Source organism: Bradyrhizobium sp. USDA 3311, assembly GCF_054062495.1.
In genome coordinates this window covers 8,752,401-8,980,301 of sequence record NZ_JBSSFI010000001.1, presented here as the reverse complement: position 1 = coordinate 8,980,301, position 227,901 = coordinate 8,752,401, and the positions used below count along the sequence as shown (strand labels likewise).

Sequence of the window (227,901 nt, the reverse complement as noted above, 5' to 3'; positions counted from 1 at the left end):
CGATCTGGCAGTTCGTGATCTTCCCTGCCGAACCAGTGTATTGCCGCGCCACTCCGCATGACGCTTTGCCCTGTTTGAGAAAACCGGTCTCGTCGATCACCAGCACCGCATCGTCATCCGGCAAATGCTCGATGACATAGTCGTGCACGATATCGCGCAGGGCATCAGCGTCCCAGTCTCCACGACCCAGAATCGCCTGCTGCCGCCATGGGCCGGGATCGCCAGCCGCCTCCGCGCGCATCCAACCGGTCTTGCGCTGCTCATCTCCGAGCAGACCTTCCAGGAACAGGCCTGCATTCGTCGCAACACGCTCTTGCGTAAACACCTAGTGAAGGCCATCAACGATTGAAGACTGCGGCTCGCCGAATGCTATCTCTTCCCGGCAGGCATGATGTCGTCGTGCTCCATCGCAATCTCGACGTTCTTACGGAAGGTGCGGTGCAGGTCGAACTCAAGTGGCTGGTCCAAACACGTACCGGCCGATCGGACGAGCGCGGATAGCGAACCTTTAATGTCGGCAAACAGTCCAAATTTCAGACAAAAATACGCGCCAGGGCTCCAATTCGAAGGCACCACCTGACCCAACATGTCAACGCGTGCGCCTCCGGCTGATCCCGAACGGTCAATCATGCTGCCCCGAGATGGGCAACGGACGCTCGCGTGAAGCGATCTTACGCGAAAAAAAACGTTCGAGATAACTCACGGGCCATGGACAATTGATTGATTTTACGTTTCAATTGATGGTTGAAACGGTCGGTGATTGCTCCGTTCCACATCGCATTTTCAAGCGGGCTTTTTGCCGGCGCCTGCAGCCGGTAACCAATAATTGTCGAGGAGAAAATGGCAGCGGAAGGCACCAGCGTCTCTATTTCAGAGACGGTTCTCAGGGAGATTGCGCGGCAGGCACATGGCACGGTCGATGGCCTTCCGATGCATATCATCAGGTTCGTCCTGGAATTTCCGAGCGCGCCGGACCTGGCAGAGGCCGGAGTACAGCTCAGATCCATTCTTGGATCGGATAAGTTCGATCTTCGCCCGTTGGATGACCAGCTACCAAAGTTTTTCGTGCTTCAATTCCCGGGTGTGCCACGCACCATTGCGCCGCCCCGGCTTTTTGCTGCGGCCGATTTCCTTTGCGATAAGCTCAGCCTTGTGTCTTGTGTGCCTGACATTGGATCAACTCTCTATGCCGAGCCCGATGCACGCCTTCTGCGCGATGGTGCGCCTGAGTCGGCAATCACGAATGCATTCTGCTGGTCAGATGCCGCTGCACCGGAGGACATGCACTGGGCTCCCAACGCGATCAAGGCAAACCTGGCTTGGACTCTAGAGAACGGCAAGGGTGATGGCATTCTCGTTGCTCAGCCCGATACGGGCATTGCTACACATCCCGAGTTGGAGCTGGGGATGTTCGACCTCGAGCGAGCCGCGAACGTGCTCGAGGGAGGCTCAGATCCTAAAGATCCGCTGCGCGCCGGAACTGCCAATCCGGGCCATGGTACAGCAACCTCCAGCGTTGTGGCCAGCAGAGTACAGGGGAAGATCGTCGGCGCGGCCCCTCTCGCCAAAGTCATTCCCATCAGGTGCATCGAGGATGTCAAGATTTTCGATGGTGCTCCGGTAGCTCGTGCAATCCTGCACGCAGTATCGGTCAATGCCGACATCATCTCGATGAGTCTCGGCGGAATTTATAGCCCTTCGATTGCTGCGGCACTCGAAAAGGCGGTCGCCGCCGGCTGCATCGTGGTGGTTGCATCCGGAAATTGCGTTGGCTTCGTGGTTTACCCCGCGTCCGACCGCAACTCCATAGCACTTGCTGGCGTGAATGCCGGCGACGTGCCATGGAAGGGCACGAGCCGCGGTTCGGCCGTTGACGTCTCCGCTCCAGCTGAGAACGTCTTCGTCGCCCGTCGTACCCCTGAAGACAACGAAACTGGTGTCGTTGCCGGTGGCCAAGGCACGTCCTTCGCTACGGCGCTGACGGCCGGCGCGGCCGCAATTTGGCTTTCCCACTTTGGCCGGGATCGCGTTCGTGCCGAAGCGAAGCGCCGCAATGACCACGTTCAGGAACTGTTTCGCGCGGCGTTACGGCGGACTGCTCGCAAACCTGCGGGCTGGAATGGGAATCTCTACGGTGCGGGGATCGTCGATGCGCAGTCGCTCCTGCAGCTACCGCTTGCCGAAATTCCGTCACCCTCTGCGACGGCCGAAGCCGCAGCACCAACTGGCTTGTCAGAGGAAGACCGAGATACGGCGACGGTGTTCGAACTTGCAGCGTCGCGTGCAAAAATCGAGGGGTTCGATTGGGCAAGATACGGCGCCGAAGCGAGCTTCCTGGCCGCGGATGAGCGACGCCGGTCGGATCCGACAAAAGCGGGCCTTGTCGAGTCGCGCATTCGGCCGAAGCCGACGTCGGGGCTCAGCGCTAGTGCACCCCCCGTACTCCAACGGGTGCTGACGCGGCTGGAGTACGCTCCAGAGCTGATAGCCCCACTCGATCGGCAACCAGAGGCCAAAAGCACGTTTCGAACGCTCTTGTCGCGATCTCGTATCGTGCGTCCCGGAGTCAGCGCAGAGTCTCCTCTTCGAGGAAGGAGTGCACAAGAGATACAGGATCGGCTCAACAGCGCCATCAAAAAAATGGATGATCGTCCCGACGCCACGCCCGAAAGCAAGTCGCGACGGCGTGACCTGTTCGATCGAAGTGAAAAACTGCTCAAAAAGGCCGAGGGATCGGGCGGCGCGCACAATCTGATCTGGACCGAGCGCGCAGACATAGAGGCACTTGTCCGACTAACCGGACGACCCGCCCTGAAGATTACAGACGGGAAGGTCGATCCGGCGGCGTTGGCGGCGACCGAATGGGAGGACACCTTCAAGGTCGACCCGAAGGGTCTGCAGACGCTTTTCGAAAGAGTCGGTCGCGTCGATCTGGATGGCGAGCATGTCGGAACGGGCTTCGTCGTCGGTGAAGGTCTGATTATGACGAACCGTCACGTGGCGGAAGCCATCGCAGACGAGATCCGCGGAAGAGGGCCGTCTACCTGGATTGTACAAGACAATGCCTCCATCAATTTCGACGATCGCGGTCTGGGCTCTGCGAAAAAGTTCCGAATAAAGTCGTTAGTGTTCGCCGGCAGCGATACAATAGGGCGCGAGGTGAATTTCGCTCATCTGGACATGGCCTTGTTTGAGGTCGAGACCAGCAACGGAAGTTCGAGTTTTCCTACAAAGATGTCTCAAGTCGGCGACAGGGATGTTGGCGAGAGCAAAGTTGAGCTCATCGTCGTCGGCTATCCTGCGAGGCCAGACGTATCTGCGCTCGAAGATCCCGAAACCCATCAAGTTCGCGACGATATTGCCAAACGGCTCGGCGAAATCTTTGGCCTCGATTACGGGCGTAAATACTTGGCGCCAGGACGCATTGAAGATGTCGCTGGCAGCCTAGGCGACGATCAATCCCATCGCTGGGTGTTCTCGCACGACTCGACGACGCTCGCTGGATGCTCCGGCTCATGCGTGTCGCAACTTATCGACTTTTTCCCGATCCTTGGTCTGCATTTTGCTGGGCGAAATCTGACGGCGAACTACGCCCATTCTCTTGCGGCTGTGCGCGCATCCGGTCAGGTGCCAGCCGCGATCCTTGAGCGATTGGGATGGACAGCCTGAAATGCCGAACGGAGCCAACACCGCTCTTAGTCCATCCAAGCTCGCCCAACAGGTCACTGCGTCGCGAGATATCTTCAAGAAGTGCTACGACGAATTTGCGGCGAATTATGAGGGCGCCAGACGCTTTATGACGATCACGGCGCTTCGTCAAAGGGGCGCACCGGTGCCGTTGGGACCCGGCCTAAATCGTGCGGACTTCGAGGCTGCTTTGGAGGAAGCAGAACGAAAGGGATTCCTGGCTTCGTTCGTTAAGACGTACTCGGAGCGGCTGTTCACGTCGTCGGCAACAGAAGTTGAAGCCTCCGACCTGCTGGATGACGAAGAGGGAGAAGAAACGTACCGGGCGACGCTCCAGAAGATTCTCGATGATTTCACGCCCATGACCGATGCGGGCAAAATCAAAGAGGGAATGCCGAGGCTGGCAAGGAACACCTGCAAGCTCACCGTCAAGCTCTCGGACGGATCACTAGAGACCGGGACCGGTCTTCTGATCGGGCCGAGACTGGTGCTCACATGCTGGCATGTCATTAGTTCGCTCGTAACCTTCGAGGCTGGCTTAGAAGGGCCCCAAGGGGAGCCCGATTGGCCCGGCGTTCCGGATAGACGGCTGTCTTCTCGTCTTTCGGTCGAGTTCGACTACGAAGTCAGAGCGGGTCAAATCGGAAACAAGTGGACGTATGGTGTCACGGAAGACTGGCTCGTGGTGGGTAGCCGACTTAGCGCAGATCCAGAGGAGAGGCTGGGCAATTGGAAGCCCCAGCAGCTTGATACTTATCTAGATTTCGTAGTGATCGAGCTGAACAAGCCGGCGGGCTTTGATCGACCATACTACAACCTCGTGAATGAGACTCCTCGCGAGGCTACAGGAAAGATGATCGTATCGCATCATCCCGGAAATTTCACGATGCGCTTCTCACCCGGCGAGTTCGAATCCAGTAGCCCCGTGCCGAAGTTCAATGGCATCGCAGCCAGCGGTGAGCGGGTTCTGCATACGGCGAATACGATACGCGGATCGTCGGGTGGACCTTGTCTCACCTACGACATGAAGCCGGCGGCTCTGCATCAGTTTGTCTACCAGGTAGAAAGAAAGACCAAGGGCAAGGTCGAACAGCACGCGACGAACGTAGCAATCCCACTGTCCAAAATCATGCAGAGGGCCCAGGAGACGATCAAGTCGCGCATGGGTAGCCTGAGCGCTCCGCGGTGCACGCTCCAGAGAAGCGGAAAGGCACTTATCGGTCGTTACAGTTTGCAGGAAGCAATTGCCGCCGCCCAGACGCCAGGTGGCCCCAAGATTCTGGTCGTTCAGATTCACTATGGCTTGGACCGGAAGCCTCTCAGTCAGATCGGCAAATCGTTCTCGTACGAAATTCTTGATGATGCCCTTGCGCCGGGCTGGCATCGACTCATTACCATCAACGCATCAGATATTAAGGACAATGCGTATTCGACGGCGCAACTGCTTCTGGATAGGATCAGCGTCGGCAACAATCTTTCAAGAAAATTGACTTCACCGAGTCAGCTGGCGGGTGCCGGAGAATCGACCGAGATCAACGATACGATCGCGACACTTGCTCGCGATGTAGCAAACGTAATGGAAGAGGACGCAACGCGGGACACGATCTGGATTGCGATCGACGAAATGGACCGGCACCAGATTAGCGACACGTCGACGAGGGTGTTTCTCGAAAAGCTCTATCCGGAGATCGCTACGCGACAGAAGTTGCGTCTCGTTCTGATTGGCATGTCCGATCCGGACATGCCGGCCCTTAAAAACGTCAACTCCAAATCGGTTGATCCACTAAAGGATCACCTGAATATCGAAGACGTCATTGCCTGGATCCGCAACAGGCTCAGTGCAGATCCCGACCGCATGCTGCTCAGCCTTGGTCGCATCGCGACCATGCTCGCTGAGCGAGAGATGCTTACCGAAGAAGAAAAACAAGCCGAGCGCGAGCGCGAGCGCGAAACGCGTAAGCGGGAACGCCAAGAGGGAGCTCTGAGCAGGAGTGCTGCCATCGCCAAAATCGTAAATGACATCTTTATGCCGTCGACCACGACATGACAGCCCACACCGACCAGCGGCTCCGAGAAAAGACCGACGAGGTGCTGGCCCGCGCCGCGCTTGTCGGCGTCTTCGATCCGCTGGAGTTGCTGGAGTTGGCTCAGAGCGGCGGCATGGGCGAGCGCATCCTGGACAAGATCGTTGATCATGTTCAGGAAGTTGTGTTCGAAGATAGAATGTATTGGAAATTGACGGCCAGAGCGCGGCACGACGCGTTGGAACGTGCGATTGCGCGCACCGACTTTGAAACTCTCCTTCAAGAAGCGAAACCCCATCCTAGCGAACGCTTCGCACACTATCTCATCGCACTCCTCAGAGAGAACGAAGACTACGAGGAATTCCTGGAGAACCAGCAGCTATCGAGGTCCGAGCTGCAGGACCTTGCTTCGGCTCAGGACTTCGTACATCGGGCTCGTAAGAAGCCTTCACCCACCGGCAAGTCGGATCCCCGTTGGAAGCTCGCCAGGATGGATGATGAGCAAAGGTTACGTCACGTCGCGCCGAAGTTGGTTGGACGAACTCACGAGCTAGGACTACTTACGGCTTACGCTGCCAACGGAAACGTCGAGAGCTCGATCGAACTTGACAGCATTATCGCCGACCCAAAGAAGTTGGATTGGTTGCGGCCGCTTCTTCTCACCGGGATTGGGGGGAGTGGAAAGTCGGCGCTGGTGGCCGAACTGGTAAGAACGGTGCGGAAGGACGATTGGAGCGGCCCAATTACGGTACTGCTCGACTATGATCGGCCAAATCTGGCGCTGGGCGCGGAGAAAGATTGGACGGCGGAACTGACTCGCCAAATTGGACGCGCGCGGACCGAACTGGACGGCGAGATGGACGAACTCAGACGCGACGCGCTTCGCGTCGCTGCTGAAACCAGTAGTGACCTCAAGTCCGCGGACATCCTGCTTGAGCGACTCGGTGACACCCTCGGTCGTCAGGCGGTTCGGCATGACCTCCTTCTCGTCGTCGATACATTTGAGGAGCTGATTGTTTCCTCTGAAATGGGGCTGGCCGACGAGGAACTTGAGCGCGAGCCGTTCGGGCTGGTCCTATCCTGGATAGACCGGCTCATGGACCTTCAAACTGAAGATGGGTCGCCGGCGTTCAAGACCGTCAGGGCTATCGTTGCGGGACGTATCCAACCATTCGTAAGCGAACCCCGTAGGCTGCCAGCTTGGTTCTGTGGGCACCTCGAACTCGGGCCGTTCTCCCCACAGGAGACCGGAGACTTTTTGCGAGTAAGGGATACGGAGAACAAATTCAATAAGCAGTGGATTGAGCTCATTTCGGAGTCCAAGATCAGGTGGTATCCGCTTTTTCTCATCGTGTTAATTAAATTTGCGGCACAAAAGAGCAGCCAAGAGCTCGACGAGATCGCTCGCGATGTGGGGGGCGCGACGTTATACGGAACCGTCGAGGCAATGAGAGTCCTGTACTCGAGGTTCCTGGATAGAATTAAGGACCACATAGTATCGAGAGGGCCGAACGACAGAAGAACGATACCGAAAGAGCAGATTTGCCAGCTCGCCCATCCCGGTCTTGCGCTTAAGACGGTTACTGCTGAACTCATTCGCGATGTGCTCGCCGGACCTTGCGGGCTAGGCAATATCGACATTGACCGAGCCAAGGATCTTCTACGCGCGTTGTCCAAGGAAGCGTGGTTGGTCGACTCTTACGGGCCAAATGAGGTCCGGCACGTAACGAATCTACGTCGGCTTATGCTGCCGATGCTTTGCGGTACGACGCGAACCCCAGACGGTGAGCCATCGGATCTGCATATTCGGGTACGCTTTGTGCAGCAAAGGGCCGCGGAATGGTACGAGGAACCATCTCGGGTGCAAGAGCCGGAGTCGCCCGCCATGGCTGCCTACTATCGAGCATTCTACGGAGACGTTTCTGCGATCGCTGTAGATGAGGCGCTCGCGCGAAGGGTACTCCATATTGGACGGGACGACATTCACGCGATGCCTCCGGCCGCACGCGCGATTCTGCTGAAAGATGAACAGTCTTTGACTTCCGAGGAAAGGGCCGCGCTACCTGAACCCCAGAAGCGAGACGTGGAAGTCCGCAACTTAAAAAGGCGATCGAAAGCGGGTGTCATCCGCGCCTCCCAGCCACCTAGCGCCTCCGCGCCGCAGCGCACCGATACTTACGGCGTCCCGGCCGAAGTGCCGGGCCCTCCAAGTTCCCCTTCAATCCGTCGACAAGCGACGCTCGAGGAAATCTTCGACGATGCTGATTTGGCCGCTCGTGTCGACGTCGCATTCAAATCAGCGGACTTTCTGGAGGCGACGAGGCTAGCGGCGCCTTCGATGGAGAGCTTATCGCGGCAGATGATTGGTAGACTGCCGTCATCGATGTTTCAGCGCCTGACTAATCATTGGACGTGGAAGTGGGCTTGCGCGCACCTCGCCTTGGGCAGTGGGAGAACAGTGGTCGAGCAGTGGCAACTGCGCGATCTCGACATACGCCCGGGTTGGGTTGACTACGTTCCTTTGATCGCCATTGCTCGCATAGCAGCGTGCGACGTTTCGCTGTTCCAATCACGTAGAAACCGACCGTGGATGACTTCGGGCGATATGCTTGATCTTGACGGCATGAGAATGATCGCGCTGGACCTGGTCGCGTTCGATATCGATCCTGTACTTCCAATGTCGCTCAGCCAGGCGTTCTCGGACGAAGGGTGGTCATCGGCGGAAAGAGGATTCGGTCCGTTCGAGTTTTCTGAAGAAGCAAGGGTTCAAATGCTCCTTCTTCAGAAAAGCGACGTCCATCGTTATCTCGCGCTCAGTGAGATGTACAATTCAAATCAACCGGTTCGCCCGCACCCCGAGATTTTGGAAAACAGCCAGCTGCGTGCTTTCGTTCGAGGTCGAACGCCCGAGCTCTATGATCCCATCCGAGCCGCGCTAATCGATGTCGTGCGATATGCCCCGGGGCAGTTAGGCGACGTGCTTGAACGGTTCTCACGCGAGCGCCGAATTTGGCCTGCTGATATGCGCCCGGAGCGACTGCTCTCCGAACTGCAAAAAGCCCGCCAAGCTGATTTCTTGTTGCTCCGACTTATCGAGTTTGTCGATGTTTGCGGCCTCCTGAAAAGCTTTGTCACCTGCTTTCACGGTGTGGCCCTAGAGAGAGTACGAGTGATGTCGCAACTCATGGAAAAGTACGACTCGCTCTTGCTTACCGGAAAACAGCCAAAGCCCAGCAAGAATGCTCGCGTGAGGGGAAGACGATGAAGTTCAATCTGGAGGCGCGTCCCTTTCTTTCCGACTTGGAGTTCGTGGCGCCTCGCGCCGGTGATGCCGGCCTCGAGGCAGCTGACTTGGAGGGTGCCCGCAGGGTTAGGCGCTCTCCTCCCGAGCGGTTCGAAGGTCGTACGGGATACAACGCCAACTTCCTTGGTTTCGCGATCCCGCTCCCGGATCCTGCTAGACTAAGAGGGGATGTGCTGGAAATCGAAGGTAACGCGGAAAATCGCCTGGATTACGAACACTTCTCGGTGGTGATGTCGAAGTCGCGACGGATGCCGATGTTCGTAGGCGTCAATATCGACGGCGAGGCGGCCGTCAAGGTGGTCCGCAGTCCGCCCGATAAATGGCTCTACGACGGGCGCATCCCGGACGAAGCCCAAATCGGCGAAGACCTGTACGTCGACAATATCCTCGATCGTGGCCATCTGGTCCGCAGGGAAGATCCCAATTGGGGAGAGACGGCTGAGAGTGCAAACTACGATACATTCCATTTTACGAATTGTACGCCGCAGGCTTCACATTTCAATCAACAGACATGGCTGAGCCTGGAAGACTACATCCTTAAGAATACGAAGGCTCAGGAAGCCAAAGTGAACGTATTTAGCGGCCCGATCTTCCGAGACAATGACCGTCTGTATCGCGGGGCAAAGATACCTGTGGCGTACTGGAAGGTGATCTCGTTCGTGTCCAATGCAGGAAGGCCGTCCTCGACCGCTTACACGATTGATCAGGTTCAGGAACTGAAGGAGCTCGAAGCGGTCTTTGGAGCCTTCAAGACCTATCAACGGAGCGTGCGCTCCATTGAGAAAATGACGGGCCTTTCCTTCGGGCAACTGCGCGATTTCGACGGCTTCTCTAACGAGGAGCAACGAACCAGAACGTCCATCGTCGCGGAAGTGCGCGATGCGTCCGATATGCGTGTCTGAACATGTCCTTGGCTGCCGATCAATTTTGCTGTGGATCGCGGGAAAACGAGCCGCGGGTCGTGCTGCCCGTGCGAGACTCGCAACCACGAATCGCAGCTTTGCCGGGAGATTGTCAGGTGCAGTTGGGCTTGCCGTTCGCTGAGCGAGTGCCTGAACCGGTGTCGTACGTCTGGCTCCTTGCATGCGAATCTCGTTTTGAAGAGGCTGTCGCCGCGCGCTTTCGGCAGCGAGCCCATGCAATCGTGGATGGACGCGACGGCAGGCCGGTGGTCCTTCCTCAAGACGTCATTCTTCTGCATCGCTCGGACGGCTCGTTCTTGGCGTTCGGGCCTGTCGGAGTTGACGGAGGCTCCGTGCTGGAATCGATCCGACGCTTTATTTTTATCAGCCGAAACGTCGTCGCTCGGGAACCTACCTGTGACGTGATTGGCCTGTTTTTGGGCGATGGCGGAATAAGCAATTGGACGCCGCCAACATTGAGTACCCCGCTCGAGCGGGCATTAGCGACGCTACGTCACCACTCTACGCGTGATCTTCCTGAAGTTCGTGAGCAGAGATGCCGAGCGATATTGGAGCTCCTGCCGCGAGATGCGGATCCGCTGCTCGTCGCGCTGGTCGAGCTTGAGCGGATCGACGCGCGTTGGATGGCACAATCCGGAGTGAGCAGGCGAGAGTATCTGGAATGGACAGACCGCTTCTCGCAGCTTGGGGCAACGCGAATGGCGCGGCGGCCGCATCGGGTGTTCCGTCAAACCGGCGAGCTTCCTGATCTTTTCGGTGATTCCGCTAAGGAGCAGCCTTCGTGGTATCGCGCCGGATATCGTGCGGTACCGATGCTCGCTCAACGATTGACCGTAAACGAGTCGATGAGGGGTACCGCGCGCGGCGGAGGTTATCGTGACGAATTACCGCTGCCAGCGATACCGGAAGCGCAACTGTGTGCATGGATTAGAGGTGTGCCATCGGCAAAACTTCAGCCGATGGTTAGCGCACGACCGCTAGGCGCCTCGTTAATCGATTTCGAAGTTCGCGCCGTCCTTGACTCGGAGCTGGCAGTTCGTCTCGGCATTCCCGGCAAAGCAGGGATTAAGGACGGGATTTGTGAGTTGCGGGCATACAGTGCTTCCTGCGAAGTGGTTCCCACCCGCATCGAGCGTTCGATTGGTGAGCCTGGATATTTCCATGTCGCGGCCCGACGTCCCGGCAATGGCGCCGTTGACGTCGAGTTTCACTTTTCTAGCGGTTCGCCGCTGGTGGTCAGGACCTCTCTCTCAAAATCCCATGTAGCAGCATAATGAAAATAAATCGCGTACATTACAGTGGCCGGCGCCCGGTCTACATTCGTAACTCGATCGCCAACGGCGATCTGATCACTTCTCTCGTTTTCGACGATAAGGACGACATAGACTTTTATGCTCCGGCCAAACATGACGAGATCAGAAGGCACTCTAACGACATATTGGACTTTGTTGGAGGCAGCGACTTTGAGCAATTAAGGTTTGATAGTCTGTCCGACGAAAAAAAGGCAGAGCTTCTCGATCAGGTCGCAAAGAGAGGAGCTGAGCTTTTCGATGCGCTGATCGCGGACGAGGACAAGGAAGAATTCATCAAGAGTCTTCACGAGCATGCGGGAGAGGACGGTGCAGTTAGTGTGCGTTCGACGGCCGTGCGCGTTCCCTGGGAATTCGTCTACATCAAACCCGCCACAGAGCGCTACAATCCGCTCGGCTTTCTAGGGCAGCTGTATCTTCTGCCGAGAATCGCTCCACCGCTGCATTCACCATCGCGGAGTGACGGTAGCTACCGTCCCTACCAAGGCGAGGGCGGCAAGCAAACGGGTACAGGGAAGTTAGACGTCGGCGTGATCTACGATGATTGGAGGGATAACAAATCATCGCGGCATATTTCTTCGGCTTGGTTTTCTTCTCGTCCCCACATAAGCGTCCAAGCACTCCCCCAACTGACGGCCGCCGCTTCAGTTCGCCCGCAGATGCTCGATCGTCTTCGAACTTTTCTCCTTCAGCCCGTCGATAGCTTCCTATTCACCTGCGGGCTTTGGCGAACTCCGCGGCCAAGCTATTCGGTAGACATGAGGATCTGGGACCGTTTCGAGTGGCGGTTTGCGGATACTACAAACTTGAAGCTACGCGGTCACGACCACTTGCTCGTATTCCTTGATGTCGATTACGCGGCTTATAACGCCCTGTCTCCCGCGCCGAGCCTGGCCGAAAAAATGCACCACAACGGTGCAGCCGTCGTGGTCGCGCCAATCGGAAAGGTTGATCATCTGCTTTCAGAGCAGCTATCGGATCAGTTTTTTCAGAACGTCATGGGCGGGCAGGGGATCGGCCTTTCGTTGCTTTTCGCGCGCAGGCATATCCTGCAGGTGAAATCGAATCCGACCGCTCTGTTTTGGACTGCGTTCGGTGACGTCTGGACCGACCTTACTGGGGAAGGAGCGGCAGCGTGAGGACGGGAGTATTAGCTGTGAAAGAGGGGATGTCGCGGGTCTTCGACGCCAGCGGCAATGTGGTCCCGGTTACCATTTTGCGACTGCCGAACTGCCAAGTTCTTGGGCACCGCACGGAGGAGAAGCACGGCTATGTCGCCATGCAATTGGGGGCGGGAACTCGCAAGACGGTTAACATGCCGAAGGCCTTGCGCGGGCAGTTCGCCGTCGCGAAGGTCGAACCGAAGGGACGTTTGGAAGAATTCCGTGTATCGGAGGACGCCCTTATCCCGGTGGGGGCGGAAATCACGGCCGATCACTTCGTGGTGGGTCAATTTGTCGACGTCACCGGCACTACAATTGGCAAAGGCTTCCAAGGAGGCATGAAAAAGCACGGGTTCGGGGGTTTGCGTGCCACCCACGGAGTATCTATTTCCCATCGATCGATCGGCTCGACAGGTGGTCGCCAAGACCCCGGAAAAACCTGGAAAAACAAGAAGATGCCGGGGCAAATGGGCGGCGAGCGGGTAACCGCCCTAAGCCTGCGCGTCGTGGAAGTAGACACATTCCACGGCGTCATAAAAGTGTGCGGAGCTGTTCCTGGCCCAAAGCATGCTTGGATACGGGTTCGGGATGCAGTCAAAAAGCCGCTCCCTAAAGAGGTACCTAAACCGGGCCGGTATATCGAACCAAATTTAAACGACTACGTGCTGTCGTCTGATACAGTCGTAGGGTCGGAGAACGAACTGTTGAGTGCGTTTGTTGATCTCGAGGAGGGGGACGTACCTGGCCGCCTCGCCGCGGTCCGGTCGATGCTGGCGCACGTCGGCGTCGTTCGTGCGCAGTCATCCGAAAAGCCGGACCGGGCTAAGCGGGTTCGTGCCATCGAGAAGGCATTTGTTGATGCACTTTTCGACGAGGCCCCTGACGTCCGGTGGGCGGCGGCATACGCGATTGCCACCCTTAAGGACAAGGACCACAAGCTGGACCAGTCGCGCATTCCCGACTACGGCAAGAGCAAAGGCGACGAGCCTCGCGTGCAGCGGATGTTGGAGGCATACCTCCAGGATGCGGATGTCGATTTGCTTACCGGCCTCTCGATCGACGTCACACAAAAGAGCAAGCGCACCATAAAGCTGAAGCTGGAAGCACAAATATCGCGTGAGTTACCTATCGTGCTCAATGGCAAGCACGTGTTAACCGGATCGGTGGATTCGCTCAAAGTCGGAAGCATGGTAACGGTGACAATTAGCGATGCGCTAGGCGGCCTGCATGCGACGATCAAGAAAAAGGTCGAAAAGTCAAACGGAGTGTCGGCAACCGCGGAAGTCGAAGTCCCGGCCTCTAAGGACAACGAGATCTATGTCGACTTCAAGATAGGTGGCCGCTCTCTCGACACGCTAAGCGCGCCTCTCCAGAACGTATTGGAGCAACACGGAATCCCTCTGCATCCGACCCGGTGACGATCAGATTTCCAGCGCTTCCGGGAGTTACCTTGTCAGATTAGGGAGGTCTCATTTCTTAGGCAAACGGCACTGTCCTTCGTTGCCTGTCGCGGTGAACGCGTCGAACAGGCCGGGGGCGACGCTCGTGCCATTAAACATGACGGCGATCTGCTTTGCGATGCCAAAAGCATCCTCGCCCTCCCTCTTCGCCGTCCGCTTGGCGTTGATCGTCCGAGCGATGTTCCATTCGTCGTGAGACCCGAAGCTGAAAGCCACGGACGCGCGCAGCCCGTAATAGTTTCGGAAGTCCGCCTTCTTGATTTCAGCTAGCTTGCTGTCGGTTTTGGCGAGCCCTTCGTAAAAGCGTTCCAATTTCTCTAGATCGGCCCGGCCGTCGAAGGAGAAATAATTCGCGAAGTAGGGTCTCGGGGTTTTGTACGCCAAGTGGCGCGGGTGGAGCAACGGACGATCGGCGGAGCTGGTCGGGGTTGCGCAGCCGGTCGTCCGTTGCGGTGAGGTGGGCGGCATAGGCCGCGGGGGTCAGGTATTTCAGCGACGAGTGAGGCCGCTGGAGATTGTAGTCGGCAACCCAGTTGGCGATCTTGGCGCGAGCATCGTCGAGTTCGAAGAACAAGGTCTCGTTGAGCAGTTCGTCGCGCATCCGGCCGTTGAAGCTCTCGACAAAGCCGTTCTGCATCGGCTTTCCTGGTGCGATGAAGTGCCAGTCGATGGCTGCGTCCTTGCACCAGGCGAGCATGGCGTTGCAGGTGAACTCGGTGCCATGGTCGGACACGATCATTCCTGGCTTGCCGCGCCGCTCGACGATCGCCGTCAGTTCGCGGGCCACGCGCCGCCCCGAGATCGATGTGTCCGGAATGGCGCCCAGGCATTCCTTGGTGACGTCGTCGACGATGTTGAGGATGCGGAAGCGCCGACCGTTGGCGAACTGGTCGTGGACGAAATCCAGCGACCAGCGCGCATTGGGCCTCGCCTCGACCAGGATCGGGGCACGGGTCCCCACGGCCTTGCGGCGAGCCCGCCGCTTGCGGACGGTGAGCCCTTCTTCCCGATAAAGCCGGTAGATCCGGTTGATCCCCGAGGGCTCTCCCTCTCGCCGCAGCAGGACGAACAGCCGGCGGTAGCCAAAACGTCGCCGCTCGTTGGCGAGGTCACGCAGCCGGCCGCGTAGAGCAGCGTCCGGCGGACGGCTGGAGCGGTAACGGACCATCTTCCGATCCGCGCCCACGATCGAGCAGGCCCGCCGTTCCGACAGGCTCATGACGGCCTGCAGATGCGCGACAGCAGCGCGCTTGGCGGCGGGCCCTACCATTTTTTTGAAAGGAGCTCGCGAAGGGCGGCTGCATCGAGCATCTGCTCGGCAAGAAGCTTCTTCAGCTTCCCGTCCTCCTCCTCCAGGGCCCTCAGCCGCTTGGCCTCGGAGACATCCATGCCGCCGAATTTGGCCTTCCAATTGTAGATCGTCGCTTCAGAGATCCCGTGCCTGCGAGCCAGATCGGCCGTCTTCGCCCCGGCCTCATGCTCCTTCAACACTGCGATAATCTGCTCTTCCGTAAACCTTGCTCGCTTCATCTGTCCGTCCTTCTTCAGGCCGGACTCTAACTCCTTCTGGAGGAAATACTCAGTGGCAGGTCACACCCGGCGCAAAACTCTCCGCGACAATCGCCGCTTTCGCATCGGTCGACCAGCGCCGTCGTCGGCCGGTCCCCGTGATGATCTCGACGCGCCGCAGCGTGTCGGAGCCGTCCTCAAGGATAGGCGTATGCCTATCCTTATCGCCATCCTTACAACTCGCTCTTGACATGGTGACCTCGTGACAAACCTCTCCACGAGATCTTCCTAGCCGACTAGATCAACCCTCAGTGCGTGGTCGCCAGATGACGCTCACGTTTAAACGTATCCTTCAAAAATTTCGCGAGCCGCATGCCGGCGACCGCAAGCTGACGGTCCACAACTGGCAGCGCCGCAGTGTAGTAATTCATCTCCAGCGCGCCGCCGTCCGGAATTACGTAAGCGGTCTCGCGAGCCAATTGGTGCGCCTCAAGCGCCCAGTCGGTCGGCGACCCGCCGTCGAGGCTAGTCACGTCGCGCCCGGGAAACCATGTCGTCTCAAGCCGAGTCACGTAGGCGCCCCAGGCAAAAACGGTGTGCATGATAATTTCGGTATCCCAGCCAGCATGAAGTTTCACGCTCTTGCCGAAGAACGTCACGACGACATCGTTTCCGCCGTGGTCGTTGCAATCGGTGTCGTGCAGCGGCTGATGGATATCGCCGATGAGATGAACGAGGAATTTTAGCGCTTGCGCCCGCTCGGCCGGCGTTCTAGTGCAGTCGGCTAAGAGAACTCGGTTCCGCTCAATCGCGTTTATGATGCAATCGCCGAATTTAGGGTCCGCCTTGCAGTCAACCCGCGGATCATAGGTCCCGCGCTCGAACGGAATGTTAACGAAATGCCAGTTGCGAGTCTCGTCATGCTGCGCACGGTAATCGTCCGCCCAGCTGGCAATTGATCCGAGCGATACGCGAGGATCATGGGTTGCCGACGGAATCTCGATTTTAAGCAACACGCGGATTTTTTCTAGGGTCGGTTGGTCAAGCCGATGCTCCGCAAGTTCGGCAACGATGGAATGGCCCTCCTGGCCCCACGCGAATACCTGTTCGCAGGGAAGCGCGAGTGCCAGAATTGCTAACCAGATCGTTTTCATGGCTCCTCCAAGACGTGATATTCGATAATTTTTGCTGTGAAGCTTTGCGGCGGCGCTACGGGGCTCCGATCTCAATCGGGGTTGGCGCGCCTTTCTTTTCACTGTCAAAGAGGATCAGGGACGCGCAGTCCCGACGGGGTTCGGTCCAGCGGCAGGAGACCCTCGGGCTTCCGCTTGGGATCAAAGGAGGACAGTTCGGCGAGTCGCCTGACCTCCTCACTTTCTCCGTCCCAGGCGTAGATCGCGTACACGCCGGGTCCGTTCCCGGCAGGCCCCGCGAGAATGAGAATGCCATTCTCAAAGACCGCAAGGTCGCGCACGCCGCGGCCATTTCCCAAGGGTAGCCGGAAAAGCCGATGGTCTGTCCCCGATCCGCCGAACAAAGTATCAATCCGGGCCGACAGAACGATGGCGCGGTTGCCGTCGAGAACCGGGCCGCGGAATCCCGCCAAGAGCAAGACATTATCCTTGATTGCAACGCCTTCGATCATCAGGCCGTTGTTTTCAAGCCGCTTGTCCATGAAAGGGGCAAGTAACGGCTCCGCCGCGATGATCTCTCTTAGTCTCGGCGTGCGCTCGATCTCCGAAGCAGTGCCGTCTTCGCCCTTGGTGCGGAAACGAATAATCTGGCTACTTGCGGAAATCCGCGCCTTGATTTCCCTGCCGGTTAGCTTGCCTTTCTTGTCCCGCGGATGCCCGTGCGACCCCATGACATAGTAGCGACCGCCGGCAAAGGCGACGCCTTCGCCGTCAAGCTCAAGCGCTTCGCCGTCGAGCTTGTCGCCGATCAGGCTGGCCGTGCTGCCCGCAACGAGTTTTCCGTCGGTCACTGTGACGAATTGCGCCTCCTGCACATTGTCGTAGATGACAAGGCATGAGCGGGGGAATCCCTGCGCTTTCGCGCAAGCGATGCCGCTGACATCTTTGGCTTTGCCACCGTCCTTTCCAAGCAGCTTGTGTTTGACCGGCCAGGCGTCGCCCGGTGCGCCAAAAAGAGGCTGGGTGTAATCCGCGGCGGCAAGGCCGAGAAGCAAAGCGCCGATCCCACACCTCCTCGCGAAAGTCATCATTGCGTTGCCCTCGACTGCCGGTGGCTCACGCAGGGATGCAGACGATCGTCGCCATTAACGCCGAGAAGAGACGGCTTTTCGTCTGTGAATTTAGTCGATCCAGCGAGAGCGTGTGAGACGTTCAGATTCGTAAAAAAAACTTCGGGGGAATTGGTCGTCGAAAATGAGTGCTTGCGGTCCTGCGGTGCTGGCCAACGCTTCCGCCTCGTCGGGAATGATGACGCCTGGAAACTTGACCGCGCTTCCCGGTCGTTGTGGAGATAAAGCCCATAATTTTCCACGGACCTCTCCTTTGCCTTTAGCCGTCACCCTCGCTTCTTGCCCGCCGCCTTCTTCCTTTTTGCGGCTTTCTTCTTCTTAACGGCCTTCTTCTTTTTCGCAGCCTTTTTCGATGTTTTCTTTACGGCTCTTTTCTTCACCGCTTTAGCGGCGGCCTTTTTCTTCGACTTTTTCGGAGCAGTCGTTCCTTCCTCCTCCTTCTTGGCATCCCTGGCCGCCTTTGCCTTCGCGCGTTTGTCCTTGGCCCGCTGCGCTTCATTGACGAATACGTCGGGATCGCGGGCCGCCTGCGGTGCCCACGTCAGACCGCGGTCCGCGAAAAACATGATCCTGCGAATGCATTTGAAATTTCCATCCTGAAAGAAAGGCGCAAGCCAAATCGCGCCAGTGTCCAGTATGGCCGCCTTTCTCTTCGCCTCTTCCTCATCCTCATGGTTCATCGCTGCGCGGTTGGCGGTCATTCGGAAAAAAAGTGACGGAAGATGCGATCGAACTCCGTCATATAGATATCGGCGACGCGGGTGTCGCCCCGGATGAAAAGCATATTCTCGTCGTTCGCCGTGAGCGACGCGCCTGAAAAGTTAGCCGAGCCTGTGCAGACAAGAGGGGCGTCCGACAGCGGATCGATCAGGAGGAATTTTGTATGAACGAAGAACACGAACCCTTTGCCGTCCTTCCGCGCCAGTTCTTCGTCGACAAACCATTTTTCGAGCGGGAAATTCGGAATGGGAACGAGTTTCGTTCCTCCTGCGCCCTTCTCTGTTTTAAATGAAGTCTTCGTGACCTTCCCAAGTACCGACCCGTTCGACATGATAAGACGGTCGAGGCTGTCACGCTCGGCCTTGCGCGCTTCCGCTGTGGCAGGCTTTTCGAGTAGTACGAAACGCATGGAATCCTGCTGCTTCCCAAGAGACCGGCTTTTCAGATAGTCTGCGTCAATCGTTACGCTCCCGTCCGGCTTGTCGCAGGACTGTCCGTGCTTCTCGCAATACTTCGTTGCGATGGCTTCCGCGAGGGCAAAGGATATCGAAGAACAGGTCCGGCTGAAGCGGAATGCGCAGGCGATTTACCAGGACCTGGTTGATCAATTTGGCTTTCCGTCCAGCTACCAGAGTGTCAAGCGGTTTGTGCGCCGGTTGCGGCACGCTGATCCTGAGCAGTTTGATCGTCTTGAGTTCCTCCCCGGCGAGGAAGCCCAGGTCGACTATGGCGAGGGCGCTCTGACGATTGATCCCAGGAGCGGGCGGTACCGTCGTCCCCGCCTGTTCGTGATGACGCTACGCTACTCGCGGCGCAGCTTCCGGCGGGTAGTCTGGAAGTCCAGCCAACAAGTCTGGGCGCAGCTCCACGAAGAGGCGTTCCGGTATTTTGGCGGGGTCCGCCAGCGATGTCGTGCTCGACAACCTGAAGGAAGGCGTCCTCAAGCCGGATTTGTACGAGCCCCAGCTCAACCCGATTTACAGCGCGATGCTGGCTCATTACGCCGTGGTCGCCGATCCCGCGCGGGTGGCCGATCCAAATCGGAAAGGCTGCGTCGAGAGTGCGATACAACATACCCAGGGCACCGCGCTGGCCGGACGGCGCTTCGAGACACTGGAAGCCCAGAACGAGTTCCTGAGGCACTGGGAGGAGAATTGGGCCTCCAAGCGCATCCACGGCAGCACGCGCCGTCAGGTCGAGGCGATGTTCCAGGAAGAGAAGCCGCACCTGCGGCCGCTGCCTGTGGCTGCCTTCCGCATCTTCACCGAAGTCGTCCGGACTGTCTGCGACGACACCACCGTACGCGTCGACAACAGCTATTACGCCGCGCGGCCCGCGCCGATCGGCAGCCAGGTCGTCGTGCGCATCTACACCACCACGATCGAGATCCGTGATCGCCACACCCATGCGCTGCTGCGTGTTCATTCCCGGATGGCGCACCCCGGTTCTGTCGTCCTGCCGACCAGCGAACGGCCGTTCAACCCGTCGCGGCAAACCGCCGTGCTGCTGGCGAGCGCCGAGCGCATCGGACCGCAGACCAGGGCCTTGTGCCAGCAGGTGTTCGACACCGAAGGGCGCCCCGGACAGCGCGCGATGTGGGGCATTGTCGGGCTGGGCCGGAAGTATCCGGCGCGGCTGGTCGAGCAGGCCTGCGCGCACGCCATCGACAACCGCATCTACCGCTACAAGCACGTGCGTGCGACCGTCGAGCGGTTGTTCGAACAGGCGATCGAGCAGGTTGGAGTGACGCCACAGCCGGCATCGCCGCTCACCCAGGATCATCCGCTGATCCGTACCCCCGCGGAATACGGCGACCTCTTCAGCCGCGCTGTGCGGCGCGACGCCGACGATAATGGTCGGCAGGCCGAGGCTCACGACGACCGTGCCCCTGCAACCCGCGCTCGTGGCGCCTGCGCAACCCCGGCCAGCTCCAGCGCCACGAGCGCTCCCGCGGCTTCTCACCTCACACTGGAGACCAAACCACATGATGACCATGCCGGAAATTGAACGTTGCCTGCGACAGCTGCGCCTGTCGGGTGTCCGCGACACGCTGCAGACGCGCGTGCTCCAGGCGCAGGGCGCCAACCAGCCCTTCCTCGAGACCTTCTCCCTTATCCTGCAGGATGAACTGGACCGTCGTCAGTCCCGCCTTATCGAGCGACGATACCAGCAATCCGGGCTCGACGAAAAGCTCACGCTCGCCGAGTTCGACTGGTCCTTCAATCCCAAATTGCCACGTCAGACCTGCTTCCAGCTCCACACCCTGGCGTTCATTGCCGCTGGCGAGAACGCTCTGCTTGTCGGCAAACCTGGCACCGGGAAGTCGCACATCGCCAAGGCGATTGCCTATCAGGCGATCCTGCAAAGCCACAAGGTCCAGTATCTTGAGACCGACGACTTCTTCCACCGCTACGCCCTGAACTCTCCGGCACAACGCGAGGTCCGGCTGCGAACCATCATCGACTGCGATCTCCTCGTGCTGGACGATCTATTCCTCGCACGCGCCATCCCCGACGACGCCGGCACTTTGCTGCAGACCCTGATCCATCAGCGCTACAAACTGCGCCGCAGCGTCATCGTCACCTCCAATCGCGTCGTGCAGGATTGGGGGGCATACCTTGGGGACAACACTATGAGCACGACGATCCTCGATCGCCTTATGCATCATTGCCATCTGCTTGAGTTCGACGGACGCAGCTATCGGCTCAAAGAAGCCGCTGAAGCTCTTGCCCGGGAAACAAACTCAAACTAACAGTCCCTTGTCCTGCCTCGCGGGTGGAGGAATTTGACTGACCACACCCGGAGGAATTTGAAGTGACCCGCGGGGAACAGGGAAACGCAACATGTAATCCTCCCCCCTTTACAATGGCTGAAGTCTATCACCCAGAAATTGCAATGTGAAGGCGACGCAAGAGCCCGGTCGGCGCAGCCGACGCGATGTAGCCATGGCAACTGATCGGGCGGTTTGACCCTCCGCAGGGGAAATCGGGTAGATTTCGCTATTCTTCCTGCAAGAGCGCTCAGTACGGAAAGTCAGCTTGAAGCTCGCCCCCGAACGGGTCAGTGCCGTCCGGCCTTGTGAACGGGCGGGTCGGCCAGGGACGAGAACCACTCTGCCCGGTTGACCGTGCTTCGCGCGACGAACGTCGATGCCGAGGGCGGTTTTGGCCAGCCTATGCCCGTGCCCTCCTTGATTTAGGGATGGACCCTGGCAGCCCCGTGGGTGAAGCCAGGATGAGAGGGGCTGGCTCCCGCTATCACAGCGTCAGCGCGTCCCGCCCTTTGGGCTGGCAGGGCCGCGACGTATTCTGCCCAGCGTTCAAGCGCCAAGGTCGCGGCAGCAGCGCTCACGGTCACGGGAGGTTACGGTTACCACCGCGGCCCGATCGAGCGCGCCTTCCGTGACGCGCGGGCAGCCATCGCCATGGGACCATCAAACGTGATTGCTCGGGACTGGATCGGTAAGGCGCTGGTCGGCCTGCCGCTCGAGCTGTTCTACGAAGGCGGCGAGTAGATCCAGTTCGCGAATTTTTTCGCTACGGTCGTCTGGCAATGAAGCTGGAGCTTGTCGCCTTTTTAGGCTCTGAGATTTGGAATGCGCTGTATATCCGTTTTTGGGAGATGGTCTCCTCAAATCCAAGCCTTGACCGACTATCCAAAGAGCGCCTGCACCGCGTCTGTTCGCTGCGACTTGAGTGGGTCTCGACTCGCCTCACCGCGGCCCAAGATGGTTCTTACCGATTCAGAAGAACTCTCGCACGGCGAAAGGAGGCTGACCTTTCCAGCGCTCGTCTCAGCTCGTCTCAGATTTCAGCGCAGCGTGCAGCCGAGCCTTTTCCAACCGAGACCTGAGTCCACTAAGGCAGCTCGCCAATTTGGCGAATTCCTGAATACTGAGATAATTAAAGACAAACTGCTCGAGTTCTTCGTGCTGTGCCGCGATGCTCGCAAGACGTTTGCGAGCGTTGTCTGTTAGCGACAGGAGTACAAACCGAGCATCATTTGTGTCGGATTTCCGGCGCACGAACCGCTTGTCCTCAAGCTCCTTCGCATTTTTCGTGATGAAGCCCGATTCAACTTTCATCAGCTTTGCAACCACGTTGACTGGAACACCGTCATCTCCTTCCAGGTCGGTCAGCGCCATCAAGATCAGCATTTGCGGACCTGTAATGCCGAGGGCACTCGCCTGGTAATATCGGAGATCTTCCAGACACACATTAATCGATCTGATCTCCCACGTGAATCGCCTGAGTACATCCTGCCCCCCGCGAGGGTCCTTTCCGAGCTGTGTTTTTATTCCAGGCAACTTCGGCGCCATCTGATCTCAGGAGCTCCATCCTCGAAACTATTCCTTGCTGGCTGAGCTCAACAAAAGGAGTGAGATGCGTTGATCGTTTCGACCTGCCAAGCGCCGGAGCCTGGATTAACGAGCCGCATTCAGGCCAGCTCGCTCCCGGGCCAACGTTATGGAGGAAATTCGCTAGTCTACCCCCCAATTATACCACGCAACTTCACACAATCACTGTCGTGAAATCCGTCAAAAACTTCCAACTCTCCGCAGGATTTCTGTAGATAGGCGGTTTCTGTGCGTTTAATCCGCAACTGTAGCGCGCAGAATAGGGCGAATCGCGGAAAGCGACTTTGAGCTGTCGAGAGCGGCGTGGAATGGGCTGATCCACCGTGGACGCCAAAGTCAGTGTCGTGCCGCTCTTTTGGAAAGCGAGTCCTGCCCATCTGGATTGTGCGCTCTCGTCACACAGTTACATTGCTCGGCTTGCACAACGACGGCGTGTAACTGATGGAGCAAATCATCCAATACGCAGATTTTCTGCGGACACCTTGCCGGCGCTGCCCGTCTTGACCTCGAAGCTGATCCGCGCCCCCTCCGCAAGAGCGGTGTAGCCGGCCTTCTCGACTGCTCTGATGTGCACGAATACGTCGGCTCCGCCATCATCCGGCTTGATAAAGCCGTAGCCCTTCGTCGCGTTGAACCACTTTACTATACCGGTTGCCACTACAATATCTCCATGCAAACGACCGCGATCTATCTACGATTTGCAGAATGATCAAGACCCTCCTCATAGGTCGCCTGCGATGTTGTCCGCCGCGCAATATTGAGCAACATCGTCGTCGCAATGAGAAGGGTCAGGCCGACCGATCGTCCCGCGTCCTCGGCTGCTTCCGGCGGCGATGCCTGCGACTGGCGCTGCGGCGTTGCAGCGCCGGAGGAAGCACGGGAAGCTTACTTACGAGAGACTTCTCACTCGCTCCTTCGAGCGCTCGCTCTTGTGTGGTCGGTACGGCCATCTGTTCCAGCGAACCAAGAAAGGCCCTGCCTTTTTCCGTTATAATCCATTGTCCGGATTCTCGCGCAACCAGCTTCTGTCCGAAAATATCGAGATCCGGGGCCCGCTCTGCCAATCGCTTCATACGAGCCGTCCACTCCGGACCGCTGGTGTAGAATACCGCCAGTTAATCCTTCAGGGCAGCGAGACTCGCACGGCCCTCCGGTTGGCCGGCGAGAATCTTAAGTATCGAGAGCTGAAAACTCACATTCGTTAACCAAACGCAGCAGCACGATCGCCGCATACATTAGCGGCACCTAGCGGACCCCGCGCTCGGCTTCAAAACAAGAACCTGAAAACAAATGCTAATGTACGGATCGTCCGACAAGTTTGGACGCAAGCTTAGACCGTCCTTTCGGATCTGGGGAGGCCTTTCGATGCAATTCCTCGGCCGTTCCGGCAGGGCTCGCAGGCAGTCAAGCATCGAACCTGACTGATCGTGGACAGCCCAGAGCTGTGCGAAACAGCGTCACCTTCGTTCCGTCGTCGATTGCGGCCGCTTTCACTCGCTTCACCGAACATGGCTAAGAAATACCGATTGGCATCTTCCAGAGGTCTACGACTTCCTGCCAGATCTGGGAATCACAAGCATCGCGGCGACACACACACAGTTGATACGTTGCCGATTTAAATCGAGATCCGGTAGGGCTGCTATTTGGTCCTTTCCAGGACGCTGTGATTTCCGAGTCTATGTTCGACATGACATCGATTTATCAGGAGCGGCCGGACCCAAGGACTCTTTCGCAAAGATTGGCCGAGTACCACTTACCTTATCACCAGGCGCTATCTCACATCATCGGCCGTCTCCGAAAACCGTGCGGGCGCGTCCTGCTTCTCGATCTGCACGCGTTTTACGGGCCCATCGAAGACGATGTATGCATCGGCGACTTGCGGGGCGCGTCATGTCAACCGGCCACAACAGCGATCCCCGCGACCGCGTTCGAGCGACAGGGCTTCCGGGCAGTTTCCAATTAACCGTTTGCCGGCGGCTATGTCATCAGGAAACACTACAGCGCTTCGACCGAGGCGTTGCAGATCGAACTGCGCTACACAACCTATATGGATTGCGGTCGTATCGATGACCCTGTCCGGCCAGAAATCGATAACGCGCGGCTCCAGTTTTTGAAACCCCGCTTCGCGGTGCGCTCACGGAGATGGTTGATCGATGGTGCCGAATCTAGAAGAACGCTTCACCTGCAACTGCGTGACGAAAGGTGCTGACCTCCAATCCCGACATCGCAACGCGATTGCTGACACGGCGATAGCGAAATTGCCGGGGAAATTGCGGTCAGCACCCGCGCCTCACCGCAGCTCTTGACCGTTGCGAGTTATCACGTCAACGAGAAAGGCCGATGAATGGGAATGGCAAGCTGAGATGGATGTGATTGATCAAGCGAACGCCTCGGAGTTGCCGCCCGTCTTGCACAAATCCCCAAGGCGCTTTTCTTGGATTCTCGCGCTCGTGATCATCTCCTTTGGTCTGTGCGCCGGGGCAGCCTATTATTGGACGAACATCGAGACAGTTTTCGCGACGTCATCGGCGCGTGAGCCTGTTCCGATCGCAGGCTTGTCACCTGAGGATAGGGAAGCTCTCTTCCAGATACGATCAGGACAACAGAAGGCGAGCGATGAGATCGCAGAGCTCAGTCGCAACATCGGTGCGCAGCAAGCCGATTTGAAACGGATGGCGGGCCAGATCGAGGCGCTCACGGCGAAGATCGAATCTTTGCAGAATTTGCCGGTTCCTGCCCCTGTGCCCCAGGCTCCTTCTCTGCCGGCCGTCCACTCCGCTTTGAAGCCCGCGAAGAGAGTAGTCCAACCGTCTAAACCAGAAGGGCCAATCTCGATCCGGGGCGCGCCGCTGATCCCGGAGCCAGGTGCCGACCCGCGTTGATACAGACGACGACCTTGTCGTCGACTGCTTTCGTAGTTGCGCCGCTCCCGGCCTTGCGAGCCCCTGACCATGGCTCGCTTGATGGCTCTGTGCGCCTAAAGCCCGCGCGGAAATGAAGACCTGCGCAGAATCAACATCGTTATTGATGCGCTATTCCCAGTCAATGATCGTATAAATCCGCTTTCTCACGCCTTCTCCGTAATTCGAAGCAAATGAGAGGCGCGGGTCTCAATGACGGTCCGGATCGTCTTGAGAATCGCGTGGGTGACGCCTGCCTCTTCCAGCTCCGTCAGGAGGCCGTCGGCCGCGCTTCTGATCCGGTCTGCCGATTCCTTGATATCCTTGATGAGCAAACGCTGTGCCCCGCGTGTTGCGGGAACGAGTGTCAGCCAGTGCTGCAACTGGATCGTATCCGGAACCGAACGCCCGCCAATGGCCATGGCGAGCTTCTTTGCCAAGCGCTGGTAAGCCGCTGTGCAGACGACGTCATAGAGCGGGGCGAGGTCCGGCACCTCGCCTCGGTAAAGCAGAGCATAGTTCTTCCCATGCGCGTCGGCATTGCCGACCAGATAGTGAAAGATCAGCATGCGGATGAAGCTCAACCGGTCGGCTGCCGGGCGTGCTGTGGCGCGACCGATGAGGTCTAGTGAACGCTCGGTCCCAGGTCCTCCTTCCTCCTCGTACTTGAGCTCTGGAGGAACGCTCAACGCCTGGCAGAAATCCTCCTGATGCAGGCGCGAGATGGTGCCATCGTTGTCTCTCGAACGGTCGTAGCGCTCGACTAGAAGAAATGAAATGGCCCCCTGCCGTCGCATCTGGACGTCAGGCACAGGCAGCGTCAGGAGCGCAGCTAGGCGCAGACAGAAGAGTTCATTCTCGACGCTTCCCTCCAGCGCCTGAATGAAGGGCTTCAGAATGTGCGTGGTCGGCCGCCCGCCCTTGGCGAGTCCAATTCTCTCTCCCTCAAGACAAACGGCGAGCTTGTCCTGCACTCCGGCGAGCGACAGCCGCACGCCCTCCTCTCCGCCGAGGAGGGGGCGCTCGCGGAGTTTGCCCAGAATTTCTTCGAGCCGGGCAGGAGTGAGCACTTCGACACCGTCGTCATCGGAGGAGGGAGGTGCCTGACCGGCTGGATAGAGTGACAAGGCGCCTGCGCATTCCCCACCAATCACCTCAAGGAGACCGAAGGCATTTCCTGCCGAGATCCCCAGCGCACCAGCCAGACGTTGCCGGGCGCCCTCATCGGGCAAAAGGCCTGAAAAGAAGGGACGGACAATGCGATCCGGGTGGGGGGCCTCCTGTAGCGGCATGGAAAAGGAGATTGCCCGAGCTGCCCCACCGGCAAGGTAGCCGGTGTCATAGCTGTAGCTGAGCATCCCGGCATCATCCTGGTTGAGGATGCCGGCCTTAACGCTGCCGAAATAGACATCCAGCAGATGGTTCATCGGGGCGTCTCCCGACGGCTGTTGACTGAAACGGTGAGACCCAATGCGGCCGCGACCTGAAGCGCGCGACCGAGCTGACAGCTCTCTTTTCCGGCTTCCAATTCGCGCACGAAACGCACGCCGACCCCGGTCAGGCCCGCAAGCTGTTCCTGCGTTAGGCCTTGGTCCTTGCGTTCATCTCGGATCAGATTTCCGAGGGTTTTGCTGGTAGTTATCTTCGGCATAATCATCCCTATCGGGGCGATAATAGTAGGTTCCGGGCCGAATTACATGAAAAAGAACCGATCGGGACGTTTCTGCCGAAACTGATGGCCAATAAAATAACATAGTCCCGAACGGGACGTTCTTGGAGGCTCTTTTGGTGGGGTTCTGGACCCTTCCTGTCGTCACAAAGGCATAACGGAGGAAAAAGCTCGGAAATGAAGCAACTCCGCACAAAAAATAGTTTGAGTACCAGCAATATAGCTTCCCACGTGAACTATGCGGCACCAGGAATGATAGTGAGCACGAAAGTGCTTGACGCCAGTTCTTGATATGTTCTATTCATCTCGGCCGGACATTGACGGATCTTTCATCTTCTGGTTGCAGTCCTAACCAGGGGATGAGGTCATGATTTTTGAAAATTTGAACGTCAAACGAATTTCGATTCACGAGGTTTTCGAACGTGAGGCTGACCGCAGGCGCAAGCAGCCATCCTACGCCGAGGCTCTTGAGCAGCTTCACGTCGACGCCATTGCTGAATTCCGGCAGCGAGTGACCGCAGCGCTAGCTGCAGAACAGAAGAGCCTACAGATGCGGATCATTCGGCATGGACCAGGCTCCCACCTGTACGACGTGCAGGAGTTGGTCGCCGCCGCCGACACTGATTTTCTTTCCATTTCGAGACGAGTGCCCGATCGGCTCGCCGATGTGCAGCTCTCGCAGTCCATCCCCGGCGGGGTTGTTCTTGTTTTTGACGGCACAGTAGGCGCAGGAAACCGGAGGTACGTCGGCGTCATCAAGGCTGAGAAACACTCGGGATTCCGGCGGTATAGAAGCCGCGATGCGACATTCACTGAATTCCTGGATGATTTGTTCCTCACACCCACTCAGCGACTATACAAAATCGGCATGTTCGTTGAAACCTCGGCGGGACTCGCTCCTCCAAATGGCTGGGATGCATATGTGTTCGACACCAATATCTCGAAAAGTCATCGCGAGGCGGCTGCGCTCTACTTCTACGATGCGTTCCTTGGCTGCGGCCTCATGGAAGACGGAGCCTACGAAACCACTCGATTTTTTGATCTCACTAAGGACTTCGTTCGACGATCCGGTTTTTCGCGGGACCAGAAGCAGGATCTTGTGGATGCTCTGCATACGTTCGTGAAGACAGAGACGGCAAATACTTTCAGTAGCAATGAATACGCAACGCAGTATCTGCCCGCCGATGCACGTGATGCTTACCGAGCTTTCATGGAGGCAAACAGATTCCCGTCCCGCGCCATCGTCCGCGACATCACACAGATGGGACAACGATTGCGCAGGCGGCGATTTCGTTTCGGAGCAGAAATTGAGCTTTCCGTTTCTACCGATGCTCTAAATTCGCATGATGTCGTGATCGAGACAGGAGCCGCATCAGATTTCGGGGGAGAAGGCTCAGATACCTGGACCCGTGTGACAATCCGTCACTCAATGACAGACGAGCGATAGTGACAGAAGCAGAGTTTTTGGACCGCTGGCGCAAGGAGCTTCCAGCCTATACGGCTTGGGGCAAATTCGTCGCGCAAAGGCTTTGTGGAGCAATCGAAGCTACTGTTTCGCCGCTCTCACTTGAGGCGTTCCTGAAGATCCCAGTCAAAGCGCGCACCAAGCAGGACGACTCACTACTTCAAAAGGCCTTTTACCGCGAGAAAGGCTATCAGGACCCATATAGCGAAATCGAAGACAAGGTCGGACTTCGCTTCGTCGTCCTGTTGGCAAATGACGTGGACAAAGTGCAAGAGGCCATTTTGTCTATCGACGACTGGATAGCCGAGAAGGCGCGCGACTACCTGCAAGAGCAGAAAGCGCGGCCATATGAGTTTGATTATCAGTCGGTGCACTACATACTCAGATCGCGCTTGCCATTCCGATTTGAGGAGGTCGAGATTTGGGCTGACTTGCCCTGTGAGGTCCAGGTACGGACACTGTTACAACACGCCTATAGTGAGCTCACGCACGACACCATCTACAAGCCGAATGTCCAAGCTTCCCCGGCATTGAAGCGCGCCGCCGCCAAGAGCATGGCGCTCATTGAAGCGACAAGCGACTACTTCACCGCGGTCAATGACGAGATTGAGGAGGCGCTGGCTAAGTCGAAGGAAATATCCCGGCTTCTCGATACCTGCTACTCGGAATGGCTCGGTGTTGAGTCCAGTGAGGGGGCGCTGCAGTCGTTATTGGTCGATCACTACGCCAAACTGGTCAGCGAGAGCTTTGAAAGCGAGCTTAGGAAATGGTGGTCTGAGAAGAGTTTCTTGCGCGAGATCATTCTGCAGCGGCGCAAGGAGTTGGTCACCTATCGATTGTCGGCTATTCTTCTTGTGTATTTCTGTGTTTCGAATTTTCCAGCTATGTCGAAGCGGGATGCGCCCCTTCCGGATAAAGCGCTTGCTCACATCTATTCAGACTTAGGTCACTCTCTCGCTAGTTCATAGTGATCGCGTGGATCAGCGCGCACTCAGGACTGGAGTGCCGTTGCACCTCCGACGATTTCCTGTTGCCGGCCGGCGCAGACGCGTTCACGACAACAAGAGTTCGACCGAGCCGGTCAACAGCTGCCTCACTTTTTCATCGTGCTTTCTCAGCACTGCAAAGATCGCTGTGATCTTTCAAGGGCATCACTGTCCTGGCTCAAGATCGACCTTGAGTGGAAATTGCCACCGGCGCTTTTCGCCACAACGTCTTCAGTCCTAAAACTCACTGCACCAGATCGTCTCTGCGTCGCTATCGCTACCCGCATCGCTGAACACAGACAAAGCTAAGCAGGAACGCGGAGGTTCAGAATCATGTTGTAATATTTGCTGCCTATAGAGGATACTTGTGTTGCGCTCTTGGGGCGTAGATTCTCCTTTTGCTCGGCCGCCGGGCGCAGGATGAGACCGACAACGCCCGACAGGCTGCAACGCAAACCGACTTAAGAGTGGCGAGGCTCGCGAATGGGCGGAAGCGGAAAATTCTACATTAAGAATGGCTACATCTATGGACCGACAAACGGCGGTCAGTTCCCGCAACAACTACATTTGAGCTGCTGCCGGTTTGATGGACACCGAGATTGGGTGTTTTATCAAGCCGGAGGTTGGTCATGCAGAGACGGAAGTTCAGCCGAGAGTTCAAGATCGAAGCGGTCAAGCTTGTCAGGGAGCGCGGGGTGTCCGTGGCGCAAGCCGGCCGCGACCTGGGGGTTCATGAGAACGTACTGCGCAAATGGGTGAAGGAGTTCGGCTCTGACCCGGTGCAGGCCTTTCCCGGCCATGGGCAGATGAAGCCCGAGCAGCAAGAGATCGAGCGGCTGCGCCGCGAGGTCGCCAAGCTGAAGGCCGAGCGGGATATCCTAAAAAAGGCCGCAGCCTACTTCGCGAAGGAAGCGACATGAAGTTCGCCTTCGTCGCGAAGCACCGGACGATCTGGCCGGTGGCATGGCTATGCGATGCGCTGGGAGTGTCGCGGTCGGGCTTCCATGCCTGGCTGAACCGCTCTCCCAGCGCCAGATCCCGCAGCGACGAGGAGCTCGGCGGCAAGGTCAAGGCCAGCTTCGTCGCCAGCGACCGCACTTATGGCGCACGCCGGGTGTGGCGTGACCTGCTCGCCGACGGGGCGGATTGCGGCCTGCACCGGATTGAGCGGCTGATGCGCCTGCAAGGCTTGCGGGCGCGGCCGCGACGCCGGCGCTTGCCGAAGGATGACGGCGATCGACAGCTCGAGACCGTACCGGCGAACCTCCTTGACCGGCAGTTCGCCGCCGAGCGTCCCAACCAGAAATGGATCGCCGACTTCACCTATCTCTGGACGGCCGAAGGCTGGCTCTATGTCGCAGCGGTGATCGACCTGTTCTCACGTCGCGTGGTGGGCTGGTCGATGAGTGCGGCCATGACGGCACAACTCGTGACGGACGCATTGTTGATGGCCGTCTGGCGACGCGGCAAGCCGGATGCGCTGTTGCATCACTCCGACCAGGGCAGTCAGGGCGGATTCAAGCGGTCGTCGCAACACTCCGAGGTTGGAGGTTGCGGTGAACATTCGAAAGCGGCGATCGGCACGATCAGGACGAGCGCCATTGCCATCGCCAGGGCGGCCGTCTGCTGCAGGGCGCGACGAACAGAATAAATTCTGGCGGGCGATCGCCAGCGGGCTGAGCAGCGAAGAGGCTGCGCTCGAAGCAGGAGTGTCGCAACCTGTCGGTACCAGATGGTTCCGAAAGGCGGGGGGCATGCCACCAGCGATGTTCAGATCTTCGGCCAAGCCGCTCTCTGGGCGGTACCTCTCATTGGTAGAGCGCGAGGAGATCGCACTCCTCAAGGTGCAGGGTCATTCCATACAGGAGATTGGGCGCCGCCTCGCGCGGGCTGCCTCGACAATCTCCCGTGAACTGCGGCGCAATGCGGCCACCCGCAGCGGCGGGTTGGAATACCGGGCGACGACTGCCCAGTGGCATGCAGATCGATCGGCCTGTCGTCCGAAGCTGACCAAGCTTGCGCTCAACACCACCTTGCGCACTTATGTGGAAGAGCGACTTGCCGGTGTCGTCGTGGCTCCGAGCGGCACTCCCGTTCCTGGTCCCGCCGTTCCGTGGAAGGGCCGCCGGCATGGGCCGCGCAAGGATCGGCGATGGGCCAAAGCCTGGAGCCCTGAGCAGATTGCCCGACGCTTGCCGATCGACTTCCCGGACGACAAGACGATGCGCATCAGCCACGAAGCTATCTATCAAGCCCTCTTCGTTCAGGGCCGTGGGGCGCTACGCCGCGAGCTGACGGCCTGCTTGCGAACAGGGCGTGTGTTACGGACGCCAAGAGCGCGCGTACGCAGGCGAGGCAAGGGCTTTGTCTCGCCAGAGATCATGATCAGTGAGCGCCCCGCTGAAGCGGCCGATCGAGCCGTGCCGGGACATTGGGAGGGAGATCTTATCCTCGGTCTTGGCAGCTCGGCAATCGGCACGCTGGTCGAGCGCACGACGCGCTTCACGATGCTCTTGCACCTTCCACGGTTGGCGGGGCATGGCGAAGCTCCGCGCGCGAAGAACGGGCCCGCCCTCGCGGGACATGGGGCCGAAGCCGTGCGCGACGCGATCACGCGCACCATCATCACTTTGCCCGAAGAGCTGCGCCGCTCGCTAACCTGGGATCAGGGAGCCGAAATGGCACAGCACGATCGTCTCAAGATCGATGCGGGTATCCAGGTCTACTTCTGCGACCCGCAAAGCCCTTGGCAGCGCGGCACTAACGAGAACACCAACGGATTGCTGCGGCAGTACTTCCCGAGAGGCACAGACCTGAGCATCCACAGCGCCGACGAGATATCCGCTGTGGCAGCGGCCCTCAATGCCCGACCGAGAAAGACACTAGAACCTATCTCAAAATTGAAGATCAGCGTCGATCGGCTATAAAGGAAAGATGATTCGGCTGACGGACGAGCAATGGGAGCGCATCCGGAAACACTTTCCGGAAGAGCACCTTGCCGACGGCCGGCCGGGCCGGAAGCCGATTGCGACGCGTCAAGTTCTCGAAGCCGCTCTTTGGATTTTGAACACGGGCGCGCAGTGGCACATGCTGCCGCAGTGCTATCCGAACTATAAGACCGTACATCGTCGCTTTCAGAACTGGTGTCGCAATGAAGTGTTGCGACGCGTTCTGACCGATATCGCCAACGAACTTCGCGAGAAAGGCTTGCTCGACGAAGAGGAGTGTTTCATCGACGCGACCTTTGCGATGGCCAAAGGCGGCGGTGCAGAGATCGGCCCAACGAGGCGCGGAAAGGGCTTAAAAATCATGGCGATTGTGGATCGCCACGGTTTGCCGCTTTCAGTGAGCACGCATGCCGCGAACCATCACGAAGTGCGCTTGGTACAGCTCTGCTTCGACTTCTACATGATCGAGGCCAAGCCAGAGAACCTGATCGGCGACCGCGCCTATGACAGCGATGCGCTCGACGATGAACTGCGGTCACAAGGCATCGAGATGATCGCGCCACATCGTTCAAACCGAGTGAGGTCGCTCACCCAGGACGGCCGCAGGCTCCGTCGTTATACTCGGCGTTGGCTAGTCGAACGCTTCTTCGCCTGGATACAGTGGCGGCGGCGCCTGCTGGTCCGCTGGGAGTTCTATCCGCAAAACTTCCTCGGCTTCATCCAGCTCGCTTGCCTGTGATCCTGTTTCGACAATTTTGAGATAGGTTCTAGGCTGGAAAACCCCGGCGGAGGCGCTTGACGAATTGCTGTCATGAGTGAAAACAACTGGTGTTGCGACGACCGTTTGAATCCGCCCAGTACACCAACGAGCAGTTCCAGCGCCTGATGGCCGACCACGGCATCGTTTGCAGCATGAGCCGCTCCGGCAACGTCTGGGACAACGCGGCGATGGAGAGCTTCTTCTCCTCGCTCAAGACCGAGCGTACGGCCAACAAGATTTATCGAACCAGAGACGAGGCACGCGCCGATGTGTTCGACTACATCGAACGATTTTACAACACGACCCGCAGGCACTCGACCATCGGCTATCTCAGCCCGGTTGAGTTCGAGCGCAAGGTGGGATTAGCTTAACCGGGTGTCCATCAAACCGGCAGCAGCTCAATTTACGGGCCGCGCAACAGTGGCCAGTACTACATCAACAATAGCTATATCTACGGTCCGCGATCTTCCGGGCGCTGGTATATCTCCAACGACTATTTTTATGGCCCATCGGAAGAAGATTACCCTCCATTCATGACCTGAGCGTCGGTCAGCATGCTGCCACGCACAAGATGAGCGAAGATTTGCAGCCCCCGCGATCTATTAGGAAATCGTTGCCTGTCGAAGTCGAAGGATTCCCTATTGAGCGCACAACATCTATCTTAGGTCGCGCCGTTAGACCAGTCATTCGCCGAGCCGTTCGGACGATGACGCTCTCGATCCAATAAACCAAACCCCAGCCTGGGTTTGTGAACCCGCATACCTGAAACGTCAAGTGCGCGCTGCGTTCTTTCGCTGGTGCTCATGCGAGCGGTATTGAATACTCTACGTACAGCGGTGCTGCGTCTGAATGTGCTGACTTGGGACCTGCGCTGACGCGCGCGAAGAAGGATTCCCAGTCATCGCGACTGAGCTCGCCTGGTTTGTCCTGACGGTGATCCCGGTCGGCATGCAAATCATCCAAAGACTTGTCTGCACGCAATACTCTCCCCTTCGTTCTTTCCAAAAGACGTGCCAGTAGCGAGGGAAATGGCATGTTCCAGTGCTTCGTTTTGCGAGCGAATTCCTCTCTCACCGGAATCATGGCGACAAGATCTGGATGGGTCATGAGTTCAAGTCCGTTGGCCCGCAGTGTCGCATTATGGCTGGCATGATGGCCGACCTTATAGAGCACCGTTGCGGCTAGAAGTTTTTGTATGTCAATAGCGGCTGGGTCTTCTCGCTTGGCGCCGCTCGGCCAAACGTATTGCTGCCAAGACTCCCAGTTTCCGACCTGTGCATCTCCCGGGAAGAGCAACACGCGAGGATCAGTTTTGCTTCCAAACGCGAAAGCAAGAACCAAGCTCGTGTTGTTGGTATCCGAATCGAGCTTCAGAGCCAGCTGTTCCGCGGCGCCGAGCCAATCGCGGTCGATACGCCGCCATTCTTCGCGTTCGGAAAAATAAGGCTGGTTCTGTTCCCGTTCGACTTCCGAAAGCCGGCGGAAATGCTGGTTGTCGAAGGGCATCGAAAGTTCGATGGCTCTGGCTTCGTCAGCATCAAGCGCAATGGCTTCTTTCTCCAGCTGAACCGCCGCGGCCAAATAGACGCCGAGTCCAGCGCTCTCGTCGGTCAGGTAGACCTCTCCCTTTCGCGGGTTGCTGCGGAGGAGAAACTTGGTATCCTTCGGAGGACCGAGAATGTATGCTTCGACGGGAATTCCAGCGCGCAGGGGAATCGGATCCGCGCCTGGCGTGAAATATCTGACCTTTTTGGCAAGCCCCTTGAGCATCGTCAGAATGGCTCCGGTATCCATCCTCGATGCAGCCGCACCTGGCGATTGACCCGTGAACGCAAGCAGCTCTCTCACTTCATCGCGTTGTCCTGCGCGTCTTTGCGCTGTTGCTGCCTCTTCGTCATCCTCGTCCGGAGCGGCTGCGGCCGGCCCGAAGTGCTTGTCAAGCGTCAGCAGGAGCTGAAGTGCCTTTTGCCGTCGCGCACGAATCCGTGCCGCATCCGCATCCTTGTCGTTCTCTGTCCAGGCAAGCCAGAGCTCGTCGATCTCGAACTTTCGGAAAATAGTCTCCGCCTGACAAAATCCGGACAGATGGTCCCAATGTTCATGGGTGACCACCAAGACATCGAGATGAGAACCCGTCGTTCTTGCTAAGTCAGCGGCGATCTCGTTCATAATGTCCGCCGCTGACGGCATTCCCTGGAGCGCTCCGCAATCGATCAAGATCTTCACGTCGCGTTCGGGGCCGACGGGAACCCTGATCAGAAAGCAGTCGCCGAGGATGTTGTTGTACATGCGAACGGAGATGTGGCCGGGCTTGGCTCGTGCAGGTGTTGCGTCTGACACTGCATCCGCCGCGCTATCCAGTCCCGCTTCAGGAGATGGAGCAGAGGGGGCACCTCTCTTGCGCGCCTGCTTCTTATATGCTGTCTTTTTCGCAGTCTTTCGCTTTGCTGCCGTTTTTCGTGCGCTCAACATGGCGTTATCCGTTCCGATGCAGAAAGGCGAACGGCTCTTCGCGGGAATCGAGACCGAAATATGTAGCTCCGAGCGACTCCGTCTCACGCTCAAACAGAAAACGCCTCTGCGCTTCGAGTCGCGATGCGCTTAAGATGTCCTTGCTTACGATGTACCGAACTTTCCCGGAATGAAGGTCGATAATCAGCGTGCAGCCGCCGCGGAAGGTGAAGTCCGCCCCGCGCGACCGGTGACCTGATGCGTCGGCGTTCGTTTGGTCCTTGGCGTCGCTGAAGCCTCTGCGCTCCTGGACGATCTCCACCACGAGCTGTGGAAGTTCCTCGCCGTCGGGACCGATACGACGCGTGGTTCGGACCGACTGAACATCAAAAGCCGGGGCTCCGCCATCCCTGATCGACCGCCTGATCGTCTTCGGCGCGTCGTCATCAAGCGCCAATCCCATCTTGCGGAGAGTTTCTGCCGGTAATCTGTTTCGATCCTTCAGCCGTCCATAGAAGACCCCCGCGTTATCGACGGCTTGCTTCCAAAGATCCTCGCGGCTTTCCTTGTGGCTCGTGTCGATTCCGTCGAGCCATCCGAGAGCCACGTCCTCGTCCGGCTCCCCCCACAACAGGCTGTCGACTGCCAAGGATCGGCAATCCCGCGGGTAGATACCTCTTCTTCTGAACGATTCCACAAAGGCAATGCGGTATCCACGATCATCATCAGCGACGAGATCGCTGTCGGCGGTGACAACCGCTCTCAGAAAGTCGCCGAACGTGATGTCGACGGGAGGAAGATAATCGAGCGCACGGATGCACATCCGCAGGACATGGCCTGCCGTCTTGTTCGCCTCCGCAGTCAACCGGTTTAGCAGATCGGGATGAAGATCTCGGTCGGGAAAGCGCTCGCCTTCGCCAGTAACCATTCGGATAAGGTCCGCCACGCGGGTTCTATAAATGGTTACGAATGCGTCGAAGACCGCCGCGACAAGGATGGCGCCGCGCTCGTGTGGCTCCGTCACATGCGCAATCGCACGTGCGTCCGGAAGACCGGTCACCGGGTCGATCTTGTCGATCCCATCGCGCAGAGCTCCGTAGTTGCCGATCGCCTGGCCGAACTGCAGAGCAAGATTGCTGAGTAGCGATCGCTGGGAGAGATCGCCGCGTAGCCGTCCAATTTGGTTCTTGACCGCCTCGGGCATAGTAAAGTGCTGCAAGAGCGCAACGATGTCGGCGAATGCTTCGTGGAATGCCAGCGAGTCGGGATTGCTCGGCTCAAGATACATTCTGTGCATGCCGTCCAGAATCGCATGACTCATCTCGTGCGCGATGATGTCGTGCGACAGACAAGAAAAGATCATTCCGCCCGGCAAATTATTGCCAACGTCCTCACCACTGGCCCGAAAGTAGCCAAACAAGAGAGCTCGCTTTTGCGGACTGTAGTATGCGTTGGCCTCACGCAGCGCGTGTGGATGGATGCGGAGTTTGCCAATGTAAGTCCTGCGTTTATACGCAGTCAGATCGTCCCTTCGCGCCCATCTCCACGCCCAAAGAACACGTCGCCCGAGCGCGCGCTCAAAATTGCGGATCGTCGTCATGCCGATCGCATAAACCATCTGTTGATGGAATTGCGGGTTGCCCTCCGATGGAGCGTGCCCGTCTTGCGCCAGCAGCTGCGGTGAGTTCAGGTCAACCGGTTCGTAAAACGCCCCACTCGCGGGGTCTACGTCAATCACCTCAAGGTATTCGCCCGTTGGACCAGCCTCAAGTTGTTCCCAGGGTACTTTGATCACTGCCGCGTTCATGGTCGCGGTCCGCAGATCGGTCGAGGCGGAAGGGTCGAACGCATAGACGCGCAATCGTCGGAACGCGGGAGAGCTGGGCTCGCGCACGATCAATATCCACCAGCAAAAGGAAATTGCGTCGGAGGGGTTATGGTGACGCCAAGCTTCGTCTGCAGTGCCGGATCAATATGTGCACGCAGGGCCGCATCGCAGATGGCATAGCCCCAGTTCATGAGCCGATCCTGTAAATTCCTGGGCATCGCCTCCAGTCTGGTCGGCACCTCAGCGAGGGGGATCGGATTGCGGGTCGTACATCCAAGCGGATCCTGGCCAAGCCTGTAGTCGGCGAAGGTCGTCCGAATACCCCAGTACGTTCCCGTGTGGTCTTTACGTTGGAAGGAATCGATCAGGTGTCGCTTGCGCAAACTCCTGACCTGGTTGTCCACTGTATCAAGCACGCGCAAGGAGTGGCGGGCCCAATCCCGATGCGGATCAGGCTCAGGAGCGATTTTCTGTCCTGCGTCGCTGACCAGCAACGTCGTGTACCTCTTCGAAATCGTCTCCAGGCCGAGATTGTCGTACACTCCGCCATCGCTCAAGATCGCCGTCTTTGTGTAGGGCTCGCGGTGAAGGTCAGCCCCTGGGGTGTTCACGACGTCCTGTGAGATATCGAGTTCGCACGGGGACAGGATCGGGGGAAAGGCCGAGGACGCAGCCACGGCCTTCGCAAGCGGAACATCCGGGCGCTCGACCAATCCTACCCTGTAGTCGCCCATGTAGTTGCGCGAAAAGCGCCAGAGTGCCGCCGTCTGAATATTGGTCGCGTTTATGACGAAGCGCGGATTGCCCGGTTGGCTATCGTCGGGAAGATCTGCAAGTTTCGCCCCCTTCAAGGCGACATCGTCGTAAGCTTTTGCGACGCGGTCGCTGATGGAGCCGGGCAGCAGGATGCCACCTATGATCGCACCAGCGTCGATAGTGGTATCAGCCATGGATCTTACTTGGTTGATGATGATGTCGAAGTTGGTTGCAACATCGTTCTGGAAAGTAAGCTTCTTCCAGTTAGAACCGAGTATCCCAGCGGTAATTGAGCCGCCGGACACGCTGGAGATCCGTTTGATTTTGCGCAGCAGCGACAGCTCATTCAGTCGGATCAGTGCCCCGACATGGAATACCATGGCACGGTAGCCACCCCCAGAGAGCGCGAGGCCAATTCCCTCTTCAGGCTGGGAGGGGGCTCTGTCGATGAACTCGTCCACGGACATCAGAAACGCTCCAATAGCTTCATGCTGAGAGGTTGGTCTTAGAGGAGCATCCATCAATTGGCATGCCGCTCCGCAATATGCTTACGAACATACAAAGTAGGTTTTATGAAAGGGCGGAAATAACGATACACGCTTCGGTAGAATTGGCAAGCGACCGACCCATTGGGTGATGGACCCTCCGCTCATCCTGCGAAGCGTGCCACGCTCTCTCCGATCACAAGCATGCCCTGGGTTTCCACTGACTGCCCGTTGACTCCCGGTTGCGATGGACGCAGCGTAACTATTTTGGGTTATAGGAGGGGGCTGTGCGCTTTCAATTGAAATGTCGGGTGCGATCAGCACGTCGTGCTGTTGCTTTGATGATGTTGTTGGCTTGCGCTACGGGCTGCACACGAGGCGAGCTTGAACATAAGGCTGACGCCTACAATCAAGCCATTGCCGAATCGAACAATCGTCAAATCCTGCTGAATGCGGTCCGAGCGAGTCAACGTGCGCCGATGTCCTTCGTCGGCTTCGGAGACGTCGCTGCGACTCCGACTTTTTCGGGGGCTGCTGGGGGGACGTTCAATTTCGATCCGTTGGGCCTCACGACGTACAATATCAATCCTACGCTCAACGTGAATGGCGGATTCACATCATTCACGATGAACAATCTGAACTATGCGGCTTTCGCCCAGGAGCTGCAGCGTCCGCTGCCGCCCAGCATTGTCGAGTATTTCGATCAGCTGAAGTTTCCTAAGGAATTGGTGAAGCTGATCTTTGTACAAGAGTACACGCTTCCGGTGCAAAAAAGGCAACGGATCGCAGCCGAAGCGGCGGCGAAGTGCAGAGCGAGAGCCAATCAACGTGATGCTGATATCTGCGACGCAATGGAACGGGATCGTGACCGCTTTGACAACGCCGGCTGCCGAGACTTTCCGGAAACCCATGCGACCATGACACTGCTAAATGCGGGCCGTGATCTATGTGCGATGGTCACCTTCCAGACGTTTGTAAGACAATTGCGGCTTCTCGAGATTGAACTGCCATTCAAGCCGCGTACCACCCAAGCGATTCTGTATTATCTCGGCGACCTGATCGCGGCCCAGAATTACTCGACGCATCCGTTTGTACCCGAGGTACTGGTCGAAAAGGACAACCGAAGACTGACGGTTCCCCTTTTCGAGGTCAGGCGGGCCGTTCCAGCCCCCGCCGGAGCGGCCGCTGCCGTCTCGTACAGTGGCGAGAATTTCTTCATCCCGACACCTGCCTTTGGCAGCACCGAAGAAGCACGTTCACTGCAGGTGTTGGATTTGGTGTCACAGGTGATAACCGCCGCCACCTCCAAGGATGCGCTACCAAAAACCTCGACCGTCACTTTGGTGCAAGCTCGATGAATTCGGCAAGCCAGTTCTCAGGCGGTGCTGTCTGACGGACGGCCGTGAGCGGCCTGAAGTCTATGCGTTGATCGCGCTGGAAAAATGCAATTTCGCTCCAGAAGAAGCAGAAATGATGCGTCAGACTTGGGTAATGATTTGCAGTTGACCGATAGACAACTCGCTCTCTGACGGCGCGTCACAAGCGGGTTCATTGGCAATTTCCGTCATGCCGGTCTCCAAAGCCGGAGATTATTTTCTCGTCCTCGACCAGAAAAGTTTGCCCGGTACATCGTCCATTTGAGTCCGTGGGTCGTGCTCGGCCAAAAAGCAATGGATCAGCCTCGTTACGGCTCGGGTTCAGGTTGAGTTACCAACGGGTATTGATGGGGTTCTTCGCGACCTTGGCGATGGGAGGTTTAAGTGGCTGAGACACCGTCGCCTGAAAGCCTTGGAGGGTAGTTATCCGCTGGTAATCTTGGCGGGTTTATTTTCGGGAAATCTGGGAGTACGTAGCCCCTCCGCTGCCGTCCATAAGGAGATCCACGTCAGGACGACTGGATACGAACACGCGGTAACGGAGAGGCCTCCTTCCATTCACCCAGGCGGTATGGTAGTATACATTTGATATTGCAAGCATCACGTGTTGTTACGCGGGGCGACGGGAAACGGGTAGGCGTCAAAAACCCGGGCTCTCCAAGACGTCGCTCGTGGAGCTCATAGTTCTATCAAGAAATTTGGGTGTACCAATGAATTGGAAGCCCGCCAAAAAGCGGATCACCGGTTTGCAAACCATCCGAGTTGCTCATCCTCTTACGCATGAAGGAGGCACTTTGTCGTATGCAAGTCCGCTTCTCTTCAGCTGGAAGGATTTGGTCCTATCGCTCGTTCGCACAACGACGCTCCAGTCTGCGGTCCCAAATCTATCTCAAGAGGAGAGGATATGGCTCGCTCACTCGAACGCGGCTTGTCATGCTGAGCGGATAAATCTTTTCGTCAGTCCTCGGAATGCCGAGTTTTCGGTCACGACAAAGGTCGATATCCTTCCGGATGAAGATCTGACCTCTTTAGCTGCGAAAATGGGAGTGGCTGTCGCAGATCTCGTGATGGAGCGCCTCGGCTTTCATTGGCGAGCAAATGTACTGGAGATCGAGCTTAGTCCATCCGTAGGCGATCCTGACTCGAAAAAGAGAAGGCCGGATTTTGTTTACGATCCTGCCGGCAAGTATGGCTTCCAACCAAAAAGCGTTGTGGTCGCCGAAGCTAAGGGAAGCCTCTCGAGAGTCCGGGCAAAACGCGCCGCGATACGGACGCTTTCGCGCAAGGCGTTTGCGGAACAAGTGCAGCATGTCATTGGCCAGCCAGCCCGTGATGTCATCGTGGCCGGCGGATATGGAATTGCGTTCGGCGCTATTCCGGGCGACCACGCCCCGGGCGCCGTAGGTGAACAGGTGTCGACACTGGCGGTTGCGAGCCCTGAATCGATCGCTGTGGTGGCGGCGAAGGCTAAAACGAAAGTAAACTCACTGTCAGCCGCCGCAACTTACGGGCCGCGCCAGGTTCAGAAAATTCAAGTGCAACAGGTACCGCAACGGCAACAACAGCAGGAGGAGTTGCGGCGACAGCTCGAGCAAAGGAGACACGGGCCACGGGGGCCCGGCGGTCCCGGCGGGCCCACCGATGGTGGCCCTCGTCGGGAGCGTGAACAGAGAACGGCAAGCGGCCGCATAGCTTATGCAAACTATGAATCAGCCTTTCTCCTCTGCGGCGCCGACATCGCTGCAGGCTTCCTGCGCAATATTCTTGACGGACGAGGAGTTGCGGACATAGGTCCGGATCGCTCTATTCAAGAGTTCTGGGTTGTAAACCACTCTAGCGGTCCCTTCTGGACGAGTTCGTCGCGGGGAGTCCCATGGTGGCCTTGGTGGGGGCGCGAGCCGTTGTTGTTCGGAATCCATGAAACGTCGGCCAAGGAGATTCTGCGCTCCGTTGCTAACAACCTTGAGCGCGTTCCAGACACGGTCAACCTAACGGTAGCGCCGATCGAAGTAGGTTCGGAGCCAGATGCTGATCTCGATATCGCCATTCAGGGCGACGGCTTAGCTCTGTTCTCCGATCCGCGGCTGCGGCCCGAGCGTCGATACTGGGACCTGCGAAAGGGCGAGTTGTTGTGACCTAGTTGCCCCCGGCAGCGGTGACGCGCCGGCACATTGACGGAGACATTTGCTTTAAGAGCCAGTCAGTGAATCGTGGCAAATTGCGGAGAGATCGACAGTTTAAGGACGTGCAGGCCGGAACGGCCCAGAGTTGGGACCGATCTGAAATTGGCTGCCGAAACGGGGAGGGGATTTTGCCATGCGTGCGATGCTGATTTCCGTGTGGCGAGCGCGACGCGCGATTGCCGTTCCAGTTGTCACGCTGATGATCGCCGCAGCACCTTCACTTGCCATGGACAAGCCAGGCAGTGCCGCACCTCCGCAGGACGTTCAGCAGCAGCCACTGAACGCCCAGAAGATGCCACTGAATGTAGAGCAGACGTCGCCAAGCGCTCAACAGCGCTCGGCCGTCGAAAAGTCAGCACCAGCCAAACCTGAGGTGCCCGTCCAGCTCGGGTCCCCGCTCCAGATCCTTGATCTTAGTCTCGGCAACGTCGAGCCGGATCCCGTAATCCTGGGCAGCGCAGCGGTTGGGTATTTCGAACTGTTCGTGCGGTATGTGGACGACTCGAGCGCCCGACTGGGCATGGGCGAGGCGTTGGATCGGCTGGCAATCGCGATCGATGGCGAGACTATCGTTCGGGGTGTGGCCTCGACGCGCCTTCCTGATTCACCCCAGGCGAGCGCAGGCAACTCACGCGTTGATCGGATGAAGGGATCGATTGTCTTCACACTCGATAGCCAAGTGCGCTCAACGTTCCTCGGCATCAACTGGGGCTCGTCCCATATCGTCTACCTTATCGACCGCGAAGCCGGTATCAAGTCGAACCCTCTCAACATTACAGTCCGCAGCCCCTTGCTGACACTGATCGGCTTCTCAGCGGCTGGCGTGGTACTCTTTGCCCTGTTCGGCCTCGTCGCGTTCCGTACTGTTCGGGGCAAGCCTCAGAAGCTCGATCCACCCATTGTGGTTCCGTTCAAACAGCCCGAAGCGGAGGCAGGCGCGGTGGCGCGGCCGGTACTGCCGACACCCGAACTGCCACCGACGTTACTAACGGCACTTGCGGAAGGGCGGGCGATGTTGGCGCTCGGCGGGGGCGCCTCCGCGCAGGCTGGTTTCCCGGATGGCCCGGCATTCGTGGCCCGGCTAGTGGAGCAGCTGCGTGATGGGCTGCCGAAGAGCCTGATTGACAGCGTCGAAGCCGAGGCAAAATTGGCCGTGTCAGGCGATGGCTTTAACAAAGTCATGGATGCAATCGCAGCCGCGGTCCCACACGAGCGCATCGCGCGCGAGATGCAACAGATCGTCTCCGGCACGCGGCCGAATCGTTCGGTGCACACGACTCTGGCTGATCTTGCGTGGCGCGGCGCCATTACGCTCGCGCGCGACACGCTGGCAGACGGGATCTTCGCAACCAAGTCCGGCTGGGCGAAGTTCGCGCTAGACCAAGCAAGCGAGCTGCCGAACGCGATCAAAAGCGGTACGCATCCGTTCCTGCGGCCGATGGGCGATCTCGATCGGCCCGATTCCCTGTCGCTGTCGATGACCGAATTCCGCCGCAACCTCGCGCGCTGGCCGGAGTTTCAGCGCCAGATGGCGCTCTTGCTGCAAACGCAGAATTTCATGTTCATCGGCGTCGGCGCCACCACGCTAGAGCAGTTCCTTCAGGCGGTTGGCGTCGACCTGGAGGTTACGGGCGACCGGCACTTCGCGCTCGTGCCCGATCGCCATGACATCGGCCTGTTAGGTGCGACGCTATCGCGATTCGGCGTGACGCTTTTGCCCTACACTGCGGACGCGACCCACACCGCGGTAACGGAGTTCGTAGGGAAGCTGGCCGCCCGCAGCCGCGCCGCCGCGCCGGCCCGTGCCCGGCCGCAAGGCTCGTCCCATGAGTTCGCGACCAGCCGGATCGAAGCGATCAAGCTAACCAATATTGGTCTGTTCGAGAACCTCGACCTGAAATTCCAGACGGAGATTTCCGGCGTCCCCGGGGCCGCATGGACGGTGATCTTCGGTCCTAATGGCTGCGGCAAGTCGAGCATCTTGCGGGCCATCGGTCTTGCGCTCTGCGGGAATGAAGCGGGGGCCGCTGCCACCCGCCTGCTCCAGGTGGGGAAAAGCGAAGCGACAATCGAGCTCACGTTCGGCTCGCAGGTTCTGCGCACGCGGCTCGTGCGCAATCGCGATGTATCGGTGGTGGCGAGCGCGACCACCCCGGTGCAAGGCGGTCTGGCGCTCGTGCTCGGCTTCCCGGCCCTGCGCGGCGCCCCTACCATCAATCCGAAGGGTGTGGCTCCAATCGAGGCTCGTCTTGCGGAGCCCGCGGACGTGCTGCCACTGGTGAGCGGTGAGGTCGATCGCAGACTCGGCAGCTTCAAGCAGTGGCTGATCAACGTGCTGGAGCAAGCCGGCCGCGGAGATGCACGCGCTTTGGCGAAGAAGACCCTACTCGACGACATGATCCGCGATGTAGTGCCAGGCATGTTTCGCAAACTTGCACCGCTCGACAGCAGCTATGTCATCCGTGTGAAGACCGATGACAGGGACGCTGCTTCGCCCGAGGACGTGCCGTTCGATGATTTGAGTCAGGGTATGGTATCGATCTTCAACTGGCTCGGCGTGCTGGTGCAACGGATGTACGACTTCTATCCGCATGTATCTGACCCGCAGAAGCAGCATGCAATCACCCTGATCGACGAGATTGACGCCCATCTGCATCCGGATTGGCAGCGGCGACTCGTCGAACTATCGAAGAAATTCTTCCCGAACGTCCAGGTGATCGCTACCTCGCATTCGCCGCTGCTCGCAGGTGCGCTGCGCGCCAAGGAAATGTGCGTGCTGGAGCGCGACAGGCGCACCGGACGCGTCGGCCCGCTGCCATTCGACCTCGATTTCTACGGTCGCAGCAGCCAGGAAATCCTGACAAGCGTGGTGTTCGGCCTGCAGTCCGACCGCAATCCGGAAACGGAACGCCTCATCCACCGCTACTACGACCTTTTCGAGAAGGTGAAGAGGACCGAGTCCGAGGAGAAGGAGCTGCAGGAGCTGGGCAAGCGTCTCAACAATGTGAGCTACGGCGCGATCACCGAGGCCGCCGTCGCCAAGACCACAGAGCCAGAGGAGTGGTCGGCCGAACAGATGGAGACCCTGCGCAAGCACTTCGAGGCGGCTAGCACAGAAAATTCGAAGGTGGTCTCATGATTAGGGTAGCAAAAGACCCCCAACAGGACCCGTCCTGGCAGGACGTCTTCACCGAGGCTACGCGCGAGCGTGGCGAGCTGATCAAGGAGTTCAAGAAACGGGGCGACACCACAGTCAGCGACCAGCTCTACAAAAAGTACATGAGCTTTCTGCTGAAGCTGTTCAATCAAAAATGCGCGTACTGCGAGACTGTGATCGGCAGCAATCAGCCCGGCGACGTCGAGCATTTCCGTCCCAAGGGCCGCGTTGCCGACGACAATTTCAAGCCAATCAAAGTCAAGGTCAGCAAGTGGGGCGAAATCGATCATCCCGGCTACTACTGGCTCGCTTACGACTGGGACAACTTGTTTCCCGCCTGCATTGACTGCAACCGCTATCGCAAACACGGCGCGGGCAAGGACGAGGGCGCGGGCAAAGCGGATCGCTTTCCGGTCGACGGATTCCGCGCATCCGAGCCCGATGAAGAAAAAAAGGAGATCGCACTGCTCATCAATCCGAGCAAGGATGAGCCGAATGATCACCTGCAGTTTCTGGACAGCGGCGAGGTCGTTGCGAGAACCGAGATGGGCAAGCAGACGCTTCACCTGTTGGGTCTGAACCGCCGCGAGGTCCTGGTGAAGGCGCGCAAGCTTGCTTTTGGCAGCGCACGTGCACTGCTGCAGCAATACTGCACGGCTGTCCTGACCGGCAGCGAGGAGCAGGACGAGTTGCGCGAGCGTATCAATGCGATCTGGGAGGGGCGAGAAGCCTATACGGCGATGCAGAAACTCGGATTCGAGATCATCCGTCAGCGCATCGCGGGCAAGGGAATAGCGATAGAATTGCCGCTAAGGAAAATTTGAGAACGAAAGGCGATGGAATGAATTTCGATGTTGCGCGGCGGGCTGCAACAGCTCTCGCCATTCTAGTGCTGATCCCCGTTGCTGCAGCATATGCAAAAGTCGAGGTGGCCCCGGGCGGGGTCGTCGTACTCGGACCGCCAATCAACGGACAGGTCAAGGATGCGGTGTCCGAGCGGGGAGGAGCCGTGGCCCTATCCGAGACAAAAGGTCCGAACCCGCAGACGACTCTGATCTACCTGCCGCCTGCCGGGGCGCGTGAGCTCGAGGATAAGGTGAGCTACAAGATCGGCGATGCGCCCCAGACGCCGATCGAGATCAGCGTGCGGCCGCGCGCGCCGACGCTGGACAGCCCAAACATCTATGATGCCTCGTTCAAGGCGCTCTTCGTGTTGTTCATTCTTGCGGTTCTGGTGGAAAACGGGCTTGCACTTCTGTTCCGCTGGCGGCCGTTTCTCAGCTATTTCGATTCCCGCAGCACGAATGCACTAGTCGCGTTCATTTTCTCGCTCGCCTTGGTATTGTTGTTCAATCTTGATATCGCGAACCAGCTGATCGGTATCTACACCGATACACCGACGGTTGAGCTGGGTGGCTGGAACGGGTTGCCAGGGACACTGCTCACAGCAATGATTGTGGCTGGCGGAAGCGCTGGTGTTAATAAGGTCTTCCAGGCATTCGGCTTTCGCCCGAGTAGCGTCGAGGAGCAACCTCCGCCGCCACAACTGGACGAACAGCATGCGTGGGTAGCTGTCACGCTTTTGCGCGATAAGGCCGTCGGTACCGTAGCCGTATGGATCAACGACGCCGTAGCTGGCTCGATTCCAGGTTCATCACCAAAAAACAAGTTTTGGCGGTTCTTCGTGCGCGACAAAGGACGCTACCCACAGACTGCAGGTCGTCCGGTTGCTTCGGATGCTCAATACGCAATCGAGGTCAAAGGCCTCGATAAGGGGGGCAATGAGCTCAAAAACTCCTGGGGTCCTTACAAGATCGGCAAACGCGCTATCGTCGACATCGAGTTGAAGCTCTAGCGACTTGCCGGAAGCGAGGGATTGATATTTGCAGCGTTGTGTAAGATGGCCTTCAGTAAGCATGGGGCAGAGAATTTACCTGATCTCGCCGCCCCGTTCGGCGTGATGTAGGGACGAGCATCGCCGTCAAGATCTAGCGCCATTCGGATACGAACTGAGACTGCTTACTTCTGCTGGATGTCCAGGTCTGCGCCGCAGGCGAGTGCCGAGGTCGGCGCACTTGTCGTCCAGTCGAACCCAACGTGACCGAGCCCTTTGGATGTTCTGTCTTCTGTGTTTCGCACAATGTGTGGCGGGGGAGTGGGTTTGGTGACCCCTGTCCGGTTATCGAACCAATCCGCCAGATGATGGGGGTCGTAGGTGTTGAAGAGAGGATGCTTGTACGTGTTTTTCGGACCGTATGAATAGATGAGTCTCTGATACGATCCGGAAGGGGGTTTCGGGATGTGCGGGGAATTCGAACGGCCGCCGTGGTGGGGACACAGGATGGCATCATGTTGGCCGCTTGCTGGAATCACGCGGAGATCGTCATATCCGGCGTCGGCCGGCATGAGTACTGGTAGCCCAGTGACCCCGGACGGCGGATGGACCTCAAGCGACAGCTCGGAGGTGTTTTTCGAGGAGCCGGTGCATAGACTGATTGCAAGCTGACCAATCCGTTTCGTGCTCAGTCCGGACGGCCAAACCAGAATGGAGCCGCCTGCGGCTTGGATTGCCTTGATGAGTGAAGAGTGATGAGGCGCACGTTTGGTGCTGTTCGAAGTCTGTCGCGGCACAATCCATGTCTGCGTATGGACGCGGGTATCGCGGCCCTCCGAAGACCAGTGATCGTAATCCCAATGCGATAGGATAATCGGCGGGGTGGTGCACTGGCAGAACGAGGCAAGCGCTGCGGGGAACGTGAAGGCGTTGGGAGCGGCGCCGCCCCGAAATCGAAGTAGCAGACGACCTCCTGATTCGAGATGAGTCCGTTGGCCGAACCTTGCCCTACGTCGTAAACCGCGATTTCGTCTAAGGTGGACGAAGAGCGGAGCGCGTTCTCGATCTCCTGCTCAGTTGCGTCCGGCACTCCCGTCACCGGATCAAGCGGATCGAGAGAATTCAGGAACTGTCCGGCATCGGGTGCGGCTGGTTCTATCGATACCACCCCGACATCGATCGCGGGGCCGAACAGATTGTCGAACAAGGCTGCAGGCCTTCCGCCGTAGGCCAGCGCTATTCTCACCCAAATGCCCTCGAGTGCCAGAAGCGCTGCCTCGATCGACGAACCGAAAGATGTAGGGCCGCCGATCGCGATCACGTCAACCGGGTCGTACCGGACTTCGAGCAGATACAAAGGCATTGAAGCGTAGAACTGTGTGCTTCCTGCCGGGTCGAGCGGGACAGTCACCGCCGAGGTAAGTTGCGCCTGCAACCAGTCTCCGGCGACCGTGCCAAACATGAGGACGACGCTTCCGTCGTCTGAGATTTCGGCCTGATCGAGCACTCCGTATAGGACATCCGGAAGGTCTCGCTTTCGCATTTGTGGGCCGGATGGCGTCGACGGGCCGTTCGGCTCCAGAGCTTGCATGAGTAGGAACGGGTTGCAGTACGGGATCGATTTCCCTCCACCCCCCGGCTGCCCGTCTTGGTGGCCCGAAGATCGCGGTGGAAACTGCATCACCGTCCGGACGTGCCCAGAAGACGGCCGTTGCATAGGTTGCTGCATCGTGACGGAAATCGCAGAATGAGCGCGGGTCATCGTGCCACCTTCAGGAGAGACATGAAGTACTGGACGAACAGTGGGCCCCGTGCTCGAACTGCGGACCTCTCTCAAAGCCGAGACATCGTCTCCGATTTTCCTGTCCACTTCGCTGTGAACTCTACGGCCCTGTTTGCTCGCTCCTCGTGGAAATCTGCTTGCGGTGCTACTCGCCGACGAGTGCAAAATAGCCCTGCCGCCCCGTTGCGCTTAGATCCTCGGCGACGACGGGCATCGCGCCGCTGGTCTTGGTTTTATCCGCCGCAAAATTATGCTTAAGGGTCGAGTGGCGGGCAAGCCGTTAGTCACGATGAAGTTTGTGGTACCAGGCTTCAACCTTGGCCAATTATCCTGAGAGCCTCTCCGCGGAGGTCTGCTCGCAGCGCCCCTTAATGCTCAAGTAGGCGTCAAGCCTCCCTCGATGTGTGAGCTTACCGATGTTGATCGTCGCGGCAACCGCCCAAGGCCGGCGGCAGCAGCGATCATGTGGCATGTGGGCCCAAGTGATTGGGGCGACTGCCCCGCGTTGCGGTATGAGCCTGGGCTGGAGAGCGCGCGCCGCCGCAGAACAGTGAGCAGTACCCGAATGCGCCCGTGCGTCTAGCCACTTCGTGTTCGACCCAGTACCGACTTGGACCAGGAGAGAAGACGTTGCTATTGGTGCGCGTGCGAGTTAGGCGGAAGTGCTTGCGCAGACGCATTGCGGCCGTTCGTGTTGCACGATTTTCCCCCCAACAGACATTCGAGCCCCTTCCGTCGGTCTAGGCGAGATTAGATATCTGCTGCGTTTTCTTCCGGCGTGTTTGGTGGGTCGGTGCAGCAATTGCGCGCTGTTTTGGGATTTGACGTAGAAAATATGCGACGCTGAGCTGTACTAGCCACCAGGATCAGGCTGATCAGCAGCCGAGCTAAGTTGGGCTAGGCAACAAATTCAGCAGCACAAACCTACTTCGGTAGTTGGTGTGCTGAACTAAGCTGCTCCGTTCTTTGCTTTTAAGTTCGTGGTTGTGTTGCGGATGGTCCTAATAACGGCGGGTGGCCGTATACTGCAATTTGTCAACATAAACTGACGTTTGGGCGACAGGAGCTTCCACAGGGTAGGGCATTGTGTCCTATTGGTTTTCTCCAAAACTCAAAAGCCATCCACAGGAAATGCGCCCATTTTTTCGGGTATAATCTGCGCGTATCGCGAATCGCCGCTTCATCTTTCAGGGAATCACAGATAAGTGCGGAAGACGTGCAGCGCCTCGTACAGCGCCGCTCGTCGCCTGATGGTAAGTCCTGCGTTCTCCCCCGCAACGCCGAGCGTTGTGGCTCCCCCCAGGCCTTGCGTCAACCGTAAGCGCGGGCGAAACCGCTTCGCGCAACGAAAGGGTTTGGTCTGATGTTTGCGAGTAAAAAGCCGGCGACGCTTCGTGAGGTCGGCATCACCATCACAGTTGAGGAGGTCGAGCTGCTAAAGCTGGCTGAGATGCGGTCCGTTTCCGACGGCTCGTCCGCGGGTGATGCATGCGGAGCGAACCTTCTGGGAAGAGGCAACGGCTATCCACGTCTTCTGCGTCCAGCAGCGGTTGCGCGTTGATCGCTTCGAGGCCACTTGGATGACGATTGCGCTGGGATGAGGCCGGTCTGGCGGATGCGGCTATCGCTGCTCGAGAGCTGGCGTGCGGTCGTGCGCCACAAGGGCATGTTCTTCACCGAGAAGGCGGCCGATCGCAACCCGATCGATTACGCGGTCGTCGTCAACGGCGGTCTGCAGCTTACGCCCGGCGGAGATGCCTCGAAAGCCTGGAAGAGACTATCGCCATATGGTCGAGAACGGCCTGCTCTTGGAAGATGCCGAACCCTTCGAGGTGCTAAGGGCGCGCTGCGCCGATATTGTCGCGTGGGCTAATCGGCGGGCGGAATAAGAAGGCGGGGACAGAGTGCGCATATCACGGGTAAAAATAAGCAACTTCGCGAACTTCTCGGAGATCGACGTCGAGACCGGCGAAAGTATCGTCATCGTCGGCGAGAACAAGGTCGGCAAGAGCAACTTCGTCCGCGCGCTGCAACTGATTCTGGACCCTGGTCTTTCTGAACGCGATCGGCAGCTTGGGCTTGAGCAATTCTGGGATGGTCTAGGAGAAGACAAGCTTGGCGAGACGATCGAGGTCGCGGTCGAGCTGACTGACTTCACGGGCGATCCGCGGTTGATGGCGCACCTCAACGACTGCGTGGTCGATCCGGGGCCGCCGATGGTTGCGCGTCTCACCTACCGTTTCCAACCGAAGGCCAATCTCGGGCGGGATCCGGAGAGCATTGCCGACTATGAGTACATCGTCTTTGGCGGCAACGATCCGGAGATGTCCATCGGGCCGTCGCTGCGACGGATGCTTCCGCTCGACGTGCAGGTCGCGTTGCGCGATGCCGAGAAGGATCTGTCGAGTTGGCGCAATTCGCCGCTAAGGCCTTTGATCGAGGAACTGGCGACCTCTCTCGATGAAGACGCGCGGGCCGAAATCCAGGAGCAGGTCAACGAGGCGCAGGCCGAGTTGGTCAGCCATGATGAAGTGGTCGCAACCGCCGAGCGGATCGGCCAGCGGCTGATCGCGATCGCCGGCGAGCAACATGCGGTGCCGTTGACGCTCGGCCTCGCGCCGACCCGGGTTGATGCGCTGCTGCGCAGCCTGCGTCTCCTGATCGACAATGGTGCGCGCGGCATTTCCGATGCCAGCCTTGGGACCGCCAACCTGATCTTCCTGGCGCTCAAGAGCCTGGAACTCGATCGGCTCGTGACGGATGGCGAGCGCGACCACACTTTCTTTGTCGTCGAGGAGCCGGAAGCGCACCTTCACCCGCACGTCCAACGTCTGGTTTACCGCTATTTCCTCGGCAGCGGCGGGGATGACGAGGAGCAGACGCCGCCACTCACAACCATCCTGACCACGCATTCGCCGCATATCGCGAGCGTCACCCCGATCCGGTCGGTCGTGCTGCTTCGTCAAGACGCGGCGACAAATGCGACGATCGCCGTTTCGACGGCCAAGGCGCCGCTCGACGAGCGCGACGAGGCGGACCTCCAGCGCTACATCGACGTAAGCCGTGGCGAGATCTTCTTCGCTCGCGGGGTCATCCTGGTCGAGGGCGACGCGGAGCGGTTTCTCGTGCCTGCCTTCGCCGAGGCGCTGGACATTCCGCTCGACATGCTGGGCATCACAGTATGCTCGGTCAGCGGCACGAACTTCACGCCCTACGTCAAGCTACTGGGTCCCGAGGGCCTCAACATTCCGCATGTCATTTTAACCGATCGCGACCCGAACGGAACGAAACCTCCACTGGTCCGACGTCGCTTGATCAATGTCCTGCGGTTGGTCGAAGACGGCGTGAACTATACGCCTCTGGATGCCGACGCCGTGATCGCGCGTGCGGAGGCGTTCGGGTATTTCGTGAACAGCAACACGCTCGAGCCGGAGCTGTTCGCCGGCGGCCTCGCTGAGGCGATGCAGGAGGTCATCGAACAGGAACTTTCGATGGGCCAAGCGACACGCGACCTGATCCAGGGATGGGTCGACGACACCGACAGTCTCGACGAGGAGCAACTGATCAAGGTCATTGAGCGGATTGGCAAAGGACGGTCCGCGCAGGCGCTGGCGCCGCACGTCGATGAGGATGCGTGCCCGGATTACATCCGGCAGGCGCTGGAGCATATCCGCGATGCCGTTACGTAGCGTCAGCGCTGCCTATCTTGCCGAAGCGGGCGATCTGGCCGGCAACCCGGGTCAGCAGGCGGCCTATGACTCGACGGGAAACTGTGTCGTTCTCGCGGGGCCCGGTAGCGGCAAGACCAAGACGCTGGTTCTCAAGCTCGCGCGGATCATGGCGGAGGACGTCCGCGCGCCGCGCGGTGCGGCATGCATCACCTACAGCCAGGAATGCGCGCGCGAGCTGACACGCCGGCTCGAGCGATTGGGCCTGCGCGAGTCGCCCAATCTCTTTGTTGGTACAGTCCATGGTTTCTGCCTGAGGCATCTCCTCATGCCTTATGGCCGGCTTGCCGATCTTCCGGTGCCGTTCCCGCTCGCCGTGGCCACGCAGCGGCAGAGCGAGCAGGCGATGAAGCGCATCGGTGATCGACTGTTCGGCGTTGGCCATCCCAATAAGCCCATGGACCTGGGGCGGCATCGACGGTCGGTCCTCGACAGGACGTCGATCGCTTGGACGAGCGAGGCGGAACTCGCCGCTTGGGCGGAGGGATATGAGGCCGAGCTGCGACGGCTGGGCCTTGTCGATTTCGATGACCTTGTGGTGTTCGGTCAGCGCCTGGTGTCAGAGCATGACTGGGTGCTGCCCCTGTTGCAGGCGAAATTTCCGGTCCTCGCGGTCGATGAATATCAGGACCTCGGCGTGGCGTTGCATCGCATCGTCAAGCGTGTGGCCTTCGATGGCGGCGTTCGGCTCTTTGCGGTGGGAGACCCCGACCAGTCGATCTACGGCTTCACCGGCGCCGACGGAGCACTGCTCCAAGAGCTGGCCGAGCGGGTTGATGTCGAGCGGGTTCAGCTTCAGCTCAACTATCGTTCGGCGTCGCGCATCGTCAGCGCGTCCGAAATGGCGCTCGGCGAGGCCCGCGGGTATCGGTCGAATGACCTGGACCGGCAGGCGGTCATCGAATTCGTTCAATGCGCCGATGGCCTTGAAGGACAGGCGGCACACGCGGTAGCAGAGATCATTCCGGCAGCTCTAGCGGCCAAGCCCGGACGCGCGCTCGGTGACATCGCCATTCTCTACCGGGACTATCGGGCGGGCGACGTCGTAGCGGAAGCCGTTGCTGCCGCGGGCATCGATTTCGTCCGTGTCGATACTGCGGCACCTTACCGCAAAGTCGCGCTTACGAGCTGGATCGAGGATTGCGCGGCGTGGTGCGCCGGCGGCTGGCGCGAGGCCCGGCCACAGTTGCGCGGTCTGCTCGACCGCTGGGTCGGATTTTATCGTACCCGGATATCCGAAGTCCAGGCGAGAGATGAATCCCGGAGTCTGACGCAGCTTCTGTGGTCCCTTCGCGTCGAGGAGGGACTCGCTCGGGATTTCGTGGCCGGGATGCGAGCAGGTATGCTTGATACGCTAATGGCGGCCGAGCCGGGTCTCGCTGATCAGCACGAGCAGGTAGATCGCATGTCTGCGGCTCTGGCGGTCGGGGGACCGCTCGCCGATCTCGACCTGGCGAGCCTTGGCGGCCGCGATGGCTCTCCGCGGCACCTGAACTTGTTGACACTGCACTCCGCGAAGGGGTGCGAATACGATGTTGTGATCATGGTTGGGCTCGATCTCGGGAGTTTGCCCTGGCGCAATGAATTGCCCGCCGCCCGCCGCGAGAGCCGGCGGCTCTTCTATGTCGGCCTGACACGCGCTCGGGACGAAATCCATATGCTTTATTCCGGTTACGTCGATACGGGCCGCGGCAGGATGCATTGGGGGCGCTCGCCTTTCCTGGATGAACTTGAAGCGCGAATGGAGGAGGCCGAGGGCGAGTAGTCTATGATGTCATTTCGTGAAGCCCAGGCGGTCGAAGACCTGGCGGACCTCCTCTATGATTTCCTTCCCGGGAGCGGAAACAACAGGACCGCATTTCCGCTTGCTGCCGCGCAGGCTGGCGTTGGCGATCTATGGGGCCCCGGGAGCAAGCGGCCCGCGATCGTGCAGCTTCTAACCGCGACGCTCGAACAGCGCAGGTCGTGTTTCACGAAGTTGATCGTGGCGATCGTCCGACAGGCGATGACCTACCGGCGCGGGAAGGGCAATCCACTGAGCCGCGAAGAGATTGATCGGCTGAACAGCCTTCTTCCCGGCGTGCAATTCAAAATTCCGGAGTTGCTCGATCCGAGCTTCCTCGGCAGCTTCGCATCGCCGAAGGCGGGAGAGCCTATGCCGCAGGCACCGTCGACGCTGAGTGCGGCGAAGGCGCAGGAGCTCGCGACGCTGCTTATCGAGATCACCAAACTCGCCCCCCAGGCGCGAGGCCTGCGCTTCGAGGGTTTTCTCAACGACCTGTTCGCCGGCTTCGGGCTCGCGCCGCGTGGCTCGTTCCGTCTCGTCGGCGAGCAGATCGACGGCAGTTTCAAGCTGCATGGTCAGACCTACCTGGTGGAAGCGAAATGGCACGGGCCTCAGATAGGCTTTGCTGACCTGATGACATTTTCGGGCAAAGTCGGCGGAAAGGCGTCCTGGTCGCGCGGACTGTTCGTTAGCAATTCCGGCTTCACGGCCGAGGGGCTAGAGGCGTTCTCACGAGGGTGCCAGACCAACTTGATCTGCGCCGACGGACTTGATCTCTACAAGGTACTCTCGCGCAAGGTATCGTTGATCGAGGTTTTGGAAGGGAAGGAGCGCCGTGCTGCCGAGACGAACCGCGCGTTTGTCGCCGTACGAGACTTGAATCTTCGAGGGAGTTGAACGGCCTTGGGCGGCGATGGCTGTAGCAACGAAGGACTATGCTCGTGCGACGGATGCCCATTTCAGCCGGATAAGCCTGGGGTGCGACCGATAAGTCATTGATTGTATTTGACCCGTGGCTGACTCTTAATCAGCGGGTCCCAGGTTCGAGCCCTGGTGCGCCCACCAAGTCTTTCAATGACTTACCCTCGCGAACCGTTTGAGAGGACCGAACTAAAACGGTTATTCTCCGCAATAATTTCCGCCCCCCGCTCGGGTAGCAGCCGCATAACGAGGAACTGTCATTGTGCGACGAATGCCCAGCTTCGGCCGGACCGTCGCCGGGTATCCCTCGATGCATAACCAGTACCGGACTATTCGGGTCGGGGCTTCTATTCGCTCCACTGACTCGAACCCTCGACAACTCGCAAGGCAGTAAAAGTGGCCGCGGTGCACGACGTCTTGCGAGGCGGCCGTCTCAACGGCCCCGCCTGGCATCGTTCGGGTAAGGGCGGACTTACTTGCTGTCCCCGAGGATGACAGCGGTACCGGCAGCGGCCTTGGCCGCATCGACCACCTTGTCGCCGGGTTTGCCGAGCTGCTCGTGCACCTTGTCAGCCTCCCGCGCCGCGTGCTTGCCGGGGCAAAGACCGGCGTCACTCTACTTAAGAACAGGGCTGGCCTAACCTTCGGGAGTCAGGGGTTCGAGTCGCTGACTGCCCGCAGACCAGCTTCATTGAGCTACGAATGGACCGCCGCAGCCCGGTGGGTGAAAACCGGATGAGAGAGGCCGGCCTCCCTCTTCACAACGTCAGCGCGTCCCGGTTTTTGAGCGGGTAGGGCAGCGACGTATTCCGGCCAGCGTTCAAGCGCCTCTCGGCGTCCAGGCCGCGACATTTCCGCCTCGGATTTCAGCGAGAAGTGATGGCAATTTGAGACAACTTCAGGTACACCCACCGGTGTCCGGGGCGTCATATACCCTCGGAGCCGCGGCCAGGACAAAAGCCGCACCGCTCGTTAGCCGGACAACGCGTCGTACCGGACGACTTGGGGCCGAAAGCCTCACGACTTGTGACCGATAGCCACAAACAATGCAGGCATCGCGCGGTGCCGAAAACACTGAAACCGCTTGGTCCAAGCCCTCCAACCAGAAGGAGAAAGCTTGTGAAGATAAGCCTTTCAATAGATCCGGGCGTGGCCATGGCCATCCTGTATCTCCTAGCAACCACCCTCTAAACGAGGGGAGCCCGCACATCGGCCAATGTGCGGGCTCAATCATTTGTACCGCAGATTCCTCAGACCCTCTTTTTGCGAATGATAGGCTTCTTCTTCGGCGGCCCCCGACGTTCGTCGCCCGCGCGGACGGCTTCAACAACGTCTGTGCGTAGCTTGACGATCGCGTCCGAATGCTCGTCCAGGTCGCCCTCGTACTCGAACATCTTCTGCTGCTTCATCGTGAGCGTCACGAGAGGATCACTGGCGCCTGGGCTTGACTTGCGCGGAATGCTCTGGATAGCGCGGTCTGGATGATTGACGCTGCCGGCGCGCGGTGATGGGGTGATCCCGGTTCGGAGCGGGCAACGGGGATCAGAATGACCAGCGAATCGCAGCTGCGCGAGAAGCTTCGGAAGATCGAGGCGTTGTTCGCGGGTGCCGGAACTGCCGGTGAGCGCCTTGCGGCGGAAGCTGCGCTCCAGCGGGTGCGTGCCCGGGTCGCGGAGCTCGCTCGCCACGATCCGCCGATCGAGCAGCAATTCTCACTTCCTGACCAATGGTCGCGGCACCTGTTTTTGGCGCTTTGCCGCCGGTACGGGCTGCGGCCGTTTCGTTATCACCGCCAACGACGCAACACGGTGGTGATCCGTGCGTCCCGAGGCTTCGTCGACAAAGTTCTGTTGCCGGAGTTCACCGAGCTGGAGAGGGCGTTGCAAGTTTATCTGCACGAGATGACGCTGCGCGTGATCCGCGAGGAGATCTATGACGACACCAGCGATGCGCAGGAAGTTCCAGAGTCCTTGCCGTCGAACTGATCAGGCGGCGAGCTTTGCCAGCGAACTGTCGCGCTCGGCCTTCCAATTCCACGGCAACAGCATGTGCAGCTGATTGATCTTTGTACGTCCGGAGACGATGCGCTCGAGAACATCGGTCAGATAGTGTCGCGGGTCGATGTCTTGCAGCTTTGCCGTGTTGATGAGCGAGGCGAGAATGGCCCATGTTTCGGCGCCGCCTTCACTGCCGGCGAACAAGTAGTTCTTCTTTCCCAGGCCTATCGGCTTGATGCTGCGCTCGACCGTATTGCTGTCTATTTCAATGCGTCCGTCATCGATGAAGCGCGTCAGGCCGTCCCAATGGTTGAGGGTGTAGCGGATGGCTTTGCCCAGACCGGACTTCTTCGAGACTTCCAGCAGTCGCGCCTCGAGCCAGGGTTTGAAGTCCTCGATCAGCGGCCTGGTGTCGGTTTGCCGCACCGCAGCCCGATGCGCCGCCGGCAGACCGCGGATGCGATCCTCAATGGCGTAGAACATCGCGATCCGTTGCAGCGCTTCCGCGGCAATCGGCGACTTCGTCGCGACGTGAACGTCCCAGAACTTCCGCCGCGCATGCGCGAAGCAGAACGCCAGCAGCACCAGACGGCCGCCGTTCTTGATCAGGCCCTTGTAGGCGGCATAGCCGTCGACCTGCAGGATGCCGTGGTAATCCCCGAACAGCTGCTTGGCGCGGATCGCCTTGCGATCCTCGGCAAACATGTAGACCACCGCCGGCGGCGCGGGGCCGCCCCACGGACGGTCATCGGTGGCGATCGCCCAGAACTGGCAGACTTTGGTTCTGCCACGGCCGGGATCGAGAACCGGCAGTGGCGTCTCGTCGGCAAACAGCCGCGGGTAGGACATCACTGTGTCGCGCAACAGCGTGTGAAGCGGCTTCAGCCACCAGGCGGCGCGGCCCATCCATGAGGCCAGCGTCTGCCGGTCAAGCGTGATGCCTTGCGCGGCGAACATCTGTTCCTGCCGATACAGCGGCAGCTGGTAGCCGTATTTCATCACCGCGATGTGGGCCAGCAAGGCTTCCGTCACCATCCCGCCGTCGATCGCCTGGGCCGGCGCCGGTGCCTGCAGCACACCCTGGCGGCATCCCCGGCAGCCGTAGCGCGGACGCACAATGCGCTTGACCTGGTACTGCATCGGAATGACGTCGAAGGCTTCCTTGACGGTCTCCCCGATCTTGTGCAGCCGCTCGCCGCAGCAGGGGCAGATGTGGCTCTCGATATCGATCACGACGTCGATGCGCGGCAAATGCTCCGGAAGCCTCCCCCGGTTGCGTCGCGCCGGTCGCTTGCTACGGCCTTCCGCTCCATCAGGCAGCCTGCCTCCGGTCCCGTCGTCGTTGGCGGCGGCACCTGCCGCCTGCGCCGTGATGGTGAAGAGAGACAGCTGTCCGGGATCCAGTGTCTCGGAGCGGGGACCAAAGATCGTGCGCTTGTACTGGGACAGGATCATCAGGAGCTTGTCGTTCTCCTGGACTGCAGCATCGCGTTGGGCGATCGCCACATCACGCTCGGCCGCCAGCGTGCTGCATTCCGCCGACACCACGGCAAGCCGTGACGACAGTGCCGTCACGGCTTGCTGGAGCAATGCTCGATCGGAAGGCAAATCAATCATGCAGCGCGTTCTACTACAGCTCTGCATGAATGACGAACTACTCTTGATGATGATCAACCAGCTCGTGTTGGTTGATCCACAACCCGCATCGGCACACGCTTCCAGTCCGAGCCGTCGAGCAGCACCGAGAGCTGAGCATGAGATAGCGGCATGACGCCTTCCTTGATCGGAGGCCAGCTGAACTGCCCTTCGATTCTCTTGTAGTAGAGAACAAGGCCACTTCCGTCCCAGGTCAGGATCTTCACGCGATCTCGGCGCTTGGATCGAAACACCCACAGCCCGCCGTCGAACGGATCGGCTCCAAACGCCTCGCTTACCAGCATCGCCAGCGAGTCCATGCCGCGACGGAAATCGACCGGCTGCGTCGCGATCCAGATCGATAACCCAGCGCGGGGCCCGATCATCGGCCGACCGTCCCGACTGCCGCAAGCACCTCGCAGAGTGCTCGCCGGTCGACCGTTCCCATGACACGGATGCGAACTGCGCCGACCTCGATCTCAATCGCTCCCTGCTCCTCGCATAGCGGCAATTTGCCTCCACAGTCGGTGATTGCGACCGGCACAAAGCCTGATGGCATGCCTCCATGCTCCTCGAGCTTCGCCCGCGTTGTCTGACGACGCCAAAGAAACAACAGGCTCGGGCTGATGTCGTGTCGCCGCGCCACCCCGGAAGCGCTTGCACCCGGCGCAAAACTCTCCGCGACAATCGCCGCTTTCGCATCGGTCGACCAGCGCCGTCGTCGGCCGGTCCCCGTGATGATCTCGACGCGCCGCAGCGTGTCGGAGCCGTCCTCAAGGATAGGCGTATGCCTATCCTTATCGCCATCCTTACAACTCGCTCTTGACATGGTGACCTCGTGACAAACCTCTCCACGAGATCTTCCTAGCCGACTAGATCAACCCTCAGTGCGTGGTCGCCAGATGACGCTCACGCTTCATCGATCCGCGCGCGACTTGGTAGACCCGATCTCCGCCGTAGGTCGACGACCAACGACCGTGCACAACGGCGACGCGAGCTTCGTTGACCTTGTGGCAGGCGCCTTCAGCAGCTTTACGAGCACGGGATCCGGCTTGCCGTCTTGACGGTCCTCCTCGATTGCTGATGCGGCGAGGATTGCTGTGACCAGCTTCGCGAAGTCGAAAGCCGCCGTCATGATGTCGTTGTGCTCAAGATCGATGCTGACCTTCTTCCGGAATATGCGGCGCAACTCGGCCTCAAGCTGGCTGTATTCGAACACGAAGCGACCGATCTCGCGATAGAGATCGCTCTTGTCGCCGTTCCAGCCGATGATGTCGGCCAGCGAATTGTTCATCCGCGCGCGGCGCTTCTTGCCTGTCCTTACTTTTTCGTCGCTGGACATGGCCACGCCTTTGTCAACGCCTTCGGGAACATTATCGCCGGCAGCCCGTTGCGCTCAGCCGGGTTGTCCGCGAGATATTTGCAGAACACGTCCGTAACCTGCTCGAGGGTGGCGCGGTCCGGCTTGCAGTACCCGACGACGCGATCCAACGCGAAGTCGACCTCTGCGTCATTGTTCGGCATGTCCTTGTGCCAATGGCGCATGTTGTCGATCGCGGTAGCGCCGTGGGCGGCCATGTCATAGAGGCCGGCGACGTAGCTCTGCGCCATCGGCTTGTCTCGCTGGCACCACTGGCGGACGTCGTTGCCGGAGAAGAACGCTGTCGACGGCACCTCGGCGGCGAGCGCAAAACCCGCTAGGCCGAAGCAGGCTGCGACCAGCGTCAGCCGCTTCATTGTATGATGCGAAGGTGGGATGCACGGCCCTTCTCTTGGCCGGGGAGCTCGATCGAATATGTCTTCGCCACCTCGGTCTCGTTCATCATCAGCACTTTCGACAGATCGGCTACCGAATAGCCCATGTCGTTTATGTGCAGCGAGATAAGGTCGGACAGCGTACGCGGCTCCTCGACCGGGAAGTCGAGTTCTGGCGGCTCGCGCAGCCTTATCTTTTGTATGTTGAATTGCTTCCAGATGTATCGGGCCTGGGTTTCGTTCAGGAAGCCCGCGCGCTTGGCGGCGAACACCAGCGAGCCCATCGAAACCTTCCACTCTGGTTTCAAGGCCGCGAGCAGGCGCAAGTCAACACGGCGTTCGGCGAAGTACGGCTTGACGTCCTCGGTGGGAACCAGGAAACACGAAGCGAAGGTATCGGCCTCTTCCTCCATGTTCGGCGTCGGATACCCGTGCATGATCACGTGGCCGAGTTCGTGGCACAGAGTGAATCGCATGCGGTCCGCAGGCTGCTGCCGGTTGAGCACGATGATGTGCGGCATGCCCGGCACGGAGAAGCGCACGCCCGAGACTGTCGAGCCACCCAGGTCGGAATGCGCCACCAGGATGCCGGCTTCCTCGACCAGCGCGGTGAGGTCCTGGATGGGGCCATCGGGGACCTGCCAGAAGCGACGGAGCAGGCCGGCGATCTTCTCGGCGTCGTTGTCGTATTCGTCGGCGTCGAACCTCGGCAGCTTGTTCACCGGATCGAGGTCAGTCGCCTCCAGCAGCTTGCGCAAGTGCATGACGCGCACGTTAAGCTCGGCGACGATGCGGTGGAGCTCGGTCGCCGACACATTCGACTTTTTGCGCCACATCGGCGCATGCACGCTGATCGGCGCGCCGTAGATGGCGTCGGTCTGGCCGAAGAACTCCACCGGCACCGAGAAGATCTCGGCCGCCGTGTCGAGGAGTTGCGCGGTCGGCTCCTTCAATCCGTTCTCGATGCGCGACAGTTCAGTGTTCGGCAGGCGGAGGCATTCCGCCGCCTCGTTCTGCGGGAATCCGCGTAGCTGCCGCGCGAGGCGCAGCATGCTTCCAACCTTCGACATTTCGCAGTCCTCACCCTCGCAGTCGGCGACCATTCTCGTTTACGTCCGGTTAACCGCCTCGGGCGGGTCAGGACGCTTCGCCGCCGTTCTTTTTCTTGGCCTTGGCCTTGAGCTTCGCCACGCTGCGGCGGCGGGGCTGCGGGACGGCGGTCTTCTGCGGGAACTCAATGATGCCCTGCTGTCCGCCGGGCAATTCGTAGCTCCAGAGCTGGCCATCCCCGTCGCGCGCCGTCACGTGCACCGACTTGTAGCTGGTGCCGAGTTCGTTCACCTTCCAGCAGACCTCGACCTTCATCGCCTGCGGCGCGTCCGCGAATGGGATGCCGGGATCCAGAAAGTTGTCGTTGGCGCCGGTGGAGATGTTGCTGCCCTTGCCGCGGCGGACCGCCTTCTTGAACCGCACCAGCACCCGGCCGCCGAACAGGAAGCGCGCCGTCGCGCCGGTCGGGAAGACCACCACGTCCGGCTTGCCGTTGAACTCCGCGATCGCGGCGCGGATGACGCTGTCGAACACGTCGGCCGCGTCAGTCCGCTTGTACATATTGCCGGCGCCGCGCTTGGCGAGGAAGTCCTTGAACGCCTTATCGAGGACCTTGCGGAACCGCTTGTTGAACGGCTCAAGGATCTCGCGGACTTCCGTCTCGACGGGCAACGACATGCACGGTGGTCTCCGGTGAATCGGTAGCCGGAACCCTATCAGGAAAACGCCAAATTAAAAGATTATTTTTCAAGTCTATTGCGTATGTATGGTAATTATATGATTTTGCGTGATTTTATTGGATATAAGATTCTCATAAATTTTCGCTTAGCGGGCGTCTGACCGGCTTGAACTAGGAATGGAAATCCGGACGAGAGCCGGCGCCAGCACGCCCCGCCTTTTGCGCTGGTAAGGCCGCGATGTGTTCTGCCCAACGTTCGAGCGCCGCGCGCATCTCGGCCGTGTACCGCGCGCGGTTATATACACCAGCAACGCCCGCCCGGTGGCCGCTGACGTGGTTTAGGATCGCCTCCACGATGTGTGGCAGCACGCCAAGCCGGTCGGCCATCACAGTGGACGCCGATCTGCGAAGATCATGAACAGTCCAATGGGGTAGGGATTCACCCAGGGCTTCCGCAATGCGTGCATCAAGCGCCGACTTCGACTTTGACCAGCCGGAGAACCCGCGATGCGGGTCACCGCTGCGTCGGGGTCCGTCACCAAAGAGGAAGTCTCGACCATCTCGGCGGGGTGGGAGTAGGGCCAGAGCGGCGGGAACCAATGGCAGCAAATGCTCGCGATGGTTCTTGGTCCGGGTGCCTGGCAGCGTCCAGAGCCCCGAACTGGTGTCAAGTTCGGCCCATTGCATACTGCCTACTTCATCGCGGCGTTGGGCTGTGAGCAGCAACAGACGCACGATGCGTCCGTAATCGTCATCGCCACAGACCCGCCAGATCACTGATAGCTCGGTCTCCGTTAGGACCCGTTCGCGGCTTCCCGGCTGCGCGGGTCGATTGGTGCCGAGAACCGGGTTCGCAGCAATGTCGAGGCCCTCGCGTATTGCCCAGTTGAACATTGAGGACAGGGCTGTCCGGGCGCGGGCTGCTGAGACCGCCCCGTGAGTCGATGCAATGTCAGTGACACGAGCCGAGATATGACGGCGGGTGATCTGGAAGGCCGAAACCGGATGCAGGGGTTTCCAACTGACCAATAGATATCGTTCAATTTCCGAATAGGTCCGGGGCTTCAGCCTTTGTTTGGCGTTCCGGAGATACTGATCCATGGTTGTCCGGAGCGTGTCGGCCGCCTGCAGGCGTGCTTTGGCTTTCTCGTCCGCCGGGTCTTTGCCATTCGCAACCAAACCCAAAAGCCGCTTGGCTTCCTTGCGTGCAAGCTCTGGTGTCCAAGGGGCGCCGTGAGGACCGATGGTCACGAAGCGCTGCCGACCGAACACTCGGTACTTGAGAACGTAGGTCGGTTGATCGCGTTGACGCCGAACACCAAAGCCCCGCACCGCTTCGCGGTGGTCTGCGTCCCAAATAGTCTCGCCCGGCTTAAGGGCTTGCACTGCGCGGATCGTAACACTCGAAACAGCCATCGATCGCCTCTGTAGCTACCACGTAGCTACCACCATAACGCCAATTGTAGCGCAGGTAAGGCGGGAGGCGGCCGGCTTATTCATTGATAATATTGATATTATCGTAGGAATGGCGGGACTGGCGTAGCACCGGCGGAGTTCTTGCTGTGTCTGTGGAACAGGAGGTCGGTGGTTCGAGCCCACCCAACTGTACCAGCGAAATCAGAAGCTTAGCCGAAAATCGCAGAACCGGAAAATCAGCTTTAGCGAAAGGCTATTGCGGAGGTTGCATCGCTTTACGAAAGCCGCGCGGTTCGCGACGGCGCGGCCTCTGTGAACGGATGCTGCCCTGTTCCTGCAGCTCAGCTCTTTCTATGTCTCTCGGTCAACCTCTGATTGGCGAGAGAGGCGCCTCGGATTAGCGAAACCCGCATAGGTAGAGTAAAAGAGAATCTTTCCATCTGCTTCGACAGCTTTGAGGCTTCATTTGAAGACGATCACCATTTCAACCGAGGATTTTATTCAGATCGCTGCCCGCGATGAGAGCCATTTTTTTGACATCAAAGAATTCGCCGTCGGCGGGAAGGCCGTACAAAAAATTGCGGCGGCATTCTCAAATGCGGACGGGGGCGAATTTATTGTTGGTATAAAAGATAAGGCCTCCGCGCCTGCCACCTAAGGAACGGTGGGAGGGCATCACGGACGTCGAGCAATTCAATGGCCATCTTCAGGCACTATTCGAGGTCAAGCCTGCTCTAGATGTGAAATATGAATTTCTGCAGCTCGACGGCGTCACTGGATATGCGTTGCGCATTACGGTGGAAAAGGGAACGCAGGTCTGCACAACTGCCGACGGTACCATCTATGTCCGGCAGGGCGCTCAATCGTTGCCGGTAAAGGACCCAGACAGGATACAGCAGCTCAATTTTTCTAAGGGCGCTGTCTCTTACGAAGATTTCCTCCTTCCTGATTTGCCGGCTGAGCAGATTACCGAGGGAAAGGAAGTGCTCCGCTTTCTCACAGACTATTCGCCTAAGACCGATGCTCTAGAGTTCTGCCTGAACCAGAATCTTCTCGACTTTAAGAGCTGGCAGCCGCGCGTGGTCTCCGCACTGCTTTTCCATCCCACACCTAGCGCGGTCATTCCAAAAAAGTGTGCCCTGAAGATCACGCGGTACGAAACCAAAGAGGACGACCCAGAACGCGATCATCTTGCCGAGCAGGCAACGATTGAAGGACCTGCTTATCAATTGATCCATAGCGCTGTGGCTCGCGTCACCGAAATGATGTCGAGCATTGAAGTTTGGACGAATGACGGACTAAGAAGGATTGAATATCCGCCGGAGGCGCTTTGGGAGACGATAGTCAACGCCGTGCTCCACCGCGACTACTCGATCTCCGACGACATCCAGATACTTGTCTTTGACAATCGAATTGAAATTCTCAGTCCGGGGAAATTGCCGGGCTACGTGAATATCGATAACATCCTTGATGCGCGGTTCTCGCGCAATGCCAAGCTAGTGCGAACTCTCAATCGCTATAAGGATGCTCCTAATAAAGACCTCGGAGAAGGTCTCAATACGACTTTTCAAAAGATGAAGGAGTTCGGACTTAAGGATCCAATCATCACGGAAGAAGGTAATTACGTGAAGGTAGTCCTGCCTCATCTGCCGTTGGCAGCGCCGACCGTTGCGATCATGGACTTCTTGAGGCAGCACGACCAGATTTCCAATAGGCAAGCGCGCGACCTGACCGGAATTAGATCAGAGAACTCGGTGAAGACGGAATTCTACAAATTGCGAGATGAGGGGCACATCGAACGTGTGCCAGGGCTTGCAGGCAATAAGTCCGCTTGGCGCCTGACAGAACAAGGCAACGCCTTTTTGAGCAAATAGCCGGCACCAATGGATCGGCACCCTGGGCTCGCTGGCCGGGCGTTCTAGCAGCGATGACCTAGGCTTTCGAGCGGCGCGACTTGCCACCTAAGACGAGAAGGCCAGATGATCGATCAGCAGGCAATTGATGCGCTCATAGCAAATCTATCCGAAAGCCGGAGCGTGGAGGTGAAGCGATGGATCGATCCGAATTCCACGCAAGGTATCGAAAAGATTGCCAAGGGCCTCTTGGCGCTCCGGAACTTCAATGGAGGTTATTTCATCGTCGGCTTCGATGATGCCACTCTTCAGCCCGATCTTCAGAATGAGCCACATAATTCGCAAGCGCTCTTTCATGTGGACGTGATCCAAGCTCTCGTCTCCCGATTTGCCCATGAACCATTCGAGGTCGAAGTGGGGTGGGGCGAGCTAAGTGGCCATAAATATCCTGTCATCGTTGTACCACCTGGCGTTAAGCAGGCGGTTGCAGCGAAGCGAGATTTGATGGATGGTGCGCGCTTTGCAGTCCGCAATGGCTCGGTCTATTTCCGGACGCTCGCGACCAATGGCACTGTCAGTTCGGCCGAGGCCAAGCCGAGCGATTGGCGCGAGATTTTCGATATCAGCTTTGACAATCGCGAGGCGGATGTCGGGAGATTTCTTCGGCGTCATTTGGCAGGCGTCGATCTGGCATCGTTGCTAAAATTCTCCGCTCCTCCGGCACCGGTTCCGACGCTCCGAGATGAAGCTATGAAGCTGCTTGACGACGGCGAGGGTCGCTTTACCGAGGCCGTCGCTAGGAGAAGAATGGATGCCGATGAGCGGGCCTTGCTCCGCTTCGGGTTTTGGAGTGTGGCGCTCGTCATCAATCCAGAGCGATCCGGCGCGATACCAGATAGAGAGTTCAGCAATCTTATTGCGTCCAGTAATCCGAAATACACAGGATGGCCTATCTGGCTCGATAGCCGCTTCATGAGCAATGCAGCCAATCGCGAAAAGTATATTGATAATGCAATCGAGTATCTGATTGTCTCGTTATCTGAGGGCTGGTCCACTCATATCGATTTCGCGCGCCTTGATCCTGCAGGAAGGTTCTTCCTCCGTCGATTGCTACAAGACGATGGCGTCCCCTCTAAGGTTGCGCCGCTCGCCGCTCTTGATCCGGCGCTGATGATTTTGCGAGTCGCGGAGGTAATCGGCGTAGCGCTTGCCTTTGCGAAGGCGATGGGCTGGGAACCAGAGGAAGCTACTCTTGGCTTTGCATTTCGCTGGGACAAGCTCAAAGGAAGGCAATTATCCTCATGGTCCCATCCTTGGGATATGATTTTGGACGGAGGCGAAGCTCACGTTGACAGTGTGGATGGCTATGTTGAGGTGCCGCTTGATACCCCTCTATCAGCCGTCGCCAAATATGTAGGTGATGCAACTAGAAAGCTTTTCGCTTCATTCAGCGGCGCAATCATACCAGATCACGTAGTTGAAGATCTCACTAAGAGATTATTTGAGCGAAGGCTAAATGGATGAACGTGACGAGCCGCCGTCACAGCGGGACTAGTGGGCACGGTTATCTCGCCACAACTACCACCACCGGCAACGTCACCGCCGCCAGCAGCGTCCCCAGCGCCACCGCGCCCGACACCGGGTTCACCAGCCGCTGATACTGGCCATTACGGCGACAGCACACAAAACTCTAGACGCGGGGAGTGCCCCATCCGCAACGCTGCTCAAAGTCAGTTTTGTCCGCGGTCACCGTAGCTCCTCGGTTCGCAATGCGCTATCGGTAGCGAGCCAAGGACGTTCATGGACAAGCAAGCCGGGCGAAAAAGATCGTGAGTTTCTTCGAGCGTCTCAAGACAGAAGCATCCGTTGAGTGGCGGGCCTACACCGAGCATCCCTTCACGAACGGATTGGCAGACGGCTCGCTCCCCGAAGCGGAATTACGGTGACAGTGCACAAAACTCCACGAGATCAGACGACTTCGGTTTAGTGCTGCCGGCGGCCACCGGTCAGTGAGCTTGGCGCCGAGCTCCTTCCTGAGTGAGGTTGACTACGCCTCGATTCTCAGGACGGGGCTCTCCACTGCTACCAATATGCTCTCAACTGGCTACCGACCTCTCGCCTCTGGCTCCCGCGCAGCGGGCTGGAGCGCAGCGACTTAATCGGAAAACCTGCTTTCTCCATTTCATCGAACGGGACAGCAGTGCTGGCTTGAAGAGCATCGCCGCCAGTCACATGTGATAAGGATCGGGGATCGTTGGCCCGAGACAGTGGCAACGCACCCACCGGCCTCATTGAAGGTCGTGTGCGTCCAAATAAGAGCAAGCACGGGCTGCGTTCGAGCACCGCTCGACGCAGTACCTCTACTCAAATGCAACGGCACGAGCCGTCGAGGGAGACCTTGGCGGTTTTTTGCGTGTGGCCAGATATGCGCAAAGAAAAACGGCCCCTTGGGGAAGGCCGGCCAGCCGAGGTTCTTGCACCTGGGTATGGAGATCGGCCGCGCCTTTCATGCCATTACGGTGACAGTGCACAAGACTCTCGACGCGGGGAGTGCCCCATCCGCAACGCTGCTCAAAGCCAGTTTTGTCCGCGGTCACCGTAGCTCCTCCGTTCGCGATGCGCTATCGGTAGCGAGCCAAGGACGTTCATGGACAAGCAAGCCGGAATTGCGGTGACAGTGCACGAAACTGCACGACGTCAGGCGACTTCAGTTTAGTGCAGTGTCACCGTAATTCCGGTCACAGCGCCGCCGCGGTCCGGAAGAAGGCGTCGATCTGGGCATCGCTCCAGCCGTAAGCGGCGCCGATTGCCGCCGTCATTGGATGGCTGCGCTGAAACACCGTGGCGTTGGCATTTGCGGCCGCGACCAGCGCGTCGAGCACATCCCTCGAAAACATGGATTTCCCCCTCTCGAATGCGAAAGGCCGCCCGATAGGGGCGGCCTTTCATTGGACTCCGGGCATAAGGCCCGATCAGGAGTTGTTAACGCACTGCAAAACCGCGCACAGCCTCCGGTTGACACAATCACTGGTTAGGTGTCAGAATTTTCTCTCGCATTTGGAAAAACATTGACGATTTTGGAAGAACATTGCCGATGTCAAATTGCATTGACCAGAAACAGCAGCATCATTCCGGCGACAGCGATAACGACTGGCGCATTGCCACACTCTTCGTGATTTGCCTGCTCGCCTTCGCCGTCTGCCTCAAACTCGGCGAAAAGCTCTACTCGTCGAACGTCAATCTCAGAATTGCCGAGTGCAGCGCGATTTATTGGAAGGGCCGCGCCGAAGGACGCCCCGAAAACTATTGCGCGCCGGGATGCTGCACGCCGCCGAGCGCCCCCTAGGAGCCTCCTCCCCGTCAATCTTCTCCGGTCACAGCGTCGCGGCGGCCCGAAAGAATGCGTCGATCAGGTCATCGCTCGAGCCATAGGCCGCACCGATCGCCGCCGTCATTGGATGGCTGCGCTGAAACACCGTGGCGCCTGAGAGCAGCATCTCGGCGTTGAATTGCTGATCGGCCGGCATCGCGCTCACGATGGCCATTAGCGGCGCCGGGATGTCGCCCGTCTTGACCGCTGCCAACGCCTCGGCCGTCGTGACGATGTTCGATAGCGCGAGTTGCTGGAAGAACTGGCGGTCCGAAATGTTCTCCGGCACCGGCAGCGGCGAAATCTCGGCCGGATCGCACTACGGTGACGGTGCACAAAACTCTCGACGCGGGGAGCGCCCCATCCGCAACGCTGCTCAAAGCCAGTTTTGTCCGCGGTCACCGTAGCTCCTCGGTTCGCAATGCGCTATCGGTAGCGAGCCAAGGACGTTCATGGACAAGCAAGCCGGGCGAAAAAGATCGTGAGTTTCTTCGAGCGTCTCAAGACAGCAGCATCCGTTGAGTGGCGGGCCTACACCGAGCATCCCTTCACGAACGGATTGGCAGACGGCTCGCTCCCCGAAGCGGCGTTTCGTCACTACCTCGTTCAGGACTACCTGTTCCTCATCGAGTTTGCTCGCGCCTACGCGCTCGCGGTCTACAAGTCGCCCAGACTTGCCGACATGCGTGAAGCCGCGGCCGGCCTTTCGGCCATCCTTGATGTCGAGATGAACCTGCATGTGAAGCTCTGCGCCGATTGGGGTCTGTCCCCGACAGACCTTGAACAGACCCCTCCGGCGGCCGAGATGCTGGCCTATACACGCTACGTGCTCGACGCGGGAATGCGCGGCGATCTGCTGGCGCTCAAGGTGGCGCTTGCCCCCTGCGTGATCGGGTACGCGGAGATCGCCACACGGCTCGCCGCGCGACCCGATGCGGACGCCGCGACGAACGCCTATCGCGTCTGGATCGCCGAGTACGCCGGCGCGCCGTACCAGGAGGTCGCTGCCAAGGCGCGGGCGCACATGGAGCATCTCGCCGATCTCTACGCCACGCCGGCCCGCGAGGCAGAGCTGATTGCGATCTTCAAGGAAGCCACCTCACTCGAGGCAGACTTCTGGGAGATGGCCTGGCGCGCGGGCCAGCGTGCTCAATAGCCCTTTCGGCAGTGAGGCTCATAACCTGAAGGTTATACAATTACGATGACGATGCTCCTCGATCTGTCGGGTCGAGCTTCCGTCACGATGCCTGAAAGCCTAACGGAAACCACGTCTGTCGGCGCGACCTACCTCACCCCCGCCACCCTCATCACCACCACCGGCAACGTCACCGCCGCCAGCAGCGTGCCCAGCGCGACCGCGCCCGACACCGGGTTCACCAGCCGCTGATACTGAACTGCGAAGATGTACGCGTTCGCGCCGGTCGGCATCGCCGCGAACAGCACGACCACGCCGGCCGCGGTCGGCGGCAGGCCGAGCAGCTTGGCCAGCACGAATGCGGCCGCCGGCATCGCCAGCAGTTTGAGCGCGCTCATCACGACGACGCTCGACATCTCGCCCTTCACCTCGAAGCGGAACAGGTTGATGCCGAGCGCGATCAGCGCCGCCGGCGATCCCGCCTGCGCCAGTAGCTCGATGGTGCGGTCGACGACGGGATTGAGGCCGAGGCCGGTGAAGCGCCAGACCACGCCCAAACCGATCGCCAGCATTAGCGGGTTGCGCGCGAGATCCGCGAGCACGGGCCAGATGATCGTCAGCGCCGAGCCGCTCCGCTTGCGGCTGACAAGCTCCATCTGCAGGATGCCGCAGAGCCAGAGCAGCGGCGTGTTCACCGACAGGATCAGCGCCATCGGCCCCGCCGTCTCGTTGCCGAGCGCCGAGAGCGTCAGGGGAATGCCGAGCATCACGATGTTGCCGTAGACCGAGCCGATCGCGAACACGACGCCGTCCTCGCGGTCCTCGCGCCGCGCGCGCAGCAGCGCCGAGAGCGTCAGCGCCGCGATCCAGGTGAGCGCGAGCGCGCCGTAATAGGCGCCCCACATCCGGTAGGGGCTGACGTCGGGGAATTCCGAGACGACGATGGTGCGGAACAGCAGGGCAGGGATCGCGATGCTGAAGGCGAATTCGGAGATGCCCTTGTGCGCGGTCTCGGAGACGAAGCGAAACAGCACCGCGGCATAGCCTGATGCGATCAGGGCAAACACCGGCGCGACGATCAACACGGTGGCCATGCGCCCCCTCTCCTCACGGGGATATCAGCCGACCACCCCACGCACTCTCGACGATGCCATCATGCCCCTGTTTTGCCCGACGAGTCAAAACCGCTTCGTAAAATCCGCAAGAGGCGATTTCACTGGGCATATCAAGGCCCCGGCTACTGTGCATGGGGTTGTTTTCGCGGTTTTTGTTTTGAGGGGCCCGGGGCCAGCGGTGGAAACCGATCTCGCCAGATTTGCCAAAGGGTTAGGCTCCCGAGGAGCAGCCCCACCCACAACTGTCGTCACCCGCCTTGTGCGCGATTGCGCACTGGGGCGGGTGACCCAGTATTCCAGAGACGCCTGAAGTTTCTCGAGGGGCCGCGGCGTACTGGATCCCCCGCTTTCGCGGGGGATGACACCTGTGTGTGACGCCGCAGATCCGCCCCGGCCGCTTGCCGCCGCTAGTTCGGCTGATGGCCACACCGGCCTGTTGCCGAGAGCGCACACGTCCCGGGTTTCGCCTCCGCCCTCGTTGCCAACGAACGGCGGTTCACCCACACTCCGCCCCGACCAGACATTTGGGGGGATCGATGCCCGCTTTTCACTTCAGGAAGTCCGCTCTTGCTGCCGTGTCGGGGCTTGCCCTGGCCGTCCTGGTCCACCCCGGCGCCGGCTTCGCCTACACCCAGGAGGAGCAGCAGGCCTGCACGCCGGATGCGATGCGGCTGTGCGGCGAGTTCGTGCCGAACGTCGATGCCATCACCGCCTGCATGATCCAGAAGAAGGCGCAGCTCTCGCCGCAATGCAAGGTGTTCTTCCGCCAGGGACCCGAGCCGGGCCAGGCCCGCGCCGGCAAGCCAACCAACATCGCGCCCAAGACGGCGAAGAAGAGCACCAAGCCGGCGCCGAAGGTGGCCAGGAAGAAGAAATCCGAAGAAGGCTGAGCGCGGCCGCTGCGTTCCTTTCCTGAAACTCCGGTTCGGGCAGGCGTGCGAAGCGCGGCTTCGCGCTTGGCGGCATCGGCTCCGCGACAGCTACCGGACTCGTTTTGTTCGCGCGCCTTGCGCGCCTGCTTGCGGAAATTACCGCCACACGTGATCGAAAAGAGTCGCGAGACGGTTTGCGCGGCAAGGTTGCATTCCGGCTTTCCCCTTCTCGCTGCTCAAAAAAACCAACGATTGCGCGCATCGCAGGCTCTTGATTGCCGTTCGTGTCTTGTCGCGCGCAGCAGTGTGACTCAAAAGCCAACACGTCTTGTTATTTCGTGGCTGCAGAGCAACTCCCGGTAAATTTTTCTTTCCCGAATCAGCGCGGTGATTCATTTTCGGAGCCTGGGGTCAATCTGGAGGCCGAAGGTATGAACGTTATTGTTTTTGCATCGCGTAAAGGCGGCTCGGGCAAGAGTACCCTGGCCGCACATCTCGCCGCGCAGATCAAGGCGAGCAAACAGGTCATGCTCGTGGACGCGGATCCGCAGGGGTCGCTCACGCTGTGGCACAAGCTGCGGGGCACCAACGAACCGCCGATCAAATCGGCCGTGAACTCCGTCAGCGGCATCGTCTCCGCTGCCAAGCGCGACGGTTATGAATGGGTGTTGATCGACACGCCGCCGAACCTCTCGGCCGTCGTCGACGACGCGATCAAGAACGCAACCATGGTGGTCATTCCGGCGCGGCCTGGCGTGTTCGACGTCAACGCGGTGCAGGAAACCATTCAGATGTGCCGCGCGGCGCGCAAGCCCTACGCGGTCGTGCTCAACGGTGCTCCGGCCAAGCGCGACGAAGCCGAAAGCCCGATCGTCACCATCGCCCGCGAAGCGCTGGCGAAATTCCGTGCTCCGGTGTGGGGCGGTCAGATCACCAATCGTTCGGATTTGTTGATGGCGCTCAGCCACGGCGAAGGCGCGCGTGAGTATCAGGCCGAGAGCCGTGCGGCTCAGGAGATTGCAAGGCTGTGGGCGGCGATCGAGCGTTCGGTCAAGGCCATTCGCGGCACGGCGTCGGCATCCGGCGCAATGCACAAGCAGGCGGCATAATTTTCACAAATCATTCCCCGGACGAAAAACGCGCGGATGTCTGCGCGTTTTGCGTTTCTGGGCCTCACTCTGTCATTCCGGGATGACGCGCAAGCGCCAGACCCGGAATATCGAGATCAACGTTACGCCACCATCAGCATGTAGAACACGATGACCGGCGACAGCGTCAGGATCACCGACCAGATGCCGGCGGCCCAGAGAATGTCCTCGGTGGTGAAGCTCTCCTCGGTGGTAAAGCTCTGTCGTGCGTCGTAATGCGACGCCATTTCATTCTGACTATTCACAAACGCCCCCGCGATTTCTTCGCTTATGGGCATCACGCTACGCGAGATGTTTTAAAATTCCAGGTTGCTGCGCCGCTCGCATTTTGAACGCATTTGTGACGCGGGTTTAACCATCCGCGCGCGTTCTCGTCAGCCGACGAGCCAGACCCGAAACAGCAGCACCGGCATCAGGCCGAGCATCACCGCCCAGAACCCGAACGACGAAACCACCAGGATTCCCCGCAAAAGATCGGCGGGCGCGAATTGCTGTGCGGCCGTAGGCCGGGCGCGACGTCCCATGGTCATTCCCCCTTTTGAAGGCTTTGGAGAAAAACGATACGCGCCAGAGCGTAAACGAGACGTGGATTCGCCATGCGGCGGATGCGAAGCCGATTGGGGCGCGGTTAACCACGAGGTCTCTTACCCTCCCCCTTGTGGGGGAGGGTGGCTCGCCGCGTAAGCGGCGAGACGGGTGAGGGGTTTCCCTCCCCACGGACAGTTTGCGCGCGGAGAGAAACCCCTCATCCGGCGCTTCGCGCCACCTTCTCCCACAAGGGGAGAAGGGAAGGCAGCGTGCACGAGGTGAGATTGCGTCGCGCTAAACCCACCCGCTGTATTCGCGCCTGATCTCGTCGACCCGATTCCACTCCCGCGTCACGATATGCTCGCTCAAGCCGATGTCGCGGCGCAGCCAGGCCGACGCCGGATATTTGTCGGCCCATGTGAAGCCGTACGGTGCGCCCCGACGGCGCGTATTACCAGTGGAGGAAGGATCCACCCAGAGAGTTGTCGATTGATCTGGTAGCTGACGAGCGGTTTGGACGAGCAATCGGACGGATCGAAGCCTCGTGACAAAGGTCGCTTTAGGCGGCCGAGCAATCCAGCGGGCCGTAACGTGAGTGAAGCCTGAGCACGCCTCGAAAGTTACGATGTGAATGCCGATCCGATCGTATGGCGGGGAAGGCCGTGCAGACAGGAAAGCAATCGACGCACGCACCTGTCTGGTTCACCGGGGTAATGGGCACGGCACGTTGGAAAGGTAGTACGGGTAATCGGGGGAGACCCGTCTTGGTCGAAGGTCGCGCCTTCAGCATTGAGTAGTCGATGGACCGGACGGGAGTCGGACAGGGTCAAAGGTACCGATGAAACCGGGTAATTCCGGCGGAGGAAAGGACCCTGACTTCAGGTGCGCTTTTGAAGATGGCGAGGGAAAGGGTAGATTGGCGATGAGCCTTGAAACGCCCGATAAGATCAGGAGCCTTCAGAGAAAGCTTTATTGCAAAGCGAAGGCGGAGCCTGCCTTCCGCTTCTATGTGCTGTACGACAAGATCTGCCGCGAGGACATTCTGAGCCATGCCTACAAGCTGGCCCGCGCCAACGCGGGTGCGCCGGGAGTGGACGGAATAACTTTCGAACAGATCGACGCGTCGGGACTCGAAGCATGGTTGGCTGGCCTGCGCGATGAACTCGTCACGAAGACCTATCGGCCCGATCCGGTGCGGCGGGTGATGATCCCGAAGCCCGGCGGCGGCGAACGTCCGCTCGGTATCCCAACAATCCGGGACCGGGTCGTCCAAGCTGCTGCAAAGATCGTGCTGGAACCGATCTTCGAGGCGGATTTTGAGGACGGAGCTTATGGATATCGCCCGCGCCGCAGCGCGGTCGATGCCGTCAAGGAAGTGCACCGGCTTATGTGCCGGGGCTACACAGATGTTGTTGACGCCGATTTGTCGAAATACTTCGACACGATACCGCACTCGGACCTCCTCAAATCGGTGGCCCGACGCATCGTCGACCGGAATGTGCTGCGGCTGATTAAGTTATGGCTGCGAGTACCGGTCGAGGAGCGGGATAGCAACGGGAAACGGCGCATGAGCGGCGGTAAGAGCAACAAGTGTGGCACGCCACAGGGCGGTGTCATCAGTCCGCTGCTCTCCGTCATCTACATGAACCGGTTCCTGAAGCATTGGCGTCTCAGCGGTCGGCGTGAAGCATTCCATGGCCAGATTATCTCCTATGCCGACGACTTCGTCATTCTCAGCCGCGGCCACGCGGAAGACGCATTGACGTGGACGAAAGCGGTGATGACCAAGCTTGGGCTGACACTCAACGAGACTAAAACCTCGGTGAAGAATGCCCGATTGGAAAGCTTTGACTTCCTTGGGTACACGCTCGGACCCCGCCACTTCCGCAATGGGGGGCGGTGGTATCTTGGCGCGGCTCCGTCGAAGAAAAGCGTGCTGCGGATCAAGAGGAAGGTCAGCGAACTGCTGACGCCGGGCAACAAGGGCGCTTGGCCCGAAGTACAAGCACGACTGAACCGCCTTCTGCGCGGCTGGTCCGCTTACTTCAGCTATGGCTCGCTTGCTACGGCTCATCAGGCCGTTGATCGACACGTCTTTGACCGCGTGCTCGCCTTTCTGCGCAGACGACATAAGACGCCAGGACGTGGCGTCAGACGGTTCTCTGATCAGATCTATGGGAACCCTGGCGTACTTGTGCTGAACCGCGTGCGCAAAGTGTCGCCGACGTGCGCCTTGTGACGAAACCTGTCGGAAAGCCGGATGCGGGAAAACCGCACGTCCGGTTTGATGAGCGGGGAGAGGAAACGGAACGCGCAACAAGCGCATCACCGCGCCTCTCCTCGACTCTACCGCTTGACGGGAATTGCCAGAGGGCCTTGAGGGCGCACAGCCACCGGTGAGGTCGCATAGGTTGATGTCCACTGAGATTGCGTCGGGCAGCACGCGGCCGTTCGAACCGGAGCCAACCGGTTCGTTCGAAAGGCCACATGCGAGTGAGGTGAAGAGGGTGGTGCTACGCCGCGACTTTCATCCGTCGCTCGATCTCGCGGTCGATCGTGGCGGCGAGCTCGCTGCTGACTTCCACCATCGGCAGGCGCACTTCGGGGCTGTCGATCAGGCCGCTGCGCCACAGCCAGTGCTTGGCCGGCGCGGGGCTGGGCTCGGTGAACAACAGGCGCGTCAGCTCGGCGACCTCCTGCCAGCGCGCCTGCGCCGCGTCGTGGTTGCCGCGCTTCAGCTCGGCATGCACGGCCGCGAACGTCGCGGTCTCGACATGGGCTGACAGCACGATGCCGCCATCGGCGCCGTCGGTGAGCGCCTCGAGGTAGTTCGCGTCCTCGCCGGTGAGCACGCGAAAACCGACCGGCCGGTCGCGCAGCAGCGCGATCGACTGCTCGCGGCTGGCGCCGCAATCCTTCAGGCCGACGATGTTGGGATGCTCGGCGAGCCGCAGCATGGTCTGGTTGGTGATGTTGACCGCGCAGCGATAGGGGATGTTGTAGAGCGCGAGCGGCCAGGCGGCGTGGTCGGCAAGTGCTTCGAAATGCGCCAGGAGTCCGCGTTGCGACGGCCGCACGTAATAGGGGCTCGCGATCAAATAGCCGTCGATCGGCCAGTCCGCGGTTTCATCAAGGCGCTCCTTCAGCCGCGAGGTGTCCGCGCCCGACATTCCGAGGCAGATAGGCAACGTTCGGCGGCCGGCCGCCATCTCGTCGCGGACGATGGCGACGAGGCGTTCGAGCTCGGCGTCCCGCAGCGTCATGCCTTCACCCGAGGTCGCCCCCAGGATGAAGCCGTCGACGGCCTGTCCGCAGTAATGTCGCGTCAGCCGCCGCAGCGACGTCTCGTCGAGCTTGCCGTCTCGAAACGGCGTCACCAGCGGCAGCCAGAGTCCGTGCAGATGCGTTCGCAGGTCGGTCATGTCCAGTCTCCTTCTCGGGAAAAAACCTGAGACGGAGGGCACATGAAAAAACCCCGTCCAGGTGGCGGGGTTTTCGGGATTTGCTGCGATGACGAAGCGTAGTTAGCGCGCGCAAAAATCCGAGGTCCCCGGGTGGGGGCCCTTTTTCGAAACGATTGCGCACGACTTCGTGATCATTCGCAAATGATGCGGGCGATACGTGGAACTGTCAATACACGCGGAAGGCGAATGCCGAATTGGGCAGAAAAAAAGCCGGGCTCGAACGAGCCCGGCTTAAGGTATTGGCCACGTGAGGCCGACACAATCACCTTCCAAGAGGGATTACTGAACTCCCGCGCCACTGGAGGAGGGGGACAAATGCGCAACGCGAAGGCTCAGCGTGCAAACATTATGAGCTTGCCTAACGCCATGCAGCAACAGCCGAGGCCGCATGTCAGACATGCGGAAATCAGGAAGGCCAGCGCTGCGCCTTGCTCACCACGAAGTCGCGGAACACCTGCACGCGCGCGACCGTCTTCAACTCCTCGGGATACACGAAATATGTATCGAGCTGGATCGAATCCGATTCGCCGAACAGCTGCACGAGGCGGCTCTGCTCTTCGATCAGATAATCCGGCAGCGCGGCGATGCCGAGCCCCTGCTGACAGGCGCGCACCAGGCCGAGGATGTTGTTCACCCTGAAATAGGCCTCGCGCGGACCCGAGCCGTTGCGGCCGGCTTCGACCAGCCAGTTGCGGTTCTGAAGATGCGGCGCGAAGGTGCCGTCCGAGAGCGTGATGATGCGGTGGGAGTCGAGCTCCTCCAGCGTGCGCGGCGTGCCGAAGCGCTTGATGTAATCCGGCGAGCAATAGGCGTGGAAGCCCATCGCGAACAGCTTGCGCTGGATGAGGTCCGGCTGCGTCGGCTTGCGGGTGCGGATCGCAACGTCAGCCTCGCGCATCGACAGGTCCAGCTCCTCGTCGGTGACGATCAGCGAGATCCGGATCTCCGGATAGAGCGCGGTGAATTCGCCGAGCCGCGGGATCAGCCAGTTGATGCCGACGCCGGGCGTGGTGGTGATCTTGAGATCGCCGCTCGGCCGCTCGCGGCTGTCGGTCAGCTTGGCGCGCGCCGCCTGGAGCTGCATGAACACGTCATGCGCGGTGCGGAACAGGAGGTCGCCCTGCTCGGTGAGGATCAGGCCGCGGGCGTGGCGGTGGAACAGCGAGACCGAGAGCTCCTGCTCGAGCGCCGAGACCTGGCGCGAGACCGCCGATTGCGACAGGCCGAGCTGTTCGCCCGCATGCGTGAAGCTGCCCGCTTCAGCCGCCGCGTGAAACACCTTCAGCTTGTCCCAGTCCATATCCGTAAATCCGTCGCGTGTTCGAGGCATGATCTTTATTCCGCTGCTGCACGCTCGCTGGCGCGCAAGGCCAAGAAACGTTCGGCTTCGAGTGCTGCCATGCAGCCGAGGCCTGCGGCCGTCACGGCCTGGCGATAAGTCTCGTCGGCGACGTCGCCGGCGGCGAACAGGCCGGGCACCGAGGTGGCGGTCGAGTTCGGGGCGACCTCGACATAGCCCGACGGTTTGAGCTTGACCTGGTCCTTCACCAGCTCGGTCGCCGGGGCGTGGCCGATGGCAATGAAGATGCCGTCGGCCTTCAGCTCGGTGAGCTTGCCGGTCTTGACGTTCTTGAGGCGGACATGGGTGACCTTGTTCGGGTTCTCGGTGCCGCAGATCTCGTCGACGGCTGAGTCCCAGACCACCTTGATCTTCGGGTGCTTGAACAGACGCTCCTGCAGGATGCGTTCGGCGCGGAAGTGGTCGCGACGATGCACGATGGTGACCTGCGAGGCATGGTTGGTGAGGAACAGCGCTTCCTCGACCGCGGTATTGCCGCCGCCGACCACGATCACTTCCTTGCCGCGGTAGAAGAAGCCGTCGCAGGTGGCGCAGGCCGAGACGCCACCGCCCTGGAATTTCCCTTCGGACGGCAGCCCGAGCCAGCGCGCTTGCGCGCCCGTGGCGAGGATCACGGTTTCGGCGAGATAGACGTCGCCGCTGTCGCAGGTGAGGCGGAACGGTCGTCGCCCGGTCTCCAGCTTGGTCACCAGGTCGGTGACGATCTTGGTGCCGACATGGACCGCCTGCTTCTCCATCTGCTCCATCAGCCAGGGGCCCTGGATCACGTCGGCGAAGCCCGGATAGTTTTCGACGTCGGTGGTGATGGTGAGCTGGCCGCCCGGCTGGATGCCCTGGATCAGGATCGGCTCGAGCATCGCACGCGCGGCGTAGATCGCCGCCGTGTAGCCCGCGGGGCCAGAGCCAATAATCACGACCTTTGCATGAACAGGAGCGGACATTTCGATGGACGCCTTTCACGGGGGATTTGCAGCGCGGGCGCGGAAGGAGCCAGGAGGCCTCGCGGAGGCGCTGAAATATCAGAGCTAATCTAAGCGTTCTGGTGAGCTATGCAAGAATTGCATTCCCTGTCGGCGGATTTTTCCAACAGGGAACAAAAGTCGATTGCGCTGCACGCGCAATAAAATTGCGCAATGGGTGCGGACTGGGCTATGAGGATTGCGACAAACCCACCCGATACCGCCGCAAAGGCCAGGAGTTCCAATCACGTGTCGCGGAACCTAGACGAGATCGACCTGAAAATTCTCACCGAGATTCAGGCCGACGGTCGAATCACGAATGTTGAGTTGGCCAAGCGGGTTGGCATTTCGCCGCCGCCCTGCCTGCGCCGGGTCCGGGCGCTGGAGGAGGAGGGCTACATCCACGGCTATCGCGGGCTGCTGGACGCGCGAAAGCTCGGTTTCGACGTCACGGTGTTCGCGGCCGTGCACCTGTCCAGCCAGGCCGAGGCGGATTTGCGCGCCTTCGAGGAGTTCGTCCGCGCCGAGCCCCTGGTGCGGGAATGCTGGATGCTGTCGGGCGAGGTCGATTTCATCCTGAAATGCGTCGCGCCCGACATGGCGACCTTCCAGGATTTCGTCACCCACCTGACCGCCGCGCCCCATGTCCGCAACGTGCGGACCTCGCTGGTGCTGCACAATTCGAAATATGAGGCGGCCGTGCCGCTGGATGTGAAGGGGCGGCGGTAGGTTCGCCAAGCCTGTTAGTCCCGTCATCCAGGCGCGAGCGCGTAGCGCTCGTCGCTGGAGGTGCGAGTGATGGGGCGCGGAGCGCCCCATCGGGAGCCTCGAAGGATGAGCGGCCCGCGTGGCGCCGCGCGAGGCAACAATGGGGCCGTCGCCCTTCGAGGGCCGCTGAAGAAGCGGCCACCTTCAGGGTGACCGTCATAGAGTTGCGCTTCGCGGTCTCCACACCGTCATTCCGAGCAACACGCCTAAACAAAAAGGCCGCGCGGTTTGCGCGGCCTTTTCAAAACATCATCACGCGCAGCGGCAAATCCTTACCGCCACTCCACCTTGGTGATCTCATACGCCTTGGCGCCGCCGGGTGCGTTGACCTCGACGGTCGAACCCTTCTTCTTGCCGATCAGCGCGCGGGCGAGCGGCGAAGTGATGGAGATGCGGCCCTTCTTGGCGTCGGCCTCGACCTCGCCGACGATCTGCCACACCGCCTTCTTCTCGGTGTCCTCGTCGACCAGCGTTACGGTGGCGCCGAATTTGATGGTGTCGCCGGACAGTTTCGAGATGTCGATGATGTCGGCGCGCGCGAGCTTGTCCTCGAGCTCGGCGATGCGGCCTTCATTGTGGGACTGCTCTTCCTTCGCGGCGTGATATTCCGCGTTTTCCGACAGGTCTCCGTGCGAGCGCGCCTCCGCAATATGCTCGATGATGCGCGGACGGTCCTCGGACTGGCGCTTCTTCAATTCTTCCCCGAGCGCGGCAAACCCGGCCGAAGTCATCGGAACCTTTTCCATCTTCTCTCTCGTCCTTCGATCGTGCGCCCCAGAACGCGAATGGGCGCCCAACCTTGATTCGTCGGTATTTCCGGGGCTCGGTACATGAGCCGCCGGACGTCGACAGATATGGGCTTGGCGCCGGAACAGAACAACCATATGGCCGGACAGTTCCTGCGGCCATTGTGGCTTGACTGCCAATCACTTAGCGGAAGGCTTAACCTTTCAAGGCCTAGCCTTCCGTTCGCGATCAGGTTTCCGAAAAGTAGCTCTGCAGGGTACGAACCTCAAGGTCCCCGCCAAGATAGGCGCGGATGCCCTGCGCGGCCGCCACGGCCCCGGAAAGAGTGGTGTAATACGGCACTTTATGCAAGAGGGCCGCGCGCCGCAGTGAACGGCTGTCGGCGAGCGCCTGCGGGCCTTCGGTGGTGTTGAAGACGAGCTGGACGTCGCCATTGGTGATGGCGTCGACGATATGCGGCCGCCCTTCGAGCACCTTGTTCACCTTCTCGGTCGGGATGCCCTGGTCGGTCAGGAAGCGCTGCGTGCCCGACGTCGCCAGCACCTTGAAGCCGAGCGAATGCAACTCGCGAACGGCCTCGGCGATGCGCGTCTTGTCGCTCTCGCGCACCGAGACGAACACCGTGCCCTTGCGCGGCACCCGCGTGCCGCCGCCGAGCTGGCTCTTGGCGAAGGCCACCGCAAACGAGCGGTCGATGCCCATGACCTCGCCGGTCGAGCGCATCTCGGGGCCGAGCACCGTGTCGACGCCGGGGAAGCGCGCGAACGGGAATACCGATTCCTTGACGCCGACATGCTTGAGCTGCGCCTTCTTCAGCCCGAAATCGGCGAGCTTCTCGCCGGCCATGATGCGCGCGGCGATCTTGGCGACCGGCGTGCCGACCACCTTGGCGACGAAGGGCACCGTGCGCGAGGCGCGCGGATTGACTTCGAGCACGTAGATCTCGCCGTCCTTGATGGCGTATTGCACGTTCATCAGGCCGACGACGTCGAGGCCGAGCGCGAGCTCGCGCGTCTGCCGCTCCAGCTCCTCGATCATCTTCGCATCGAGCGAGTGCGGCGGCAGCGAGCAGGCGCTGTCGCCGGAATGGATGCCGGCTTCCTCGATGTGCTCCATGATGCCGACGATGAAGGTGTCCTTGCCGTCGCAGAGGCAGTCGACGTCGATTTCGGTCGCGTCCGACAGGTAGCGGTCGAACAGCAGCGGGTTCTTGCCGAGCACGGTGTTGATCTGCCCGGTCTTGTCGTTCGGATAGCGCGCCTTGACGTCGGCCGGCACCAGCTCCGGCAGCGTGCCGAGCAGATAGTCGTTGAGCTGGTTCTCCTCGCGGATGATCTGCATGGCGCGGCCGCCGAGCACATAGGACGGGCGCACCACCAGGGGCAGGCCGAGATCGGCGGAGACGAGCCTCGCCTGCTCGACCGAATAGGCGATACCATTCTTCGGCTGCTTCAGCCGCAGCTTGTCGAGCACGCGCTTGAAGCGGTCGCGGTCCTCGGCGAGGTCGATGGCGTCCGGCGAGGTGCCAAGGATCGGCACTTCGGCGGCCTCGAGCGCACGCGCCAGCTTGAGCGGCGTCTGGCCGCCGAACTGCACGATCACGCCATGCAGCGTGCCGTTGGTGCGCTCCTTCGCGATGATCTCCAGCACGTCCTCGGCGGTCAGCGGCTCGAAATAGAGCCGGTCCGCGGTGTCGTAGTCGGTCGACACCGTCTCCGGGTTGCAGTTGACCATGATGGATTCGTAGCCGGCGTCGTGCAGCGCGAAGCAGGCGTGACAGCAGCAATAGTCGAACTCGATGCCCTGGCCGATGCGGTTGGGCCCGCCGCCGAGAATGATGACCTTCTTCTTGTCCGATGGCGTGCTCTCGTCCGCCGGAGCGCCAGCAAACGGCGCCTCATAGGTCGAGTACATGTAGGCGGTTGGGGAGGCGAATTCGGCCGCGCAGGTGTCGATGCGCTTGTAGACCGGGCGAACGTCGAGCGCGTGGCGCTTCGCCGTCACCTCGGCTTCCGTCGTGTCGGCGAGCACCGCGAGCCGCGCGTCGGAGAAGCCCAGGGCCTTGAGCGTGCGCATGCCGAAGGCATTGCCCGGCAGGCCGTTCTTCCTGACCTTCTCCTCCATGTCGACGATGCCGCGCATCTCGCTGAGGAACCACGGATCGATCTTGCAGGAATTGAAGATCTCTTCGTTCGACCAGCCGAGCCGCATCGCCTGCGCCACCTGCAGGATGCGGTTCGGCGTCGGCGTGCCCAGCGCTGCGCGGATCGCGTTCTTGTCGTCGTGCTGGCCCAGTCCCTCGATCTCGATCTCGTCGAGGCCGGTGAGACCGGTCTCGAGCCCGCGCAGCGCCTTCTGCAGGCTCTCCTGGAAGGTGCGGCCGATCGCCATGACTTCGCCGACCGACTTCATCGACGTCGTCAGCGTGGTGGAGGCGCCGGGAAATTTCTCGAACGCGAAGCGGGGAACCTTGGTGACGACGTAATCGATCGTCGGCTCGAACGAGGCGGGCGTCGCGCCGCCGGTGATGTCGTTGGCGATTTCATCGAGCGTGTAGCCGACCGCAAGCTTGGCGGCGACCTTGGCGATCGGAAAGCCGGTGGCTTTGGAAGCCAGCGCCGAGGAACGCGACACCCGCGGATTCATCTCGATCACCACCATGCGGCCGTCGTCGGGGTTGACGCCGAACTGCACGTTGGATCCGCCGGTCTCCACGCCGATCTCGCGCAGCACCGCCAGCGAGGCGTCGCGCATGATCTGGTATTCCTTGTCGGTCAGCGTCAGCGCCGGCGCCACCGTGATGGAATCGCCGGTGTGCACGCCCATCGGATCGAGGTTCTCGATCGAGCAGACGATGATGCAATTGTCCTTCTTGTCGCGCACCACCTCCATCTCGAACTCTTTCCAGCCGAGCACGGATTCCTCAATCAGGACTTCGTTGGTGGGAGACGCGTCCAGGCCGCGCTCGATGATGTCGAGGAACTCTTCCTTGTTGTAGGCAATGCCGCCGCCGGTGCCGCCCATGGTGAAGGAGGGGCGGATGATCGCGGGCAGGCCGATCTCGGACAGCGCCATCATGGCCTGGCCGAATGCGTATTCCTGGTAGCGCTTGCGGCGGTCGCTTTCGCCCAGCGTCCACTGCCGCTCGAGCTCTTCGAGCGCGGCGCCGGAGAGCTTTTCGCGTTCGGCGAGATATTTGTCGCGGAACGACTTCTTCAATGCCGACGCATTGGCAAGCCGGGACTTCGGCGTCTCGAGCCCGATCTTGGTCATGGCCTCGCGGAAGAGCTGGCGATCCTCCGCCTTGTCGATCGCGTCGGCGGTGGCGCCGATCATCTCGACGTCGAACTTTTCCAGCGTGCCCTGCCGGCGCAGCGACAGCGCGCAGTTCAGCGCAGTCTGGCCGCCCATGGTCGGCAAGAGCGCGAAGCCGCCGGGAACGACGTGACGTTCCTTCTCGATGATCTTGGCGACGATCTCGGGCGTGATAGGCTCGATATAGGTCGCATCGGCCAATTCCGGGTCGGTCATGATCGTGGCCGGGTTGGAATTGACGAGGACGATGCGATAGCCCTCTTCCTTCAGCGTCTTCACCGCCTGCGTGCCCGAATAGTCGAACTCGCAGGCCTGTCCGATCACGATGGGACCGGCGCCGATGATCAGGATGGTGGTGATGTCTGTACGTTTGGGCATCAACTCTCGCCGAAGTCGGATTTGGGCACAAAAAAAGGGCGCGCGGCTGCGCGTCCCTTTGGCCGAGAGCGCGGTGGTCTCCCTCGCGCGCGGGTGGGTCTTAGACCAGTTTTCGGGGCGGCGAAACCCCGAAAAACACCCATCAACCGGCAATTTTGACCGGTTTTGGCCGTGCCTGCCAGCCACGGGCGAGGTGCACCAGAAGCGAGGCCGCAACGCTCGTTCCGCCGATCCAGCCGAGGTCATTTGGCGACAGCGTGGCCAGCACCGCGCCTCCCAAGGCGCCGCCGATGGCGAAGCCCAGATACATCGACGAGGCGTTGAGCGAGAGCGCGATCATCGAGGCCTGCGGCTCGATCCGGATGATGCTGGCGATCTGCGCCGGATAGAACGCCCAGCCCGAGATGCCCCAGAGGAAGATCGTGCCCAGCACGGCATAATGCGCCTGTCCGGGCATCAATTTGAGGACCAGCGAATGCAGGATCAGCGCGGTCGCCATGCCTGCGAGCCCGAACGCTGCGGTGGCGAGCGTGCCGAGCCGGTCGGCCAGGACGCCGCCGAGCATGTTCCCGATCGCGGCGGCGCCGCCGAACACCAGCAGCGCAAGGCTGATCTGCGAGGCATCGAAGCCGAGGCCGCGCAGCGGCACCGCGAAATAGGTGAACACGGTGAAGCCGCCGAGCCCCCATAGAATCGTGATAAGAAGCGCCACCAGGACATTGCCGTGACGCGCCACCGCCAGCCGCTCGCCGAGTGAGGCGGTGTTGCGCGGCAGGCCGCGGGGCAGGCCCAGCAGGAGGCCGGCGAGCGCAACGGCACCGATCAGGGCGACCATGGCAAAGGTCGCGCGCCAGCCGAGCAGGCTCCCGACGAGATTGCCGAGCGGAACGCCGATCACGGTCGCAACCGTCAGTCCCGAGGTGACCAGCGCAACCGCGCGGCCGCGCCTTTCAGGCGAGGCGACGGCCACCGACACTGCGAGCGCGGTCGGCATGCACAGCCCGGAGCCCAGGGCCATCAGCATCCGGGAAGCCAGAAGCAGGGCGTAGCTGGAAGCCACCATCGCGGCGAGATTTCCCGCGATGAAGGTCGACAGCGCCAGAGCCAGCACGGTCCGGCGGTCGATATTGTTCAGCGCCACCGCCAGGATCGGCGAGCCCACGGCATAGGTGAGGGCATAGGCGGTGACCAATTGGCCGGCGGCCGAGACCGAAATCGACAGGTCAGTGGCGATCGCCGGCAAAAGTCCTGCGATAACAAAGCCTTCGGTGCCGATCGCGAAGGCGCCCAGGGCCAGCCAGAATACGCTCATTGGAAAGATCCCTATGTTCAATGTTTATTGAACTATCGAACGCGACGGTTTCAGTGTCAATTGGTTCAAGAACTATTGAACATTGCGGCCGCATCGCTATGATTCGGACCATGAGCCGCACCCCCCTCCATCCCACCCGCGAGCAGATCGAGCTGCCGATGGTCCTGGATTGCCTGAGCGATCCGATCCGGTTGGCGATCGTCTACCAGCTCGCCCAGCAGGAACGTGTCAGCAGTGAGCTCTGCTGCGGCGACTTCAATGGTCTCGCCGGCAAATCCAACCTCGCCTATCACTTCGCCAAGTTGCGCGAATGCGGCCTGATGCAGACGCGCGTGGCGGGCACCAACCGCTTCATGCGGCTGCGCCGTGAGGATCTGGAGGTGCGCTTCCCCGGCCTGCTCGATGCCGTGCTCAGCTCCGCAGCCAAGGATGCGGACCGGCTTCAGCTTCTGTCGGAGTGTGAAGTCGCCAAGGCAGATTGAGCCGCGGATACAGTCCGTCTACGCTTTCGCTTCGCTCAAGTTGCGCCGGACACGCTTCCGCTGCCGGTCTAGCATGGCTGCGCCACGCGTAGCCCGTCAGGGCGAAGCGTGGAGACCCGGCCTGGATTTGAACCAGGATAAAGAGCGATGCACCGCTCTCGCGTAGACACTTCCGCCACCGGGCCGGATGGATCATGTCCGAGCGAGGTGCGACAAGCCACCTCAGCCAATTGTTATGCTTAACGAACCATTGGCGGCCGCGCGATGAAGGTCATGCGCCAGCGATTGTGGCCGATATTGGTGTGGGCGCGCTGGACCGCGAACCCGGCCGCCTTCAACCTGGCCGTGATCTCGTCCTCGCTGTAGCGCTGCAGCCCGATGCGCGAGCGCAGCTGACGGTAATCGGACAGCGCGGTGCTGATCAGCCCGATCAGCGCGTCCTTCAGGAAGCCGTGACGCAAGCCGAAGCCGAGCAGCGCCATCACGTCCCTGAACATGCCGACATTGGGCTGGAGGATGTCGCCGAGCACCAGCTTGCCGGACGGGGTCAACAATCGCCGGATGTTGAGCAGCGCGGCATCGAGCTCCTCCGGCGTCATGTACTGCGCGACCGAGTTCATCACCACGAGGTCGATGGACTGGTCCTGCATCTTGCGGACGTCGTCGAGCGAGCGGACGCGGATCTTGGTGTTCGGGGCAAACCGCGCGATCAGCCGCCCGCGCACGCCCGGCGCCGGCTCGGCAAGGATCAGCTTGCCGCAGGCGGCTGCGACCTGGCTCGCCGACAGCGCCTCGCCGCAGGCGTAGTCCAGCACCGTCGCCTCGGGCGAGGAGATGTAGCCGATGATGTCCCGCGCGATGATCTGGAAGTGCAAATCGCGATGCAGCTTGCTGACATAGATCGTATGCGTGGAGTCGTAATAATCAATCCAATCGTCCATGGTGTCCGAACGTCCCGGCCAAACAGCTCCTGCACAGGAACCGGCGCTGCCCACCTTGCGTTAGGGGGGCGACGGCGCGCCGTCAATGTCCGCGTCCTAACAGGAAGGTTTCCCGTGAGCAAAGCCCCCAACAAGGTCTCGCCCGACCTCGACACCCCCACCGATCTGTCGCCCCAGGCGGTCAACAAGGTTTCGGAGGCGCTCAACGTGCTTCTGGCCGACGCGTTCGCACTGTATCTCAAGACCAAGAATTTCCACTGGCACATCAGCGGCCGGCATTTCCGCGACTACCATCTGCTGCTCGACGAGCACTCGGACCAGATCTTCGCCACCACCGACCAGCTCGCCGAGCGCGTCCGCAAGATCGGCGGCGCGACGCTGAAGTCGATCGGCCAGGTCGCAAAGCTCCAGACCATCAAGGACAACAACGAGGATTACGTCCCGCCGCGCGAGATGCTGCGCGAGCTGATGCAGGACAACAAGCATGTCGCGGGCGCGATGCGGAAGGCCCACGAAGTCTGCGATGACGCCGGCGATGTCGCCAGCGCCAGCATCCTCGAGGTCTTCATCGACGAGACCGAGCGCCGCACCTGGTTCCTGTTCGAAGCCACCCGCCAGGAAGGCGCGAACGAGGCTTAGTCATGGTGCCGTAGGGTGGGCAAAGGCGCGCGCCGTGCCCACCATCTGTCCGCACAGTTCAAATGGATTGGTGGGCATGCTTCGCTTTGCCCACCCTACGGCACCGCGCTTGTAGCTATCGCCACAACCGCATCAGCGCCCCGTCCTTGCCTGTCACCGGATCGGCCGGCGGCAACGCGACCTTTGGAATCGTCTTCAGCGCCTTGGCATGGTTCTCCGGCGTCGCGCGCGTGATCTCCATCTTGCTGCCCGGCGGATAGGCGCCGATCACGCAGAAATCACCGCTTGCCTTGATGCACTGATGTCCGGTGCCGGCTGGCAGGATCGCGACATCGCCGGCCTTGATCTGAAGCTCCTGGCCATGGTCGCCGCCGAAGCGAACGCGTGCACTCCCACGCGCAACGCCGAGCACCTCATGCACCGTCGCGTGGTAGTGCAGATAGTCGTAGACGCCGTTGCGCCACGTGCCGCCCCAGCCGTTCTCCTCGAACAGGTTTTCGGTCGTCTGCTCCGGATGCTCCGGGTCGAGCTTCACCGCCCCCTGGTAGACCAGGAAGGGGAGGATGTTGTTCGGCACGAGCCCGTCATCCTCAAACACGATGGCGAGCGGCTCGGCATTGTCGCGGACGACGGACATGGCTGGGCTCCAGTGGCAACAGACCAGGAATCAAGACGGCGCAGGCGTCCTTGTTCCTGACACAAGTCCACATGCCGGCTTGACCGAGATCAAGGCGCGGGCGGCCATTCAGCGGCACGCAAATCAACGCGAAAGAGGGGGGACGCCATGTACGCATCCGACGTTGCGCAGCGCCATTTTTCGGCGGCCGTCGCCGAGGCGGAGACGACCGGTCTCGGGCATGAAGCCGTCTGCCGCGCCTTGCTCAGCCTGGTGATCTCAAAATATCTCGAGACGAGGTCCGTCGCCGACATCCAGGCGGAGCTGCACTTCATCGCCGAGAACTGCGATCCCGACACGGACTTCATGTTCATGCGTCCGTGACGGTAGGCCCCGGCGGATTCATCCGCCGGGTGATCTTGCAGCTTACGCGCTCTTCTTCTGCCGCATCAGATCGGCGAAGCGCTGGAACAGGTAGTGCGAGTCGCGCGGGCCCGGCGAAGCCTCGGGGTGGTACTGCACCGAGAACACCGGCTTGCCGTCGAGCTGGATGCCGCAATTGGAGCCGTCGAACAGCGAGATGTGGGTCTGCGTCGCACCCTTCGGCAGCGTCTTCTCGTCCACGGCGAAGCCGTGGTTCATCGAGGTGATCTCGACCTTGCCGGTGGTCTCGTCCTTCACGGGATGATTGGCGCCGTGGTGGCCCTGATGCATCTTCTTGGTCTTGGCGCCGACAGCGAGGCCGAGCATCTGGTGGCCGAGACAAATCCCGAAGGTCGGCGTGCCCGACTTGATGACGTCCCGGATGACAGGCACGGCATATTTGCCGGTCGCGGCCGGATCGCCCGGGCCGTTCGACAGGAACACGCCGTCCGGCTTCATCGCCAGGATGTCTTCGGCCGACGTCGTTGCCGGCACCACCGTCACCTTGCAGCCGACGCCGGCGAGCAGGCGCAAAATGTTGCGCTTGATGCCGTAGTCGATGGCGACGACGTTGAACTCGGTCTTGTCCTGCTGGCCAAAGCCCTTGTCCCAGAGCCACGGCGTCTCGTCCCAGGTGAAGCGCTGGCCGCTTGTGACCATCGGCACGAGGTCCATGCCCTCGAGTCCCGGCCATTCGCGGGCTTCTTCCTTCAGACCATGCAGGTCGAACTCGCCGTTCCTGGCATGCGCGATCACGGCATTGGGCATGCCCTTGCTGCGGATCAGCGCGGTCAGCGCGCGGGTGTCGATGCCGGAGAGGCCGATGATGCCGCGCGCCTTCAGCCAGGCGTCGAGATGCTTGGTGGCGCGGTAGTTCGAGGGATCGGTGATGGCGGTGCGCAGGATCACGCCGCGCGCGCCCGGCGTCGCGGCCATGTTCACCGTCTCGATGTCTTCCTCGTTGGTACCGACATTGCCGATATGCGGGAAGGTGAAGGTGATGAGCTGGCCGGCATAGGATGGATCGGTGAGGATCTCCTCGTAGCCGGTCATCGCGGTGTTGAAGCAGACTTCACCGACGGCATGGCCTTCGGCGCCGAGACCGAAGCCTTCGAGCACCGTGCCATCGGCGAGCACGAGGAGCGCGGTCGGTTTATGGTCCGGCCAGGCGGGATCGTTGTCATGTTGTGTCATGAGCGCGTTTCATAGTCTGCCCGCGCGCCTCCGTCAAAGCGGGAGAGGCCCGATTCACATGCGTTTTTGCATATTTGACAGCCCGTCCCGGGTACTTAAGCTTGGCCGCACAATTTCCAGCAAATCTAGGGGCTTTCGAGGCAATAATGGACCAGACCACCCCGCTTCTGCTGGTTCCGGGGTTGGCCTCCTCGGCCCGGATCTATGCCCCGGTGATCCCGGCGCTGTGGCGGTTCGGCCCGGTGATGGTCGCCAACCATATCCGCGATGACAGCATGGCGGCGATCGCCCGCCGCGTGCTGGGCGAGGCCCCGCCGCGCTTTGCACTCGCCGGCCATTCCATGGGTGGCTACATCGCGCTGGAGATCATGCGCCAGGCGCCCGAGCGGGTTTTGAGGCTCGCGCTGATCAACACCCAGGCCCGGCCCGATACGGCGGAGGCGACCCAGCGCCGCCGCAGCCTGATGGAGCGCGCGAAGCGCGGGGAGTTGCGTGCCGCGCGCGAGGAGATGTTTCCGGAACTGGTGCATCCCTCGCGCCGCGACGATGCCGACATTCGCCGGCTCGTGCATGAGCAGGGCGACGACGTCGGCGTCGACGGCTATCTGCGGCAGCAGACCGCGATCATTGCGCGGGTCGACTCGCGGCCGACGCTGGCCACGATCAAATGCCCGACGCTGGTGCTGACCGGCGACCAGGACAACACGATTCCCAATGCGTTCTCGAAGGAGATGGCGGACGGCATTGCCGGCGCGAAGCTCGTCGTTCTGGCGAATTGCGGGCATCTGCCGCAGCCGGAACAGCCCGCGGCGACGGTGCAGGCGCTGACCGAATGGCTGCAAAGCCAGGTTGTCTCAGGAGCGCGAACGGCCTAGATCAGGCGTCGGATATTCAAAGGGATCACGACCATGCTGCGCGACGACATCAACAATGCGGTCAAGGAGGCCATGAAGGCCAAGGACGAGCGCAAGCTGTCCACGCTGCGCATGGTCAATTCGACCTTCAAGAACGCCGACATCGAGGCCCGCGGCAGCGGCAAGCCGCCGCTGTCGGACGCCGACCTGCTCGCCGTGCTGCAGAAGATGATCAAGCAGCGCCAGGAATCGGTCGAGCTCTACGACAAGGGCGGCCGCGCCGAGCTTGCCCAGCAGGAGCGCGAGGAGATCGCGGTGATCTCGGCTTACCTGCCGAAGCAGATGTCCGAAGACGAGGTCAAGAAGGCGATCTCGGACGCGATCGCTGAAACCGGTGCAGCCGGCATGAAGGACATGGGCAAGGTGATCGCGGTGTTGCGGGCGAAGTACGCCGGCCAGATGGATTTCGGCAAGGCGAGCGGTTTGGTGAAGGCGGCGCTGTCGGGCTGAGTTGTCATTCCGGGGCGACGCGTCAGCGTCGAGCTATGATGCGCAATTGCGCATCAGAGAATCCATCGGGCCGCCAGTTCTGTTGCGCAATGGATTCCGGGCTCGCGCCAAGGAGCGCGCCCCGGAATGACAAAAGAACAAGGGGAGGCAACCGATGACCGGCGCCATCAAGCCGTTCCGCATCGCCATCAGCGACGACATCCTCGCCGATCTCAAATCGCGCCTCGCCCGCACGCGCTGGCCGGAGGCTGAACTCGTCGACGACTGGAGCCAGGGCGCGCCGCTGAAATGGATCCGGGAGATCTGCACCTATTGGGCTGATGGCTACGACTGGCGCGCCCGCGAAGCCAGGCTCAACCGCATCGATCAATACACGACCGAGATCGACGGGCTCGATATCCACTTCCTGCATGCGCGTTCGAGGGAGCCCTCCGCGCTGCCGCTGATCATCACCCATGGCTGGCCCGGCTCGATCGTGGAATTCCAGAAGGTGATCGCGCCGCTGGTCGATCCCGCCGCGCATGGCGGCAATCCTGCGGATGCGTTCCACGTCGTCTGTCCCTCGCTGCCGGGATTCGGCTTCTCCGCCAAGCCGAAGACCACCGGCTGGGGCGTCGACCGCATCGCCGCGACATGGGCGAAGCTGATGGAACGGCTTGGTTACGCACGCTATGGCGCGCAAGGCGGCGACTGGGGCTCGGCGGTGACGACCTCGCTCGGCGCGCAGGACGCCGAGCATTGCGCCGGTATCCACATCACGCTCGCCTTCAACGCGGCGCCGAAGGTCGAGGGCGAGCCGACGGCGGAGGAGAAGCGCGCGCTCGCCGGCCTCAAGCATTATGTCGATCTCGACTCCGGTTATTCCAAGCAGCAGTCGACGCGGCCGCAGACGCTCGGCTACGGCTTGACGGATTCGCCGAGCGGGCAGGCGGCCTGGATTCTGGAAAAGTTCTGGGCCTGGACCGATTGCGGCGGTCATCCCGAGAACATCTTCTCCAGGGACGAACTGCTCGACAACGTCATGCTCTATTGGGCGACGGAGACGGCGACCTCGTCCGCACGGCTCTATTGGGAAAGCTTTGGCAAGCGCCGCACAACGCCCAGGGTCGGCGTGCCGACCGGTGTCGCCGTCTTCCCGAAGGAGATCATCACGCCGATACGGCGCTGGATGGAGCCCAACTTTTCCAACATCACGCATTGGAGCGAGATGGAGAAGGGTGGCCATTTCGCCGCCTTCGAGCAGCCGGAGCTGTTCGTGCGCGATGTCAGGAAGTTCTTCGCGACAGTGCGATAATTCTCTCGCGGTCATTCCGGCGCGCGCAAAGCGCGAACTATGGTGCGCAATTGCACGCCTGAGAATCTCGAGATTCCGGGGTCGGTCCTGCGGACCGCCCCGGAACGACGTCGAATGCAGATCATGCCCGGGCTTGTCCCGGGCATCCACGAGCTTAGACTAGGCTCAAGAAGCAAGGGCGTGGATGGCCGGGACTTTGATCGCGAAGACGCGCTTCGCGCTTTCGCCCGGCCATGACGCCAAGACCGTGGAAACGCGAGCCATGCTCACCGAAGCCAAGACCTACGACGAGCTCTATCGCAACTTCCGCTGGGATATCCCGGCGCGCTTCAACATGGCGGAGGCGTGCTGCGACCGCCATGCCGACGGTACCGGCCGTCTCGCGCTGATCTATGTCGACGAGAACGGCGCCACCACGCGCACCTCCTTCGACGAGGTCGCGGAGATGTCGCGCCGCTTCGCCAACGTGCTGAAGGCGGATGGCCTTGCGCGCGGCGACCGCGTCGCGGTGTTCCTGTCGCAGTCGCTGGAGCTGCCTATCGCGCATATGGCGGCGTTCCGCTCCGGGCTGATCTCGATCCCTCTGTTCGCGCTGTTCGGCGAGGACGCGCTGGAATTTCGCCTGTCGAATTCGCAAGCAAGAGCCATCATCACTGATGAGGCGGGCTGGGAGAAGCTCACGAGGGTCCGCGATCGGCTGCCCTATTTGCAGGACATCTATGTCACGAGCGGCGCCGTCCACGCCGGCGCAAAACCGTTCTGGCCGGCGATCGAAACCGCGTCCGAGGATTTTGCGACCGTCGACACCTCGGCCGACGATCCTGCGCTGATCATCTACACTTCGGGCACAACGGGCAATCCGAAGGGTGCGCTGCATGCGCATCGCGTCGTGCTCGGCCATCTGCCGAACGTCGAGATGTGCCACAACTTCCTGCCGCGCCCCGGCGATCTCATGTGGACGCCGGCGGACTGGGCCTGGATCGGCGGCCTCGTCAACGGCCTGCTCGCGTTCTGGTATCACGGCATTCCCCTGGTCGGTCACCGCGCCCGAAAATTCGAGCCGCAGGCGGCGATGCAGATGATGGCCGATCTTTCCGTCCGCAACGTCTTCCTGCCGCCGACGGCGCTGAAGCTGATGCGGCAGGCCGGCGTGAAGCATCCCGGCGTCAAGCTGCGCAGCATCTTCACCGGCGGCGAATCGCTAGGCGGTGAACTCTTGGGCTGGGTACGCGAGACCTTCGGCATCGACGCGCACGAAGTATTCGGCCAGACCGAGTGCAATCTCGTGATCGGCAGCAACTCCAACCTGTTTCCGATCCGGCCCGGCGCGATGGGCAAGGCGACGCCGGGCTTCGACGTCCGCATCGTCAACGACAAAGGCGAGGAGCTGCCGCGCGGGCAGCGCGGCATCATCGGCGTGCGCCAGCCGTGCCCCGTCACCATGCTCGAATACTGGCGCAATCCGGAGGCGACCGCGAAGAAATATGCCGGCGACTTCCTGCTCACCGGCGATCTCGGCGTGCAGGACGAGGACGGCTATTTCTGGTATGTCAGCCGCGAGGACGACGTCATCACCACCGCCGGCTATCGCGTCGGCCCATCCGAGATCGAGCACACGCTGATGAAGCATCCGTCGGTGGCGATGGCCGCGGTGGTCGGCATTCCCGATCCGATCCGCACGGAGTCGATCAAGGCCTGGATCGTGCTGCGTCCGGGCTTTACCGGCAGCGACGCGCTCGCGCGCGAGATCCAGGAGTTCGTGAAGGTGCAGCTCGCCGCGCACGAATATCCGCGCTTCGTGGAGTTCGCCGAGACGCTGCCGATGACGGCGACCGGCAAGGTGCTGCGGCGCGAACTGCGGGCGAAGGGTTAGCTTCTTACAATGCCAAAGACGTCTCAAGCCGCGGGGCTTCACCGCGCCTCACTTGCGAAGCTGCACGATCTCGATGCTGCGCTGGAGCTCATGTATTACGGCTGGCGCGGGATGACGCTGGAGGCCGACGAGTATCTTGCAAAGCAGGGCCTGTCGCGCCCGCACCATCGTATCCTCTACGTGGTGGCCCGCCGGCCCGACATCGCGATCGGCGCGCTGATCGAGATCCTCGGCATTTCCAAGCAGGCGTTGAACCGGCCGCTCAACCTGCTGCTGGAGCGCAAGCTCGTGACGTCGAAGCGCTCGCCCGAGCAGCATCGCTCCAAGCTGCTGCGCCTGACGGACGCCGGGAAACGTATCGAGCAAAGGGCATCGGACCACGAGCGCAAGGCTCTGCGCGCGGCGTTCGATCGCGTCGGGGCGTCCGGCGCGGCGTCATGGATGGCCGTCATGGGGGCGATCGCCGACAACCACTGACGAATTCTCAAGTCAACATAGTTGACATGAGGCGTGGACTTTGCCACTTTCCCGGCAACGAGCCAGGGGAGGGCCGCGTCATGAGCGGACGGAAGCCGGGAGCGCTCAAGAGATGAGCGCTCAAGACACGAGTGCACAGAAAATGAATCGCGCCGCCGCCGAACACTTCGTCGCGGCATGGTGCGCGAACTGGTGCAGGGTCGATATCGACGCAGTCGTCGCGCATTTTGCCGACAATGCGCAGATGCGCAGTCCTCTGGCGCTGACGCTGACCGGCTCTCCTGTCGTCACAGGCGCCGAAAACATCCGCGTCTACTGGCGGAAGGCCTACGGCCACATCGAAAGCGCCGACCTGAAGATCCTGACCTGGAGCTGGGACGACACGATCTCGCGGCTGACGGTGTGGTGGCAGCTCGGCGACACGCGCGCCAGCGAGTTCATGGATTTCGACGCTGCCGGCCGCGTGGTGCGCAGCGAAGCCTTTTACGGAAAATAGACATGCGCCTTTCGGATTTCGTTCTGCTTCTCAACGCGCTCTGGTTCGGCGGCGCATTCATCCAGTTCAGCATTGCACAGCGCAACACGTTGAAGATCTTGCTGCCGCGGGAAGAGCGGAGCAATCCAATCGCGCCGACCCTCGCGGCCAGCGTGGCGTTCCTGGGCGGGATGAATTTGCCGATCGGGCTTTTGTCGTTCTTTCTTCTGGTCGCACGCCCGCCGTTCTTCCAGCCCGTCGAGGCGCAGCTTGTGCTGTTCCTGTTCTTCGCCGCCTGCCACTTCAGCCAGTTCGCCTATAACCTGCCGATCCTGATGCGTGGCGGACGTGTCGGCGTGGCTTACTGGCCGGTGCTCAAAGGCCCGATGCTCAGGATATTCGTGATCGACGCGGCCCTGTTCGCGGCCAATCTTGGCGTGGCGCTGCTGCTCACGTGGTCGTCCTGACGTCATCGCGGCGGCGCCGACAGGGCGGACCGCAGCATCGCGGCGAGGTCGTGCCGCCGGAACGGTTTTGTCAGAATGCGGGCGTCGCCGAGCCCGTCGGGCGTCTTGACGGGATTTTGGGTGTAGCCGGAGGTGAAGAGCACCTTGAGCTCGGGCCGCAAGCCGGTGGCCTGCCTGGCAAGCTCCGGCCCGAACATGCCGCCGGGCATCACGACGTCGGTGAACAGCAGGTGGATGTCCCCCGGCTGGCGCAACAGGTCGAGCGCCGCGGGGCCGTTCGGCGCCGCGATGACGCGGTAGCCGAGCGTCTTCAGCTCGTTCACGACATAGGCTCGAACCATGTCGTCGTCCTCGACCACGAGAATGGTCTCGCTTCCATCGGGTGCGACGGTCCGATCCCGGGGTGATGGGTCCTCGGTCGGCTGCGTTGCGAGGCGGGGAAAGAACAGCCTGACGACACTGCCGTGTCCCGGTTCGGACTGCATCTGCACCAGGCCGCCGGATTGTCGCACAAACCCGTAGACCATGCTGAGGCCAAGCCCGGTCCCCTTGCCGACCTCCTTGGTGGTGAAGAACGGCTCGAACGCGCGGCTCGCCACCTCGGCGGTCATGCCGCTGCCCGTGTCCGTCACCGCGACCATGACGTAGTCGCCGGGCCGCGGCTCGCCGTTGACGTCGACGTCAGTTTCTCCGAGCGAAACGTTGCGCACCTCGACCGTCAGCTTGCCGCCGTCAGGCAAGGCGTCGCGCGCGTTGAGCACGAGGTTGAGCAGCGCAGTTGTCAGCTGGCCGGGATCGACGCTGGTCAACCACACATTCGCCCCGAGCGCGAAAGCGCACTCGATGTGCCCGCCCAGGGTCCGACGCAGCAACGGCTCCATGTCGCGAATCCTGCCGGCGATGTCGATCTCCCTCGGCCTCAAGGGCTGCTTGCGTGCGAAGGCGAGCAGGCTCCGCGTCAGGTCTGAGCCGCGCTCCGCGGCGGTCGCGATATCGCCGGCGATCCGGTGCAATTCCTTGTTTCCCGCCAGGCTGTCGGCAAGATGCTCCGCATTGCCGAGAATGACGGTCAGCAGATTGTTGAAATCGTGCGCCACGCCGCCGGTGAGCTGGCCCATGGCCTCCATCTTCTGGGACTGGCTGAGTTTCTGGTTGAGCTCCGCGATGGCGGCGCGTTGCTGCTGGAGCGACTCGGCGGTGTCGTTGAGCAGGCTCATCAGTCCGCCGAGTTCGCCGCGCGGATGGGGCGGCAGAATTCGCGCGCCGAGGTCACCGCGCCCGAGCCTCTTGGCCATCGCGGCGAGCCGCCCGACCTGGCGGCCGACGCTCACCGTCGCGAGGATCCAGACCGCCGCCAGCAGCAGCAGCGAGGCCACCGCCAGGATCGCCATGTCCTCGTAGAGTCGTCGGTTCGCTGCCGCGACCAGCCCGTCCTTGGACCGTCCGACCAGGATGTAGAGACCGGCATCCCGGGTCGACGGCGAGCGGGCGGCGACACTCCAGACATGGGTGCGGCCCTCGCGATCGGTCACTTCCTGAAACGCCTTCCGGTCGGGCGTTGCCGCGAAGCGGAACAGTTCGGATCCCGCGATCGACCCGCCGACGGGCTCGGTCCAGCCTCCGCCGGAGGGAGCGACCAGAACCGTGCCCTTGGCATCGACGAGCAGGATATCCTTCTCGGCGAGCAGCCGCTTGTGGTGAAACTCCGCGAATTTGCGCAGGTTGAACGAAGCCAGCAGGATCAGCTTCAGCGCGCCGGCTTCCGATCGCACAGGATACGCGATCTGGAGCACTGACAGTCCGGTCAGCCGGCCGAAGACCGGCTCGAGCACGACACCGCGCGAGACTAGGGCCTGCTTGAAATAGGCGCGATCCCTCAGGTCGAGCGTGCGGTTGGTCCGCAGCGAGTCGCAGAACAGGCTGCCGTCGGGATCGATGGTCAATATCCCGGTGAACTGCGGGTATTCCTCGCGCACTTCCGACAGGAACGCCGAGCACGCCGCCTTGTCGCGCGTGTCGAGGTCGCGGGCACGGGCGAGACCATAGTGAAGCTGCGCGGTGCCCTGGATCTTCTCGTCCAGATCGCTTGCAATCTCGTCGGCCGCCGCCGCCAGATTGGTCAGGGCGGCGTTGATGTCGCTGCTTCGATTCTGCATGAAACGCAGCCCGACGAGGCTCGCCGGCACCAGCATGGCCGCGATGACGAGTATCAGTAGCCGGGTACGCAAGCTCATCGGTCGGGTGGTCCGCTCTGGTCATCGCGTGTGCTGGTTCGAAGGTGCAATTTGCGGCACCACCGTCCGTTCCGTCCATAGGCATCGTGCCCAAAAGCCCTCGAGGGGGGAAAGATTCTGAGGTTGCGCGCAGCACGGGTGAGCCCCCGACAGGGGGCGTCGACGCAGCGCCGCCGGGCTCCCAGGATACCGTCATCCGGAACCAAACTGCGCGTGCGCGCGGCGCCCGACGGCGCTAATATCACGGACGAACCGCGTGCGACGAAGATCGCACCGGCAAATGAGGAGGAAGCTGATGTCCATCTCGGGCAAGGTCGATCCGGTGGTGCGTCCCGTTATGGCGACCGACATTGCCGAGGCGCTGGTCGAGGGTCTCCGCGATTTCCAGGCGCTGCCGCTCTACGGGCTTTGCTTCGGCGCACTCTATGCCGCCGGCGGCATCGCCATCATGCTCTGCCTCACCGCTTTCGGCATGGTCTACCTGGTCTATCCCCTGGCCGCCGGTTTCGCGCTGATCGGCCCGTTCGTCGCGATCGGTCTCTACGAGGTCAGCCGCCGCCGCGAGCGCGGCGAGCCCGTCTCCTTCGGCGCGATCTGGTCGGCCATACGCTCGCGCAGCGAGATCGGCTGGATGGCGTTCGTCACGCTGTTCATGTTCGTGATCTGGATGTACCAGGTGAGGCTCCTGATCGCGCTGCTGCTCGGCCTGCACGCCTCGTTCTCGAGCCTTCAGGAGTTCATGACGGTGGTGCTGACGACCAATGAGGGTCTGCTGTTCCTCGCCATCGGCAACGCGGTCGGCGCCGTGTTGTCGCTGATCCTATTCTCGCTCACCGTGGTGTCGTTTCCGTTGCTGCTCGACCGCGAGGTCGATTTCGTCACGGCCATGGTGACGAGCGTGCGTGCGGTCGTGACCAGCCCGCTGCCGATGATCGGTTGGGCGGCCGTGATCGTGATGCTGCTGATCGTCTCCGCGCTGCCTTACTTCCTCGGGCTGATCGTGACGCTGCCGGTGCTCGGCCATGCGACGTGGCATCTCTATCGGCGTCTGGTGGCGCCGGTGCCGTGAGAGGCAAGCCCGACGCACGACCAAGCAGTCGAAAACGAGGCTTCGGCGGCCTTATTCGATCGAGAACGGCATTTGGCGCGTCAAAAGCGCGGCGCGGGCGAGAAAACGATAGCTAATTGCAGTGATTGCGCGCACGGTGCGCCAATGTCGGAAAGTCCGGTCGTCCTTTCGCACACGCGGCGCCGTGACCATGCGCGCGCGACACGAAACGGCTCATTCCTCGCACCGGCGGAGCTGGCTCATCACGCCATCGTAACGGCGATGGTTGCGCATATTGCCCGTTCCCGCGGGTGAGCCGGACGCGGCGGGCGCGTGCCGGATATGCCTGAAAGATTCCACCGCGGTTCGATACGAGATCGAACGCCAACCGAAAGCACCTGATGCAAACTCTCTCCCCACGACACGTCAAGACAGACGAAGCACTCCGGCTCGGCGTGGAGTCGGGCTGGTACGCGATCAAGGTCAGTGGGACCTTTGTCTCGGGCCCGCACGATTCGGAAGGGGATTGCCGTCGCAAGATCGACGAGATTCAACCGCCGCCGGCGAAGAAGAAGCGATGAGGGCGCAGATTCCGGCCGCTACGGCGTCTTGATCCCCATCGCCTTCAGGGCATCCAGCATCCGCTGCGGCGGGCCCATCTTCACCACCAGCGGCTTGCCGGTCTCGAGCATGCTCTTGAGGCTGGAGAGGATCGCCGGCCAGCCCTGCCGTCCGCCGGAGAGGATGTCGTCGCTGAGCGGCCGGTCATGGCCTTCGCTCATGGTGAGACGGACCGCGTCGCCGACCTCTTCGATCTCGTAGGTGACGAGGGTCGGGCCGAGCTTCTCGATCAGATCCGGCCAGTTGACGTTGAAGGTGACCGAGAGCTTTCGCGGCGGATCGTAAGAGAGGACCTCGCCGCTGATGTGCAGGGCGCCGTCGGGCGTGCGCACGACGAACGCGCCGCCGAGCCGCGGCTCGACCTCCACGGCATTGCCGAAGAAATACTGCCGGCTGAACTCGGCCGAGGTCAGCGCCTCCCACACCTTCTCCGGTGTGGAGGCGATGTAGATGGTATAGACGGTGAGCGGCTTGAATTGATCGAGGTTCATTTTGCGTCGAATCCCTTGTTGAGGGCTGCGCGGGGAATGGCGAGCACCTTGCCTCGCTCCAACAGGCTCTTGAGGCCTGACAGGATCGCCGGCCAGCCATTGGAGACGGCGCCGAGATATTTGCCGCCCTCGACGAAGCCGTCATGCAGCACGGTCAAACGCACGAGCGAGCCGAACGGTTCGATGGTGAAGACGACGCGCGAGATCGGCTCGCCGCGGAGCTCTTCGTATTTCTGGTGCTTGAAGCTGTAGGACAGGCGCCGCGGCGGATCGGCCTCGAGGATCTCGCCGGAATCGGTGATTTCGCCGTCCAGCAGAAGCGCGAAGGGCGAGCCGACCTTCCAGTCGGAACGGATCTCGGCGCCGAACCAGTATTGCCTGGTGAACTCGCTCGACGTCAGCGCCTCCCACAGCTTTTCCGGCGAGGTCTCGATATAGCTCACATAGACGAATTGCGGCTTACTCATCGCGCTTCTCCAACTGGCGTTTCAACTCGCCGAGCGCGGCGAGCTTGCCGCGTTCGAACTTCCTGATCCAGCGTTCGCCGATCTGATGGATCGGCACCGGATTGAGGTAATGCAGCTTCTCGCGGCCATGCCTGATGGCCGTGACCAGGTTGGCCTCTTCCAGAATCACCAGATGCTTGGTCACGGCCTGCCGCGTCATCGCGAGGCCTTCGCAGAGTTCGTTCAGCGTCTGGCCGTTCCTGCCGTGAAGCCTGTCGAGCAGCGATCGTCGTGACGCGTCGGCGAGCGCTTTGAAGACCTCATCCATGGCGGTGACAATAGGCAACCGAATGGTTGCATGTCAAGCGGCACGTCATTCCGGGGGACGCATTAGCGTCGAACCCGGAATCTCGAGATTCCGGGTTCGCACTTCGTGCGCCCCGGAATGACTGGCCGCGAGATCGTGTTTTGGGCGCCTGCAGTCGGCTGTGCTATCCTTTCAGCTCAGCCAACGCAGATTGGTTCCGGGAGGATTCATGTTCCGTTGCGTCTTGACTGCCGCGGGCCTCGTCTTCTTCGCTTGCGGCACACCGGCATACGCTCAAAAGCAGACTGTCGGCGCGCCGCCGGAAGCTTCCAACATGAAGCTGGTCGGGACCAACGACCTCCAAGCGCGCAGCGCCTATCAGCCGACCATCCATCATCAGGGCGAGCGCTGGATCGCCTATATCGGCCATCACGGCGGCACCGACGACGTGCCCGCTCCCGTCAATCCGATGACGGGACAGGCGGAGCCGAACGGAACCTCGATCGTCGACGTCACCGATCCCGCGCATCCCAAATATCTGCGTCACCTGCCGGGGCAGGAAGGCAAATATGAATCCGGCGGCGCGCAGATGGTGCGGGTCTGCGACGGCAAGTCGTTGCCGAAGGGCGATCCGAATGCGGTGTACATGCTGCGCACCTTCGGCAGCGAGGCGCATGAGATCTGGAACGTCGCCGATCCCGCCAGCCCTGTGCTGATCGCGCGCATTGGCGGCTTGAAGGACACGCACAAGAGCTGGTGGGAATGCGACACCGGTATCGCCTTTCTCGTCTCGGGCGCGCCGGACTGGCGCACGCGGCGCATGACGCAGGTCTATGACCTCTCCGATCCCGCGCATCCGCAGAAGATCCGCGACTTCGGCCTGCCCGGTCAGGAGCCCGGCGCCACCGGCGCGGTGCCGACCGAACTGCACGGGCCGATCTCGACCGGGCCCCAAGGCAATCGCGTCTTTTTCGGGTACGGCACCAACAAGGGCGGCATCCTTCAGATCGTCGATCGTGACAAGCTCCTGAACGGGCCGAAGGAGCCGACGCCGGACAATCTGCGCTATCCCGAGATTGCGCGGATGCCGATGTCCGCCTTCAACGGCGCGCACACGACGTTCCCGATGCTCGACATGCCCGTTGCGGAATTTTCCGAGGACAAGGACGGCAGGACCCGCGACATCGTGATGATCGTGGACGAGGCGATCCTCAACGAATGCGGCGAGGCGCGGCAGATGGTGTGGTTCGCGGACGTCACCACCGAGACGCGGCCGATGATGATCTCGAGCTATACCGTGCCGGAGGCGAGCGGACAGTTCTGCCAGCGCGGCGGCCGCTTCGGCTCGCACTCCTCGAATGAGAGCATGGCGCCGGTCTACTACAAGAAGCTGGCTTTCATCGCCTTCTTCAATGCCGGCGTGCGCGCGCTCGACATCCGCGACCCCTATCACCCGAAGGAGGTCGGCTATTTCATTCCATCGATCACGAGCGCGACCGACAGGCGCTGCATCCCGATCGAGGGCGGCGAACGCTGCAAGGTCGCGATCCAGACCAACAATGTGGAGACGGATGATCGCGGCTACATCTACATCGTCGACCGCGCCAACACCGGCCTGCATATCCTCGAGCTGACCGGTCCCGCGCGCGCCGTCGCCGGCCCGCCGAAGAGCTGACGATGCGGCGCGGGGCGAGGATGCTGATGGCCTTGATCGCTCTCGGCGCGCTGCCCGGCCTGCGTGTCCATGCGACGGAACGCGCCGGGCATTGGCAGGAGATGAGCTGGCCGTTTCCCCGCGACGGCTGGCCCGCCGGCCGCGCGTTCCGTTGTACGGCGGGCGGCTGCGATGGCGTCGAGCTCTACGTCCGCGCCAAGCGCGGCTTCTGCAATTGCGACACCGGCGTTGCCGATGACGACGAGGTCGATCGTGTCACCGATATCGACCTGATCAGTCCACGCTTCACGCCGGTCGCGCCGGGCGAGGCCGTGAGCGTCGCCGCCATGCAGGGCCGCATCAGGCACTACGATCTCGACATGCCCGACGGCGCGCGCCATGCCGCCGCCGGCCTCGCGCTGTCGCGCCGCTGCGATCTGCTCGTCGCGGTGGCGCAAGGCGCGGGCGAGGCGAATGCCGCGCAGCGCGCCGCGCTCGTGTTTCTGGAAACGGAGGAGATGAAGCAATGGATGGCCGCCGCGTTGGATGGGCGGTGAGGGGGGCGCGACCCGCGCCACGTTCTCCGCTGGATCACCCGCGAAAGCGGGTGATCCAGTATTCCGAGGCGCTCGTGGGATACCGAGAAGCCGCGGCGTACTGGATACCCCGCCTCCGCGGGGTATGACACCGGTGGTTGGGCGGGCACACTGCGCTCATCTGTCTTCCGTTCCCGTCCTTCCCGTGCATTAATGCCTTCAACCGCTTTCAGCCGAGTCCCTCCATGATGTCCATGCAAGCCTATCTCGCCTTCGTCGCCGCCTGCATTGCGCTGGCGCTGCTGCCGGGTCCGATCGTCACCCTCGTCATCGCCAACGGCCTGCGTCACGGCACGCGTGCGGCGCTGACCAATGTCCTTGGCGCGCAGGCCGGGCTCGCCATCGTGATCGGCATCGTTGCGATCGGCCTGACGTCGCTGATGGCGACCATGGGCTACTGGTTCGACTGGGTGCGCTTTGCCGGCGCCGCCTATCTGGTCTGGCTCGGCATCAAGCTGATCTGGGCGCCGGTCGAGGGCGTCAATGTCGACCAGCCGCCTCCGCCGCCGCGCGGCGGGTTCTTCCTGCAAGGTTTCCTGGTGTTGCTATCGAACCCGAAGGTGCTGGTGTTCTTCGGTGCCTTCATCCCGCAGTTCATGGACATGAACCGCGACCACTTCCCGCAAGTCGCACTGCTCGGCGCAACTTTCATGGTCACCGCGGCGATGACGGACGCGCTCTACGCGATTGCAGCCGGCCGCGCGCGAAAATTTTTCTCGGCTCGCCGCACGCGGATGATGTCGCGCATCTCCGGCGGCTTCATGATCGGCGGCGGCATCTGGCTGGCGCTGACCAGGGCGAAATAACCTTCCAGAGGCCGGTTTGGTTTGAACCCTTCGCGGCGGCAATGCGTCCAATCGGGCATTGCCGCTGACGAAGGATTTTGCCGTGCCTGCTCTGCCCCCGCTCGTTTACGCGATGCTGCTTGCGCCGCTCGCGCTGATCCTGATTGCCGCCGTCGTGAAGACCTGGCAGGCGCGCGAGGCGCGGAGCTGGCCGCAGGCGCCCGGCAAGGTGGTTACATCAGTTGCCGAGGTGCGCGAGGTCAGGGTGTCCGACGACGAGCGCGAAGACGGCTATCGGATGGAGAACCGCAACTTCGCCAACGTGACCTACGAGTATTCGGTCGGCGGCCGCAAGCTGCGCAACAACCGCATCTCGATCGGCGAAGACCTCGGCAATTTCCAGGTCGCCGAGAAACTCGCGAAATATCCCGCCGGCAGCATCGTCACCGTCTACTACAATCCGCGCCATCCCGATCAGGCCGTGCTGGAGCGCGATCTGCCCAAAGGCCTGTGGGGCTGTCTCGGCATCGGTACCGTGGTCGTGCTCGCCATCGTGTTCGGCTCGGCCTTCGGTCTCAACCAGAGTTACCAATATCTCGCCCATCACGTCGCACGGCCCGATCTCGCGGGCCTGGTCGTCGCCTTCGGTGCGTTCGGCCTCGTCATCGCGCTGATGGCGTGGGCCGTGCAGCGGCAGGCCTCGATGGCGACGCGGTGGCCGACCGTGCCGGGCACGATCAAGCTGTCGGGAATCGAGGAATATCACGAGGCGAGCGAGCCGGGCGAGCGCCGCGGCACCGAGATGTTCGGCAAGCGCGTGACCTACACCTACCTCTATCAGAACGTCAGCTACACCAATGAATGCGCGCGCGTCGCGGCAGGAACGCCGTCGGCGTCTGACGAGATGCTGCGAAAGCTGATGTCACGCTATCAGGACGGCGCGACCGTCGAGGTCCGCGTCAATCCCGACAATCCGGCCGAGGCCACGCTCGACGCCCGCGGCGACGGCCGCATCGCCTACGTGCTGTGGGGCATCGCCGCGATCTTTGCCGCGCTCGCGGTGTTCGTGGCAACGCGTGGCGGTTGACCGCAGCGCCGGCCTGGCTGGCTATGCCACCCTCTCCGCGCGCAACCCCAGCTCGATCTCCGCAAAGATCCGCGCCAGCCGCTCGGCCCATTGCTGCTGGCCGGACTGGTCCGCGATCAGATCCTGGCGGATCTCGATGCCGGTGTTGACGAGGCCGCGGGCTTCGCCATGCACGGGGATGGTGTAGTCGGTGAGGTCGTTGACCGCATAGGGCTCGTTGTCGCCGACGACGAGATCGCTCTCGGCGCGTAGATGTTTGATCAGGAGCTGCGGCAGCACCGTGTCGCGGTTGTAGAGCGCGCCGATATGCCAGGGCCGCTCAACACCGGCATAGACCGATGTGAAGCTGTGCAGCGACACCAGCACCGTCGGCCGCTTGTCGTGCAGGCGGCGGCCGATCGTGGCATCGATGCGATGATGATAGGGCTCGAAAATCTCGCGCCGCCTTGCCGCGCGCTCGCCCGCGGAGATGCCCTCATTGCGCGGGATTGCCGTTGCCTCCGACATCACGGGAATCGAGCTCACGGCGCCCGGCGGGCGGTTGCAGTCGATCACGAGCCGCGAATAGCGCTGCGCGATCAGATGCGCATCCAGCATTTCTGCCAGCCGCTCGGCGACGCCGGCAATGCCGATGTCCCAGGCGATGTGCCGCGTCAGCTCGTTCTCGGCGACGCCGAGATCGCGGAGCGCGCGCGGCAGCACCCGCCCGTAGTGATCCGCGGTGAGCAGAAAGGGCGATGCCCCCGCCGCATTCACCTCATGCACTGGCGGAATGTCACCCTCGCCGAGCAGTTGATCGGTCGCGTCGGCTGTGTCTAAAGCCATCCTGATTGCCTATGGAAAATGCAGTCACCCCAAGAATCGGGCAGAATCGCTATAGATTGATCCGCCCAAAGTCACCATGATCGCCTCACGATGCCGCTGCTCACGATTCATCACAAGACCGAATATCGCTATAACCGCCCCGTGGCGTTCGGCGAACACCGGATCATGCTCCGTCCGCGCGACGGGCACGATCTGCGCGTGCTCGACTCCAGGCTCGAAATCTCGCCCGAGCCGATGTCGCTGCACTGGATCCACGACGTGTTCGGCAATTCGGTCGCGATCGCCAATTTCGACGAGCGCGCGGACGCGCTGATCTTCGACTGGCATGTCACCGTCGAGCACAATCCGGTGGAGGAGTTCGCGCTGACGCCGGACGATCCGGCCTATTTCTATCCCTTCGTCTACGACGACGAGGAATTCCCCGATCTCGTCCAGTACATCACGCCGCAATACACCGATCCCGACGGCGAGATCGCGGAGTGGGCGCGCGGCTTCCTCGACGAGGACGCGCCGACGCCGACCTTCAAGATCTTGAGCGGCATGACGCACGGCATCCGCAAGCAGTTCAAATACCGCAAGCGCCACGAGTTGGGCACGCAGCATCCGCTCGACACTTTGCAGTCGGGCACAGGAACTTGTCGGGACTATGCGCTGTTCATGATTGAGGCGCTGCGCCAGCTCGGCATCGCCGCGCGATTCGTCTCCGGCTACATCTTCGTGCCGGAGGATATCGAGCAGCGGCACGTCGGCGGCGGTTCGACGCACGCCTGGGTGCAGGTCTATTTGCCGAGCGCGGGCTGGATCGAGTTCGATCCGACCAACGGCATCGTCGGCACCCGCGACCTGATCCGGGTCGCGGTCGCCCGCGATCCGCGCCAGGCGATCCCGCTGCACGGCGTCTATATCGGCTCCGGGGATGCCTTCGAAGCCATGGACGTGAACATCAAGGTGGTTTCGGACGACCAGGAGATGGAGGCAGAGGTCTTGTAGATGGACATCGGAGTCGGCTTCGAGATCGCCTACGCGGCAAGGCGGGCACAACGCCTCTCCAACGTCGTCCTGGCGAAAGCCAGGACCCATACCGCGGAATCTATCGATAGCGAACGGTAGTCGTACCGAACGACGAGTCTTCGCCAAACGGCTCCCTGGGGTAATGGGTCCTGGCCCCCGTGCGCAATTGCGCACTAGGCCAGGACGACATCGAATGTGCAACGCTGTCGTTCCGCAAAATTCACAGTTATAGACACCCCCATGACCTCCGATCGTCTCTTCGTCTATGGCACCCTGATGCGTGGCTTCGACCATCCGATGGCGCGGCTGCTTGCCGGCCACGCGGAATTTCTGGGTAAAGCGACCTGCCGCGGCCGGCTCTTTCTCATCAAGCATTATCCGGGCTTGCTGCTGTCGGATGCGCCGTCCGACCTTGTCCATGGCGAGCTGTTCCACATGCGCGTGCCCGACGAGCTGCTGCGCGAGCTCGACATGTACGAGGCCTGCGGCGAGGGGTTTCCGGAGCCGACCGAATATCTGCGCAAGCTGATCGACGTGACGCTGCCGGACGGCACCGCCGGCAAGGCGTGGACCTATGTCTACAACTGGCCGGTCGCCGATCTGCCCCGCATCGAGTCGGGGCGCTTCCTGGAGCACTAGAGCATGATCCGGAAAAGTGCGTAGCGGTTTTCCGACAAGATCATGCTCAAAAAAATAACCTAAAGCGCGATCTCTTCGCGCTTTAGGCCGACAGCACTTCCTTGACCACGCGCACGTCCACTTCGCGTTCGACGTAAGTCCATTCCTCGGTGCGCCTGAGCATCGCCACCAGCTCCTCGAACAGCGAGGCGTGCGCGGGGGCGAACTCGAACCAAGTCAGGAAGTCGAAGGGGCCGCCGAGGTCGCGGCAGTGATAGAGCTGCCGCGCGATGGCGGGCAGGAAGCGCAGGCTGCTGGCGATGTGGTGCGATCTGTCCTCGAAAATCCTGCGGCGCTCTTCCTGCGTCAGCTCCCACCAGGCCTGCGACTTGCGGATCGGGATCAGCGCCGCGCTGGTTGCCTCGAGCCGGCCGAGCCCGGCCTGCACGGCCACGAGCTGCTGCTTCTCAGCGCGCTCGGTGTAGCGCAAGCTGCTGGGCACGCCGGCAAGCCGCCACGCATTGCGCGAAGGCACCAGCGGCAACGAGACCGCCTCGCTGTCGGTGACCGACAGCGCCGGCATGAAGGGCAGGGGCTCGCCCGTCACCGGCGAAATCGAGGTGATGCGCCAGCCCCCGCTGTGGCCGCCTCGAAAGGTCCTGAACATAGGGATATGGAAGCGTGGAACCGGGTTAGGTTCAAGCTTTTCGCGTCATTCCCGGCCACCTGTTCCGTCGCCCTTCGAGGCTCGCCGAAGAGGCGAGCGCCTCCAGCGACAATGGCTTCGCCATTGCGCGGGGGTGACGGGATGGGCGCCTCGGGATGACGGCGCCTGTGCATAGGTCGAATAACCCGGATAAGCCTGACAAACCTGACTTTTGGGCGGGCCGCACCTATATCCCTGATCCTTCGCCCGACTCACACGGTTTCGCGCTAGACACACCCCCATGCGCTTCACGCCCCAATTCCTCGACGAGCTGCGTGCCCGGCTTTCGGTTTCCGAAGTCGTGGGCAAGCGCGTCAAGCTGAAGAAGGCCGGACGGGAGTGGAAGGGGCTGTCGCCGTTCCAGCAGGAGAAGACGCCGTCCTTCTACGTCAACGACCAGAAGGGTTTTTACCACGACTTCTCCTCCGGCAAGCATGGCGACATCATCACCTTCGTGATGGAGACCGACGGCCTGCCGTTCGCAGAGGCGGTCGAGCGGCTCGCGAGCATGGCGGGCCTGCCGCTGCCGGCGGTGACGCCCGATGCGGCGCGCCAGGAGCAGCGGCGCCGCTCGCTGCATGACGTCATGGATCTCGCGGCAAAGTATTTCGCCGAAACGCTGGCTTCGCGCGTCGGCGCCAAGGCGCGCGGCTATCTCGCCGATCGCGCCATCTCGCCGGCGACGCAATTGCAGTTCCGCCTCGGCTATGCCTCGCCCGATCGCTTCGCGCTGAAGGAGCATCTCGGCAAGCTCGGCGTCTCCGTCGACGACATGGTCGAGACCGGCCTGCTGATCGGCGGCGACGATATTCCCGTGCCCTATGACCGCTTCCGCGATCGCGTGATGTTTCCGATCACCGATCTGCGCGGCCGCGTCATCGCCTTCGGCGGACGCGCGCTGGAGAAGGACGTTCCGGCCAAATACCTGAACTCGCCGGAGACGCCGCTCTTCCACAAGGGCGACAATCTCTACAACCACCAGACCGCGCGCAAAGCCACGCATGACGGCAGCGCGCTGATCGTGGTCGAAGGCTATGTCGACGTCATCGCCATGGTCACCGCGGGCTTTGCCGGCAGCGTGGCGCCGCTCGGCACCGCGCTCACCGAAAACCAGCTCGCGCTGCTCTGGAAGATGGCGGACGAGCCGATCCTCTGCTTCGACGGCGACAGGGCCGGCCAGAAGGCGGCCTATCGTGCGGCCGATCTCGCCTTGCCGTTTCTCGCGCCCGGAAAAAGCTTGCGCTTTGCGCTGCTGCCGGAAGGGCAGGACCCCGACGATCTCGTCCGCTCCGGCGGGCGTGGCGCGATGGAAGAGGTGATCGCGGCGGCGCGTCCGCTCGCCGACATGCTCTGGTCGCGCGAGCTCGAAGGCGGCAACTTCGCCACCCCCGAGCGGCGCGCTGCACTGGAGGCGCGCATCAAGGAGCTCGCGGGCGGCATCCGCGACGAGGTGGTGCGGCGCTATTATCGCCAGGATCTCGCCGAGCGGCTTCAGCGTACGTTTGCGCCCGAGAGCGGGCGCGGCGGCTTTGCCGGCCGTGGCAATTTCCGCCCCGGTCAGAGCGGCCGCCCGTTCCAGCCGCGGAGCGGCGGGCAGGCGAATCGATTCGGCGGCCAGGGGTTCCGCGGCGCGCCCGGCCCCACCCCGCTACCCTCCGGCCCCTACCAGGCGGCGAGCCCCCAGCTCGCGACGAGCCCGATCATGAAGGGCCAGCGCAGCGTCATCTCCCGCAGGGAGGCCCTGATCCTGCAATGCCTGATCAACCACCCCTGGCTGCTGCATGAGCACCTCGAGGAGGTGGCCGCCCTGGAATTCGCCCATCCGGAGGCCCACAAGCTCCGCGCCGGCATTATCGCCGCTTTCGCCAACGACCATCACCACTCGCCGGACCCTGGCGAGCTGGCCGAGAAGATGCGGGCCGACATCGAAAAGGGAGGATTTTCTCAGCTTCTTCAAAGGGTTGAGAATGGCATCACGACCGCGGCGGTGTGGGGCGCGCGGGAAGGCGCGGCACGGGACGACGTTCTCTCCACTTGGCATCAGCTGGTTGCCTTGCATCGGCAATGGCATTCACTACTTAGAGAGCTGAAGGACGCCGAGCTGGCCTTGGGGGAGGACCCCAGCGAGGCCAATTTGGCGTGGCTGCGTGACGTCAAGGCTCGGATAGGCGAAGTCGACGGCACCGAGGCCCTGATCGAGGGTTTTGGCGAGCTGTCGGGCCGGTTCCAGAAGAGCGTGTGATGAAAGAATCATGCGGACGGCCGGGGCCGGAACCGCTAAAAGACTCGCCAAATCCATGGTTTGGCGGCAAAAACAGGGTTAATCGAGGCTTAACGGTCTTGTAGCACTTTGGCCCAGAGGCGGCCGCAGGCAGAACAGACGCGTCAGGAATGAATCCGCGCGAGAACTGTTGGCACTACACCTGCATCCGCTGCGACAAAGAGGCTCACGAAGCGTTAGGCAAATCCGGCGAGAGAAAGTTGGGGGTGGCGAGAGATGTGCGCGCCGCCCTTTCCGTGTCGAGAGCTGACGAAGCGAGAGCGTCGAGCAACAGGTTCAAGTGATTTCAGGCAGGCGCGGCGAACGTCTGTGTGAAACGCGTTTAGGAGCAATGGATGGCCACCAAGGCAAAGACGCTGCAGGCGAAGGACAAGGAAAAAGACGACAAGGCAGCGGATGCTCCCGAGAAGGATTCCCAGGACGCGCCCTCGCCGTTGCTCGATCTGTCCGACGCGGCCGTGAAGAAGATGATCAAGCAGGCCAAGAAGCGCGGCTTCGTGACCTTCGATCAGCTCAATGAAGTGTTGCCGTCCGACCAGACCTCGCCCGAGCAGATCGAGGACATCATGTCCATGCTCTCGGACATGGGCATCAACGTCACCGAAGCCGACGATAGCGAAGGCGAGGAAGACAAGGACGAGGGCGGCGAGGACGAGACCGACAACGAGCTCGTCGAGGTCACCCAGAAGGCCGTCACCGAGGTCAAGAAGAGCGAGCCGGGCGAGCGCACCGACGATCCCGTGCGCATGTATCTGCGCGAGATGGGCACCGTCGAGCTGCTCTCCCGCGAAGGCGAAATCGCGATCGCCAAGCGCATCGAGGCCGGCCGCGAGGCGATGATCGCAGGGCTGTGCGAAAGCCCGCTGAGCTTCCAAGCCATCATCATCTGGCGCGACGAACTCAACGAAGGCAAGATCTTCCTTCGCGACATCATCGATCTCGAAGCGACCTATGCCGGCCCCGAAGCCAAGGGCGGCATGAACACCGCGATGATCGGCGGCCCGACCGGTGAGAACGGCGAAGCCACGGCCGAGGGCGGCGAAGCGGTTGCAGTGACCGGGGCTGCGCCCGCGCATGTCGCCCCGCCCGCCGCGCCGCCGGCGCCGACCCCGTTCCGCGCCGCGCCTGCCGCCGGCAACGGCGCCGAGGCCGAGAAGGATCCGGGCGAGGCTGCCGCCGAAGCCGACATGGACGAGGACGACGAGTTCGAGAACCAGATGTCGCTTGCGGCGATCGAGGCCGAGCTCAAGCCCAAGGTCGTCGAGATCTTCGACAAGATCGCCGAGAGCTACAAGAAGCTGCGCAAGCTTCAGGAGCAGGACATCCAGAACCAGCTCGAGAGCACGTCGCATGGTCCATCGCTCTCGCCGCACCAGGAGCGCAAGTACCGCAAGCTCAAGGACGAGATCATCGTCGAGGTGAAGTCGCTGCGCCTCAACCAGGCGCGTATCGACAGTCTCGTCGAGCAGCTCTACGACATCAACAAGCGCCTCGTCTCGCATGAGGGCCGCCTGATGCGTCTCGCCGACAGCCACGGCGTCGCGCGCGAGGATTTCCTGCGCAACTACACCGGCTCGGAGCTCGATCCGCGCTGGCTCAACCGCGTCTCGAAGCTGTCGGCCAAGGGCTGGAAGAACTTCGTCCACCACGAGAAGGACCGCATCAAGGACCTCCGCCACGAGGTGCATCAACTCGCCGCGCTCACCGGCCTGGAGATCGTCGAGTTCCGCAAGATCGTGCACTCCGTGCAGAAGGGCGAGCGCGAAGCCCGCCAGGCCAAGAAGGAGATGGTGGAAGCCAACCTCCGTCTCGTGATCTCGATTGCGAAGAAGTACACCAACCGCGGCCTGCAGTTCCTCGACCTGATCCAGGAAGGCAACATCGGCCTGATGAAGGCCGTCGACAAGTTCGAGTACCGCCGCGGCTACAAGTTCTCGACCTACGCGACGTGGTGGATCCGGCAGGCGATCACCCGCTCGATCGCCGACCAGGCGCGCACCATCCGCATCCCCGTGCACATGATCGAAACGATCAATAAGATCGTGCGCACCTCGCGCCAGATGCTCAACGAGATCGGCCGCGAGCCGACCCCGGAAGAGCTCGCCGAGAAGCTCGGCATGCCTCTGGAGAAGGTCCGCAAGGTCCTCAAGATCGCCAAGGAGCCGTTGTCGCTCGAAACCCCTGTCGGTGACGAAGAGGATTCGCATCTCGGCGATTTCATCGAGGACAAGAACGCGATCCTGCCGATCGACGCCGCGATCCAGTCGAACCTGCGCGAGACCACCACGCGCGTGCTCGCCTCGCTCACTCCGCGCGAAGAGCGCGTGCTGCGCATGCGCTTCGGCATCGGCATGAACACCGACCACACGCTGGAAGAAGTTGGCCAGCAGTTCTCGGTGACCCGCGAGCGTATTCGCCAGATCGAAGCCAAGGCGCTGCGCAAGCTGAAGCATCCGTCGAGGAGCCGGAAGCTGCGGAGCTTCCTGGATAACTAATTCGGATTCTCATGCCCGGGCCTGACCCGGGCATCCAGACGAAAACGGCGGGCCGAAAGCCCGCCGTTTTTCGTTTGTGCTGACGCGTCGCGTGTCGCGCTCGAAGTCCTACTTCTTCTTCACCCCCACCCGCTCGATCTCCTTGATCGCCAGCGGCGGGCGGCCGGATTTTTCGGCGATCTCGCGGTCCTGCTCCATGATGAAGCCGCGGGCGGGCTCGTCGCCCTCGAGGCCCCCGAGCAATTCCGCGGGGACGCGGCGGTTGGAGCGTTGGGAGCCGTCCTCATAGACGACGTTGAAAAAGGCGAACTCGCCTTTGGGATTGGTCCCGGGTTTCTTGGCCATGGCGGCTTGTCGTCGATAAGGGCGCCATAGTCAAATGGCTTTGGGGGTTGTCAGCATGGAGCCGCGGCCTGCGGAGGTCTCCGTGCCCTCGATTGGCGAAATCTGATTTCAAGAAATGGATGCGCCCGGCGCTTCGTAAGGTCCGTTGCGGCCCTTCCTCAATAAACGGCGGGCCGAAAAGCCCGCCGTTTATTTTGGGTCTTCAGTGTCGCCCGGGGCTGGCGGGGCGACAACCTAGAATAGAAGAATATAACTCGCGCCATGCGGTGGCAAGATAAATCGCCGCAGCGTTGGTGTCGCAGTGAGCGCATCAGATATGCGTCGATCGCGATCTCTGGTTTCGATGCGCGCCGAAACAATTGCTTGGACTATCAAATCACTTTGTTCATCTTGTCCGCTCTCGCGATGCAGCGAGAGCTACGCGCTTGTAGCGAGGCGCGTCGGGCTGCACGTGTTCCCGTTTGCGTGCCGACAATATGATCCGGTGCGGACGAGTTCCATCTTCGCGGTGCACATCTCAATGCGTGCGCCTGCGCTGCGCCAGTTCCTGGACGGCGAGCGGCGATTGGTGTCCGCCGCCGCGCCCGCTATCATCCTCTTTACGTCCCTGCGCCATGATCGCGCTGCCCATTGCCGCGGAACCGAAGGTGACGAGGAACGAGGCGAGCAGCAGAACAAGCGCAACGCCGCCTGCGCGGTCGGCGAGGATCAGCTCGCGCAGATGCCCGGGGTTGAGCCAGAGCAGGCCGCCGACGAGAAGCGCCGCGGCGCAGGCGCCGATCGCGAGGTTGATGGCGAGCAGGCGGAACAGGGGGATGCGCAGGAGGGCGGGGCGGGTTGGTTGAGGTTGCTGATTGTTTGGCATGGCGGTTCGCCTCATGCTGGCTCAACGCACCACTGACGGCGCCGCGCGAGCATCGATACTATAGCGGTAACTCTCTCATCCGTCATTCCGGGGCGCGCGTTAGCGCGAGCCCGGAATCTATTTACCCGCCAACTCTGCTGCGTGATGGATTCCGGGTTCGCCCTTCGGGCGCCCCGGAATGACGAGCGTTGGGCGTTACGGCGCCACCAGCTCCACCCGCCGGTTCAGCGCGCGGCCGGCGTCCGTCGCGTTCGAGCCGACTGGCGCGAGCAGGCCGACGCCGGCGGTGCGCAAGCGTGCCTGCGCGATGCGAAAGCTCTTCGCGAGCTCGGCGGCGACCGCTTCGGCGCGGCGTTTCGACAGGTCGAGATTGTACTCGTAGGCGCCCTGGCTGTCGGTGTGGCCGACGATGAAGACGTTGAGCTGCGGCTGGCTGGTCAGGAGCTTTGCGATCTGCTCCAGCGTCGGGCGGCTCTCCGGCTTCAGCACGGCCTTGTCGGTGTCGAAATAGATGCCGTAGAGCGCGATGTGGCCGGTCTCGCCCAGGCCCTTCGCCATCGCGGCGGCATCGACCATCTTGTTCGCGATGGCGCCGAGCTCGGCGACGGTGACCTGCGCATAGATATCCTGGTTGTTCTGACTGACGATGACGCTGGCATAGGTCTCGCGCCCGCCTTCGCTCTTGCGGCCGGCAAAGTAGCGGTAGTTGAAGCCGTCGACCCACATCTGCGGGATCGGCAGCGTGTCGATGTTTTCCGTGAAGGGAATGGCGCCGCAGGCGTCGGTGTCGCAGGCGAGCAGGGTCTCGAAGCCGGCTTTCGCGAGCTGCGTGTCGAAATTGCGCGACACTTCCAGGATCGAGGGACCAGGATTGGTGCGATAGGCGATGCGGACAACGCGGCCCTCGAGCCGCCGCGCATCGGTCGGCTGGCCGTCCTTGAAGGCGGCCGCCTGCATCCGCGCGGCGTCAAAATCCTTCACCACATAGCCGGTGATGACGCTGCCGGCGAACCGGCCGATGCCGGGATAGTCGCGGCTGCCGGCGACATCGCGCGTCTGCGCGGTCGCGGTGGTGACGGCGAGAAGGCAGAGCAGGGCGGCAAGGACGAGCGATCCGGGGATGTTTCGCGGCGCGGGCATCGGCACTCTCTATCGGTTGAGGAGGGGGCGCAGACGTTAGTCGCCTGCACCATACCGCCGGTTCTCACCGGCGGCCCATTCCCTTGCCGATTGTCCGGAAAGCCGCCGCCCGTTTCAAGCCGCCGGTGCAATCCGGCTGCCGGCCTCGGGCGCCTGCGCCGCCTGCTGGCGTTCCATCATGGTCTGCCACAGCGTTGCGATGCTGGTCTGGGTCTGCGGCGCGATCAGGCAATGGCCCTCATTGTCGAAGCCGCAGAACCGCACCGATGGGTCTTTCCTCACCTCGGTCAGTGCCTGGTTCAGCATCTCCAGGCAGGTCATGACCTGGCCGACGTCCTGCAGGCGGGTGTGATGCAGGATGTCCATCAGGCGAAACGTCATCACTGCGGGCTGGCCGATGCTGATGCCGGGACGGCCGAGCTCGAACAGCACGTTCACGGCGGGAAACACGCCGCGGACATGCTCAAGCACGCCGGCCATGTCCTCCACGCTGCAGGCGACGAGATGGGCGGCCTGCGGCGGCGCGGCCGCAGGCGTCCGCGGTGCAAGGCCGAGCGAGGTGATCACCTCCTGCTCGATCCATTGCCGCACCAAGGCGGGCGCATTGCGGATCTGCTCGGCGGTCAAGGTAATTCCGGTCATAGGCTAGTCTCCTGGGCGGCTCTCGTGTTTCGCTCAATCTAGAAAGCGGGGTGTGAGACACGTTGATGCGGATCAAGCGCGCCGCTTTGACGGTTGCCGCTTTCCCGGGCATGATCGCGCGCTGCTTCGCACTGGGATTTTGGGGGATCGCTCGACATGCTGAGATACGCTCTGGCCGCTGCTTGCTTCGTTGGTCTGGCCGGCGGCCCGGCCCAGGCCGCGCGCTGCGGCGGCGACTTCAACGGCTTCGTCGCCAGCATGGCCTCGGAAGCGCAAGGAGCCGGCGTCTCGGCGAGCGTGACCAGTGCGGCGTTCAGCGGCATCACCCAGGACGGCGCCGTGCTCGCCTTCGACCGGCGCCAGCGCTACACCTTCAACAAGAGCTTTGAGCAGTATGTTTCGACCCGCGTCGGGCCGGGCCGCATCAATGGCGGCAAGGCGCTGCTGCAGCGTCACGCCGCGCTGCTCTCGCGCATCGAGCAGCAGTTCGGCGTGCCCCGCTATATCCTGGTTGCGATCTGGGGGCTGGAGAGCGATTTTGGCAAGGGCGACATCGGCAAGCTGCCGGTGATCCGCACGCTGGCGACGCTCGCGCATGACTGCCGCCGCACCGATCTGTTCCAGGGCGAGCTGCTCGCCGCCCTCAAGATCGTGCAGCGCGGCGACCTGCCGCTGCGCGACCTGATCGGCGCCTATGCCGGCGAGATCGGCCAAACCCAGTTCCTGCCGTCGTCCTACATCAAGTACGGCGTCGATTTCGACGGCGACGGCCACGTCGACCTGCGCCACAGCGTGCCCGACGTGCTCGCCTCGACCGCGAACCTGCTCCACACCAGCGGCTTCAAGATGGGCCAGCCCTACGGCGAAGGCACCGCCAATTTCGAGGCGATGCGGGAGTGGAACAGGGCGGTGATCTATCGCAAGACGATCGGCTATTTTGCCGATCGGCTGGCGGGGCAGTGAGGGTGGGAGACGGCTGCGAGGGCACTCCCCATCGTCGTCCTGGCGAAAGCCAGGACCCATTACCCCAGGGAGTAATTGTTACGACGGCTCTCAGCCACTTGCATTGGCTGAGTAACTGCCCGCCTTCGCCAAACTGAGTTCGGTGGCTATGGGTCCTGGCTTTCGCCAGGACGACAACGGTGGGTGCGGAGGGCGGCGTCGCATCACACTCACTTCGTCCCCTTCGCCATCTTCTCCAGCCTCCGCTGCAACGGCGCCCAGTACGTCCCCGGGCGGAAGCGCTGCAGCAGGTCCATGAAGCGGGCGTCGTTGCCGATCAGGATGCGGGGCTCGTTCCTCTCGATGCCCTTGATGATGCGCAGAGCGGCGTCCTTTGGTGTCGTCTTTGCCGCGTTCTCGAACCGCTCGATCATTTGCGAGCGGCGGGCATTGTCGGTGACGCCGACCCCGGTGCGCGAGCTCCGCGCGATCGCGGTGGCGACGCCGCCGGGATGCACGACCGACAGCTTCACCGGGCTTCCGGCGACCGCGAGCTCGTGCCGCACGCTCTCGGAAAAACCGCGCACGGCGAATTTGGCCGCGGCATAGGCCGATTGTCCCGGCGGGGCGATGATGCCGAAAACCGACGAGACGTTGACGATATGCGCCGCTTCCATCGTCTTCAGGTGCGGCAGAAAGGCGCGCGTGCCGTGCACCACGCCCCAGAAATTGATGTCGAACAGCCACTCCATCTGCGCCTGGTCGATCTCCTCGAAGGTGCCCAGCAGCGCCACGCCGGCATTGTTGACGAGGATGCCGAGCGACGGATGCGCCGCTGTCGCTTCGCTTGCGAACTGCGCGATGTCGCCGGGCTCGCTGACGTCGACGCGATGCACGGTGACCTTGCGTGCCTTCTCGCTTCCTTCGCCGATCTCGGCGGCGAGCGCCTTCAGCCCGGCCTCGTCGCGATCGGCGAGCGCAAGGTCGCAGCCGCGCTGGGCGAGTTCGATGGCGAGTGCGCGGCCAATGCCGCTTGCAGCTCCCGTGATGGCGGCGGCGCCGCGAATCGCAGTCATGGATCCCCCTCAAGCTCCGATTTTGGAACTATGATTTACATTTTTTCAGAATGGAACCGAACCGTATTCGAGTTGGCTCCTTAACGTAAGTTACTTGGACGAAGACAGGCAGCATTGGGAGTCGCCGATGGGACAATCGAGACCATTTCCTGCAACGGCACTCGTCGTTGAAGACGACCCCATGCAGAGGGAAATGCTCAGTCTCCTGCTGGAAGAGAGCGGCTATAAGGTCATCCAGTGCGAGAGCGCCGAAGCGGCCGAGCGCGTGCTCGAGAAGAGCGCAGGCGCGCTCTGCCTGATGGTGACCGACGTGCAGCTTGCTGGCCGCATGAACGGCGTCGAGCTCGCCCATGTCGCCAAGGGACGCAATCCCAAGCTCGACGTCGTCGTCACCTCCGGCCGCCCGTTGAACCAGCCCTTGCCCGACGGCGCCAAATTCTGGGCCAAGCCCTGGGCGCCGCTCGACGTGCTGCGCGAGGCCGAGATCGCGCAGGTGGTCTGACCGGGTCAGAACCGCTTTGTTTGTAGGGCTGGCCAGTTCTCACCTCGTCATCCTGAGGTGCAAGCCGCGCGGCGCAAAGCGTCGTGTGGCGAGCCTCGAAGGATGAACGGCCGAGATGCAGCCGGGCCATCACTCTTCGAGGCTCGCCGAAGAGGCGAGCACTTCAGGGTGACGGTGTTGGAATTGCCTTGTCTGTGGGGCAGGTCTGTTCGCACCCCGTCATCCTGACGGCTGATCCCGGGCGCCGCTTTCTTGCCATGAGGCGGGGTGGTAGGGTCTGCTCATGACCTGGTCCTTCCTGCTCACCTCGCTGATCGTCGTCGCCTCGCCCGGCACCGGCGTGCTTTACACGCTGGCCGCGGCATTGACGCGCGGCTCCCGCGCCAGCCTGGCTGCCGCCTTCGGCTGCACGCTCGGGATCGTGCCGCACATGGTTGCCGCCATGCTGGGACTTGCCGCCGTGCTCCACACCAGCGCGCTCGCCTTCGCCGCGCTGAAATGGTGCGGCGTTCTCTATCTGCTTTACATGTCCTGGCAGGCGCTGCGTGAGCGGGGTGCGCTGGCGGTGGAGGGCGAGATCAAGGAGCGGTCGAGCGGCCGGGTCATCGTCACCGGCTTCCTGATCAACATCCTCAATCCAAAACTGTCGATCTTCTTCCTCGCCTTCCTGCCGCAGTTCATCGCGGCGGACGAGGCCCATGTGCTGGCGCGAATGCTGGAATTGAGCGGCGCCTTCATGGCGATGACGTTTGCGGTGTTCGTCGTCTACGGCCTCTGCGCCGCATCCGTGCGCGAGCGCGTCATCTCCCGCCCCGCGGTGATGACCTGGCTGCGCCGCAGCTTTGCGGCGGGATTTGCCGCACTCGGCGCCAAGCTCGCGTTTGCCGAGCGGTAGCTTCTCCAGCCAATAAAAAAGCGGGCCTCGCGCCCGCCATCTTCAAACTCTCTTAGCCTTACCCGACGCCCGGGCGGAGCGAGCTCCACCCGGGCAAAGAACATGCTGGCTACTTCTTCTTCGCGGCCTTCTTGGCCTTCTTCTTTGTCGCCTTCTTCGCCTTCTTCGCTTTCTTAGCCATAGTATCCTCTCAAGGGTTAATGGTGGAACGCGACACGAGGGATGCTCGGCGGAGGGCCAGCCTCGCAACATCCTCGACGACAAACTCAGCAGATTCGCAGGTCTCTGCCCCGCGCCGTCATATCTGTGTCATCACGTTATCCACAGCTCAGATGCGTTTTCGGGTGAATTTTTGCCCGCGAATCCGCTCCGCGGCGGATCGCGATACGACCGCACGAGGCCGATGGCGACATGCCTAACGATCCGACAATCCGCGCGCCGTTCACGAATCCAAAACCAAAGGCGCGCTTTGAAGGATCGCAGTGAGACTCCGTTAAGTGCAACCCGCGCATTGTTCCCCGCAAGAAAACGGGGATGGGTTATGGACGGACGGCTGCCAGGAATGGGGGGCGGGGCGCTGCGCTTGCCGCACGCGCCATGCTGAACGTACCGACACTCTGGACGGTCTTCGTCGTCAACTTCCTGGCGCTCGGCCTGATCTGGGCCTACGTGACGCGTTCCTATCCGAAATTCGCGGCCGCACGGTTCTGGATGGCATCGGCCTTCGTCGGCGCGGCCGGCGCGATGGCGGCGCTGATCCGTCTGTTCGTCGCCTCTCCCGTGCCGCTTCTCATCGGGGCCACCGGTATCATTGCGGCGAGCTGCTTTGCCGCCATGGGCATTCAGCGCTTCTACGACCGGCCGGTCTCCTGGCGCGTTATGGCTGCGACGGGGATCATCAGCATCGGCAGTGTCGTCTTCTTCATGGTCGGCTTCGAGCACATGCAGCTGCGCATGCTCAGCTACACGATCGGCCAGGCCCTGCCGCTGGTGCTGTCGCTGCGTCTGTTGCTGTTGCCGCCTGAAGGGCACGTCAATCCTGGCGCCCGTCTGGCCGGCATCGTCATCATCACCATCATTGCGATCTTCCTTGCCCGTGCGGTGGGCAATCTGCTCGGCCACGATTTCTCGGCGGTCGCCGGCGGTCAGACCCATGCCGTCATGGTGCTGGGGCTTCTGTTTCTGTCGATGACGCTCAATTTCGGCTTCCTCCTGATGGCGATGGACCGGCTGCGTGGCGAGGTCGCCGACCTCGCGCTGCTCGACGATCTCACTGGCGTCGCCAACCGGCGCCATCTGTTGCAGCGACTGTCCGAGGAATGCGCCCGTTCGGAGCGCAGCGGCGAGCCGTTCTCGCTGCTGGTGATCGATCTCGACGGCTTCAAGACCATCAACGACACCCATGGCCATGCCGCGGGCGATGCCTGCCTCCAGCACTTCACCCTGATGGCGCAGACGCGGCTGCGGCCCGGCGACATGCTCGCCCGCACCGGCGGTGACGAGTTCTGCGTCGTGCTGCCGTCCTCTTCCTTGCGCGAGGCGGCCGCAATCGCTCGCCGTGTGCTCGAGGTCTGCCGTCGGGACGCTGCGGCCTGCAACGGCAACGACATCCCGATCGCGATCTCGATCGGCGCGGCGCAATGGGATCCCGGCATCGGCCAATTCCCGGACCGCCTGATCGCGCATGCCGATCACGCGCTCTATGCCGCCAAGAAGAACGGCAAGAACGATTTTGCCGTCTACGATCCGGCACCGCCGCTCTCGCCCGAGCCGAACGGCATGGGCGAAGCCGCGCACAATTTCGCCTGACAGCGTGCTAGGCTCGGGTCCGCATTGGACCCTTTGTGATGATGTCTCGCCTGCTCGCGGCCATTCTCGCCGCCCTCCTGATCGCACCCGCCGCCGCAACCGACGCTGAACTCGCAAAGCTCGCGCGCGCCTCCGGCACGCCCGACATTCCCGGCCTGAAGATCGTCTGGCTGGCGCCGTGGGGCGACGTCCGCAGCGCCCATTCCTGGCGCAACATCATCGTGCACCAGACCGAGGGGCCGGCGGGCTCGGCCCGCGGCGGCGCGGCGGAGCAGTCGAAGAACCCGACGCGGCGCGGCGTCACGGTCTGGGTCGAGACCGACGGCACGGTCTATTGGGCGGTCGCGGAAAACCTGGTGCCGACCCATGGCGACGGCGCCAACCGCAACGACAACAAGTACATCGACAACAGACCGACCTATCGCCAGGTGGTGCGCGACAATTCGATCGGCGTCGAGTTCGCCGGCAACTATCCCGATGTTGCGGCCGGTCCCACCGAGGCGCAGGTCGCGGCGTGGAAGATCCTCGTAAAGGTGCTGCGTGCGCGCTACGACATCCCGCTCGACCGCGTCTATGCGCACAACTGGATCGACTACAAGGACGCGCGCTATTGCGAAGGCTGCTGGCTCGCGACGCTGGCGAGGACATGGGGGGAGTAGCTCGCGTGTCATTCCGGGGCGCGCCCCGGAATGACGGGAGAGGCTACACCGGCTGCGCCATCCAGCCGAACAGCCGCCGGATCAAACCCGGCCGCTGCGGCAATTCCGGCGGCTCGTCCGCTGCGAGCACGCGTTTGAAGAAGTAGTCCAGGAACACCATGTCGTTCGGCTCGGTGACGGTGAATGTCTCGTCGCCGAAGTACACACTGTAGTTAAAGAAGAACGGACCCATGATTGGGATCGTCGCGGTCGAGGCGTAGTCCTTGGAGATCACGAACTCCGCGGGATCGAGCCCGTGCTCCCGCATCGCCTGCTCGACCAGCGGCAGCTTGCGCATGAACTGGGCGGAGAAGCCTCCGACGGTGGATTGCAAAATGATCGACACGGCGCGTGTCCGTTCTCTGGATGTGGCCCGTCAAGAGTGTGTCGGGCGACCCGTCACGGGCGTTCAAGGTGCCTCGCCGGCATCGCTGCGAAATATGCCGCAGCTCACACCCAACAAAAAAGCCGGCGTTGCCGCCGGCTTTTCCGTCTCTTTCGATCCGCCAATCTCTGGCGCCAGCGAAACCTTGCTTAGTGCGCGGCTTCCAGCGCGGCCTGTTCTGCTCTTGCGATCGTGCCCTTGACCGCGGACTGCACCTTCTCGAAGGCGCGGACCTCGATCTGGCGGACGCGCTCGCGCGACACGCCGAACTCGGCGGCAAGGTCTTCCAGCGTCATCGGCTCATCGGCGAGGCGGCGTGCCTCGAAGATGCGGCGTTCGCGCGGGTTGAGCACGCCCATGGCGCCGTTCAGCGCGTCACGGCGGTGATCGTACTCCTCGTGCTCCGCCATCATGGCTTCCTGGTTGGGCGTATTGTCGACCAGCCAGTCCTGCCATTCGCCGGCTTCGCCGTCGTCGCGGATCGGCGCGTTGAGCGACGCGTCGCCACCGAGGCGGCGGTTCATGTCGATCACGTCCTGGTCCGTCACGCCCAGCCGCTTGGCAATGGTCGCAACCTGGTCGGGGCGGAGATCGCCCTCGTCCAGCGCGTTGATCTTGCTCTTCGCCTTGCGCAGGTTGAAGAACAGCTTCTTCTGGTTCGCGGTGGTGCCCATCTTCACGAGCGACCAGGAACGCAGGATGTACTCTTGAATTGACGCCTTGATCCACCACATCGCGTAGGTGGCGAGACGGAACCCCTTCTCGGGTTCGAAACGCTTCACCGCCTGCATCAGGCCGACATTGCCTTCCGAGACGACCTCGGAGATCGGCAGGCCGTAGCCGCGATAGCCCATGGCGATCTTGGCCACGAGGCGGAGATGGCTGGTGACGAGTTGGTGCGCCGCGTCGCGATCGTCATGCTCCCGCCAGCGCTTGGCGAGCATGTATTCCTGCTGGGGTTCCAGCATCGGGAACTTGCGGATCTCGGCGAGGTAGCGAGAAAGGCCGGATTCTCCATTGAGGACCGGCAGAGCAGCGGTACGGGCCATAGTTGAGCCCTCCAAAGGTTCAGGCCCCCGATAGCGGCGGGCCAGGCAGACGACCGCTGTGTTAAAGCCGGCCGTAGCTGCGATGTTCCGCGTTGGTCATTTCCAACGCAGGCGCAATATACCCCATGGGGGGTCAAAAAGGGAAGGATTGCTGACGTCACGTCCCCGTGTGGCAGCTATAACTTTTTGTAATGTAACGCTTTTCCTAACGAGCCTGCGTCATAGCGCCGCTTTCAGGGCGCTCCTGAGGAGAAGCAAATCCTCCGGCAGCGGCGCCTCCCAGTGGAGTAATTCTCCCGTCCTCGGGTGCTCCAATACCAGCAGATAGGCATGCAGGGCCTGCCGCCCGAGCGCCGCTAAAGCGGCCTGCGACTCTGGCGCCAGCTGGTTCGCCTTTGTCTTGAAGTGTGGGCCATAGACCGCATCGCCCATCAGCGGATGGCCGATATGGGCGAGGTGGACCCGGATCTGGTGCGTGCGCCCGGTCTCGAGCTCGCAGGCGAGCAGCGCCGCGATCGGCTTGCCGTCGCGCCCCGGAAAACTCTCCAGGATTTCCCAATGCGTCACTGCCTCGCGGCCGCCCTGGCGCACCGCCATCTTCTCCCGCGCATACGGATGGCGGTCGATCGGCGCATCGACGGTGCCGCGATGCCGGCCCGGCACCCCCCAGGCGAAGGCCATATAGCCGCGCCGCATCGCCCCGGTGCGGCCGTGGTCGGCGAACTGTGCCGACAGCGAGGCGTGGGCGAGGTCGTTCTTGGCGACCACCATCAGTCCCGTCGTGTCCTTGTCCAGCCGGTGCACGATGCCGGGCCGGCGTACCCCGCCGATCCCCGACAGCGTCGAGCCGCAATGGGCGATCAGCGCGTTCACCAGCGTCCCGGTCTCGTGTCCGGCCGCGGGGTGCACGACCAGGCCCTTGGGCTTGTTGATGACGATGATGTCGTCGTCCTCGAACACGATATCGAGGGCGATCTCTTCGCCCTTCGGCTCGGCGGGCGCGGCCTCCGGCACGTCGATTATGATCGTATCGCCGTGACTGACGTGATAAGCGGGGTCGCGGACGGCGGAGGCCTTCAGGCTCACCGCCCCCGCCTGGATCAGGGCTTTCAGCCTCGATCGCGACAGGTCCGGCAGGCGCGCCGCCAGCACGCGGTCGAGCCGGGCCGAGCCCTCGTCGCCGGCGACGACAACCTCCAACCTTTGCGCAGAGCCTGAGTTTTTCATGACGACGTCTGATACCGCTGTTCCCGAACCGACCCCCGAGCAGGCCGCGCTGTTCGCGCGGGTGCGGCGGATGATGCTGATCGCGGGGCTGACCACGGCGCTGGCGATCTGCGCCGTTCTGATCGCGGTGGGCTACCGCCTTTTCAAGTCGGAGGGAAGGGCGCCCGAGATCGCGGGCGACGTCACCGCCACCCTGCCGAAGGGCGCCAGGATCGTCTCGACCGGGGTCGCCGGCGACCGCCTCGTGATCACGCTGGATGTCGGCGGGGTCACCGAGATCCGTACCTTCGACGCCCATACCCTGAAGCCGGCCGGAAAGCTCAAATTTGCCAACGAGCCGTAGCGCCGCACCGGCTCAGGATCTGCTCAACCAGGCCATTGCCGGCAGCAGCGGCGAGCAGATCCGCTCGACGTCGCCGTTCAAATCCGCATTTTCGGGCTCTGGCCTGTTCCGCCTGGAGCCGGCCGGCGGCGCCGCGGCGATCGAGAAGCTGAAGAAGCCCTGAGTGTTCCCGGCCATATGCGGGAACGCGAGCGGCTGGCCGGTGCTTCGCGCCGTTAAGCCTGAGCCGCACTCGCCGTGCATATCCGCCGATTTCGCCCCCGATCGAGGCTTGCCGCCGGCAAAATTCGCGGCTATGTCCTGTCCCTCACGCTCCCTTCGTCTAGCGGTTAGGACGCGGCCCTCTCAAGGCTGAAACAGGGGTTCGATTCCCCTAGGGAGCGCCAAATCCACGATATTCCCCGACATTGTGCGATGCAGTTCCGCGTTCGGGAGCGCCATGTTGCGCGATAGCTGATTGATCGCGCCGGCTGCATCAGCCGTGCTCGGCGCCTTGCGCCGTTTCGAAATGCCATATTGCGCCGCGGTCCTAGCGACGCAGCTTCGAGCACTTGCGTCGCCCGCCTCGGGGCGTCATCCCGACCACGAATCAAGCGGCGGGCGTCCCTGATTTCGACTATGATCAGGCGATGACGATCGGGATTACAGGACCCGAGCGGAAGGCACCAAGGCAAAGTGCCGTGGTCGGGCTGATTATTGCGGCCCTCGTCATTGCGATTGTCCTGACCCTGCTCGCGCTCGCCAGCGACTTCCTGGTCGACTGGGTGTGGTTTTCCGTGATCGGTTATCGCGAGGTTTTCTGGACAACAATCGGCGCCAAGGCCGTCGTCTTTCTTGCGGTCTGGACGGCAACTGCCGTCATCCTGTTGTTGAACGGATGGCTCGCACTGCACTTCGCCCGACGGCGGTCGACACAGCTTGCCGCCGCTTCGGTGTGGAGCGCCGCGGGCAACGCGCCGCCAGATCTGCTTGCGCTTGTGCGCGACCGACTGCGGTGGCCGCGGTTGATCGCAGCTGGTGCGGCTTCGCTCGCTCTGCTTGTCGCGGCGGCCGAAGCCGGCAACTGGGGCGTCTTCCTGCAGTTTGTCTATCAGGCGCCGTATGGGGCAGGCGATCCGCTCTACAACAACGACATCGGCTTCTATCTCTTCTCGCTGCCCGCCTATATCCTCATCAAGAATTGGATGATGCTCGCGCTCGCGCTGAGCGCGCTGTTCGCCGCGGCGATCTACTTGGTGCACGGCGAGATCGAATACGACATTCATCGCCGATCAATGTCGTCGACGGTGATCGCCCACGGCTCGGCGCTGCTCGGTCTTCTGTTTGCGGTGAAGGCCTGGTCCTTTGGTCTCGATCGCTACCTGCTGCTCTATGGCGATAACGGCGTGGTTGTCGGTGCAAGTTACACCGATGTCCATGTGGGGCTGCCGGCCTTGTGGCTGATGATCGGACTTTCGGGCATCGCGGCGCTCGCCGCGTGGGCAAACGTGCGCGTGCGCACCTACCGGCTTCCTGCCGCCGCGTTCCTGCTTGTCGCGATCGGGTCTTTCGTGCTGTCCGGCCTGGTTCCCGTGCTGTTCCGGCAGTTCTTCGTCAGGCCAAGCGAACTGGAGCTGGAAAGGCCCTATATCGAACGCAACATCGCGCTCACCCGGCAGGCCTACAATCTCGATCAGATCGCGGCCAAGCCGTTCGCCGCCGAACAGAAGCTCAGCTTCAAGACGCTCGACGCCAACAAGGCGACCATCGACAATATCAGGCTGTGGGATTGGCAGCCCCTTGCGGACACCTACGCGCAGCTGCAGGAGATCCGCACCTACTACAAATTCCATCACCTTGACGTCGATCGCTACTGGCTCAATGGCTCCTACCAAAGCGTCATGATCTCGGCCCGCGAACTGCGACCTTCCTTGCTGCCGCCGAATGCCCAGACATGGGTCAACCACCACGTGCTGTTTACTCACGGCACCGGCGCAGTGATGAGCCCGGTCACTCGCAAGAGCAGCGAAGGGCTGCCATTCCTCTATTTGCGCGACATACCTCCTGTCGCGGACGGAGGCCCGCAGATCCGCGAACCGCGCATCTACTACGGCGAAGAGCACGACAGCTACGTCATCGTCAAAGGGAGCACGCCTGAGTTCGACTACCCGAAGGGCAAAGACAATGTCTACGCAGCCTATGACGGGACGGGCGGCGTTCCGATAGGAGCGGCGGTATGGAGAGGCCTGTTCGCTTACTACTTCAACGACCCGAACCTGCTGCTCTCGAGCTACATCACGGCGGACAGCCGGATCATGATCCGCCGCAACATCGGGGAAAGGGTGCGAACGATCGCTCCGTTCCTCAGGCTCGATCACGATCCTTATCTGGTCATCAGCAATGGGCGGATGTTCTGGATGCAGGACGCCTACACGGTGAGTTCCTACTTCCCCTCCGCGCAGCCGGCGCAAGACCAGGATCTCAACTACATTCGCAATTCAGTGAAGGTCATCGTCGATGCCTATAACGGCACCGTCGACTTTTATCTGATGGACACCGGCGATCCGGTTGCCGCGACCTGGCGGCGCATCTTTCCGAACCTCTTCAAGCCATTCTCGGTCATGCCGGCGGATCTGCAGAGGCACATCCGCTATCCGGAGGATCTGTTCCTGATTCAGGCGCAGCTCTATCAGAGCTATCACATGGAGGCCGCCGACGTTTTCTACAACCGCGAGGATCTCTGGCAGTTCCCGCGCCAGCCGGGCGGCGGCGGCGTTGCAACGATGGCCCCATATTACATCATCATGCGGCTGCCCGGTGAGTCGCAGGCTGAGTTCTTCCTCATGCTTCCCATGGTGCCGAGCCGCCGCGACAACATGATCGCCTGGCTCGCCGCACGCTGCGACGCGCCCGACTACGGCAAGCTGATTGTCTACGAATTTCCCAAGGAGAAGCTCGTCTACGGGCCGTTCCAGATCGAAGCGCGGATCAACCAGAGTACCGAGATATCGCAACAGATCACGCTGTGGAATCAGATGGGCTCGCGGGTGATACGCGGCGCGAACCTGCTTGTGATCCCGATCGAGAACTCGATCCTCTATGTCACGCCGCTCTATTTGCGAGCGGAGCACGGGCACCTGCCGGAGCTGAAACGCGTGATCGCAGCCTATGGCGAGCATGTGGTGATGAAGGAGACGCTCGATGAGGCCTTGTCGGCTCTGTTCACCGAGCCTGGCGCGGTGCGGCCGGTCTCGAGCACGATGGAGGAAATGCCCGTCACACGCCCATCGGCAAGTCAGGCACGGGAGGCGCTCGACCGCTACAATCAGGCCGTTGAACGATTGAGGTCCGGCGACTGGAAAGGCTTTGGCACGCAGTTCGACGCCATGCGCGAGCTCCTGGAGGACATGAACCGACACTCCGCCGACCGCTAGGGCCTCGACTTTTCAGTTTAGCCCGTTCACGCCGACGCAAAGTCAAGCGCTTCGGGCCGCTGCTCTCGCGCCGCGCGATGGTTGCATGACAAACGCCTGACTCCGGCCCAGCTCGACGTCTGGCGATCGCGAGAGCAACTCGGGCCTCAATTCAATGATGCGCCGAAACACTCCTGACGGTCTCGGTCAGCAGATCATTTGAGGCGGAGCGGCTGAGATCGCCCAGGCTGATGATGCCGACCATCCGCTTGCTCTTGTTGATCACGGGCAGCCTGCGGACCTGCAGTTTCTCCATATGATGCATCGCCTTTGCGAGGTCGTCGTCCTCCCGGCAGCAATGAATACCCTCAGTCATCACATCGCGGGCCGTTGCGCGGCGAGCATCAAAGGTGTGGCTCGCGAGCCCTTTGCAGACGATATCGCGGTCGGTCACCATCCCGACCAGCTTGTCGTCCTCGCCAATCGGAATGCAGCCGATGTCATGCGCCCGCATCAATTTGGCAATCTCGGCGATGGGGGTGTCGGGGCTGACCCAGTCGACACCCTTGTGCATCACGTCTTTGACTTTCATGGCGAGCCTCCGTTGTTGCAGCAGCGCCCCCATTCGTTTGAACTGTACAACCGATCGGGTGCGAGGTCACAGGAGAAAGCATCATTACTTCGCGATCTGACCAGACAAGCGCCGACGCTGTCGCCGTCGCTTTCCTGAACAGTTTGACGGCGACGTCGCGGCCGAGGTTCCCGCCCAAGATTGGGCAGTGCGCAAATCCTCAGTCGTGCGCGCTGAAGCGCCCGTGCAGTGCGTTGGCCGTCAGGCGTGCAAACTGCGCGTGACCCATATGAAGCAGCGTCTCGTGGTCGCCGGCTTCCATATAGATGTCGGGCTGCGCCTCGATGCTGTCGTCGACGATAGTATCCAGCCCGTAGCACTTGCCGACGGCGGGAACTGCACCGTGCGCACAATCGCGGAACAGCTCACCGATCTCGGTTTCTTGTGCCATGTGGACATTTCCGCCGAGTATCGTCTTCAGTTCCGACGGGCGGAGGTGATGCGATGCGGGCAAGATGGCCAGCATATATTCGCCGTCGCGCCGCAGCACGACGCCTTTGGCGAGGCGATCGCCCGGGATATGGCATGCCTCGGCCGTGCGAGTGGACGTCATGCTGAGTTCGTGCGGGACCACTTCGTATTGGATGTTCTCAGCGGCGAGGTACTTCTGGAGTGTGGGAGCAATGGCCATGATGTGACCTCCGGCGCAAAATGCACGCCATCCACCGTGAGGTCTCTCCCCTGCAGACTCTCGCCGTACGATGGGCGGCTGCTTGGTTGGAGACTCAACATAGGCCTTCAATCCGCAAGCTGCAATTCGTTGTCGTTGACCAATCTGACGCACGGTCGGCAGTCGGAAGCGCGCGCGTTGCGCTTGTTTTCCCGAACGGGCTCGGGATCACATGAGGCAAGACCGTATAAATTACATAGCAATTTCAATTATATGAGAGTTCGCGGGTTTGTTCGCTCGACAACTGATTGATCGCGCAGGCATCGGCCGAGTTTGCGCACCTTGCGCCAGTCAACTCAGTTGCCGGACTTTGGCGCGGCCTTCATCCGCTCCCGCAGACGCTGGAACGTCACGTAGAGCGTAGGGACGAGAAAGATGCCGATTGAGCTTGCCGCGAGCATGCCCGCAAATACGGCTGTCCCGACCGCCCTGCGGCTGAGCTCCGCAGCGCCGGTTGCAATCACGAGCGGCAGGAGGCCAAGGATGAAGGCGACCGAAGTCATCATGACCGCGCGAAAGCGCATATGCGCGCCCTGGATCGCGGCGTCGTTGAGCGCCACGCCCGCTTCGCGTTGCTCCTTGGCAAATTCGACGATCAGAATGCCGTTCTTGGCGGCGAGCGCGATCAGGACCACGAGCCCGATCTGGCCGTAGAGGTCGAGATTGAGGCGGGCGAGCTTGATGCCGACATAGGACCCGAGCACGCCGACGACGACCGATAGCAGCACCGGGATCGGGATCACCGTGCTCTCATAGAGCGCCACCAGGAATAGGTAGGCGAACAGCACCGCAAGCATGAGCACGATGCCGGTCTGGCCAGCGGCCTGCTGCTCCTGATAGGCGGTGCCGGTCCACGCGAAACTGTAGCCCGCAGGCAGCACGGTGTTGGAGATTTCTGCCATTGCGACCATCGCGGTTCCTGAGGAGACGCCCGGCGCCGGGCTGCCGTTCACCGTCACCGAGCGATAATTGTTGTAGCGGGTGATGACCTGAGGCCCGGTCACGATCCTGATCCCGGCGAGCGACCTGATCGGCACCATCTGGCCGGCGCCGTTGCGCAGATAGATCCGCCAGATGTCCGAAATATCGGCGCGATCGAACGCTTCGCCCTGAACGTTGACCTGCCAGGTGCGGCCGAACAGGTTGAAGTTGTTGACATAGATGCCGCCGAGCGTCGCCTGCAAGGCCGTGAAGATGTCGCTGACCGTCACGCCGAGCGCCTGCGCCTTGCGGCGGTCGATGTCGAGATGGATGGATGGATTGGTCGCAGTGAAGGTCGAAAAGACACGCGCAAGCCGTGGATCGGCATTGGCTGCACCGATCAGCGCCCCGGTGACGCTGGAGATCGCGGCCGGAGTCTGTCCTTCCAGCGCCTGAAGCTGGTATTCGAACCCGCCTCCGGTGGAGAGCCCAATGATCGGCGGCAGATTGAACGGCAACACGTTGGCCTGTCGAATCTGTGCGCCGGCTGCGAAGGTTTGCCGGATCAGCGCCTGCGCGGAATCGGCTGCCGCCTTGCGATCGGAAAACGGCTTCAGCCGCGTGACCACCAATGCGCTGTTCGGTTCGGACGCGCCGTCGAGCAGGGAAAAGCCCACGATGGCAAGGACGTGATCGACGGCGGGGATCTGCTTCAGGAGATCCTCGATCTGTTGGGTGACTTCGCTGGTTCGCGCCACCGATGCGCCGTCTGGCAGTTGCACCGAGGTGAAGAAGGCGCCCTGGTCTTCCTCGGGGAGGAAACCTGTTGGCGTGATCAGCGACATGCCGAAGATGCCGGCGGCAACGACGGCGACGAACGGCAGTGAGAGACCCGCCACGCGCACCAGGCGGCGGACGCCGCCGCTGTAGCGGTCGCGCAGCCAGTCGATGAAGCCGAGGACGCGCCCCATGATGCCGCGCCTGGGTCCGGTGTGGCGCAGGAACAGCGCGCACAAGGCGGGCGACAGCGTCAGCGCATTCAACGCCGAGATCATCATCGCGGCGCTGATCGTCACCGCAAACTGGCGAAACAGCGTTCCGGAAATGCCGGGAATGAATGCGATCGGGACGAAGACCGAGAGCAGCACCAGGGTGATCGCGATGATCGGTGCGGTGATCTGGGTCATGGCCTTCTTGCTGGCCTCGGCGGGGGAAAGGCCCGGCTCCTCCTCCATCACCCGCTCGACGTTCTCGACGACGACGATGGCGTCGTCCACCACGATGCCGATGGCGAGCACCATGGCCAGCAGGGATACCGTGTTGGCCGAATAGCCCAGCACCAGCAGGACGGCGAACGTGCCGACCAGGCTCACCGGAACGGCAACGGCCGGGATCACCGTGGCCCGCAGATTGCCGAGGAAGAGGTACACCACGATCACGACCAGGACGAAGGCCTCGCCCAGCGTCCGCAAGACCTCCGTGATCGTGTCGCGCACGAAGCTCGTGGAATCGTATTGCACGAGATAGCTCAGGCCGGTGGGAAAACGCAGCGACAGCCGCTGCATCGTCGCCGCCACGGCCCGTGCGGTGCTCATCGCATTGGCACCCGGCGCCAGATAGATCGCGACCGGCACGGCCGCGCGGCCGTCGATCCGCGCTTCGCTGTCGAGATTTTGCGCGCCCATCTCGACACGGGCAACGTCCTTCACGAGCAGCGACGAGCCGTCCGGGTTGGCGCGCAGCACGATATTGGCGAATTGGTCGACGGTGGCGAGCCTGCCCAGGGTCTGCACATTGAACTGGAGCTGCTGGTCGTCGCTGATCGAACGTGCACCGATGCGCCCCACAGGCGCCTGGACGCTTTGCGTGCGGATCGCGGCAATGACATCCGATGGCGTGAGGTCGAGGCTGGTGAGTCGCTGCGTATCGAACCAGATCCGCATCGAGTAGTTCATCTTGGCGAACAGGTTCGCCTGGCCGACGCCGGGCGTGCTGGCGATCGCATCGAGCACGTTGATGATCGCGTAGTTGGTGATGAACAGCGGATCCTGCTGGCCATTGGCACTATAGAGCACGAGGAATTGCAGGATCGACGAGGACCGCTTGTGCACCGTCACCCCCTGCTGCTGCACTTCGGTCGGTAGTTGCGACAGTGCGCTCTGCACGCGGTTGTTGACGTTGACGGTATTGATGTCGGGGTTGGTGCCGAGCGCGAACGAGACCGTCAGTGTGTAGCTGCCGTCATTGGCGCTGGTCGATTTCATGTAGAGCGCGCGGTCGACGCCGATGATTTGCGCCTCCAGGGGTTGGGCGACGCTGCTCTCGACCACCTCGGCGGATGCACCAGGGAAGGTGCCGGAGACCGTGACCTGCGGCGGCACGATGTCCGGAAATTGCGCCACCGGAATCTGCATCAACGCCAGCGCGCCGGCGATGGTGATGATGAAGGCGATCACCATCGAAAGCCGCGGGCGATCGATGAAAACGGCGGATATCATGGTTTGCGGTCCAGCGGGCGGGTGCTGCCGGAGGCGCCGTGATCCGCTTGCGGAGCCGGGGCGTCCGCGGCGGGCTTCATGCTCGACAGGATCAGCGGACTTGCCGGTCCCGGCGAAACGGTCTGGCCGGGACGAACTCGCTGCAAGCCCTCGGCGATGACCTTGTCGCCGGCCTCAAGTCCGGCGATCACGGCGGCGATGGTCGTGGTCGATTGTCCGAGCTGGATGCGGCGCTGCTCGGCCTTGTTGTCGGCGCCGACAGCCAGCACATAGTCGCCCTGCTGATCGGAGAGCACGGCGGAGCGCGGGATCGCCAGCACCTCGACCGGCTGGACGCCCTCCAGCACGACGGTGACGAACTCGCCGTCAGTCAGCTCGTGAACGGTGACGCCAGCCGCCGAAGAAGCTCGCAGGATTGGATTGCCGATCTCCCCGCGTACGATGATAGTATCGGTGCTCTGGGCGATGGTGTTGTCGACGAAATTCAGCTTGCCGGAGTGCCCGTACATCCGGCCATCGGGCAGTCGCAGCCTGATCACCACCGCGTCCAGGCCGCCTTGTGGTCCGTATCGTTCCCGCAGCTCGAGCCCCTGGCGGAGCGGCACCGGGAAGGTGACATACATCGGGTCCTGGCTGACGATGGTGGTCAGCACGCCCGAGCTCGGACCGACGACGTTGCCTTCCGTCACCGCCGTGCGTCCGATCTTGCCGGCAATCGGCGCGTTGATCTTCGTGTAACCGAGATTGATCTGGGAGGCTTGGACCTGGGCTTGCGCGGCTTGCACCTGGGCTTCGAGGCTGAGCTGGTTGGCGATCGCTGCATCGTAGGTGGACTGTTGCCCGGCGGGACCTCCGAGCAGGGTCCGCGCGCGCTCGGTCGTCAATTTGGCATTTTCGAGCGTTGCCTGGAGCTGCGCGACCTGCGCCTGTTTCGATGCAAGATCCGCTTCGAAGGGACCTCGCTCGAGCCGATAGAGCTCGTCGCCTTCCTTGATCTCGGCGCCCTCGTCGAACAGGCGCTTGTCCAGAAATGCCGTCACGCGCGCGACGACGCTGACCCGATTGATCGCCTCGATCCGTCCAAGAAATTCGCTGGTCTCGGTGATCGGCCGCCTGGTCGCTTCCACGACGCCGACCGCAGGGGCTCCGGCCGCGGCAGGTTGTGTCCGGGCGGTCCCACCGGCGATGATCGTCAGGAGAGTTGCCGCCAGCAGCCTGATCGAGACGCCAGCAAGGGTCATTGTCCGCTCCTTGCTCCAGACCTAAGAGCCGGGCCGGGTCGGTGCTTCACCAGCGCCTCGTTACTCCCGCCGTATCCGATCGCTGCGCGCGGGCTCGTCATAACCCTTGCGACGGCTATAGAACATCAGCGCGATCAGGCCGCAGCCGAACACCAGCATCAGGACGACGGCCCCTCCGAGGATGATGTTGCGGTAAAGCGGCATCGATGGAGTTGCCTGCCATACCGACACGCAGAAGGCGGCTGCCACCACGAGAAGAGCTATCAGAGCGGCCCACAGGAGCCATTGATTCACGTGGCGCACGATCGCCTCCATCGCCTTCGTGGCAAATCTGCTCCCGGCGGATTGCGCAAGTTAAGAGGGGGCTCCTAGCGCCACCGCCATCCACAACGACGACGGCCGCGATGCCACCAGCAAACCCATCGGCGCCTGCGTGGCGGTGGGCGGCCCCAGCCCGGACCAGGTCCCCAACCGGGACCGGCTGGGGGTCCCCACCACTGAGCTTGCGTCAGGAGCTCCGACGGCTCGCCGGCCTGGCCAAGATCGTGGGCAATCGGCATCGCTTCCGCAGTCTCAATCAGACGAACTCCGACAGCGCCGATCGCCGCGGCAGCAACGGCATTCTGAGCAAAGCCAAGGAAAGCTCGACGGGTGGGAGCGTCCATCATCATCTTCTCCATCGTTACGCAGTTCGCCGCACGGACTGAAGCGCGTAAAGCAGCCACGCCAGGCCGTGCGAGATCAGGTCGACGCCAAGCAGGAATCCGAGGGCCCAGACGCTGATGGTCGGAAAGCTGAACAGGATCAGCACGCCCGCGAGCAGTCCGAAGATGCCGGAGATCAGCATCATCCATCCGTTCTGTCGCCAATGGGCGAAGCTCAGCACGCATCGAATGACGCCCGAGGCGAGCAGCACCGCGCCGAGGAAATAGGTGAGGATCAGGGCACCGGAAGCCGGCTGGGTGAGCAGCACAAGCCCGAAGGCGAGATAGAGAGCGCCGAGAAGGATCTGCCACAGGAAGCCGCCCCATCCCTTGGTCCAGAAGGCATGCATGATCTCGAATGCGCCGGCCGCGATAGCCGTCAGCCCGATCAGCTTGACGCTGATGATCGTCGCGAAAACCACGTCGCTGAGAGCCGCGATGCCGGCGGCGATCATCACGATGCCGAGGAGAGCGCAGACCCACAGCGGAGGCGAGCCCAGAACCCCGATGTCCGACCGGCTGTCATAGACTGTCATGCCATCCTCCTGATCCGCGCGATGATCGGCACGCTTGGGATGGTAGCTTCGAGCCCGCGCCGTCGACATCCGACGAAACCCTGAGCGACGGGGTGGGAATGTTCTCGTGAGCCCACCGGAATCCGGCGATCGCGCGGGGATCGCGGTTGCGAGCTAGCGGCTGCCGCGCGGACCCAGCGTCAGATTGGTGACACCAGCCGCGAGATTGATTCCGATCGATCGCTCGATCGACAGCGGCTGCAACATCACGCTCCTGCGCGAGCCGCCGATCAGGACGTTGGCGCCGAGACCGGGGCCGAATGCCAAGCTGCCGCTCGCGCCGACATAGTTGCCGCGCAGGGTGGCGGAGCCGATCCGCGAGTTCTTGGCGAGCACGGCCCACGACAGGCTGCCTGCACTGGTCACGCCGAGATCGAGGCCAACGCGCCGGATCCGTCCCTCATAGATGAACTGCCTCGGCGGGTTTCTCGCAAAGAATGTGCAGCGCAGTGACTGCACCGATCCGAGCACAAGCCCGACGCGCGGGTTGCTCAAGCAGAGGAGCCGGCCGACCCTGAACGTTTCGGCGCGCGCGGGCAGGTTGGCGATGCATAGCAGCGCGGATGTGGCGAAGACTGCAACAGGCCGTGTCATTCGCATTCAAGCCTCCACTTGGCTGTTGGTGTCGGAGGGCGCAATCCTCGGTCGGCTGTCCTGGCGGAGCCAGAACGTGATGCCGAGGCCGATCAGCAGCACCGCGCCCAGCAGGAAGAAGAAGACGGACTGCTTCAGCCAGGAGATCGCCGGGACGGCCACGCCCATCGCGAGGCCCAGGAACGAGATTTGCAGCGACAACAGGCTGACGCCGGCAAGGAACGTGCCGAGTGCGAGCAACGTCAGCAGGACGAGGCCGGTTGCCGGTGTCGGAAGCAACTGCTGGACGCCCGAGATCAGTATGATGTTCATTGTGATCAGGACGGCAATCCAATGCAGCGCCTGGGTCCAGATCAATCGGAGCTGGGCCTCTTTGCCCTGGGCCTCCGGCCATTTGGTAACGACGCAGACGACGCAGATGGCAAGCGCCAGGAATTCCCAGTAGCCGACGAGAGGCTGGTGGGAGACGTTGGTATAGGCGACGCCTGCGATAGCGAGCACCAGCGCCACGACATAAGGAAGCTGCTGCCACAGGAAATGAGCCATTCCGGGACGAGGCGAGGGAGGCTCCGTACCCACGTTCCGTTGTACATCGATCTTGCTCATGGGCTATCCAGTCACGATCTACCGTCGTTGAATGTCTGCTTGAGGTTGTCGCCAAGGTAGTCCTCGACGTAGAATCGGATGATTGCGACACGGCCGATCGCGACCAGTGGCATGGCCAGCGCAATGCCCAGGACGCCGAACAGAGCGCCCAGAATGACGATGGCGACCAGCGTCCAGGCAGGCGGGATCTCGACCGCCTGACGCTGGATCAGCGGGCCGATCACATAGCCTTCGACTGACTGGATGATCGTGTAGATCAGGACGGCCCAGATCAGCAGCGAACTGCCGAGCGGCATTGCGACGAGCGCGATCGGAATTGCGGCCACGATGGGTCCTAGATAGGGAATGAAATTCGACAGGCCCGCCTGCAATCCGAGCACGAAAGGACCGGGCAGCCCGATGAGGTAGAGTGCGATCCAGACCCACAGCGTCATCAGGATGATTCGGATGAGCTGTCCGACCAGCCACAGCCGCATGACGGTGCCTATCTCGTCCATGACGGCTCTTGTCCGCGCGCGATAGGACTGCTTCACCAGCATGACCAGGCTTTCGCGATGGCTGTTCGGATCGAAGGCAAAGAGGATCCCGAGGAACAGGATCACCAGCGCGCCGGTCAGAAGAGTTGAGGCTCCGCCGAGCAGAAATTGTGCATGGCTGAGAAAGCGGCCCTGATCCGAGAACAGCCATTGTGCAAAGTCGCGGCCCCATTCCGGGCCGAGGAGGTCAACGCCATATGACAGGAGATGCTCCTGCAGGACGTCGATCTGGCTGTCCATGACCTTCAGCAGGAGGCGCGTCTGCTCCGGCAGCTTGCCCGCACCCCAGACCATTCCAAACCCCGACAGAGCGGAGAACAGCAACAGGACCAGCGTCAGGCGCCAGGCGCGATTGAGCGGAAGGACCGGCGCCAGAGCCCTTGCGCACGCGTCCAGAAATGCGGCGAACAACACGCCTGCGAAGATGAGCAGGAGACTGGACACCGTCTGCCACGCCAGAAACAGGAAGACGCATGCGGCGAGCAGGGTCAGCCCGGTCGCGAGAATGCTGCGTCGCGCGTCCGGCAGATCGGCGGACGTGTCGCGCAGAACGACCTCGTGGAGCTTCTCCGGTCCTGTCCTGGACTCGCTCATGGATCGGTCCAATCGCTGGAGTGGGCTATCGTCTTTGCGCCTAGGTCCGGACGCGCCGGCTGCCATAGTGCGGATGCTTTCCGCCGCGATGACGCCAGTAACGGTGCTTCGTCGGGTTCGTATTGGTGTTGGGCGCCGCGTTCTTCGGTGCCGGCGCGCCGGCATCTTTTTGGGCAGACACGCCGGTCTCGGTCGACTGGGCCAGCGACAGGGTTGGATATGCGGAGACCGCCACCAATCCGCCGAGGATCAAGGCGCTACAGATGGCCCGGGTGCTCATATCCGCCTCCATGTAACCAGGGACAAGGACTCAAATCGAGATGGCTCCGGTCGCCAGCGCGTAGACGCCGGCGCATGCGGCGATCGTGATCGCTGCAAAGAGGATGATTTCGAACGGCCGGAAGATCGCTTCCTTGCGCTCGCGTTTTGCGAGAATGAACAGCAACGTGCCGGGCGCATAGAGGATCGACGACAGCAGGAGAAACTTGGGCCCGCCTGCGTAGATCATGCCGGCCGCGTAAAGCGTCGCGATGGCCGAGCGGATCCAGTCGACAATTCGGGCGTGCTCGCCGGCGTGATAGGCCTCGCTGGTCCAGGCGAGCTTCAGGCCGTACGCCGCAACAAAGAAATATGGGATCAGCGTCATCGCGCTCGTCATCTTCAAGGCAAGCGTGAATGCGTATTCCGCAAACCAGGTGACGAGCAGAAAAATCTGGATGACGCAGTTGGTGAGCCAGAGCGCGCCGGCAGGGACCTTGTACACGTTCACCGTGGCGAGAAAGGAGGGCATGGTGCGGTGGATCGCGGCGGAATGCAGGATCTCGGCCGCCAACAGCGACCAGGACAAATAGTTGCCGAGGACCGAGATCAGGAGTGCCACGCTGATGAACACACTGCCCCAGCGGCCGACGACCGCCTCCATCACGCCGGCCATGGATGGTGTCGGGAGATCCGCCAGCTCCGCTCGTGGCAGCACGCCGTACGACAGGAGCGTCACGAGGACGAGGAGGCACAGAACCGTCAGAAAGCCGGCAAGGGTTGCGAATCCGACATCGGTGCGGCTCCGGGCGTAGCGGGAGTAGACACTCGCGCCTTCAATTCCGACGAACACGAACACCGTCAGCAGCATCGTGCCGCGAACCTGCGCGACCACCTTCGAAATGCCCGGCTGCTCCGTCCCCCAGAAATTCATGGAGAAGAGCGCGCCGTCGAAGGCGATGACGGCGACGACGATGAACAATAGTATCGGGATGATTTTGGCGTAGGTCGCGATCGTATTGAGCGCGGCTGCCCCCGTGATGCCGCGCAGCAGCAGAACGTGCACGCCCCAGAGCAGGACGGACGCCGAAGCGATCGCCACCGGCGTCGTGCCGTCGCCGAAGATCGGGAAAAACTGTCCGAGCGTCGCCTTGATCAAGACGAGGCAGGCGACATCTGCAAGGCAGCAACCGATCCAGTATCCGACTGCCGAAGCAAAGCCGATATAGTCGCCAAATCCGGCCCTGGCATAGGCGTAGATGCCGGCATCGAGGTCCGGCTTGCGCTGTGACAAGGTCTGAAACACGAAGGCGAGCATCAGCATGCCTGTGCCCGCGATGACCCAGGCGATCATCGCTCCGAGCGCGCCCGTGGTTCGTCCGAACGCTGCAGGCAAGGCAAAGATACCGGAACCGACCATCGACCCGATCACGAGCGCGATGAGCGCATTCCGAGAGAGCCTTTGATCGGCCTGGCTCGATGGAGGCGCCATGGTGCAAGCTGGCCTTCCAATCGGAGATCGGGCAGGCGCGACAAACCTTTGCGACGGTGGAGCGCCGGCCACCCCTTGGCGAAGACCTTAGGAGCAGCCCTTCTGCTCGAACATCCGTGATTCTATGTAGAGAGCAGTGGCAGGAAACCAGTAGGCCGAACCTGGTCCGGCCAGCCTCGTCTTTCCTCAGTTGCGACCGGACGAAAGTCCGGGAGCAGTATCGGCCACAAACACGAAGCTCGACCGGACGAATTCCCCGGCTTTGGCCAGCTCTTCTGCAATGCGACGGGCATGCAGCATCGCCGCGTGCTGGTCAACGTGCTCGCATCCGCTCTCGTCCGGCGAGAGGCCGTATTTGTCGACGATGTGAAAGAAGTACCGCATGTCGGCCGATTAGGCCGGAAAGCGTGCCGCTTCCAGTGACAAATGCGTAAGGGGCGTGCTCGGAAAGACGAACGCAAGCGGCAGCACCATCTTACGATTCTGTAAGGCGGAAATCGCCACAACTGAAGGGCGGCGTGCCGCATTTGCAGGCCGGGTAGGGTGATCGTGCCCCCGGGATATCAGGTGATTGTCCGATATCCCGTGCGAGGGCAGAGGAGTAGGGTCGCTGCCTCCCAACGGCTCCGCGAGGAGGCAAGCGATGTCAAACTACGATCAGAACCTGGCGACCTCTGACGCAATCGCGGTGGACGCTGGATTGCGCGGTTACATGCTGCGCATCTACAACTACATGGCCGCCGGCGTCGGCGTGACCGCCGTTGTGGCCTGGCTGACCTATCAGCTCACCGGTCCCGCATTGCTGCAGAGTCCGTTAATGTGGGTCTTCATACTGGCGCCGCTCGCGCTGGTCTTTTTCATCAGCGCGCGCATCAATACGCTGTCGGCGGCAACGGCGCGGCTTCTGTTCTTCATCTATGCCGCGCTGGTCGGGGTCTCGCTCTCGATACTGCTGCATATCTACACCAGCGCCTCGATCACGCGCGTGTTTTTCATCGCGGCAGCGATGTTCGGGGCGCTCAGCGTTTTTGGCTACACCACAAGGCGTGACCTGTCCGGTCTCGGCACTTTCCTGTTCATGGGCCTGATCGGGGTCATCATTGCCAGCCTGGTGAACCTCTTCCTGCAATCAAGCGGGCTCGACTGGTTGATCTCGGTCGTGGGTGTCGGCGTCTTTGCGGGGCTCACGGCCTACGACACCCAGCGGATCAAGGCGATGTACGACAGCGGGGACGATGAAACGTCGGCTGGCCGCAAGTCGGTGATTTCAGCGCTGTCGCTCTATCTCAACTTCATCAACCTGTTCATGATGCTGCTGCGTCTGGCCGGCAGCCGGCGCTGAGCGGCCAAAGGGCTGTCAGGCCGCCGGTCGCTCCGCGGCGCTTGCCAGCGCGTCGCGCAGGGCCTGTTCCCTGGTATCATCCAGGGACGTCTTCAGCACGGTCCCTCCGGCGTCCTTGATCTCCTTCAGTACCTTGTCGGCGGTCATACTCTTGATCAGGACGAACAGGGCGGCGTTGCCGGTGTGGAGCGACGCTGACAATTCCTTCATGAAGGAGTCGTCGATGCCGAAATCGGATAACGCGCCGCCGAGCGCGCCGGAGGCCGCGCCGACGGCGACACCGAGGATCGGATTGAGGAAAATCATGCCAATCAGAAGCCCCCAGAAACCACCGGTTACCGCTCCCATCGACGTGGTGTTGACGAGTTGATTGAGCTTGATGCCCCCGGAATCGGTCTTCACGGCGATCACGGCATCGCTGATCGTGATCAGATATTCCTTCTGCAGGTTGAGCAGCCGTTGACGAACTTCCTCAGCCTTCGCTTCGGATGGATATACGATCGCCACTAAATCGGACATGAAGACCTCCTGCTGGATCGCAACTCCCGGCCAAGCCTGGTACGCCAGCGCCGCTGGCGGGATGCGTTGTCAGAGATTAGCCGTCGGTTCACCGGCGCGGGATCGGAGAAAACCCTGAGGCGTCGGGATGAATGTTCCTGATGATCGCGATGGGGAACACTTGGGCCTGACCTGTTCTTGGGCCTCACCTGTTCCCGGCCGATGCATGAGCCGGCGCCTCACGCGGCCACAAGCATCAACACGCCGAACAGCAGGGCCAGCATAAGAAGGCAGATGCTTGCCGCCGGCCACTCGCACAGGACACCGTTGCCCCTTTCAACATAGCCACCGAACGCGCAGCAGCCGCGTCGGAATGAATCGAACACGCCGATGGCGAGCCTCCAACGCACCGAAGACGCAAGCGGGTGCGGCCAGGGGCGGAGCAGGATTGCCAGCACGACGCCTCCCAGGAGAGGCAAGAGGAATTTGGAGAGAGTTTCGAGATCTAAGAGACCTGACGGTGAGATGCGCTGGACAGGCAGAAACGGTTCCCAGGGCACGAGGCCAAGCAATAACGAGCAGAGCGCCAGCACGAGCACCGCCACGTCCGGAAGGCGCGGTGCCGGGTCGGTCAATACAACAGACTTGTCCGGAGGGGCCAGCGCATGAGCCAGAACCAGCACGACATAGGAGGCAGTGAACGCCCCGCTTGCCTGGAGCACGACCGCCCACCACCATTGCTCCCTCTCGGTCGCGGCCTGAAGCAACAGGTCTTTCGCCAGGGACGCGCCACTCGGCTGCACGCCCATCAGCGCGATGCCGGCGATGGCAAACGCCAGGACGCTCAAGGGCAGGACGCGCGCGATACCGCCGAGCCCCGCGATGCGATCGTGGCCCAGCCCGGCGTAGATCGATCCGGCGGCCATGAACATCGCCGCCTTTGCGGTGGCGTGAGAGGCAGCCTGCAGCAGGCCGCCCGCCAGGGCCTCGCCACTCTCCAGATGACCCGAGGCATTGAACGCGAGCGGAAACATCAGGAAGAGATACCCGATCTGGGCCAGCGTCGAATACGCGATCAGGAGCTTCAGTCGCTCCTGGCGCAAGGCGAGGACGCTTCCGAGCACGATTGCCGCAGCTCCCAGCGCGGCGAGCAGTTGTGCGGCGGCGAAACCAGGCAGCCCGGGCATCACCTGGAACCAGAGCCGCACGATGATGAAGAAAGATCCCTTCACGACGAGGCCAGACAGGATCGCACTAGCGGCAGCCGGCGCGCCTGCGTGGGCAGGCGGCAGCCAGAGATGCAACGGAAAGAGTGCGGTCTTGGCCAGAAGACCTGATGTCATCAATGCCGCCGCGACGAGCGAGGCAGGCTGTGCTCCAATCCGGTGCGACAACAGCACGATATCCAGGGTGGCATGAAGACCATAGAGGAGCGCCGTGCCCAGCAAATAGAGCACGGAGCCGAGCAATGCGAAGAGCAGATAGCGTATCGCCGCGCGCAGGGTCTCCGGACGGCCATCCAGCGAGACCAGCGGCACCGCGGCGAATGTCAGCAATTCCAGGGCAACATAAAGCGTGAAGAGGTCTCCACCGACAAAGATTGTGTTCAGCGCGGCCCAGACCGCCAGCAGCAGGATCCAGAACACGAATGGCGCGCGCGCCTCCGTCGTTGTCACGGAGAATTCAGTACCGGCATAGACGGCGACTGCGGAGATCACGACTGCGGTCGCCGCAAGCATCACGGCCGACAATCCGTCCGCGCGCAGCGCCACCCCCAGCGGCGGCGGCCAGGCGCCGAGCAGGTAAACGAGAGGGCCCATGCGCTGCGCAACTGCTGCCAGAATCGCTACGACGATCACCAGCCCCAGCGGGATCGTCGCGAATGCGACCAGCCTGATGTGTCGCTCGCCCAGAACGAAGGCTAGCAGAACACCCGCGATGGGTATGGCAATCGACAGCACCAGCAGGAAGCCGCTTGGGGTTGTTGTCGCGTCCAGCGCTGGGGCAGGGGGCAGCATCAGCCACCGGCCTGATCTGGGTCATCGCGCGGCGAGGCGCGACTGCGCGGCGCCATGGAGGCACTCGTCTGGAACAGCCGCAGCAGCAGTGCAATCGCCAAAGCCGTTGCGGAAAACGCGACGACGATGCCGGTGATCACCAGGGCTTGCGGCACCGGATCATTGCCGATCCCCGCCGCCGCACCGCGCCGTCCAACGACGCCGAACAGGAGGAATACGCCGCTGCCGAGCAGATTGAAGGCGATGATCTTGCGGAGGGGCTGGGGCTTCGTGATCAGGCCGTAGAGCCCAAGTCCGACCGTGGCAGCGGCGCACAATCCGAACACCGTCACGCCGCTCACGGCTCCATGCCCCGTTCCGGTACGCCGGCGAGCAGCAGTCCGAGCGTCGCTGCGATCGTCAGGGTCATTGCGACCTCGATACCAAGTATCAGCGGCTTGGCCAGCGCTGGCGGATAGGACAGGAACGCGGCGCCAAACAGAAGGCCGGCAAGGCCGACGAGCAGGAACAGGCCGGGCCCGGCAACGAGGATGAACCGTACCGATCGATCGCTCACGAGCGGTGTGTCCGCCAATCCGGCCATGACGGCCAGCAGCCACATCGACGCGAGAATCGCGCCGCCCTGAAAAGCTCCGCCGGGATGGTCGGAACCGGTCCAGAGGATATAGATCCCGATGACGATGCCAACCGGCGGCAGCAGCCGCGCAAGAAAGGCGAGAACGCCACGTGGATCGGCTTGGTGGCGCGGCCCGGGACGGCCGCCCCACGCACTGTCAGGCGCAAGCGACCAAACGCCGACGATGGCCAGCAACAGCACGATCTTCTCGAGCATCGTATCCATGGCGCGGAACGCCATGAGCACGTTGGTGACGGGGTTGGACAGACCCGTTGCCCAGGCATTTGCAACAGCAGCCGGAGCAAGCGTCGGAGCGGAATCGGGCAGCCACAGGACCGCGCCGGCCAGCGCCGCAGCCGTCAGCACGGACAGCGCTGCGGCGCCCGCTCGCAGCAGTTTGCCTGGCGCTTCGTCCGCCATCATGTCGGCATCCCGCAATCGCGCCGCCGCGCTCAGCAGCAAGACGCCACCGAGGCCGCCGCCGATTGCGGCCTCGGTCAGAGCAACGTCGGCAGCGTCGAGGCGTACCCAGATCAGTGCCACCAGCAGTCCATAGGCAACGAACCCGACCGTGGCCGAAAACGTCTCGGGCACGACGATCGTCCAGACGCCGAGGGTCAGCACGACCGCGGCAAGGACAATTTCAAAGACCGTCGCAATGCTCATCGGTTCAACTGGCCTTGGCGCGCCGCGCGCGCAATCAGTTGCGAGACGGTGGCGCCCGCGAGCAGGCCGAGCAGCCAGATACCAACCAGCTTCGACCCGTCGCGAAGACCCGCTGCTTGCGGGAGCAGTCCGAGCACGACCAGGCCGAGGCCGAGGTTGTCCGCCTTGGTGAGCGCGTGCAGACGCGTCAGGGTATCGGGAAAGCGAAGCAGGCCGACCGTGCCCGCCAGAAAGAAGAACGCGCCGGCCGACACCGCTGCAATCGTCATCATGTCGCGTGCGAGGCTCATTCGTCCTCCGTTGATGCGGTCCCATCGGCCTCGAAGCGGGAAAGCCCCTTCTTGACGAACGCGATGGAGGCGAAGGTGGCGAGCAGCGCCATGGTCAAAGCCACGTCGATCGCTGCGGGTATGCTCGCTACGGTGCCGAGCAGCAGCAGCGTCGCAATGCCTCCGGTCCCGATCAGTTGCGTCGCCATGACCCGGTCAGCGTCGCCGGGGCCACGCAGGATCGACAACAGTCCAAGCGCCAGCATTGCCAGAATGAAACCGACCACGACGGTCAGGAACTCAGTCATTGTAAAGCGCTCGAACCAAGGCCGCCTCCTCCTGATCAAGTTCGGCGATCACGGGCTGATCGACGTCGAGGCAGTGATAGAGGAGTTGCGCCTCCTCCTCTCCGGCCGGCACGGTGCCTGGCAACAGGCTGGTGAGCGTTGCGAACACGTTGCGACGCAGGCCACGCGGAAGACGGGTTGGATACGCGACAAATCCCGGGCGCAGCGGCAGGCCGGGATCGAGTGCGCGCCTTGCGACGTCCACTCCGGCCACAATGGACTGGTACAGGAACAGAAGCGCCAGTCGGAGGATGGCGCGAGGTGAGCGCCGCGACGTGCCAGGCTCCAGCAAACGCAAGCTCGTCCAGGTTGCCGTCGCGACGGCGATTGTTGCGGCAGGAATGTCATCGACAGAGGTGCCGGCAAGCACGAGCCAAAGGCAGAGGAACCATGCCGCTCGGGACGCCGCGCTTCGCCAGGACGCCCCGACGCCCGTACGCGCGTCTCGTTTTCCTGAGGGTCCGCTCACGTCGGAGTCCTCGGCTGGCGGCGGGTCAGCTCGCGCCGTTCTGCGATGTTTCGAAAACCAGGCCTTGTGCATTGAAGGACGGGATTCCGGCGGCGGCGCTGTCGGCGGCCGCAGCCGAGAACCCGTCGATGTGTCGAAACGGGGGTTGGCGTAGCGATACAACAGCATCCACACCGGTTCGAATGGCGTCCACGAGCGGATCGTTCGACGCCATCGCCCTGGATGGGCTCTCGCTGCCCTGCCACGCAACTAGCGTGACGCCTGCCGAGGGAAGCAGGTGCCGCCTCTTCCGCTCCGGGACGCCTGGCACTGATCCTGGGTGGAGTACTTGCAGTTCACCATCCCTTTGAATTTGGAGCACCATTGGTTCTGCTGGGTCTGTGCCGATGCAGTCTGTGGCGCGATGGTCAGCATTGCCGAGATCGCCGCTGCAACTAGGATCAACTTTCGCATCTTGAACCCTCCTGATTCATCAAGCCGACGCGCTCGATCGCTTCATCTGGGTGTGCAACCGTGCGCTCTTGATGAGACCGGCGATATTGGGTGATTGCCTGATCAGGCGTCAGGAATTCCCTAGAGCGCTCTCCGACGGATTGTCACGCCTCGTCGGGTTTCTGCCTGCGTCTGCGTTGTGCCGTAACCGCGATTGCATCCGGCCGCACCGAGTAGATTTGCCGATGTGTGCGGTCGATCCCCTGGGCAAGAATACCGAGGGGCGATATCGCGAAATCGCAACCTCGGGAAAGGCGGACCTGCCCGGCAACGTTTCAGGAGCTTGGCTATGCGCGGTCGCCGAACAACGTCTCGGCAAGCCATTGCATTGACGCTGATGGCGGCTGCATCCGCGTCGGTCCTGGCTGCGTGTGACCGTCAAGTGGAAACCAAGGAATCGTCTCCGCGTCCGGTCCGGACCACGACGATCGAGAAGCGTGAGAGCCTGGTGCCGCTGACCTTCACGGGGCGCATCGAGGCGGAGGACGAAGTCAGCGTCGCTTTCCGGATCTCCGGACGTCTGCTTGCGAACGACACCAGGCTCGGTGACAGGGTCGAGGCCGGGCAGTTGCTGGCCCAACTCGAGCCTCAGAACGAGCTGAGCACATTGCGACAGGCGAAGGCCGCTCTTTCCGCCGCACAGGGCCAGTTGACGCAGGCACGCAACCATTACGAACGCCAGGAGACTCTGTTGGCACAAGGGTGGACCACGCGTGCCAATTTCGAGGCGGCGACGCAAGCACGACAGACCGCCCAGTCGCAGGTCGAGGCGGCGGAGGCGCAATTGAGCTCTGCGCACGATCTCGTCAGTTTCACCGAACTGCGAGCCGACGCGCCGGGCAAGATCACCGCGACGGGGCCGTCGGCCGGCGAGGTCGTTCAGGCCGGACAAATGATCGCGCGGATCGCCAGGCAGGACGGCCGCGACGCGATCTTCGATGTTCCCGCTCAGATGGTCAGATCAGCCCCAGCCGACGTGCAGGTCACCGTCAGCCTGACGGATGATCCGAAGATTACGGCGCGAGGCCGCATTCGTCAGATCGCGGCGCAAGCCGATCCGGTCACCCGCACCTTCGAGGTCAAGGTCGGCTTGACGGATCCACCGGCGGCGATGCGGCTCGGCGCGACCGTCAATGGCCGCGTCGAAACCAGTTCCGGTCCGGTGATCGACATACCGGCAACCGCGTTGACGCGGATCAATCAACAGCCGGCGGTGTGGATTGTCGATCCGTCGACGAACCTCGTTTCGGCGCGCAATGTTGATATCCTGCGTTTCGACCAGGCACAGGTCATCGTCTCGCAGGGGTTGGACGCCGGAGAGATCATCGTCACCGCGGGCGTGCAGGCGCTCCATCCGGGCCAGAAGGTTCGGGTGCTCGGGGCAGAGCCATGACGGGGCTCAATCTCTCCGACTGGGCCCTCAGGCATCGCTCGCTTGTCGTCTATGTCATGATCGTTGCCGTGATCGCCGGGGGCCTGGCGTATTTCCGGCTTGGTCGAAACGAGGATCCCTCCTTCACCATCAAGACCATGGTCGTTCAGGCGGCCTGGCCGGGGGCTACGGCCGAAGAGACGATGAAGCAGGTGACCGAGCGGCTCGAGCGCCAATTGCAGGAGACGCCCCATCTGGACTTCCTGCGCAGCTTCACCCGGGCGGGTCTCGTCACCATTTTCGTCAACCTGGAAGGAAGTGCTAACGCGAGGCAGGTTTCCGACACCTGGTATGAGGTGAGAAAGAGCATCGGCGACATGCGGCACACCTTGCCTGCCGGAGTTGTCGGTCCGGGCTTCAATGACGACTTCGGTGACACGTTCGGCATCGTCTACGGCTTCACCAGCGACGGCTTCACGCAACGGGAGTTGCGGGATCACGTCGAGCGCATCCGTTCTCGATTGCTTCAGGTCCCGGATGTGTCAAAGATCGAACTCCTGGGTGCGCAGGACGAAGTGATCTTCGTCGAATTCTCCAAGCAGGAGCTCGCGACCTTGGGCGTCGATCGGGCGGCTCTGCTCGCCGCGCTGCAATCGCAGAATATCGTCCGCCCGGCGGGCGTGATCCAGACCGGCAAGGAAAGCATCTCCGTGCGGGTGTCGGGCGGTTTTCAGTCGGAGCAGGACATCGCCAGCGTCAATTTCGTCGCAGGAGGGCGCACGATTCGCCTGAGCGACATCGCGCAGGTGCGGCGCGGCTACGTGGATCCGCCGCAGCCGATGTTCCGGGTCAACGGCCAGCCGGCAATCGGGCTTGCCATCGCAATGCGCGACGGCGGCGACATTCTTGCGCTCGGCCGAAACGTCAAGAAGGTGATGGCGGAGATCACCGCCGATCTCCCGATTGGAATCGAGCCGATCCTCGTTGCCGACCAGGCCGTCGTGGTGGGAGGCGCGATCGGCGAATTCATGACCTCGCTCCTTCAGGCTATCGCCATCATCCTGGTGGTGAGCTTCATCAGCCTCGGAATCCGTCCCGGCCTCATCATCGCGCTTGCCATTCCGTTGACGCTGGCCATCGTGTTTCCGATCATGGAGATCGCTCGCGTCGACATGCAGCGAATATCGCTGGGAGCGCTGATCATCGCGCTCGCACTGCTGGTCGACGACGCGATGACGACCACCGACGCAACGCTCAATCGGCTGGCGCAAGGCGACAGCAAGGTCGACGCTGCGACGTTTGCCTACCGCAGTCATGCCTTTGCCATGCTCGCCGGAACGCTGGTGACGATCGCGGGCTTCATCCCGGTCGGGTTTGCCGCGAGCTCGGCCGGCGAATATACGTTCTCGCTGTTTGCGGTGGTTGCGATCGCGCTCCTGGTGTCGTGGCTCGTTGCCGTGGTCTTCACGCCCTTGCTGGGTGTCGTCATTCTTGTCCCACCGGTGCAGAAGGGGGCTGCCGAGCCTGGCGCGATGTTCCGTTTCTATCGGAATTTTCTGACGCTGGCGATGCGCGCCAAGTGGCCGACGATTGCGGTCTCGCTGGCGCTCTTTGCCGCGTCCGTTCTCGCGCTTCCGTTGATCCCGCAGCAGTTCTTTCCGTCGTCCGATCGACCCGAATTGCTCGTGGACCTTACCTTGCCGCAGAATGCATCGATCCATGCGAGCGAGACGGCAGCCAGGCGCCTGGATGCAGCATTGGCCGCCGATCCGGACGTCCGTCATTGGAGCACCAATGTGGGGCGCGGCGCGATCCGCTTCTATCTTCCACTGAGCGTGGAGCTTCCGAACGATTCCTTCACGCAGGCGGTTGTGGTGGCAAAGGACGTCGCAGCGCGCGAGCGCCTGCAGGCGAGGCTGGAGCGTCTTCTCGCGGAGCAGTTTCCGGCCGCCGTCGCGTCGGTTTCGCCTCTCGGCCTCGGCCCCCCTGTCGGATGGCCGCTGCAATATCGCGTTGGCGGACCCGATGTGGAGCAGGTACGTGAGATTGCGCTCAAGGTCGGGCAGATCGTTGCCTCCGATCCCAGGACAAAGAGCATCAACTTTGACTGGATGGAGCCGGAGCGCCAGCTGCGGATTTACGTCGATCAGGATGAAGCGCGCCGTCTCGGCCTGAGCTCGCAGGCGATATCGAGCGTATTGAACACCGTGATATCTGGCGCAGTCGTCACCCAGGTCCGCGACGACATCTATCTGGTCAACGTGGTGGCCCGGGCTATCGACGAACAGCGCATTTCGCTGTCCAACCTGCGCACGCTCCAGGTGCCGCTGCCTGGAGGAAAGACGGTGTCGCTCAGCCAGTTTGCGACGTTCGGATATCATCAGGAGCATCCCCTGATCTGGCGGCGCGACCGTATTCCGACCTTGACGGTGCGTGCCGACATCGGCGGTGGAACGCTGCCAGATACGGTGGTGGATGCCCTATCGCCCGCGATCGAAAAGCTGAGGAAGACGCTTCCTGCATCCTACGGCGTGGCCGTCGGCGGGACCGTGGAAGAGAGCCGGAAATCGCAGGCCTCCGTGCTCGCTGTGGTGCCCATGATGCTGTTCGTCATGTTCACGGTTCTGATGGTCCAGTTGCAGAGCTTCCCGCGACTGGTCATGGTCGTTAGCGTGGCCCCGCTCGGGATGATCGGTGTTGTGGCCGCGCTGTTGCTGTCCGGCAGGCCGATGGGCTTTGTCACCATTCTCGGCGTTCTCGCCCTGCTCGGCATGATCAGCAAGAATGCGGTGATTCTGATCAGCCAGATCGATGCGGAGCGCGCGCAGGGCAAGAGCCCATGGGACGCCGCGGTGGATGCCAGCAGCTCCCGTTTCCGTCCCATCATGCTGACGGCGGTGTCGACCGTTCTCGGCATGATCCCGATTGCTCCAACCGTCTTCTGGGGCCCGATGGCGGTTGCAATCATGGGCGGCCTGCTGGTCGCGACCGTGCTGACGCTTGTCTTGCTGCCGACATTGTACGTGACCTGGTTCGGGGAGAAGGGACCAGCCATGGCCTCCGCTCCACCGTCGTCTTGAGCGGCTGTTTCCGGCGAGGGAAATCCCGACGCGCGACTAGGTAATCACCCGATATTCCAGGTGTCGCCCAAGGCGCATCGTGCGACCGCCGGCAAAGTCGCTCGGCCAGGATGCCGCGCACCCGCGCGTCGCGAGGTCTTCACATGACTGGGACGCCGTCAATCCAAAAGCTATCCCTGTTCGCATTGACCGCGATGGTGGTCGGCTCGATGGTCGGCTCGGGGATATTCTCGCTGCCGAGAACTTTCGGCATCGCCACCGGTCCGTTTGGCGCGATCTTCGCCTGGTGCATTGCCGGCGGCGGCATGTACACCCTCGCGCGGGTGTTCCAGGCGTTGGCCGAGCGAAAGCCCGAGCTCGATGCCGGCGTCTATGCCTATGCGAAGGAAGGATTTGGCGACTATCCCGGCTTCTTGTCGGCATTCGGATACTGGATCGGCAGCTGCATCGGCAACGTATCCTATTGGGTCCTCATCAAGTCGACCTTGGGCGCCTTCTTTCCGGTCTTTGGGGATGGCAACACGGTCACCGCAATCATCGTCGCCTCGATCGGAATTTGGCTGTTCCACTTCATGATCCTGCGCGGCGTGCAGCAGGCGGCCGCGATCAACACCATCGTCACTGTCGCCAAGATCGTGCCGATCCTGGTCTTCATCGTTATCCTGATATTCTCGTTCAACGCCGACATGTTCCGCGGCAATTTCTGGGGCGGCGAGGGCATGCCGGACAAGGGCCTGTTCGAGCAGATCCGCGCCACCATGCTGGTCACGGTGTTTGTCTTTCTCGGCATCGAGGGCGCCAGCGTCTATTCACGCTACGCCAAGGAGCGCGCGCATGTCGGTGCTGCGACCCTGCTGGGGTTTGCGATCGTCACGAGCCTGATGGTGCTCGTCACCATGCTGCCATACGCCGTGCTTCTCCGCGCCGAGATCGCCGGCATGCGGCAACCGTCCATGGCGACGGTCCTGGAGGCCGTGGTCGGGCATTGGGGCGCGATCTTCGTCAGCATTGGACTTCTGGTTTCGGTGTTGGGGGCCTATCTCGCCTGGTCGCTGATCTGTGCCGAGGTGCTCTCCGCCGCCGGCCGGACCAGGGATATGCCGGCATTGTTCGGCACGGAGAACGCGAACAAGGTGCCGGCCGCGGCGCTCTGGCTCACCAACGTGATCGTCCAGCTCTTCGTCATCAGCACCTATTGGTCGCAGGATGCCTTCGCGCTGATGCTCAATCTGACGAGCGTGATGTCACTCATTCCGTTCTTCCTCGTTGCGGCCTACGGGCTCCTGCTCGTCAGGCGGGGCGAGACCTATGAGAAGAGCGGTAGCGAGCGAACGCGCGACACGATCTTTGCCGGCATCGCCGTCATCTACACGCTGTTCCTGATCTATTCGGCCGGAATGAAGTTTCTGCTGCTGTCCTTGATCCTCTACGCGCCTGGCACGGCGCTCTATTTCTGGGCGCGCCTGGAACAGAAGGCGAGGGTCTTCACGGCCGTCGAGTGGGGCATCTTCATCGCAGCCGCCGTCGGCGCGGCTGTCGGAATCCACGGATTGGCCACCGGCTACATCACGATCTAGGCAAGGCAACCCTCAAGGGCAGTCCCATGGCAAAGCAGGCATCGGAATCCAACAGAGCCTTTGGCGTTCATTCGGAGGTCGGTCAGCTCCGCAAGGTCATGGTCTGCTCACCCGGCCGCGCCCATCAGCGCCTCACGCCCTCCAATTGCGACACCCTGCTGTTTGACGACGTGCTGTGGGTCGAAAACGCCAAGCGCGATCATTTCGATTTCGTCCAGAAGATGCGTGATCGCGGCATCGAAGTGGTCGAGATGCACAACCTGCTGACCGAGACGGTCGCGATCCCTGAGGGCAGGAAGTGGATCCTCGACAACCAGGTTGTTCCCGATCAGGTCGGTCTCGGTCTCGTCGACGAACTGCGGGGCTATCTGGAGAGCCTCACGCCGCGCGATCTGGCCGAGACGCTGATCGGGGGCGTTTCGACCCATGACTTCCCGGACGCCCATGGCGGCGAGATGCTCAAGCTCGTCCGCGAGGCCGCCGGCATGACCGAGTATCTGCTGCCGCCGCTTCCCAACACTTTGTATACGCGGGACACGACATGCTGGATCTACGGCGGGGTCACGCTGAATTCGCTCTATTGGCCGGCGCGGCATGAAGAGCCGATTCTCGCCACCGCCATCTACAAGTTCCATCCGGATTTCGCCGGCAAGGTCAATGTCTGGTGGGGCGATCCGACGCGGGATCACGGTCTGGCGACGCTGGAAGGCGGCGACGTGATGCCGATCGGCAAAGGCAACGTCCTGATCGGGTTGAGCGAGCGCACCTCGCGGCAAGCGATCAGCCAGGTCGCCGCGGCCTTGTTCAAGAAAAAGGCGGCCGAGCGCGTGATCGTGGCTGCAATGCCGAAGCTCCGCGCCGCAATGCATCTGGATACCGTCTTCACGTTCGCGGACCGAGATTGCGTTCTGCTCTATCCCGACATCGTCAACAACATCGCGGCCTTTTCCTACCGGCCGGCCGACAATTCCGCCGGCCTCGAGCTGCGCAGGGACGAAAAGCCGTTCGTCGACGTCGTGGCTGAAGCCCTCGGCCTGAAGAAGCTGCGCGTGGTCGAGACCGGCGGCAACGCCTACATGCGCGAGCGAACGCAATGGGACAGCGGCGCTAACCTGGTTTGCGCGTCCCCGGGCGTGGTGTTTGCCTATGACCGCAATACCTACACCAACACCTTGCTGCGCAAGGAAGGGATCGAGGTGATCACCATCGTCGGTGCAGAGCTGGGGCGGGGCCGGGGAGGCGGTCATTGCATGACCTGTCCGATCACCAGGGACGCGGTGGACTATTAGGCGGATCGAGTGGGGTCGGCCGCGATACCAGCGTGCCACGTCCGCGCGCCGTTCCGCTTTTGCCTGGGGGCAACGCAGCCGATCGGGGTCACGTGCAGCGTGAGTTCCCCGGCGTCTCTTTCGCAGCGTCGGGAGCTTCCGGCATTTTACGAAATGGCAATCTGTCGGTTCAATCCCTGATTTAAAGTATCATCACTAACACGCCACAATCGTTGCCCAATCTAAGGCGATTCCTGGTGTACGCAGAAGCCATCGGGGCATGCCATGCGCGGGTCTATCGTTCTGTTGCCGGTCGTTGGATTGTTTGGGGCAAGCCCCGCGTGGGCCGCGGATGTTGATCTCACCGAGCTGAAGGCGAGCAGTCCCGTGCCGTACTACTCCGCTCCGTCGTGGAGCGTCGTCGGTTCCGTCGCGCCGACTTTCACCGACAATGCTTTGTTCAGCCGGGACAACCGCAAATCGGATCTCTACTATGAGCCCGACGTGAGCGTCAGGCTGGACGGGAATCTGACCAATGACCTCTCCTACCGGCTCTACGCCCGCGCCCAATACGAGGCATTCGCGACGGAGAAGGATGGCAACGCTGCAGTCGCACGCGTGGGAGCGCGCCTGACCGAGAATTGGGACGGCTGGCGCTTCTCCGCCATCTACGAGAACCGATACGATTTCGATGGAGTCTACCGGGACCTTGCCTTCACCTCGCACGACGTGATGGGCTCAGTGGCGCGCGACTTCCGCATGAATAATGTGACACTCTCGCCGCTGTTGCTTGTGACCTACCGGTTTTCCGACCTTGCGGAAGCTCGCCGCTGGCGCTTCGATGCGTTGCTTGGCATCGAAGTCAAGCTCGATCCGAAATGGTCAATCGTGAGCACGCCGCTGTTCGAAGCCTTCTGGTTCACAGACGGGCTGAACCGGGGGCGGCAAGACCAGATCTACTCGGCGGACCTGGGTGTGAAGTACAATTTTACCAGCAACGTGTCGCTGACGACCAGTGTGTTGTACGAAGCGCGTACATCGAACGTTGCTGTGCGGCGCTACCGGGACCTCAGGATCGGTCCTCGACTTGACTTCGCTTTTTGAGGGGCCTGCAAGATGATGAAATGCGCGTGGGTGCTGATGGGAGTCGCCGTTGGTCTAGCGGCGCCGTCTGCCGCCGTCGCAGACCCGCGCGATTCTGTCGACCGAAGCCAGCGCCTGGATACTGATGCACTCAGGGACGACGCCGCCACTCACCGCCTCCAAGTGCCGTCTCATCCGCTGGTGATCGCGCCGCCTCAGCAGCCTTCTCCGAGCGCGAAGGCCGGAAAGAAAAGGAAATCCAGCGCGAGCGGAGCCGGAACCCGCTAGCGCCTGGTAAAGTGTCGTCCTATCTTGACCCGAGAACGATATGCATGATTCTCGGAGGGCGCTGCTTGCGCATCAGGGAAGCTGTTATCCTCTCGCGCCGTTTCGTGAAGGCCATTGGCGGCACTTTAGCATTTGTTGCATCTCTTTTGAGTCCAGTGCCGAATGGTCTGGCACGAACCGCATATTTGATCCCTTCAGGTCTCCCCTCACGAATTCGAGATTCTAATCTCGCGCTACTTCTACTTATGGCGCGATCAACCTAACGGTGTATAATCTGCGGACCCCACGGGCGTACTCTGATCCAGGGTGATGCCCCGCCTGCGGGGCAGGACGGCGACTCTCGATATCGAGCTTCAATGTCGGGCGTTGCCGCAGCAGAGTGAGCGCGTACCGTGAAGCCTCATAGCTTTCCCGCTTCCGAGCCAATTCGAACCAGCGGCACAGGGTCGTTCCGGCTCGATTTCGAAGAGGCCAGCGACCGGCTGTACTGGATGTGCTCGGCTGACTTTCTCTTCGTCGTGCGCCCTTCGCCTGGCCGTCGCTTCGTCTATGAGGGGATCAATCCGGCATTCGAGCAGCATCTCGGCATCTCGTCCGAAGACATCAGGGAGATGGACGTCTCCAGCTGCATGAGCAGGGATGACGCCAGATCCATCTATGAAGCCCTTCGCGCCTGTCTCACGGAAGGAACGGAAGTGAGGATTCGCCATCGTCTCGCATTTGGCGACCGGCGGCAAAATATGGAGACGACCATCGCTCCGGTTGTGGATCCCGTGGCGGGTAGCGCGATCCGGCTGATCGGCAGCCATCGTACCGTGCGCCATGGTGCATTCGAAACCGCGACCGAAGGTGTCGATGATGTTCAAGTCATTGCCAATCTGGCGTCCATCCAGGAGGATATCCAGCAGCGGATTGCTTCCGATCTCCATGATTCGACATGTCAGCATTTGATTGCCGCGAGTCTCGGTCTCATGCGGCTCCGGCGTGAAATGAGCGACGCGGTCGGCGCCGAACGGCTTTGCGGTGAGATCGACGCGTCTATCGATGAGGCACTCAGGGAAATCCGTGCCTTTTCCTATCTGCTACACCCCCAGAATCTGACGATCGACAGACTCAAGGCCGCGATCGAGCACTACGCTGATGGTTTTGCGGCCCGCACCTCGTTGCGGGTCACGACCAGGATCGTGCCCGACGTCGATAGGCTACCTTACGAGAAGCAACGCGCCTTGCTGCGGATCGTCCAGGAAGCCCTCACGAACATATTCCGCCACGCGCAAGCGACGGAGGTGAGCATCGTTATCGACGCCATCGGCGCTCGTTTTCGACTGACGGTCACCGACAATGGGCGGGGGATGCGCGCCGACTACGCGAAGCAAGGTGCGAAAACCATATCCGTCGGCGTCGGCATTCCCGCGATGAGGGCACGGCTCGAACAGATCGGAGGGTCATTGGATATCCACTCCGATCCGGCAACACAGCTCTCCGGCACCATCCTGCGCGCGGTGTTTCCGCATGGGCTGACGACGAACAAGCCTGGCCGGCGAAAGGCCACGGGCTTCGGGAGGGCCCAAGCTGGCACCCACTGAGGCAAGAAGAAGAAGGTTATCGGTGGCGGGTGGACATGGCTGCCGTATAGCGACATTGGAGTGCTCTGCCATGAAACGCTTTCTTATCGCAGATGATCACGAGGCGGTGCGATTGGGCTTGCGAGCGGTGCTCGAACAGCGGGCGGATTGGGAGGTGGTTGCCGAGGCGAACGACGGCAGCAAGGCGTTGACTGCAGCAATCGAAAGCCGGCCGCACGTGGCTATCGTCGACTTCTCCATGCCGCGAATGACGGGTGTGGAGGTTGCGCGGCGGATCAGGGACTATCCGCTGCAGACGGAGGTTCTGATCTTCACGGTGCACAAGTCCGGTCTGCTCGCGCAGCAGGCGTTCGAGGCCGGCGCACGCGCGTTTCTGACGAAATCGGATGCGAACAGATCGCTATTGGCGGCCGTCGACGCGCTTTTGGTGCATAAGCGATTCTGCAGCGAAAGCTGCCGGAACGAACTGGATCACGGCGCGGGCGGCGAAGCAGACCGGGGCCGCGGGCTTACGCCACGCGAGCAGCTTGTCGTCAAGCTGGTAGCCGAAGGCTACAGCAACAAGGGCATCAGCGCGATCCTGAACCTCAGCGTCAAGACGACTGAGGCACATCGAGCGGCTGCGATGCGCAAGCTGGACGTGAACTCAACCGCAGGTCTGGTCCGGTACGCCGTTCGTGCGCAGCTGGTTGAGGCATGACGGCGCGTCAGTCCGTGGGGTCTCCTTGAGGTCGGCCACGTCGGTACATTCGCCGAGGCAGTTCAGGGTTTTGCAGGATGGCGCTTCGAGCCATGATCGGCATGATCGTTCGACCTTGCTGCTGCCGGCCGTCTCCATCGATTGCGGCCGGAAAACGAGAACGACGCCATGAAACGCATCTTGATTGCGGATGATCATGCAGTCGTACGTTCAGGGCTTCGCGCGATTGTCGAAACGCAGTCCAACTGGATCGTCGCCGGCGAAGCGACCAATGGCGAGCAAGCCGTCGGTTTGGCCGTGGAGACGATGTCGGACATCGTCATCGTCGATTATTCGATGCCACTCATGAACGGGTTGGAGGTCAGCCGCCGGCTCAAGGCACTTGATCTGCGCACGGAGGTGCTGATCCTGACGATGCATGAAGACGAGGAACTGCTGTCCGAAGCCGTTCTGGCGGGAGTTCGCGGCTTCTTGTTCAAGTCGGATGCCAAGAAGCACCTGATTTCCGCAATCGAGGCGCTGCTCGACGGCAGGCCCTACTTCACCAGCGCCCTGGTGGAGAAGCTGCTCCATGACTACCAGCTCAACAAGCATGGCAGGTCGGACATGCTGCTGACGTCGCGCGAGCAGAGCGTGGTCCAGTTGATTGCGGAAGGGCATACCAACAGATCCATGAGCGTCATTTTGAAGCTGAGCGTGAAGACGGTCGAGACCCATCGTGCGTCGGCCATGCGCAAGCTTGGAATGTCGTCGACGGCCGAACTGGTCCGCTATGCCATTCGCAAGAAACTGGTTGTGCCTTGAGAGACGCCGCCGTTGCCGCGGAATGGGTGCTGTGCAGATCCATGCAGGATGCACAAGCGTCGACGCGACGATCAGGTGGACCGAAGCCACCCTTCCGCAGTCAAAGCTTCCAGCTCAGCGAAATAATCCGCATTCGGGTCAAGACCCGCGACCGATTATGTGCGAGGTTCTGGCCATAGGTGTTGAGGCAATTCCTCATTGCCTTCGCCTCCTCGGTGATGGCGGCAATCGAATCCAGCGGCAGAAATTCGTAGCCCGCCACCCGGCCGGGTCGCAGCCACATATCGGCGATCGGCTGCCGGCCGAGGTTCGCATGCAGGGCCACGATCGTCCGCCAATCCTCTGCGGCCGAACGTGCGGCATCGATGCGCATGTCCGGTGTCCATTGCCTCTCGATCAGATCATGTCCCAACGTCGCGGGCTCGGTGGAATACCAGGCCCAGAGACAAATCAGCCGCAGCCGTGCAGGCTTCACCCGTCGCGGCTCGCGCGCAAATTCACGCGCGATCCACGCCGCCATCGGTTCGTGCGCGAGCTCGGCGGCATCGGCCACGAGCTGAAGCCATGTCGGCGCGAGCTTGGGAGAGCGCGGAAGGTGGTTCGCGATCTGTCGCCGAAAGAGTTCGCCGTCGGGCAATCGCGGGATCGGACGCGCAAACGTCTCCGGAGGCAGCTTGCGCAGCCACAGCGGGGCGTCGGCGGCAGCCGCCGCCTCCGCGAGGGCATGGCCGTCGATCACGCACGCAATCGCGCGTGCAGGATCGAGCCCCCGCCGCGGAACAGCAAGCGCGAAGAGCAGCGCGGGAAAGCTCGCGGCAAGGTCCGCAATGCGCGGATGCCGCACGGCCAAGGCGCGCACCGCGCCCTGGAAGCGCGGGTGATATCGCCGCAGCCGGCTTTCCAGCAGGTCGCAACGCCGGTCGCCCCGATCAGGGGCCAGCTTGAGATTGGATGTCATGACAATAGGTTCGCAAACGCGCGCCAATAGGTCGCGGCAGATTCGATTTGATGCAGGGCTTGGTGGTCTCACCCGGGAACCCATCCCGGGAAGCGCGTCAAATATCGCGCGTCGAACCCGGGAAGCGTGCAGTCGTAGACATGGTCGCCTCCAAAAATGAAATTGCGCGCATCCCATAGCTTGGCATTTGCCGGGATGCAACCCGAGACTGCATCTCGTATGCGCGTCCCCGCGACAGCCGCGCGGCAATATGCATGCTGCATCGGCATCCGCGGCGGTGGTCGTTGTCACAAAAATCTGCCTCTATGCGGCCCAGACGCACCTCCGAAGCTGCTGCCGGGTCTTTGGAGGTTTTGGCAATGGCATGCGGAGTGACGATATGAGCGGTTTGGTGATCTCTGGCGGCCGGGTGGTGGATCCCGCGAGCGGGATGGATGCCATCGGCGATGTGGCGGTGGTGGACGGCAGGATCGCCGCCGTCGGCTCCTCGCTCGGCGGCGCCGAGCGGGTGATCGACGCCACCGGGCTCGTGGTGGCGCCGGGCTTCATCGACCTGCACGCGCATGGCCAGTCGATCCCGGCGGATCGCATGCAGGCGTTCGACGGCGTGACGACGACGCTCGATCTCGAGGCCGGCGTGCTGCCGGTCGCATCCTGGTATGAGCGCCAGGCCAGGAAGGGGCGCGTGCTGAACTACGGCGCCGCCACCAACTGGGCTTTTGCGCGCATCGGCGCGATGACGGGCTCCAACGCGGAGAGCTCGCTCGAGGCGTTCGGCAACGCCATGCGCGACCGCCGCTGGATGGACAATGTGGCGAGCGATGCGGAGGTCGCCGGCATCCTCGATCGCCTCGCGCGCGGCCTCAACGAGGGCGGCATCGGCATCGGCATCCTGAACGCCTACGCGCCGGGCGCCGGCGTGCAGGAGCTGACCGCGGTCTGCCAGCTCGCCGCGAAGCAGGACGTGCCGACCTTCACCCACGTCGCCTACATGTCGCGCATCGACCCCGAGAGCGCGGCGGAGGCCTATATCCGCCTGATCGGCTATGCCGGCGCCACCGGCGCGCATATGCACATCTGCCACTTCAACTCGTCGAGCAAGACCGACATCGAGCGCTGCCGCGTGCTGGTCGAGAAGGCGCAGGCGCAGGGCCTGCCCATTACGGTCGAGGCCTATCCTTACGGCACCGGTTCGACCGTGCTGGCCGCGGCCTTCTTCAGTGATCCCCAATTCGTCGAGCGCAACGGCACCGGTTACGATTCCGTGCAGCGCGTGACCGACGGCTATCGCTTCCATGATCGCGCGGAGCTGCTCAAGGCGCAGGCCGAAGAGCCGTCCTCGCTGGTGCTCTGGCACATCCTCGACACCGAGAACAATTCGCATCACCGCGACCTGCTCGACATGTCGGTGCTGTATCCCGGCGGCGCCATCGCGTCCGACGCGATGCCGTGGACGACGTCGGACGGCAAGACTTACACCGGCGATGCCTGGCCGCTGCCGGATGACGCCACCTCGCATCCCCGCTCGGCCGGCTGCTTCACAAAATTCATCCGCGAATGGGTGCGCGAGCGCAAGACGGTGTCGCTGCTGGAGGGCGTGCGCAAATGTGCGCTGATCCCTGCGGAGATCCTGTCGCAGAGCACGCCCGCGATGCGCGCCAAGGGCAGGCTCGCAAAGGATGCCGATGCCGACATCGTCGTGTTCGATTACGAGAAGCTGAGCGACCGCGCGACGTTCACGGCGATGAACCGGCCGTCCGAGGGCGTGCGGCATCTCGTCGTCAGCGGCCAGGCGCTGATCAGCGACGGCATTCTGGATGTGACTGCGCGGCCCGGCCGGCCGGTGCGCCGCCCGGTCGTCGAGGGCTGACCTATGCCGGTCCCCATTCTCCTGGTGACGGGCTTTCTGGGGGCGGGCAAGACCACGGTCGTCAACCATCTGCTGGCGCATGCGGTGGGACGGCGCATCGCCGCCGTGGTCAACGATTTCGGCCCGATCAACATCGATGCGGAGCTGATCGCGGGCGCGAGCGACGGCGTGGTGAGCCTTGCCAACGGCTGCATCTGCTGCTCGCTCGAAGGCGATCTGCTCCGCACGCTGTCGACACTGCTGCGGCGTGATCCGAAGCCGGAGTATATCGTCATCGAGACCAGCGGCGTCGCCGATCCCTCCGACATCGTGCGCAACCTGATGGATCCGGTGATCCTGCGCGAGGCGCCGCTGGAAACCGTGCTCTGCGTGATGGATGCAGGCACACCGCCGTCAGCCCTGGATGACGCGCTGGTGCGCGCGCAGCTGCGCGTCGCCGATATCGTGGCGCTCAGCAAGCTGGATCTGGCGGACGAGGGCGCGGGTGCCCGCATGCGCGAAGCCATCCGCGCGCTGCGCGTCCCCGCCGTGGTGGTCGATGCGCAGCACGGCGAGATTCCCGCCGCGCTGCTGTTTCCCGCAGCCATCGATCGCGCGCCCGCGACACGCGAGCCGGGGCCGCGGCGGCCGGCAGAGGAACGCTTCGAGACGTTGAGCTGGACCTCGGACCACCCAATCTCGCTGCTGCGCTTGCAGCAGGCCATCGGGCGGCTGGCGCCGAAGCTTGCCCGCGCCAAGGGCCTGTTCGAGACCGTCGAGCAGCCCGGCCGCCTGACGGTGTTTCAGTTCGCCGCCGGCCGCGCAACACTGGCGCCGGGTGAAGCGCCGACACCGGGCGTGCCGCGGTCACGCATCGTCTTCATCGCCGGGCTCGGCGTTCTCTCGAAGGCCGAGCTCGACGGGATCATGGAGACGTGCGTTGTGGGTGGGTGAGATGAGGCGGTAGGATGGCTTGCAGTCACAGGGATCCGCTTGGCATGTCGTCCAAAATCACACCCGCAGACGCCGCTTCGCGCCGCGCCGCCAAGCCGACGATCGTCTATCCGGCCGGCACGATGCCCGGGCCTGACCTCGCCGCGCTTGAGCAGGCTCGCCGCACGATGGTCAAGACGCACGAGCTCACCGTGCCGCCACGCGATGCCAGAACATTTCGCGTGGCGCGCGGCCAGTTTTTCCGCATCGTCAGCATCGAAGGCCCTCAGGTCGGCGACCTCAATCTCTGGAATGCAGAGGATCTCTCCGAGCGCTTCTTCAGCGGCAAGACGCGGGCGCTCCATGGTACGCATGTCGGCATCGGGGACCGGCTCTGGAGCAATATGCCCTACCTTCGGCCGATGGCGACCATCAGTCACGACACGCTTGGCTGGTACGGCTTCGACGAGGACGGCGCCGGCATTCATGATGTGATCGGCACGCGCTGCGACCCCTATACAAATCTCCTGTTGAACGGCACGGCTTACGATTTCTGCTGCCATTCCAACCTGTCCCGCGCGCTTGCCGCCGAGCTCGAGATGGAGCCACGCGCGATCGAGCATCATATCCACGACGTACTCAACGTCTTCATGTGCACCGGCTTCACGAAGGACACGCACCAATATTTCATGAAGGCAAGTCCGGTCCGTCCCGGCGACTTCATCGAATTTCTCGCGGAGATCGACCTGCTCGGCGCGTTGTCGGCCTGTCCCGGCGGAGACTGTAGCGCAACCCATTCCAGCGATGCCGCGGCATGCCACGCGCTCAAGATCGAGATCTTCGAGCCGAATCGAGCGACACTGAAGCACTGGAGCTGGCCGTCGCCAAGTGCGTATCACCGCCGCCACGGTGGGCATGCACAAAGCTGAGCCTCAATCCTCCACCGGTAATCCGTCTCCGTGGTCGTACCAATCCGCGCGGGACGTCCAATGCACGTGCCGGTCAGGTGCCGCGCCCAGCGGCTCGTCGAACGCGCCGGCATGGATGATCGCTTCGCGTCCGCTGCGCGTGAGATGCGGCATCGGGCTGCCGCAGCTCTTGCAGAACGCGGTCGCAAAGCTTCGTGCATTGGGCAGATCGAAGCGCGCGACGGATGTTTCCCCGCGCAGCCAGCGCAGCGCCGCCGCCTTCACGATCACCTCGCAGGCATGCGCGGTCCCGGTCGCTTTGCGGCAGCGCGAGCAGTGGCAGTTGAGGAAGCGATCGAACGGACCCTCGACCTCGAACGCGACCTCGCCGCACAGGCAGCTTCCGCGGAACGCAGCCATCTCACTCCCCCTCCGGCTCGGCCGGTTTCTCGGCCGCCTCTTCGGCATGAACCGGCGGGGCGCCGTGCGCGCCGCGCAGCCGGATCATCGTGTCGATCACGTCCACGTCGATCTTCAGCATGTCGAGATCGCGCGTCATCTCGCGTACCTCCTGGCCCTTGCGCGCCAGCTCCTCGGAAACGTCCACCGCCATCTTGCGCTCGGTCACATTGCCCTGCGTGTTGACGAACAGCTTTGCGCGCATCCATTCGAGCCGCGCCCGCTGGGTGTCGCGCTCGAACTTCTTCTCCGCGTAGCGGCGCCGCGCCTCTGCGTAGGCGCCGACCAGCGCGGTTTCAGGCAGGCTCCACAATTGCTCGACCGACATGGTCATGCGGCTCAGGTCCCGGGTTCGGCTCGGCGGAGGTTTCCTCCGCCGCCTATCAGACCCTTCCGGCCGGCAATTCTCAAGGGGGCGCGGGCAACTCCGCGCCCGGCAAGTTCACGCGAACTGTGCGAGGCCGTGGCCGACCGACCAGTTCTCCCCGGGGGCATCGAGCACGTTCACGAACACGTCCTCGGGCCGGATGCCCGGGTTCTCGCCGAGCAGCTCCGCGATCCGCCGGTACAGCGCTTTCTTCTGCTCAGGGGTGCGCGAGGCGAACACGGTGATCTGGATCAGCACAGCGTCCTCGCTTCGCTCGACGCCGTAGGCATTGCCGCAGCGGAAGTTCGCGGGGTCATGCTCGCTGATTGTCATGAACTCGTCGCCCTCGGGCACGTTCAGCGCCTCGCGCATGGCGCGGTAGAGACCGTCGAGGATCGCCTGCCGGTAGGCGTCGGGCTTTCCGGCGCGCATCGAGATGTGAAGAAGAGGCATGAGCTGGTCCCTTTGCATGCGGGCCGACCGGCCAGGGCGCACGGTGCGCGCCGGCGGTCCGGCTCATTGACGAAACGGGCTATCAATCCCAATTGGTTTTTGACACCATGTCGAGAAAACACGTTCTTGACACCGTGTCAAATACTTTCAGGCCGAGGATCGACATTTGAGACCGCGCGAGTTCGACCACGACGACGTCCTGCGCATTGCGTTCGACCAGTTCTGGCGCAAGGGCGTGCGCGGCACCTCGCTGTCCGACATCGCGCGCGACGCCGGCGTCCAGCGCGGCAGCCTCTACAATGCCTTCGGCAGCAAGGAGGCGCTGTTCCTGCAGGCCTATGAGCGCTACGCGGGCGATTACCTCCTCGCCCTGCAAAAGGCGCTCGGTGCCGGCAGTTTGCGCAAACGCCTCACCGCGTTCTTCGACCTGACCATCGTGAAGTTCCGCTCGGGCTCGCCACCGCGCGGATGTCCGACCACGCGCGGCCTGATGGAGCTCGGTGCGGTCGAAGGCGAGGGGCTCGACGAGGACGCGCGCCAGGCCTTTGCGAACCTCATCTCGCGCATCACCGCTTTGGTTCAGGACACATTGTCGGCAGGCGCGAAACGCGGCGAGTTCAACGGCAATCCCGCGGTCGCAGCGCTCCACATCATCACGGTGACGCGCGGCCTCGCCGTGCTCGAACGGGCCTTCGGCGACGACGCGCAGCTGCGCAAGATCGCGTCCCACACGATCGATCTCGTGCTCGGCAAGGCCGGAGGTTAGGCGTCAGCAGCAGGCAAGCGCGTTGACCGCCCGCGTTGTCGCATCCTCTTTCCCGGAGCCGACGAACCCGCAGACGATTGTCTCGAGTTCACCAGGCTGCTTGCTGCGGGCGACCGACAGCAGTCGCATCAACTCCGCCTCGTCCTTCGAGAGGCGCCGGCACGACGGCGGCATGAAGCACAGCTCGCATGGCCGGCCGCTGCGCAGGATCCTGACGAGCGCAGCCGCTCGCGCGACCAGCAGCGGGCTGTCGGCAATGCCGGGCGCCTCGTCGGCGAAGCGATAGGCCGCCTCCCAGCAATCGGACGCGCCGGTCGCATAGGCAGCGCCAATGAAGCGGAACAGCGAAAGCGCGACGCGGCAGAATTGATCGTAGCCTTCGACGCCGGGACGGGTCGCAAGCGCGGCTTGAAGCGGGCAGAGCCGCGACTGGCCGGCTTCCGGGTCAGGCACGGAATTGCTCGCAGCCTCCATCATGAACGATCTCATCAATGCAACGTGGGACTGCCCACAAGCCAGCTCTTCATCACCATTGTCCGGTCCTGGTCAAAAGGCTCGACATGCCGGTCAGGCAGAATGAGGCCGGCCATGCGGAAGATGGTCGCAAGTCCCCGGACCGGCGCCAGCGCCCAATCCGCGCCCACCGGCGGCAGCCAGCACTCGAACTGCGCGCGCGCGACATCGTCGCGCTCCTTCTGCGCGGCGGCGATCGCCCGCAGGATTCCGTGCTCGCTCTCCGATATGCGCGGACAGGTGGGGCAATGCACTTCGATCGCCGTATGCGCCGTGCAGGCAAAGATCTCGATGATCGATTCCAGCGACGGCACGGCATCGCCGACGCGGAAATGGTCGTACACCTGCTGGATGTCGGCCGCGGTCGGAACGGCGCTTCCGCTGCGCGCCTTGGCGCGAAATCCCCAGATGAAGAGTCGCTCGGCTGCGGTCAGTGCGGGAAGGTCGATGGGCTTGGCGTATGTCGATTGATGCATTGAGCCTGTGGCCTTGGGCTGGGCGCACGCCGCGTCTGGCGCTGACGATCTGCGTTGATCGTTCCGTCAGAGCCTGTCGCAAGTCAACGCGTCGAGGGCCGATATCGAGGTCTTCTAGATTTGAAGCGTTCGGATCTCGAATGCGGCCGGCCCCGCAAACCTGCCGGGCCGCATACGGCATGCCGCCGAGCGCCCACTCGATTTTGCGGGGATTTGGGGAACCCGAATGCTTAAAGCTTTGCTAAGGGGAGCGGGATAAACTGGCATATCAGCCCTTCCAATTTTGCGAGCCCCGATGATTTTCTCCCGCATCAGTTTCAAGCTGGTCCTGATTGTCGGCATCAGCCTCCTCGGCATGATCGCGCTGGCACCGATCGCGCTTTCGACCCTGCGCACCCAGATGGTCGCCGATCGCCAGGCCAAGACGCAGCACATGGTGGACGTCGGCTACGGCATCCTGGCGCACTATCAGAAGCTCGAGAGCGACGGAAAACTCCCGCGCGAGCAGGCGCAGGCCGCCGCCATGGCGGAGATCAAGAGCCTGCGCTACGACAAGGTCGAGTATTTCTGGATCAACGACATGACCCCCAGGATGGTCATGCATCCGATCAAGCCCGAGCTCGACGGCAAGGACCTTTCGGGGATGAAGGACCCCGCCGGCAACGCGCTCTTCATGGGCTTCGTTGACGTCGTCAGCAAGCAGGGCGCCGGCTTCTACAGCTATCTCTGGCCGAAGCCCGGCTTCGACCAGCCGGTCGGGAAGATCTCCTATGTGAAGGGCTTTGCGCCCTGGGGCTGGATCATCGGCACCGGCATCTATCTCGACGACGTCGATGCCGTGTTCCGCCAGAACGCGACGACGTTCGCGCTGGTGTGTCTTGTCGTGCTCGTGCTGGTGCTCGGTGCCTCCTTCGTGATCGGCCGCAGCGTCACGAAGCCGCTGGCAGGAATTACGGCGCTGACCGAACGCCTCGCCGCCGGCGACAGTGCGTTCGACGTGCCCTACACCGATCGGCGCGATGAGGTCGGCGGGCTCGCCAACGCGCTCGCCGTGTTCAAGGACAATGCGTCGGCCGTGGGCCGGATGCATGCCGAGCAGCAGGAGGCGAAGCAGCGAGCCGACGACGAGAAGCGCAGGACGATGGCCGATCTCGCCGGCAAGTTCGAGGCGAGTGTCCAGGCCGTGGTCCGCGACGTGTTCGATGAGGCGCGCGCGATGCAGCAGGCCGCGCAAGGCATGTCGGAGACCGCGAACAAGGCGACCGATCGCGCCAGCTTCGTGGCAACGGCCTGCCAGCAGGCGTCGAGCAACGTGCAGACGGTGGCCTCCGCCGCCGGCCAGCTGTCGTCCTCGATCACCGAGATCAGCCAGCGCGTCGCGCAGGCCGCGACGGTGGCCGACAAGGCGGCCGCCGACGGCCAGCGCACCAACGATACGGTGCAGGGGCTTGCCGCCGCCGCGCACAAGATCGGCGAGGTCATCGACCTCATCAACCAGATCGCCTCGCAGACCAATCTGCTCGCGCTCAACGCCACCATCGAGGCGGCGCGTGCGGGCGAATCCGGCAGGGGGTTTGCGGTGGTCGCGAGTGAGGTAAAGTCGCTGGCGAGCCAGACCGCGAAGGCGACCGACGAGATCGGCGCGCAGATCACCGCGATCCAGGCCGAGACCAATCAGGTCGTCGGCAATATCGAGAGCATTCGCGCCACCATCATGGAGGTCAACGAGATCTCCTCGTCGATCGCAGCCGCCGTCGAGGAGCAGGGCGCGGCGACGCAGGCCATCGCGCACAGCGTGCAGGAGGCGGCGTCCGGCACCGATCAGGTCTCGCAAAACATCTCCGGCGTGACCGATGCGACCGCCGAGACCGGCCAGGCCGCCGGCCTCGTGCTGCAATCCAGCGGCCGGCTGACGCAGAAACTGCAATCGCTCGAGAACGAGGTCAGCGCCTTCGTTGCCGGCGTGCGGGCGGCCTAGTATAGCGGTAGGATGGCCCAGAATTCCGATCGGCGCGCGCGCATCCTCCTGATCAATCCGAACAGTCTCGAGGCGACCACCGCGATGATGGTGGCCATCGCGAAGTCGGCCGCCGTGGCCGGTTTCGACATCGTCGGCGCCACGGCAATGCGCGCGCCGCAGATGATCGTGTCGGCGGAGGCGCTGGAGGCGGCCGCCGCCGAGGTCGAGGAGATCGCGCGGACGCATCGAGTTTCCCCGGACGGCATCATCGTCGCAGCGTTCGGCGATCCCGGTCTCGCCGGAATCAGGGCTGCGACGAAGCTGCCTGCGGTCGGCATCGGCGAGTCGTCGATGCTGGAGGCGGCCGCAGGAGGCCGCCGCTTCGGTGTGGCGACCACGACACCGCTGCTCAAGTCGAAGATCGAGGCGTTGCCGGAGGCGCTGGGGCTGCGATCGCGCTACACCGGCACGCGCTTTGCCGAAGGCGATCCGCAAGAGCTGATGCGCGATCCGGTGCAGCTGCGCGCAGCCCTCGCCGGCGCGGTCGAGGCCTGCATCGCGAAGGACGGGGCGGAAGCTGTCATCATCGGCGGCGGGCCGCTGGGGGAAGCTGCGCGCGAGCTTCAGCCGATGTTCACTGTCCCTGTCATCGCGCCGATCCCATCGGCCGTGAGGCGGATCATTCGCCTCGTCGCGGCGTAACGTCCGCTTTTTCCGCGCCGCGGCATCGGCCGTGATGCGGAAAACTGTTTTCCTTGACATGAAGTCTGCCGTGCTCGACGTGTAACGATGTCGATTGACGGCACGTGCGTGCCTTATGAAAAGAAAAGCAACACGGGGAAGACGTCATGAGCGCGGCCCTCAACGAGAAGGACTACCTCGCCACCTTGCGCGGGTTGTGGGACAAGGCGTGGCCGAAGGGCATGCCGCGTTCGCCGAACTATCTGCGCGGCGAAGCTCCTTTGACGGAATATCTGCGCGCCTGGGCGAGGCGGAGCCCGGAGCGTCCGTCGGTGATCTTCTACGGGCACGTCACCACCTACGCCGATCTCGACCGGCAGAGCGACCGCTTCGCGGCACTGTTGCAGGCCAAGGGCGTGCGCAAGGGCGATCGCGTCGCCGTCTTCCTGCCGAACTGCCCGCAATTTCACATCGTGTTCTTCGGCATCCTGAAGCTCGGCGCGGTCCATGTCCCCGTCAGCCCGCTGTCGCGCGCGTTCGAGCTGTCCTACGAGCTCAACGATACCCAGGCCGACGTAATCGTGGCACTGGACCAGCTCATCCCCGTCGTCGAGCAGGTGAGGGGCGAGGTGCGGCTGCGCGAGATCATCGTCACCAGCTTTGCCGATGTCGTGCCGGCGGCGCCTGCGTTTCCCACGCCGGAATCGATCCGCGCGCCGCGCATCGCGGCCGCAGGCGCGACCGATCTGTTGCCGGCGCTTGCCGCGATGCCCGCGCCGTCGCCGCTGCCGCCGCCCGGCCTCGATGAGGTCGCGGCGCTCAACTACACCGGCGGCACCACCGGCATGCCCAAGGGCTGCGTTCACACCCATCGCGACATGGTCTATACCGCCGCCGCCAATTACGGCATCTCGGTCCTGTCCGACGAGAGCAGCGTGTTCCTGTCGTTCTTTCCGGAGTTCTGGATTGCCGGTGAGAACTTTGGCTTGATTTTTCCGCTGTTTTCCGGCGCGACGCTGGTTCTGCTGGCGCGCTGGGATGCCGTCGGCGCGATGGCCGCGATCGACAAGTACAAGGTCACGATCACCGCGATGCCGGTCGACGGAGCGGTGGAGCTGATGGACCATCCGCGCTGGAGCGAGTTCGACCTGTCGTCCTTGAAGCAGGTGCGCGTCGTCTCCTTCGTCAAGAAGCTCAACGCCGACTATCGCAGGCGCTGGAAGGATCTCACCGGCACGATCCTGATGGAGGCGGCCTGGGGCATGACCGAGACCCACACCTCCAACACCTTCACATCAGGCTTCCAGGACGACGATTTCGATCTGAACAACCAGCCGATCTTCGTCGGCCTGCCCGTCCCCGGCGCCGAGTTCAAGATCACCGATTTCGAGACCGGCGCGCTGCTGCCGCTCGGTGCGGAAGGCGAGATCCGGGTGCGCACCCCGTCGCTGCTCAAGAGCTACTGGAACAAGCCGGAGGCGACCGCGGAGTCGCTCGTCGATGGCTGGCTGCGCACCGGCGACATCGGCAGCATCGACAAGGACGGCTTCCTGCACTTCCTCGGCCGCCGCAAGGAGATGCTGAAGGTCAAGGGCATGAGCGTCTTCCCGCCGGAGATCGAGGCGCTGCTGGGTCAGCATCCGAAGGTGCTGGGCTCGGGCGTGGTCGGACGCGACGATCCCGACAAGGGGCAGGTGCCGGTGGCCTATATCCAGCTCAAGCCGGAGGCGGTCGGTACCATCTCGGCAGAGAGCCTGCGTGCCTGGTGCGCCGAGCGCATGGCCGTCTACAAGGTCCCGGAGATTCGCATCATCGAAGCTCTGCCCCTGACGGCGACGGGCAAGGTGAAGAAGCAGGACCTCGATCCAAATCTGCCCGCCGCAGTCTGAGTGAGAGACATCATGTCGTTCAAGAAACTCCTGATAGCCAATCGCGGCGAGATCGCCATCCGCATCGCGCGCGCGGCGGCCGATGCCGGCATCGCGACGGTAGCGATCCACCCTGCAGACGACGCGCTGTCGCTGCATGTGCGTGTCGCCGACGAGGCGCTCGAGATCCCTGGCCGCGGCGCGCGGGCCTATCTCGACATCGAGGCCGTGGTGACGGCGGCGAAGGGCGCCGGCTGCGATGCCGTGCATCCCGGCTACGGTTTTCTGAGCGAGAATGCCGCGTTCGCCAAGGCCTGTGGCGAGCAGGGGATCACCTTTGTCGGGCCAAAGGTGACAGCGCTCGAACTGTTTGGCGACAAGGTCGCGGCACGGCAACTGGCCAAACGCTGCGGCGTGCCGATCATCGCCGGCACCAGCGGGCCTTCGTCGCTCGAGGAGATCACGGCGTTCTTCACGTCGCTTGGCGGCAACGCGGCGATCGTGATCAAGGCGATGGCCGGCGGCGGTGGCCGCGGCATGCGCGTGGTCGAGAATGCGGCCGATCTGGCGGAAGCCTATGCGCGCTGCCAGTCCGAGGCCAAGGCGGCATTCGGCTTCGACGGCGTCTATGCCGAGCGGCTGATCCGCCAGGCGCGTCATATCGAGGTGCAGATCATCGGCGACCGTCATGGTGCGGTCTCTCATCTCTGGGAGCGCGAATGCACCATCCAGCGCCGGCACCAGAAGCTGGTCGAGGTGGCGCCGAGCCCGTCGCTGAGCGAGCCCTTGCGCGGCCGCATCATCGAGGCGGCGAGGCAACTCGCGACCGCCGCGGCTTACGACAATCTCGGTACCTTCGAGTTCCTGGTCGACGGCACGGCGGAGGATAGCTTTGCCTTCATCGAGGCCAATCCGCGGCTCCAGGTCGAGCACACCGTGACGGAAGCGGTGCTGGGCCTCGACCTCGTCCGCGCCCAGCTCGCGGTCGCAGCAGGCAGCACGCTGGCCTCGCTCGACCTTGCGCAGGGATCGATCCCGAAGCCGCGCGGCTACGCCATGCAGCTCCGCGTCAACATGGAGACGCTGGACGAGACTGGCGCGACGCATCCGACCGGCGGCGTGCTCGCCTTGTTCGAGCCGCCGTCGGGGCCCGGCGTCCGTGTCGATAGTTTTGGCTATGCGGGCTACAAGACCAGCGCGGCCTTCGATTCGCTGCTCGCAAAAGTCATCGTGCATACGCCGGGCGAGGCCTGGCATGACGTGGTCGCCAAGGCTTCGCGCGCCCTACGCGAATTCCGGATCGACGGCGTCGTCACCAACATCGCCTTCCTCCAGGCGGTGCTCGCGCATCCCGATTTCAGGACCAACCGGATCGCGACCGATTTCATCGATCGCAACATCGCGAAACTGGTCGAGGCGGCCGATGGCGCAGCCAAGCCGCTCTACTTCGCCCCGACCGAGCGAGGCGGCGGTCACGGCATGGAGACGCACATTACGCAGGCCGTGCCTGAAGGCGCGGTGATGGTCGCGGCACCCCTGCAGGGAACCATCGTCACCATCCAGGTGAAGGAAGGCGAAGTCGTGCGCCCCGGCCAGCAGCTTGCCGTGATCGAGTCCATGAAGATGGAGCATCTCGTCATGGCCGAGCAGGGCGGCAGGGTCACGAAGCTCGTCGCCGGAGACGGCGCCACTTTGATGCACGGCGAACCGATCCTGTATCTGGAGCCGCTCGACGTCGCGGCCGACGCGTCGGCGGCGGAAGCCGATGTCGACCTCGACCACATCCGTCCTGATCTCGCCGAGCTGATCGCGCGCCAGGCCAACACGCTCGATGCGAACCGGCCGGCCTCGGTCGAGCGCCGCCGCAACACCAACCAGCGCACCGCCCGCGAGAACGTCGCGCAGCTCGTCGACGACGGCTCCTTCATGGAGTACGGCAGCCTCGCGATCGCGGCCCAGCGCCGCCGGCGCAAGCTCGACGACCTCATCAAGAACACGCCGGCCGACGGCCTCGTCATGGGCGTTGCGACCGTCAATGGCGAGAAGTTCGGCCCGGAGGGCGCGCGCTGCATCGTCGTGGCCTATGACTACACCGTGCTCGCGGGCACGCAGGGCCACATGAACCACAAGAAGATCGACCGCATGCTGACGCTGGCGGAAGACTGGCGCGTGCCGCTGGTGTTCTACGGCGAGGGCGGCGGCGGCCGGCCCGGCGATACCGACCGGCTCGGCATGACCGGGCTCGACGGCCCGTCCTTCGTGCAGTTCGCAAGGCTCTCCGGCCTGGTGCCCGTCATCGGCGTCGTCTCCGGCTATTGCTTTGCCGGCAATGCCGCGATGCTCGGTTGCTGCGACGTCATCATCGCCACCAAGAACGCCTCGATCGGCATGGGCGGCCCCGCGATGATCGAGGGCGGCGGCCTCGGCGTCTACCATCCGGCCGAGGTCGGCCCGGTCTCGTTCCAGTCGCCGAACGGCGTCATCGACATCCTCGTCGAGGACGAGGAGGAGGCGACGCGCGTCGCGCAAAAATACCTGTCCTATTTCCAGGGCGCGGTGACCGACTGGCAGGCCGCCGACCAGCGTCTGCTCCGCCGCGCCATTCCGGAGAACCGCCTGCGCGTCTACGACATCCGCAGCGTGATCGATCTCGTCGCGGACAGGGACAGCGTGCTGGAGCTGCGCCGCGACTACGGCGTCGGCATGATCACCGCGCTGATCCGCATCGAGGGCAAGCCGTTCGGCCTGATCGCCAACAACCCGCGCCATCTCGGCGGCGCGATCGATGCCGATGCCGGCGACAAGGCCGCGCGCTTTCTCCAGCTCTGCGACGCGTTCGATCTGCCGATCGTCTCGCTCTGCGACACGCCCGGCTTCATGGTCGGCCCGGAAGCCGAGAAGACCGCGATCGTGCGGCACGTCTCGCGCATGTTCGTGACCGGCGCGAGCCTCACCGTGCCGCTGTTCGGCATCGTGCTGCGCAAGGGTTACGGCCTCGGCGCACAGTCGATGATCGGCGGCGGCTTCCACGCCTCGTTCTTCACCGCGGCGTGGCCCACGGGCGAGTTCGGCGGCATGGGCCTCGAGGGCTATGTCCGCCTCGGCTTCCGCAAGGAGATGGAGGCGATCGCCGACCCCGAAGAGCGCGAGACCTATTATCGCAACAAGGTCGCCGAGCTCTATGCCAACGGCAAGGCGGTCTCGATCGCGTCCGTGTTCGAGATCGACAACGTCATCGACCCCGCCGAGACGCGGCGCTGGATCATGGCGGGGCTTAGGTCGGTGCCGAAGCCGCCCGCGCGGACGGAGAAGAAGAGGCCCTGCATCGATACCTGGTGAGCGCAGTGCAGCAATCTTGATGATGCCGTCATTCCGGGGCGCGCGCAGCGCGAACTATGGTGTGCAATTGCACACCTGAGAATCTCGAGATTCCGGGTTCGATGCTCCGGGCCGCGCTTGCGCGGTCCCATCGCATCGCCCCGGAATGACGTCTAGAGACCGTGTGCCATCTCCCCCGTTCCCGGTTCCCGATTGACATCCCCGCCCGTGCTGCCAGACTTTGCACAATAATACAGGGTGGAGACGTCCGCGATGGCCAGCCTTTCGGCCTCGAACCATGTCGCCCGCGTCTTGTCCGTCGCCAATCATGTGGCCGACGTCGATGCCTCTTCGCGGATCGCCAATTCGTGGCGGCGCTGCCTGATCAGCCACAAGCTCGATCCCGCCCGTCAGGGCCCGCCGCAAACACTCACCGAGGCCGAGATCCGGCATGTCGCCGAGCCGATGGAGGAGACGATCCGGCTCGCGACGCCCGAGCTCGACGACCTCGCCCGCGTGCTGCGCGACGCCGGCTACTGTGTGAATCTGGCCGATGTGAACGCGACCATGCTGTTCAGCCGGCTGCCGGGCGAAGCAGATGCGAAGATGTTTCTGGACTGGAAGATCTACACCGGCTCGAATTTCGCCGAGACGTTTGAGGGCACCAACGGGCTCGGCACCGCGCTGGCCGAGCAGAAGCCGATCCTGGTGCATCGCGACGAGCATTTTCGCGCGCAGTGGCACATGTTCTCCTGCGCCGTGGCGCCGCTGTTCGACCAGGCCGGCCGGCTCGCCGGTGCCATCAACATTACCTCCTGCCGCGAGGATCTCGAACGCGCCGCGCATCAGCTCGCGCTCGCGGTGACGATGGAGGCGACGCGGCGGATGGAGGGTGCGATCTTCCGCGGCCATTTCCGCAACGCCTGGATCGCGACGGTGCCGGGTGACGGCGGCAGTGGCCTCATCGCCTATGACGACGACCGCCGTATCGTCGGCGCCTGCCGTTCCGCGCGTGCGCTGCTCGGCCTCACCGACGGCATGATCGCATCGGGCATCGATCTGTCGCGTTACGTCAAGTTCGATCATCACGCCGCGCGCAGTGCGGACGATGTTGTCGAGCTGCGCCGCGCCGACGGCAGTCCGTTGGGCGAGGGCCATGTCGCCCCGCCGCTGCGCGCCAAATCCTTCACGGGTCCACACGCTCCGCGCCGCGATGCGACGATCGACCGTTTTGATGACCTGCATCGGCTCGCCGGCCGCGATCCCGGCCTGATCCGAAGCGTGAAGCGGCTCCGAAGCATCGGTGATCGCAATCTGCCGGTGCTGCTGCATGGCGAGACCGGCGTCGGCAAGGACGTGTTCGCCCGCGCCATTCACGCGGCGAGCAACCGTGCCCGCAACCATTATGTCGCGCTGAACTGCGCGGCGATGCCGGAGAGCCTGATCGACGCCGAGCTGTTCGGTTACGAGGCCGGTGCCTTCACCGGCGCGCGGCGCGAGGGCTCAAAGGGCCTGATCGTGCAGGCCGACGGCGGCACGCTGTTCCTCGACGAGATCGGCGACATGCCAATCGCGCTGCAGACGCGTCTCTTGCGCGTGCTGGAAAACCGCGAGGTCTGGCCGCTCGGCGCGCTCAAGCCGGTGCCGGTCGACATCCGCCTGATCAGCGCCACCCATCGCGATCTCGGCCGCATGGCGGAGGAGGGCGCCTTCCGCGCCGATCTCTATTTTCGTCTCCGCGGCATGGAGGTGAAGCTGCCGAGCTTGCGCGAGCGCGCCGACCGCGACGACATCATTCGCCAGATCGCGCGCGAGGAAGCGCCGAATTGCCGCCTCTCGGACGAGGCCTCGGCGCTGCTGTCGGCCTATCCGTATCCCGGCAACATGCGCCAGCTCCGCCATGTGCTGCGGCTTGCCGGCTGCACGGCGGAGAACGGTGTCGTCACCGATGCCGATCTCGATCTGCCGCTGTTCGGCGGCCGTGCGGCGGAGCCGGACCTCGCGGCGGCCGAGCGCGCGACGATCGTCGAGGCGCTGCGCAAGCATGGCGGTCGTGTGACCGAGGCGGCGCGTGCGCTGAAGCTCAGCCGCGCGACGCTGTATCGCAAGATCAAGCACCTGAAGATCGAGACCGCGCAGTAGCGCTTTCGGTTGGAGATGAACGAGGAGCGAGCCGCGGGCTTTCGCCTCTCCCCGCGTGCGGGGAGAGGCCGACGCGCGAAGCGCGGCGGGTGAGGGGGACTCTCCGCGAGTCCAACTGTCACCATCCTCGGAGAGACTCCCCCTCTCCCCGCAAGCGGGGCGAGGGAGCGCACCGCCGCCGCCCTTACGAAAAATCCGTCCAGCTCAGATGCCTTGAATCGAGGTCGCCGACTGAAACGGTGCCGCGGATTTCGTGGGGTACGTGGAAGCTGCTGCGCAGATAGACCAGCGGCGCGGCCCCGTCGGAATGCGACACCCCGCGGACTTCGCCGACGAAGATCGAATGCGTCTTCGTTTCGAATTCCTGCGCCAGCTCGCAATCGAACGCGGCCACCGCGTCGGTCAGCACGGGTGCGCCGGTGGCCCCGCGTGTCCACTGCCCGAACGCAAAGCGGTCGTCACCGTTGACGCCCTTCTGGCCGCTGAAGGTGAGTGCCAGCAGCGCGTGGTCCTCGTGCAGGAAGTTGATTGCGAAGGCGCCTTCCTCGCGGATCCGCGTATGTGCGCTGGCGTTGCGGTTGACGCAGACGATCAGCGACGGCGGGTTGTCCGACAGTGAGCAGGCCGAGGTGACCGTGAGCCCGGTGCGCTTGCCGTGCTCGGCACCGACCGTGACCAGCGCGACGGCACCGGCGCATTGGCGCATCGCCTGCTTGAAATCCTTTGCGTCCACGCTCACGCGGAAATCTCCGAAACGGGTGCGGATGCGGCACGATCGCGCCGCATCCGCGTCGGGTCAAGCCGCCTTCTTCGCGGAGCCGAGATGCTTCAGGCGCGGCATCACCTCGCTGCTGAGCAGCGAGAGCGAGTGGTGCCAGGCCTCTGCCTTGTGCTTGTAGTCGAAGCCGAACACCAGCAGCACGCCGAAGCCGCCGACCTCGTCGTAGATCTTCTCGATCTTCTCGGCGACGGTCGCGGGCGAGCCGACGATCCAGTTCCGCTTGGCGCAATATTCGACGGTGACGTCGCTGTCGGGCACGTCGGGCGCGTGCTTCAAATAGTCCTTGAAGCCGAAATGGCCGAGCAGGGGCAAGAAGTACTCGTGCATCATCCGGCCCATCATGTCGCCGGTGGAGAGCTTCCAGGCCTCTTCGTCGGTGTCGGCAACGAAGACCTCGCGCACCAGCCGCCAGTCCTGCCGGTTCGGCTTGCGCCCGGTCTTGGCCGCGCCAATCTCGACCGAGTCCCAATGGCTGCCGACATAGGCCGGGTTGAGGTTGAGGCTCATCGGGATGAAGCCGCGTTCGCCGGCGAGCTTCAGCGTGTCCGAGTTCTTCGACAGACCGGCAACGCCGATTGGCGGATGCGGCGCCTGCAACGGCTTGATGTGAGGCTTGAGGAAGTCGAACATCGTGTCCGGCTTGGTCACCGTCCAGAATTTGCCCTTGTAGGTCCAGGGCGCGGGATCGGTCCACATCTTCAGGATGATCTCCAGCGCTTCGCGGGTCATGTCGCGGTTCTGCCCGCTCATGCCGTCGACGTTGAACATCGCCCAGTCGCTCGGCAGGCCGCTAGCCGCGACACCGAAATTGAGCCGGCCTTCGGACATGTGGTCGAGCATCGCGACGCGGTTGGCGAGCTCGGCCGGATGGTGATAGGGCAGCAGGAAGCCGCCCGGCCCGATGCGCAAGCGCTTGGTCTGCATCAAGGCCTGGGCGATCAGGAGATCCGGCGTGGGATTGGGTTCCCAGGGCGCGGTGTGGTGCTCGCCGACCCAGGCCTCTTGATAGCCGAGCTCGTCGAGCCAGCGCATGACTTGCAGGTCCCAGTCGTTTCCTTCCTTCAGGCCGCACTCCGGCGGGTGCGAAGGCATCGTGAAATAGCCGATCTCCATGGGTTTCCTCTCCACAATTGATGCGTCTTGGTGCGCGGTTCACGGATGTGAGTGGGGATGCATGAGCAAGCGGTGTGCCAGCGCGGCAGCGTCTCAGACCTGCGATAAAACGCTGGTTTGCGGCGGCAATAGCCGATATCCCGGGGCGAATTTGCCAGCCGTCGTCTCATTGTCGCGAGACGGCGTCTTGCCGGTGAGACGAGGACGAGAACCGAGATGAGCGAACCCGCCTATGTCGCGGTGGACTGGGGCACCAGCAGCTTCCGCCTGTGGCTGGTCGATCGGGCCGGCCAGGTCCTGGCCGAACGCCGCAGTGGCGAGGGCATGCTGGCCGCGGCCAAGACCGGATTTGCCGGTGTGCTGCAATCGCATCTTTCCGCCGTCGAAGCACCGGATCATCTGCCCGTTCTCGTCTGCGGTATGGCCGGCGCCAAAACCGGCTGGGTCGAGGCCGGCTATGTCGACACGCCGGCACCGCTCACCTCCATCCTGAAGCAGGCCGTGCGGGTGCCGGGTGAGGCGCGCGACATCCGCATCCTGCCCGGCATCGCGCAGCGCGACGCAGGCGCGCCGGACGTGATGCGCGGCGAGGAGACGCAGTTGCTCGGCGCGCTCGGCCTTAAGGCCGCCGGCGAAGCGCTGGTCTGCATGCCCGGCACGCATTCGAAATGGGTGCGGGTGAAGGACGGCACGGTCGAGCATTTCTCCACCTTCATGACCGGCGAGCTGTTCAGTGTGATCTCGCGCGAGACGATTCTGTCACTCGCGGTCGCAGGCGCCGATGACGCCGAGGATGTTGCAAGCTTCAAGGCGGCGGTGAAAGCCGCGTTCGAGGCGCCGGCGTTCGCCGCCAACCTGCTCTTCGGTGCGCGGTCGCGGCAGTTGCTGTTCGGCGGCACGCCGGCCGCCGCGCGCGAGACGCTGTCGGGCACGTTGATCGGCACCGAGCTGGCGGCGGGTCTCTCTGGCAATGTGCCCAAAGCCGGCATCACGTTGGTTGCGTCAGGGCGGCTGGCGACGCTGTATCAGCTGGCTTTCGATGCGGTGTCGGTGACGCCGCGGCCGATCGATGCGGATGAAGCCGTTCGCCACGGCCTGTCGATGGCGGCGGCGGCGATCTGGACGAGTTAAGAAGGATTTCCTGAGATGAGTGTTCCATTTCCGTCGATGAAGCGTCCGTTGGTCGCGATCCTGCGCGGCGTCAAGCCGGAGGAGGCCGAGTCCATCGTCAGTGTGCTGATCGAGGCCGGCATGACCGCGATCGAAATTCCGCTGAATTCGCCCGATCCGTTCCGCTCCATCACCACCGCCGTGAAGCTCGCGCCGGCCGGCGTGCTGATCGGCGCCGGCACCGTGCTAGCCACCGCAGATGTCGATCGTCTCAATGATGTCGGCGGCAAGCTGATGGTCTCGCCGAATGTGGATACGCAGGTGCTCGCGCGTGCGCATCAGTACGCCATGGTGACGTTGCCGGGCGTGTTCTCGCCGACCGAGGCGCTGCTTGCCGCGCGCTCTGGCGCATCGGGCCTGAAATTCTTTCCGGCGAGCGTGCTCGGCGCATCCGGTATCGCCGCGATTCGCGCGGTGCTGCCGGCCGGCGTGATGATCGCTGCCGTCGGCGGTGTCTCCGACCAGAATTTTGCGGAGTATATCAAGGGCGGCGTCACCGCATTCGGGCTTGGCTCCAGCCTCTACAAGCCCGGCATGTCGGCGGCCGATGTCGCAGCGCGCGCAAAGCAGACGATCGCGGCCTACGATCGGGCGATTGTGAAAGACTGAAGCTGCAATAAACCAGCCGTGATCCCGTCACGGCCGCGCTTTATCCTATCTTGCTGAATCAGCGAGATCAGGAGACCGACATGGCGATCAACAACGTGGCCGATCTGTTCGTGGCAACGCTCGAACAGGCCGGCGTCAAGCGGATCTACGGCATCGTCGGCGACAGCCTGAATGCCTTTACCGAGGCGCTGCGGCGTCGCGGCACCATCGAATGGATCCACGTCCGGCATGAGGAGGTTGCGGCGTTCGCAGCCGCCGGCGAAGCCGAGATGACCGGAAGCCTTGCGGTCTGCGCAGGTTCCTGCGGTCCGGGCAATCTGCATCTGATCAACGGCCTGTTCGACGCGCATCGCAGCCGCGTCCCCGTGCTGGCGATCGCGGCGCAGATTCCGTCGGCCGAAATCGGCGGCGGCTACTTTCAGGAAACCCATCCCCAAAACCTGTTCCGGGAATGCAGCCATTATTGCGAGCTGGTCTCGGATGCGAGCCAGCTGCCTTTCGTGATCGAGAACGCCATTCGCGCGGCCGTGGGCCTGCGCGGCGTCGCCGTCATCGCCATGCCCGGCGACGTCGCGTTCCGCGATCCGCCGAGGCGCGCGCTGTCGACGGCGCGGGGGCTCGCGCTGTCGGCGCCGAAAGTCGTGCCTGAGGCCGATGAGCTGAAGGCGCTCGCGGACCTCCTAAACGGCGCCGAGCGCATCACCCTGTTCTGCGGCCGTGGCTGCGCCGGCGCGCATGCGCCGTTGATGCAGCTTGCGGAGGCCTTGAAGAGCCCGATCGTGCATGCGCTCGGCGGCAAGGAGCACGTCGAATACGAAAATCCCTACGATGTCGGCATGACCGGGTTCATCGGCTTCTCCTCGGGCTATGCCGCCATGCACGCCTGCGACGCGCTGGTGATGTTCGGCACCGATTTCCCCTACAAGCAGTTCTTCCCGACCGGTTGCCAGATCGCGCAGATCGACATCCGCCCGGAAAATCTCGGCCGACGCTGCAAGATCGACCTCGGCCTCATCGGCGACGTCAAGCTGACCATCGAGGCGCTGCTGCCGCTGCTGAAGACCAAGACCCAGCGCAAGCATCTCGACGATGCCGTCGCGCATTACAAGAAGGCGCGCGAGGGGCTGGACTCGCTCGCCAGGGGCACCCCCGGCAGCAAGCCGATCCATCCGCAATATCTCGCCAAGGTCGTCAGCGACCATGCGTCCGAGGATGCCGTGTTCACCGCCGATGTCGGCACACCCACGGTGTGGGCGGCGCGCTATCTCGAGATGAACGGTCGCCGCCGGCTGATCGGCTCCTTCGTGCACGGCTCGATGGCCAATGCGATGCCGCAGGCGATCGGGGCGCAGGCCTCGCAGCCCGGCCGCCAGGTGATCTCGCTGTCGGGCGACGGGGGCTTCACGATGCTGATGGGCGATCTGATCACGCTGACGCAGATGAAGCTGCCGGTGAAGGTCGTCGTCTTCAACAACGGCGTGCTCGGCTTCGTTGCGCTGGAGATGAAGGCCGCCGGCTTCGTCGACACCAATGTCGACCTGCAAAACCCTGATTTCGCGGCGATGGCGCGCGCGATGGGCATTTTTGCCAAACGCGTCGAGGACCCCGGCGAGCTTCCGGGCGCGGTGAAGGAGATGCTGGCCTACAACGGGCCCGCGCTGCTCGACGTCGTCACCGCCAAGCAGGAGCTGTCGATGCCGCCGACCATCACGACCGAGCAGATCAAGGGTTTCAGCCTCTGGGTCTTGCGCGCGGTGATCAACGGCCGCGGCGACGAGGTGCTCGATCTTGCGAAGACGAATCTGCTGCCGCGTTAGCTGCGCTTCGCCGACGGCACATGCAACCGCTCGTGGCGGCGCTGGAAGCGCTGCCAGTGCAGTACGCTGCCGATCAGCAGGGCCGGCACGAAGCCGAGCACGATCAGGAAATGCGGCAGCTCCTTCGGCGAGATGAAGGCGATGGCGATGTCCGAGATCAGCCACAGCGCTGCGAACATCACCGCGAAATCCGTGCGCGGGCAGCGCAGATAGTAGAACACGGCGGTGATGACCACGGCAGGCCCGATCGCGATGGCGATCAGCACCGCGGTCAGCTCCTTCGGCGTCACCGCGTCGAGCACCATCGACGCCAGCAGCCACATGGCGGCGAACATGGCGATGATGTCGATCGGATGCCGCAACCCAATACCTCTCACGGGGAACGCGCTATCGTTGTGGTTCCAGGCCCCCGCCGTCAAGTAAAATAGGCCTATTCCTCGTCGTTTCCAGGCGTCGGCCGCAGCATGAAATGGCCGAAGGCGGTGGCGATCGGCTTGTCCGCATCGTCCTGCCAGGCGCGCGCCTCGAAGGCGACGATGCGCCGGCCCTGCTTGACGATCGAGACATTGGCAAAGCTGTCGAGCGCGCGGCCGGAGCGCAAGTAGTTGATGGTCAGCCCGATCGGCTTGGGCGGCGCGGCGGCGCCGAGCTCGCGCGCCACCCCGATGATCGCCGTGGTCTCGAGGAAGGCGCCGGTCATGCCGCCATGGATCGCGGGCAGGATCGGATTGCCGATGATCTTCGGCGAGAACGGCATCGTCAGCGTGCCGTCGTCGTTGACGCGGATGCCGAGGCAGCGCGCGAACGGGCTGCGGGCGAACGGGCCATCCGGATCCTCCGGCGCCTCCAGGGTCGGGATGCTGCGCGAATCCATCCTGGCGTCGGCGAGCATGTTGGTGCGGTTGGCGCCGATCATGAAGCAGGCCGTTGCGGTTGCGACCGGATCGTCCTCGGACTCCTGATACGCGGTGGAGCGCACGAAGGCGATCGAGCGCGTGGTGCGGTAGCAGACCGAATGCGCCTTGATGTCGAGGCCCGGCGTCGCCGGCTTCTGATAGTCGATACGCAGGTCGAGGGTTGCGATCGCGCGCGTGCCGTCGAGCGCGAGCTGCACGGCCATGCCGCAGCTCTCGTCCAGCATCGCGGTGACGACGCCGCCATGCAGCACCCCGGTCTCGGTGTCGCCGACGAAGACGGGACGGTAGGGCAGGCTGGACCAGGCCTCGGCGGGTGCGAAGCGGTCGAGCTGCAGCCCGCTGATATGGCCGTAGTCGGAGCGGCGGCCCTTGATGGCCTCGGCCAGTTCCTCGAACGGGAGCGTGGCAGGTAGGCCGGACGTCGATGAGCTGGACATGGCGATGTTCTAGACCAGTGCCGGGCGCCGCGCAAAACCCCGAATACGGGTCGCACGGCAGGCCTGCGGGCGGTTGGGCCTCGACAGGGCGGTCCGAAGCGCCGATGGTGAGCGCTTCGTTCGTTCGACTAGCCGCAAGGAGCGCTTATGGCCGACCCCGAAACACCCGGCACCAATCAGGGGCCCGTCACCATTTCGAGCTCGAGCTCCGAGCGGGCGCCGATCATCTATTTCGACGGCGCGTCCTGCTTCGGCCATCACAACGGCGCGATCCAGGTCGAGCTCGCCGCGAACCTCTTGATGCCGGTCGGAGCCGCGGTCAGGGTCGAAGTGGTCCAGACCGCGCACCTGCGTTGCAGCGTGGCCGCCGCGCTGGCCTTGCGCGAAGCGCTCGACAAGGCGCTCGCGATGTACAAGCAGGGGCAGCAGCAGCCGACGGAGGAGATCCCGGCGATGAAGAATTGAGGCGGCAGCGCGATCGCATGTCATTGCGACCGCAGCTCCTCAGCTCACATGCACCTTCGGCTTTCTGCCGCCGTTCCACTTGCCGTCGAGCGCGCGCTCGATCTGGGCGGCGAGTTGCAGCAGCAGGCCGTCATTGGCCTGCTTGGCGATCGCCTGGATGCCGAGCGGCAGGTCGTGGTCCTGGGTTGCCATCGGCATCGAGATCGCCGGCATGCCGCAGAGATTGGCGAGCGGGGTGAAGGCGAAAAAGCGCCAGAGGTTGCCGAACCAGTCGAGCACGTCAGGATTGTCGGAGATGGTGAGATATTCCCTGGTGCCGACTTTCGGCGTCGGCAGCGCCGTGATCGGCGTCAGGATCACGTCCCACTGCTCGAAGAACGCGCCGAAACCGCGTGACGTCGTGTTGAACACGCCTTGCATCTTCGCCCGCTCGGCGAAGCTGGTGTGCCGGCCGGCTTCCCAGATCCTGATGTTCATCGGCTCGATGAGATCTTCCGGCGGCTTGTCCAGCCCGCGCGCGGCCAGCATGTTCGAGATCACCACCGCAAAATTCGAGATGTAGCACATCGTCTGCGCCTCGAATGCCGCACGGAAGTCGAGCTCGGGCAGTGCGTAGTCGACATGGTGCCCGAGGCCTTCGAGGAAGCGGCCGGTCTTCTCCAGCTCGGCCGCGATCTCCGGCGTCGCGGTGTAATCGCCCCACGTGTGCGACAGCGCGATGCGGAGCTTGCCCGGATCGCGCTTGATCATCTCGGAATAGGGCTGCGCCGTGGTCCAGAACGGCATGAACTCGCCGGGCGCAGGCCCGCGCGCGTGATCGACGAAGGCGGCGGTGTCGCGCACCGAGCGCGACTGGCAGCCCTGGATCGAGACGAGCCCGGTGAGGTCGGACATGTGCGGGGCCAGCGAGAACACGCCGCGCGAGACCTTCAGCCCGATATTACCGTTGACGCCGGCGGGAATGCGGATCGAGCCGCCGCCGTCGGTCGCATGCGCGATCGGCACCACGCCGGCGGCAACCATCGCCGCGCTGCCCGCGGACGAGCCGCAGGTGGTGTAGTCGGTGTTCCAGGGATTGCGCGTGACGTAGACGGCCGGATTGTCGGCCGAGCTGCAGACGCCGAATTCCGGTGTCGTGGTGCGCCCGATCAGGTTCAGTCCGGCCTGGCGGAATTTGCCGGTCAGGAAGGTGTCGGCGCTCGCGCGATTGCCGCGCATCAGCAGCGAACCCATCTCCTGGAGCCGGCCCTTCATGGTCGGCCCGAGATCCTTCATCAGGAAGGGCAGGCCGGCGAACGGGCCGGCGAGGTTGGCGCCGTCCTTGGCCGGATCGGCGATCACGTCCTCGAACAGCTCGACCACGCCCGACAGCGCCGGATTGACCTTGGCGACGGCAGCGGCGGCCTGGCGGGCCAATTCCTTCGGCGTCAGCTCGCCCTTGCGGACGCGCGCCGCCAGCCCCACGCCATCGTGCTGCGCCCACTCGTTCCAGCTCATCGGCAAAGTCATGAAATTCAAATCCTCTAGATGCGGCGGTCCTTCCTTTCGCATGGACCCTGCGTGAATCAACTGAGCCGGCGCGAAGGGCAGGGTTGCATGGGGCGGAGAGGTCGCACGACCTTAGGAGGCCGGCCGTCTCAATCCGATAGTCGCGCGATCACCGCAACCGGCCCGCCGCCCGCCGGGCCCTGATGTTCGGCGCCGCCGGACACGTAGACTGCGCCGGTGCCGGCAAGGCCCGCGATCAGGCCGCCGACCGCGGCGCGGGCGTGGCGCGTCGAGCTGATGTCGGTGTCCTCCAGCATGGTGTGGCGAAAGCCGCGCACGCTGCCATCGGGCGAGGCCTCCGCCTTGGCGAAGATGTTGACGAGCTCGCGCCCGGCTTCCGCTTGCGGCGCGACGCCAAGCCCGACGCACTTCAGCGCCGACGTCACGGCGGCGGCGTCGATCGCATCGTTCATCACGGCGTGGCCGATCTCGAACTCGCTGGCCGATGCCGCCGAATTTCCGAGCACGATGACGACGTTGTGCATCAGCTCGATTCCGGCCGAAGTGGATGCGACCTTCGAGAACAGATCGTAGCGGCGCAGCACGTCCCCGTCGCTGATGTCCGAGCCGGTCTCGCCGAGCGCGACCGCAACGCCGAGCGCGGAGGCGCCGCGCGAATAGGCCATCGAACCGTAGGCGCTGGTCGTCGCCGTCTTGTTGCCGCGTGCGCTTGCGGCCGCGACGCGATCGCTGGTGAGCAGCGGGCACTTGATCTGCACGAAATGGACGTCGGCGGGGTCGGTGATCCCGGCGTCCGCCATCGCGGCCTTCACGGCCGCGGCCGTCTCCGCGATCTGCGCGGCGCGTCCGAGTTCCTCCGGCAGGAAGTCCCGCGTGTGCGCCATGCCGATGCTCAGGCGCTTGCCCGACAAGCCCGCCGGCCGCCGCTCGACCTCGCGCCGCGTGAACACCGTGATGTGCGGGCTGAGCACGCCCTCGGTGCCGCCGGACATCACGAAGGCGATGCGCTGCTCGACCCCCTCGGGGGACAAGCCGAGCTGTGGCGCCAGAGCCGTGCACAGCGCGGCGACGGCATATTCCCGGGTAAAGTCGTTGACACCGCCATTGCCCTCGGTCTTGCCGAGAACGGCGAGGATCGATTTGGGATCGATCGCGCCGGAGCCGATCATGGCCATGAGGCCGGAGACGTCGCCGGGGCCCTTGGTGACGATCTTGAAGACGCCGACCGATGTCGTCCGCATTGCAGTCCTCGTGTGGAGTTCGGTGGTCCGGCGGTGCAAACAGCCGTGGAACGGAGGCGCCTGTCAATCCTCGTCGTCGTCCTGGCTTTCGCCAGGACGACAAGAGGATAGAGTCTTCATACCAACCGCGCCCGCCGCATCCCCACGATTGTGGCGAGATCGCATCGGTTCAACAAAAAAATCGTCTGTCGACGGTTGCGCGCGGCACCTTGATGAATCAACCTGGGTTGGTCCATAAGCGGCGTCCCGCGACCGGATTTCGGTTTGCGTCGCGTGCTTGGAGAGAGGGATTCTCGCGTGGCAAATATCAACCAGAAAATTGCGCAGGAGCTTGGGGTTCGGGCCGAGCAGGTCGAGGCAGCGGTGACGCTGCTCGACGGCGGCGCCACGGTTCCCTTCATCGCCCGCTACCGCAAGGAAGCGACCGGTGCGCTCGACGACGCGCAATTGCGCACCCTGGAGGAGCGCCTGGGCTACCTGCGCGAGCTCGAAGACCGCCGCAAGGCCATCCTCGAATCGATCCGCGAGCAGGGCAAGCTCGATGCCGCCCTCGAAGCCACGATCATGGCCGCCGACAGCAAGGCGCGCTTGGAAGACATCTATCTGCCGTTCAAGCCGAAGCGCCGCACCAAGGCTGAGATCGCCAAGGAAGCCGGCCTCGAGCCGTTCGCTAATCAGCTGATGGCGGAGCCCGGCAACGATCCCAAGGTCGTGGCGGAAAGCTTCGTCAACGCCGAGAAGGGCGTGGCTGACGCCGCCGCCGCACTCGACGGCGCCCGCGCCATCCTGGTCGAGCGGTTTGACGAAGACGCCGATCTGATCGGCGCGCTGCGCGAGGAGATGTGGACCAATGCGCGCATGGCCTCCAAGGTGCGCGATGGCAAGAAGACCGAGGGCGAAAAGTTCGCCGACTACTTTGAATTCTCCGAGCCGCTGACCAGGCTGCCGTCGCACCGCATCCTGGCGATGTTCCGCGGCGAGAAGGAAGAAATCCTCGACCTGCAGATTCAGGCCGAAGCCGAGGCGCCGCCGCCGGGCGTGCCCAGCGCCTACGAATTGAAGATCATGAAGCGGTTCGGCATCGCTGACCTCAAGCGCGCCGGCGACCGCTGGCTGATCGACACGGTGCGCTGGGCCTGGCGCACCAAGATCCAGGTGCATCTCAACATCGACCTGCGCATGCGGCTGTGGAACGCGGCCGAGACCGAGGCCGTGCGCGTATTCGCGTCCAATTTGCGCGACCTGCTGCTGGCCGCGCCCGCCGGCACCCGCGTCACCATGGGGCTCGATCCCGGCTACCGCACCGGCGTCAAGGTCGCCGTCACCGACGCGACCGGCAAGGTCGTCGATACCGCCGTGATCTATCCGCACGAGCCGCAGCGGCAGTGGAACGAGTCGCTCGCAATCCTCGGCAAGCTTGCCCTGAAGCACCGTGTCGAGCTGATCGCGATCGGCAACGGCACGGCCTCGCGCGAGACCGACAAGCTCGCAGGCGATCTCGTCAAGGGCCTGGCCGAGCTGAAGATGAACAAGATCGTGGTGTCGGAAGCCGGCGCGTCGGTCTATTCGGCCTCGGCCTTCGCCTCGGAGGAACTGCCCGGTCTCGACGTCACCCTGCGCGGCGCGGTCTCGATCGCGCGGCGCCTCCAGGATCCGCTTGCCGAGCTCGTCAAGATCGAGCCGAAGGCGATCGGCGTCGGCCAGTATCAGCACGACCTCGGCCAGGCCAAGCTCGCCAAGTCGCTCGATGCCGTGGTCGAAGATTGCGTGAACGCCGTCGGCGTCGACGTCAACACCGCCTCGGCGCCGCTGCTCGCCCGCGTGTCGGGCGTGGGCTCGGGCCTTGCGCAGAGCATCGTGGCGCATCGTGACGCCAACGGCCCGTTCAAGTCGCGCAAGGCGCTCAAGGACGTGCCGCGGCTCGGACCGAAGGCGTTCGAGCAGTGCGCGGGCTTTTTGCGTATTCTCGGCGGTGAGGATCCGCTCGATGCCTCCGGTGTGCATCCGGAAGCCTATCCGGTGGTGCGCCGGATTCTCGCGGCCACCAAGAGCGACATCAAGGCGCTGATCGGCAGCAGCGAGATCGTGCGCACGCTGAAGCCGAAGGATTTCGTCGACGAGACCTTCGGTCTGCCGACCGTCACCGACATCCTGCGCGAGCTCGAAAAGCCCGGCCGCGACCCCCGTCCGGCGTTCAAGGCCGCCGTGTTCAAGGAGGGTGTCGAGGAGATCAAGCACCTCCAGAAGGGCATGATCCTCGAGGGTACCGTGACCAACGTCGCCGCCTTCGGCGCTTTCGTCGACATCGGCGTCCACCAGGACGGCCTCGTGCACATCTCGGCGATGTCGAAGACCTTCATCAAGGACCCGCGCGAGGTGGTGAAGCCCGGCGACATCGTCAAGGTGAAGGTGCTGGACTTCGAGGTCGCCCGCAAGCGCATCTCGCTGACGCTGCGGCTCGACGACGAGGTCGGCGCCAAGAAGGACGCCCCCGGCATGCAGCGCGACAATGGCTCGCGCAATGCGGCCCGCATGACCTCGTCGGCGCCGCGCAAGCAGGAATCCTCCGGCGGCGGCGCCCTCGCCGAAGCCCTGCGCCGCGCCGCCGAGAAGAGCGGCGGCAAGCGCGTGTGATCTCCAACCTCTCCCCGTAAGAACGGGGCGAGGGAGCGAGAGAGTTGGGCCTCCCTAACACCGGCGTCAGAATCTGGCGCATTTGTAAGTTGAAGGTGAGGGCGCATTCTCCTCATCTGATCCCCTGGAGCGGCGCGACCGTCGCCGCGACAAGGAGGATATTCAGATGCACAGCAGGCTTCTCACCGGCATCGTCGCGGCGGCCATGGCTGCGACGTTTGCGGTCGCTTCGCCCGTTCTCGCCCGAGGTGGAGGTGGGGGCGGCGGCCATGGTGGTGGTTTCGGCGGCGGAGGACACGGCGGCTTCGGCGGCGGAGGACATGGCGGCTTTGGCGGCGGTGGACATTTCGGCGGCGGCATGCACGCCGGTGGCTTCGGCGGGATGCATGTCGGCGGCATGGGCGGTGCTCGTTTCGGTGGCGCCCACTTCGCCGGCTCGCCGATGACCGCCCACGCTGCGATCGGGCCGCGCTTTGCCGGTGCGCCGCTCGCGACCCGCGCCGCCTTCGGGCCGCGTTTCGCCGGCACGGGCTGGCACGGCAGGCCCTTCATCGGCCGCCATGCTTTCTTCTTCCGCCATCATCGCTTCCACCGGTTCGCCTTCGTTGGCGCGCCCTTCTACTACGCCAATTACTACGACGACGGTTGCTGGCGCAGGAGCTGGACGCCCTATGGGTGGCAATGGGTCAATGTGTGCGGAGACTATTGGTAGTCGCATCGCCGTACCGCACCATTGTCGCGATCGCCATCGGGCGGTTCCGCTCAGCCCCGGAACGGGATAGTCTGGTGGCGATCGTCGCGCGGAGTTTTGCATGACCGGAGGTCACCGCCGCATCCTGGTCGTCGAGGACGATCCGGAAACCGCAGGCCAGCTCGTCGAAGAGTTGACGACCTCTGGCTATGAGGTCGATCTCGCCGCCACGGGGCGCGAAGCCCTGAGCCACGGCGCCGCCCGCGACTATGCCGTGATCACCATCGACCGCATGCTGCCCGACATCGACGGCATCACCGTGATGCGCCAATTGCGCGACGACGGGATCGCGGCGCCCTTCCTGATCATCTCCGCGCTCGGCGAGGTCGACGACCGCGTGCGCGGCCTGCGCGCCGGCGGGGACGACTATCTCGTCAAGCCGTTCTCCTTCGTCGAGCTGCTTGCGCGGCTCGAGGCCCTCGGCCGACGCAGCGAGACCATCGCCAAGGAGACGCTGCTGCGCGTCGGCGACCTCGCCATCGACCTGATCGCGCGCAACGCCAGCCGCCGCGGCCGCAAGATTCCGCTGCTGCCGCGCGAGTTTCAACTGCTCGAATATCTCGTCCGCAACGAGGGCCGCGTCGTCTCGCGTGCGATGCTGCTCCAGCATGTCTGGGACCTGCATTTCGATCCCTCGACCAACATCATCGACGTCTATGTCGGGCGCGTCCGCCGCAAGGTCGACGATGCCCAGGCCTATCCGCTGATCCACACCATCCGCGGCATCGGATATTGTCTCCGTGCTCCTGGCTAAGACGCTCCGCTCCTCGACCTTCCGTCTGGCGTTGATCGCGATCGCGGCATTCGGGCTGATCGTCGCGGCGATCATGGCCTACGTCTATTTCGGTACGCTCGCCTATGTGGAGAGCCGGCTCGGCTCCGCCGGCGATCACGACGGCTTCACCGGCACGATCGAACTCGCCATGGTCGCGGTCGCGGTGCTGCTCCTGGTGCTCGCCGGGCTCGCAGCCGTGCTGGTCACCCGGCGCACGGTGGGACGGATCGAGGAGATCAACGCCACCAGCCGTGCCATCATGCTGTCCGGTCTCGACCGCCGCATTCCCCTGCGCGGCAGCCACGACGAGTGGGACCGCGTCGCCGAAAACCTCAACCAGATGCTCGACCGCATCGAGACGTTGATGGGCGAGGTCAAGCAGGTCAGCGACAACGTCGCCCACGACCTGCGCACGCCGCTGACGCGCATGCGCGGCCGGCTCGAGAAGGCCTATCACACCCCGCGCAACAGCGAGGCGGATGCGGCGCTGATCGGCGACACCATCGCCGATCTCGATGCCGTGCTCGGCATGTTCGCCTCCATCACCCGGATCTCGGAGATCGAGACCCGCGCCCGCAGGAGCGCCTTTCGCGCGCTTGATCTCGCCGAGATCGCCGGCGAGGTCGTCGAGCTCTACGACGCCGCCGCCGAGCAGGTTGCGACGCGTCTCAGCCTCGGCGGCGACCGCGAGGTCGCGATCACGGGCGACCGCGACCTGCTGTTCGACGCCGTCGCCAATCTCGTCGACAACGCGATCAAGCACGGCCGCAAAGGCGGGCAGGTGACGGTGACCTGCCGCAGCGCCGATGGCGGCGCCATGATTACGATCGCCGACGACGGTCCGGGCATTCCCGCTGAGGCGCGCGATCACGTCTTCAAGCGGTTCTACCGGCTCGAACAGAGCCGCTACACGCCGGGCAACGGCCTCGGCCTCAGCCTCGTCGCCGCGGTTGCGCGCCTTCATGGTGCCGAGATTGCGCTGCATGACAATGCGCCGGGCCTGACGGTCCAGCTCCGGTTTCCGCTGCCTGCGCAGCCCGGCACCCAACTTGCATGATTGCACGCGTACCGAGTGGAAGTCCTGCAATGTCCCGCCTGCCAGACCTCGTCATCACCAATGCCCGCACGCGCGGCCGCGAGATCGTCGACATTGCGATCACCGATGGCGTGATCACCGCGATCGGCAACCGGGTCGATCCCGGTGCACAGGCCTTTGTCGATGCCAAGGGCGGCCTGGTGACGCCGGCCTTTGTCAATCCGCACCTGCACCTCTGCAAGGTCTGGACCCTGCCGATGATGTCGGAGGCGGCGCTCGAGGCCTATCAGGGAGGCGGCATGAGCGAGGCGGCGAAGGCGGTCGATCTCGCCGCAGCGGTGAAGAGCAACTACGACGCGTCCTGGATCGTCCCGAACGCACGGCGCGCGGTGGCGCTCGCCGCGCTCCACGGCAACCTCCACATCCGCGCCTTCGCCGACGTCGACACCAAGGCCCGGCTGGAGGGCGTCAAGGCGCTGCTCGCGATCCGCGAGGAGTTTCGCGGCATCGTGGATATCCAGGTCGTGGCATTCCCGCAGGACGGCCTGTTTCGCGAGCCCGGCGCAGAGGGCCTGATGCGCAAGGCGATGGTGCTCGGGGCCGACGTCGTCGGCGGGATTCCCTGGATCGAAGCCGACGAAGAGGACATGCGCCGCCATGTCGCGTTCTGCTTCGACCTCGCGGCCGAGCACGGCGCCGAAACCTCGATGCTGCTGGACGACGTCGGCGACGCCAACATGCGCACGCTCGACATGATGGCGCGCGCGGTGATCGCGCGCGGCGTCGAGGGCCGGGCGCTCGCCCATCATTGCCGGGCGATGGCGCTCTATCCCGAGAACTATCTCCGCGAGCTGAAGGTGCTGCTCGGAAAGGCCCGTGTCAGCGTCGTCAGCAATCCGCACAACGGCCCGCTGCACGCGCGGGTGAAGGAATTGCTCGGTGCCGGCATCAATGTCTGCCTCGGCCAGGACGACATTTCGGACGCCTATTATCCGCTCGGGCGCAACAACATGCTGGAGGTGGCGTTCCTCGCCTCGCATCTGTTGTGGATGACGAAGAAAAGCGAGTTCGAGACGCTCTACGACATGATCACCACGCGCGCGGCGACGGCGATCAACCTCGAGCGCTATGGCCTCGGGCTCGGCTGCGCAGCCAATCTGGTCGTGCTCGAACAGGCCGACGTCACCGAGGCGCTGCGCTTCCACAGCCCGCCCAGCATCGTGATCAGCCATGGCCGCGTCGTCGATACCGACCGCATGCGCGAGCTGGCGCAGACCGCGATCGGCGATTGAACCGCGCCGCTCAGAGCTCGATCACGCCGCGGCGCGCGGCATGCGCCACCGCATCGGTGCGGCCGGTGGCATCCAGCTTGTCGAGCAGCGAGCCGACATGGAATTTCACGGTGTGCACGGAGATGCCGAGCTGACGCGCGATCATCTTGTTGGAGGCGCCCTCGGCCATCAGCGCCAGCACGTCGAGCTCGCGCTGCGTCAGTGCGATGTCCTCGGGCATGCTGCGCGGATCGCGGGCGACGATCGTCGCGGCGGCCTGCTCGCCGGGCGAGGCAAGGCGCAGCCCGGCGACATTGCCGAGCAGCGCCGCCAGGCGATCGGCGAGGGCGGGATCGTCGATCTCCAGGGACAGCACGATCTCCGGCAGCTTCTCCTCGCTCACGCCTCCGGCCTCTCGCCGACCGTGACCTTGAAGCTGATCGGCTCGCCGCCGCGGCGCACCGCGACATCGACCACAGCGCCGACGCTCGCAGGTCCCAGCGTTCGCGACAGCGCGCGCACGCCGGAGAGCTTCTGGTCGTTGACCGCCACGATCACATCGCCCTGGCGGATGCCGGCCGCCGCCGAAGGTCCGGCCTTGTCGACATTCATCACCATGGCGCCGATGCCGTCCTCGAGCCGCACCGGCTGGAGTCCGAGCCCGAGATATCCGCGCGCGATGCGGCCGCGCGCCTCGAGTTGCGGCGCGATGCGCTCGATCGTCGCCGTCGGGATCACCAGCACGCGCCTTGGTCCGAGCACGGCCATCCCAAAGGCTTCACCGGTCGCATCAAGCGCAAGGCCGCCTTCCTGGCCGGGACGCAGGCGAACGTCGAGCTCGATCCGTGCATCGATGTCGCCCCCGCGCAGGGAGCGCCAGCTCTTGCCGGACGCCGATACCATCCCGAGCGCGGCGCTCGGCGTATCACGGTTGGTGGCCACGACAACCGACAACGCGCCGAGGGGCGGGACCGTCGCGGCGAGCTTGACCGGCGCGACGCCGGCCTTAGTGCGCAGCAGCGCGATGTCGGTGGTGTGGTCGCGGCCGGCGATCGTGGCGGCCACCCGGCTGCCGTCGGGGAGGCCGATCTCGACCTCGCCCTCCTCGGCCAACGCCTCGTCGGCGGTGACGATCAGGCCGGGCTTCCAGACGAAGCCGGTTGCGCGGGAGCGATGCGAGTGCACGGAGACTACGGAGGGCGCGGTGCGCGCCACGACATCCGCGAGCGCGGACGACAGTGAGGACAGAGGAGTTGGGGCGGTCATGGCGGTCTCCTGTAAGTTGTCCCCAATCTGGGATGTCGCGCGCGGTAGCGAAACTGGCCGGGTGGCCAGGACAGTGGCGGCGCCGGCCGACGAACATGTGATTGGGAGCCGTTCACGGGAACGTGTAGCAATCGATCGACATTGCGCCGTACGGCCTTAGACGTTTCCAGCGAGCCCCGACCGATGACCATTGATCTCACCCGCCGCACCCTGCTCCAACTTGCCGGCGCCACCTCGCTCGCGATGGCGGCCGCGGCTGCCGCACGCGCCGAGGGGACTGCGCAAGGCGGCGGGCCGACCTATGCCAGCCGCACGCCGATACGGGTCGGCATGGTGACGCTCCGGGTCAAGAATCTCGACACGGTTGCCGACTACTACCGCGACGTGATCGGGCTGACCGTCATGGAGCGCTCCGCCAGCGCTGCGAAGCTCGGTACGGCCGGCATCACGCTGCTCGTGCTCGAGGCGCGTCCCGATGCGGCGATCGAGCCGCGCAATGCCGCAGGCCTCTACCACACCGCCTTCCTGATGCCGACCCGCAAGGATCTCGCGCGCTGGCTGGTGCACGCCGCCTCGCATCGCGTGCCGCTGTCGGGCTTTGCCGACCATCTCGTCAGCGAATCCGTCTATCTCGACGACCCCGAAGGTAACGGCATCGAGGTCTATGCCGACCGTGAGCCCTCGCAATGGCAGTGGAGCGAGGGCAGCGTGAAGATGGCGACCGACGAGCTCAACATCCCCGACCTGCTGTCGCTGACCAATACGCGCGTTCCCGACTATGCCAAGGCGCCGGACGGAATGCGCGTCGGCCACATGCATCTGCGCGTCGGCGATCTCGCGCAGGCCGAGAACTTCTACCACGGCACCGTCGGCCTCGACCCGACCCGCAAGCGCAACGGCGCGGCGTTCCTGTCGTCGGGCCGCTATCACCATCACCTCGGCATGAACGTCTGGCAGAGCCAGGGCGCGGGCCTGCGCGACGATTCCACGACCGGTCTCGCCTGGTTTTCGCTGGTGATGGCGAAGCAGGAGCTGCTCGCCGCTCAGGAAGAGCGCCTGCGCAAGAGCGGTGTGAAGGTCACGGCGCTTGCCGACGGTTTGGAGGCGGTCGATCCCTGGGGCACGCGGGTGCGCTTGCTCAAGGTTTGATCGCCGGGGCGGGCATTGGTAATACCCGTCGGGTGCCAGCTTCCGGAGCCCCCGACATGTCCGAATTCCACGGCGTCTTCCCCTACCTCGTCTCCCCCGTCGATGCCGACGGCACGGTGCGGACGAGCGTGCTCGCAAAGCTCTGCGACGACCTGATCGGTGCCGGCGTGCATGGTCTGACGCCGCTCGGCTCGACCGGCGAGTTCGCCTATCTCAATGCCGCCCAGCGCACGGCGGTCGTGCAGACCACGATCGAAGCCGCGAAGGGCCGCGTGCCCGTGGTGGCCGGCGTCGCCTCCACCTCGACCGCGGATGCGGTGACGCAGGCACGGACGTATCAGAAGCTTGGCGCCGACGGCATTTTGGCGATCCTGGAGGCGTATTTCCCGCTCGCCGATACCCAGGTCGAATCCTATTTCCGCGCCATCGCGGACGCCGTGGACATTCCCGTCGTCATCTACACCAATCCGCAATTCCAGCGCTCCGACCTCACCCTCGAAATCATCGCGCGCCTCGCCGAGCATCCGCGCATTGGCTACATCAAGGACGCCTCGACCAACACCGGCCGGCTGCTCTCGATCATGAACCGCTGCGGCGATCGCCTGCGCGTGTTCTCGGCCTCCGCCCACATTCCGGCCGCGGTGATGCTGATCGGCGGGCTCGGCTGGATGGCGGGACCTGCCTGCATCATCCCGCGCCAGAGCGTCGCGCTCTACGACCTCTGCCGGGCGGGCCGCTGGGACGAGGCCATGGCGCTCCAGCGCAGGCTGTGGCGGATCAACGAAGCCTTCGCCCGCTTCAACCTCGCCGCCTGCATCAAGGCCGGCCTTTCGATCCAGGGCTACGACGTCGGCGATCCCATCCCGCCGCAGGCCGTGCTGACGGCCGATGCGCGCAAGGTGGTGGAGACAGCGCTCCGGGAGCTGGCGTAGCCGTCATTCCGGGGCGATGCGCAGTGCGTAGGGTGGGCAAAGCGAAGCGTGCCCACCATCTTGATCGCGTTCGTTGAGCGACCGTGGGCACGGCGCAAGTGCGCCTTTGCCCACCCTACGGAATCGCAGATTTGCGGGACCGCATGCCGAAATCGTGGATATCCCGCCCAAAACCGCGGCTGGTATGCCCCCGGTCGATCCGCTAAAAGGCTGCCCGCAGTTTCGAAAAGACCTCGAGGACCCCACGGAATGAACATTCTTCCCGGCAATTTGCGTTTCGGAGCGGGCCAGCCCGTCAAGCGTTTGGAAGACCAGCGGCTGCTGACCGGGAAGGGGCAATTCATCGACGACAAGCCGCAGGACGGCGCGCTGTGGTTGCACGTGCTGCGCTCGCCGCATGCGCACGCGAAGATCGTCTCGATCGACACCAGCGCCGCGGCCGGGATGCCCGGCGTCACCGCGGTCTACACCGGTGCGGATCTCGTCAAGGACGATATCGGCAGCATCCCGACGCTGAGCATCTTCAAGCGCCCCGACGGCAAGCCGATGACGGTGCCGCCGCGCCGGCTGCTCGCCCATGAGGTCGTGCGTTACACCGGCGAGGCTGTGGCGGCGGTGGTGGCGGCCTCCCGCGCGGAGGCGCAAAGCGCAGCCGAAGCGATCGTGGTCGAATATGACGTGCAGCCCGCGGTGGTCGACCCGGTCGAGGCGGTGAAGCCCGGCGCGCCTGTGGTGTGGCCGGAGGCGCCCGACAACATCGTCGGCGCGATGGCTTACGGCGATGCCGCCAAGGTGGACGAGGCCTTCGCCAAGGCCGCGCATACGGTCGAACTCGACATCATCAGCCAGCGCCTCGTGCCCTCCGCGATGGAGCCGCGCTCGACCATCGCCGAGATCGACAAGAAGACCGGACGTCTCCTCCTGCACGTGCAATCGCAGACGCCGGCCTCGACCCGCGACGTGCTGGCGGAAGCCGTGCTCAAGCGCCCCAAGGACAGCGTCCGCGTGCTGGTCGGCGACATCGGGGGCGGCTTTGGCCAGAAGACCAACCTCTATCCCGAGGACGGCATCGTCGCCTACGCCGCGACCAAGCTGAACAGGAAGATCCGCTGGCGCGGCGACCGCACCGACGAGTTCGTCGGCGGCACCCACGGCCGCGACCTCACCTCGACCGCGTCCTTCGCGCTGGACGAGAAGGGCAAGGTGTTGGCCTATCGGGTCAAGTCGATCGGCTGCACCGGCGCCTATTCTTCGGGGGCCGCCAACATCATTCCGCTGGTGCTCGGGCCGTTCGTGCAGACCGGCGTCTACGATCTGCCGCTGGTGCATTTCGAGGTGAAGTCGGTGATGACCCACACCGCGCCGGTCGGTGCCTATCGCGGTGCGGGCCGGCCCGAGGCCGTCTTCATCGTCGAGCGCCTGTTCGACGCCGCCGCGCGAAAAATCGGCATGGATCCGCGCGCGATCCGCAAGGCCAACTACATCAAGCCGGCGCAGCTGCCCTACACCAATGCTGCGGGCCAGGTTTACGATTCCGGTGCCTTCGCCCACATGCTCGACCGTGCCGTGAAGCTCGCCGACTGGGACGGCTTTGCCGCGCGCAAGAAGGCGGCGAAGAAGAAGGGCCTGCTCTATGGCCGCGGGCTCACGTCGTACATCGAATGGACCGGCGGCCGCGCCCATACCGAGAAGGTCAGCCTGCACGCGACCTCGCAGGGCCGCGTCGTCCTGCATTCCGGCACCATGGCGATGGGGCAGGGGCTTCAGACAACCTACACCCAGATGATCGCCGACACGCTCGGCATTGCCATGGACAAGATCGATGTCGTCCAGGGCGACACCGATCTGGCGATGGGCTTTGGCAGCGTCGGCTCGCGCTCGCTGTTCGTCGGCGGAACGGCCGTGGCCGTCTCGTCGAATGACCTGATCCAGAAGGCGCGCGAGAAGGCGGCGAACGTGCTGGAGACCTCGGTCGAGGACATCGAATATCAGGGCGGCATGCTCACCGTGGTCGGCACCGACCGCCGCATCAGCCTGTTCGATCTTGCCGAGAAGGAGAGCGGCGCAAAACTCAGCGTCGATTCGGAAGGCGAGGTTGACGGTCCGAGCTGGCCGAACGGCACGCATATCTGCGAGGTCGAGATCGACCCCGAAACCGGCGTCTCCCGCGTCGTGCGCTACACCACCGTTGACGACGTCGGCGTTGCCGTGAACCCTATGCTGGTGACCGGCCAGATCCATGGCGGCGTCGCGCAAGGCATCGGCCAGGCGCTCTATGAGGGCGTCTCCTACGATGCCGACGGCCAGCTCCTGACCGCGAGCTATCAGGACTACTGCATCCCGCGCGCCGGCGACGTGCCGCCGATCGAGGTGACACTGGACGATTCCGCGCCCTGCCGCACCAACCCGCTCGGCGCCAAGGGCTGCGGCGAATCCGGCGCCATCGGCGGCCCGCCCTGCGTCACCAACGGCGTGATGGATGCGCTCGCCGAGCTCGGCATCACCCAGCTCAACACGCCCCTGACGCCGCAGAAGATCTGGCAGGCGATCAGGGATGCGAAGGTGGGGGCATAGCCCGCGCTGTTGCGGCAATCTTAGCTGTCGTCCCGGCGAAGGCCGGGACCCATAACCACCGAGCCTGGTTTGGCGAAGATCGGTGGTTACCAGCTTCGCACGCCAACTTCGTCACGGCGTATGGGTCCCGGCCTTCGCCGGGACGACACCGAATGCGTTGCGCGAGCTTTGCCTTCAAATCCCCAGCATCATCTTCGCGATGATGTCGCGCTGGATCTCGGACGTGCCGCCGAAGATCGTGTAGGCCCGGCCGTTGAGATATTCCGGCACCACCGTCAGCATGTCCTCGGGTATCGCCGGCTCGTGGTTGAGCTTGTAGAGCGGGCGCATCGGCTCGACGGCGAGGGCGTCGTGGCCGATCACGTCGGCGCCCAGCCGTGTCACGGCCTGGCGGATCTCGCTGTTGCGCAGCTTCAGGATCGACGACACCGCGCCGGGATTCTGTCCGGTCTGGAGCGCCGAGAGCACGCGCAGCTCGGTCATCTCCAGCGCGTCGATGTCGACCTCGACCTCCGAAATGCGCGTCGCGATGTCAGGACTGTCGATCGCGCGGCCGGTCAGGTCCGACTCGGCAAGGTCCGCGATCGCCTTCAGCCCTTCGCGCAGCTTGGCGGAGGCGATGCCCGAGCCGCGCTCGAATTCGAGCAGGTACTTGCCGTAGGTCCAGCCCTTGCCTTCCTCGCCGACCCGATTGGCCATGGGCACGCGCACGTCGTCAAAGAACACCTGGTTGACCTCGTGGTCGCCGCCGATGGTGAGGATCGGGCGCGTCGTGATGCCCGGCGTCTTCATGTCGATCAGGATGAAGCTGATGCCGTCCTGCTGCCGCGGCCCGTCGCTGGTGCGCACCAGCGCGAACATGCGGTTGGCGTGGTGGGCATGCGTGGTCCAGATCTTGGTGCCGTTGATGATGTAGTGGTCGCCGTCGCGCACCGCGCGCGTCTTCAGCGAAGACAGGTCGGAGCCGGAGCCCGGCTCGGAGTAGCCCTGGCACCAATAATCCTCGCCGGAGAGAATTCGCGGCAAATAGAAGTTCTTCTGCTCAGGGCTGCCGAAGCCGATGATGACGGGCCCGACCATCTTTACGCCCATGACATTCACATTGGGCACGCCGGCGCGTGCGGATTCGGTCTCGAAAATCCAGCGCTGCGCCGGCGTCCAGTCCGGCCCGCCAAATTCGACCGGCCAGCCCGGTGCGCCCCAGCCCTGCCTGTGCAGCGCGCGCTGCCAGGCCATGCCGATATCAGGATCGGAGAATACCGAGGGCGTCAGCGCGGTCGCGCGCTTCATCTCCTCGGTGAGATTTTTGGCGATGAAGCCGCGCACCTCGTCCTGGAAGGCGCGCTCCTCGGCATTGAACGACAGGTCCATGATGCGCTCCTTTCGGTTCAGGCCGATACGCCGGTGCGGCCAAGCCGGGCGTGGCGGGCATAGTGGTGCGCGCTGCCGCCGAACAGCGTGTCGAAGGCGACCAGCCGCTTGAAATAGGCGCCGACTTCGAGCTCCTCGGTGACGCCCATGCCGCCGTGAAGCTGGATCGATTGCTCGCCGACGAAGCGCGCACATTTGCCGATCTTCGCCTTTGCACCCGACGCGGCCCGCGCGCGCTCGATCGGCGTGCTCTCTGCCTTCAGCGCGGCGCGCAGCGCCATCGAGCGCGCCTCGTCCACCTGCATCGCCATGTCGGCGAGGCGGTGGCGGATCACCTGGTTGGCGGACAGCGGCCGGCCGAACTGCTTCCGGATCTTGGTGTATTCCAGCGTCGTCTCCAGCAGCATCTGCATGATGCCGACGGCTTCCGCGCCGAGCGCGGCCATGGCGCGGTCGACGGCCCATTCGATTGCGGGCAGCGCATCCTTGCCGTCGCCGAGCAGGGCATCCTCCGGAAGATGCACGTCGGGCAGCTCGATATTGCAGGCGCGCCCGCCGCCGAGGCGCGGATAGTCGGAGATCGAGAGGCCCGGCGCCGTTGCCGGCACCAGGAACAGGCCGATCCGCCCCGATGGCCCCCGATGATCGTGAATATGCGCGGAGACGATGATCTCGTCGGCGGCATGGCCGTCGAGCACGGCGATCTTGCTGCCGGCAAGACGCCAGCCCTGCGCGGTCTTGTTGGCTGCGGTCGCAACTTTGGCGAGATCGAACCGCGCTGCGCGTTCGGAATGCGCAAGCGCCAGCTTGAACGACCCGTCCGCGATCTTCGGCAGGCTCGCCTGCTTCTGCGCCGTGCTGCCGCATCTGTCGATCAGCGCGGCTCCGAGCACGACCGTCGCGACATAAGGCTCCGACACCAGCCCGCGGCCGAAGGCTTCCATCAAGATGCCGATGTCGACCGCACCACCGCCGAGCCCATCAAACTGCTCCGGGATCGGCAACGCCAACCAGCCGAGCTCGGCAAACTGCGTCCATACCGCCGGGCTGAAGCCGAGCGGATCGTTCGCCATCTTGCGGCGATGATCGGCATCGTAGCTCTCGGCCACGAAGCGTTCCGCGCTTTCGCGCAGCAGCCGTTGCTCGTCGCTCAGATTGAGGTCCATCGCGTCTACTCCGCGGCCGCCGGCGGCTTGCGCACGGAGGGATGCAGGCCCGATGGATCGACGATCATGCCGAACTCCTGAAGGTTATGGGCGTGACAGAGCTGATGCAGGGCAAAGGCCTGGTCGATTGCAGCCGGCTGGCCCATCACATCGACCGAACGATTGACCGCCTCCTTGGTCAGCTTCAGCGCGAAGGACGGCTTTGATGCGATCCGGCGCGCCAGCTCCAGCACGCGCGATGACAACTCCGCGCGTGGCACGACCTGATTGACCATGCCGAGCTGATGCGCCTCCTGCGCGCTCCAGCTGTCGGCCGTGAACAGGAATTCCTTGGCCTTGCGCGGCCCGAGCTCCCAAGGATGCACGAACCATTCGACGCCGCAGACGCCCATGGCGACCACGGGATCGCAGAACTGCGCATCGTCGCTGGCGACGATGAGGTCGCAGGCCCAGGCCAGCATCAAGCCGCCGGCGATGCACTTGCCGTGCACCTCGGCGATAACAGGCTTTGCCAGATTGCGCCAACGGCGCGTGATCTGGAGATATATTTCCTGCTCGCGCGCGAAGCGGCCGTGCGCGTTGGCTTCGGCGAAGCCGCCCCAATTTCCGATCGGCGGAAAATCGACGCCCGCTTCATTCTTGCCGCCCGGGCGCAAATCATGGCCCGAGGAGAAATGCGGCCCGTTGCCGGCAAGGATGATCACCTTGACCGCGTCGTCCTGCACCGCGGCATCGAAGGCAGCGTTGAGGTCGTAGGTCATTTGCAGGTTCTGCGCGTTGCGCGCATCGGGCCGGTTCATGACGACCCGGGCAATCGCCGGCTCCGGCCGCTCCACGAGGATGGTCTCGAACGAGGACATCGCGTTCCCCCTGGCGTTTCCGTTTGGTCTTATTGTTTCGTTGAGTTGACTATGTTGGCCGGTGATAGGCAAGGGGCTTGCGTCAATCGGCTGACGATGGGGCGCGCATATGCTTGTTGCAGTCATTCCGGGGCGCGAAGCGAACCCGGAATCTCGAGATTCTTCGATGCTCCGGGCCGCGCTTGCGCGGTCCCGTCGCATCGCCCGGGAATGACGAGAAGAAATCTCGACACTCGCCAGGGCCCTTCTGATAGTTTGCGCCGGATTCCACCGGGAGAAATTTTGATGCGCAAGATCCTGACCGTGCTGGCGGCGCTGGCCTCGCTCAGCCTCACCAATTGTGGCTACAACGCGATCCAGAGCGAGGACGAGCAGATCAAGGCCAACTGGTCCGAGGTCGTGAACCAGTATCAGCGCCGCGCCGATCTCGTGCCCAACCTCGTCAACTCGGTGAAGGGCTTTGCCCAGCAGGAGAAGGACGTGCTGCTCGGCGTGACCAATGCCCGCGCCAAGGTCGGCAGCATCCAGGCAACGCCGGAGGTGCTGAACGACCCCGCGGCCTTCCAGAAGTTCCAGGCCGCCCAGGGCGAACTCTCCAGCGCGCTGTCGCGCCTCCTGGTCGTCACCGAGAACTACCCGCAGCTCAAGTCGGATGCGCTGTTCAAGGACCTAATGTCCCAGCTCGAGGGCACCGAGAACCGCATCACGGTGGCGCGCAACCGCTACATCAAGGCGGTGCAGGAGTACAACGTCACCATCCGCTCGTTCCCGACCAACCTCACCGCGATGACGTTCGGCTACAAGGAGAAGCCGAACTTCTCGGTCGAGAACGAGAAGGAGATCTCGACCGCGCCGAAGGTCGATTTCAATCCTGCGCCCGCGCCATCGAAGTAAGTGCGTTCGCCTCTCATGCGCGCCACGCCCACCACTGTCATTCCCCGCGGAAGCGGGAAATCCAGTACGCCGCGGCCTTTCCGTATCTCGCTGCCGTCTCTGGAATACTGGATCGCCCGGTCAAGCCGGGCGATGACACTGAGTGTGTGGTTCGTATTCGCACTCCTCCTCACCTCAGCGTTTCCCGCCTTCGCCGACGTCGCGGTGCCGCAGCTGACCGGCCGCGTGGTCGACCAGACCGGCACGCTCTCCAGCGGCGACATTGCTGCGCTCACGCAAAAACTGCGCAACTTCGAGACGCGCAAAGGCAGCCAGGTCGCCGTCCTGATCGTGCCGTCCACGCAGCCGGAAACGATCGAGCAGTTCTCGATCCGGGTTGCGGAGGCCTGGAAGATCGGCCGCAAGAAGGTCGACGATGGCGCAATCCTCGTCGTTGCTAAGAACGACCGGCATTTGCGCATCGAGGTCGGTTACGGCCTCGAAGGCGCGCTTACCGACGTCACCTCGCGGCGGATCATCGACGAGATCATCACACCGAAATTCAGAACGGGCGATTTCAGCGGCGGCATCTCGGATGGCGTCGATCGCATGATCCGCGTCATCGACGGCGAGCCGCTGCCGGTTCCCTCGCCCAGCGTGAATTTCGGCAATCTGGACGATATCGGGCCGCTCTTCTTCGTGACGGTGTTCGCCTCGATCGGGGTCGGCGGGTTCTTCCGGGCCATGCTGGGGCGGCTGCTCGGATCATTGGCGACCGGGGGCATCATCGCAGCATTGACCTGGCTCATTCTCGGTTCTTTCGGGCTTGCCATGGTGCTCGGCGTCGCCGGCTTCATCATCGGATTCATCGCCGATGTGGTTTCCGCGATGGGACCAAGTACGGGGTCGTCGCGTCGGGGCTCGTGGTCGAGCGGATCCTCGGGAGGCGGCTGGAGCAGCGGCTCGTCGTCCAGCGACAGCGGCAGCTTCAGCGGCGGTGGTGGCAGTTTTGGCGGCGGCGGCGCCTCGGGGAGCTGGTAGCGGTCATGAGCATCAAGCGCATTGCCAGACATCTGGTGCAGCATCATTGGCGGGCAAAGCGGATTTTTCCGCCAAAGGTGCTCACCCGCATCGAGCAGGCGATCAAGCAGGGTGAGACCACCCATTCCGGCCAGGTCCGCTTCGTCGTCGAAGGCGCGCTCGACGGCGGCCCCCTGTTCCGCAACCAGCCGGCGCGCGAGCGCGCGCTCGACGTGTTCTCGCATTTGCGCATCTGGGACACCGCGCACAACAACGGCGTCCTCATCTATCTCCTGCTCGCCGATCGCGACGTCGAGATCATCGCCGACCGCGGCATCGACGCGAAGGTGGGGGCGGTGGGCTGGGAGACCATCTGCCGCGCCATGGAGGCGGAGTTCAGGTCCGGCCAGTTCGAGCACGGCGTGATCGAAGGCATCGCAGCCGTGTCGCGCGAGCTGGCAAAGCATTTTCCTCCGCAGGGCCCGCATCGCAACGAGCTGCCGGATGCACCTGTGACGATGTGAGCGCCTGTCAGTAATCCGCACGCCGTCATTGCGAGCGTAGCGTAGCAATCCAGAGTCTTTCCGCGGTGGCAGTCTGGATTGCTTCGCTACGCTCGCAATGACGAGGTCGAGATTGCGCGCCCAACTCTCTCACCGTCACCCCCGCGCAACCGCGAAGCGGTTGCCGCTGGAGGCGGCCGCCTCTTCAGCTGTCCTCGAAGGGCGGCGGCCCGACCGTTGCCCTGCCGTTCATCTTCCCCCGGTTACAAATTGTTTCACGCCCGCCACACCGGTTCCACTTTCCCGGCCAAATTCGGCCCCTGATGACTTCCTAAAATTTCGGTAAGCGGGTCCGAAGGTAAGGATTTCGCAAGCAATGAAAGTTACCAAAAGGTCAATCCAGCGTGGAGTATTTGAGCCGTGAGCGAACCAATGGCTGATCAGGCTGCCCAAGAGACCGGCGAACAGACGAGCGTCGAAGCCGCCGCGACCGCGCCGCAGGCCGTCGAGGCTGCCGGGATCGAGGCCCCTTCGATTGCCCCCGACCATGAGACGCCGCCCAAAGCCGATCCAGTCAAGGTCGAGCCGCCCAGGATCGAAGCCTCGAGGATCGAGGTGCCGAAGTTCAGCGCCACGCCGCAGGCTGAATCCAGGCCCGAGCCGAAGCCCGGCAAGCTCATCGTCATGCCCCCCTCGGACCGCGCCTGGGACCGCGAGGATTTCGCCCCGCATGTGAAGGCGGACGAGCCGCGCGAGGCCGGCGGCAAGCGCCGCCTGTCGGCGATGGCCGCGGTGGTGGCGATTGCCGCCAGCGTCGGCGCGATCAGCGGCGCGCTCGCGACCGCCGGCATGATGCACTTTGCAGCTCCGGTTCCGGCGCCGGCGCAGGTCGCCGACACCAGCGCGCTCGATGCCTCCGTCGCGCGGATCGATGCCGACCTCGTCGCGCTCAAGGCGAATGTCGAGCACACCTCCAAGACCGGTCTCAACCAGTTCAACCGGGCCAACGACCGTCTCGACAAGCTCGAGAAGGCGCAGGCCGAGCCGATGGCCAGGATCGCAAAACTGTCCGAGACCGTGGACAAGCTCCGTGCCACGCCGCCCGCAGCCCCCGCGCAGGCTGCCGCCACACCCGCCAGGGAGACCACCGGCTCGATCGCGCCGACCCAGGTTGCGACCGCTGCCGCCGCACCGGCTCCGGTGCCCGCCGCGCCCAAGACCGAGGTCGGCCGGCTCCCGACGATCGAGGGCTGGGTCCTGCGCGACGTCGCCAATGGCGGCGCGCTGATCGAGGGCAGGGGCGGCCTTTACGAGGTTTATGCCGGCGATCCCATTCCCGGCGTTGGCCGCGTCGATGCGATCCGCCGCCAGGACGGCCGCTGGGTGGTTGTCACCAGCAAGGGCCTGATCGTCGCGCGCTAAGCTGTCGGAATTCGACTTTCGAAGAGGCGCTTCACCACCATGTGAAGCGCCTTTTTGCTTGAATAGGGGTCCTTGCGCGGTGTTACTGAAGGCATGAGCCGCGTGTTGCGAATTCTCCTTGCTGTCGTCGTGCTTCTTGGAGGCGCCATGTCGCTATCGGCAGCGGAGAATGCACAGCTGGCGCGCGGCACGGCGATCACCGATCCCGATGTCCTGCGCAGGCTCGACCAGAACGATGCGCTCACGATCTCGCGCCTGCTATGGCCGGAGCGCAACGCGAACTTTCCGCTCACGAACGATTTGCTGTTCTCGTTGCTGCCGCAGCTTGCGCCAATTCCGCCGGCAATCGACGCGGAGTTCGATCGCTACATCGCGGGACACAAGGCGGCATGGCCGAGCGAGACCATCGGCGTCGGCGAAGGCTTTGACGTGCAGCTGTTCGATCGGGCCGCGCTGAAATCCCCCAACACGCGTTTCGTGCTGGCCGGCATCGTCAACCGCATGGACCGCGCCTATGTGGCGGAGGATTCCTGCGGCGAGATCCGCCTGATCTATCGGCTCACCCGTTTCGACGCCGGACCGGACGGGAGCAAGACGGCGACGCGCCTGCCGATGACGTTCAACCTGGTGCTGAAGGCGCGCGATGCCCGCCAGATCGCCTCGGACGGCAAGCCGGTCACCTGCGCCGAGGTCGCGCGGCGCTGGCTCGACAATGGCGACTGGCAGGGGCTGATCGGCGGCGGCTTCTATCCTTACGATGCCATGCTCGATCGCATCGAGACCAACATCCAGGTTTCGATCGCGCCGAAATCGGCGCTGCACGACTTCCGCTCGGACTATTTGCTCAAGGTGTTCAAGTACGACGCCGCGACGAAGATGTTCGAGGAATCGACGCTGGAGAACCAGATCGATCGCGACCGGATCTTTGCGGACAATGATCTCCGGCGCGACTTCAAGGAGTGGCTGCTCGCGCCCGACCATCTGCGCGAGTTCGATCGCGGCACGGTGCTGATCCCCGAGAAGTTTTTGGCCAAGGCCGCGGTGGTGCCGACACCGGCCGGCCTCGATGCCTCCGCGTTGCAGCCGGAGTTCGGCATGATGCAAGGCGAGGGCAAGGACAATCCCGTCTTCACGGACAGCGATGTGGTTAGCGCGTTGAAGCAGGCGACCGCGCGCGCTGACATGCAGAACATCCGCTCGGTCGCGGGCTTCCAGCGCCGTCTCAACGACGTCACTTGCGCCGGCTGTCACCAGACCCGCGGCATCGGCGGCTTCCATTTTCCGGGCGTGGATTGGCTGGCGGACAAGCCGTCCAATGCCACCATCGTGCCGGCCTCGCCGCATTTCCTTGGCGACCAGCTTCGCCGCCGCGACATCCTGACCGCCTTCGCGGCCGGACAGCGGCCTGATTTCTCACGCGGATTCGCCAGCCGGCCGCAGACCCGCGGCAGCCTGGAACTGGCCGGCACCGAATATCAGGACGGCTGGGGAGCGCATTGTTCCTTGCAAGATGCGGGATCGGGAACGCTTGACAAGAGTTTTACGTCATGGAGCTGTGCCAAAGGTCTGACCTGTCAGGCCGCCGCGGCCTCGCGCCGCATCGGCATGTGCTTCATCAAGACGCGCTAGCGCGTCCTAGCCCACCGCCCCGTTTGACCGCAGCTGCTTGATCGCTGCCTCGTCGTATCCCGCTCCGCGCAAGATCTCGTCACTGTGCTCGCCGACGCCGGGCGGCTTGCGCGGCTGCACCTTCTTGGCGCCGTCGACCCAGATCGGGCTGGAGATCGTAAGCATGGTGTCGTTCTCGAACGGCACCAGCACCTCGTTGTCGAGCATCTGCTTGTCGTTCGGGATGTCGTCGAGAATGCCGACGATGCCGAACACGAGGCCGTTTCCGTCGAGGATCTTGCGCCATTCGGCAAGGTCCTTGGTGGCGAAAGTCTCGTCGAAAATCTTGATCAGCTCGACCGAGCGGGCGTGGCGGTCGGGTTTGGTGGCAAAACGTGGATCGGTGATCAGGTCTTCGCGGCCAAGGCACTTGGCCAGCGTCGGAAACTGCTTCTCCTCGCTCAGCAGCGACAGGATCAGCCAGCGGCCGTCCTTGCATTGGTAGTGGTTGGCGACCGCATTCAGCGCGCGCTCGCGCGGGCGCCGCTCGCCGAACTTGGCGCCGCAGAGTTTTGCCTGCGCCAGCACGCTCGCCGCCCACACCCCGTTCGCCATCAGGTTGGAAGCGACATGCGAGCCCTTGCCGGTCTTCTCGCGCTGATAGAGCGCGGTGACGATCGCGCCGTACAACGCCATGGCGCAGGGGTGGTCGCCCATGCCGGCGACGGAGCGGGCCGGCGTCGTATCGGTATCGGCGCGGACGAGGTCCATCAGGCCGGAGCGCGCCCAATAGGCGTTGCTGTCGAAGCCGGGCTTGTTGGCTTCCTCGCCCTTCTCGCCATAGCCGGTGAACGAGGCGTAGATCAGCCGGTCGTTGAGATGGGCGAGGTGGTCATAGGTGATGCCGAGCTTGGTGCGCACCGGCGGCGGCATGTTGGTGATGAAGACGTCGGTCTCTTCGACCAGCTTGTAGAGCACCGCCTGCGCCTCCGGCTTGGAGAGATCGAGCGCGAGGCTCTTCTTGTTGCGGGCCTCCAGCAGCCAGGCGAAATTGTGCTCGCCGGTCGGGTAGCCCGGCAGGTTGGGCAGGTTGCGGTAGGGGTCGCCGGCGCCGGGCGGCTCGATCTTGATGACGTCGGCACCGAAATCCGACAGCACGGTCGCGGCCGCGGGCGCTGCGATGAAGCTCGCGCAGTCCAGAACCTTCAGCCCCGCAAAAATGCCCTTGTCCATCGCGGCGTTGCTCCCTCGCTCTTGTTGTTTCCCGCGCGCTGGAATTGGCGCGGGCCGGATCAAGGCTGCATTAGACCGATGTTTCGGCGGGATGCAACGCTCCTTCCGGGACTCACTCCTCCCCAGCCAGCAGGGCAGCATTGCCGCCGGCCGCAGCCGTGTTGATCGTCACGGTCTGCTCGGTGGCAAAGCGCGCGAGGTAGTGCGGGCCGCCGGCCTTCGGGCCGGTTCCGGACAGGCCGTTGCCGCCGAACGGCTGCACGCCGACCACGGCGCCGATCATGTTGCGGTTGACGTAGATGTTGCCGACCTGGACGCGGTCGATGATCGCCTCGATGCTGTCGTCGATGCGGGAGTGGACGCCGAGCGTGAGCCCGTAGCCGGTGCGCTCGATCGCCTGCAACACGCGTTCGAGGTTCTCGGGCCGATAGCGCACGACATGCAGGATCGGGCCGAACACTTCCTCGGTGAGCTGGCCGGCCTCCGTGAGCTCGAAGATGTGCGGCGCGACGAAGCAGCCCTCCGGCGCGGGACCGGCAAAGTGCAGCTGCGCCTCCGTCTTCATCCGCGCGATATGCGCATCGAGGCGCTGCTTGGCCTCGACGTCGATCACCGGCCCGACATGGGTTGCGACGTCGCTGGGGTCGCCGATCTTCAGTTCGCGTGCCGCGCCCGCGATCATCTCGATCATGCGGTCGGCGACGTCCTCCTGCACGAACAGCAGCCGCAGCGCCGAGCAGCGCTGGCCGGCGGAACGAAACGCCGAAGTCACGACGTCGTCGGCGACCTGCTCCGGCAGCGCGGTGGCATCTGCGATCATGGCGTTGATGCCGCCGGTCTCCGCGATCAGCGGCACGATTGGTCCGTCCTTGGCCGCGAGCGTCCGGTTGATGCTGCGGGCGACCTCGGTCGAGCCGGTGAAGACGACGCCGGCGATATCGGGATGCGCGGTCAGCGCGGCGCCGATGCGGCCGTCGCCGGTGACGAGATGCAGCGCGCTCTCGGGGATGCCGGCCTCGTGCAGCAGGGCTACGGCCTCGCGCGCGATGCGCGGCGTCTGCTCGGCGGGTTTTGCGACAACGCTGTTGCCGGCCATCAGCGCCGCCGTGACTTGGCCGAGGAAGATCGCCAGCGGGAAATTCCACGGCGAGATCGCCACGAAGACGCCGCGGCTACGCATGGCGAGCGCATTGCTCTCGCCGGTCGGGCCTGGCATCGCCGTCTCGCTGCCGAACAGCTTGCGGCCCTGCGCGGCATAGTAGCGGCAGAAGTCGGCGGCCTCGCGCAGCTCCGAGAGCGCATCGTCGAGCGTCTTGCCGCCCTCGCGCTGCAATAGCGCGATGAAATGGGCGCTACGGCTCTCCAACAGGTGCGCGGCCTGCTCCAGCGCCGCCGCGCGTGTGCCCGCGGGCGTCCGGCTCCAGCCGGCGAAACCCGCGCGCGCTGCGGCCACCGCTGCATTGGCCTGGTCCGGCGTTGCATCGGCGATCGGCTTGAGGTCGGCTGTTTCGGCCTTGACGTCGGCCAGCAATTGGTCGAGCGCGGTGCGCGCGCCGAATTCGACGCCGCGCGAATTGCGCCGTTCCGGCGCGAACAGATCGCAGGGGAGCGGAATCCTGGGATGGGCCGCCGCCTGCGGCCGGACGATCGCATCCGCCGGACGCTGCAACAGCGCCGGGACCGGGACGCGGTAATCGGCCGCCTGCGCCACGAAGGAGGAGTTGGCACCGTTCTCCAGCAGTCGCCGCACCAGATAGGCGAGCAGGTCGCGATGGCTGCCGACCGGGGCGTAGGTGCGGTAGGCGATGTCTGCGTGATCCTTGGCGAGCTGCTCGTAGAGCGCCTCGCCCATGCCGTGCAGGCGCTGGAATTCGAAGCCGCTGCTGCCCTCGGCCATCTCCAGCACGGTCGCGACCGTCAGCGCGTTGTGGGTGGCGAATTGCGGGAAGATGCGTGGCCGCAGGGCCAGCAGCTTCGAGGCGCAGGCGACGTAGTTCAGATCCGTCATCGCCTTGCGCGTGAACACGGGATAGCCGTCGAGCCCGCGCTCCTGCGCGCGCTTGATCTCGGTGTCCCAATAGGCGCCCTTGACCAGCCGCACCATCAGCTTGCGGTCATGCGCGCGGGCGAGCGCGTCGACATAGTCGATCACCGCGCTGGCGCGCTTCTGATAGGCCTGGATCGCGAGCCCAAAACCGTCCCAGCCCTTGAGCGAGGGATTGGCCAGCGTTGCCGCGATCACGTCGAGCGACAATTCCAGCCGGTCCGCTTCTTCGGCATCGACGGTGAAGTTGAGATCATGCGCCTTGGCGCGCTGCGCCAGATCGAGCAGCTGCGGCACCAGCTCGACCATCACGCGCGCGCGGCTGATCGCCTCGAAGCGCGGATGCAGCGCCGAGAGCTTGACGGAGATGCCGGGCCGGTCGGGCAGGGCATGGTTGCCGGCCGCCTTGCCGATCGTCTCGATCGCGCTGGCATAGGCGTCGAAATAACGCCTGGCGTCCGCCGCGGTGCGCGCGCCTTCGCCGAGCATGTCGAAGGAGTAGCGCGTCTTCTGGCCAGAGCGCGGCTTACCCCGCTCCAGCGCCTGCTCGATGGTCTCACCCAGCACGAAATGATTGCCCATCAGCCGCATCGCCTGGCGCGTGGCGGTGCGCACCGCCGGCGCGCCGAGCCGCTTCACCAGCCGGCCGATGGTGCCGTCGGGCGTCTCGCCAGGCTGGATCACACGCGCCGACAGGCCGAGCGCCCAGGCCGAGGCGTTGACCAGGAAGGCGGTGGACTTGGTCTCGTGATGGATGAAGTCGCCCTCGCCGAGCTTGTCCTCGATGAACTGGTCGGCGGTGCGCGCGTCCGGCACGCGCAACAGCGCCTCCGCCAGCACCATCAGTGCGAGGCCTTCCTTGGTCGAGAGCGCGAACTCCCGCAGCATGTCCTCGACCCCGCCGAGCCGGTCGTCGCGCTTGCGGATCGCCTCGATCAGCCGTGTCGCGGTGCGGTCGATCCGCGCCTCCTGCGGCGGGCTGAGATGCGACGCCGGCAACAGGCGCGCGGCGATCTCGGCATCATCGGGCGCGTAGGGGGCGGTGAAGGGGGGCGGGATGTTCGGCATGGCGTGTCCTGTGGCTCAAATCCAGGATAAGGCCCGCGTTACCGGAGTTCGATAGACAAGTTAGCCGATTTGCCTTAGAAAATGAAGATAGATGCCACTATAGCCAGATAAAATATGGAACTTGATCGATTAGACCGGAGAATCCTCTCGATTTTGCAGGAGGATGGGCGAATCGCCAATGTCGAGCTCGCCGAACGCATCGGCTTGTCGCCGACATCGATCGGCGAGCGGTTGAAGCGCTTGCAGCGCGAGGGTTTTGTCGAAGGCTACGGCGCGCGACTCAATCCGCACCGGCTCGGCCTCGGGCTTCTGGTGTTCGTCGAGGTGCTGCTCGACAAGACCACGCCGGACAATTTCGAGCGCTTTGCGCGCGCGGTGAAACTCGCGCCTGAAGTCCTGGAGTGTCACATGGTTGCCGGCGGCTTCGACTATCTTGTGAAGGCGAGGCTTGCGGACATGACGGCGTATCGGCGTTTCCTCGGCGAGACCCTGCTGTCGATGCCGGGCGTGCGCGAGACGCGGACCTACGCGGTGATGGAGGAGATCAAGCGCGACGCACCGTTGCCGGTGGGCTAGGGAAGTGCCGTCGCGATTGTCATTGCCGTGGCGTTGAATGAGCGGTCTTCGCGGGAAAAATAGCTATCCCTGTGCAGTCGCAACGCCCGTCGTCGAATGCACTGGCCGTCTTCTGAAATTTTCTTGGCCTCGCTCCCGGATTTGATCCGGGAGGCAGCTAAACGCTGGCGGGCTTATACTTTGAGGTTTTCTGCGGAGGTCTTGCCCCGGTTTGCGATCTCTTCGTATTCAACCGTCTGTCCCTCGTTGAGGGTCGACAGACCGGCTTTCTGCACTGCCGAGATATGCACGAACACATCCTTGCCACCCGACGCAGGCTGGATAAATCCATAACCCTTCGTCGGGTTGAACCACTTGACCGTACCTTTAGCCATCACGACTTCTCCGCGGGTCTTCCTCCGAGATCTCGAACCGCCAGTCCCCGCCAACCGGCCGGTTCGGTCTTAACAGGATACGCGGATTGTGGCAGGCTTGGTAGCTCAAACCACATCAGCCTTTTGCCGAATTCCGCTCAACTTCGCGGCGTTTTTGCCGGTTTTGCCCGTTTCGCGGTCAATTGGCCCGCACTCCGTCAATACGTCGCGGCTAGGTAATCGACGATCTTGCCGACATCCGCATCGTCGATCGGCGCGCCATAGACCTTGATCATCTTGGTCACCTCGGCCTGCCAGAAGCCCTTCTTGTCCTTCATTGGCGGCTGCGTGTTGATGTAGTCGGCCGAGTGGCAGGCGCTGCAATTGCCTTGCACGACCTCGAGATTGGGGCCGGGCTTGAAGGCGGCGACCTCGTCCAGCAGCTGGTAATTGACGGGCGCCGCAGTCGCGGCAGTGATGCCGGCGGCGAGAGCGAGCGAGATGGCGAGGAGAACGGTGCGCTGCATGATCATGCTCCCTCAGGCCACGCTGACGCGGACGGTTTCGACGACGTTGCGCAAATAACCCGCCGGGTTCCAGCGCGGCGTGTCCGGCTGGGTCTCGCCGCCATTGCCGGTGGCGCGAACCTTGAGCTCGTAGGAGCCTGCCGCGAGCTTCACCGGCAGCTTCCATTCGCGGAACGAGTATTTGCCGAGATCCTTGCCGAGCTTCACGCTCGTCCAGGTCTTGCCGCCGTCGGTGGAGACCGCGACGTCCTTGATGCCCTTGCCGCCGTCGAAGGCGATGCCGCGCAGTGTCGTAGCTCCCGCCTTCAGCTTGGCGCCGTCAGGCACGCTGGTGATGAAGGAGCGGATGGTGAAGCGGTTGATCGGGATCGTCGCCTTCGGCGTGGTGCCGGGCTCGATTGCATTATTCGGGGTATCAGGAATGCGATAGGCCGACTTCATCCAGAAGCCGTCATAGACATTGTCGATGACGGTGATCTCGTTGAGGTGCTTGACCCAGTAGGTGCCGTAATAGCCGGGCACGATCAGGCGCAGCGGGAAGCCGTTGAGGAACGGCAGGTCCTCGCCGTTCATGCCGTAGGCCAGCATCACCTCGCCGTCGCTGGCGTGATCGATGTCGAGCGCCTTGACGAAGTCAGGCGTCTTGTCGCTGGCCGGGCCGTCCATGCCGTTGAACGTGACCTGCTTGGCGCCGGCCTGCACGCCGGCCATATCGAGCACGGTCTTCAGCGGCACGCCGCGCCAGCGTGCATTCCCCATCGCGCCGTTGGCGAGCTGGCCGCCGGCGACACGCGGCTCGAAGAAGCCGCGGCTGTTGCCGGAGCACTGGTTGACGGCGACGATCTCGGTCGCCTTCATTTTGCGGATGTCCTTGAGCGACAGCTTGAGCGGCTTGTCGACCTTGCCCTTGATCTCGAGCGTGAACTTGTCGGGGTCGAGATTGTAGGGCAGGTCCGAGAGATGATAGCGCACGAAGAATGCGTTGTTCGGCGTGATCGGGCCGTCGTTGAACACCGCGAACGGGGTCTCGAGTTGCGGCGGCCGGCTGGTCAGGCCGATCATCGGCCGCTTCTGCGGATATTTCACCAGCGGCCGTTCGCCGTTGGCGAAGGGCAGGGTGACGGTGTCCAGCGACAGCGCTTTGGTTGAATTCAGTGTGGCCGCCATGGCGGCAAGCCCCGCTCCCTTGAGCAGGTCGCGTCGATCGAACATCTGGTCCCCTCCCGGAGCTTTTCGTTGGCTCGCGGTCATCACCGCGATCCTGCATTCATCTGTCGCAACGATGCCGATGAAGTCAATTCGTGCTTTCGCAGCAGGCCCATGCCGCTGCGTTGCAGCAAGCCGGTGTTGCGTTCGTAATGAGAGTCGAGCTGTCGCCGCGACGGTGGTGCGCTCCACCTCTCCCGCTTGCGGGAGAGGTCGCGCCGAAGGCGCGGGTGAGGGCTCTTTCCTCTAGGGGACTGTCCCGTTGCGGAGACACCCTCTCCCCAACCCTCTCCCGCAAGCGGGAGAGGGAGCGCACCGCGCTCGTTGTTGTCTTACGCCGCCACCCGCGCGCCGCGATCGACCAGCATCGACAGCTCCCTGGCGTCCGCAACCACGCGCACGGCCATCGGCTCGTCGCGGCCGCGGATCGCGACCTCCTGCTGCGGCAGCGCGTCGTCGGCGAGGCCCGCGGTGCGGCGGACCTCCTCCGAGACGATGGCCTCGCAGGCCAGCGTCTTGGTCATGTCCTGGAGGCGGGCGGCGACGTTGACGGCATCGCCCAGCGCCGTGAACACGATGTGATCGCGATAGCCGATGTCGCCGATGATGACCTCGCCGCCGTGAATACCGATGCCGAAGCGGATCGGCTGGCGCAGATCGTGGCTCAGGAGCTCGTTGAGCTCGTCGATATGCGTGGCGATGCTAGCGGCGGCCTTCAGCGCCTGCCGGCAGGCTTGTTGCGGATCGGCCGACAGCCCGAACAGCGCCAGCATGCCGTCGCCGACGAACTGGTTCGGCTGGCCGCCGCTCTCGACCACGGCCTGCGAGACCGCGCCGAGGAAGCGGTTGACGATGAAGACGGTGTCGAACGGCAGCCGCTTTTCGGCCAGCTGCGTCGAGCCGCGCATGTCCACGAACAGGCTGACGAGATAGCGCTCCTGGCCGATCCTGGCGGGCGTCGAGGCCTGCCCGCTCGCCGAGAGCGTATGGGCCGTGAAGAGCTGGAAGAAGGAGAGATCCGACGTCGGCCGCAACTGGCAGGCGAGGCGGATCGAAGGGTCGGTGGCACCGACACGGGTGAGCACGAAGGCCTCGCGCTGTGACGGCTCGGGCAGGGCGCCATGATCGCCGATGATGCGGATGCGGCAGGTCGAGCAGCGGGCGCGGCCGCCGCAGACGCTGGCATGCGGCACATTGTGGCGCAGGCTCGCTTCCAGCACGGAGAGGCCCTTGGGGACCCGCACGGTCTTGCCGTTGCCGTAGGACAGCGCGATCATGCCGCCGCGCCGCTCGCGCAAGGCGCGCACGCCGCGCGCGGCCAGCGCCAGTCCGAGCAGGCCGACATAGCCGATGGTGAGGCCGCCGGTGATGCGGTCGAGCGTGTCGGCTTCCGCGACCGTGCCGACCTGGCGGCGGGTGAGGTTGTGCGTGCGCCATTCCCCGTCGTCGGCTTCGATCGCGACGCTGCGGCCGCCCTGATAGACGCCGAGCAGCGCCAGCGTCGGGATCAGCACTGCGGCCGCGAGCAGATAGGGCGCGGCGCGCGTGAAGAATGGCTTGAGGCGGAGCCAGAAATAAATGCCGATGCAGCCGTGGATCCAGGCGATGATCAGCAGGATCGTCATGGTCCAGATGCGGTTCGACGCGACGAAGAACAGGTAGAGTTCCTGCGGATAGAGTTTTTGGTGTCCGTACAGCGTCTGGCCGAGCCGCACACCGATCACGTGCGCCATGACCAGGGCGGGGATGCTCAAGCCCAGCACGAGCTGGAGCGGCTCGATCGTTCGCCAGCGGAACTGCCGCCGCTGATACAGCGCATAGATGCCGAGCCCCATATGGGTGAGCGCGGCGGCGTAGAACACGATCGCGACCGGCAGGAACTGCCAGAATGCGGTGTGGTAGTAGACCCCGACCTCCATGGCATCGACCGAGACGTTGCCGAGCGCATGGTTGAGGAAATGGCTGATCACATAGGAGAACAGGATGACGCCGCAGACAAGCCGCACCTGCCGCACGCTGGTCGCGCGGACGAGTTCGGGCATGTGGACAGGAGCGGTGGCCATGATTCGGTTGTATCAGTTCATGAAGGAGAACAGCCAGCCTAGCGTTTAATTCCAGCGGTGGACAGTTTTCGGGATCACATGCGCGGCAAGGTTACGAAACCGTAGGGTGGGCAAAGGCGCGCTGCCGCGGTCAGCCTCCGCTGTCGTCCCGGACAAGCGCGCCCACAGGCGCGCGCCGATCCGGGACCCCCGCGCGAGCGCTTGCGCTCGTCGCGATACCACAGGGAGTAGTTGCGGGCAGGCTGGTAACTCCGAGTCTTCGCCAAACCCCTCCCTGTGGGTATGGGTCCCGGATCTGCACTCGCTTCGCTCGTTGGTCCGGGACGACAGCAGATGGCGGCAATATCCCCCACATTGACTCCCCCTCCCAAGTCGGGGAAAAGCGCGGCCGTGACGATCGCTCCCGACATCTCCGCGAAGCCAGACGGCGCCGAACGCCGTCTCATCCTTGCTGCCGTGCTCGTCATCGCCGCGATGACGCTGCTGCGCATCGTCTACGCCTCCGCGATCGAGCTGCGCACCGACGAGGCCTACTACTGGACCTGGTCGAAGGAGGCGGCGCTCAGCTTCCTCGATCATCCCCCGGGCATCGCCTGGCTCATCCGTTTCGGCACCGCGATCTTCGGTGACACTGCGCTCGGCGTTCGTTTCGGCGGCATCGTCGCGATGTTGGTGACGCAACTCCTGCTCGCCGACATCGTCCGCCGCCTCACCCATGATGCGCGTGCGGTCGTGTTGGCGGTGCTGATGCCGGAGGCTGCGCTCTACTACGGCCTCTTGATGGCCAAGGTCGCGCCTGACGTTGCCATGATCCCGTTCGCGGTCGCGATGATCTGGTCGCTGGTGCGGCTGGCGCAGAGCGATGACGGATGCTGGTGGCTGGCAGCGGGGCTGTTCGCCGGGCTGGCGATGCTGTCGAAATTCACCGTGATCATGTTCGCGCCGGCGGTGGCCGCTTTTCTTCTCGTGCCGGATTGGCGCTGGCGCTGGCTGCGCAGTCCCTACCCTTATCTGGCCGTGCTGGTTGCGATCGCCGTGTTCTCGCCGGTGCTGATCTGGAATGCGCAGCACGACTGGGCCTCGTTCCGGTTCCAGGGCGTGCGCGCCACCGCCAATTACGGCATCTCGCTCCGCACCGTCGGTGACTACATCGGCCTGCAATTCGGTCTCGTCGGCTTCGTCATGTTCCCGGTGGTACTGTCGGGCCTCGTGATCACGGCATGGCGCGGCTATCGCTCGCGCGAGCCGGTCGCGATCCTGCTGTCCACCGCGGTGCTGGTGCCGTTCCTCTATTTCCTCGCGAAATCGCTGACGCTCCGGGTCGGCGACACCTGGCCGATGTTCATGTGGCCGGTCGGCTTCGCCGCGGCCGCGGTGAACCTCGTCATGCTGCCGCGTGAAAAATGGTCGGCGCGGATGATCCGGTCGAGCCTGTTCTGGGCGAATACGGCGATCGTCTCGGGCATCGCCTTCGTCGTCATCGTGTTCCTCTACTACGTCGCCGCGCCCTGGAATTTCCTCGGCAAGATCGATCCGATCGGCGCCGAAGCCGGCTACGAGCAGGTTGCAGCGCGCGCGCAGGCTGCGCTGGACGAGACCGGCGCGACCTGGATCGCGACCACGGACTACCGCACCTATGCCATGATGCGCTGGCTGTTCAGGGGCCGCGTGCCTGTCATCGAGATCAACGAGCGCGGCCGCTTCCAGGATTTCCGCGATCCCGGCATCGATCGGATCAAGGGCCGCGCCGGCATCTATGTCGGGCGCGAGCCCGACAATCGTTTATCGCTGTGGGAGGACATTCCCGCGAAGCGCGAGCAGCTCGGTCGGGTCGAACGCCGCTGGCGCGGTGTTCTGACCGATACCTACGTGCTTGAAAAGCTCACCGGCTGGACCCCGGAGCTGTCCCCGCCGAAGGATTCGCCGCTGTTCCAGTGGCGCGTGCTGGCTTTCCTCTCCCTCTCCCCGCTCTTGTCCGCCGAAGCCTTGGCGAAGGCCGATGCGCGACGAGCTTCGCTCGCGCTGAGAGGGTTGGGGTGAGGGGGAGTCTCCGCGGGGGAGGTGACAGTTGGACTCGCGGAGAGTCCCCCTCCCCCGGATCGCATCTGGCGATGCGCTCCGGCCTCTCCCCGCAAGCGGGGAGAGGCGAAGAAGCTACTCCTCCTCGCCCTCCTTCTTCCGCAGCAGATCCGTCGCGAGATCCGACAGCTTCGGCGGCGGCAGCGCCGCGAAGGGCAGCGGGCGTGTCACCTCGATCGCGGCCAATCCGAGCCGCGCCGTCAGCAATCCGTTGAGCACGCCTTCGCCCAGCCGTTGCGACAGCTTCGCTGCAATCCCGTGGCCCAGCATCTGCTGCACCAGGCTGTCGCTCGCGGCCATGCCGCCGGTGATGGCGAGATGGGCGATGACGTGGCGGAGCAGGCGGATCATGCCGAGCGCGCCGGGCCGTCCGCCATACAGGTACGCAAGCTGGCGGATCAGACGCAGCGCGGCGACGAACACGAACATCACGTCGATCGCCGCGCGGGGCGAAACGGCCGTGACGATCGAGACCTTTTGCGCCGCTGACGACACCAGCCGTCGCGCCTCCGCATCGAGCGGCGACATCAATTCACGCTCGGCGAGGCGGATCATGTCGGCGCCGTCGATGATCTCGCCGGTGTGGCTCTCCAGCGTGGCGCGGGCGCGTGCGAGCTGCGGATTCTGGTGCGCGATCTTCAGGAGGTCCTGCACGATGACGCGGCTCTCCTTGCGGTCGTCGCTGGCAAGGACGGCGGCCGCGCGCTGATGCAGTTTCTCGATCGTCGCGAGGCGCGCCAGTCCATACGCCTCGCGCCCGATCACCACCGCGAGCGCAAGCGCGGTGACGAATGCGAAGGCGAGCCCGACGAAGCCGAGGCTTTCGCTGCGCGCAAACAAATCCTCGATCAGATGAACCACGCCGAGCCCGACGCCGAGCAGCGTCAGCCCGGCAAGGCCGGACCAGAACAGCGCGCCCCAGGGGAGGCCGCGTCGTGCGGGCAGCACGGCTTCAATCGGCACCGGCAATGTCGCCGGATCGTGCTCCGGCGTGATCTGGATGGTGCCGCGGCCGAGCCGCGCCGTCTCGTCGGCTTCGGTGACGACGACGCCGGGATCGTCGAGCCGGAACGTCGCCGGCCGCCGCGGCGGGGATCGCTCGTTCATGAGAGCTTGTCTCCGATCAGGAACTGCAAGGCACGGTCGAGGCGGATGTGTGGCAGCGCCGGCTCGCCGTCACTCTCTCGCGCGAGCTTTGGCGGGCGGAAGCGCAGAAAGCGGAAGTCGCTCTTCTCGGCGGCCTCGGTCGAGAGGCCGCGGAAGGCATCCGTGCCGTTGAACAGCGGCTCGGGATCCAGGGGCAGGTCGCCGGGAAAGGTCGCAACCTCCGTGTTGCCGTCGAAGAACTCGCCGCCGGCGCTTTCGCCCGCCGCCGGTGTTCCCAGGATCGACGGCAATTTGTCGCGGCCGTGGGCGACCTGCGCCTCGCGCGTGGCGCGCACCGCGGCGAGCGCCACCACGTCGATCTGCGCGCCGGTATTTTCCGCGCGCGCCACCGCCTGCGTCACGGCGCGGCGGAGCACGGCCTCGAGACGGTCGTGGCTGGAATGATGCAGGTGGTCCGCCTTGGTCGCCGCGAACAGGATGCGGTCGATGCGCGGCCGAAACAGGCTGGTGAGGAAGGTGCTGCGGCCGATGTTGAAGCAGTCGAGAATGCCGGCGAGCGCGGCTTCGAGATCGTGCAGCGCCTCGGGTCCGGAGTTGAACGCGGCGAGCGCATCGGCCAGCACGATCTGGCGATCGAGGCGCGCAAAGTGATCGCGGAAGAAAGGACGCACCACGACGTCCTTGTAGGCTTCGAAGCGGCGCACCATCATCGCCCACAGCGAGCCGTCCGGCGCCTGGCCGCCGACGGGCACGTCGAGCGGCGCGAAGGTCAGCGCCGGGGAGCCTGCGAGATTGCCGGGCATCAGGAAGCGGCCGGGCGGCAGCAGGCTCATGGCAAAGCGTTCTTCGCGGCACGCGCGCAAATAATCGGTGAAGAGCTTTGCGGCTGTCAGTGTCGCCTGCTCGTCCTCGCGCGCGTCAGGCTTGAGCGTGGCAAGATGCGCGTGCCAGCCGGCGGCAAGATGAGCGCGTGGCGCCTCGCGCGAGAGCGCAAGACTCTCCGCCGACCATTGCTCGTAGCTCTTTTGCAGCAGCGGCAGGTCGAGCAGCCACTCGCCGGGATAGTCGACGATATCGAGTGTCAGGGTGCGATCGGCGCCGTTGTGGCGCTGGTAGTCGACGACGAGGCGAAGCTCGCTGATGTCGACGGTCGAATTCGGCCAGTGCCGTTCCTCGACCAGCGCGCGCAGATGGGTCTCATAGGCAAAGCGCGGCACGGCATCGTCCGGCTGCGGCGCGAGATGCGCCCGCGCGATCCGGCCCGAGGCATAGGCTTCGAATACCGGAAACCGGCCGCCGCGCGTCAGCCCATGGATCAGCGCGGTGATGAACACCGTCTTGCCGGCCCGCGACAGGCCGGTGACCCCGAGCCGCACCGTCGGATTGAAGAAGTGCTCGCCATAGTCGATCAGCGCCCGGGCCGACAGGCGCGCCTCTTCGACCATATCCTGGAAACTGAATGCCATGTGAACGTTAGGGGATCTCGGCGGGCGGAAAAGTGAAGCTGTTCACAAAGGTGGCAATTGCATGAGGAAAATCAAGCTTCATACTTCCACCGCCTTTGTCGGTAAATCAGCCGTTTGAACGACGCGCCGATCCCGAAAGACCCATACAACAAGGGCATTGTCTTGCCTTGCGGATTGCCATGACCGTCTTCCAATTGAAACAGTTTGCATCCACCTCCGTCCATGCTGCAGCCGACGCGATCGGCTGGAACTACGACCGGGCCGAGCTGATCGCCGACGGGATCATCCATGCGGTTGGTGTGTTCTCCGGTACCGTCGCCGCGACCGTTCTGGTGGTGCTTGCGGTGCTTTATGCCGACGCCACCGACATCGTCGGGGTCTCGATCTATGTCGCCGGCCTGCTCTCGATGCTGGTGCTGTCGGCGACCTATAATCTCTGGCCGGTCTCGCCGGTCAAATGGCTGCTGCGGCGCTTCGACCATTCGGCGATCTATCTCCTGATCGCCGCGACCTACACGCCGTTCATCCTGGAGCTGAAAGCCAGCGTCTTCGCGCTGGCGCTGCTCGTCTGCGTCTGGTGCGTGGCGATCGTCGGTATCGTGCTGAAGCTGCGCTATCCCGGCCGGTTCGACCGCGTCGCGGTCGGCATCTACCTCGCGATGGGCTGGAGCGGCGTGATGCTCTACGACGCGGTGGTCAAGGCGCTGCCCGCGCTGGTGCTCGGCTTCATCCTTGCGGGCGGGCTGCTCTACAGCTTCGGCGTGATCTTCCATGCCTGGCGGCGGCTGCGCTTCCAGAATGCGATCTGGCACGGCTTTGTCTTGGCCGGTGCGGCGTGCCATTATACCGCGGTGCTCGACCTCGTGTTGAGCTGAGCAGGACCCGCGACGCGGAATAAGCCAAGCGGTATAAGAGCGGTATAAGACAAGCGAAGCGCTATAAGAAAAGAGGAGACGTCGCATGCAGGTGACCGGCAAGGTCGTGGTCGTCACGGGCGGCGCAAATGGCATCGGCAAGGCGCTGTGCGAGGCGTTTCACAAGGCGGGCGCAGCCAAGGTCGTCGTCGCGGACATGGACGCCGCCAACGCCAGGGCCGTCGCTGCCATGGTCGATGGCGCAGCCTTCAGATGCGACGTCGCGCAGGAAAAAGAGATCGCCCACGTCATCGAGGAGACCGAGCGGCAGTTCGGACCGATCGAATTGTTCTGCTCCAATGCCGGCATCGGCGGCGGCTTCGATCCGATGTCGGTCAATGCCGGCGGCGCCTCCGACGAGCCTTGGCAGCGGAGCTGGGCGATCCACGTCATGGCGCATGTCTACGCGGCCCGGCATCTGGTCCCGCGGATGAAGGCGCGGGGCGGCGGCTATTTCCTCAACACCATCTCGGCCGCGGGCCTGCTGTCGCAGGTCGGCAGCCCCGCCTATTCCACCACCAAGCACGCCGCGGTCGGCTTTGCCGAGAACCTCGCGATCTCGCACAAGGCCGACAACATCAAGGTCTCGATCCTCTGCCCGCAGGGCGTCGACACCAACATGCTGCGCTCGATCCCGAAGGGCCCGCAATCCGGCGACGGCGATCTCACGCCGGAGCAGGTCGCAAGTGACGTGCTCGCGGGCCTGGCGCAGGAGACCTTCCTGATCCTGCCGCACCCCCAGGTGCTCGGCTACATGCGCAAGAAGACCGAGAACTACGACCGCTGGATCGGCGGCATGGCGAAGATCCAGGCGAAGATGCGGGAAGAGTTCGGGAAATAGGGAAGGCTGGTGCCGCCATCTCGGTGTCGTCCTGGCGAAAGCCAGGACCCATACCGCGTGATCTATCTATTGTGGGAGGTCGTCGTACCGAACGACGAGCCTTCGCCAAACTACCCCCTGGGGTAATGGGTCCTGGCTTTCGCCAGGACGACGATGGCGAGGCTCGGGCTACGCTGCCGTCTCCGCCTCGTCCTCCACCCGGCTCTGCCGCAACGCCCGGGCATAGAGCATCATGCCCTCGCGCACCGTGCGCTGCTCGGCCTCCGTCAATGCCGCCAGTGCGCCGCGCACCTGCTGCCGTCCGAATTCATGCAGCGCCTCCAGCGTGCGCCGGCCCTTGGCCGTCAGCGACAGCAGCTTGCTGCGTGCGTCTAGCTCGTCAGGCGTCTCCTTCAGCTCCCCGCAATCGATCAGCTTGCGCACCAGGCGGCTGACGCTGGATTTTTCCAGCCGCAGGAAATCGCCGAGCTCGCCCGAGGTCATCGGCCCGCGGATGCCGATCTCCAGAATGGTATGCACGGCTGAGGGCGGATAGTCCGACGCCGCCACCGTCGCATCCATGAAGCCGAGCTCGCGCACCATCAGGCGCGAGGCGGCGCGGATGTCGTCGATCAGAGAAAGCCCGGCCATCTTGACTCCCGGCATATAGTTGTATCATACAACTATATGCGTGCAGCGGCGCCCGCAAGCCTTTTGGAGTGGCCCATGAGCGGAACTTTGCCGGCTGGTCAGCGGATGAGGGGCAAGGTCTGTCTGGTGACGGGCGGCGGCAGCGGCATCGGCCGCGCCACCGCGCTACGGATGGCGTCCGAAGGCGCGGAAGCGCTCATCATTGCGGGCCGGCGCGAAGCCGAGATCGAGGCGACCGCCGCGGCGTGCCGCGAGGTCGGCGCGGCCGCGATCGCGCTCAAGACCGACATCACGCGCGAGGACGACGTCGCGCGCCTCGTCGGAACCGCCGTCGAGCGTTGCGGCCGGCTCGATGTTGCCTTCAACAATGCCGGCTTCCAGGAGCGCCGCGCGCCGCTGGAAGAGCAGGGCACGGAGATCTACGACAGCGTGTTCGACACCAATGTCCGCGCGCTGTTCCTGTGCCTGCGCCATCAATTGCCGGCGATGCTGGCGCAAGGCCGCGGCAGCATCGTCGTCAATGCCTCCGTCAGCGGCGTGCGCAATCCCAATCCCGGCTTCTCGCTCTATTCGGCCTCGAAAGCCGCGGCGATCTCGCTGACGCGCTCAGCCGCCATGGAGAACGCCCCGCGCGGCATCCGCATCAACGCCATTGCCCCCGGCCGCGTCGTCACCGACATGATGCTGCGTGCCGGCGTCGGCGACGTCGCGACGGTAGCCGCAGGCCTGCCGTTGCGGCGGATGGGGAGCCCGGAGGAGGTGGCGGAAGCGGTGGTGTGGCTATCGTCCGACGCCGCGTCCTACGTGGTCGGGCACGTGCTGGCCGCGGACGGGGGATTTCTGGCGTCGTAGTTTCGGGCGGTGGTGCGGCAAATTCAGTGTCGTCCCGGCGAAGGCCGGGACCCATAACCCCAGGAAGGAGTTATGGTGCGACACTCCCACTACGAGTCCTCGCCAAACTCCTGCTTGTGGGTATGGGTCCCGGCCTTCGCCGGGACGACGATGTGGATATCGCGCGCGTCCCTAGTGCTTCTGCCCGTACAGCACCGGCACCGCCGAATCCACGATGACCTCGACGAGGCATGTGCCCTCGTGCGCCATCCCGCGCTTCAGCGCCTCGCCGAGCTCGGTGGCCTTGCTCACCCGCACCGCGTGGCAGCCCATGCCCCCCGCAAGCCGTACGAAATCGATCCCCGGCAGCTCCAGCCCGGGCACGTTCCGCACCTGCATCACCTGGCTGAACGAGCGCATCGCGCCGTAGCCGGAATTGTTGATGACGACGACGGTCAGCGGCAGCTTGCGCTGCGCGGCGGTCCACAGCGCCTGGATCGAATACATCGCCGAGCCGTCGCCGATCAGGCACACGGTGCGGCTCTTCGGCTTGCCGAGCGCCATGCCGACCGCGGCCGGCAGCGAGTAGCCGAGGCCGCCGCTCGACATGGTGTAAAAGCTATCCTGGCCGCGCATAGGCATGAATTTTTGCATCGCGGGCCGGTGCGAGGGCACTTCCTCGACCAGCGATGCACCGTCGGGCATCGCCTGCGACAGCGAATGCAGCAGGAATTCGACCGGCAGGGGATCGGCGGCCTGCGGCGCCGGCGGCAGCGTGCGGCCTTTGGGCGTCGCCCGTTTGCTCTCCGGCAGCAGGTCGAGCAGCAGGCTCAGCGCCGGCTTCATCGTGGCGACGATGCTGGTGCCGACCGGCGTCACGGCTGCGGCGTCCGGATCATCCGTGATCTGGAAGATCGTCGCGCCGCCGTCGAAGATTGCGGCATGCCCTTCGACATGGAAGGTGAACACGGGTGCGCCGACCACGACGACGAGATCGTGCTCGCGCAGCGCGTCGGAGAGTTGCGCCGGCGAGGCATGGAGGAAGCCCGCGAACTGCGGATGACGCTCGGGGAACGAGCATCGCGCCGAGAACGGGCTGACCCAGACGCTGGCCTTGGCCTTCTCGGCGACGCGCACCATCAGATCGACCGCGCCGGCGCGGTCGACGCCGGGGCCGACGACGAGGGCAGGGTGCTTGGCTGAGCCGAGCGCGGCGACCAGCGCTTTCATTGCTTCCGGCTCGGGTCCGATCTCGCGGCTGACCTTGCGCGCCTCGATCTGCGCCGTGGCATGCGTCCAGTCGTCGATCGGGATCGAGACGAAGGTCGGCCCGCAGGGCGGCTGCATCGCGGTGTAATAGGCGCGCGCGATTGCGGCCGGCACGTCCTCGGGCCGCGCCGGCTCGACGCTGTACTTGACGTAGGGCCGCGGAAACTCCGACGCGCGCTCGGCATAGAGGAACGCCTGCAGCGGCAGGATCGAGCGCGCCTGCTGGCCCGCGGTGATCACGAGCGGCGTCTGGTTGCGATGCGCGGTATAGATGTTGCCGAGCGCGTTGCCGACGCCAGCCGCCGAATGCAGATTGACGAAGCCGGCATTGCGCGTCGCCTGCGCGTAGCCGTCGGCCATGCCGACCGCGGAGGCTTCCTGGAGCGCCAGCACGTAGTCGATGTCGTCGGGCCAGTCACTGAGGAACGGCAGTTCGGTCGAGCCGGGATTGCCGAACACCCTGTCGATGCCGAAGGAGCGCAGCAGGTCGATCGTGGCCTGCTTGACGGTGACGGCCTTGCTGCCGGCCTTGCCGTTCTTTGCCATGGTTTCCGTCCCTGAATGCTTATTGTTTGGCTCGTCATTCCGGGGCGCGAAGCGAACCCGGAATGACGAGATTCTCAGGTGCGTAATTGCGCACCATAGTTCGGTCCTGCGGACCGCCCCGGAATGACGGTGTATCTATCACCACACCGCCGTGCCCTTCATCGTCGGCTGCCCCTCCGCGTTCGCGGTCCACAGCTCCATGCTCTCGCCGCCGTCATTGGCGTTGATGGAGAACTCGGTGCCCTCGAACAGCGGCTGAAGCCCGCGATAGGTAAACTTCTTCGGCGCCTTGCCGCCCCGCAATTTCGCCGCCAGCTCGATGATGAGCGCCGCCTGCAGCGGGCCGTGGAAGATCAGGCCCGGATAGCCTTCGACCTTGGTGACGTAGTCGCGGTCGTAATGGATGCGGTGGCCGTTGAAGGTCAGCGCGGAATAGCGGAACAGCAGCACGGGATCGGAGACGTGGGTCTCGCGATGCTGCGCCTTCGGCGGCGGAGGCGGGGCCTTGGCGCCAGCGGGCGCGCCGCTCGTCATCTCGCGATAGACGATGTCCTGCCGCTCGCGGATGGCAACGCCGCGCGGCGAGGTCACGGTGTGCTCGACCGCGACGAAGCACAGCGTGCCGGTCGAGCCGGTCTTCACCGTGACGTCGGCAATGCGCGAGGTCCGCGTCGATTCATCGCCGACGCAGAGCGGCTGCAAAAATTCGATCTCGCCGCCGGCCCACATCCGGCGCGGCAGCGGCACCGGCGGCAGGAAGCCGCCGCGGGTCGGGTGGCCGTCGGGGCCGAGCATCGACATCGGAAACACCGGCTGCGCCAGGCACCAGTGCACCGTGAACGGTGCGGCATCGCCCTTTTTGGGCTCGCCGACCTCCTGTAACAGCGTCGCGCGCAGGCCCATGACGAGCTGCGCGGTAACGATGTCGGTGGCCTCCGTGCTGCGGCCGATCCATTGCCGCAAGTGATCGATGTCGAGCTTCCCGGTCATGATGCCTCGCTCTTGTTATTTCTTGGATGGACGTTCGCCGATGCCAGGCACGGCACCATAGCTGCGCGTTTCGCCGACGATGATCGGCGC

202 protein-coding genes, 1 tRNA gene and 9 pseudogenes (2 of these 212 running past the window's edge) are annotated in these 227,901 nt (G+C 63.0%); 107 read left to right on the top strand and 105 right to left on the bottom strand.

All coding sequences use genetic code 11. The annotated features are described in order from the left end of the window. Both ACVWW6_RS42655 and ACVWW6_RS42650 read right to left on the bottom strand, forming a co-directional pair. Positions 1-325 (bottom strand): annotated as a pseudogene (locus ACVWW6_RS42655) (IS701 family transposase) (its annotated part extends 799 nt beyond the left edge of the window); the annotation flags it as partial. Positions 326-671: 346 nt separating this feature from the next. Continuing rightward, positions 672-857 (bottom strand): hypothetical protein, encoded by a 186-nt coding sequence (locus ACVWW6_RS42650; protein WP_161536375.1) that lies wholly within the window; start codon positions 855-857, stop codon positions 672-674. Here ACVWW6_RS42650 and ACVWW6_RS42645 point away from each other — a divergent pair. The 7 genes and pseudogenes from ACVWW6_RS42645 to rplC all read left to right on the top strand — a co-directional run. Then, on the top strand, positions 841-3,669 hold the full coding sequence (locus ACVWW6_RS42645) for a S8 family serine peptidase (RefSeq protein ID WP_161536374.1): 2,829 nt from the start codon (positions 841-843) through the stop codon (positions 3,667-3,669). The two genes, ACVWW6_RS42650 and ACVWW6_RS42645, sit on opposite strands and share 17 nt — an antisense overlap. Position 3,670: 1 nt before the next feature. Beyond that, positions 3,671-5,734 carry a trypsin-like serine peptidase gene (locus ACVWW6_RS42640; RefSeq protein ID WP_161536373.1) on the top strand — a complete coding sequence of 688 codons (2,064 nt, stop codon included), beginning with the start codon at positions 3,671-3,673 and terminating at the stop codon, positions 5,732-5,734. After that, positions 5,731-8,976, top strand: coding sequence for an ATP-binding protein (locus tag ACVWW6_RS42635; protein ID WP_456682886.1), 3,246 nt, complete (start codon positions 5,731-5,733; stop codon positions 8,974-8,976). Before ACVWW6_RS42640 ends, ACVWW6_RS42635 begins: the two co-directional genes overlap by 4 nt. Beyond that, complete coding sequence (locus tag ACVWW6_RS42630; RefSeq protein ID WP_161536371.1) at positions 8,973-9,917, top strand: DNA/RNA non-specific endonuclease; 945 nt, start codon at positions 8,973-8,975, stop codon at positions 9,915-9,917. Before ACVWW6_RS42635 ends, ACVWW6_RS42630 begins: the two co-directional genes overlap by 4 nt. 353 nt (positions 9,918-10,270) lie before the next feature. Then, positions 10,271-11,212 (top strand): hypothetical protein, encoded by a 942-nt coding sequence (locus ACVWW6_RS42625; protein WP_456682885.1) that lies wholly within the window; start codon positions 10,271-10,273, stop codon positions 11,210-11,212. After that, positions 11,212-12,387, top strand: a complete 1,176-nt coding sequence (locus tag ACVWW6_RS42620; protein ID WP_161536369.1) for a hypothetical protein — start codon at positions 11,212-11,214, stop codon at positions 12,385-12,387. The genes ACVWW6_RS42625 and ACVWW6_RS42620 overlap by 1 nt, the downstream gene beginning before the upstream one ends. Next, positions 12,384-13,049, top strand: a pseudogene (rplC, locus tag ACVWW6_RS42615) (50S ribosomal protein L3); the annotation flags it as partial. The gene ACVWW6_RS42620 and the pseudogene rplC, both read left to right, overlap by 4 nt. Positions 13,050-13,880: 831 nt before the next feature. Here the strand turns inward: rplC and ACVWW6_RS42610 are convergent. From ACVWW6_RS42610 to ACVWW6_RS42580, 7 genes and pseudogenes are all read right to left on the bottom strand, one after another. After that, positions 13,881-14,183, bottom strand: a complete 303-nt coding sequence (locus ACVWW6_RS42610) for a hypothetical protein (protein ID WP_456682884.1) — start codon at positions 14,181-14,183, stop codon at positions 13,881-13,883. Positions 14,184-14,247: 64 nt separating this feature from the next. Next, positions 14,248-15,401, bottom strand: a pseudogene (locus ACVWW6_RS42605) (IS3 family transposase); the annotation flags it as partial. Between the two features lie 49 nt (positions 15,402-15,450). After that, positions 15,451-15,633: a hypothetical protein gene (locus tag ACVWW6_RS42600; protein WP_456682883.1), complete on the bottom strand. Its 183-nt coding sequence runs from the start codon at positions 15,631-15,633 to the stop codon at positions 15,451-15,453. 55 nt (positions 15,634-15,688) lie between these two features. After that, positions 15,689-16,534, bottom strand: coding sequence for a S1/P1 nuclease (locus tag ACVWW6_RS42595; protein ID WP_456682882.1), 846 nt, complete (start codon positions 16,532-16,534; stop codon positions 15,689-15,691). 104 nt (positions 16,535-16,638) lie between these two features. Continuing rightward, positions 16,639-17,604, bottom strand: coding sequence for a DUF3616 domain-containing protein (locus ACVWW6_RS42590; protein WP_456682881.1), 966 nt, complete (start codon positions 17,602-17,604; stop codon positions 16,639-16,641). Positions 17,605-17,909: 305 nt separating this feature from the next. After that, positions 17,910-18,344 carry a hypothetical protein gene (locus tag ACVWW6_RS42585; RefSeq protein ID WP_456682880.1) on the bottom strand — a complete coding sequence of 145 codons (435 nt, stop codon included), beginning with the start codon at positions 18,342-18,344 and terminating at the stop codon, positions 17,910-17,912. Next, positions 18,341-18,772 carry a phospholipase D-like domain-containing protein gene (locus ACVWW6_RS42580; RefSeq protein ID WP_161536364.1) on the bottom strand — a complete coding sequence of 144 codons (432 nt, stop codon included), beginning with the start codon at positions 18,770-18,772 and terminating at the stop codon, positions 18,341-18,343. The genes ACVWW6_RS42585 and ACVWW6_RS42580 overlap by 4 nt, the downstream gene beginning before the upstream one ends. 136 nt (positions 18,773-18,908) lie before the next feature. Between ACVWW6_RS42580 and istA the strand changes: the two are divergent. From istA to ACVWW6_RS42565, 3 genes and pseudogenes are all read left to right on the top strand, one after another. Then, positions 18,909-20,370: pseudogene (gene istA / locus ACVWW6_RS42575) on the top strand (IS21 family transposase); the annotation flags it as partial. After that, positions 20,348-21,115, top strand: a complete 768-nt coding sequence (gene istB, locus ACVWW6_RS42570; protein WP_038952109.1) for an IS21-like element IS1631 family helper ATPase IstB — start codon at positions 20,348-20,350, stop codon at positions 21,113-21,115. The pseudogene istA and the gene istB, both read left to right, overlap by 23 nt. Positions 21,116-21,607: 492 nt before the next feature. After that, a complete protein-coding gene (locus ACVWW6_RS42565; protein ID WP_371740554.1) occupies positions 21,608-21,877 on the top strand; it encodes an acyl-CoA dehydrogenase family protein in 270 nt (89 codons plus the stop codon). Between the two features lie 279 nt (positions 21,878-22,156). On the opposite strand, the gene ACVWW6_RS42560 is transcribed toward ACVWW6_RS42565, so the two are convergent. Together ACVWW6_RS42560 and ACVWW6_RS42555 are read right to left on the bottom strand one after the other, a co-directional pair. Next, positions 22,157-22,681, bottom strand: coding sequence for a MarR family winged helix-turn-helix transcriptional regulator (locus ACVWW6_RS42560; RefSeq protein ID WP_161536362.1), 525 nt, complete (start codon positions 22,679-22,681; stop codon positions 22,157-22,159). Between the two features lie 490 nt (positions 22,682-23,171). After that, positions 23,172-23,378, bottom strand: a complete 207-nt coding sequence (locus ACVWW6_RS42555) for a cold-shock protein (RefSeq protein WP_161536361.1) — start codon at positions 23,376-23,378, stop codon at positions 23,172-23,174. 957 nt (positions 23,379-24,335) lie between these two features. On the opposite strand from ACVWW6_RS42555, the pseudogene ACVWW6_RS42550 reads away from it, so the two are divergent. Together ACVWW6_RS42550 and ACVWW6_RS42545 are read left to right on the top strand one after the other, a co-directional pair. Next, positions 24,336-24,683: pseudogene (locus tag ACVWW6_RS42550) on the top strand (N-formylglutamate amidohydrolase); the annotation flags it as partial. Between the two features lie 400 nt (positions 24,684-25,083). Next, entirely contained in the window at positions 25,084-25,602 is a 519-nt protein-coding gene (locus tag ACVWW6_RS42545; protein ID WP_161536360.1) for a hypothetical protein, read from the top strand. 185 nt (positions 25,603-25,787) lie between these two features. Here the strand turns inward: ACVWW6_RS42545 and ACVWW6_RS42540 are convergent, their stop codons facing one another. After that, positions 25,788-27,047, bottom strand: coding sequence for a HipA domain-containing protein (locus ACVWW6_RS42540; RefSeq protein ID WP_456682879.1), 1,260 nt, complete (start codon positions 27,045-27,047; stop codon positions 25,788-25,790). Beyond that, positions 27,044-27,271 carry a type II toxin-antitoxin system Y4mF family antitoxin gene (locus tag ACVWW6_RS42535; protein WP_161536358.1) on the bottom strand — a complete coding sequence of 76 codons (228 nt, stop codon included), beginning with the start codon at positions 27,269-27,271 and terminating at the stop codon, positions 27,044-27,046. Before ACVWW6_RS42535 ends, ACVWW6_RS42540 begins: the two co-directional genes overlap by 4 nt. A gap of 385 nt (positions 27,272-27,656) precedes the next feature. On the opposite strand from ACVWW6_RS42535, the gene ACVWW6_RS42530 reads away from it, so the two are divergent. The 6 genes and pseudogenes from ACVWW6_RS42530 to ACVWW6_RS42505 all read left to right on the top strand — a co-directional run. Further along, positions 27,657-28,736, top strand: coding sequence for a nucleoid-associated protein (locus tag ACVWW6_RS42530; RefSeq protein WP_161536357.1), 1,080 nt, complete (start codon positions 27,657-27,659; stop codon positions 28,734-28,736). Beyond that, positions 28,736-29,722, top strand: a complete 987-nt coding sequence (locus ACVWW6_RS42525; RefSeq protein WP_161536356.1) for a GTP pyrophosphokinase — start codon at positions 28,736-28,738, stop codon at positions 29,720-29,722. Before ACVWW6_RS42530 ends, ACVWW6_RS42525 begins: the two co-directional genes overlap by 1 nt. Before the next feature lie 647 nt (positions 29,723-30,369). Beyond that, positions 30,370-31,250, top strand: a pseudogene (locus ACVWW6_RS42520) (IS3 family transposase); the annotation flags it as partial. A 46-nt stretch (positions 31,251-31,296) separates the two neighbouring features. Beyond that, positions 31,297-32,667: an IS30 family transposase gene (locus ACVWW6_RS42515; protein WP_456682878.1), complete on the top strand. Its 1,371-nt coding sequence runs from the start codon at positions 31,297-31,299 to the stop codon at positions 32,665-32,667. Between the two features lie 7 nt (positions 32,668-32,674). Then, positions 32,675-33,427: an IS5 family transposase gene (locus ACVWW6_RS42510; protein WP_456682877.1), complete on the top strand. Its 753-nt coding sequence runs from the start codon at positions 32,675-32,677 to the stop codon at positions 33,425-33,427. A 113-nt stretch (positions 33,428-33,540) separates the two neighbouring features. Beyond that, a pseudogene (locus ACVWW6_RS42505) lies at positions 33,541-33,819 on the top strand (IS3 family transposase); the annotation flags it as partial. Positions 33,820-34,249: 430 nt separating this feature from the next. On the opposite strand, the gene ACVWW6_RS42500 reads toward ACVWW6_RS42505, so the two are convergent. The 3 genes from ACVWW6_RS42500 to ACVWW6_RS42490 are packed head-to-tail and all read right to left on the bottom strand — an operon-like array spanning position 34,250 to position 38,950. Next, a complete protein-coding gene (locus ACVWW6_RS42500) occupies positions 34,250-35,920 on the bottom strand; it encodes an MBL fold metallo-hydrolase (RefSeq protein ID WP_161536353.1) in 1,671 nt (556 codons plus the stop codon). 4 nt (positions 35,921-35,924) lie between these two features. Further along, positions 35,925-37,793 (bottom strand): hypothetical protein, encoded by a 1,869-nt coding sequence (locus ACVWW6_RS42495; protein ID WP_456682876.1) that lies wholly within the window; start codon positions 37,791-37,793, stop codon positions 35,925-35,927. A 2-nt stretch (positions 37,794-37,795) separates the two neighbouring features. Next, positions 37,796-38,950 carry a patatin-like phospholipase family protein gene (locus ACVWW6_RS42490; protein WP_161536351.1) on the bottom strand — a complete coding sequence of 385 codons (1,155 nt, stop codon included), beginning with the start codon at positions 38,948-38,950 and terminating at the stop codon, positions 37,796-37,798. A gap of 305 nt (positions 38,951-39,255) precedes the next feature. On the opposite strand from ACVWW6_RS42490, the gene ACVWW6_RS42485 reads away from it, so the two are divergent. From ACVWW6_RS42485 to ACVWW6_RS42465, 5 genes are all read left to right on the top strand, one after another. Next, a complete protein-coding gene (locus ACVWW6_RS42485) occupies positions 39,256-40,326 on the top strand; it encodes a hypothetical protein (protein WP_456682875.1) in 1,071 nt (356 codons plus the stop codon). Between the two features lie 728 nt (positions 40,327-41,054). Continuing rightward, positions 41,055-42,479, top strand: a complete 1,425-nt coding sequence (locus tag ACVWW6_RS42480) for a hypothetical protein (RefSeq protein WP_456682874.1) — start codon at positions 41,055-41,057, stop codon at positions 42,477-42,479. 181 nt (positions 42,480-42,660) lie between these two features. Next, entirely contained in the window at positions 42,661-45,666 is a 3,006-nt protein-coding gene (locus ACVWW6_RS42475; protein WP_456682873.1) for an AAA family ATPase, read from the top strand. Then, positions 45,663-46,508, top strand: a complete 846-nt coding sequence (locus ACVWW6_RS42470) for an HNH endonuclease family protein (RefSeq protein WP_161536347.1) — start codon at positions 45,663-45,665, stop codon at positions 46,506-46,508. Before ACVWW6_RS42475 ends, ACVWW6_RS42470 begins: the two co-directional genes overlap by 4 nt. A gap of 17 nt (positions 46,509-46,525) precedes the next feature. Further along, positions 46,526-47,539, top strand: coding sequence for a hypothetical protein (locus tag ACVWW6_RS42465; RefSeq protein ID WP_456682872.1), 1,014 nt, complete (start codon positions 46,526-46,528; stop codon positions 47,537-47,539). A 667-nt stretch (positions 47,540-48,206) separates the two neighbouring features. On the opposite strand, the gene ACVWW6_RS42460 is transcribed toward ACVWW6_RS42465, so the two are convergent. Next, positions 48,207-49,025, bottom strand: coding sequence for a hypothetical protein (locus tag ACVWW6_RS42460; protein ID WP_456682871.1), 819 nt, complete (start codon positions 49,023-49,025; stop codon positions 48,207-48,209). 1,736 nt (positions 49,026-50,761) lie between these two features. On the opposite strand from ACVWW6_RS42460, the pseudogene ACVWW6_RS42455 reads away from it, so the two are divergent. Further along, positions 50,762-51,190 (top strand): annotated as a pseudogene (locus tag ACVWW6_RS42455) (nucleotidyl transferase AbiEii/AbiGii toxin family protein); the annotation flags it as partial. Between the two features lie 24 nt (positions 51,191-51,214). Here ACVWW6_RS42455 and ACVWW6_RS42450 read toward each other — a convergent pair. Beyond that, positions 51,215-51,388 (bottom strand): hypothetical protein, encoded by a 174-nt coding sequence (locus tag ACVWW6_RS42450; protein ID WP_246740356.1) that lies wholly within the window; start codon positions 51,386-51,388, stop codon positions 51,215-51,217. An 87-nt stretch (positions 51,389-51,475) separates the two neighbouring features. On the opposite strand from ACVWW6_RS42450, the gene ACVWW6_RS42445 reads away from it, so the two are divergent. From ACVWW6_RS42445 to ACVWW6_RS42435, 3 genes are read left to right on the top strand one after another with little or no spacing between them, the layout of a single operon-like run. Beyond that, complete coding sequence (locus ACVWW6_RS42445) at positions 51,476-52,990, top strand: ATP-dependent nuclease (RefSeq protein ID WP_456682870.1); 1,515 nt, start codon at positions 51,476-51,478, stop codon at positions 52,988-52,990. Then, the gene (locus ACVWW6_RS42440) at positions 52,977-54,794 is read left to right on the top strand and encodes an ATP-dependent helicase (protein WP_161536342.1); all 1,818 of its coding nucleotides are present in this window, start codon (positions 52,977-52,979) and stop codon (positions 54,792-54,794) included. The genes ACVWW6_RS42445 and ACVWW6_RS42440 overlap by 14 nt, the downstream gene beginning before the upstream one ends. A gap of 3 nt (positions 54,795-54,797) precedes the next feature. Then, on the top strand, positions 54,798-55,712 hold the full coding sequence (locus ACVWW6_RS42435) for a restriction endonuclease (protein WP_246740354.1): 915 nt from the start codon (positions 54,798-54,800) through the stop codon (positions 55,710-55,712). A gap of 1,274 nt (positions 55,713-56,986) precedes the next feature. Here the strand turns inward: ACVWW6_RS42435 and ACVWW6_RS42430 are convergent. Beyond that, entirely contained in the window at positions 56,987-57,145 is a 159-nt protein-coding gene (locus tag ACVWW6_RS42430) for a hypothetical protein (protein WP_246740353.1), read from the bottom strand. 138 nt (positions 57,146-57,283) lie between these two features. On the opposite strand from ACVWW6_RS42430, the gene ACVWW6_RS42425 reads away from it, so the two are divergent. Then, on the top strand, positions 57,284-57,721 hold the full coding sequence (locus ACVWW6_RS42425; protein WP_060908463.1) for a hypothetical protein: 438 nt from the start codon (positions 57,284-57,286) through the stop codon (positions 57,719-57,721). On the opposite strand, the gene tnpC is transcribed toward ACVWW6_RS42425, so the two are convergent. The 8 genes from tnpC to ACVWW6_RS42385 form a co-directional block, all read right to left on the bottom strand. Continuing rightward, positions 57,722-59,308 (bottom strand): IS66 family transposase, encoded by a 1,587-nt coding sequence (gene tnpC / locus ACVWW6_RS42420; RefSeq protein ID WP_371740533.1) that lies wholly within the window; start codon positions 59,306-59,308, stop codon positions 57,722-57,724. Positions 59,309-59,403: 95 nt separating this feature from the next. Then, complete coding sequence (gene tnpB / locus ACVWW6_RS42415) at positions 59,404-59,754, bottom strand: IS66 family insertion sequence element accessory protein TnpB (RefSeq protein WP_038379303.1); 351 nt, start codon at positions 59,752-59,754, stop codon at positions 59,404-59,406. Continuing rightward, on the bottom strand, positions 59,751-60,197 hold the full coding sequence (gene tnpA / locus ACVWW6_RS42410; RefSeq protein WP_060908461.1) for an IS66-like element accessory protein TnpA: 447 nt from the start codon (positions 60,195-60,197) through the stop codon (positions 59,751-59,753). Before tnpA ends, tnpB begins: the two co-directional genes overlap by 4 nt. An 87-nt stretch (positions 60,198-60,284) precedes the next feature. After that, positions 60,285-60,710 carry a hypothetical protein gene (locus ACVWW6_RS42405; RefSeq protein WP_246740352.1) on the bottom strand — a complete coding sequence of 142 codons (426 nt, stop codon included), beginning with the start codon at positions 60,708-60,710 and terminating at the stop codon, positions 60,285-60,287. Beyond that, a complete protein-coding gene (locus tag ACVWW6_RS42400) occupies positions 60,689-61,105 on the bottom strand; it encodes a Rap1a/Tai family immunity protein (protein WP_161536341.1) in 417 nt (138 codons plus the stop codon). Before ACVWW6_RS42400 ends, ACVWW6_RS42405 begins: the two co-directional genes overlap by 22 nt. After that, positions 61,102-62,193: an XRE family transcriptional regulator gene (locus tag ACVWW6_RS42395; RefSeq protein WP_161536340.1), complete on the bottom strand. Its 1,092-nt coding sequence runs from the start codon at positions 62,191-62,193 to the stop codon at positions 61,102-61,104. The genes ACVWW6_RS42400 and ACVWW6_RS42395 overlap by 4 nt, the downstream gene beginning before the upstream one ends. A gap of 67 nt (positions 62,194-62,260) precedes the next feature. Continuing rightward, the gene (locus ACVWW6_RS42390; protein WP_161536339.1) at positions 62,261-62,851 is read right to left on the bottom strand and encodes a hypothetical protein; all 591 of its coding nucleotides are present in this window, start codon (positions 62,849-62,851) and stop codon (positions 62,261-62,263) included. 172 nt (positions 62,852-63,023) lie between these two features. Continuing rightward, positions 63,024-64,268: a tyrosine-type recombinase/integrase gene (locus ACVWW6_RS42385; protein ID WP_161536338.1), complete on the bottom strand. Its 1,245-nt coding sequence runs from the start codon at positions 64,266-64,268 to the stop codon at positions 63,024-63,026. A gap of 466 nt (positions 64,269-64,734) precedes the next feature. Here ACVWW6_RS42385 and ACVWW6_RS42380 point away from each other — a divergent pair, with 466 nt between their 5' ends. The 4 genes and pseudogenes from ACVWW6_RS42380 to ACVWW6_RS42365 form a co-directional block, all read left to right on the top strand. After that, positions 64,735-64,926: a hypothetical protein gene (locus ACVWW6_RS42380; RefSeq protein WP_456683259.1), complete on the top strand. Its 192-nt coding sequence runs from the start codon at positions 64,735-64,737 to the stop codon at positions 64,924-64,926. Positions 64,927-65,008: 82 nt separating this feature from the next. Then, positions 65,009-66,142, top strand: coding sequence for an ATP-binding protein (locus ACVWW6_RS42375; RefSeq protein WP_456682869.1), 1,134 nt, complete (start codon positions 65,009-65,011; stop codon positions 66,140-66,142). Positions 66,143-66,247: 105 nt separating this feature from the next. Next, a complete protein-coding gene (locus ACVWW6_RS42370) occupies positions 66,248-67,645 on the top strand; it encodes an AlbA family DNA-binding domain-containing protein (RefSeq protein ID WP_456682868.1) in 1,398 nt (465 codons plus the stop codon). A gap of 305 nt (positions 67,646-67,950) precedes the next feature. Further along, a pseudogene (locus ACVWW6_RS42365) lies at positions 67,951-68,064 on the top strand (thiaminase II); the annotation flags it as partial. Between the two features lie 795 nt (positions 68,065-68,859). Here the strand turns inward: ACVWW6_RS42365 and ACVWW6_RS42360 are convergent. Continuing rightward, positions 68,860-69,018, bottom strand: coding sequence for a hypothetical protein (locus ACVWW6_RS42360; protein WP_122975533.1), 159 nt, complete (start codon positions 69,016-69,018; stop codon positions 68,860-68,862). 197 nt (positions 69,019-69,215) lie between these two features. Here ACVWW6_RS42360 and ACVWW6_RS42355 point away from each other — a divergent pair, with 197 nt between their 5' ends. Then, entirely contained in the window at positions 69,216-69,467 is a 252-nt protein-coding gene (locus tag ACVWW6_RS42355; protein ID WP_028172829.1) for a hypothetical protein, read from the top strand. 28 nt (positions 69,468-69,495) lie between these two features. Here ACVWW6_RS42355 and ACVWW6_RS42350 read toward each other — a convergent pair whose 3' ends face one another. Beyond that, positions 69,496-69,780, bottom strand: coding sequence for a hypothetical protein (locus tag ACVWW6_RS42350; protein ID WP_060910574.1), 285 nt, complete (start codon positions 69,778-69,780; stop codon positions 69,496-69,498). A gap of 192 nt (positions 69,781-69,972) precedes the next feature. Here ACVWW6_RS42350 and tenA point away from each other — a divergent pair, with 192 nt between their 5' ends. Further along, entirely contained in the window at positions 69,973-70,647 is a 675-nt protein-coding gene (tenA, locus tag ACVWW6_RS42345) for a thiaminase II (RefSeq protein ID WP_304548339.1), read from the top strand. A gap of 128 nt (positions 70,648-70,775) precedes the next feature. Here the strand turns inward: tenA and ACVWW6_RS42340 are convergent, their stop codons facing one another. Continuing rightward, a complete protein-coding gene (locus ACVWW6_RS42340) occupies positions 70,776-71,720 on the bottom strand; it encodes an AEC family transporter (RefSeq protein WP_456682867.1) in 945 nt (314 codons plus the stop codon). 557 nt (positions 71,721-72,277) lie between these two features. On the opposite strand from ACVWW6_RS42340, the gene ACVWW6_RS42335 reads away from it, so the two are divergent. Then, a complete protein-coding gene (locus tag ACVWW6_RS42335) occupies positions 72,278-72,631 on the top strand; it encodes a hypothetical protein (RefSeq protein WP_161536334.1) in 354 nt (117 codons plus the stop codon). A 413-nt stretch (positions 72,632-73,044) separates the two neighbouring features. After that, the gene (locus ACVWW6_RS42330) at positions 73,045-73,722 is read left to right on the top strand and encodes a ParA family protein (RefSeq protein ID WP_027547672.1); all 678 of its coding nucleotides are present in this window, start codon (positions 73,045-73,047) and stop codon (positions 73,720-73,722) included. 122 nt (positions 73,723-73,844) lie between these two features. Here the strand turns inward: ACVWW6_RS42330 and ACVWW6_RS42325 are convergent, their stop codons facing one another. Both ACVWW6_RS42325 and ACVWW6_RS42320 read right to left on the bottom strand, forming a co-directional pair. Beyond that, complete coding sequence (locus ACVWW6_RS42325) at positions 73,845-74,039, bottom strand: hypothetical protein (RefSeq protein WP_028172834.1); 195 nt, start codon at positions 74,037-74,039, stop codon at positions 73,845-73,847. 96 nt (positions 74,040-74,135) lie between these two features. Then, positions 74,136-74,285 carry a hypothetical protein gene (locus ACVWW6_RS42320; protein ID WP_165448175.1) on the bottom strand — a complete coding sequence of 50 codons (150 nt, stop codon included), beginning with the start codon at positions 74,283-74,285 and terminating at the stop codon, positions 74,136-74,138. Positions 74,286-75,211: 926 nt separating this feature from the next. Here ACVWW6_RS42320 and ltrA point away from each other — a divergent pair. After that, entirely contained in the window at positions 75,212-76,528 is a 1,317-nt protein-coding gene (gene ltrA / locus ACVWW6_RS42315; RefSeq protein WP_202633193.1) for a group II intron reverse transcriptase/maturase, read from the top strand. A gap of 274 nt (positions 76,529-76,802) precedes the next feature. Here the strand turns inward: ltrA and ACVWW6_RS42310 are convergent, their stop codons facing one another. The 3 genes from ACVWW6_RS42310 to trxB all read right to left on the bottom strand — a co-directional run bounded on the left by ACVWW6_RS42310 (position 76,803) and on the right by trxB (position 80,054). Beyond that, on the bottom strand, positions 76,803-77,711 hold the full coding sequence (locus tag ACVWW6_RS42310; protein ID WP_456682866.1) for a 4-hydroxy-tetrahydrodipicolinate synthase family protein: 909 nt from the start codon (positions 77,709-77,711) through the stop codon (positions 76,803-76,805). Between the two features lie 448 nt (positions 77,712-78,159). Continuing rightward, the gene (locus ACVWW6_RS42305; RefSeq protein WP_028172837.1) at positions 78,160-79,083 is read right to left on the bottom strand and encodes a LysR family transcriptional regulator; all 924 of its coding nucleotides are present in this window, start codon (positions 79,081-79,083) and stop codon (positions 78,160-78,162) included. Between the two features lie 5 nt (positions 79,084-79,088). Beyond that, a complete protein-coding gene (trxB, locus tag ACVWW6_RS42300) occupies positions 79,089-80,054 on the bottom strand; it encodes a thioredoxin-disulfide reductase (protein WP_011090115.1) in 966 nt (321 codons plus the stop codon). Positions 80,055-80,321: 267 nt separating this feature from the next. Between trxB and ACVWW6_RS42295 the strand changes: the two genes are divergently transcribed. After that, positions 80,322-80,801, top strand: a complete 480-nt coding sequence (locus ACVWW6_RS42295; RefSeq protein WP_027547667.1) for an Lrp/AsnC family transcriptional regulator — start codon at positions 80,322-80,324, stop codon at positions 80,799-80,801. Positions 80,802-81,112: 311 nt separating this feature from the next. Here the strand turns inward: ACVWW6_RS42295 and greA are convergent, their stop codons facing one another. The 3 genes from greA to ACVWW6_RS42280 form a co-directional block, all read right to left on the bottom strand. Beyond that, positions 81,113-81,586, bottom strand: a complete 474-nt coding sequence (gene greA / locus ACVWW6_RS42290) for a transcription elongation factor GreA (RefSeq protein WP_011090113.1) — start codon at positions 81,584-81,586, stop codon at positions 81,113-81,115. Between the two features lie 229 nt (positions 81,587-81,815). Continuing rightward, positions 81,816-85,280: a carbamoyl-phosphate synthase large subunit gene (carB, locus tag ACVWW6_RS42285; protein ID WP_456682865.1), complete on the bottom strand. Its 3,465-nt coding sequence runs from the start codon at positions 85,278-85,280 to the stop codon at positions 81,816-81,818. Between the two features lie 142 nt (positions 85,281-85,422). Continuing rightward, on the bottom strand, positions 85,423-86,592 hold the full coding sequence (locus tag ACVWW6_RS42280) for an MFS transporter (protein WP_404524008.1): 1,170 nt from the start codon (positions 86,590-86,592) through the stop codon (positions 85,423-85,425). A 110-nt stretch (positions 86,593-86,702) separates the two neighbouring features. On the opposite strand from ACVWW6_RS42280, the gene ACVWW6_RS42275 reads away from it, so the two are divergent. Further along, positions 86,703-87,074, top strand: coding sequence for an ArsR/SmtB family transcription factor (locus ACVWW6_RS42275; RefSeq protein ID WP_038965431.1), 372 nt, complete (start codon positions 86,703-86,705; stop codon positions 87,072-87,074). A gap of 239 nt (positions 87,075-87,313) precedes the next feature. Here the strand turns inward: ACVWW6_RS42275 and ACVWW6_RS42270 are convergent, their stop codons facing one another. Continuing rightward, on the bottom strand, positions 87,314-88,015 hold the full coding sequence (locus ACVWW6_RS42270) for a class I SAM-dependent methyltransferase (RefSeq protein WP_028172841.1): 702 nt from the start codon (positions 88,013-88,015) through the stop codon (positions 87,314-87,316). Between the two features lie 114 nt (positions 88,016-88,129). Between ACVWW6_RS42270 and ACVWW6_RS42265 the strand changes: the two genes are divergently transcribed. Then, positions 88,130-88,654 (top strand): Dps family protein, encoded by a 525-nt coding sequence (locus tag ACVWW6_RS42265; RefSeq protein ID WP_027547661.1) that lies wholly within the window; start codon positions 88,130-88,132, stop codon positions 88,652-88,654. Positions 88,655-88,769: 115 nt separating this feature from the next. Here ACVWW6_RS42265 and ACVWW6_RS42260 read toward each other — a convergent pair whose 3' ends face one another. Then, complete coding sequence (locus ACVWW6_RS42260; RefSeq protein WP_456682864.1) at positions 88,770-89,291, bottom strand: hypothetical protein; 522 nt, start codon at positions 89,289-89,291, stop codon at positions 88,770-88,772. A gap of 147 nt (positions 89,292-89,438) precedes the next feature. On the opposite strand from ACVWW6_RS42260, the gene ACVWW6_RS42255 reads away from it, so the two are divergent. Then, positions 89,439-89,654, top strand: coding sequence for a hypothetical protein (locus ACVWW6_RS42255; protein ID WP_028172843.1), 216 nt, complete (start codon positions 89,439-89,441; stop codon positions 89,652-89,654). 42 nt (positions 89,655-89,696) lie between these two features. Here ACVWW6_RS42255 and carA read toward each other — a convergent pair whose 3' ends face one another. Beyond that, positions 89,697-90,887: a glutamine-hydrolyzing carbamoyl-phosphate synthase small subunit gene (gene carA / locus ACVWW6_RS42250; RefSeq protein WP_161536326.1), complete on the bottom strand. Its 1,191-nt coding sequence runs from the start codon at positions 90,885-90,887 to the stop codon at positions 89,697-89,699. A gap of 146 nt (positions 90,888-91,033) precedes the next feature. Between carA and ACVWW6_RS42245 the strand changes: the two genes are divergently transcribed. From ACVWW6_RS42245 to ACVWW6_RS42215, 7 genes are all read left to right on the top strand, one after another. After that, entirely contained in the window at positions 91,034-91,762 is a 729-nt protein-coding gene (locus ACVWW6_RS42245; RefSeq protein WP_456682863.1) for an alpha/beta fold hydrolase, read from the top strand. A gap of 33 nt (positions 91,763-91,795) precedes the next feature. Further along, the gene (locus tag ACVWW6_RS42240; RefSeq protein WP_028172846.1) at positions 91,796-92,251 is read left to right on the top strand and encodes a GatB/YqeY domain-containing protein; all 456 of its coding nucleotides are present in this window, start codon (positions 91,796-91,798) and stop codon (positions 92,249-92,251) included. Positions 92,252-92,405: 154 nt separating this feature from the next. Then, entirely contained in the window at positions 92,406-93,545 is a 1,140-nt protein-coding gene (locus ACVWW6_RS42235; RefSeq protein ID WP_011090103.1) for an epoxide hydrolase family protein, read from the top strand. A 262-nt stretch (positions 93,546-93,807) separates the two neighbouring features. Continuing rightward, positions 93,808-95,418, top strand: coding sequence for an acyl-CoA synthetase (locus tag ACVWW6_RS42230; RefSeq protein ID WP_028172848.1), 1,611 nt, complete (start codon positions 93,808-93,810; stop codon positions 95,416-95,418). A 9-nt stretch (positions 95,419-95,427) separates the two neighbouring features. Then, positions 95,428-95,895 (top strand): MarR family winged helix-turn-helix transcriptional regulator, encoded by a 468-nt coding sequence (locus ACVWW6_RS42225; protein ID WP_456682862.1) that lies wholly within the window; start codon positions 95,428-95,430, stop codon positions 95,893-95,895. 142 nt (positions 95,896-96,037) lie between these two features. After that, the gene (locus ACVWW6_RS42220) at positions 96,038-96,391 is read left to right on the top strand and encodes a Cif family virulence factor (RefSeq protein WP_304548329.1); all 354 of its coding nucleotides are present in this window, start codon (positions 96,038-96,040) and stop codon (positions 96,389-96,391) included. Between the two features lie 2 nt (positions 96,392-96,393). Next, the gene (locus ACVWW6_RS42215) at positions 96,394-96,837 is read left to right on the top strand and encodes a hypothetical protein (RefSeq protein ID WP_028172851.1); all 444 of its coding nucleotides are present in this window, start codon (positions 96,394-96,396) and stop codon (positions 96,835-96,837) included. Between the two features lie 2 nt (positions 96,838-96,839). Here ACVWW6_RS42215 and ACVWW6_RS42210 read toward each other — a convergent pair whose 3' ends face one another. Beyond that, on the bottom strand, positions 96,840-99,071 hold the full coding sequence (locus ACVWW6_RS42210; protein ID WP_304548328.1) for an ATP-binding protein: 2,232 nt from the start codon (positions 99,069-99,071) through the stop codon (positions 96,840-96,842). 295 nt (positions 99,072-99,366) lie between these two features. On the opposite strand from ACVWW6_RS42210, the gene ACVWW6_RS42205 reads away from it, so the two are divergent. Further along, on the top strand, positions 99,367-100,140 hold the full coding sequence (locus ACVWW6_RS42205; RefSeq protein ID WP_028172853.1) for a DUF2189 domain-containing protein: 774 nt from the start codon (positions 99,367-99,369) through the stop codon (positions 100,138-100,140). 380 nt (positions 100,141-100,520) lie between these two features. Next, positions 100,521-100,700 (top strand): hypothetical protein, encoded by a 180-nt coding sequence (locus ACVWW6_RS42200; RefSeq protein WP_028172854.1) that lies wholly within the window; start codon positions 100,521-100,523, stop codon positions 100,698-100,700. Between the two features lie 18 nt (positions 100,701-100,718). Here the strand turns inward: ACVWW6_RS42200 and ACVWW6_RS42195 are convergent, their stop codons facing one another. Genes ACVWW6_RS42195 through ACVWW6_RS42185 form a run of 3 tightly spaced genes read right to left on the bottom strand, consistent with a single transcriptional unit; the run spans position 100,719 to position 102,005 of the window. Continuing rightward, positions 100,719-101,231 carry an SRPBCC family protein gene (locus ACVWW6_RS42195; RefSeq protein WP_060910587.1) on the bottom strand — a complete coding sequence of 171 codons (513 nt, stop codon included), beginning with the start codon at positions 101,229-101,231 and terminating at the stop codon, positions 100,719-100,721. After that, positions 101,228-101,698, bottom strand: coding sequence for an SRPBCC family protein (locus ACVWW6_RS42190; RefSeq protein WP_011090095.1), 471 nt, complete (start codon positions 101,696-101,698; stop codon positions 101,228-101,230). The genes ACVWW6_RS42195 and ACVWW6_RS42190 overlap by 4 nt, the downstream gene beginning before the upstream one ends. Beyond that, positions 101,691-102,005, bottom strand: a complete 315-nt coding sequence (locus ACVWW6_RS42185) for an ArsR/SmtB family transcription factor (RefSeq protein WP_456682861.1) — start codon at positions 102,003-102,005, stop codon at positions 101,691-101,693. The genes ACVWW6_RS42190 and ACVWW6_RS42185 overlap by 8 nt, the downstream gene beginning before the upstream one ends. Before the next feature lie 208 nt (positions 102,006-102,213). Between ACVWW6_RS42185 and ACVWW6_RS42180 the strand changes: the two genes are divergently transcribed. From ACVWW6_RS42180 to ACVWW6_RS42165, 4 genes are all read left to right on the top strand, one after another. Then, positions 102,214-103,659: an LVIVD repeat-containing protein gene (locus ACVWW6_RS42180; RefSeq protein WP_456682860.1), complete on the top strand. Its 1,446-nt coding sequence runs from the start codon at positions 102,214-102,216 to the stop codon at positions 103,657-103,659. A gap of 26 nt (positions 103,660-103,685) precedes the next feature. After that, positions 103,686-104,195: a hypothetical protein gene (locus ACVWW6_RS42175; RefSeq protein ID WP_456682859.1), complete on the top strand. Its 510-nt coding sequence runs from the start codon at positions 103,686-103,688 to the stop codon at positions 104,193-104,195. Positions 104,196-104,419: 224 nt separating this feature from the next. Beyond that, on the top strand, positions 104,420-105,040 hold the full coding sequence (locus ACVWW6_RS42170) for a LysE family translocator (protein ID WP_171901227.1): 621 nt from the start codon (positions 104,420-104,422) through the stop codon (positions 105,038-105,040). 82 nt (positions 105,041-105,122) lie between these two features. Continuing rightward, positions 105,123-106,106 (top strand): DUF3592 domain-containing protein, encoded by a 984-nt coding sequence (locus ACVWW6_RS42165; protein ID WP_028172857.1) that lies wholly within the window; start codon positions 105,123-105,125, stop codon positions 106,104-106,106. 21 nt (positions 106,107-106,127) lie between these two features. Here the strand turns inward: ACVWW6_RS42165 and ACVWW6_RS42160 are convergent, their stop codons facing one another. Next, the gene (locus tag ACVWW6_RS42160) at positions 106,128-106,931 is read right to left on the bottom strand and encodes an N-formylglutamate amidohydrolase (protein WP_456682858.1); all 804 of its coding nucleotides are present in this window, start codon (positions 106,929-106,931) and stop codon (positions 106,128-106,130) included. 90 nt (positions 106,932-107,021) lie between these two features. Here ACVWW6_RS42160 and ACVWW6_RS42155 point away from each other — a divergent pair, with 90 nt between their 5' ends. Both ACVWW6_RS42155 and ACVWW6_RS42150 read left to right on the top strand, forming a co-directional pair. Continuing rightward, the gene (locus tag ACVWW6_RS42155; RefSeq protein ID WP_038965426.1) at positions 107,022-107,921 is read left to right on the top strand and encodes a transglutaminase family protein; all 900 of its coding nucleotides are present in this window, start codon (positions 107,022-107,024) and stop codon (positions 107,919-107,921) included. Positions 107,922-108,182: 261 nt separating this feature from the next. Next, on the top strand, positions 108,183-108,581 hold the full coding sequence (locus tag ACVWW6_RS42150) for a gamma-glutamylcyclotransferase family protein (protein ID WP_028172860.1): 399 nt from the start codon (positions 108,183-108,185) through the stop codon (positions 108,579-108,581). Between the two features lie 82 nt (positions 108,582-108,663). Here the strand turns inward: ACVWW6_RS42150 and ACVWW6_RS42145 are convergent, their stop codons facing one another. Next, positions 108,664-109,227, bottom strand: coding sequence for a chlorite dismutase family protein (locus tag ACVWW6_RS42145; protein ID WP_011090086.1), 564 nt, complete (start codon positions 109,225-109,227; stop codon positions 108,664-108,666). Positions 109,228-109,507: 280 nt separating this feature from the next. Here ACVWW6_RS42145 and dnaG point away from each other — a divergent pair, with 280 nt between their 5' ends. Both dnaG and rpoD read left to right on the top strand, forming a co-directional pair. Beyond that, entirely contained in the window at positions 109,508-111,508 is a 2,001-nt protein-coding gene (gene dnaG, locus ACVWW6_RS42140) for a DNA primase (RefSeq protein WP_304548325.1), read from the top strand. A gap of 374 nt (positions 111,509-111,882) precedes the next feature. Beyond that, positions 111,883-114,042, top strand: a complete 2,160-nt coding sequence (gene rpoD / locus ACVWW6_RS42135; RefSeq protein WP_011090084.1) for an RNA polymerase sigma factor RpoD — start codon at positions 111,883-111,885, stop codon at positions 114,040-114,042. Between the two features lie 108 nt (positions 114,043-114,150). On the opposite strand, the gene ACVWW6_RS42130 is transcribed toward rpoD, so the two are convergent. The 4 genes from ACVWW6_RS42130 to ACVWW6_RS42115 form a co-directional block, all read right to left on the bottom strand. Next, complete coding sequence (locus ACVWW6_RS42130; protein WP_011090083.1) at positions 114,151-114,387, bottom strand: hypothetical protein; 237 nt, start codon at positions 114,385-114,387, stop codon at positions 114,151-114,153. 517 nt (positions 114,388-114,904) lie between these two features. Beyond that, positions 114,905-115,252, bottom strand: a complete 348-nt coding sequence (locus ACVWW6_RS42125) for a hypothetical protein (RefSeq protein WP_304548324.1) — start codon at positions 115,250-115,252, stop codon at positions 114,905-114,907. 195 nt (positions 115,253-115,447) lie between these two features. Continuing rightward, the gene (locus ACVWW6_RS42120; protein ID WP_456682857.1) at positions 115,448-116,392 is read right to left on the bottom strand and encodes an OmpA family protein; all 945 of its coding nucleotides are present in this window, start codon (positions 116,390-116,392) and stop codon (positions 115,448-115,450) included. A gap of 114 nt (positions 116,393-116,506) precedes the next feature. Next, positions 116,507-117,034, bottom strand: coding sequence for a hypothetical protein (locus tag ACVWW6_RS42115; protein ID WP_011090080.1), 528 nt, complete (start codon positions 117,032-117,034; stop codon positions 116,507-116,509). A 156-nt stretch (positions 117,035-117,190) separates the two neighbouring features. Here ACVWW6_RS42115 and ACVWW6_RS42110 point away from each other — a divergent pair, with 156 nt between their 5' ends. Continuing rightward, entirely contained in the window at positions 117,191-117,997 is an 807-nt protein-coding gene (locus ACVWW6_RS42110) for a lytic murein transglycosylase (protein WP_304548322.1), read from the top strand. 209 nt (positions 117,998-118,206) lie between these two features. Here ACVWW6_RS42110 and ACVWW6_RS42105 read toward each other — a convergent pair whose 3' ends face one another. Next, positions 118,207-119,052, bottom strand: a complete 846-nt coding sequence (locus ACVWW6_RS42105) for an SDR family NAD(P)-dependent oxidoreductase (protein WP_028172867.1) — start codon at positions 119,050-119,052, stop codon at positions 118,207-118,209. A gap of 127 nt (positions 119,053-119,179) precedes the next feature. Between ACVWW6_RS42105 and ACVWW6_RS42100 the strand changes: the two genes are divergently transcribed. The 4 genes from ACVWW6_RS42100 (at position 119,180) to ACVWW6_RS42085 (ending at position 122,917) form a co-directional block, all read left to right on the top strand. Then, entirely contained in the window at positions 119,180-119,554 is a 375-nt protein-coding gene (locus tag ACVWW6_RS42100) for a response regulator (protein ID WP_304548321.1), read from the top strand. 283 nt (positions 119,555-119,837) lie between these two features. After that, complete coding sequence (locus ACVWW6_RS42095; protein WP_011090076.1) at positions 119,838-120,449, top strand: LysE family translocator; 612 nt, start codon at positions 119,838-119,840, stop codon at positions 120,447-120,449. A gap of 597 nt (positions 120,450-121,046) precedes the next feature. Further along, entirely contained in the window at positions 121,047-122,258 is a 1,212-nt protein-coding gene (locus ACVWW6_RS42090; protein ID WP_028172868.1) for a GGDEF domain-containing protein, read from the top strand. A 35-nt stretch (positions 122,259-122,293) separates the two neighbouring features. Further along, a complete protein-coding gene (locus tag ACVWW6_RS42085; protein ID WP_038965437.1) occupies positions 122,294-122,917 on the top strand; it encodes a peptidoglycan recognition protein family protein in 624 nt (207 codons plus the stop codon). A gap of 43 nt (positions 122,918-122,960) precedes the next feature. On the opposite strand, the gene ACVWW6_RS42080 is transcribed toward ACVWW6_RS42085, so the two are convergent. The 3 genes from ACVWW6_RS42080 to ACVWW6_RS42070 all read right to left on the bottom strand — a co-directional run bounded on the left by ACVWW6_RS42080 (position 122,961) and on the right by ACVWW6_RS42070 (position 125,617). Further along, entirely contained in the window at positions 122,961-123,302 is a 342-nt protein-coding gene (locus ACVWW6_RS42080) for a hypothetical protein (RefSeq protein WP_161536312.1), read from the bottom strand. 188 nt (positions 123,303-123,490) lie between these two features. Continuing rightward, a complete protein-coding gene (gene rpoH, locus ACVWW6_RS42075; RefSeq protein ID WP_011090072.1) occupies positions 123,491-124,390 on the bottom strand; it encodes an RNA polymerase sigma factor RpoH in 900 nt (299 codons plus the stop codon). Between the two features lie 219 nt (positions 124,391-124,609). Then, on the bottom strand, positions 124,610-125,617 hold the full coding sequence (locus ACVWW6_RS42070; RefSeq protein ID WP_456682856.1) for an RluA family pseudouridine synthase: 1,008 nt from the start codon (positions 125,615-125,617) through the stop codon (positions 124,610-124,612). Between ACVWW6_RS42070 and ACVWW6_RS42065 the strand changes: the two genes are divergently transcribed. The 4 genes from ACVWW6_RS42065 (at position 125,616) to ACVWW6_RS42050 (ending at position 129,373) form a co-directional block, all read left to right on the top strand. After that, complete coding sequence (locus tag ACVWW6_RS42065; protein WP_011090070.1) at positions 125,616-125,960, top strand: hypothetical protein; 345 nt, start codon at positions 125,616-125,618, stop codon at positions 125,958-125,960. The two genes, ACVWW6_RS42070 and ACVWW6_RS42065, sit on opposite strands and share 2 nt — an antisense overlap. Continuing rightward, positions 125,944-126,123: a hypothetical protein gene (locus ACVWW6_RS42060; RefSeq protein ID WP_456682855.1), complete on the top strand. Its 180-nt coding sequence runs from the start codon at positions 125,944-125,946 to the stop codon at positions 126,121-126,123. Before ACVWW6_RS42065 ends, ACVWW6_RS42060 begins: the two co-directional genes overlap by 17 nt. 148 nt (positions 126,124-126,271) lie before the next feature. Beyond that, positions 126,272-126,346, top strand: a tRNA-Glu gene (locus ACVWW6_RS42055). Between the two features lie 243 nt (positions 126,347-126,589). Next, the gene (locus ACVWW6_RS42050; RefSeq protein ID WP_456682854.1) at positions 126,590-129,373 is read left to right on the top strand and encodes a UPF0182 family membrane protein; all 2,784 of its coding nucleotides are present in this window, start codon (positions 126,590-126,592) and stop codon (positions 129,371-129,373) included. A gap of 151 nt (positions 129,374-129,524) precedes the next feature. Here ACVWW6_RS42050 and ACVWW6_RS42045 read toward each other — a convergent pair whose 3' ends face one another. From ACVWW6_RS42045 to ACVWW6_RS41990, 12 genes are all read right to left on the bottom strand, one after another. Next, on the bottom strand, positions 129,525-129,944 hold the full coding sequence (locus ACVWW6_RS42045) for a CBS domain-containing protein (protein WP_028172874.1): 420 nt from the start codon (positions 129,942-129,944) through the stop codon (positions 129,525-129,527). Positions 129,945-130,143: 199 nt separating this feature from the next. Continuing rightward, entirely contained in the window at positions 130,144-130,614 is a 471-nt protein-coding gene (locus ACVWW6_RS42040; RefSeq protein ID WP_028172875.1) for an aminoacyl-tRNA deacylase, read from the bottom strand. 335 nt (positions 130,615-130,949) lie between these two features. Next, positions 130,950-134,072: an efflux RND transporter permease subunit gene (locus tag ACVWW6_RS42035; protein WP_456682853.1), complete on the bottom strand. Its 3,123-nt coding sequence runs from the start codon at positions 134,070-134,072 to the stop codon at positions 130,950-130,952. Continuing rightward, entirely contained in the window at positions 134,069-135,313 is a 1,245-nt protein-coding gene (locus tag ACVWW6_RS42030; RefSeq protein WP_271550941.1) for an efflux RND transporter periplasmic adaptor subunit, read from the bottom strand. Before ACVWW6_RS42030 ends, ACVWW6_RS42035 begins: the two co-directional genes overlap by 4 nt. Before the next feature lie 60 nt (positions 135,314-135,373). Further along, positions 135,374-135,616 (bottom strand): hypothetical protein, encoded by a 243-nt coding sequence (locus ACVWW6_RS42025; protein ID WP_231166631.1) that lies wholly within the window; start codon positions 135,614-135,616, stop codon positions 135,374-135,376. A 379-nt stretch (positions 135,617-135,995) separates the two neighbouring features. Further along, positions 135,996-136,553 carry an HdeD family acid-resistance protein gene (locus ACVWW6_RS42020; RefSeq protein ID WP_028172879.1) on the bottom strand — a complete coding sequence of 186 codons (558 nt, stop codon included), beginning with the start codon at positions 136,551-136,553 and terminating at the stop codon, positions 135,996-135,998. A 153-nt stretch (positions 136,554-136,706) separates the two neighbouring features. Then, the gene (locus ACVWW6_RS42015; protein WP_011090061.1) at positions 136,707-137,192 is read right to left on the bottom strand and encodes a DUF992 domain-containing protein; all 486 of its coding nucleotides are present in this window, start codon (positions 137,190-137,192) and stop codon (positions 136,707-136,709) included. After that, entirely contained in the window at positions 137,193-137,792 is a 600-nt protein-coding gene (locus tag ACVWW6_RS42010; protein WP_304548316.1) for a hypothetical protein, read from the bottom strand. An 11-nt stretch (positions 137,793-137,803) separates the two neighbouring features. Then, positions 137,804-138,922 carry an AI-2E family transporter gene (locus tag ACVWW6_RS42005; protein ID WP_028172881.1) on the bottom strand — a complete coding sequence of 373 codons (1,119 nt, stop codon included), beginning with the start codon at positions 138,920-138,922 and terminating at the stop codon, positions 137,804-137,806. A gap of 40 nt (positions 138,923-138,962) precedes the next feature. Further along, entirely contained in the window at positions 138,963-139,202 is a 240-nt protein-coding gene (locus ACVWW6_RS42000; protein WP_038965452.1) for a hypothetical protein, read from the bottom strand. Between the two features lie 30 nt (positions 139,203-139,232). Next, positions 139,233-140,672 (bottom strand): basic amino acid/polyamine antiporter, encoded by a 1,440-nt coding sequence (locus tag ACVWW6_RS41995; protein ID WP_456682852.1) that lies wholly within the window; start codon positions 140,670-140,672, stop codon positions 139,233-139,235. A gap of 186 nt (positions 140,673-140,858) precedes the next feature. Then, positions 140,859-141,056, bottom strand: a complete 198-nt coding sequence (locus tag ACVWW6_RS41990) for a DUF6894 family protein (RefSeq protein ID WP_161536302.1) — start codon at positions 141,054-141,056, stop codon at positions 140,859-140,861. A 259-nt stretch (positions 141,057-141,315) separates the two neighbouring features. Between ACVWW6_RS41990 and ACVWW6_RS41985 the strand changes: the two genes are divergently transcribed. Next, positions 141,316-142,014, top strand: a complete 699-nt coding sequence (locus tag ACVWW6_RS41985; RefSeq protein WP_161536301.1) for a Bax inhibitor-1/YccA family protein — start codon at positions 141,316-141,318, stop codon at positions 142,012-142,014. Positions 142,015-142,029: 15 nt separating this feature from the next. On the opposite strand, the gene ACVWW6_RS41980 is transcribed toward ACVWW6_RS41985, so the two are convergent. The 9 genes from ACVWW6_RS41980 to ACVWW6_RS41940 all read right to left on the bottom strand — a co-directional run bounded on the left by ACVWW6_RS41980 (position 142,030) and on the right by ACVWW6_RS41940 (position 147,350). Then, complete coding sequence (locus ACVWW6_RS41980) at positions 142,030-142,533, bottom strand: DUF1269 domain-containing protein (protein WP_011090056.1); 504 nt, start codon at positions 142,531-142,533, stop codon at positions 142,030-142,032. Positions 142,534-142,751: 218 nt separating this feature from the next. Further along, positions 142,752-144,530 (bottom strand): complex I subunit 5 family protein, encoded by a 1,779-nt coding sequence (locus ACVWW6_RS41975; RefSeq protein ID WP_011090055.1) that lies wholly within the window; start codon positions 144,528-144,530, stop codon positions 142,752-142,754. Continuing rightward, on the bottom strand, positions 144,530-144,871 hold the full coding sequence (locus ACVWW6_RS41970; RefSeq protein WP_011090054.1) for an NADH-quinone oxidoreductase subunit K: 342 nt from the start codon (positions 144,869-144,871) through the stop codon (positions 144,530-144,532). Before ACVWW6_RS41970 ends, ACVWW6_RS41975 begins: the two co-directional genes overlap by 1 nt. Next, complete coding sequence (locus ACVWW6_RS41965) at positions 144,868-145,812, bottom strand: MnhB domain-containing protein (protein WP_011090053.1); 945 nt, start codon at positions 145,810-145,812, stop codon at positions 144,868-144,870. Before ACVWW6_RS41965 ends, ACVWW6_RS41970 begins: the two co-directional genes overlap by 4 nt. Beyond that, positions 145,809-146,102: a monovalent cation/H(+) antiporter subunit G gene (locus tag ACVWW6_RS41960; RefSeq protein ID WP_011090052.1), complete on the bottom strand. Its 294-nt coding sequence runs from the start codon at positions 146,100-146,102 to the stop codon at positions 145,809-145,811. The genes ACVWW6_RS41965 and ACVWW6_RS41960 overlap by 4 nt, the downstream gene beginning before the upstream one ends. Continuing rightward, positions 146,099-146,389: a monovalent cation/H+ antiporter complex subunit F gene (locus ACVWW6_RS41955; protein ID WP_060910610.1), complete on the bottom strand. Its 291-nt coding sequence runs from the start codon at positions 146,387-146,389 to the stop codon at positions 146,099-146,101. The genes ACVWW6_RS41960 and ACVWW6_RS41955 overlap by 4 nt, the downstream gene beginning before the upstream one ends. Next, complete coding sequence (locus ACVWW6_RS41950) at positions 146,382-146,897, bottom strand: Na+/H+ antiporter subunit E (protein ID WP_011090050.1); 516 nt, start codon at positions 146,895-146,897, stop codon at positions 146,382-146,384. The genes ACVWW6_RS41955 and ACVWW6_RS41950 overlap by 8 nt, the downstream gene beginning before the upstream one ends. A 25-nt stretch (positions 146,898-146,922) precedes the next feature. Further along, the gene (locus ACVWW6_RS41945) at positions 146,923-147,111 is read right to left on the bottom strand and encodes a hypothetical protein (RefSeq protein WP_131234198.1); all 189 of its coding nucleotides are present in this window, start codon (positions 147,109-147,111) and stop codon (positions 146,923-146,925) included. 35 nt (positions 147,112-147,146) lie between these two features. Beyond that, the gene (locus ACVWW6_RS41940) at positions 147,147-147,350 is read right to left on the bottom strand and encodes a DUF3551 domain-containing protein (RefSeq protein WP_028172887.1); all 204 of its coding nucleotides are present in this window, start codon (positions 147,348-147,350) and stop codon (positions 147,147-147,149) included. Between the two features lie 376 nt (positions 147,351-147,726). Between ACVWW6_RS41940 and ACVWW6_RS41935 the strand changes: the two genes are divergently transcribed. From ACVWW6_RS41935 to ACVWW6_RS41900, 8 genes are all read left to right on the top strand, one after another. Then, a complete protein-coding gene (locus tag ACVWW6_RS41935) occupies positions 147,727-148,782 on the top strand; it encodes an efflux RND transporter periplasmic adaptor subunit (protein ID WP_404526027.1) in 1,056 nt (351 codons plus the stop codon). Continuing rightward, entirely contained in the window at positions 148,779-151,841 is a 3,063-nt protein-coding gene (locus ACVWW6_RS41930) for an efflux RND transporter permease subunit (RefSeq protein WP_456682851.1), read from the top strand. Before ACVWW6_RS41935 ends, ACVWW6_RS41930 begins: the two co-directional genes overlap by 4 nt. A gap of 143 nt (positions 151,842-151,984) precedes the next feature. Continuing rightward, positions 151,985-153,418, top strand: a complete 1,434-nt coding sequence (locus ACVWW6_RS41925; RefSeq protein WP_011090046.1) for a basic amino acid/polyamine antiporter — start codon at positions 151,985-151,987, stop codon at positions 153,416-153,418. Positions 153,419-153,444: 26 nt separating this feature from the next. Further along, complete coding sequence (gene arcA, locus ACVWW6_RS41920; protein ID WP_456682850.1) at positions 153,445-154,707, top strand: arginine deiminase; 1,263 nt, start codon at positions 153,445-153,447, stop codon at positions 154,705-154,707. Positions 154,708-154,971: 264 nt separating this feature from the next. Then, a complete protein-coding gene (locus ACVWW6_RS41915) occupies positions 154,972-155,790 on the top strand; it encodes an outer membrane beta-barrel protein (RefSeq protein WP_011090044.1) in 819 nt (272 codons plus the stop codon). Positions 155,791-156,449: 659 nt separating this feature from the next. Next, entirely contained in the window at positions 156,450-157,643 is a 1,194-nt protein-coding gene (locus ACVWW6_RS41910; protein WP_456682849.1) for a sensor histidine kinase, read from the top strand. A gap of 70 nt (positions 157,644-157,713) precedes the next feature. Continuing rightward, on the top strand, positions 157,714-158,343 hold the full coding sequence (locus ACVWW6_RS41905) for a response regulator (RefSeq protein ID WP_038965441.1): 630 nt from the start codon (positions 157,714-157,716) through the stop codon (positions 158,341-158,343). Between the two features lie 168 nt (positions 158,344-158,511). Beyond that, complete coding sequence (locus tag ACVWW6_RS41900) at positions 158,512-159,147, top strand: response regulator (RefSeq protein ID WP_011090041.1); 636 nt, start codon at positions 158,512-158,514, stop codon at positions 159,145-159,147. Positions 159,148-159,247: 100 nt separating this feature from the next. Here the strand turns inward: ACVWW6_RS41900 and ACVWW6_RS41895 are convergent, their stop codons facing one another. Continuing rightward, a complete protein-coding gene (locus ACVWW6_RS41895) occupies positions 159,248-160,105 on the bottom strand; it encodes a hypothetical protein (RefSeq protein WP_456682848.1) in 858 nt (285 codons plus the stop codon). A 364-nt stretch (positions 160,106-160,469) separates the two neighbouring features. Here ACVWW6_RS41895 and ACVWW6_RS41890 point away from each other — a divergent pair, with 364 nt between their 5' ends. Genes ACVWW6_RS41890 through ACVWW6_RS41880 form a run of 3 tightly spaced genes read left to right on the top strand, consistent with a single transcriptional unit; the run spans position 160,470 to position 163,816 of the window. Next, positions 160,470-161,975 (top strand): amidohydrolase family protein, encoded by a 1,506-nt coding sequence (locus ACVWW6_RS41890; RefSeq protein WP_456682847.1) that lies wholly within the window; start codon positions 160,470-160,472, stop codon positions 161,973-161,975. Between the two features lie 3 nt (positions 161,976-161,978). Further along, a complete protein-coding gene (locus ACVWW6_RS41885; protein ID WP_456682846.1) occupies positions 161,979-162,908 on the top strand; it encodes a CobW family GTP-binding protein in 930 nt (309 codons plus the stop codon). 44 nt (positions 162,909-162,952) lie between these two features. After that, entirely contained in the window at positions 162,953-163,816 is an 864-nt protein-coding gene (locus tag ACVWW6_RS41880) for an urea carboxylase-associated family protein (protein WP_456682845.1), read from the top strand. A 3-nt stretch (positions 163,817-163,819) separates the two neighbouring features. On the opposite strand, the gene ACVWW6_RS41875 is transcribed toward ACVWW6_RS41880, so the two are convergent. From ACVWW6_RS41875 to ACVWW6_RS41865, 3 genes are all read right to left on the bottom strand, one after another. Then, positions 163,820-164,215, bottom strand: coding sequence for a GFA family protein (locus ACVWW6_RS41875; RefSeq protein ID WP_011090036.1), 396 nt, complete (start codon positions 164,213-164,215; stop codon positions 163,820-163,822). A gap of 1 nt (position 164,216) precedes the next feature. Then, on the bottom strand, positions 164,217-164,588 hold the full coding sequence (locus tag ACVWW6_RS41870) for a hypothetical protein (protein ID WP_011090035.1): 372 nt from the start codon (positions 164,586-164,588) through the stop codon (positions 164,217-164,219). A 108-nt stretch (positions 164,589-164,696) separates the two neighbouring features. Then, the gene (locus ACVWW6_RS41865) at positions 164,697-165,074 is read right to left on the bottom strand and encodes a tautomerase family protein (protein WP_011090034.1); all 378 of its coding nucleotides are present in this window, start codon (positions 165,072-165,074) and stop codon (positions 164,697-164,699) included. 166 nt (positions 165,075-165,240) lie between these two features. Between ACVWW6_RS41865 and ACVWW6_RS41860 the strand changes: the two genes are divergently transcribed. After that, a complete protein-coding gene (locus tag ACVWW6_RS41860; protein ID WP_456682844.1) occupies positions 165,241-165,840 on the top strand; it encodes a TetR/AcrR family transcriptional regulator in 600 nt (199 codons plus the stop codon). Between the two features lie 3 nt (positions 165,841-165,843). Here ACVWW6_RS41860 and ACVWW6_RS41855 read toward each other — a convergent pair whose 3' ends face one another. Continuing rightward, positions 165,844-166,317, bottom strand: a complete 474-nt coding sequence (locus ACVWW6_RS41855; RefSeq protein WP_060912925.1) for a hypothetical protein — start codon at positions 166,315-166,317, stop codon at positions 165,844-165,846. An 11-nt stretch (positions 166,318-166,328) separates the two neighbouring features. Next, positions 166,329-166,829: a hypothetical protein gene (locus ACVWW6_RS41850; protein ID WP_038965447.1), complete on the bottom strand. Its 501-nt coding sequence runs from the start codon at positions 166,827-166,829 to the stop codon at positions 166,329-166,331. Positions 166,830-167,124: 295 nt separating this feature from the next. On the opposite strand from ACVWW6_RS41850, the gene ACVWW6_RS41845 reads away from it, so the two are divergent. The 5 genes from ACVWW6_RS41845 (at position 167,125) to ACVWW6_RS41825 (ending at position 176,798) form a co-directional block, all read left to right on the top strand. Continuing rightward, entirely contained in the window at positions 167,125-168,807 is a 1,683-nt protein-coding gene (locus ACVWW6_RS41845; RefSeq protein WP_271550896.1) for a methyl-accepting chemotaxis protein, read from the top strand. A gap of 12 nt (positions 168,808-168,819) precedes the next feature. Further along, positions 168,820-169,491 (top strand): aspartate/glutamate racemase family protein, encoded by a 672-nt coding sequence (locus ACVWW6_RS41840; RefSeq protein ID WP_456682843.1) that lies wholly within the window; start codon positions 168,820-168,822, stop codon positions 169,489-169,491. Positions 169,492-169,637: 146 nt separating this feature from the next. Next, on the top strand, positions 169,638-171,359 hold the full coding sequence (locus tag ACVWW6_RS41835; protein WP_456682842.1) for an AMP-binding protein: 1,722 nt from the start codon (positions 169,638-169,640) through the stop codon (positions 171,357-171,359). 12 nt (positions 171,360-171,371) lie between these two features. Continuing rightward, positions 171,372-174,677 (top strand): carboxyl transferase domain-containing protein, encoded by a 3,306-nt coding sequence (locus tag ACVWW6_RS41830; protein ID WP_456682841.1) that lies wholly within the window; start codon positions 171,372-171,374, stop codon positions 174,675-174,677. Positions 174,678-174,929: 252 nt separating this feature from the next. Beyond that, positions 174,930-176,798 (top strand): sigma-54-dependent Fis family transcriptional regulator, encoded by a 1,869-nt coding sequence (locus ACVWW6_RS41825; RefSeq protein WP_404523943.1) that lies wholly within the window; start codon positions 174,930-174,932, stop codon positions 176,796-176,798. Positions 176,799-176,982: 184 nt separating this feature from the next. On the opposite strand, the gene ACVWW6_RS41820 is transcribed toward ACVWW6_RS41825, so the two are convergent. Both ACVWW6_RS41820 and ACVWW6_RS41815 read right to left on the bottom strand, forming a co-directional pair. Further along, positions 176,983-177,537, bottom strand: coding sequence for a flavin reductase family protein (locus ACVWW6_RS41820; protein ID WP_011090025.1), 555 nt, complete (start codon positions 177,535-177,537; stop codon positions 176,983-176,985). A gap of 57 nt (positions 177,538-177,594) precedes the next feature. After that, positions 177,595-178,692: an LLM class flavin-dependent oxidoreductase gene (locus tag ACVWW6_RS41815; RefSeq protein ID WP_038965454.1), complete on the bottom strand. Its 1,098-nt coding sequence runs from the start codon at positions 178,690-178,692 to the stop codon at positions 177,595-177,597. A 216-nt stretch (positions 178,693-178,908) separates the two neighbouring features. Between ACVWW6_RS41815 and ACVWW6_RS41810 the strand changes: the two genes are divergently transcribed. The 3 genes from ACVWW6_RS41810 to poxB all read left to right on the top strand — a co-directional run bounded on the left by ACVWW6_RS41810 (position 178,909) and on the right by poxB (position 182,288). Then, the gene (locus tag ACVWW6_RS41810) at positions 178,909-179,823 is read left to right on the top strand and encodes a 2-dehydro-3-deoxygalactonokinase (protein WP_060910625.1); all 915 of its coding nucleotides are present in this window, start codon (positions 178,909-178,911) and stop codon (positions 179,821-179,823) included. Between the two features lie 15 nt (positions 179,824-179,838). After that, entirely contained in the window at positions 179,839-180,471 is a 633-nt protein-coding gene (locus ACVWW6_RS41805; protein ID WP_161536279.1) for a 2-dehydro-3-deoxy-6-phosphogalactonate aldolase, read from the top strand. 80 nt (positions 180,472-180,551) lie between these two features. Further along, positions 180,552-182,288 carry a ubiquinone-dependent pyruvate dehydrogenase gene (gene poxB, locus ACVWW6_RS41800; RefSeq protein ID WP_456682840.1) on the top strand — a complete coding sequence of 579 codons (1,737 nt, stop codon included), beginning with the start codon at positions 180,552-180,554 and terminating at the stop codon, positions 182,286-182,288. Here the strand turns inward: poxB and ACVWW6_RS41795 are convergent. Both ACVWW6_RS41795 and ACVWW6_RS41790 read right to left on the bottom strand, forming a co-directional pair. After that, the gene (locus ACVWW6_RS41795; protein WP_028172912.1) at positions 182,285-182,650 is read right to left on the bottom strand and encodes a hypothetical protein; all 366 of its coding nucleotides are present in this window, start codon (positions 182,648-182,650) and stop codon (positions 182,285-182,287) included. The two genes, poxB and ACVWW6_RS41795, sit on opposite strands and share 4 nt — an antisense overlap. Before the next feature lie 68 nt (positions 182,651-182,718). Beyond that, a complete protein-coding gene (locus ACVWW6_RS41790; protein WP_456682839.1) occupies positions 182,719-183,642 on the bottom strand; it encodes a PaaI family thioesterase in 924 nt (307 codons plus the stop codon). A 147-nt stretch (positions 183,643-183,789) separates the two neighbouring features. On the opposite strand from ACVWW6_RS41790, the gene ACVWW6_RS41785 reads away from it, so the two are divergent. Next, positions 183,790-184,107 carry a hypothetical protein gene (locus ACVWW6_RS41785; protein WP_028172914.1) on the top strand — a complete coding sequence of 106 codons (318 nt, stop codon included), beginning with the start codon at positions 183,790-183,792 and terminating at the stop codon, positions 184,105-184,107. A 39-nt stretch (positions 184,108-184,146) separates the two neighbouring features. Here the strand turns inward: ACVWW6_RS41785 and ACVWW6_RS41780 are convergent, their stop codons facing one another. Both ACVWW6_RS41780 and atzD read right to left on the bottom strand, forming a co-directional pair. Next, on the bottom strand, positions 184,147-185,616 hold the full coding sequence (locus ACVWW6_RS41780) for an amidase (protein ID WP_038965463.1): 1,470 nt from the start codon (positions 185,614-185,616) through the stop codon (positions 184,147-184,149). A gap of 128 nt (positions 185,617-185,744) precedes the next feature. Further along, positions 185,745-186,857, bottom strand: coding sequence for a cyanuric acid amidohydrolase (atzD, locus tag ACVWW6_RS41775; protein ID WP_456682838.1), 1,113 nt, complete (start codon positions 186,855-186,857; stop codon positions 185,745-185,747). A gap of 297 nt (positions 186,858-187,154) precedes the next feature. On the opposite strand from atzD, the gene ACVWW6_RS41770 reads away from it, so the two are divergent. The 5 genes from ACVWW6_RS41770 (at position 187,155) to ACVWW6_RS41750 (ending at position 193,345) form a co-directional block, all read left to right on the top strand. Further along, the gene (locus tag ACVWW6_RS41770) at positions 187,155-189,491 is read left to right on the top strand and encodes a Tex family protein (RefSeq protein WP_456682837.1); all 2,337 of its coding nucleotides are present in this window, start codon (positions 187,155-187,157) and stop codon (positions 189,489-189,491) included. A 166-nt stretch (positions 189,492-189,657) separates the two neighbouring features. Beyond that, positions 189,658-190,203 (top strand): hypothetical protein, encoded by a 546-nt coding sequence (locus tag ACVWW6_RS41765; RefSeq protein ID WP_456682836.1) that lies wholly within the window; start codon positions 189,658-189,660, stop codon positions 190,201-190,203. 100 nt (positions 190,204-190,303) lie between these two features. Beyond that, entirely contained in the window at positions 190,304-190,996 is a 693-nt protein-coding gene (locus ACVWW6_RS41760) for a response regulator transcription factor (RefSeq protein ID WP_011090013.1), read from the top strand. Continuing rightward, positions 190,983-192,074, top strand: a complete 1,092-nt coding sequence (locus tag ACVWW6_RS41755; protein ID WP_456682835.1) for a sensor histidine kinase — start codon at positions 190,983-190,985, stop codon at positions 192,072-192,074. Before ACVWW6_RS41760 ends, ACVWW6_RS41755 begins: the two co-directional genes overlap by 14 nt. Before the next feature lie 29 nt (positions 192,075-192,103). Further along, positions 192,104-193,345 carry an amidohydrolase family protein gene (locus ACVWW6_RS41750; RefSeq protein ID WP_456682834.1) on the top strand — a complete coding sequence of 414 codons (1,242 nt, stop codon included), beginning with the start codon at positions 192,104-192,106 and terminating at the stop codon, positions 193,343-193,345. Positions 193,346-193,355: 10 nt separating this feature from the next. On the opposite strand, the gene ACVWW6_RS41745 is transcribed toward ACVWW6_RS41750, so the two are convergent. Together ACVWW6_RS41745 and ACVWW6_RS41740 are read right to left on the bottom strand one after the other, a co-directional pair. Next, positions 193,356-193,727, bottom strand: a complete 372-nt coding sequence (locus ACVWW6_RS41745) for a response regulator transcription factor (RefSeq protein WP_456682833.1) — start codon at positions 193,725-193,727, stop codon at positions 193,356-193,358. Continuing rightward, on the bottom strand, positions 193,724-194,590 hold the full coding sequence (locus tag ACVWW6_RS41740) for a S1C family serine protease (protein ID WP_456682832.1): 867 nt from the start codon (positions 194,588-194,590) through the stop codon (positions 193,724-193,726). The genes ACVWW6_RS41745 and ACVWW6_RS41740 overlap by 4 nt, the downstream gene beginning before the upstream one ends. A 183-nt stretch (positions 194,591-194,773) precedes the next feature. Here ACVWW6_RS41740 and ACVWW6_RS41735 point away from each other — a divergent pair, with 183 nt between their 5' ends. The 3 genes from ACVWW6_RS41735 to ACVWW6_RS41725 all read left to right on the top strand — a co-directional run bounded on the left by ACVWW6_RS41735 (position 194,774) and on the right by ACVWW6_RS41725 (position 199,245). Beyond that, entirely contained in the window at positions 194,774-195,739 is a 966-nt protein-coding gene (locus tag ACVWW6_RS41735) for a VOC family protein (protein ID WP_456682831.1), read from the top strand. Between the two features lie 56 nt (positions 195,740-195,795). Beyond that, positions 195,796-196,671 carry a dihydrodipicolinate synthase family protein gene (locus ACVWW6_RS41730; protein WP_404523923.1) on the top strand — a complete coding sequence of 292 codons (876 nt, stop codon included), beginning with the start codon at positions 195,796-195,798 and terminating at the stop codon, positions 196,669-196,671. A gap of 249 nt (positions 196,672-196,920) precedes the next feature. Next, positions 196,921-199,245, top strand: coding sequence for a xanthine dehydrogenase family protein molybdopterin-binding subunit (locus ACVWW6_RS41725; RefSeq protein WP_456682830.1), 2,325 nt, complete (start codon positions 196,921-196,923; stop codon positions 199,243-199,245). 174 nt (positions 199,246-199,419) lie between these two features. On the opposite strand, the gene ACVWW6_RS41720 is transcribed toward ACVWW6_RS41725, so the two are convergent. From ACVWW6_RS41720 to ACVWW6_RS41710, 3 genes are read right to left on the bottom strand one after another with little or no spacing between them, the layout of a single operon-like run. Beyond that, on the bottom strand, positions 199,420-200,616 hold the full coding sequence (locus tag ACVWW6_RS41720) for an acyl-CoA dehydrogenase family protein (RefSeq protein WP_028172925.1): 1,197 nt from the start codon (positions 200,614-200,616) through the stop codon (positions 199,420-199,422). A 17-nt stretch (positions 200,617-200,633) separates the two neighbouring features. Continuing rightward, positions 200,634-201,782 (bottom strand): acyl-CoA dehydrogenase family protein, encoded by a 1,149-nt coding sequence (locus tag ACVWW6_RS41715; protein WP_456682829.1) that lies wholly within the window; start codon positions 201,780-201,782, stop codon positions 200,634-200,636. Positions 201,783-201,787: 5 nt separating this feature from the next. Next, the gene (locus ACVWW6_RS41710) at positions 201,788-202,642 is read right to left on the bottom strand and encodes an enoyl-CoA hydratase (protein ID WP_456682828.1); all 855 of its coding nucleotides are present in this window, start codon (positions 202,640-202,642) and stop codon (positions 201,788-201,790) included. A gap of 285 nt (positions 202,643-202,927) precedes the next feature. On the opposite strand from ACVWW6_RS41710, the gene ACVWW6_RS41705 reads away from it, so the two are divergent. From ACVWW6_RS41705 to ACVWW6_RS41685, 5 genes are all read left to right on the top strand, one after another. Continuing rightward, positions 202,928-203,536, top strand: coding sequence for a LemA family protein (locus tag ACVWW6_RS41705; protein WP_011090002.1), 609 nt, complete (start codon positions 202,928-202,930; stop codon positions 203,534-203,536). Positions 203,537-203,668: 132 nt separating this feature from the next. Further along, the gene (locus tag ACVWW6_RS41700) at positions 203,669-204,556 is read left to right on the top strand and encodes a TPM domain-containing protein (protein WP_456682827.1); all 888 of its coding nucleotides are present in this window, start codon (positions 203,669-203,671) and stop codon (positions 204,554-204,556) included. 5 nt (positions 204,557-204,561) lie between these two features. After that, on the top strand, positions 204,562-205,059 hold the full coding sequence (locus ACVWW6_RS41695; protein WP_456682826.1) for a TPM domain-containing protein: 498 nt from the start codon (positions 204,562-204,564) through the stop codon (positions 205,057-205,059). 411 nt (positions 205,060-205,470) lie between these two features. Then, positions 205,471-206,460 carry a hypothetical protein gene (locus ACVWW6_RS41690; RefSeq protein ID WP_456682825.1) on the top strand — a complete coding sequence of 330 codons (990 nt, stop codon included), beginning with the start codon at positions 205,471-205,473 and terminating at the stop codon, positions 206,458-206,460. A gap of 93 nt (positions 206,461-206,553) precedes the next feature. Then, positions 206,554-208,089: a hypothetical protein gene (locus ACVWW6_RS41685; RefSeq protein WP_456682824.1), complete on the top strand. Its 1,536-nt coding sequence runs from the start codon at positions 206,554-206,556 to the stop codon at positions 208,087-208,089. 6 nt (positions 208,090-208,095) lie between these two features. Here the strand turns inward: ACVWW6_RS41685 and ACVWW6_RS41680 are convergent, their stop codons facing one another. Further along, the gene (locus ACVWW6_RS41680; protein WP_456682823.1) at positions 208,096-209,301 is read right to left on the bottom strand and encodes a CaiB/BaiF CoA transferase family protein; all 1,206 of its coding nucleotides are present in this window, start codon (positions 209,299-209,301) and stop codon (positions 208,096-208,098) included. 112 nt (positions 209,302-209,413) lie between these two features. Further along, positions 209,414-212,413 carry a bifunctional proline dehydrogenase/L-glutamate gamma-semialdehyde dehydrogenase PutA gene (gene putA / locus ACVWW6_RS41675; protein ID WP_456682822.1) on the bottom strand — a complete coding sequence of 1,000 codons (3,000 nt, stop codon included), beginning with the start codon at positions 212,411-212,413 and terminating at the stop codon, positions 209,414-209,416. A gap of 114 nt (positions 212,414-212,527) precedes the next feature. On the opposite strand from putA, the gene ACVWW6_RS41670 reads away from it, so the two are divergent. Further along, the gene (locus ACVWW6_RS41670; RefSeq protein ID WP_011089995.1) at positions 212,528-212,989 is read left to right on the top strand and encodes an Lrp/AsnC ligand binding domain-containing protein; all 462 of its coding nucleotides are present in this window, start codon (positions 212,528-212,530) and stop codon (positions 212,987-212,989) included. A gap of 173 nt (positions 212,990-213,162) precedes the next feature. On the opposite strand, the gene ACVWW6_RS41665 is transcribed toward ACVWW6_RS41670, so the two are convergent. The 4 genes from ACVWW6_RS41665 to ACVWW6_RS41650 all read right to left on the bottom strand — a co-directional run bounded on the left by ACVWW6_RS41665 (position 213,163) and on the right by ACVWW6_RS41650 (position 217,138). Beyond that, positions 213,163-213,363, bottom strand: coding sequence for a cold-shock protein (locus ACVWW6_RS41665; RefSeq protein WP_008563500.1), 201 nt, complete (start codon positions 213,361-213,363; stop codon positions 213,163-213,165). Positions 213,364-213,560: 197 nt separating this feature from the next. Then, the gene (gene sorB / locus ACVWW6_RS41660; RefSeq protein ID WP_456682821.1) at positions 213,561-213,869 is read right to left on the bottom strand and encodes a SorB family sulfite dehydrogenase c-type cytochrome subunit; all 309 of its coding nucleotides are present in this window, start codon (positions 213,867-213,869) and stop codon (positions 213,561-213,563) included. A gap of 12 nt (positions 213,870-213,881) precedes the next feature. Beyond that, complete coding sequence (gene sorA / locus ACVWW6_RS41655) at positions 213,882-215,081, bottom strand: SorA family sulfite dehydrogenase catalytic subunit (RefSeq protein ID WP_456682820.1); 1,200 nt, start codon at positions 215,079-215,081, stop codon at positions 213,882-213,884. Between the two features lie 326 nt (positions 215,082-215,407). After that, on the bottom strand, positions 215,408-217,138 hold the full coding sequence (locus ACVWW6_RS41650) for an adenylate/guanylate cyclase domain-containing protein (protein WP_404523908.1): 1,731 nt from the start codon (positions 217,136-217,138) through the stop codon (positions 215,408-215,410). 474 nt (positions 217,139-217,612) lie between these two features. On the opposite strand from ACVWW6_RS41650, the gene ACVWW6_RS41645 reads away from it, so the two are divergent. Further along, a complete protein-coding gene (locus tag ACVWW6_RS41645) occupies positions 217,613-219,178 on the top strand; it encodes a glycosyltransferase family 39 protein (protein WP_304553902.1) in 1,566 nt (521 codons plus the stop codon). Between the two features lie 114 nt (positions 219,179-219,292). Here the strand turns inward: ACVWW6_RS41645 and ACVWW6_RS41640 are convergent, their stop codons facing one another. Beyond that, complete coding sequence (locus tag ACVWW6_RS41640) at positions 219,293-220,324, bottom strand: YcjF family protein (protein WP_028172938.1); 1,032 nt, start codon at positions 220,322-220,324, stop codon at positions 219,293-219,295. Beyond that, a complete protein-coding gene (locus tag ACVWW6_RS41635) occupies positions 220,321-221,790 on the bottom strand; it encodes a YcjX family protein (RefSeq protein WP_456682819.1) in 1,470 nt (489 codons plus the stop codon). Before ACVWW6_RS41635 ends, ACVWW6_RS41640 begins: the two co-directional genes overlap by 4 nt. A 179-nt stretch (positions 221,791-221,969) precedes the next feature. On the opposite strand from ACVWW6_RS41635, the gene trhA reads away from it, so the two are divergent. Next, the gene (gene trhA, locus ACVWW6_RS41630; RefSeq protein WP_011089987.1) at positions 221,970-222,665 is read left to right on the top strand and encodes a PAQR family membrane homeostasis protein TrhA; all 696 of its coding nucleotides are present in this window, start codon (positions 221,970-221,972) and stop codon (positions 222,663-222,665) included. Positions 222,666-222,750: 85 nt separating this feature from the next. Further along, a complete protein-coding gene (locus ACVWW6_RS41625; RefSeq protein WP_011089986.1) occupies positions 222,751-223,545 on the top strand; it encodes an SDR family oxidoreductase in 795 nt (264 codons plus the stop codon). A gap of 168 nt (positions 223,546-223,713) precedes the next feature. On the opposite strand, the gene ACVWW6_RS41620 is transcribed toward ACVWW6_RS41625, so the two are convergent. Next, positions 223,714-224,175: a MarR family winged helix-turn-helix transcriptional regulator gene (locus ACVWW6_RS41620; RefSeq protein WP_271550820.1), complete on the bottom strand. Its 462-nt coding sequence runs from the start codon at positions 224,173-224,175 to the stop codon at positions 223,714-223,716. 75 nt (positions 224,176-224,250) lie between these two features. Between ACVWW6_RS41620 and ACVWW6_RS41615 the strand changes: the two genes are divergently transcribed. Continuing rightward, positions 224,251-225,027, top strand: coding sequence for an SDR family NAD(P)-dependent oxidoreductase (locus ACVWW6_RS41615; RefSeq protein ID WP_161536258.1), 777 nt, complete (start codon positions 224,251-224,253; stop codon positions 225,025-225,027). A 171-nt stretch (positions 225,028-225,198) separates the two neighbouring features. Here the strand turns inward: ACVWW6_RS41615 and mdlC are convergent, their stop codons facing one another. The 3 genes from mdlC to ACVWW6_RS41600 form a co-directional block, all read right to left on the bottom strand. Continuing rightward, complete coding sequence (gene mdlC, locus ACVWW6_RS41610; protein ID WP_456682818.1) at positions 225,199-226,821, bottom strand: benzoylformate decarboxylase; 1,623 nt, start codon at positions 226,819-226,821, stop codon at positions 225,199-225,201. A gap of 138 nt (positions 226,822-226,959) precedes the next feature. After that, positions 226,960-227,811, bottom strand: a complete 852-nt coding sequence (locus ACVWW6_RS41605) for an FAS1-like dehydratase domain-containing protein (RefSeq protein ID WP_456682817.1) — start codon at positions 227,809-227,811, stop codon at positions 226,960-226,962. Between the two features lie 15 nt (positions 227,812-227,826). Continuing rightward, positions 227,827-227,901, bottom strand: partial view of a CaiB/BaiF CoA transferase family protein gene (locus ACVWW6_RS41600; RefSeq protein ID WP_456682816.1) — the 3' portion only. The gene runs 1,026 nt beyond the window's last position; 75 of the gene's 1,101 nt are visible here — the last part of the coding sequence; its start codon lies beyond the right edge, outside the window — the gene reads right to left on this strand; the stop codon is at positions 227,827-227,829.

Excerpts from the sequence above, each read along its gene's own strand:
- ACVWW6_RS41835 (WP_456682842.1), top strand. The coding sequence starts at position 169,638 with ATGAGCGCGGCCCTCAACGAGAAGGACTACCTCGCCACCTTGCGCGGG.
- ACVWW6_RS42260 (WP_456682864.1), bottom strand. The coding sequence starts at position 89,291 with ATGTCCGTCGTCCGCGACAATGCCGAGCCGCTCGCCATCGTGTTTGAG.
- ACVWW6_RS42540 (WP_456682879.1), bottom strand. The coding sequence starts at position 27,047 with ATGAACCATCTGCTGGATGTCTATTTCGGCAGCGTTAAGGCCGGCATC.
- ACVWW6_RS42180 (WP_456682860.1), top strand. The coding sequence starts at position 102,214 with ATGTTCCGTTGCGTCTTGACTGCCGCGGGCCTCGTCTTCTTCGCTTGC.
- ACVWW6_RS42070 (WP_456682856.1), bottom strand. The coding sequence starts at position 125,617 with ATGAAAAACTCAGGCTCTGCGCAAAGGTTGGAGGTTGTCGTCGCCGGC.
- ACVWW6_RS42560 (WP_161536362.1), bottom strand. The coding sequence starts at position 22,681 with ATGGCGCCGAAGTTGCCTGGAATAAAAACACAGCTCGGAAAGGACCCT.
- ACVWW6_RS42170 (WP_171901227.1), top strand. The coding sequence starts at position 104,420 with ATGATGTCCATGCAAGCCTATCTCGCCTTCGTCGCCGCCTGCATTGCG.
- ACVWW6_RS42015 (WP_011090061.1), bottom strand. The coding sequence starts at position 137,192 with ATGCGAATGACACGGCCTGTTGCAGTCTTCGCCACATCCGCGCTGCTA.
- ACVWW6_RS41935 (WP_404526027.1), top strand. The coding sequence starts at position 147,727 with ATGGCGGCTGCATCCGCGTCGGTCCTGGCTGCGTGTGACCGTCAAGTG.
- ACVWW6_RS42390 (WP_161536339.1), bottom strand. The coding sequence starts at position 62,851 with ATGTCGTTGCCCGTCGAGACGGAAGTCCGCGAGATCCTTGAGCCGTTC.
- ACVWW6_RS41680 (WP_456682823.1), bottom strand. The coding sequence starts at position 209,301 with ATGGACAAGGGCATTTTTGCGGGGCTGAAGGTTCTGGACTGCGCGAGC.
- atzD (WP_456682838.1), bottom strand. The coding sequence starts at position 186,857 with ATGCGGACGACATCGGTCGGCGTCTTCAAGATCGTCACCAAGGGCCCC.
- ACVWW6_RS42030 (WP_271550941.1), bottom strand. The coding sequence starts at position 135,313 with ATGACCCTTGCTGGCGTCTCGATCAGGCTGCTGGCGGCAACTCTCCTG.
- ACVWW6_RS41665 (WP_008563500.1), bottom strand. The coding sequence starts at position 213,363 with ATGGCTAAAGGTACGGTCAAGTGGTTCAACCCGACGAAGGGTTATGGA.
- rpoH (WP_011090072.1), bottom strand. The coding sequence starts at position 124,390 with ATGGCCCGTACCGCTGCTCTGCCGGTCCTCAATGGAGAATCCGGCCTT.
- ACVWW6_RS41825 (WP_404523943.1), top strand. The coding sequence starts at position 174,930 with ATGGCCAGCCTTTCGGCCTCGAACCATGTCGCCCGCGTCTTGTCCGTC.
- ACVWW6_RS41865 (WP_011090034.1), bottom strand. The coding sequence starts at position 165,074 with ATGCCTCTTCTTCACATCTCGATGCGCGCCGGAAAGCCCGACGCCTAC.
- ACVWW6_RS42310 (WP_456682866.1), bottom strand. The coding sequence starts at position 77,711 with ATGACCGACCTGCGAACGCATCTGCACGGACTCTGGCTGCCGCTGGTG.
- ACVWW6_RS41840 (WP_456682843.1), top strand. The coding sequence starts at position 168,820 with ATGGCCCAGAATTCCGATCGGCGCGCGCGCATCCTCCTGATCAATCCG.
- trhA (WP_011089987.1), top strand. The coding sequence starts at position 221,970 with ATGACCGTCTTCCAATTGAAACAGTTTGCATCCACCTCCGTCCATGCT.
- ACVWW6_RS41855 (WP_060912925.1), bottom strand. The coding sequence starts at position 166,317 with ATGATGGAGGCTGCGAGCAATTCCGTGCCTGACCCGGAAGCCGGCCAG.
- ACVWW6_RS42040 (WP_028172875.1), bottom strand. The coding sequence starts at position 130,614 with ATGGCCATTGCTCCCACACTCCAGAAGTACCTCGCCGCTGAGAACATC.
- ACVWW6_RS41780 (WP_038965463.1), bottom strand. The coding sequence starts at position 185,616 with ATGACTTTGCCGATGAGCTGGAACGAGTGGGCGCAGCACGATGGCGTG.
- ACVWW6_RS41880 (WP_456682845.1), top strand. The coding sequence starts at position 162,953 with ATGTCGTCCAAAATCACACCCGCAGACGCCGCTTCGCGCCGCGCCGCC.
- ACVWW6_RS42645 (WP_161536374.1), top strand. The coding sequence starts at position 841 with ATGGCAGCGGAAGGCACCAGCGTCTCTATTTCAGAGACGGTTCTCAGG.
- sorA (WP_456682820.1), bottom strand. The coding sequence starts at position 215,081 with ATGTTCGATCGACGCGACCTGCTCAAGGGAGCGGGGCTTGCCGCCATG.
- putA (WP_456682822.1), bottom strand. The coding sequence starts at position 212,413 with ATGCCGAACATCCCGCCCCCCTTCACCGCCCCCTACGCGCCCGATGAT.
- ACVWW6_RS42215 (WP_028172851.1), top strand. The coding sequence starts at position 96,394 with ATGCGCCTTTCGGATTTCGTTCTGCTTCTCAACGCGCTCTGGTTCGGC.
- ACVWW6_RS42090 (WP_028172868.1), top strand. The coding sequence starts at position 121,047 with ATGCTGAACGTACCGACACTCTGGACGGTCTTCGTCGTCAACTTCCTG.
- ACVWW6_RS42110 (WP_304548322.1), top strand. The coding sequence starts at position 117,191 with ATGCTGAGATACGCTCTGGCCGCTGCTTGCTTCGTTGGTCTGGCCGGC.
- ACVWW6_RS42355 (WP_028172829.1), top strand. The coding sequence starts at position 69,216 with ATGTCAAATTGCATTGACCAGAAACAGCAGCATCATTCCGGCGACAGC.
- arcA (WP_456682850.1), top strand. The coding sequence starts at position 153,445 with ATGGCAAAGCAGGCATCGGAATCCAACAGAGCCTTTGGCGTTCATTCG.
- ACVWW6_RS42305 (WP_028172837.1), bottom strand. The coding sequence starts at position 79,083 with ATGCCTCGAACACGCGACGGATTTACGGATATGGACTGGGACAAGCTG.
- ACVWW6_RS41845 (WP_271550896.1), top strand. The coding sequence starts at position 167,125 with ATGATTTTCTCCCGCATCAGTTTCAAGCTGGTCCTGATTGTCGGCATC.
- ACVWW6_RS42020 (WP_028172879.1), bottom strand. The coding sequence starts at position 136,553 with ATGACAGTCTATGACAGCCGGTCGGACATCGGGGTTCTGGGCTCGCCT.
- ACVWW6_RS42435 (WP_246740354.1), top strand. The coding sequence starts at position 54,798 with ATGATGTCATTTCGTGAAGCCCAGGCGGTCGAAGACCTGGCGGACCTC.
- ACVWW6_RS42130 (WP_011090083.1), bottom strand. The coding sequence starts at position 114,387 with ATGGCCAAGAAACCCGGGACCAATCCCAAAGGCGAGTTCGCCTTTTTC.
- ACVWW6_RS42385 (WP_161536338.1), bottom strand. The coding sequence starts at position 64,268 with ATGGCTGTTTCGAGTGTTACGATCCGCGCAGTGCAAGCCCTTAAGCCG.
- ACVWW6_RS41650 (WP_404523908.1), bottom strand. The coding sequence starts at position 217,138 with ATGGCCACCGCTCCTGTCCACATGCCCGAACTCGTCCGCGCGACCAGC.
- ACVWW6_RS41975 (WP_011090055.1), bottom strand. The coding sequence starts at position 144,530 with ATGCTGCCCCCTGCCCCAGCGCTGGACGCGACAACAACCCCAAGCGGC.
- ACVWW6_RS42065 (WP_011090070.1), top strand. The coding sequence starts at position 125,616 with ATGACGACGTCTGATACCGCTGTTCCCGAACCGACCCCCGAGCAGGCC.
- ACVWW6_RS42470 (WP_161536347.1), top strand. The coding sequence starts at position 45,663 with ATGATTAGGGTAGCAAAAGACCCCCAACAGGACCCGTCCTGGCAGGAC.
- ACVWW6_RS42395 (WP_161536340.1), bottom strand. The coding sequence starts at position 62,193 with ATGTCGAAGGTTGGAAGCATGCTGCGCCTCGCGCGGCAGCTACGCGGA.
- ACVWW6_RS42120 (WP_456682857.1), bottom strand. The coding sequence starts at position 116,392 with ATGCCCGCGCCGCGAAACATCCCCGGATCGCTCGTCCTTGCCGCCCTG.
- ACVWW6_RS41640 (WP_028172938.1), bottom strand. The coding sequence starts at position 220,324 with ATGAACGAGCGATCCCCGCCGCGGCGGCCGGCGACGTTCCGGCTCGAC.
- ACVWW6_RS42275 (WP_038965431.1), top strand. The coding sequence starts at position 86,703 with ATGAGCCGCACCCCCCTCCATCCCACCCGCGAGCAGATCGAGCTGCCG.
- ltrA (WP_202633193.1), top strand. The coding sequence starts at position 75,212 with ATGAGCCTTGAAACGCCCGATAAGATCAGGAGCCTTCAGAGAAAGCTT.
- ACVWW6_RS42330 (WP_027547672.1), top strand. The coding sequence starts at position 73,045 with ATGAACGTTATTGTTTTTGCATCGCGTAAAGGCGGCTCGGGCAAGAGT.
- ACVWW6_RS42000 (WP_038965452.1), bottom strand. The coding sequence starts at position 139,202 with ATGAGCACCCGGGCCATCTGTAGCGCCTTGATCCTCGGCGGATTGGTG.
- ACVWW6_RS42105 (WP_028172867.1), bottom strand. The coding sequence starts at position 119,052 with ATGACTGCGATTCGCGGCGCCGCCGCCATCACGGGAGCTGCAAGCGGC.
- ACVWW6_RS42405 (WP_246740352.1), bottom strand. The coding sequence starts at position 60,710 with ATGTCCAGCGACGAAAAAGTAAGGACAGGCAAGAAGCGCCGCGCGCGG.
- ACVWW6_RS42230 (WP_028172848.1), top strand. The coding sequence starts at position 93,808 with ATGCTCACCGAAGCCAAGACCTACGACGAGCTCTATCGCAACTTCCGC.
- ACVWW6_RS42195 (WP_060910587.1), bottom strand. The coding sequence starts at position 101,231 with ATGAACCTCGATCAATTCAAGCCGCTCACCGTCTATACCATCTACATC.
- ACVWW6_RS42155 (WP_038965426.1), top strand. The coding sequence starts at position 107,022 with ATGCCGCTGCTCACGATTCATCACAAGACCGAATATCGCTATAACCGC.
- ACVWW6_RS41740 (WP_456682832.1), bottom strand. The coding sequence starts at position 194,590 with ATGACCGCCCCAACTCCTCTGTCCTCACTGTCGTCCGCGCTCGCGGAT.
- ACVWW6_RS41930 (WP_456682851.1), top strand. The coding sequence starts at position 148,779 with ATGACGGGGCTCAATCTCTCCGACTGGGCCCTCAGGCATCGCTCGCTT.
- ACVWW6_RS42635 (WP_456682886.1), top strand. The coding sequence starts at position 5,731 with ATGACAGCCCACACCGACCAGCGGCTCCGAGAAAAGACCGACGAGGTG.
- poxB (WP_456682840.1), top strand. The coding sequence starts at position 180,552 with ATGGCGATCAACAACGTGGCCGATCTGTTCGTGGCAACGCTCGAACAG.
- ACVWW6_RS42150 (WP_028172860.1), top strand. The coding sequence starts at position 108,183 with ATGACCTCCGATCGTCTCTTCGTCTATGGCACCCTGATGCGTGGCTTC.
- tnpB (WP_038379303.1), bottom strand. The coding sequence starts at position 59,754 with ATGATCGGGCCCCGCGCTGGGTTATCGATCTGGATCGCGACGCAGCCG.
- mdlC (WP_456682818.1), bottom strand. The coding sequence starts at position 226,821 with ATGGCAAAGAACGGCAAGGCCGGCAGCAAGGCCGTCACCGTCAAGCAG.
- ACVWW6_RS42050 (WP_456682854.1), top strand. The coding sequence starts at position 126,590 with ATGACGATCGGGATTACAGGACCCGAGCGGAAGGCACCAAGGCAAAGT.
- ACVWW6_RS42125 (WP_304548324.1), bottom strand. The coding sequence starts at position 115,252 with ATGCCAAACAATCAGCAACCTCAACCAACCCGCCCCGCCCTCCTGCGC.
- ACVWW6_RS41695 (WP_456682826.1), top strand. The coding sequence starts at position 204,562 with ATGAGCATCAAGCGCATTGCCAGACATCTGGTGCAGCATCATTGGCGG.
- ACVWW6_RS41875 (WP_011090036.1), bottom strand. The coding sequence starts at position 164,215 with ATGGCTGCGTTCCGCGGAAGCTGCCTGTGCGGCGAGGTCGCGTTCGAG.
- ACVWW6_RS42005 (WP_028172881.1), bottom strand. The coding sequence starts at position 138,922 with ATGAGCGAGTCCAGGACAGGACCGGAGAAGCTCCACGAGGTCGTTCTG.
- ACVWW6_RS41985 (WP_161536301.1), top strand. The coding sequence starts at position 141,316 with ATGTCAAACTACGATCAGAACCTGGCGACCTCTGACGCAATCGCGGTG.
- ACVWW6_RS41870 (WP_011090035.1), bottom strand. The coding sequence starts at position 164,588 with ATGACCATGTCGGTCGAGCAATTGTGGAGCCTGCCTGAAACCGCGCTG.
- ACVWW6_RS41995 (WP_456682852.1), bottom strand. The coding sequence starts at position 140,672 with ATGGCGCCTCCATCGAGCCAGGCCGATCAAAGGCTCTCTCGGAATGCG.
- dnaG (WP_304548325.1), top strand. The coding sequence starts at position 109,508 with ATGCGCTTCACGCCCCAATTCCTCGACGAGCTGCGTGCCCGGCTTTCG.
- ACVWW6_RS41980 (WP_011090056.1), bottom strand. The coding sequence starts at position 142,533 with ATGTCCGATTTAGTGGCGATCGTATATCCATCCGAAGCGAAGGCTGAG.
- ACVWW6_RS42580 (WP_161536364.1), bottom strand. The coding sequence starts at position 18,772 with ATGCGTTTCGTACTACTCGAAAAGCCTGCCACAGCGGAAGCGCGCAAG.
- ACVWW6_RS42400 (WP_161536341.1), bottom strand. The coding sequence starts at position 61,105 with ATGAAGCGGCTGACGCTGGTCGCAGCCTGCTTCGGCCTAGCGGGTTTT.
- ACVWW6_RS42370 (WP_456682868.1), top strand. The coding sequence starts at position 66,248 with ATGATCGATCAGCAGGCAATTGATGCGCTCATAGCAAATCTATCCGAA.
- ACVWW6_RS42220 (WP_304548329.1), top strand. The coding sequence starts at position 96,038 with ATGAATCGCGCCGCCGCCGAACACTTCGTCGCGGCATGGTGCGCGAAC.
- ACVWW6_RS42175 (WP_456682859.1), top strand. The coding sequence starts at position 103,686 with ATGGCCTTGATCGCTCTCGGCGCGCTGCCCGGCCTGCGTGTCCATGCG.
- ACVWW6_RS41735 (WP_456682831.1), top strand. The coding sequence starts at position 194,774 with ATGACCATTGATCTCACCCGCCGCACCCTGCTCCAACTTGCCGGCGCC.
- ACVWW6_RS42280 (WP_404524008.1), bottom strand. The coding sequence starts at position 86,592 with ATGAGCGTATTCTGGCTGGCCCTGGGCGCCTTCGCGATCGGCACCGAA.
- ACVWW6_RS42325 (WP_028172834.1), bottom strand. The coding sequence starts at position 74,039 with ATGCCCATAAGCGAAGAAATCGCGGGGGCGTTTGTGAATAGTCAGAAT.
- ACVWW6_RS42530 (WP_161536357.1), top strand. The coding sequence starts at position 27,657 with ATGATTTTTGAAAATTTGAACGTCAAACGAATTTCGATTCACGAGGTT.
- ACVWW6_RS42585 (WP_456682880.1), bottom strand. The coding sequence starts at position 18,344 with ATGACCGCCAACCGCGCAGCGATGAACCATGAGGATGAGGAAGAGGCG.
- ACVWW6_RS41625 (WP_011089986.1), top strand. The coding sequence starts at position 222,751 with ATGCAGGTGACCGGCAAGGTCGTGGTCGTCACGGGCGGCGCAAATGGC.
- ACVWW6_RS42185 (WP_456682861.1), bottom strand. The coding sequence starts at position 102,005 with ATGGATGAGGTCTTCAAAGCGCTCGCCGACGCGTCACGACGATCGCTG.
- istB (WP_038952109.1), top strand. The coding sequence starts at position 20,348 with ATGATGACCATGCCGGAAATTGAACGTTGCCTGCGACAGCTGCGCCTG.
- ACVWW6_RS41750 (WP_456682834.1), top strand. The coding sequence starts at position 192,104 with ATGTCCCGCCTGCCAGACCTCGTCATCACCAATGCCCGCACGCGCGGC.
- ACVWW6_RS41965 (WP_011090053.1), bottom strand. The coding sequence starts at position 145,812 with ATGAGCATTGCGACGGTCTTTGAAATTGTCCTTGCCGCGGTCGTGCTG.
- ACVWW6_RS41760 (WP_011090013.1), top strand. The coding sequence starts at position 190,304 with ATGACCGGAGGTCACCGCCGCATCCTGGTCGTCGAGGACGATCCGGAA.
- ACVWW6_RS42360 (WP_122975533.1), bottom strand. The coding sequence starts at position 69,018 with ATGTTTTCGAGGGATGTGCTCGACGCGCTGGTCGCGGCCGCAAATGCC.
- ACVWW6_RS42045 (WP_028172874.1), bottom strand. The coding sequence starts at position 129,944 with ATGAAAGTCAAAGACGTGATGCACAAGGGTGTCGACTGGGTCAGCCCC.
- ACVWW6_RS41815 (WP_038965454.1), bottom strand. The coding sequence starts at position 178,692 with ATGGAGATCGGCTATTTCACGATGCCTTCGCACCCGCCGGAGTGCGGC.
- ACVWW6_RS41895 (WP_456682848.1), bottom strand. The coding sequence starts at position 160,105 with ATGACATCCAATCTCAAGCTGGCCCCTGATCGGGGCGACCGGCGTTGC.
- ACVWW6_RS42225 (WP_456682862.1), top strand. The coding sequence starts at position 95,428 with ATGCCAAAGACGTCTCAAGCCGCGGGGCTTCACCGCGCCTCACTTGCG.
- ACVWW6_RS41670 (WP_011089995.1), top strand. The coding sequence starts at position 212,528 with ATGGAACTTGATCGATTAGACCGGAGAATCCTCTCGATTTTGCAGGAG.
- ACVWW6_RS42190 (WP_011090095.1), bottom strand. The coding sequence starts at position 101,698 with ATGAGTAAGCCGCAATTCGTCTATGTGAGCTATATCGAGACCTCGCCG.
- ACVWW6_RS42425 (WP_060908463.1), top strand. The coding sequence starts at position 57,284 with ATGACCAGCGAATCGCAGCTGCGCGAGAAGCTTCGGAAGATCGAGGCG.
- ACVWW6_RS41990 (WP_161536302.1), bottom strand. The coding sequence starts at position 141,056 with ATGCGGTACTTCTTTCACATCGTCGACAAATACGGCCTCTCGCCGGAC.
- ACVWW6_RS41785 (WP_028172914.1), top strand. The coding sequence starts at position 183,790 with ATGGCCGACCCCGAAACACCCGGCACCAATCAGGGGCCCGTCACCATT.
- ACVWW6_RS41925 (WP_011090046.1), top strand. The coding sequence starts at position 151,985 with ATGACTGGGACGCCGTCAATCCAAAAGCTATCCCTGTTCGCATTGACC.
- carA (WP_161536326.1), bottom strand. The coding sequence starts at position 90,887 with ATGACACAACATGACAACGATCCCGCCTGGCCGGACCATAAACCGACC.
- carB (WP_456682865.1), bottom strand. The coding sequence starts at position 85,280 with ATGCCCAAACGTACAGACATCACCACCATCCTGATCATCGGCGCCGGT.
- ACVWW6_RS42035 (WP_456682853.1), bottom strand. The coding sequence starts at position 134,072 with ATGATATCCGCCGTTTTCATCGATCGCCCGCGGCTTTCGATGGTGATC.
- ACVWW6_RS42445 (WP_456682870.1), top strand. The coding sequence starts at position 51,476 with ATGGCGCACCTCAACGACTGCGTGGTCGATCCGGGGCCGCCGATGGTT.
- tnpA (WP_060908461.1), bottom strand. The coding sequence starts at position 60,197 with ATGTCAAGAGCGAGTTGTAAGGATGGCGATAAGGATAGGCATACGCCT.
- ACVWW6_RS42210 (WP_304548328.1), bottom strand. The coding sequence starts at position 99,071 with ATGAGCTTGCGTACCCGGCTACTGATACTCGTCATCGCGGCCATGCTG.
- ACVWW6_RS41810 (WP_060910625.1), top strand. The coding sequence starts at position 178,909 with ATGAGCGAACCCGCCTATGTCGCGGTGGACTGGGGCACCAGCAGCTTC.
- ACVWW6_RS41830 (WP_456682841.1), top strand. The coding sequence starts at position 171,372 with ATGTCGTTCAAGAAACTCCTGATAGCCAATCGCGGCGAGATCGCCATC.
- ACVWW6_RS41730 (WP_404523923.1), top strand. The coding sequence starts at position 195,796 with ATGTCCGAATTCCACGGCGTCTTCCCCTACCTCGTCTCCCCCGTCGAT.
- ACVWW6_RS41765 (WP_456682836.1), top strand. The coding sequence starts at position 189,658 with ATGCACAGCAGGCTTCTCACCGGCATCGTCGCGGCGGCCATGGCTGCG.
- ACVWW6_RS41725 (WP_456682830.1), top strand. The coding sequence starts at position 196,921 with ATGAACATTCTTCCCGGCAATTTGCGTTTCGGAGCGGGCCAGCCCGTC.
- ACVWW6_RS42100 (WP_304548321.1), top strand. The coding sequence starts at position 119,180 with ATGGGACAATCGAGACCATTTCCTGCAACGGCACTCGTCGTTGAAGAC.
- ACVWW6_RS42335 (WP_161536334.1), top strand. The coding sequence starts at position 72,278 with ATGCCCGCTTTTCACTTCAGGAAGTCCGCTCTTGCTGCCGTGTCGGGG.
- ACVWW6_RS41710 (WP_456682828.1), bottom strand. The coding sequence starts at position 202,642 with ATGTCCTCGTTCGAGACCATCCTCGTGGAGCGGCCGGAGCCGGCGATT.
- ACVWW6_RS42320 (WP_165448175.1), bottom strand. The coding sequence starts at position 74,285 with ATGGGACGTCGCGCCCGGCCTACGGCCGCACAGCAATTCGCGCCCGCC.
- ACVWW6_RS42510 (WP_456682877.1), top strand. The coding sequence starts at position 32,675 with ATGATTCGGCTGACGGACGAGCAATGGGAGCGCATCCGGAAACACTTT.
- ACVWW6_RS42630 (WP_161536371.1), top strand. The coding sequence starts at position 8,973 with ATGAAGTTCAATCTGGAGGCGCGTCCCTTTCTTTCCGACTTGGAGTTC.
- ACVWW6_RS41890 (WP_456682847.1), top strand. The coding sequence starts at position 160,470 with ATGCGGAGTGACGATATGAGCGGTTTGGTGATCTCTGGCGGCCGGGTG.
- ACVWW6_RS41690 (WP_456682825.1), top strand. The coding sequence starts at position 205,471 with ATGGCTGATCAGGCTGCCCAAGAGACCGGCGAACAGACGAGCGTCGAA.
- ACVWW6_RS41940 (WP_028172887.1), bottom strand. The coding sequence starts at position 147,350 with ATGCGAAAGTTGATCCTAGTTGCAGCGGCGATCTCGGCAATGCTGACC.
- ACVWW6_RS42095 (WP_011090076.1), top strand. The coding sequence starts at position 119,838 with ATGACCTGGTCCTTCCTGCTCACCTCGCTGATCGTCGTCGCCTCGCCC.
- ACVWW6_RS41685 (WP_456682824.1), top strand. The coding sequence starts at position 206,554 with ATGAGCCGCGTGTTGCGAATTCTCCTTGCTGTCGTCGTGCTTCTTGGA.
- ACVWW6_RS41635 (WP_456682819.1), bottom strand. The coding sequence starts at position 221,790 with ATGGCATTCAGTTTCCAGGATATGGTCGAAGAGGCGCGCCTGTCGGCC.
- ACVWW6_RS42535 (WP_161536358.1), bottom strand. The coding sequence starts at position 27,271 with ATGCCGAAGATAACTACCAGCAAAACCCTCGGAAATCTGATCCGAGAT.
- ACVWW6_RS42600 (WP_456682883.1), bottom strand. The coding sequence starts at position 15,633 with ATGTCAAGAGCGAGTTGTAAGGATGGCGATAAGGATAGGCATACGCCT.
- ACVWW6_RS41955 (WP_060910610.1), bottom strand. The coding sequence starts at position 146,389 with ATGACTGAGTTCCTGACCGTCGTGGTCGGTTTCATTCTGGCAATGCTG.
- ACVWW6_RS41645 (WP_304553902.1), top strand. The coding sequence starts at position 217,613 with ATGACGCTGCTGCGCATCGTCTACGCCTCCGCGATCGAGCTGCGCACC.
- ACVWW6_RS42590 (WP_456682881.1), bottom strand. The coding sequence starts at position 17,604 with ATGATGACTTTCGCGAGGAGGTGTGGGATCGGCGCTTTGCTTCTCGGC.
- ACVWW6_RS41850 (WP_038965447.1), bottom strand. The coding sequence starts at position 166,829 with ATGCATCAATCGACATACGCCAAGCCCATCGACCTTCCCGCACTGACC.
- ACVWW6_RS42465 (WP_456682872.1), top strand. The coding sequence starts at position 46,526 with ATGAATTTCGATGTTGCGCGGCGGGCTGCAACAGCTCTCGCCATTCTA.
- greA (WP_011090113.1), bottom strand. The coding sequence starts at position 81,586 with ATGGAAAAGGTTCCGATGACTTCGGCCGGGTTTGCCGCGCTCGGGGAA.
- ACVWW6_RS42490 (WP_161536351.1), bottom strand. The coding sequence starts at position 38,950 with ATGTCCGTGGACGAGTTCATCGACAGAGCCCCCTCCCAGCCTGAAGAG.
- sorB (WP_456682821.1), bottom strand. The coding sequence starts at position 213,869 with ATGCAGCGCACCGTTCTCCTCGCCATCTCGCTCGCTCTCGCCGCCGGC.
- ACVWW6_RS41960 (WP_011090052.1), bottom strand. The coding sequence starts at position 146,102 with ATGAGCCTCGCACGCGACATGATGACGATTGCAGCGGTGTCGGCCGGC.
- ACVWW6_RS42545 (WP_161536360.1), top strand. The coding sequence starts at position 25,084 with ATGGATGTGATTGATCAAGCGAACGCCTCGGAGTTGCCGCCCGTCTTG.
- ACVWW6_RS42115 (WP_011090080.1), bottom strand. The coding sequence starts at position 117,034 with ATGACCGGAATTACCTTGACCGCCGAGCAGATCCGCAATGCGCCCGCC.
- ACVWW6_RS42620 (WP_161536369.1), top strand. The coding sequence starts at position 11,212 with ATGAAAATAAATCGCGTACATTACAGTGGCCGGCGCCCGGTCTACATT.
- ACVWW6_RS42500 (WP_161536353.1), bottom strand. The coding sequence starts at position 35,920 with ATGTTGAGCGCACGAAAAACGGCAGCAAAGCGAAAGACTGCGAAAAAG.
- ACVWW6_RS41620 (WP_271550820.1), bottom strand. The coding sequence starts at position 224,175 with ATGGCCGGGCTTTCTCTGATCGACGACATCCGCGCCGCCTCGCGCCTG.
- ACVWW6_RS42235 (WP_011090103.1), top strand. The coding sequence starts at position 92,406 with ATGACCGGCGCCATCAAGCCGTTCCGCATCGCCATCAGCGACGACATC.
- ACVWW6_RS42255 (WP_028172843.1), top strand. The coding sequence starts at position 89,439 with ATGTACGCATCCGACGTTGCGCAGCGCCATTTTTCGGCGGCCGTCGCC.
- ACVWW6_RS42640 (WP_161536373.1), top strand. The coding sequence starts at position 3,671 with ATGCCGAACGGAGCCAACACCGCTCTTAGTCCATCCAAGCTCGCCCAA.
- ACVWW6_RS41700 (WP_456682827.1), top strand. The coding sequence starts at position 203,669 with ATGACACTGAGTGTGTGGTTCGTATTCGCACTCCTCCTCACCTCAGCG.
- ACVWW6_RS42145 (WP_011090086.1), bottom strand. The coding sequence starts at position 109,227 with ATGTTCAGGACCTTTCGAGGCGGCCACAGCGGGGGCTGGCGCATCACC.
- trxB (WP_011090115.1), bottom strand. The coding sequence starts at position 80,054 with ATGTCCGCTCCTGTTCATGCAAAGGTCGTGATTATTGGCTCTGGCCCC.
- ACVWW6_RS42270 (WP_028172841.1), bottom strand. The coding sequence starts at position 88,015 with ATGGACGATTGGATTGATTATTACGACTCCACGCATACGATCTATGTC.
- ACVWW6_RS42245 (WP_456682863.1), top strand. The coding sequence starts at position 91,034 with ATGGACCAGACCACCCCGCTTCTGCTGGTTCCGGGGTTGGCCTCCTCG.
- ACVWW6_RS42205 (WP_028172853.1), top strand. The coding sequence starts at position 99,367 with ATGTCCATCTCGGGCAAGGTCGATCCGGTGGTGCGTCCCGTTATGGCG.
- ACVWW6_RS42160 (WP_456682858.1), bottom strand. The coding sequence starts at position 106,931 with ATGGCTTTAGACACAGCCGACGCGACCGATCAACTGCTCGGCGAGGGT.
- ACVWW6_RS42200 (WP_028172854.1), top strand. The coding sequence starts at position 100,521 with ATGCAAACTCTCTCCCCACGACACGTCAAGACAGACGAAGCACTCCGG.
- ACVWW6_RS42240 (WP_028172846.1), top strand. The coding sequence starts at position 91,796 with ATGCTGCGCGACGACATCAACAATGCGGTCAAGGAGGCCATGAAGGCC.
- ACVWW6_RS42430 (WP_246740353.1), bottom strand. The coding sequence starts at position 57,145 with ATGAAGCAGCAGAAGATGTTCGAGTACGAGGGCGACCTGGACGAGCAT.
- ACVWW6_RS41900 (WP_011090041.1), top strand. The coding sequence starts at position 158,512 with ATGAAACGCATCTTGATTGCGGATGATCATGCAGTCGTACGTTCAGGG.
- ACVWW6_RS41605 (WP_456682817.1), bottom strand. The coding sequence starts at position 227,811 with ATGACCGGGAAGCTCGACATCGATCACTTGCGGCAATGGATCGGCCGC.
- ACVWW6_RS41715 (WP_456682829.1), bottom strand. The coding sequence starts at position 201,782 with ATGGACCTCAATCTGAGCGACGAGCAACGGCTGCTGCGCGAAAGCGCG.
- ACVWW6_RS42340 (WP_456682867.1), bottom strand. The coding sequence starts at position 71,720 with ATGGCCACCGTGTTGATCGTCGCGCCGGTGTTTGCCCTGATCGCATCA.
- ACVWW6_RS41945 (WP_131234198.1), bottom strand. The coding sequence starts at position 147,111 with ATGGCGTCGAACGATCCGCTCGTGGACGCCATTCGAACCGGTGTGGAT.
- ACVWW6_RS41720 (WP_028172925.1), bottom strand. The coding sequence starts at position 200,616 with ATGGACCTGTCGTTCAATGCCGAGGAGCGCGCCTTCCAGGACGAGGTG.
- ACVWW6_RS42440 (WP_161536342.1), top strand. The coding sequence starts at position 52,977 with ATGCCGTTACGTAGCGTCAGCGCTGCCTATCTTGCCGAAGCGGGCGAT.
- ACVWW6_RS42595 (WP_456682882.1), bottom strand. The coding sequence starts at position 16,534 with ATGAAAACGATCTGGTTAGCAATTCTGGCACTCGCGCTTCCCTGCGAA.
- ACVWW6_RS42010 (WP_304548316.1), bottom strand. The coding sequence starts at position 137,792 with ATGAGCAAGATCGATGTACAACGGAACGTGGGTACGGAGCCTCCCTCG.
- ACVWW6_RS41705 (WP_011090002.1), top strand. The coding sequence starts at position 202,928 with ATGCGCAAGATCCTGACCGTGCTGGCGGCGCTGGCCTCGCTCAGCCTC.
- ACVWW6_RS41915 (WP_011090044.1), top strand. The coding sequence starts at position 154,972 with ATGCGCGGGTCTATCGTTCTGTTGCCGGTCGTTGGATTGTTTGGGGCA.
- ACVWW6_RS41615 (WP_161536258.1), top strand. The coding sequence starts at position 224,251 with ATGAGCGGAACTTTGCCGGCTGGTCAGCGGATGAGGGGCAAGGTCTGT.
- ACVWW6_RS42475 (WP_456682873.1), top strand. The coding sequence starts at position 42,661 with ATGCGTGCGATGCTGATTTCCGTGTGGCGAGCGCGACGCGCGATTGCC.
- ACVWW6_RS41885 (WP_456682846.1), top strand. The coding sequence starts at position 161,979 with ATGCCGGTCCCCATTCTCCTGGTGACGGGCTTTCTGGGGGCGGGCAAG.
- ACVWW6_RS41805 (WP_161536279.1), top strand. The coding sequence starts at position 179,839 with ATGAGTGTTCCATTTCCGTCGATGAAGCGTCCGTTGGTCGCGATCCTG.
- rpoD (WP_011090084.1), top strand. The coding sequence starts at position 111,883 with ATGGCCACCAAGGCAAAGACGCTGCAGGCGAAGGACAAGGAAAAAGAC.
- ACVWW6_RS41905 (WP_038965441.1), top strand. The coding sequence starts at position 157,714 with ATGAAACGCTTTCTTATCGCAGATGATCACGAGGCGGTGCGATTGGGC.
- ACVWW6_RS42480 (WP_456682874.1), top strand. The coding sequence starts at position 41,055 with ATGAATTGGAAGCCCGCCAAAAAGCGGATCACCGGTTTGCAAACCATC.
- ACVWW6_RS41790 (WP_456682839.1), bottom strand. The coding sequence starts at position 183,642 with ATGTCCAGCTCATCGACGTCCGGCCTACCTGCCACGCTCCCGTTCGAG.